The following is a 228,356-nucleotide window of genomic DNA, read 5'->3' on the forward strand; positions in this document are numbered from 1 at the left end:
CACCAGGGCGATGCCGACGTCGGCCGCGTGCCGTTCCTGCCAGCCGGGCCTGGTGGCGGAGAGCCGGTCCAGCATCAAGGCGCGGAAGCTCTCGTAGTCCTTGGCCAGGTAGTCGATGGACGGATCGGGCTGCGGCGGTGCAGGTGCGGGGCAGTCCTGCACGCAGTCGACGCCGGTGGGGCAGCCCGCCTTGAAGCTGAAGGTTGCCGAGGAGAAGTCCGGGTTGAAGCCGGGCAGCGGGCCCCAGCCCGCGGCGCCGGCACTGCCCAGGCTGAGCGTGTACGTGGAGAAGTCTCCGGGGCGGTCCACCCGGACGGCAAGGGCGGAGCCGGCGGAGGGGCCGTCGTCGTCCTCGTCTTCATCGTCGTCAAAGGGGTCCGCGCCGGCACGCTGCACGGAGAGTCCGGCCACGGCGATGTTGGTGACAGCCTCCCCTCCGGTGATGCGGATATTGGCGGGCACCAAGCCGCCCGGCTGCCCGCCGCCGGAAAGTTGCGGCATCTCCCCCATGAAATACACCAGGACGCTCAGCTGGTCATCGGAGACCTCCACGTAGTCGATCGCGTTGAGCGTGGCACGCTTGGCATAGGCCGCCGCGCGGGCCAGATCTCCCCCGCACGGTGCGCACCCGCCGCAGCCCGAACACCCCGTGAACCCCGCGCACCCCGCGCACCCGCCGCAGCCGGCCACGTTCTGGATCGCTGTCATGGCGCGCCCCCTCCGGTAAAGGTTTCGCTGCGGGTGTCGCTGCTGCCGGCCAGCCGGTAGCTGATGTCAACGCTGATGGTGGAGTCGCTGCTTTCCACCGTGAGTGCCTGGATTTCCACCACATCGCCGAGCCAGCGCTGCAGGCCCGCCTGGACTGTGAACTGCAATGCGGCGGCCAATTCCGGGCTGTTGGGGCCGAAAATGAGCTGTTGGATGCCGCTGCCGAAGTCGGGGCGGTTGACCCGCTCCCCGGGGTTGGTGAACAGGAATTGCTCCATCATGTCCCGCACGTGCCCTTCGCGGTCGGTGGTGGCGGTGCGGCCCAAGGGGTCAAAGTGCCAGGGGTGGTCAATGTTCATGTCCGTCTCACACCCCCACAACCCGAAGCTGGAAGACCGATGGCAACAGCGGGGCGACGGTGGGTGCGCACAGCGCCTGGCTGTCGGCCAGCAGCAGCGGCTGCCCGTTGGACAAGATGCGGGTGCTGCCCGTGGTCCACGATGCGCTGACGCACGGGCCGTTGCCGGCGTTGGGCGGCGGCATCGGACAGCCGGCAACGGTCCAGGGCGGGGGCATGGTCACCGTGGGCTGGCCGCCGACCGTGACGCGCGGGTTGGGCGTGGTGGGCTGGGCCTGTCCGCCGTGCGCACACAGCACCGTGGCACCCACATGAAGCAGTGGTCCCGGCATGGTGTTCCCCTTTCCTGGCGGCCGTCAGGTGACGGCTAGGGCCCCGTTGTTGACTGTGACAGTGGGCCCGGCCATCACAATGGTGGCCGCCCCGTTGGTGATGGTGATGCCCGTTTCGTTGACCAGGATGGAAGCCCCGCCTGCGCTGCGGATCTGGATGCCGCCGGCCGGCCCCGGCAGGTCGCTGAGGGTGATGGAATTTCCCAGCCCGGTCTGCAGCACAATGCTGGGGCTGAGCGGGTTGCCGGCCAGGGCAATCGCCGGAATCTCGGCCGCGCTGCCCCAGAAGCCGCCGGTCCAGACGGGGTAGTCAAGATCGCCCTGCTCGTACTCAATCCACACGGCCGAGCCGATGGCCGGAACCACGAAAACCCCTGACTGCTTGCCCGCAAATGGCACGCAGGGCAGGGCCCAGGTGGACGGGATGAGCCCGGTGGCGTCGGGGACTATGGCCTGGATGCGGCCCATTTGCTGCGGGTCGACGTTCAGTGCCACGGTGCCCCGGTACTTGCCAAAATGTTCGCCGCTCATGCCGCCACCACCGGAACTGTTGAGATGAGCCCGTTGCGGCTCAGCTTGAATTTTTGGGTGAATTCTCCGCGCTTGACCGAGTGCCGGACCTCGGAAACGTAGTACAGCCCGTCGAACGCCAGGCCCGCCCCGCGCACCCCCACCAACTGCCGGGCCGCCAGGATCCGGCCGTAGCGCAGCACATCCAGGGAGCCTTCGCCTTCTACGGTGTCGGCCGAGTTGGCCGCGGTCGCGATGCCCACCATGATGGCCTGGGCCGGCGTGTACTTGGCCGTCTCCTTCAGCGGTGTGGTGTTCGACGGCGGCAGGTTCACCAGCCCCAGCGGCGGGTTCAGCGGGGTGATGGGCGGGATGGGAATGGGGATGGGTATGTGTGTTTGCTCGTTCTGGATGAAGACAATGGGCAGGGTGGCCTTCTGCGGCTTGTAGGTAAAGGTGATCGAGGTGGCGTTGCTGTGGGCGTCCATGTCCAGGTTGAGGGCAGGCTGCGGGACACCGACCTTGATCCGCGGGCCCCAGTAGGCGGTGCACACGCCAGGCACCGGGCCCGGGGACAGGTAGAACACGTAGCCCACCTTTTTGGCCAGGGCCGTGATGTATTTCAGGTCGGTGCCCTGTTGGGCGGGGATCTTGGCGGTGGGGATGGGCACATCCAGCAGGATGCTGGGGATGATCAGCGGCACCACGCCCAGCATGGCGTACTTGGCAAGCACCAGCGCCACGGCGGCTTCGGCCGGCATGGCCGGGAACGGCAGGCCGGTCAAATCCAGCTTGTCCATGAGCTTGCCCAGGTCCTCCCCCGTGACCTGCAGGATCGAATGCCCGGCGTCGTTGCCGGGCAGCACCTGTGCCTGGGTCACCACGCCGTCGGCCAGGACGGCCACGGAGCCGTTGACGGTGGCGGTGAGCACCACACGCACAATCGGGAAGGGGGATCCGCCCGCAAGCAGGAAGAGGGTGGGCAGCACCGAGCTGTTGCTCATGGTGAATTTGAGCGTGAACACGCCGGGGCCGTTGTCTCCCTGGGTGGCTTCGACGCTGACCAGGGCGTCGATCACGGATTCCGGGACCGGGAGGGCTATGGCCGGGCCCACCATGAGGCCCAGCTGCAGGGAACTAGACATGGGGCGCCCCCGGGATTCCCTCTGCCAGTGCGATCCGCAGCACCGTGCCGGGAACGGCTGTCAGGTCCCTGGGGAGCATGGCCCGGTTGGCGTCGGCCACGCGCCAGGACAGTTCGGGATCGCCCAGGGCCGCCGCGGCAACCGAGTCGAGCCGGTCCCCGGCAGCCACCGTGCGCCAGGCAATGCCGGCAAGTGCCTCGGGGTGCGGCACCAAGCGGCGGTCAAGGTAGGCAATGGGCGTGCCGTCCGGCGTAGTCCATGTCCTGGTTCCGGTGAACACGTAGCGGCTGTTGGCGGCAAAATTGGCGGCCATGGCTAGATCCCCCTGATTCCGAGTGTGCCGAGCCCGGCCTGCGGACCGCCGGCGGCGAATTGTTCCTTCTGGGCCAGGTAGCCCATGAAGAGGCTGCCCGCACGGTGCGCAAAGCCGGTGTCATCCACCGTGAGGACCCGCAGGCCCAGGCTGACCTTGGCCTGGATGGGATTGAGGTTCACGTCGAATGCCTCCTCGGTGATGGAGAATTCGGTGATGCGCACGGGCAGGACACGGTTCTTGCTCCACACGAAAAGGGGCAGCGGCGCCTCCATGGGCAGGATCTCCAGGCGTCCGGCCTGTTGCAGGGCATTGTTGGCCAGCAGCTGCGCGCTGCTGGGGTAGACAAGCGTCTCCAGGGCGGCCAGCTGGGGGAAGATCCCGGAGCCGGTGGCACGCGCCGCGCCCAGTTCAAGCTGGTCGACGGCGTCGATCTCGGCCTCGAACTTGATGGTCTCGGTGGGCGGGCCCTTGATGCGCAGCACCTCCGAGCGGTCGGGGGTGTCGGTGCCGGCGCCGTGGACGGCGAGCGTTCGGCTGAGGGTGGCCGGGTTGTATTGCAGGGCGATGATCCGCAGCACGGCCGAGGTGTCGGGATCAATCAACACGATGCCGCCGCGGACCAGGCGCGGCGCATTTGGCGGGGCGCTCATGGCGTGCCTCCCGTCGCCGTGGCCTGCTCGTTGATGGTGATGCCGGCAAGGCCGGTGCGCGCGGTGACGTTGCGTGGCCGGCCGCCGTCGGACCACCAGAAGCTGACTCCTTGTGGCGGGTCGCCGCCGAGAAGTTCCGGCAGCCGGGCCCCCGGGACGTTCTCGAGGTCCGCTTCGGTCAGGACGGGATCGTTGTGCCGGGCCGGATCCAGCAGCTGTGCCGCCGCGGCGGCCACGGCGGCTGCCGCCGGCACCTGTCCGGTCTCCGCCCATCTGGCAAACAACTTGCCCAGGGCCTGTCCGGCATAGGTGTCCGGCGGCTCGTCGTCGCGCAGCAGGCCGGACAGTCCGCCCCTGCCGCGGCCCGCGCCCCAGCTGGCCGTGAACAGGCGGCAGCCCGGGGCGGCCTCTTCCGGGTTGAGCGTGACGGAGACGTCGGCGGGCGCAACCAGGCCGCGGCCGCCCAGCTCCAGGGAGCGCTGCGCCACTGCCTCCCGGATGCGTGCCGTCACGTCCTGTTCCATGGTGTTCCTTCCTGTTCCTGGTCTGTGCTGCTTGTCCTGGCCCGGCTGCGGCCGCTCATCTCGAGGGGGCCAGGGGTGCCACCGTGGAGGCAAAGTAGGCTGCCGTGCCAGGGTCCTTCCGGGTCAGCAACCTTCGCTTTTCCGGCCCGCCAAAGTAGTGCGCATAGACCTCGGCAAACCAATCCGGGGGGCCGTTGAACTGGTAGGGGGTGACCATCCTGGTGCGTGCCTCAAAGTTGTAGCGGTTCCAGGACGGCGGGTCGGAGAGTTCATAGACGTGTGCGTCGGGTGCGCCCAGCCGGTCGCCGCCGTCGGGCTTGAACCACGGGTGGTCCAGGGCCGTGCCAATGGCCGGCAGCGCGGGGTCGGCGGTTATGGCGGCCTTCACGGGGGCGCCCAGCCCGGCGTACCACGGCCGGGCCCTGATCCGCGTGAGCATGCCGGCAACGGAGCGGTTGGTCATGGCGGTTGACATTTCCGTTTCCACGTCGTCGCGCTGGACGGTGGGCAGGGCAAAGATCCCGGCGTGGGAATCGTCAACCATGTCATGGGCCACGATGCCGGGGTTGATGGCATATTGCACCCAGCCGCCCCTGGAGGCGTTCGCCGGTTCGCTGCCGGTTGTCCAGCCCATCTGCTTGTCCACCGCATGGCCGGTCTCGTGCAGGGCCGTTTCGGTCAGCTGCGTTTCAGCCACGTTCATGTCCAGTTCCAGCCGCCGGCCGGAATATACGCCCGTGGTGGTTTCGCCCCGCGCGTCGGCGCCTTCGGTGAACGCGCCAAGTCGCCGGAACGCGGCGTTGCGGGCCACATGCCCATCCGGCAGCCCATCCAGGGCCAGGTAAGTTTGCCGCAGGGCAGGGACCGTCCAATCGGCGGCGGTCAGGCTGGCAATGGCGCCCCGGCCCACGGGGACGTCAAAGCGGGTTCCGGCCGCCAGGATCAAGGTGGGCAGGGCGCCGTCGTCCGATTCGGTGACGATCACACGCAGGATGCGCTGCTGGCCCGCCGTGAGCCGGCCCGGAGTCAGGGAACTGATCCAGGGCCGGATGTAGCGGCCCTGGTGCCCCGCGTTGGAGTTGTTGATGAGCCGGCCCAACTTGCCTTTGGCGTCCAGCCCGGCCAGAAAAGCCTCCTGCTGGGCTGCCGGCAAATTCGCCATGGTGTTGAAGACGTTGCTGACATCGGTGTCGGTGACGGCCCAGTCGAACAGCCCGTAGCTCAGCGAGTCCTCTGCCGAGGGCAGGGCCCGGGCCACACCAATGGCCGCAAGCACGCGCTGGTAGGCGGGGCCGGACTTGGCCGAATCGGGCAGGTTGTCGATGAGCCGGTCAAGGTACTTTTGCTCCAGACGGCCAAGCCCCGCAGCCAGGGCAGGGGCGGGCAACGCGGCGAGGGCAGCCAGGGACGAGGTGGCGTCGGCGTCCGTCACGGCCCAGTCCCTCAGGCCGTAGGAGAGCTTGTCACGGACATCGTCAATGACATCCAGTGCGACGGCGGGTACGGCGGACTGCCGCTGCTGCACAGCATGGGCGGCCTCGTGGCTGAGCAGGCGCAGGCCGCCGGCCGTGGCGGGGTTGAGCCGGGCTGCGCTTCCGAGGATGTTCTGCCCCACAGTGGCGGCGTTGGCACCCACGGATGCGGCGAAGCGACCGGCGGCGTCGCTGGCGTGGACCCGGACGCCGGAGAGGTCCGCGCCGGTGGCATGCTCCAACGCCTTGCGTGTCTCGGCGGGCAGCGGCTGGCCTGTGGAGTCCATGCTGCGACGCGCCCCGCGGGCCAGGGCCGCCGTAGCCTCCGTAGACAGGGGCGCGGCGCGTTCATGCCGTTCCGGGCGCGGGGCCAGTCCGGTCATCTGCTTGGCGAGGGCATCGGCGGCATGTTCGCGTGCAAGCATGCTGCCCGGCCCACCCGTGGTCATGGCGTTTTCCCCCTCTGGTCCCATCGATTGCCCTGGTCCCACTTTTCCCCGCGGTCCCCGCTGCCGCCCTTGTCCTTGATGGCCGCTTCGACGGCCTGCTCAATGGCCTTGAGCCCCTCGGCGTCGTGCAGGCCCAGGCTCTCGGCTGCGGCGCGGGCAATGGCCGAGGACCCCTTTTCGACGCCGTCGCGGGCCTTTTCCTTCAGCCACGCCCGCTTGTCCTTGGGCAGCCAGCCGGCCACGGAGTCGATGACCGGGTCAATGATCTTTTCTGCCACGGCATCAAGCACCGACTTGGGCCCGCTGCCCTTGATCGGAGGGGGCAGCGGCTTGTAGTAGTCCGGGGGAAGGTTGCTGCCGCCGTCAGGAACGGGTTTGGGGTGGATGGTCAGGTCGATTGGCTTGCGCTCGCCCGGGCCGCCCGGACCGCCAAAGGTGACACCGCCCGGTTTCGACGGCGGAACGAGCTCCGGCACCATCCTGCCCAGCGGGGACTTGCGGGGGTGGAAGCGGATTTCCACGCGCCTGTTGCGGGCATTGGAAACCTTGTCGCCCGTCGGCACGGCCTGCGAGGGTCCCTCGCCCTGGCTTTCCGTGCTCATGATGGCCGGGACATCCAGCCGGGACAGTGCGGCGGCCACGGCGTCGGCGCGGTTCTGGCCCAGGGTGGCATTGCTGGCTTCGTCGCCCACCGTGTCCGCGTGGCCAATGATAGTGATGCTCGACAGCGGGTAGCTCCGCAGCAGGATGTTGATGGTTGTGGCCAGGACTTTCAGCTGGCCCAGGTGGTCCGGCGTTGGTTCCGCCTGGCCGGTGGGGAAATTGTCCAGGTTCTGGGATCCGATGGCCGATGCCAGCATGGGCGATGCGCCCTCGATCAAGGCCGTTCCCGGGTCGGCCGTTCCGGGGCCGCCGGGCAATGGCTGGCACCGGATGGCGCCGGGCAGGGCAGCCCCGCGGTGCGGCGCGGGCATGGCTTGGCCGCCCGCGTAGGCTGCTGCGCTGTGTTCCGCGGCCTGCTCCGCCGCATCCCCCTGGACGGAGATGCCTTCACCTGCCGGCTGCAGCGTGTGTGCCAGCTCGTGGGCCAGCAGTGTGCGGCCCTCGGCCGTGCCGGGCGCGTACCGTCCGGAGCCAAAGTAAATGTCGCTGCCAACGGTCAAGGCCGCGGCGTTCAGTGAAACGGCCAGCCCGGCCGCCGCGTCATCGGCATGGACCCGGACCTGGCTGAAGTCTGTGCCGAATCTGCCCTCAAAGTGCTTCCTCGATTCCTCGGGCAGCGGGCTGCCTCCGTTGTGCCACACAGCAGTTGCCGCCGGACGCGCCGGGCGGGCAACGGGAGCCTGCACAGCCAGCCTTGCCTTCTCCGGCCCCACACGTTCAAACATCTCAGCCATGGCGCAACCCTCCCAGCACGGCACCGGCAATGCCTTGGCCCAAGGCCTGCGGGCCGGCGCCGGCCGGCACCTGGACGGGGGCTGCTCGCAGCAAGGGCACTGCGACGGCGCCGATGGCGGTGTCGAAGGGACCGGCGGCCAGGCGGCTGGCCAGTTCAGCTTCGACGGCGGCGGCCACGAGTGCGGCGGTGCGGGCGTCAAGGCCCAGCCCGTCCAGGACCAGCCGGTCGATGTGCACGTCAATGTCCATGGCGCACCTCCCCCGGTGTCCAGGCAAAGTCGGCGTCGTTGATGGGGCGTTCAAGCTTGCGGTACTCGCTGCGCGCGGCGGCGAGCATGAGTTCCATGGTGACCAGTCCGCCGTCGTTCGCGGCCAGGAAGGCGGCATTGAGGGCCACGTTGTGGATGCTGCCGCCGGTGAGGTTCAGCCGGGCCAGCCGGTCCAGGTCCAGCCCGCCCACGGGTGTTTCGGCGGGGAACGCCTCCTGCCAGATGGAGCGCCGCTGGGCCTGGGCGGGGAAGGGGAAGTTCACCACAAACCGCAGGCGGCGCAGGAAGGCAGGGTCAACGCTGTCCTTGCGGTTGGAGGCGAGCACGGCCAGGCCGTTGAAGCTTTCCATGCGCTGGAGCAGGTAGCTGACCTCGATGTTGGCGTAGCGGTCGTGGCTGTCCCGGACCTCGCTGCGCTTGCCAAACAGTGCGTCGGCCTCGTCGAAGAACAGCACCGCCCCGCCGGATTCGGCCGCGTCAAAGAGGCTGCGCAGGTTTTTTTCCGTTTCGCCGATGTACTTGCTGACCACGGCGGAGAGGTCGATCTTGTACAGCAGCAGGCCCAGCTCGGCGGCGAGTGCCTCCGCGGCCATGGTCTTGCCCGTGCCGCTCTCCCCTGCAAACAGCACGCTGATGCCCGTCCCGCGGTTCAGCCTTGCCGCGAATCCGTAGTCGTTGTAGACGGTTCCGCGGCGGGCAACCTGCCCCACAATCTCGCGCAGCAGGCCCATCTCCGGATCCGGGAGCTTGAGCTGGGCCAGCCGGGCCTTGGCCGGCACCCTGTGGGCCAGTTGGTCCAGCGCGGGCCGGGCCGCGTCCAGGGCGGCCGCCCACACCGCGGAAAACTCCTGGGATGCGTCGCCGGGGACGGTGGGGCCGGGACCTCCAGGGCTGGCGGCTGCGCGGGCCAGGGTGTCCGCAATGGCCGGCAGGTCCAGGTCGAAGTGGCTGGCCAGTGCCGCGGCTCCCCCGGCATCGAGTCCGGCACCCCACGCCGTGGCCTGTTCTGCCGCCGTGGGCCGGGCCACGTCCACGCTGAGGGTCTCCGCCCGCGGCCAGGGTTCGTGGACGGCCACGAACACCAGCCCGCCTGATTCGGACAGCCACCGGCGCACCAGCTGCTGTCCGGCCGGCCCGGCGTCGGCGGCGTCAATGAAGAGTGCCACGGCGTTCAGCAGCACCTCCCGGTGCCACAGCCGGGCCAAGGGCACCGAGTCCGGCTGCCCGCCTGCAAGGGCTTCGGCGTCGAGCCTGAACAGCTCCAGCCCAAAGGCACGGGCCACGGTTGCGGCCACCAGCTCCTTGCTGCTGCGGCTGCTGCCGGCCAGCAGGAACTCCTGCACGGGCCTGGCCGACTGCACCAGGGCACATATCCGCACGGCGGTTTCCGCCTGCGACGGCGGCAGGGCCCCGGGTGCGGGCACCGGCGCAAGGAGGCTGCCGAGCCGCCAGTCCAGGTGGTTCAGCCCCTTGATGAAATTCACCACGCGCTCGTCGGCGGTGAGCCGGGCAACCGTGAGTGGCACTTGGGCCCCAACGTTGACCAGCGGCCAGTGGCGCAGCGGCCCGTCCGGGGACATGGCGTCCCAGGCAGGGTCGTCAAAGAGCTGCATGGCCAGGGCAAAGGTGGGGTGCCCGCGCCCGTCGTCGTGCTGCGCCGCCGCGCACAGGCCACCCATCCCGGTGTCCAGCTCCATGGCGGCGCACAGGAACACTATGTCCGTTTCGAAGCCGTTCAGGCCGAACGCGGCGGCCAACCGGGCCAGGGGGAGGTCCGGTCCCGGGGCCGGCGGGCCGGCATCGGGGGCAGGATCCCCGGCCGGATCCCGTCCTGGCGCATGGCGGGTGCCGTCGGCGAGCGCCTGCAGCCTGCCGCGGAGCCAGGCGAGGCGGGTGGACAGGAAGTCGTCGTTGGCGGCCAGCCATTGTTCCCGGGTGCTCATGTGACTGCCACCTGCTGGGCCGGGTCGAACGCCGGAACGGCCCCGGTGAAGGTGACGGGGATGCTGTCCACGCCGTCCACGCGCAGCCGGACGGGGTGGGTGCCGGCTCCCACGTTGGGCACCTTGAAGGTGACGGTGGTGGGGGTGCTTGCGAACCCGGGGTCCCCGGGGGCTGGGTTGACCACCGTTGCAGGCGCCACGGAGATCTCCCCGCAGAGGACCACAATGCTCTGGCCGTCCCCGATCCGCGGAGAGCACGTGAGGGTGACGGTGCCGCCAACTGCCACGGTTGACGGGGCATGGGGGCTGAGCGTGATGGTGGGCGCCAGGGCCAGCCCGACGGCCCCGCTGACCAGCGGGGGCAGCCCGGACTGGGCCGTCACGGCCACCACCTGGTAGAAGCCCGGCACCCATTGCCCCCACGCGAGCGGGTCGCCGGCCAGCTCGGGCAGCGCCACGGACAGCTGGCCGGGGTCCGGCCCTGCCGCGGGTGCCAGAACTGCTGGCGGCAGTGGCTGCAGGGGCGCGGGCGGGCGCCACAGGCTGGTGAACCGCAACACGGTGCCCGCGGCGGTGAGGCTGCTTCCCTCCACCAGCACGGTCTCCCCCTGGCGGGCGGCGGCCTGCGAGCGCGGCGGCAGCATCCTTTCCACAAGCGGTGCGGCGCCCAGGACGGAGTGCACGCCTTCGTCGTTGGCGCCGCGGGCCAGCACGGGCAGCGGTGCCCGGGTCGGGGCCTGGCTGTCGATCAACACCACCGAGACCTCATAGGCGGCGCAGACGCGCATGTTGCTTTGGAACGCCGTCCAGAGCTTGGAGAGTTCGTCCACGCCCAGTGGCAGTGGCGTGATGCGGATGCGTTCGGCCTGGTCCTCCAGGCCACTGTTGGGCAGGGCCGAGGCGAAGTCGCCGGCATCCAGGACGCAGTGGTCGTGGAGCACCGCCATGGCCGCCCCGAGCACGCGGTGGCTGACGGCGTCCTGGTCGGTGTCGTCGCGGCCGTAGGCTGTCACCAGGTAGTGCAGGTTCAGGGCCAGCGGCGGGCTGCCCGGTCCGCCGTGGCTTGGCGGCGGGTCCTGGTTGCGCCAGGCCGCGTTGACGGCCGTGCCGTACAGGAACAGGTTCAGGGACGTGCCTGTCAGTGTCTTGCGGGCCACGTCGGGCGTTCGCGTGGTGACTGAGAGGTCCTGCAGCACCGAGTCAAGCTGCGGCATTTTTGACAGGAGCAGGTTTCGCAGCATGGCGGTGACGGCGGCGATGGCCCAGGTGCTGCTCATGGCCTGTCCCTCAGGTATTCATCCAGGCTCATGAGCCCGGCACGCCCGGCTGTGGGGGGCTGCGGGGCAGCCGCCGCGACGGCCCTGACCTCGATGCGCCCGATGCTGACATGGATGTGCTGTTCGGGTGCCCTGGCCGGCTCCCGCCGGGCCAGTGGTTCCAGCCGCGGCTGCACCTGCCCTTCGACGGCATCCGGCCACGCCGGACGCCCATCAGCGTGGTGGTGCGTTGCGGGGCCATGGTCCCCTGTCCATTCCAACCCATTGACGACGCCGGCTGCCCGCCCCAAGTGGCCCGCCTCCCCTGCCGTGGGGAACAGCGGGGCCTGTGGCCGATTTTCCCCGGTGAGTTGAGCAAGGCGCCGGGCGGCCGGGAGGGCTGCACCCGCCACTGGCGCCGGTGGCACGACTGGCCGGGTCTCCCTGCGCCCGGCTTCTCCCGTTGTCGCCTTGATGCCCCGGCCACTGCTTGTTGCGCGCCCGGCGGCTCCGGGTTTCTCCCCTGGCGGCCGGACACCCACGGGGGCCGCTGCCCCGCCCGTCAGGCGGGGGCCGCCTGCTTCCATGTTTGCCCTGCCGGGATCGCGGGGGGCCGTCGCGTCCGGGGTGGAGTCCCCGTGCCTGTGCGGCGCTGCACCGGGAAAGTCGTTGCCGGGATGCGCTACGGTGCCCCCGCGCCCCTCAAAGGCAGCATCCTGTTCCCCGGAGCCCGGCCACCAGGGCAGGCCAGGGGCTTCAAAGCGGGAGGCGAGCCGGGGCACCACGGCGGCAGCCGGCGTCGTGCCTGCCAGGGCCCCCGTGGCCGAGGGGGCGGGCGGAAGTTCGCGGCGCAGCAGGCCCGCCAGGAAGCTCATGACCCCACCAGCTCCAGGTAGGCCTGGCGGCGCAGGGGCGGCAGGGCCAGGATGTCCTGCTCGGACCAGCCGTAGGCGCGCGCCAGGGTGTGGACGTCGATCAGCAGGCGGCGGGCCCAGTGGTGCAGCTCGTTCCACAGGTAGCTGGCAATGTGGAAGGGTGCGAGCCAGCCGTGGCCGCAGCCGGGACACTGCACGTTCAGCTCGGTGGCGGCGGCGGGGTCGGCCCGGCCCAGTTCCTCCCCCAGGGTGGCCAGCACGTCCGGTGGCAGCGTGCCGGGCTCCACGGGGGCGCCGGCTTCCGTGACGGTGGTGATGCAGCGTGCGGTGAGTGCGGCCTCGGTGTTGCCGGGGTCCATTGCCAGGAGGTCCCGGCTCGTGACCGGGCGCAGGGTGGCCTCGTAGCCGTCCAGGTGCACCGTGAGCGGAGCGGCGTGCCGGTCTTGCGGCGTGCCTGCCAGCTCCCCTACGGTGAAGGCGAGTTCCACTTCCATCCCGCACCCCGGGCACTGCGCAATGGCTTCAAGTCCCGGGCCAAACAATGAGGCGCGGAAGGCTAGCAGTTCAGAGTCGCGCCTGCCCAGCGGCCAGTCGGCCAGCACGTCCGGTTCGGTGTCCGGGACGGCGGCGGACAGCAGGACCAGGGCCCGGCGCACGGGATCCTGGCCGAGACCGTTCCCCCACACCTCCAGCAGTTGGGCTGCCCCCGGCCCGGGCACGATCCATCACCCGTTGGCCGGGGTCAGGGAGGGCTCGGTGGGTTCGGTCACGGAGGTGTCGCGTTCCCAGCCCTCGTTTTCCAGCTTGATGTGGGCGATGGCCACGGCGTTGGCGTTGGCGTCCAGGTCAGGCAGGGCCTGGTACTCGGACACCCAGCAGCGGTGGATGTTGTAGGCGAGCACCTTCTGGCCGGCCTCGTTGAAGACTTCCAGGATGATGTCCTTGCGGAAATCCTTCAGCGACACCTCGGCCCCGAGCCCGGTGCCAAAGTCCCACACCTTGGACGCCCACGCCTCAAAGTCGGTGTCGTGGGTGACTCCGCGCTCAATGGTGATGGCGTCAAATTCGGTGCGGCCCGGGGATTTCCGGCTCGAGGACGGGTCCCCGCCTTCGCGGTGCTTGACCACTTCCGTGGTCCGCTTCAACCCACCCACCTTGCTGACTCCGGCCACGTAGTGGCCGTCCCACTTGATGCGGAACTTGAAGTTCTTGTACGGGTCAAAGCGCTGGGCATTGACACTGAACTGGGCCATGGCGTCCTCCTCAGGCCTGGACCGCGCCGGCGATTTGCTGGAGCGAAATGATGACGAATTCGGCCGGCTTGAGCGGGGCAAAGCCCACCAGGATGTTCACCACGCCGGCGTTGATGTCGTTCTGCGTGGTGGTCTCGGCGTCGCACTTCACAAAGTAGGCGTCCTTGGGTGTGGAGCCCTGGAAGGCGCCTTGCCGGAACAGGTCGTGCATGAACGCGCCCACGTTGAGCCGGACCTGCGCCCACAGCGGTTCGTCATTGGGTTCGAACACCACCCACTGCGTTCCGCGGAACAGGCTCTCCTCGATGAACAGCGCCGTCCGGCGCACCGGCAGGTACTTCCATTCCGAGGCCAGCTGGTCGTTGCCTTCCAGGGTGCGGGCACCCCAGGCCACGGTCCCGGCTGCCGGGAAGGTGCGCAGGCAGTTCACTCCCAGCGGATTCAGGTTCCCGTTTTCAGGGTCGGTGAGCGGCACTGTCAGCGCCTGTGCCCCGTTGACTGTTGCCTCCAGGCCGGCGGGGGCCTTCCACACGCCCCTGCTGCTGTCGGTGCGGGCCATGATTCCGGCCATGGCACCGCTGGGCACCAGTTCCCCTGGCCTGTTGTCGCGCAGCGGATCAGGCACAACCATGCGCGGGAAGTACAGCGCCGCGTAGTTGCTGGTGGTGCCGACGGCGTGGGCGCCCATGCCTGCCACGGCCAGTGCTGCCGTGGTCCACAGGTGCGGGGCGTCAACCAGCAGCACTGCCCGGCGCGCCTGGCAATAGGCCACGGCATCCGGCACCAGCCCGCCGTAGTCAATGTCGCCGTCGTTGGGGCTGTCGAGGTCGAGGTAGGGCGGGATGCACAGCAGGTTGAACAGGTCCGCATTGTCCAGGGCGTACAGGCCCCGCTTTGCGAGCTGCTTTCCCGGGCCGTTGAAATCCTTGGTGGTCAGTGCGCCGCCGTCGCTTGCCTGGCCCTCGGGTGCCACCCCTGTGTTGGTGGCCGGCAAGGCGGGCTGCGTTGCCGTGGCGGCCACCGCGTTGTCGGCCCAGGGGTCGAACTGGCCCCTGGCGTTGTCGGGGTTGCTGCTCTCCGGCGGGAGCACTCCCGGCGCGCCCGCCGCGGTGACAAGGGCCGACTCTGCCGCCAGCACCCGGTCCACCCGGCGGCTACTGCCCGCCTCAATGGACACGTTCAGGAAGGTTTCCACGCTTCCCGTGCTGCCGTCGCGGACCATGAGGTTGAAGACGTTGGGCAGCGTGGTGTCGGCGTGGGTCACCGGGTCCTGCACGTGCAGCAGGCGCACCCGGGCCCGCAGGCCGTTGGCCCAGGCGCCGGGGGCCTTTGCCGAAAGGAGCAATCCTCCGAGGGCCAGGGTTGCGTAGTCCAGCTTGGTGGCGGCCAGGGCGGCGGCCACGGCAGCGGCCTGCACCGAGGCAACTGTGGCGCCGGCCGCGGCAACAGCACCCTTGGCGGCTGTGGCCACTGTCTGCGACAGTGCCTTCTGGTCCGGGTCCGCGTAGCTGTCCGTCTTGGCCTGTGCAGCATCGGCGGCCAGCGCCGGCGTTGCCCCGGCCACCGCGTTGGCGGTGTCCATGGCCACCTTGCGGGCCGCCGTGGCCCCGCTGCCCGGTGCCTGGCCGTCCGCATCAGGGACGCTGCCGTGGAACAGCCGGACAACAATGGCGCGGCTGCCCCCGTTGCGGTAGAAGTCCCGGACCGCATAGCCCAGGGAACTCTGCAGCCACAAACCTCCGAACATGCGTTCGAAGTCGGAGTAGCTGTTGATGGTCACTGGTGCGTCCGCCGGCCCGCGGGCCGCCCTGCCAATGAAGGCGGTGATGGACGTTGCCACTCCGGTGATGGTGTGGACGCCGCTGTCGACCTCGGTGACATAGACGCCCGGATAACTTGTTGACACTGGCATGAGAACCCCCACCAGGACTGGAGCTGTGAAATTTTTGGGCGCTAGACGACAGCCCATTCCCCGGGCCGCCGTAGCGGTGAAAATCGGTCACGCAAACTGTTCAATCCAAAGAATGCGCTCGGAATGGATGCCCTGTCAACAACCACTTTCGCCGGGCAAAAACCCCAAAAGATTGCCTTTGCGGCATGGAAATGGCGCCCCCGGAACCGCCATCCGGCAGCTATCCGTGGGAGGACGCCAGGGCCGCTGGGCGGGAATCGCCGAGCCTGCCCATGGTGGCAGTGGGCGGCAGGCCGCAGAACGTCTCGAACTCATGGACCAGGTGCATTTGGTCGTGGTAGCCGGCATTGACAGCAATGTCGAGCCATGATTTTTCCGGGCACCGGACCTTGGCGTCCAGGGCCGCCTGGAACCTGGCCACCCGGGCGAAGCGCTTGGGGGTGACGCCGAGCTCCCGGATGAAGGACCGCTCCAGCTCGCGCACGCAAACGTTCATGTGCCAGGCCAGGTCCGTGACGGTGATGCGCCCGCCGCATTGAGCCAGCAGCGTGGCGGCAACGGAGGCCGCGGTGGGCGCGCGCCAGCACAAATCCAGTTGGCGGAGCAGGAACACCTCCGCCAGCTGGGTTCGCCCGGCGAAGCTGGGGGTTTCGGCCAGGACGTTCCACAGGGCCGCCAGCGAGCTGCCCAGCACGTCCCGGGAATCGAAGTGGGTCTCCGCCACCTGGCTTGTTGGCACCCCAAAGAGCGGCCACAAGGCCGTGGGCTCCAGGAAGATCGCGAAGGAATCAATGTCCCCCTCGAACTGCAGGCCCGTGACCGAATACGTGTGCGGGCCCACCAGCGACATGGGCAGGGATGGCTGGCACAAGCCGTTGGGCAGCTGGACGTTGATGGGGTCGCCGAAGTCAAAGTGGACCACTGTTTCCAGGAAAGCCGGCATGGGCTGGGACTCAAGGATCCCTGAGAGGGTGCGCTGGGCAAACGCCCGCACGAACGGGCGAAGTGCGCGCGAGGCAGGGGCGGACTGGACACTGCGCATAGATCCCCGGCCCCTTCCCCCGGCCCACATCGGGACGTCGCATTTCTACTAGGCGACGTAGCCTCCCACAGCAAATGATGTGTGTAAGCGAATTTTGATTGATTCGCCCAGGTAATGCAATGCCCCGGGGGAAAAGCTTTTCGGGGACGGACATCCAAACCCATGCGTTGCGGCTTGGAGAAGTTAGGAGCCCATGATGTCTGAGGGAAGCGCGCACCAGCAGAAGGCGGCCATCCGCCCCGTCAAGGAGGCAGTGGAGGACAAGCTCCTTAGCACCCCCGGCGTGGTTGGCGTCGACATTGGTGAGAAGGTCAGCGGCGGCAAGCCCACCGGGGAGATGAGCATCGTTGTCTACGTGGAGGCCAAGAAGAAGAAGTCCGCCCTGGATGCCAAGGACGTGGTTCCGCCCGTGGTGGACGGGGTCAAGACCGACGTCCAGCAGATGGTCATCGAACTGCAGCCGGCCATGGTCCACCTCGAGGCCGGCCTCCAGGTGGACGCCACCAGCTACACCACCTTGCACGGCGGCATCAGCATGGGCCCCTCACGCAGCGTGTTCCTGTCGCCGCCGGACGTTCCGGCCCCTGGCAACTACGTGTTTGTCGGAACCCTCGGTGCCATGGTGCGGGACCGTGCAAGCGGCGCCACCATGGCGTTGACCAACTTCCACGTTGCCTGTGTGGACAGTGGCTGGGCCGTGGGCAACAGGATGGTCCAGCCGGGGCGTGTGGACGGGGGCAGCCCGGCCACCCAGGAATTCGGTGCGTTGACGCGTGCCCAGCTGACGGAGAACACCGACGGCGCCGTTGTCACGGTCGATTCCGCCAAGGCCTGGGACTACACCGTTGAGGGCATCGGCGACGTGGCCGGCACGGCCGTGGCCACCACGGGCATGGCCGTGCAGAAGCGCGGCCGGACCACGGAGCACACCTTCGGCAATGTCGCCTCGACTGACGCCACCATCACCATTGACTATGGAGACGGCATTGGCAGCAGGACGCTGCGGCACCAGATCCGCATCGCCACCGACACGGCGCAGTCCGCCCGCTTCTCCGACCACGGGGATTCCGGGTCCACGGTGCTGGACATGAACCGCAACGTTGTGGGCCTGCTGTTCGCAGGTTCCTCCGACGGCTCCACCACATTTGCCAACCCGATCGCAGCGGCCCTGAACGAGCTCGGCGTCGACCTGCTGGTGCGCCCGGCAGTGGTGGTGACACGGCCCATCGTCTCGTGCCTGAACACCCGCCTGACCATCTGTGAGCTGACCCGGCCGGCCACCTGCTACGTACAGACGCGCACGGCCATCTGCACCCTGACCCGGCCCGTTGTCTGCGACGTGGTGACCCGCCCCGCGGTGTGCAACATCGTCACGCGCGCCATCTCCTGCCCCGCCACCCGCATCCCGGTGTGCGTGACGGTCACCCGCCCGTTGTGCAACGTCCTGACGCGCGGTGGCTGCCCGGGAGACTGGGAGATCCCCGGGGAGGTCATCAACCCGGGGCCGCGCGGGGATTCCGGCTGGACGGGCTCGCAGTACGACACCGACTCCTTCGACACGGACCCGTCCTACATTGCCGGCTACCTTGCGGCCCTGGAGGAAATCGCAACCCTTGAACAAGAGGGTGAAAGCTGAGCACGGTTGCCGTCCCCGCCCTGGTGGCCCGCGCTGTTGAGGCGGGACTGCTGGACGCAGGCGAGATTCTGGACGGAATCATCGCCGTGTTCCCGCAGTCCCGCAGCAACGTGGTCCACCGGGTGGAGCGGAACGGCGTTCCGGTGGCCTACGTCAAGCAGCGCGGCGCGTCGTCCTTGCTGGACGGGGACGACGTGGTGCTCAATGAGCGTTCGGTGCTCACCGCCTTGGTGCGACTGGAGTGCATCCCGAGCGCGCTGCCGGTGGATGGCGGCAATGCCGTCTGGGTGCAGGCCATGCCGGGCAGGCCGCTGGCCGAGATTCCCTGCGGCAGTGCCGCGTTCGACGGCGCCTGCCGGGGACTGGCGCAATCGCTCGTGCAGCTTCACACCTGGTCCGTGGACGGGCCCGCGGCGGAGCTGCCCCGGGCGGCCGAACCCTGGGCGCTGCGGCCCGGGAACCTCCCGCCGTCCATGGCGGGCAGCCCGCCCGGGTCGGCGTTCTCCGCAGTCCTGGAGCTGGCCCGCGATCCGGAGGTGCGGGCCGCCCTGGGGCATGCCGCAGCCGGGTGGACCCGCACAGCCTGGATCCACGGCGACGTCTCGGCGAACAACGTCATCATCCACGGGGACAAGGCTTCCCTGGTGGACTTGGAGGGCGCCGGGCTGGGCTGCCCCGACTGGGACCTGGCCACGGCGGTGTCCACCCTGCGCGGGCTGGGCGGCACGGGGACGGAATTCCTGACCGAATACTGGCGCCTGGGCGGCCCGGCACGGCTGGATGACGCCATGCTCACGGTGCGGGCGCTCCAGACAGCCTGGCAGCTGGCGGCCCTCGGCTCCCAGCCGGGGGGCCGGGCCGCCGACGGCGCCCAACAGCTCGAGGCCGCCCGGAGGCATGCCGCCTCATTCCTGGCCACCCATGGCGGGCGGTGACGGTGAACATGTTCAGCCCGGCCCATGCGAGGTCCCTGTGCGAAGCCAGGGCCATGGGGGTGCCTGCGGTTGCTGCCGGGCAGGACCTTGCGGCATTCCTCTACACCCGGTGGTATGCCGCCCCCCGGGCCGATGTCCGGCTGGATCCTGCATGGCCTCCCCTGGAGGGAATGCTGCGCCTGGCCCAGCAGGAGGCCCTTGGCTGGCAAGCGGCCACCGCCGTCGGGCAGGGCGCCGGCGGGGTGGTGGTTGCCCGGGGCGCCGGCGGCCGGGCCAGGGCGCTGCTGCGCGGGGGCTACACGCACGTGGCAGGCAGTGGGCGCACGGGCCTGCCCGTCCAGCCGGGTGAGGATGTGGTGGCAGTGCCCCGCTCCGGCGGTGTCACCTCGGAGGGGTGGTGGCGAAGCTGGGGCTGCGGCTGGGACCCCCGCACGGCCCCGGAGGGAACCACGCGGGTGTACCTCAGCCCCGCAGTGTGGGAGCTGCCCAGCCTGGTCGGCGCATTGACAGTGGCCTTGGAGGAACATGCTGAACCGTGGATGGTCAAGGTTGCCGCCCACGCCGAAAGCCTGGGCCGGCCCGACGCCGTCGTGGTCTACCTGGCGTCCACGGCCGCCTTTGGCGCCATTGGGGAGTGCGCCACGGGCCGGGTGCAAGACCACGCCGGTCCACCGCTGACGGGGCCGCTCTCCCCCGGCGTTGCGTGGGCCCAGGACCCGGGAGATGGCAGAAGCTTTGGCGAGAGCCGGTGCTCCCTCGTGGCAGCGGCCATGCTGCGCAGCCTGGACGGGGACGACCAGTCATTCCTTCGCGCCGCCGCCGAGGAGTTCACGGCGGCCGGCCTGGATCCCGCGGCACCGCACATGGGAAGGCCCGCCAATGCCTGAAGATCCTGCCCTGCCCCTGCTCCGCAAAACCCTGGAGCGGTGCCTTGACGCCATCACCGCAACCGCATTGACGGCAGGAGACCGTGCCGGCTGGCCCAGCTGGGAGCTCGACGCCGGCGGAGAGCCCGTGTGCATGGTGGGTGGGCGCCCCAGCCTGTACGACGGCGACGCAGGCATGGCTTGGGCGCTCGCCGCCCTGGCCCGGGCCACGGACCGGGAGGACCTGGCCGGGCTTGCCACGCGGGCAGCGCACAGCATGCTCCACGCAGATGAACCGGGGCTGCTGTCCGGGCAGGCCGGAATCGCCTTGGCGCACCATGCAGCCGGCCAGGCCCCGGGGCAGCTCCCGGACCCGTCAGTCTTTCAGGGCGCCGACCTCACGGGTGGGCTTGCCGGCCTGCTCCTGGCCCAGGTCCGCATGGGCCGTTGTGGAACTTCGACGGTCCAGGCGGTGGACCAACTCGACGAGATGGCCACCGCCACCCCAACGGGTGTCTGCTGGCCCGAATCCAATGCACCGGAGGGAAGGCCGCTGTGCGGCATGGCCCACGGCAACAGCGGAATTGCGCTGGCCCTCGCCGAGGCGGCTGCGGCCCATCCGCCCTGTGCCGCGAAGGCTGCGGCGCTCGCGGTCCAGGCGCTGCGTTGGGAATCGGCCTGGTTCAGCCCCATCGAGGGCGGCTGGCCGGACCTGCGCACGGAACCGCCGGCGCATCCGGCGCTGTGGTGCCACGGCGCGGCCGGAATTGCCGCGGTCCGGCTGCGGCTCCTGCAGCTCCCGGCCGGACTGGGGCTGCCGGCGGACCTCCTTCGGGCCGAGGCCGAGGCGGCCGTGGCAGCCTGTGGCACCGAATTGCAGCGCGAACTTGGCAGTGGCGGTGTGCCTGGCGGGCTGACCCTGTGCCACGGCCTGGGCGGGCCGCTGGAGGCACTCGTGCTCGCCAGTGAAACATGGCAAGTCCGGGCCCACCTGGACGCGGCGCGCCAGCTGGCCGCTGCCGCCGTCGACATGCTCGACGACGACCCCCTGGCCTGGCCGGCCGGGGTCAGGGCTCCCGGCAGCACGGGCCTGTTCGTCGGCGTTGCAGGGGCGGCACTGGTGCTGGCCAGGCTGCTCGACCCCGGCAGGCTCGCCAGCCCGGCCCTGCTGCTGGGGCGGCCCTAGTTGGACCAGAACGGGTAGTCCGTGTATCCGGCGGCGCCCTCCGTGTAGAACGTTGCGAAGTCGGGCTCATTGAGCGGCAGCCCCTTTTCCCAGCGGTGCGCCAAGTCCGGGTTGGCCAATGCGGGACGGCCGACCACCACGGCGTCGGCCCAGCCCAGGATGTCCTGGGCGTCCTTGAGCGTGGTGATGCTTTCAAAGCCGGAGTTCAGGAGCACCGGCCCGCCAAAGCGCGCCCGCACGTCCTGGACCAGGCTGCCGGAGGGGTCCCGGTGCAGGATGCTCAGGCCGGCCAGACCCAGCGATGCAAGTCCGTCGGCCAGTGCGGCGTACGTGGCCAGGGCGTCGGCCGGGTCGGTCTCCAAGGCGCCCTGGAAGTTGTGCTCCGGCGAGATCCGCAGCCACGTGCGCCCGGCGCCGATGGCCCGTGCCACGGCCGTGGTGGTCTCAACGACAAGCCGGGCGCGGTTCTCCGGGCTGCCGCCATATGCGTCGCTGCGCGTGTTTGATGTCGGGGACAGGAACTGGTGCAGGAGGTATCCGTTCGCGCCGTGCAGCTCAACGCCGTCGAACCCGGCTTCGATGGCGTTGCGGGAGGCCTGGACGAATTCCTCGACGATGGCCGGCAGTTCTGCCGTTTCCAGGGCGCGCGGCACGGGGTAGGCCCGCTTCCCCGCATAGGTGCGGCTTTCGCCGTCGTGCGCCAGGGCGCTGGGGGCCACGGCAGTGTGCCCGCCGTTGGTCTCCGGGTGCGTGATGCGGCCCGAGTGCATGACCTGGGCGATGATCCGCCCGCCGGCGGCGTGGACGGCGGCGGTGACTCGCTGCCAGCCGGCGATCTGCTCCCCGGTCACCAGGCCGGGCTGGCGCACAAACGCCTGCCCGGCGGCACTGGGGTAGGTGCCTTCCGAGACCAGCATGCCCATGGTGGCGCGCTGCCGGTAATACTCCACCACCAAATCCCCCGGGACGCCGTCCACGCCGGAGCGGGAACGGGTCAGGGGCGCCATGACCAGGCGGTTGGGCAGTTGCAGCGCGCCAAGGGTGAGCGGGGAAAAGAGGTTCAAGGAGGTCTCCTGCGGCTGGGTTGGGTGTTCACACACCGGTTTGGGTTCGCTTGCGCCAACCGGCGGATGCGCACTGCCTATTCCCGGCCCGGCGTGTCAGCCCCAGAACCCGGCGATCTGTCCGGCCAGGGCAATGCCCTGCCCGTGCCCTGCCCGGGCGGCGGCGGGGCGCAGCGAAAGGTCCATGGCATTGGCGCCAAACAAGTGTTCGGAGCTGGCGTCCGGGACGATGGCCTGGACCGTGGCGCCCGCCGCACGGAGGTCCTCAAGCTGGGCCGCAAGGTGCATGCCCCAGGCCGGCGGATGCAGGGACCTGCCGCCAAAGGGTGACAGCACCAGCACGCGCCGGCAGCCGGCTGCGAGGTCGGCGTTCTCGCTGGAACGGCGGTAGCCGCCGTCAATGTAGTGGTTGTTCCCAATCCCGTAGGGCAGGCTGCTGGAGCAGCTTGCGGCTATGGCGTCGGCCAGCTCCACTCCGCTGTGGCGGTCGAACACCACGGGTTCGCCGGTGGCGGCGTCGACCGCCGTGATGGCCACGTGCTGCTCCGGCCACAGCTGGCTGGGCAGCCGTGCGGCCACGGTCGAGAGCCACGCAGCCTGCCACGAACCGTCCGATGCGGAGTCGCGCTCCAGCGCCGCCGCACCCATGCTGCGGCGCATTTCATCCGGATTCCCGGCGGCCGCAATGATTCTCAGCGTCCTGTCCAGGGGGCTGGCGGCGGGCCGTGCCGGGCCGCCTTTGCGCGGCGGTTCCGGCGGGGCCGTCCGCCGCCGGGGAACTGCGGCAAGGGTTTCTTCCAGCAGCCGGGCGGGGTCCGCCGCGGTGATTTGGGCCGCGGCCGTGGACCCGGCCGATGTTCCGATGATGAGCCCGGCGCGGCTCACATCCAGGCCGGCCTCGTGCAGGCCGGCAACGACGCCGATCAGCCAGGCATTGCCGGTGGATCCGCCGCCGCCGAGGACCAGGGCCCGCTCACCGGCGGGTGCCTGCCACCGTTCGAAGCGTGGCCCGGGCGTGGCGTGGAGGGTTGAAAAAGTTGGTGAATTCATGGGAGTCGCCTTTCGCGAATTGCCTGTGCGGGGCTCCCTGCGGCGACTGGATCAGTCGCACGACCGTGGACTGCGGGGAGCACCCATTGCGGATACTGCGTTCATGGGACTCACCTCCTTCAGCGTCGATCACGATCAGGGGAAACGTAGCACGCGGACCGACGGGCGCACAACGGCCCTCGCCGGTTGGGCCGGTTCCGCTGGCCGCGAAGCCTCTGGCGCACGGCTGCAAACCCGGCTTGACTGGCCCCATGAGACGGATCCTGATTCTCGGCGGCACCGCGTGGCTTGGCCGCGAAATGGCTGAAGCGTTCATTGCCCAGGGCGGCGAGGTGACCTGCCTGGCCCGTGGCGAATCCGGGGCGTGGGCCCCGGGCGCCACCTTTGTCCGTGCGGACAGGGACACGGCGGACGGGCTTGGCACAGTCGCAGCGCAGCGGTGGGATGTGGTGGTCGACGTGTCCCGCCAACCGGGCCAGGTGAGGCGTGCCGTGCGCGAGCTGCAGGGACAGGCGAAGTTCTTTGTGTTCATCTCCTCGGCCAACGTCTATGCGGACCAGGGCACCCAGGGACAGGATGAGGATGCAGCGCTTCTGCCCCCGCTCAATGGCGACGTCATGGAGTCCATGGAAAGCTACGGGGAAGCGAAGGTGGCGTGTGAACAGGCCGTCCTTGCCGGCTTCGGCGATGCCCGGTCCCTCGTGGTGCGGGCCGGGCTCATCGGCGGCCCCGGGGACATTTTTGGCCGCTCGGGCTACTGGCCCCTGCGCTTCGCCCACCCGTCCACACCGGACAACGCCGTCCTGGTTCCAGCGGCCCCGGGCCTGCCGGCCAGCATCATTGACGTGCGCGACCTCGCCGCATGGATTGTGCGGGCGTCATTGGCGCAGCTCCACGGCGTTTTCAACGCCACAGGCGACGTTGCCACCTTCGATGAACACCTTGCCGTTGCCCGCCAGGCAGCCGGCCACACTGGACCGCTTGTCAGCGCGGCACCGGATTGGCTGCACCGGCACGGAGTGGCGGAATGGGCCGGCGGGAAATCGCTGCCGCTGTGGCTCGATGATCCGCTGTGGCGCGGCATGAACGCCAGGAGCAACGGACGGGCCAAGTCGGCCGGACTCACCTTGCGTCCCCTGGCAGAGACGCTGCTGGACACCCTCGCATGGGAAGTTGCCACCGGCATCGACAAGCCCCGGCGTGCCGGGCTGTCGGCTGCGGAGGAGGCCGGGCTCCTGGCGGAACTCCGGAGCACCAATTCTTCCTGAACCGCCGGCCGCTTGGCCAGTGCCTAAATGGCCAGGCCCCTAAGCGGATCCCGCACCCAGGCCGGCCAGGAATATCCCCAGGCCGAATTCAAAGGCGGCATCGGCGCCGTCGTCCGTGTGCTCCACCAGGCCCACCCGGGCCAGGCCGGCCGAGGTCTGCTGTTGTGTGGCGGCGCCCAGAATGTAGTGGATCAGTGCATCGGCGGCCCACTGCCCGTCCTGCCGGGAGAGGCCTTGTGCGTCAAGCAATTGGCGAAACTGCAGCAACGGTGAAGGCCCCTGCGGTGCCAGCGCATGGGCCAGGGCCACCACCTCAGCGCCATCGCGCACCGACAGCAACGCCCGGCGGATGGCCAGGGCAAGTCCGCGCAGTGACGCCGCCTGGCCCACGGGTTCCAGGATCAATCCGGCCAGCACCGTGAGCAGGTCCTGCTTGTTCTTGATGTGCCAGTAGAGCGCCCCGGGCTGGACGTCCAGGTCCCGGGCCAGGCGGCGCATGGACAAATCTGCCAGCCCGTAATCGCGCAGGATGGCCATGGCGGCATCGACGATCTGCTCGCGGGTCAATGCCATTGGCTCCTGCCCCTTCCGTTGCGCTCCCGTGCCCCGGCGGCACCCCACCATCATCCCCCATGGAAGGCGGCCCCAATTGACAGCGGCACACCCAACTCCCACACTTGAACAGTGTTCAATTACTTCGATGACCTCGCCGCCCGGCAGTTGACCGGCGCCACCCTGACCCGCGAGGAAGCCCTTGCCATCCTCGATTCCACCGACGACCAGCTGCTGGAGGTGGTGGCCGCGGCCGCGCGCCTGCGCCGCGCCCACTTCGCCAACACCGTCAAGGTGAACTACCTGGTCAACCTGAAATCGGGGCTGTGCCCGGAGGACTGCACGTACTGCTCGCAGCGACTGGGCTCGGCCGCCCAAATCCTGAAGTACACCTGGCTCAAGCCCGAGGATGCCGTGGCGCAGGCCGCCACCGGCATCCGCGCCGGAGCCTCACGAGTCTGCATGGTGGCCAGCGGCAAGGGTCCCAGCGACCGGGACGTGGACCGCGTGGCCGGCATGGTCACCGAGCTCAAGGGCCAGCACCCGGACGTTGAGGTTTGCGCTTGCCTGGGCATCCTGAAGGAGGGGCAGGCCGGTCGACTGAAGGCCGCTGGCGTTGACGCCTACAACCACAACCTCAACACGAGCGAGGAGATGTATGCGGACATCTGCTCAACGCACGAATTCTCCGACCGCGTCCGCACCGTGGAGCAGGCCAAGGATGCCGGCCTCTCCCCCTGTTCCGGCGTGATCGTTGGCATGGGAGAAACGCACGATCAGCTCATTGACGCCGTCTTTGCGTTGCGCGGGCTGCAAAGCGATTCCATTCCCGTGAACTTCCTGATGCCGTTCGACGGGACCCCGCTGGAGGGCACCTGGCTGCTGACCCCGGCTGCCTGCCTGCGCGTGCTGGCACTGGTCCGCTTTGCCTGCCCCGCCACGGAGCTCCGCATGGCCGGCGGGCGCGAGATGCACCTGCGCTCGCTCCAGCCGCTGGCCCTGCACGTGGCCAACTCCCTGTTCCTGGGCGACTACCTCACCAGCGAGGGCCAGGAGGCCACGGCAGACCTGGACATGATTGCGGACAACGGTTTTGTGGTGCTGGGCAGCAAGGCAGCCCAGCAGCCGGACGACGGCGGCTCCCCCTCCGGCGGGCCGCTCACCATTCGCCGCCGCGGCGCCGGCACGGCGATGGCCCCCAATGCTTAGTGGCACTGCCACGGCGGCCGCGGAGGAAGCACCACTGACGCGCCGCACACTCATCCAGCGCGACCGCGGATTGTTGTGGCACCCCTACGCCCCCTTGGGCGGCGACGCACCGTATGCCGCGCACGGGGCGCAGGGCACGCGGCTGAGCCTCGCGGCGGAGGACGGCAGCTGCTTTGAGGCGGTGGATGCCATGAGTTCGTGGTGGTCGGCCATCCACGGCTACCGCAACCCCGCCCTGGATGCAGCCCTGCTGGACCAGGCTGGCCGCTTCAGCCATGTCATGTTTGGCGGGCTGACCCACGAGCCGGCCGTGCGGCTGGCCGAGCAATTGGCCGCCATGACCGGGCTGGACCATGTGTTCTTCGCCGACTCCGGCTCGGTCTCTGTTGAGGTGGCCCTGAAGCTGGCCGTGCAGTACCAGCTAGGGCGTGGCCGGCCCGGCCGCAACCGCTTCCTGGCGCTGCGCGGCGGCTACCACGGCGATACCTTTGCCGCCATGGCCGTGTGCGACCCCGTGGATGGCATGCACGCAGCCTTCCCCGCCCAGATTCGGGAGCAGCTGTTCCTGCCGCGACCCCCGGCGGCGCGGCTTGTGGGTGGCGTGCTGCGGGCCGACAGCAGCGAGGTGGCCGCGTGGATTGACACCCTTGAGGCAATGGTCCGCGGCCACAGCGACGAGCTGGCGGCCATCATTGTGGAGCCCGTGCTCCAGGGCGCCGGCGGCATGCACGTCTATGCACCCGAATGCCTGGCTGCCGCACGGCGGGTGGCCAGCGAGAACGGCTTGTTGCTCATTGTGGATGAGATCGCCACGGGCTTTGGCAGGACCGGGAAGCTGTTCGCCTCGCAATGGGCGGACGTGGTCCCGGACATCATGTGCGTGGGCAAGGCCCTGACCGGCGGCTACCTGACCCTGGCCGCCATGCTGTGCTCCAGCCGGGTTGCCGCGGTGGTCACCGAATCCCCGCTGCGGGCGTTGCTGCACGGGCCAACGTTCATGGGCAACCCCCTGGCGTGTGCCGTGGCTTCGGCCTCACTGGAGCTGCTGGAAACGTCAAACTGGCAGCAGCAGGTGGCCGGCATCGAACACGGGCTGGCCGCTGCCCTGGCCCCGGCCCGTGGGCTGGACGCCGTCAAGGAGGTGCGGGTTTTGGGTGCCGTGGGCGTGGTGGAACTGACCGTGCCCGTGGACGTGAAGGCCGCAAGCGCGGCGGCCCTGGACTGCGGGGTTTGGATCCGCCCCTTCCGCAACCTCATTTACACCATGCCGCCGTTCATCAGCTCAGCGGAAGACGTGGCCACGATTGGCGCGGGTGTCTGCGCCGCCGTCGACGGGGTGCATGGCTGATGGCCGGCGCAACGACTGCCATGCAGGCCTGGCTTGGTTCCAGGGCCCAGGTCCGCGAACGCCGCGGGATGCAGCGCGGCACCGAACCCCAGGGCATTCTGGTGGACCTGGCCTCCAACGACTACCTGGGCCTCTCCGCGGATCCCCGCGTCATCGAAGCAGCCACCGCGGCACTGCACCAGTTCGGCGCCGGCGCCCGGGGCTCCCGCGTGGTGTGCGGCACCACGGCGGCCCACCAGGACTTGGAGGAGCAGCTGTGCCTGCTCACCGGGCAAGAGGCGGCGCTGGCCTTTTCCAGCGGCTACACCGCCAACATCGGTGTGCTGACTGCCTTGGGTGGGCCGGGAACGTTGATCATCCACGACGCACACGTACACGCATCGCTCCTTGACGGCATCAGGCTCTCCCGCTCCCCCTCACTTGAGGTGGCCCACCATGACATCGCTGCCATTGGCGCAGCCCTGGCCGGGCGCACCCAGCCGCGGGCCGTCGTCGTGCTGGAATCCATCTACTCCGTGCTGGGCGACGCGGCAGACTTGTCCGCCGTGGCCAGGCTGTGTGCCACCTTTGACGCGCTGCTCCTGGTGGATGAGGCCCACGGGATTGGCGTGGCCGACCAGGGGCGGGGTGCCGCGCATGCCGCGGGCCTGGCCGCTTCGCCGCACGTTGCTGTCACGGCCACGCTGTCCAAGGCTTTGGGCTCGCAGGGTGGGGCCGTGTTGGGATCGCCCGCGCTCCGGGAGCATCTGGTCAACACGGCCAGGACGTTCATCTTCGACACGGCCCTGGCACCGTCGGCGGCAGCGGCAGCCGCGCGGGCCGCGGCCATCGTCCGGCTGGAACCGGAGCTTGCCGGCCGCGTGCTGGCGAATGCGGCAGCCCTGGCCGCCCGGTGCGGTGTCCCACAGGCCGCGGGTGCCGTGCAATCCATCCCGGTGGAATCGGCCGCCCGGGCAGCGGAGTTGGCGGCCGGGCTGCGGACCCGGGGCGTGTCGGTGGGCTGTTTCCGCCCGCCCAGCGTGCCCGACGGCGTGTCCCGCCTCCGGCTCACGGCCCGGGCCAACCTGACTGAACCAGAGCTGGAATGGGCTGCAAACACCGTGGCGCAGGCCGTGGAATCCGCTGCGAAGGATGGCTCGGCATGAACTATTCAGTGATTGGCGAGCCGGCCCAGGTGCGGGACATCATGCGCCGCACGGAAGACTTCGCGCCAACGAATGCCCTGACCTCGGTGGTACCGCTGGCCCCGGCCACGCTGCGCGCCCTGAGCAAGGTCCGTTTTGCCCTGCCGCCGGTGCTGGCCTCAGCCACCGGCGCCCAGCACAGGGCGGTGCGCACCCTGGTGGGCCGCTTCTTCACGCCCGGAAAAGTCGCAGCCATTGAACCCCGCGTCCGGGAGCTGGCCCGGCACCGGTTGGCCGGCGCCAGCATCGCGCTGGAGCATGGCCCTGTGGATCTGGCGGAGTCAGTGGGCAGGCACATCCCACCCATTGTCATGGCCGAACTCACGGGGCAGCCAACCCCGGATTTGGACGTCCTGAAACGCTGGAGCACGGATTCATTGGAGCTGTTCTGGGGCTGGCCGGATCCCGCACGGCAGCTGGAACTGGCAGCCAGTGCCGCGGAATTCTACGTCTGGCTCCGGCAGGAGGCGGCAGCCGCACGGGGCACGGAATCGCTTTTTGGCGTGCTGGACGCGGCCGGGCTCTCCAGCGCCGAGGTGTGCTCGCTGGGCTATTTCCTGGTCATTGCCGGCCAGGAAACCACCTCGCAACTCATCAACACCGTATTCTTCCGCGGGCTGGAATCCGGCGGATGGGCGGCCCTGGCCGAGCCGGATGCTGCCCGCAGCCATGTCAGACGGGTGCTGGCCACAGAATCCTCCGTCCACACCTGGCGGCGGGCAGCACTTCGCGACACCCAGGTGGCGGGCCAGGCCATTCCGGCGGGGGCGGAAATCCTGCTGGAATTGACCGGGCGGCACTCCGGTCAGGCGGGGGCAACTGCCTATTCGCTCGCTTTTGGCCACGGGCTGCACCGCTGCCTGGGCGCCAAGCTGGCCGAGCTGGAAACCGCGCTGGTGCTGGAGGAAACGGCCCGCGCCCTGCCGCACCTGCAACCGGCGGGCGCGCCCCCGCAGTGGCTGCGGCTGCTTTCCTTCCAAGCCCCACTCACTGTCAATGCCCAACTCACTGTCAATGCCCAACTCTCCGGCAAGGTACTCCCATGAGCGTCACCTTCATCACCGGCACGGACACCGACGTTGGAAAGACGCTGACGACGGCGGCCCTGGCCGTTGCGCTGTCAGCCACCGGGGCGAGCGTGGCCGTTTACAAGCCAACCCAAACCGGGGTTCCCGCAGGCGGGCATGGTGATGTTGACGAGGTTGCCCGGCTCAGCGGCATCCTGGCAGTTCATGAGGGCATCCGGCTGGATGACCCCATGGCACCACGTGCCGCCGCCGGCCGGGCAAACCGTGAACTGCCGCTGCTGGCCCACCACGTGGCCCGCATTGCGGACCTGGCTGCCAGCCACGACCGTGTGTTGGTGGAAGGTGCCGGTGGCGTGCTGGTGGAACTTGATGCCGACGGCCACACGCTTGCGGACCTCGCGGCAGCAAGCAGCGGGGTTGGCGCGACATCTTTCGTGGTGGTCTGCCGCAGCGGCCTGGGCACCTTGAATCACACCGCACTGACGCTGGAAGCACTGCACCGCCGGGGCTTCGCGGCCCCGGCGGTGGTGATCGGCTCCTGGCCAGTGGCGCCGTCGGACATTGAACTGGGCAACCGTGAGAGCCTGCAGCAAACCCCGGGGACGCAGTTCATCGGTTGCCTGCCGGCCGGAGCATCCCTGCTTGGGACGCGCGCCTTCCGTGACCTGGCACCCGGGTGGCTGCAACTTCCACCCGGGTAGCCACGTGCACTACGTCTGCGCGGGCAGCACCAGTTCACCTGTCTTGTCAGTGGAGAGGGCAAGCGAGGAGACATACCGGGGTTCGCCGTCGGGCCCGTCAATGGCTGAGCGGAGCATGTCCGGGCGTTCAAACTCAATCCCGGTCACGTGGCAGAGCAGCTTGTGGTCGCTGGGGTTGCCGTCGGCGTCAAACATGGGCAGGTCAATTCCGTCGTCCGTGCGGCGCAGGTAGTACTTGCCCTTGGTGGCCACGGCCAGCACGGGCGGCAGCAGCAAGGCCAGGCCTACGGCGAAGATGGGTGAGTACGGTTGGATGGTGGAGCCAAATGCGCCGAAGAAGACGGCGATGGAAACCCCCGCCGAACCCAGCATGGACACAAACCCCACGGGGTTGATGGCGTAGAGCATGCCTCGGCGGAACTCGGGCACCTTGGGCGAGATCTTGAGCAGGTACTTGTTGATCACAATGTCTGAGGCAACAGTGACAATCCAGGCCATGGCGCAGTTGGCGTAGAAACCCAGAATGGTGTTCAGGAACTCAAACATGTTGGCTTCCATCAGGGCCAGGGCAATCAGCAGATTGACCATGACAAACACCATTCGGCCGGGATAGCTCTTGGTGACCCGGGTGAAGCTGTTGGTCCATGCCAGCGAGCCCGAGTAGGCATTTGTCACGTTGATCTTGAGCTGTGAAATGACCACCAGGACCACTGCCAGGCTCATGGCGAGCCAGGCCGGCATCATCTCCTGGTACACACCCAGGAACTGGTGCACCGGTTCGTTGGCATGCACCGACGCCGCCGGATCCAGCTTGGCGATCAGGTAGATGGCAATGAACATGCCCACGATCTGCTTGATCGCGCCGAAGATGACCCAGCCGGGTCCGGCCAGGATCACTGCACGCCACCAGGCACCCTTGTTTGCAGCGGTCTTGGGCGGCATGAAGCGCAAGTAGTCGATCTGCTCGGCAATCTGGGCCATCAACGACAGGCACACGCCGGCGGCCAGCATGATCGAGGCAATGCTGGTGCCCCCGGCTCCCGACTTGCCGGTGAAGGCAAAGAAGTCATCAATGCTGCCGGGGTGGGACAGCAGCAAATAGCCCACCGGGACCACCATCAGCAGCAGCCACAGCGGAGTGGTCCAGACCTGAAGCTTGGCCAGGGTTTTCATGCCGTAGATGACAAACGGAATAATGACAATGGTGGAGACGGCATATCCAATCCATTGCGGGATGCCGAGCCCCAATTGCAGCCCCTGGGCCATGATGGAACCCTCAAGCGCAAAGAATATGAAAGTAAACGTTGCAAAGATGACGTTTGTGACGACGGAGCCGTAATATCCGAATCCGGACCCGCGTGTAATCAAGTCAAGGTCAATGTTGTAGCGGGCTGCATAATATGCCAGCGGAAACCCGGTGGCGAAAATAATCAGCGCGGCAACAATAATGCCAAGAATGGCATTCGTGGTGCCGTAGGCAATGCCAATATTTGCGCCGATGGAGAAGTCCGCCAGATAGGCGATCCCGCCCAACGCGCTAGTTGCCACCACACCGGCTGTCCATTTGCGGTAGGAGCGGGGCGCAAACCTGAGGGTGTAGTCTTCCAGGCTCTCCTTGGCGGCGCTGGCCGCGGCGCCGCTGCCGGCAATTGCGGGTCCCTGGCCAATTGTTTCCACAGCGGTATCGCCGGGCGCCAATGGCTCAAGAATTTGGGTGCTGTGTGAATCACTGTTCATCCGGCCATCACTTTCGTTGCGGGAAGGTCAGGTGAAACGTTATCCACACGATGCGACGGACTGGTCACCGTTTTGTTTCCGGTGCGTTAATTGGTTCTTGTTGCTCCCGCTGGCGCCACTCGGGCAATTCTTTGCATGGTCCTTATGGGGTGCGGAGTCACACTGCTACGCCTGAGATTCCCTGCGCATGGTGAGGTGGATGATGCCGCTCTCGGCAACTTCGGTGTTGACGTTGTAGCCGGACTCAAGCTCCCGGAGCTCGTCCCAGAGCCGGATGCCCCGGCCCAGCAGGATGGGGTTGATGGCGACGTGAAGCTGGTCAATCAGACCGGCCTTGAGGAAGTCTCGAACCACCGTGGCGCCACCGCCGATCCGCACATCCTTGCCACCGGCCGCATCCTGGGCCATTTTGAGCACCTCAACCGGACTGGCGGACAGAAACTCGAAGGTGGTGCCCCCGGCCATTGAAAGCGGCGGCCGTTCCGTGTGCGTGAGGACGAACACCGGCACACGGAAAGGTGGCTCCTCGCCCCACCAGCCGCGCCAATCCGGGTCGTCCGGGAAGTTGTGGAGACCAAACATCCCGGCGCCCATGATCTCCGCACCAACCTCGGCGAAGTAGGCCTGTGCGTAGCGGTCGTCCACGCCCTGGGTTCCCTCACCGCTGTCATCGTGGAGCACCCGCTGGCGAAACGTCCGGGTCGCGGTGTAGGGGCCAACCAGGCGCCCCCAGTCGAGTCCGAACGGATTCTCAGGGGTTTGGTCGGTGGTGGTGGCAAAACCGTCGAGGGAAATGTTCAGGTCGGCGCGGACAGTCATCGCTGCTCCTTCAAGTGTGGTTGCCGGTTTCTCCCACTGTAGTTGGGGACGGCAACCAGTCAAGGGGTGGTGGAGCCGGTGCCCAGGCGTGGCAGCTGGCACCCGGCAGGTGCGTCGAGCATCACGGCAAATCGTGCACGCAAGCGTGCCGGAGGCTGGGAGAATTGAGGATCAGTTTTAGTCGTTGGAGGATTCCCATGCACGCCCTGGTCCAAAAGTTCCTTGCCCTCTTTTCCGCCCCTGGCCAGGAAGCAACCGAGCCGCCCGTACACGGCCTCATGCCGGGTGGGATGCCGCTGGCCAGCGCCGCGTACATGCGTGCCTTTGCACAGCGGCTCGGGCTGGAAATTGACGACCTCTCCGGCGCCGAGCAAGACGAACTGAAAGCCCGCCTGGACCGGTCCATGGACTTCCGGGAAGAGAATTTCGGCCAGCTCTACCACGAGGTCTACCGCCTCGGCCATGGCTACTCCTTGGCCGATGCCAGCCGTGTCAGCGCCCAGATCAACGAAATCATTGATGTCCCCACGGCGCGGGCCTACTTCGAATACCGTGAGAATGCGGTGGCTGCCGAGGCCTTGATGGCTGCCGGCGCCCTGTTGGCTGAGGCCGGCGACGCCGAGGCGGCCGGCCGGCTGTTCAAGCTGGCCGATGACCGCCGTCATCGCAGCTCTGTTCTTGAATTCAATGCAGATGACGTGGCGGCCCCGGATGCTGCTGACGACGAGGCGCCGTTGGCAGAGAACGAAGGCCCGGCCACGCACGGGGACTCCGACACGGCGGGTGCCGGCGACATCGAGGACGACGGCTTGGCCGGGCTCATGGACACTTCGGTGGCGGCCGGGAAGCCCGCCAAGTAGGGCAGCGGCCCGGAAGCTCAGCTTTGGCGCTTCTTGCCACCAACACCTGGCACGGACGTGACTTGTTTCATCCAGTCCGCAATCTGGCGCTCGTCGATGTCCTGCTCTGATTCAAGCTCCACACCCCGCGTGAGCTTGCCCATGCCCACGGGTGCCACCGGCGGCACCGGGTCCAGTGCGGTGCCGTTCACAAACATGAGCTTGACGTGGCCGGCAAAGCCGCCGCAACAAAAGCACCACCCGTCGCCGACGCCGTAGTACCCCATGCCCCACTTCACGGAACGCTGGAGTCCGGGAAGCGTCTTGGCCGCCAAGGCATCGATTGCTTCGGCAATGCCGCGCTGGGGCTGCGGCAAGCTGGCGATATAGGCGAACACGGGCTTGTCGCCCACCGCGGCTTTCGCCGGGCTGGCCCGCCCGGTCATGGCTTCGGGCAGTGTGAAGCTGGCATCAGCAGGTGCCGCCTTGTCGGCTTGATCCTTGCCGGTCTCCTTGCTGGTCATGGCTAGCATTATTCCCTGCGCAGTGCCATAAGTTAACTGGGCCGCCCCACCACGCATCAGCATCGACGGGTCAAGCGCTGCCTGGCTAGGATTCCGTGGCGTTCTCGAAAGTCTGGACGGCCCGGCCCGCAAGCCTTGGAATGATCTGGGAAACACCGATGCGCTGGAAGTGTTCGTAGTCGCGGTGGGCGGCAAAGCCCGCCGCATCCCTGTAGCGTTCCAGGATCACGATCTGCGCCGGGTCCTCTGCGCCCTGGAAAAACTCGTAACCCAAATTTGCTTCCTCGGTGCGTGTTGCCGCGGCCATTTCACCCAGCAATGCCAGCACCGCGTCGATCTCCCCGGACTGGACTGTGTAGCGGACAACCACCTGAAAAAACGTCTCTGCCATGGCAGCATTCCTTGCTCTTGGGCTCGGCGCATCCACGCCATTTCGACCAAGCGTAACCGATGGCAACCGGTTGTGGAACTTGACTGCGGACGGCGTCGGCATAACCAGAATCCCCCGGGAGGACGGCGCGGGCGGATGGCACGGTGCCGGCCCAGCAAACGCCCAGGCTCCCGCAGGAGCAGCCCGCCACGTTTCTGGGCATTGCCAGCCATCGTTAACTGTTGGACCTGTTTCGGGACTCAAGCGTGGGCTTGAGATTGACGGAGACGCTGCCACGCAGCGAAAATTACCTGCCGCCGGCTTCTGCGGCAGAGTCCTGGCGAGCCTTGGAACCGCGGCGCCAGAACCCCTCCAGGGCCCGTCCTGGCATCGCTGCCACGACAATCGCCGCAAGTGTGAGCAGTGTGCCGTAGACGGTTTGCGGATAGATGACACTCCCGGCCACCGGCAGCAGCCAGTCCATCAGGAGGGCACCGATCAATTGTCCGGCGATCATGCTCAACCCGGTCAGCAGGACACCGATGCGCCGGATCAGCAGCGCGCTCAGGACCAGGTTGATGCAGCCCAGCACGCCGCCCACGTACAGCCACGGATCGTTGGGCAGCGTGGGGAGCCCACCGGTCAGGGCAAGCTTGAGAACCCAGATCAGGGCCAGTGCCGCACTTCCAACACCATAGTTAATCAGCGTGCCCGGAATGGGCGAGTGGACTTGCGCGGCAATCCTGCCGTTGACGGCGTGCTGAAAGGTCATCAACACGCCAGCCAGGCCTGTGAGAGCCAGCGGCACCAACATGGCCACGGCGTCCGGCGAACCGGAGATCCGGGGCGACACCGCCCAGGCCACGGCGCACACTGTGAGAAGCACCCCAAGCACCCGCAGGGCCGTGATGGCACGTTTTCCCCCGGGCCCCAAGCCGATCCGGTCCACGGCAAGTCCACTGACAGTCTGGCCGGTCACCACCGCCACGGTGTAGATGGCGATCCCGACACTTGCCACAAAGCTGGCCTGGGCAAAGATGAAGTAGGCGCCAATCAACCCGGCTGCATGGAAGTACCAGGGGATGGTCCGCCTGCGCGTATCGGAGAGGAGCTTCACGAAGGCCGTGCGCCCACCGGGGATGAGAACCGTGGCCACCGCCATGACCAGCGCCGCTCCCCCGAAGCTGAACAGTCCCGCCAATAACGGATCCTGCAATTGATGCCCCAACTCACCATTGATCCGCGCCTGCAGCGGCAAGGTCAGCCCGGCAGCAACAGCCAACGGGATGCCCATGGCCAGCACGCGGGCTGCCGAGCTGCGCCGTGGCCGGGCCTCGGTTTTGACGGTCGTGGCCATCCTAGAAGTCCACCCGGCCAATGACGCATGCGACGCACGGACAGACGGCTTGCTGCAGGGTCAATTGCCACTCCAATTGGCTAGTCCACGAAATTGCTTACCTGTGCCACCCTACGCGGATGACGTCGGGCCACCAACCGGTTGCCGCGAAAGGCTGAAACAATCGCAAGCGGCCGGGCACCTGGTCCCGGATGCGCCACGATGAACCGTCCGCTGGCCAGTGCCACGGTGAAACTGGGATTTGCCAAGGAAACCAATGAGTATGCACTGCGCCTGCACGAACATGGCACTGGTCTTGACGTCCACAGGGTTGCCAGAAGTGGCGTGCACCCGCAGGCCTTTTGCGCAGCTGGGCAGGGAGACTTCCGCGGCTTCATGGATGAATTCAAGAACTTGGGCCAGTTGGCCGGGTTGGGCGGGGGCGAGCTGGAATTCGCCTTCATCGTTTCCGCAGCCCAGGCCGCCGCCAACTGGCATGCCGGGCTTCAGTCGGGCCCGACGGCCGAACAACGCCATCAACTGTGCCGCGGGCATGACGATGGCCCCACCAGTTTATTGGGGGACAACTGGTGGGGCCATCTCGATCGAGACTAGAGGCACGGACTCCCTGCGGTCAAATCGCCTCACGCCCAGAGCCTTAGGCGGGAGGGGCGATGGCCTTCATCATGAACGCCCACATTTCATCAATCCGTTGCATGATGTCCGCCCGTGAGACCAACACATTCGACACCAATTGCACTCCGGTAAACGACGCAACCAGGAATCGCGCAAACGCGGCAGGATCAACGTCGGCCACCACAGATCCCTCGATCTGGGCCTGGCGCAGAAGCGCCTCCATGGTGGTAATCCAGTCCACGTAGGGCGCTGCCACGTCGCCGTCAAAGGCCGACGCTTCAAAAGTCAGCCGGATGCCCGCCCTCACAACGGAATCATCCAGCAGCTGGCGCCCAAAAAGCCTGCACATCCCGATGATCATTTCCAGCGCTGGTTCGCCGGCGCCAGCAAGTTCCTCCGCCAAGATGCGGACCCGCAAGTGCTGCTCCGCGATGACGGCCAGGGCGAGTTCCTCTTTGGACAGGAAGTGAAAGTAGAGCGCTCCCCTGGTCACTTTCGCCCGGGCTGTGATGTCGCTCAGGCTTGCATTCCCGTAGCCCTTTTCGTCGAAGACCAGCGCCGCACCTTCAATAATGGCTCGTCGCGTCTCTTTGGCTCGTTGCTGCATGATGGCGGGGACCTTCTCTGGGTGGCAATACGGGGTTCGTAGAAGCATGTTTCCAGCGCCGGCCTCACCGCAACCCTCTGGATTTCAACGCTACCACCGCGCCCGGCGGCGCCAAGGCGGTGCGATCAACAAACAATCAGGTCAATCAGTTTGTTTTAGCCACGACACGGCTCTAGAATCGCCTCAGGGACGATGCGCGATCGGATGAAGCGTCGTTTGCGATCCGTTTGGGGGAAGTGGGGGCGGCCCCGAGCCCCCCCCAACGCCGCCGATAACACCCCACAAACACCCACCGTGGTTTTTTAGTTTTTTTTGCTTTGTGTTGGGGGGAGGGGCGGTCCACCCCCCCCCCCCACTTCGGCGGACTTTCACCCCAAACATGACCCAAGCCCGGGGCAGAAGCGGCGATTTCTGGCCTGCCAGCCTGTTCACTGCTGGCTAACGCTCCGACAGCTGGCGCCGAGTGATTCCGCGAACGGCAAGTGCTTCATCCGCAAGTTGTCGCTTCAGCTCCAGCGAACCACCAATTTCGGTGGCCAGCATGGGGCTCCTTGAAATCAGGGCGTCAATGGTGGCCAGGGGAATGACCAGCAGCGTGAGGACATCCGCGGCGACGGTGACGGCTTGCGTGCGCTCCCGGGTCAATGCCGTTTGGCCGATCATTTCACCCGGTTCGGCGTGCGCAAACTCGATCCGCCCCCCGTCAATTTCCAGCGCGTGGCTTGCCCGCCCCGACACAACGAGCAGCACCTGGTCGGGGACGGTGCCTGAGGTGAGAACAACCTCCCCGATTCCGTACCTTTCCAGGCGGGCCGAGGACACGACAGGCTCGTGGTCGTGGTCGCCCAGGTGGAGACTCGGGGCGGCAATCTTGACCGCTGCGGCAAGGCGCGCGGGATCTGCCAGCGGATCCGTGCAGTCTCCATCAAGGGCCAAGCCGTTTCGCCGGGCTGCATACCAGAGCCACGACATGTACACCGAGAGCGCTTCCCCTGCGGCCGACGGGCCGTGGACAGGGATCGAAACGGTGTACTTGGCCGAGCCGAGATAGTTGGCCGTCACCTGGTGCCCCACGGCCAGCATGGGAAGGGAATTCCCAACGTCCACAAGGAGGGCAAGTACCTCATGGGGAGGATCGTCGGTTGAAAACGCCACCGTGGCCCCCGTGGAGTAGGGTCCGGCAGGTTCGCTCAGATTGGTGAACGAGGCCCCGGAGAGTGTGGAGTTGGGGACGATCTGAATGCCGGCACCCGTGTCGATGTGCACGGCACGCCAGTTCACCTCCACAACCCGTCCCGTCACAGATCCTGTGTCGAGCCAGTCGCCAATCTTGAACGGCTGCTCGAACAGCAGCAACAGCCCGGAGATAACTCCGCCAACAGCATTCTGCAGCGCAAGGCCAATGACGATCGAGGTCACGCCCAGCGCTGCGAAGAGTCCGCCGACGTCGGCCTTCCACACCCAGGAGAACAGGACGGCAAGGCCAACAACCACGAGCACCAGGCGGGCGAGTTCAATGAAAATAGTGGGAATTCGATCCCGCCAGGAACCCGGTGATGCGTTGGCGAACAGTGCCACATTGAACGATGAGAGCACTAGCAGGATGACCAGAAAGCCGAAAACCGTTGCGACGACGCGAACCCACACCTGCTCGGCGGGCGACTGCATGGCGAAGGCCAGCAATCCCAGCACCGCCCCTGCCGGCACCACCCAGTTGCGCAGCAGCCGAACAGGGCCCGCCAGCGGGCTGTTTTTCCGGCTCAGCGTGGACAGGGTCTCCGTGAGGACGACCAAAAGCACTGGAACGCCGATCGCGAGGGCCAGCACCCACCATGCCCATCCGTCCTGGAAGGCGTCCCCCATTTAGCTCACCTTCCAGACTGTTTCACTCTTGCCATGTGCCTCAACTGTTCCGGCCTGGACATAGTTGACAATCCCCTGCGTCTTGTCACGAACTGCCTGGCTGACATAGATGCCGGGTTCACCCGAAACGGACCGCACCCGGTAGGCCAGGTTCACCGCGTCGCCCCACAAGTCGTAAGCCAGGCTGGTCCGCGCCACAAGTCCGCTGGTGACAGTTCCCGTATCCACGCCCGCGCGCAGGCCAATAGATGTGCGGTGCTGGTCGTTGAAACGTTCGACAACGCCCACGAGGTTTCGTGCGAAATCAACGCTTCTGCGCACATTGTCAACCCGTGGCACAGACAGTCCGGATGAGGCGAGATATCCGCCGTGAAGGGTTCGCACCTTCTCAACTCCGGCCTTTTCTGCGCTCTCGTCAAAACCTCGCATGAGGGCGTTGAGGTGGCCGATCTCCTCTTCGGCAGAAAGGCCCCGGGCAAAGTCTTCGAACCCAACCAGTTCGGCAAAAACAACCGAAACGTTCTCGTGTGCTTCGGTGATTGCCTCATCGCCTTGCTTGTACCGTTCGGCCACCTTCTCGGGCATCAAGGTCAGCAGGAGCTTCTCATTTTCTTCCCGCTGCTCCTCAATCAGGTCCTGCTTGATCCGCAGGCTCGAGGACATGTCGTTGAAGGCACTGCCCAAGTCTCCGAATTCATCACGCGATCCCTGCGGCACCTGCACCTCGAGGTCACCGGCTGCAACTCGCCGCACCGCGTCCACCAGGCTGCGAACCGGACGGGTAAACACCTGGGCCAACAGGAGCGACAGCATTGCCACAGCCAGGAGAATGCCCAACAACGACAGCAGGACGGTCCTGGTGAAGGCGGTGACCGGGGCAAATGCCTCCGCCGAGTCAATGCGCGCGATCACAACCCAATCCAAGCCTTCGACGCCCAAGGGTGCGTAGGCGGTCAGGCTGTCCCCACCCACGTAGTCGGTGCCGATAATCGTTCCGCGCCGACCGGCTTGGGCCTCCTCGACGGCAAATGTGTGGACAGGCTGCAGTGCCACGGTTCCGCCCACCTCCACGACACGTTCAGCAATGCTCGGCGCGGTGCCGCTCTGAATCAGCATCTGGGCATAGGTTTCCGGATGGTCAACCAGCTTGCGCGAGGTCGATCGCATGAGATTGTCGCGTCCCACAAGATAGACCTCACCGGTGTCTCCAAGCCCCTGGTCCTTCCACCGTTCCGAGCCGGTCATCACCTTGTTGACTTGCTCGACCGGCACCTGCAGGGCCAACGCCCCGGTAATTCCGGCGTCATTTCCGATCGGCGACACCACCCAGATGGTCGGCACATTCATCGAGGGAATCCATGGTTCAAAATCGGTGAGTGTAACCGTTTCAACAGAATTGGTGGCTATGGCGTCCTGGTAGGCCTGGGCCAACGAAGAGTCCCGATACGGACCGCTCAGAACATTCGTGCCCAAGTCAATGCCCTTGTAGGCAGAGAATACAATGTCCCCTTCAAGATTCAGCAGGAGCGCATCCTCATTGCCCGCTTCCGTGACAATTCGTTCAAAATAGTCCCCATAGCGGCCGGCATTCAGGGCATATTCGGTTCCGTCGCCGGAGTCATTGAACGCAAGTTGTTTATCGTAGTCAGCGGCCAAATCCTGGTTCTTCATGGTGTACTGCAGCTGCAAGTATTGCCCCGCCGTCGATTCGGGGATGAATGCCGCATCCCCATACGCCTTGCCAGATCTCTTTTCCAGCTCGGGAACAAATGTTTCGGCGTAGTAGGCCTCGAGCTGCTTTCGCTGTTCAGGCGTGATTTGCCGGTTTTGCAACTGCTCGAAGGAGGCATTGAGTGCCTTGGACATCGCCTGTGCGCTGAGGTTGCGGGACTGCAACGAGGCGTCACGCCGAATGGCATCAATTTCCGTGGTCATCTCGGCCGCACGCATCTCGCGGATGGTAATCAGCTGGTCGATGGATGCATCCTGAAGGGATTGGCGGCCATTGACGAAGCCGATTGCCCCCACCACGATTGATGACGCAAGGCTGACACCCAGGAGCATGATCAATAACTTTGATTGAATACTCAGACTCCCCCGAGGAAGAGTAAACCTCTTTCTGACCTGCGCTGGCACTTCTGCTTTTGTCGACGAATCCGACACCCTGTTGTCCCCCTCAATAAGATGATATGCATCACCAATTTAGCGCGGATAACAACATTTACAGCAAACTTTTCCGTCTATTACGAAGCCATTTGCAGCATGCGCAGAATTGGCAGGCCGCCAACTCGCCTTAATCCCTCCGACAATGGGCTACTTGTCAATTGAAATTATTTTCGCGGACCAGGGGCAGAATTGATCACTTGTTACAGTTTGATCCTCCACGTAGGAAGGGAGTCCATCGCATACCTCGATTGTCATCCGCGCGAACTCAAGCGTGGCCGGATCGATGTGCCATGACCAGGGGGCGTTGACCCCAGCGTCGTCACGCACAACTGTCCCAAGCGGAATGGATGCGATTTGTTCTCCATCAAGGAGCCCCTGCGCATGGCGGACGAGATCTGAGGTGGCCAGTTCAATCTTGTAAGTCTCCCCGCCGGCGACTTGGAAGGTCGCGATCGGGTTCTTTGGCCCTGCCGAACAGCCGGCGACCAAGGCCGCAGTGGCTGCAGTTGCAACCGCGAGGGCAACGATGCGCGAAATGTTGGGAAGCTGCTTTGGCATGCCATGATCCTAACGAGATGTCCCTCATGGGAGAGGAATCGACCCGGCATCGTGACATCACTGGGGTCGAATCCTCTATGGATGCGCCCGCTATTCCACCAGCTCGAACTGGCGCTCCGCTGAAGCATCCGCAGGGGAACCCTCCACCAAATCCGTCCTGTGGGGCTCCTGTTTGGTTGAAGGTTGCCCGCTGGCGGATACGTGTCCGGCCCGCCCCTGCGGACGCTCAAGGTCCTTGCCCGGTTCAAAGAGCCACCTGAGCAGGAAGAAGGCAATGTAGGCAAAAACCGCACATACCAAGATGCCCGGCAGGGGTCCCTTGATCACTGCCAAGAAGGGTTCGTAGACATCGAATGGTTCGAGCTTGGCCGTTGAAATACTCACTAATCAGTCCACTTCCCTGGCTGAAGACAATAACTTCTACAAGGAGGGCAGAGGGGCCAGCCGAGCCGATTGGCCCCGCAACGTCCCCCATGCAAGGGCGTCAGGTGGCAGGCCCCCACCCGCGATGCATCAACCCGTAGGACAGTGTCTTCACTGCGGGGTTGGCAAAACAAGGCTGGGGAGCACTGCTGCACGCTGGCGCCCGATGCCGTCGATTCGTGGTGCATGTACTGGCTCGTTGCCTTGCCGGTGTGGATGAAGGAGCACATCCACTTCGGCACGATCACGAGCCACCTCCAATTACATGGCCACACAACAACTGCCAAGCACCAACCACCGCCACCAGCTGAGGTGGCGGACGGTCACTGCCGAACAAAAGTCAATCGATCTTACAAACCCAGCCTAAGGCCAGAAATAGCAAGATTCCACTGTCCAAAGGGCTAGTGTTCAACAGCCCGGCTAGGCCGGTGGCTAGGTGGCTGACTGGACTGCCACCTCCCGATTCCATGCCGGGCGGGGAACGGAGTCGAGCAGTAACCGTGTGTAGGGGTGCTGCGGATTGCCCAGGAGCTCCAGTGTCCTGCCGTGTTCAACTATTTCGCCGTGGCGCATCACCACCGTTTCCTCGCAGACGCGCCGCACCACGGCGAGGTCGTGGCTGATGAACAGCACCGTCAGCCCCCGTTCACGACGGATCTCGGCCACGACGTCCAGAACCTGGGCCTGCACCGAGACATCCAGGGCACTCGTTGCCTCATCCATGACCAGCAGGTCCGGCTCGATGGCCAGGGCGCGGGCAATGGCCACGCACTGGCGCTGCCCGCCGGAGAGTGTCCGGGGCCGGGCCTGTGCATGCTTTCCCGTCATCCCCACCTGGTCCAGGAGCTCGAGAACCCTGTTTCGTGAATCCAATGTGGACAGCTTGCTGTGAAGCTTCAGGGCGTCCTCGATGGCATGCCCGGCGGTGATGCGCGGATCCAAGGACAGGTAGGGGTCCTGGAACACCATTTGTGCAGAACGGGCATGGGCGAGCCGCTCCGCCCGCCTGCGCGGTGCCTTGGTTCGCTCTTTCCCGGCAATCAGGATCTCTCCGGCATCCGCCGATTCCAGGCCCACCACAATTCTGGCCAGGGTTGACTTTCCGGATCCGGATTCACCAACCACTCCAAGCGCCGCGCCCTTCGATACTTCCAGTGAAACGTCCTGCACTGCCCGCACGGGTGCTTGCCCCCGGATGGTGTAGGTCTTGGAGACCGCACGCGCACGCAGGGCGCCGGCTCGGTCCGCCGTTGCGGCAACTGCCACCGGCCGGGCAGCCGCAACCTCCGCTGCGGGATCGACGGCGACAGTTGGCGTTGCAGCGACAAGCTTCCTTGTGTATTCGGCCTGGGGGGCGCTAAAAACACCCTGGGCGCTGCCCTGTTCCACCACCCTGCCCTGGCTCATGACATAGACCCGGTCACACAGCGATGCCGCCAGGTTGAGGTCGTGGGTGATGAACAGCATGCCCATCCCCCGGCTCTTGGCCTGCTCGGTCAGGACCGCAATGATCTCTGCCTGGGTGGTGACATCCAGCGCCGTGGTGGGCTCATCACAGATGAGCAATTTCGGTGAACTGATGAGTGCCCCGGCGATCATGACCCGCTGCAGCATGCCGCCGGAGAATTCGTGCGGGTACTGCTTGAGGTGCTGTTCGGGGCGCGGCAGCCGCACTGCCTTGAGCATCTCGATGCCGCGCTGCCGCGCCTGTTCGGCAGGCAGGTGTTCGCACAGCCGCAGCGTCTCCGTCAGGTGCTCGCCAACTGTGCGCATCGGGTTGATTCCGGCGCGGGGATCCTGAAAGACCATGGAGGCACTGTGGCGCCGCAGCTCCGACAGCCGTTGTTGACTGACGCGAAGTGAATCCTCGCCCTCGAGCAGGACCTGGCCGCCCATGGTGGCCCGTTCCGGCAAAAGCCCCAGCACCGATCGCGCCGTGAGTGACTTCCCGGATCCCGATTCACCGACCAGGCCAACCGTCTCTCCCTTGGCGACGGTGATGGAGATGCCGTCAAGGAGGCGGGTGCCGTTGGGCAGCTCGAGCGTGAGTGAGTCTATGTCGAGAAGGTTCATGCGGGGATCTCGCCTCCAATGCGGTCAGAGAGTTCTTCACCAATGATGTTGACGGCCACCACGGCGATCACGACGGCGATGGCCGGCACGATGGCCGGAAGGAAGTGTCCTCCCACCAGGCCTGCCTGGGATTCGTTGATCATGGCTCCCCAGTCGGCGGCCGGCGCCTGGACGCCAAGCCCCAGGAACGACAACCCCGCCAGTTCGGCCAGCACGTAGCCAAAGTTCAGGGTTGACTGTGCACCAACAATGGGGGCCACGTTGGGCAGCACCCTGCGCAGCGCTATCCACCAGCCGCTGAATCCCTGCACCCGATAGGCGGCCACGTAGGGCCTGTGCCGTTCCGAGGCCACCAGGGATCGCGTCAGGCGGGCCACGTACGGCGCGTACGCAATGCTCATGGCAATCACGGGGGCAATGAGTCCCTTGCCGAACAAGGCAACGGCCATGATGGCTATCAGCAGTGACGGGAAGGAGAAGATGACGTCAAAGAGACGGGCCAGAACGGCGTCGACCCACCCGCCGCGCCACGCGGCCAGCACACCCAACAGAATGCCAAGGACGGTTGAGGAAACAACCACCAGCAGCGGGCCAAGCAGTGCTGTGCGGGCCCCGAAGATCATCCGGCTGAGCAGGTCCCGGCCCAGTGAATCTGTGCCAAGCCAGTGCGCCATGGACGGCCCCGAGTGCACCGCCATGAAGTCGACCTCGTTGGGGTCGTACGGGGCGATGATGGGTGCGAAGATGGCCGCAACAGTCATGAGCAGCAGCACCGCCACACTCACCGTGAACGTGATCCCGAATCCACCCAGGCGTGGCGCCTTGAGCTCCTTGGCGGTCAGTGTCTGTGCGGTCATCGGGCACCAGCTCCTGCTGCGGACCGGGGATCGATCCAGGGTTCGAGGATGTCTATGATCGCGTTCACCACAACGAATGTGGTCACGATGAGCAGCACAATTGACTGCACCACAGGGAAGTCCAGGCGGTCCACCGATTGGACCAGCAGTGAGCCAATTCCGGATATTCCGAAGGCGGCTTCAACGATTGTGCTGGCAACAAGCAACCCGGCCACGAGCGGTCCGCTCACGGTCAGGATGGGTCCCAGCGCGTTGCGGAATACATGCCGGCGCACCACGGCGCCCCGGCCCAGGCCCCGGCTCGTGGCGACCTCGACGTGTTCCCGGTCCAGCTGCTCCACCATGGAAGACCTGGTCACCTTGCCCACGAGCACCACAAACACAATGGCCAGCGCGAATGAGGGAAGCACCAGGTGGTAGACGGTATCCAGGAATCCGTCACCGGAACCAAAGGTGGGAAACCATCCCAGCTGCACTGCGAATACGGCGATCAGCACGATTGCACCGACAAAGGAGGGAACGGCGCCCAGGATGGTCAGCCCGATCAGGATTGACTTGTCGAGCAGCTTGTTTCGGTTCAGGGCCGCCGTGATGCCGGCAATGAGCCCCACGACGGCGATCATGGTTCCGGCCATGACGACCAGGCCGAAAGTGACGGGCAGGCGGTCGCCAATGACGGTGGAGACATCCTGCCGGTACTGCAGCGACCTGCCAAAATCACCCTGAAGCACACCGGCAATCCAGTTGATGTACTGCTGCCACGGAGGCAGGTCAAGGCCAAATTCCGTTGTGACCTGGGCAATGGCCTCGGGGCTCGGCTTGCGTCCACGGAGCAGGAAGCTGACAGGGTCGCCCGGAACGATGAAACGCGAGAAGAAGACCAGCAATGAGGAAAGGAACAAGGTAAGCAGCAGGCTGCCGAGCTTCCCGGCAACCCTGCGGGCCAGCACCGCCGTGCCACCGCTCTTGAAGGCGGTGGCACGGGTGCTAACGAGCGCCAATGGTGGCTGCCCAGGGGTAGTACAGGAATGCGATGGACGGCTCAACACCGGTGATGCGCTTGCCCTGGAACACCGTGATGGGGCCACTGCTCAGTGGCAGCCACGGCAGTTCCTTGTTGGCGATCTTCTGTGCCTCCGCAGTCTTCTCAGCCCGCTTGGCGGGATCGTCAATGGTGATTGCCTCGTTGACAATCTTGTCGAATTCAGCGTTGGACCAGTTGCCGTAGTTGCTGAACTCCCCGGTGCGCAGCACGGCGTACATTTCCAGCGGATCCGGGCTGGAGAGGTACCAGGAGGTGTAGAACATGTCCACACCTTCCCGGGCGGTCGGGTCTGAGAACAGGGTTGAGTAGGCATTGGGTGTGACCGTCTTGATGGTCGCCTTCAAGCCAATGGACTGCGCTGCCGCCGCCGTCGCCTGTGAAATGACCGACAAGTCGGTTCCGATGGGGGCTGTCACGTACGTTATTTCCTTGCCGGTGGCACCTGCTTCCTCCACGAGCTTCTTGGCCTCGTCAAGGTTGCGCGGGTACTGCTCCAGGCCGTCGAAGGCATTGGCCAGCGTCTCCTTGCTGGCACCTTGCCACACAGACGTGGTGGTCAGTGCATTGGAGATTTCGCCATAGCCTGCCGCAGCTGCCTTGATGATGCCCTGGCGGTCAAGGGCCATCATCATGGCTTTGCGGACCCTCAGGTCACCCAGCGGGCCTTCCAGGTTGCTGATGACCAAGTCCCCCACTGCGGTGTTCATGCCAAAATGGACGTCCCCGGCCTCTGATGACTGCAGTTGTGCAATGCTTTCGGCGGGGATCATCCACCCGCCATCAACCTCGCCGGACTTCAAGGCATTGACCCGGGCATTGGTGTCGTTCATAAAGATGAACTGCATCTCCCCGGCCTTGGCCTTCAAGCCGGCATCCCAGTAGTTGTCATTGCGCTTGAGGGTGATTGACTCCCCCGACTTCCACTCCTCCATGCTGAATGGTCCTGTGCAGTTGACGCCGCCGGTGGAGTTGCCGTAGTTCTTCCCCTCTTTGGCCAGCGTGGCCGCGGACTCGATGACTCCTGCCGAGCCTCCCATGGACAGGTTGAACTGCGAGTCCGGCGCATTCATGGTGACAGTGACCTCGCGGTCACCGGTTTGCTTGATGGAGTCAACGTTTTGGTACACGCTGAACCAGCTCGAACCCACGGCTGGATCCATGTGGCGATTCATTGAAACAACCACGTCATTGGCCGTCAACGGGGTTCCGTCGTGGAACTTCACGCCGTCACGGATGGTGTAGACCCATGAGGTCGGCGTGGGGTGCGCAAAGGATTCGGCCAGGCTGGGGGTCAGGGAGTAGTCCGGGTTCAACCGCAGCAACGACTCACAGACGTTGGCCAGAACCTGGTTGTCCGAGTAGTCAAATGCGTAGGCGTAGTCGAGGGAGAACGGCTCCGCATAGCTGACCCACGAGAACGAATCGATGTCCCCGGAGGGCTTGTCGGTCTGGCTCGTCAACGTCCATGTGGGCTTCTCGGCATTGGGCTGCCCTGATTTGCTCCCTGAGCATCCCGTCACCACCAGGGCGATGCTGAGAACTGCTGCGGCAGCGGCGGCAGGCCTGCCAAGGCGGCGCGAACGGGCATGCATGGTCCTGGTCATGGTTCCTCATTGGTGTTGGCGGGGCGGGAGTACACTTGCGTTCCGTCGATCCACGTGGAGACCACAGTGGATTGGTGAATCTTTTCCGGTGGCAGGGAGAAGGGATCCGGGTCCAGGACCACGAGGTTCGCCAGATAGCCCTCACGCACGTACCCGGTGTCATGGTCGCGATGGTTGGCGTAGGCGGTGCCTGAGGTGTAGGCGGCCATGGCCGTTGCCAAATCGAGGCACTGTTGGGGGCCACCCAAGGGTGGAGCGTCGTTTCCTGGGGATATCCGGTTCACGGCAATGTCGATGGCTTCAAGCGGGTTGGCGCTGGATACCGGCCAGTCGCTGCCGGCCGCCAGCCGGGCACCATTTTTTGCCAAGTCCCCGAAGGGGTATTGGCGGGCCACGGCCCCCTCTTGCAGGAACGGCAGTGTCAGGTCATCGAGCTGGTCCTCGTGGCAGGCCCACAGTGCCTGCAGGTTGGCGACGGCGCCCAGTGGGGCAAACCGTTCGGTGTCGCTTTCCTGCACAATCTGCAGGTGCGCCAGCTGGTGGCGTCCGTCAGTCTCACCGTTGACGGCACGTGCGGCGTCCAGGGCATCGAGGGCGTCCCGCACGGCCTTGTCCCCCAAGGCGTGGAAATGGACCTGGAGGCCGGCCGCGTCAATGGCTGTGACAAAGGCCGGGAGTTTGGCCGCATCAATGAAGGAGATGCCGTGGTTGCAGGTGTCATGGCCATTCTGGTCGCGGTACGGCGTCAGCATTGATGCCGTGGCATTCTCCGCAACACCGTCAACCATGATCTTCACGGTGCCCAGCGAGTAGCGCCCGGCGTGCCCTGCCGCAGCAGCGGCGTCGCGGCAGGCCACCATGGATTCAAGCTGCTCCAGTCCGCCGTCACGTTCCCACCACTGGGCACCGACCACGTGCGCTTGCAGTGTCCCCTCGGCCAGTGCCCTGCGGTACGCGACATTGGCATCGCCGCTTTCACCGCCGGCCACCATGGCGTCCTGCCAGCCCGTGACGCCCAGGGCAAGAAGGTCATCCTGGGCCCGCAGGAGTCCCCGGTAGGTGATTTCAGGGTCCGTGGCCGGGCGGACACCTGCAAACAACTCGCCGGCACCTTCGTGAAAGGTTCCGGCCGGCGCGCCGTCAGCCTCGCGCTCAATCCGCCCGTCAGCCGGGTCTGTGGTTCCGGCATCAATGCCTGCCAGTTGGATGGCCAGTGAGTTGGCCCAGGTGCTGTGGTGGTCGCGGCTGAGCAGCAGGACCGGGCGGTCGGGCACGACCTCATCAAGCAGTCCGCGAAGTGGGGAGCCGCCGGGGAAATGGTCCATGGACCAGCCACCGCCGAGGATCCATGGTTCCTCCGGGTGGGTGTCAGCATAGTTCTTCACCGTGGCAACGGCCGCTGCGGCACTGCCCGCCTCACTCAGATTGCACATCAACAGCTCAACACCCCCGCCGATGGGGTGGATGTGGCCGTCCTGGAATCCGGGACTCAACAGGCCGCCATTAAGTTGCACCACCCGGGTGTTCCCACCGATCCAGGAATCCAGGTCTGTCTCAGGCACCAGCGCCGCAATGTGCTGGCCAATCACGGCAACGGCCATGCCCCGCACCGGTTCCCCGGTGCCGGCAAACACGGACCCGCCGGTAAACAATACGTCTGCGCTTTGCAAGGCTTGTCCTCACTTCATCGTTGAAACGGGCGAACAGGACTACAGCTAAGCAGCGCGCAACACCCTTGTCAACGGTGTTGACTCAAATTGTGTGAAATTGGTTACGGGCCATTGAAACGTGCAGAATACAAACATGAAGCCAGCAACCACCCCCCGCACCACACCCCGTTCCGCAGCGTCGGGGCGCGTCCGCCTCGATCGTGAAACCATCATTGCGGCCGGGCTGAAGCTTGCCGCCAGCCCGGGTTGCTCAGCGATCTCGGTCCGCGAGCTGGGCAACTTGCTGGATGCGGATCCGACGGCGATCTACCGCCACTTCAGGAACAAGGAGCACCTGATGCGTGAACTCCTTGATGAACTTATTGAGCGGAGCGTGGCCTCCGTCAAGGCCGACCCGGAAGACTGGCGCGAGCGGTTGACCCAGTTGGCGGCCTCAACCCTTGACCAATTCACCCAGTACCCGGCCATCGGCGTTGAGGCAATTGTGTTGACAACCCACGGCCCCGGCGAGCTGGGCGCTGTCGAGTTCATGCTCGACGCCTTTTCCCGCGCCGGGCTCTCAGGGGACGACCTGGTGCGCCACTATGCACTCATGGCCTCCCAGATACTCTCCAGTGCCGCAGGAATTGCACGGGACCGCAACGGTCGCGGCATCCGGGCAGATGAATCCAGCCCGTGGTTCGAGGGTCCCATCCTGGTGGACCCGCGCACGTACCCGCACATTGCCGCCGTCAGCGAGCAGTTGACCACCCTGGAGGATGCCGAGCTGTTCATGCTCGGCGTCACCACCGTCATCCAGTCCGCCGAGCGGGCGGCAGCATTGACGCGACAAGGCTAGGAATCGCCACTTTTTTCACGGCTCCTCCTACTTTCGCAACGGTTTCTGAAGAATTTCGATAGATTTCCTCCGGAATCCCTTGCCAGCATCGACCCGGGGCGGCAGACTGGACAGCGCACGGCATCGACAGTGATGCCCGTCACAATTGCCGAGGAGAAGTCCGTGTCCCTGTTGCGCTCTGCTGCCCCAAGCCCGCCGCTGAACCGCCGGGCCGCACATGAGAACCTGTGGCTGCACTTTTCGCCGCAACCCCGGCATGCCGCCGAGCTGCCCATGATCGTCCGGGGCGAGGGCGCCTACGTCTTTGATGACAAGGGGAAGCGCTACCTGGACGGCCTGGCCGGGCTGTTCACTGTCCAGGTGGGCCATGGCCGCAGGGAACTCGCAGAGGCTGCGGCACTCCAGTCGGAGCAGCTCTCCTACTTCCCGCTGTGGTCCTACGCCAATGAGCCGGCAGCGGAACTGGCCGGACGCCTTGCGGCACTGGCCCCGGGAGAGCTGAACAGGGTCTTCTTCACCAACAGCGGCAGCGAAGCCGTGGAATCCGCATGGAAACTTGCCAAGCAGTACTTCAGGATCAAGGGAAAGCCGGGCAAGCACAAGGCCATCTCCCGCACCACCGCCTACCACGGCACCACGCACGGGGCCCTGTCCATCACGGGCATCCCCGAACTGAAACAGGACTTTGAACCCCTGGTGCCCTCCACCTTCCGCGTGCCCAACACCAACATTTACCGGGCCGAACACCACGGCGAGGATCCCATTGCCTTTGGCCTCTGGGCCGCCAACCAGATAGAGCGGGTCATCCTTCAGGAGGGCCCGGACACCGTGGCCGCCGTGTTCCTGGAACCCGTCCAAAATGCCGGCGGCTGCTTCCCGCCGCCGCCGGGTTACTTCCAGCGGGTGCGGGAGATCTGCGATCAATACGACGTCCTGCTGGTCAGCGACGAGGTGATCTGCGCCTTTGGCCGGCTGGGCACCTACTTTGGCGCCGAACGCTACGGCTACGTCCCGGACATGATCACCTGCGCCAAGGGGCTCACCAGTGGCTACTCCCCCATGGGCGCCCTCATTGCCTCGGAGAAGCTCTATGAGCCGTTCGCGGACGGACGCAACGTCTTTGGCCACGGCTACACGTTCGGCGGGCACCCGGTCTCAGCCGCCGTCGCCCTTGCCAACCTTGACATCTTTGAGCGCGAGAACCTCAACGGCCACGTCCGCGCCAACGAGGACGCCTTCCGGGCCACCCTGGAAAAGCTGACGGACCTGCCCATCGTGGGTGATGTGCGCGGCGCGGGCTATTTCTACGGCTTGGAGTTGGTCAAGGACAAGGCCACGAAGGAGACGTTCAGCGAGGAGGAATGCCAGCGGGTCCTGAAGGACTTCCTCTCCAAGGAACTGTTCAACAATGGCCTGTACTGCCGGGCCGATGACCGCGGCGACCCCGTCATCCAGCTGTCCCCGCCCCTGATCATTGGCCAGCCCGAGTTCACTGAGATTGAATCCATCCTCCGCACCACACTCACCCAGGCACAGGAGTTGCTCTAATCCATGGCGTCAACAGTTTTTGAACGAAACATTCCCTCCCCTGCCGTGATTGAGGCGGCCCTGGCGGGGGCCAAGCATGTCCCCTTCTGGCTTGACGACGTCGGCCCCGCACCCGTGGGTGCCCCCCTCACGGGCCGGCACGCCGCGGATTTGGTGGTGGTGGGAGCCGGGTACTGCGGCCTGTGGACGGCGCTGCTCGCCAAGCAGGAGGATCCCGCCCGTCGCGTGGTGGTCCTGGAGTCCCACACGGTGGGCTGGGCGGCGTCGGGCCGCAACGGCGGTTTCGTCGAGGCGAGCCTGACCCACGGGCACGACAACGGTGAGAGCCGCTTCCCGGAGGAGATCGACCAGCTCAACGCCCTGGGCCTGGCCAACCTCAACGAAATTGAACAGGCGGTCAAGGACCTGGGCCTGGACTGCGAGTTTGAGCGCACCGGCTCCATTGGCGTTGCGGTGGAGGCCTATCAAGTCGCCGAGCTCAAGGCAGCGGCCGACGGCGGGGACACGGTCTTCCTTGACCAGGACCAGGTGCGGGCGGAGTTGAACTCCCCCACGTACCTGGCCGGGCTGTGGTCCAAGCAGGAGACAGCCTTGGTTCACCCGGCCAAGCTGGCCCGGGAACTGGCCCGGGTGTGCCGCGAGCTGGGGGTGGAGATCTTTGAGCACTCCGGAGCCACCTCTCTCGTTCCCGGCAAGGGCGGCGGTGACGTGGTGGTCCACACCGACAGGGGGCGCGTCACCGCAGCCAAGGTTGCCCTGGCCACCAACGTGTTCCCGTCGCTGCTCAAGCGCAACCGCCTGTTCACTGTGCCGGTTTACGACTACGTGCTCATGACCGAGCCGTTGACGCCCGAACAGCTGGAGTCAATTGGCTGGAGCAACCGCCAGGGCTTTTCCGACTTGGCCAACCAGTTCCACTACTACCGCCTCAGCGCCGACAACCGCATCCTGTGGGGCGGCTACGACGCGCTGTACCATTTTGGCCGCGGGGTGAAGAACGAGTACGAGGACAGCCCGGAAACGTTCCGGAAACTGGCCAGCCACTTTCTCACCACCTTTCCGCAGCTGGAGGGCATCAAGTTCTCGCACCGCTGGGCCGGGGCCATCGACACCTCCACCCGTTTCTGCGCCTTCTTTGGCACAGCGCACGGCGGACGTGTTGGCTATGCAACGGGATTCACGGGCCTTGGGGTGGCGGCAACACACTTTGCCGCGAAGGTCATGCTCGACCAGTTGGCCGGCCGGGACACGGAACGGACCCGGTTGAAGATGGTCAGGTCCAAGCCGCTGCCGTTCCCGCCGGAGCCGTTCGCGTCCGTGGGCATCCAGGCCACCCGCTGGTCCCTGGATCGCGCCGACCACAACGGCGGCAAGCGGAACCTGCTCCTCAAAACCCTCGATGCCGTTGGCCTCGGCTTCGATTCCTAACCCCCGTCCCAGGAAGCACAGGAACACACAATGACTCAAAATTCAGTCATCAGTCCCACAGTTGCCGGCGGCGACCCCACGCACGGCACCGGATCGGTGCAGATCCGCGGCGTGGTTAAACGCTATGGTTCGTCCACCGCCGTGGCCGGAATAGACCTGGATGTGCGCTCCGGGGAGTTCCTGTCCCTGCTGGGTCCCTCCGGCTGCGGCAAGACCACGCTGCTGCGCATGATTGGCGGCTTCGAGGAACCAGACCAGGGCGACATCCTGCTGGCGGGAAGTTCCGTGGTGGGGGTCCCGCCCAACAAGCGCCCCATCAACACCGTGTTTCAGGCCTACGCCTTGTTTCCGCACATGACCGTGGCCGAGAATGTGGCCTACGGGCTGCGGCAAAAACGCACCCCCAAGGCCGAGGTTGCCGCCCGGGTGTCCGAGGCACTGGGCCTGGTGCAGATGTCGAAGTTTGCCAACCGGAACCCGAAACTGCTCTCCGGCGGCCAGCAGCAGCGCGTGGCCCTGGCCCGGGCCATCGTCAACCGGCCCAAGGTGTTGTTGCTTGATGAGCCCATGTCCGCCCTGGACAGGAAACTCCGCGAGGAGATGCAGCTCGAACTCAAGCAGCTCCAGCGCCAGCTGGGCATCACGTTCATCTTTGTCACGCACGACCAGGCCGAGGCCATGTCCATGAGTGACAGGATTGTGGTGATGCTGGACGGGCAGATCCAGCAGGTGGGCACGGCGGAGGAAATCTACACCAATCCGGCAACGTCCTTTGTGGCCGGGTTCATCGGCAAGCAGAACTTCATTGCCGGCACGCTGGGCGCCGACGGGAGCGTGGAAACGGCCGACGGCGTGCTGCTGGCCCAGGCGCCCGGAACCGGCACCGTGGGCTCGCAGGTCTTGGCCGCCGTGCGGGCCGAATCAATCATGGTTCACAGCGAAAAACCCGAAGGCGCGGTAAACGTGGTGGGCGGAACAGTTGGCGTGGTCTCATTCCTGGGCGACGTGATCCAGTACCAGATCACCACCGGCTCCGGCCATGAACTCCTGGCCCGCACGGCACCCAGCAACGGTGTCCTGCCCACGGCGGGCACGCCCGTGTGGTTCAGCTGGCAGCCCCAGCACGTGCAGGTCTTCCCCAACCCCCATCCCAGTGCGGGAGCGTGAGATGGAGAGGAACCCACCCATCAAGGTACTGGCCCCTGCAGCAGCCATCCCCAAGATCAGCCGGCGCGCGCTCCTGGGCGGCTTCGCCGTCGTGGGCGCCTCCCTTGCACTGGGCGGCTGCTCAAATGCGAAGGGCTTCGCCGCGTCCGCAATCCCCAACGGCGAACTGGGACGGCAGCTGAACGTGTATTCGTGGGGTGACTACGAGGACCCGGACAACATCAGCGACTTTCAGGATTCAACGGGCGTGCGGGTGCAGCTGGACAGCTTTGGCTCCAATGAGGAGCTCATTGCCAAGCTGGCGGCAACGCGGGGCACCAGCGGCTACGACGTGGTGGTGCCCACGGGCCTGTACATTCCCCAAATGGTGGCCAACGGCCTGCTGCAGCCCCTTGACCACAGCCTGCTGCCCAACATGGCCAACCTGGACTCCACCTACACGAACCAGGTGTGGGACCCGGGCAACAAGCACTCCATTCCCAAGGCATGGGGAACCACGGGGTATGTGTACGACACCACAGTGATCAAGGACGAACTGACGTCGTGGCAGGACTTCATGACGGCCGCCGAGGGTCCCGCGAGCGGCAAGACCGCCGTGCTGGAGGATTCGTGGGAGGTGGTTGCCATCTACCTGGGCGCCAAGGACATGGACATGAACTCGACCGACCCTGCCGCCTTGGATGCCGCCGAGAAGTACCTGGTGGAAACCCTTGCCCCGAGCATCAGGGCGTTCAATTCAAATGTTGTCACCTCCGGCATCCCGCAAGGCACGTTTGCGCTGATGCAGGCCTTCAACGGCGACGCCCGCCAGGGCATGCTGGCTGCAGAGGATCCGGAGCGGTGGAAGTTTGTGTTCCCCACGCCCACGGCAAACCTGTGGATGGACAACTGGGCGCTGGCCACCGGCGCCCAGCACCCGGACGCCGCCTACGCGTTCATCAACCACATGATGAACGCCGAGGTGGCCCTGCGCGAGGTTGAATACATTGGCTACCACACCGGCATCAAGGACCTGAAAGAGGCCGCCTTGGCCAACGAAATGGAACTGCCCGATCTGGTCTTTCCACCACAGGAAGTGTTGGACAGGTTGACGGCGGCAGTGCTCAACGACGGGCAGGAACGCCGGGTCCAGATCCTCAACCGCATGCAAGCGAAGGCAGGGGCATGAGTAAATTTTCACGGAAAGACGTTGGGGCGGCGGCACTGTCCTTTCCCAGCTGGGCCTACCTGGTCTTCTTCTTCATCATCCCCGTGGGCCTGGTCCTCTGGTACAGCTTTGGCTACAAACCGGACTTGTTCACGGCCCACTCCAACAGCATCCTGTCCTTTGACAGATACATTGAGGCGCTGGACCCCACCTTTCTGTCCACGTTCATCAACACCCTCCAGATTGCCGGCCTGGGCACGTTGATCTGCCTGCTGATAGGCATCCCTTTTGCCTACTGGATGGCGGTCAAAGTGCCGGTCAAGTGGCGCGGACTGCTGGTGGCCCTGGTGCTGGTGCCGTTCTGGACCAACTTCCTGGTGCGCACCCTGGGCTGGCAGATCATGCTGGCCCCCGAGGGCTTTGTCTCTGATGCCCTGCAAAACCTTGGGGTGATTGGCGGGCCCATTGAAATTCTGTACACCCGCGCCGCCGTCCAGTTGGGCGTGGTCTACAACTACCTGCCCTTGATGATTCTGCCGTTGTTTGTCTCATTGGACCGGGCCGGGGCCAGCTTGCGCGAGGCCAGCCGGGACCTGGGGGGCAACCGGTGGCGGACCATGTTCCACATAACGCTGCCCCTGGCCGCGCCCGGCATCATTTCCGGGTGCCTGCTGGTGTTCATCCCGTTGATGGGTGACTACATCACCGCCTCCGTCCTGGGCGGCGCGCAGGGCAACATGGTGGGCCAGCTGGTGGCCAACCAGTTCAACTCAGCCCAAAACTGGGCCCTGGGCTCGGCCATGGCGGTGATGTTGATGGTCTTCATCCTGCTCACCGTTGCCATTGTTGGCGCCATCTACCTGATCATCCGTGCCATCCTGCGCTTCAACCGCAGGGTGCTCATTGAGGAGCCCGCATCATGAGCACTGCAGTCCTGAACGATCCCGCCGAGAAGCGGTCGGCCACGACGGCCGGAGGTCCCGCCCCCATCCACAGAAAGCGGCGGGATCCGATGGCCGTGGGCATGGCAATCTTTGGCGTGCTGGTGTTTTGCTTCCTGTTCCTGCCCATCCTGGTCATCTTCATTTACTCCTTCAACACCGGCCGCCTGCTGGCGGCATGGGAAGGATTCGGCTTTGACGCCTACATCAATGCAGCAGGCAACCAGGTGATCCGGGGCTCCGTCATGACCTCCCTGCAGGCAGCGCTGGGCACTGCTGTGCTCTCCACCATCCTGGGCACCCTGGGCGGGCTCGCCCTGGCGCGGGCCAGGAAGAAGGCCAAGTGGGCCGCGATCCTGACCGGCTTGCTGGCCCTGACCCTTGTCACCCCGGAGATTGTTGACGCCATCTCCATCCTGCCCTGGTTTGTCAGCCTGGGCACCGACTTTGGCATCACCCCCATCAACAACGGCATGGTCAGGCTGGTGGTGGCCCACACCGTCATGTCGATAGCCGTGGTGACGTTCATTGTGCGGGCACGCATGCAGGGCACCGACATGGCGTTGGAGGAAGCAGCCGCGGATCTGTACGCCACCCCGTGGAACAGGTTTTGGCAGATCACCCTGCCCATCGCGGCCCCCGGAATCCTGGCCGGAGCACTGATGTCCTTCACCCTGAGCCTGGACAACACCATTGTGTCCAGCTTTGTGCAGGTCCCCGGCAACACGCCCTGGCCTGTGTACATCTTCAGTTCCCTGCGCGTGTCACTGCGTCCGGAAATTGCAGCCGTCTCCACCATCATGTTGCTGCTGACCCTGGTGGCGCTGGCCGTGGTGGCCCTGGTGCTGCGGCGCATGGGTGAGAGCTCCACGGACATCGCCAAGACGATCGCCGGGACCTAACCCGCCTCCCCGCGCCGAGTCTGACGCAGAAGTGGGGGGGGGGGGGGGGGGGGGGGGGGGCCCCCCCCCCCCCCCCCCCCACACGGTCTCTGACTCAGATTGCCCGGGGGAGAGTTGCCGAAAGGTCCCCCTCGGCACTCTCCGTCAGACTCGGCGAGACTTTCCACGTCGTTGGGAAAGATCGCGACCCAGATCGCCTGTCAATATCTTGACGAAAGGTGGCTGCGCCGTGTCCGCACCACAGCCCGTCCAATCCTCCGGAACCATCAGGATGATTGTTCCTGCCAGGGAGCCTTCAAACGGGCAAGCTACACATCGGAAAGGCGATCAGCATGCTCCGCCACGGCCCCATCCCACCGAAGGCATGAAATGCGTTGGCAACACCAAACTTCAAGGCTTCGTGAAAGTTCGACCTTTACGGCTACTCGCTGAGGAAGCCGAAAAGCTCGTCTTCGGTAGCTTTTAGCTCCCGCAGTTTTGTTTCTGCGTCGATATCGGCACTGAACTCCCAAGCCATATTGAAGCCGGTGTCGCCGCGCACAACGACACCAACCAGAGAGTCGTTACCGACGATGCAGACCTTCTCATAACAGCTGACCCAACGGGGAAGGCCAATGTTGTTGTGCCCGGAGACTGCCGCCGCACCGAACCAGATCGACAGGCCGGGATACTCGTCATGGCGCCAGACAGGCCAACCGTGGTCCCCGGCCATGGTCCCGTCAGAGGCACCGTGCCCTTCGCCAGCACCCACGGCTGCCGGTTGCTCCACGTAGGCGTCACCAAGCACCCCCAGGGTTCCAAACGCCCCGGGCAGTCCGTTGCAGCTGCCGCCAACAACCCGGGCCGACACGGTGAGGGTGTCCGTCGAAGCAATGTTGAGGTCAAGCGAACGGGTTTCTGCCCCAGTTAGAGTGAAACGGGATAGTTCGTTGGTGCCCGCGGCCAATGTGTATTCAACGCCAAGGCTGACGGGAACTCCAAAACGCTGTCCCACAACGGCATGAAATCCCGCATACTTTCCGCCCAGCGCATAGTTCTGCGTCGATGCCTCCGAACTGCAAGAGGCTGCCTGACTTGTGCTGTTGGTGAACTCGTCGCCTTGGGGGCCCAGGCGACGGGACACCTCCACGCCCGATTCGGCGGACCCGCTACTGGGTACCTCATAAAGCCAGGTGCGCTGGCCCTGGGTTGGCAGGTACCCGCCGTGGGGCAGAGTGGCGTCCATAGCCAGGATGAAGTTGGCCATCTGGAACTGGCTGGGCCCGTTCGTGGGCAAGTTGCTGTGGAAGCAGCGGCTTTGCATGCCCTCGAGCATAAGTGGAAATTGAGAAATACTGGCCTTCCCCGTGGCCAATCCGTCCAGGGCGAGGGAATCTACACCCAACGATGCAAGTGTTTTCAGTTCCTCTACAATGACGCCACCAAGCCCCGATTTGACCGCCTGGGCCACAGCCAGCGAATTCAGATAGCTCGAAGACTCGTTACACCGTCGGGTGTAGCTGCCCATAACTTTTCCGGAGACAGTCCCACTGGCGGAACCAACGTAGCCATTGGAAGAACTTGCCGGGACGACGGTGTCGCCAAATAAGGCGAAGTCCGCAGTTGTCTCATTATCGACAAATGGAATGTCGAAGAGCTTCTTCTGAATCACAATATGTGATCCAACAGTGGCGATCATGGTGTCCTTGGGCAGGTATCCGGGCTGGTTGCAATCCTGCTGACGTTCGGCAGCAAGACATTTCACGGCATCGGTCCCGGCTGGGATCAGGGAGAATCCGTTCAGGTAGGCCGTTCCGTATCGGGCGAGTTCGTCCACTAGGGTGGCGGCCATGGTCCCGCCCCACGGTGAGCCCTGGTGTGGGGTGCCCAGAGTGACAATACCGGCCAAAACCTCCGGGCGGCCTGCCCTATTCAGTGACTCCGCGGCTGACCGCAAGGCGATTCCGCCCATGGAGTGCGCCGCACCAATGACCCCGCCCTTGCCGCCGCCGGCGGAATAGGATTCGGCGGCACGCCTAATGTAGTCAGCCAGGCATGTGGAAGTGTGGCTCCCGACCGGCCACGTTGAATGCTGGGTTTCGTAGTCAAAGGCCAAAACCACAAAGCTGGTGCCAAGATACTTTTGCAGCATATCTACGGCAGTCGCTGACGACGAGGCGCTTCCGAGCCAGCCGTGCACCCAAACCACCGGCCGTCCGGCCATGGCTTCCGGAACTGCACTGGAATGCTTAGAGCAGTCTTCGGATGCGGAGGCAGGGGAAGCTGCGGCCACACTGAACACGGCATTGCCGGCAACGGCCAGCGCACAGGCAAGCATCAAGGCCACCCACCGTTGCCCCAGCCGCCCGTGCCGTTTGAAATTTAGGGGGTGTACGAAGACCCGTGCTCGGTGAGCAAACTGGTTGGTCCCGGCATTCACGGCAGTGTCCGTTCTGCGTACATGAGCTTTGGCGCCCCGTTCACCTGCACGATGCCCAGCGTCCAAAGAATGTCGCTTTTGTCCTTGGCCTGAACCTCCCACAGGTCCTGCGCCAAGGTGATCCGGGAGGACCTGTCCAGAACCAGTTCCAACGATGCGATCGTGACGGCGAAATCAGGATCGGGGCTCTCATTGCTGGAGAGGGGAAGTATGGCACTGATGCCGGCGGCGTCTCCTGAATTCAGTGCGCGTTGAATCGTCGTCTCATGCGCCTCAAATGGATCAATCGAGGCTGTTGCAGCGGCTGGAGAGTAGAAGCTTGGCGTGCTGGACGGATTTGTCGATGACTCAACGTCACCAACCCTCGTCAGGAACCAGGCAGCAACCGCGACAACAATGGTCAGCACTGCAGTCGTCCATGCCAGTATCCACTTGCGTCTGGATTCATTGACTATGCCGACCATGGGACTCCGTCCGTTGAAACGCTTATCGCGGTCAGTCTATGGCTCACGTTTACGGTGGAATCGGTCCGCCGTGCTGACTGTCACCTACTTGGGTGACGGCCAGCCAAACGCTAGGTGGGGACGTCGACGGCACCCGATGGGGTCCCGCGAGTGTTCGGGCCTCGAGCTTTCGTGGCGGTATGTCCATCCGGAGTCATTGATGTCTGAATGGTGCCCCTGACAGGTGAACAATATAGGCGGTTTCACACTTCCATTTCGAGTTGATGCTATCGGCGACTGGGTCGAGCCCCAGGTTGCACAGTTTCCGACATCGACCAACTCCGCAAGCAGCCCGAAGGCTATGGCCGAATCTTGTCGGATCCGACGACGAACCACTTGTTCAAGGTCTTGGCAACCGCGCAATCGGCGAAGCTGTTGGATGAGGTCAACAGAGCAGGGGCCGAATCCAGGGCCCATGTATGAGAGCGAACCGGGGAAGACACACCCCAGCACCGTGCCAGTTGGCCCCTCCGCGTCATTGATTTGGATGCCTCATTGCTGACTTCCTCATGGGGGAATAGGGGCGACGAAGGGATGGCGCCACGGGCACAAGATCCTGATCCGCACCGATTCTGCCGGTGGCACGCATGGGGTCGTAGTCTGGCTCTTTGATGAACGCTACGAATTCTCCTACCAATTCGTATACACGATCAGCGAGGCCGTGGCCGCTGTACTGGCGCACATCGCGCCGGCCGGATAGTCCCAGCCATACGAACCTGATGGCACGGGACGGGTAAGAGCGTGGGTGGCCGACATCATCGGCGGGGACACCAAACAAACTGCGGCCAGGCCCTCTGAAATTGACAGCAGCTCACCAGTCACGACCGCCAAAAGCCCCGCACCGGACACACGTTCAGCACGCTGCTTTCCCGGCCAGGGTGAAAAGATCACCTAAACCTGGGAATCCTATTTTCAACATCCGTAGGAAACAACAGAAAGAATCCAAGGACGGAAGAGACGACAAGAGCAATAGCCAACAGGTTCTGCGTGGCGATATGTGAATCCAGCAACCGCATCTGCTTTTCTTCCTCGCTCTCCAATCGGTCGGGTCCTCTGTACAATTTCATCCTCCCCGGGAGTGACATTACAGAATCCAGCTCACTGCAGTCATCGCCAGCATAAGCCGGAACATTCAGATTTCTTGCGGCCATCTGGCGACCAACATGGCTATTATTTACTCCAATTATCCATCGAAGGCCCGTAACATACAAAGTCAGGAATCCAATCAATACGACGCTAACCAATATCCATCGAAAGAAGTCGTATTTTTGCTCCGGGACATGCGCCACAACAGAATGTGGCAGCCATGCCAAAAATAGCCATTGAGCCAGAATCATCAATGAATCTTGCGCGGCGTTGGTTTGTGCGTCCGAGTATGTTCCCGACTCGACCGCACCCATGCGAAAAGCAGTAACAGTATTGCCCATGACCAGGGCAGCCACGACACCGTATGCAAATAGAAAAACGAAAAGCGAGTTCAAGAATGGAACAGCTGATTCACGCCCGCCTACGCCAACAGTGAGCGACCAGTTTACCAGCACAAACACGGCAACACCCATGAAGGAACTTGCGCCCAACCACCCCGGCGAGACACGATTGGAATGAAGCCGAATTCCGTTGTTGATAACACAAAAGAATGCGAAGCACCCGAGCAATGCAGACTGCATAATAGGTAGCACCGATAATTCTCCGGACAGCAGGGTATCACGGCCAAAGATTACAATCGATACCACCGACATGGCCACGAGCAGGACGCGATGCACTCCAAGCTGGGCCGTATTGGTGGAATGAGAAATCAATGTACGCATCTTAGAATGCAAGAGCAACATGACAACAACGACCACTATAATCGCAAGGCCGCAACCTATCAACGAGATGTCGGGAATCAAAACTTCTTGCTTAACTGTCCAATTGAATGACTTCAACGTCAGGATGGTTAAGCCAAGAATTGATGCGAATGCCGCGAGGAAAGACAAAGTCAACTGCAATCTGACTCGATTGACTGTAATGACAATGACTTTTGAATCCTTGAGTTCGGAATTTGCATCCGAAGATATTTGTGCCTCAATTTCTGTAATCGTGGCAAGCTCCGATTTCGCCATGCGCATTCCAGGACCGGCTAGGACCGCAGATAAGAGCCCGAACAACAGGGACATTACCGCACCACTAAGTTCCTGACTCTCAGACGCTGCCAGGGCGCCTGTCGTACTTGCCAGAAAGACAAAGGAGGTGACAAGCCATAGGTAATCATTTCCAATTTGCGCTGATCCACGAAGAAATACCCTAAGTGTCAGGACCAATCCGAAGATCAGGATGAACAACAGCGCCAATTGTGCCAAGTGCGCCCCCCGGCTTGGTGTCACATTCGACGCTGCAACTGGCAGAATTATAAAAAGGGCACCCGTGCCCATCGCTTCCAGCCAAACACCTGTGAGGCTTAGATCTTTCCTGAGCAGAGAGGCCCTGCTCCGGCGTATTTCATGTCTCTTGCTGGCCGTCAGCCCAAGAGCAGCGCCAATGGCCGCGGCGCTAAACACAAATATTCCGGCCACCGGATCGGGTTCCATGCAAACGATGACTATAGCTGCTGAAACGGCCATTGTGACACCGACTACGATTGGCCGAATGGTGTAGGTCCACTCCGACCCTGAAGCCCAGAATATGGAGCCTGTCATCACTAATGTACATGTGACCATGGATATAATCGAATAGGTGCTGGAAAGCGTTTGATTGGTTGGTTGGGAGTCATAAACCGCCAGTATACTGAAGGCCAATCCGGCAGCTATCGAAACGGCAACCGCCGGAGAAGCCAACAATCTTCTCACTTTCGCGATTGCATTGCGATCCCTAGTCGAGGCTCGCAATCGAATGATCACTTCAACCCACAACATCGCAATACCTGTTGATGCTACGACAAGAAAGGCCGCATGCCAGCTGCCGGCAAAATTGAGGACGTGCGGCCTCGGAATCGTCCAATTGAGGCCTGGTTCAGGATCCAACAGCCAACCGAGCACTACAGCACTGCTGCCAATAGATGCAATCAATAGCGACCAAATCCGATGACTCTTCTGATGTGGGCTTGGAAGTCGTTGTATTTGGTATACAAGCACTGCAACGAGACTAGGCAACAGCACAGCGTCACCCCAAGTAGCGCTCTTGTAGGCATAAAGACCTGGTGTGCTCGTGTCATACCTTCCGAATTGATAGAAGACAGCCATGGGGACAAATCCAATGAACAGCATCAGAAGTCCACATAAAATCGGCAGGAGCCTTGCAAAGGTCTGAAATCTATCGTTCATTCAAAGTTTCCTTAAACGCATGGAATTAGTGAAGATAGGTTTGCCTGAGTTCGCCGCATTGAGATATTCCCATCACGTCAATCTCCGCATCCGAGCACCAGTGTGCGTCCACAATATCTACTGGTTTGGAGATTAATCCTCTGGAACCACTTGTGACGACGATACTCAATTGAGTGATGATCTCAAGGGTCCGACTGTCGGTCTTGGTACACTTTGTCACTTCATTGGGTGACAAAACTGCCAAACAAATAGTGGTCTGACTGATCGATATGACCGTGAAACAGGTTATCTGGCTCCGGAATCAGGCGTTCTTGATCTCCAGTTGTCCGCGTAGGTAAAGAAATGCACTCCCGCGATCTGTTCGACCTTGTGTGGGGCCTGCCTTCGTCCCGGGACGTGAAATTTAGCGGGTGCCCCAGTCGTAGCGCTGCTTGTGCAGTTTCAGGTACATGAAGGTCTCGGTGGACAGCACCGTGGGCAGCTCCCGCATCCGGCCCAGCAGGCGCAGGAGGTGGTCGTCGTCCTCGCACACCACCTCAACGAGGAGATCATACTGGCCGGCCGTGAGCACAATGTAGCTGACCTCGGGGAATGATTCCAGCGCCTCGGCCACCGCCTCCATCCGCCCCTGGACCTTTACGCCAATCATGGCCTGCCGGGTGAATCCAAGCCGGAGCGGATCCGTGACGGCCACGATTTCCAGCAGCTTGCTGTCAATCAGCCGCTTGATGCGCTGGCGCACGGCAGCGTCGGAGAGACCCACCGATTCGGCGATAGCGGCATAGGAACGCCGGCCATCCTCCTGGAGCTGCTCGATGATCTGTTTGGAGATGTCATCGAGTTCGGTCTGGTTCAGTTCCGGGTGCATGGTCTTCACCTTATCTTCCCGAGCCGTCCGGCTCATGCCTTCCCGCTGATGAAGTCGGCGGCGTGTGCCACCGGGTGCGTGGTGGTCCGTCCGCGGTTCTCGGCCTTGTCGGCGGCGTTGTACGTGGCATAGAGCGACTTCACGGCCAGCCAGCGCAGCGGCTCCACTTCCCACTTGCGCACCCGCCGCCCCACCCAGGGCAGGGTGGTGAGCTCGGTGGTGCGGCCAAGAATGAGGTCGGCCAGGGTGCGCCCGGCCAGGTTGGTGGTGGCCACCCCGGTGCCCACATAACCGCCCGCCCAGCCAACGCCGTCGTCCGCCAAACCGACCGTGGCATGCCAGTCGCGCGGGACGCCCAGGACGCCCGACCAGGCGTGGTCAATCCCGATGCCTTCGACGGCGGGAAAGAGCCGGGTGAGCATGTCACCCAGTGCCCGGACGGTCTTCTCGGGGGTGTGGCCGTCGACGTCGGTGCGGGAACCAAATTTGTACGGGTCCCCGCGCCCGCCAATGGCGATCCGGCCGTCGGCTGTGCGCTGGGCGTAAATGTAGGCGTGGGCTAGGTCCGCCAGGGTCTCTGCCCCGTCCCAACCAATGGCCTCCCACTGCCCGGCGGCCAGCGGTTCGGTGACGATCATGGAGGAGTTCAGCGGGAGCCAGCTGCGCCGTTGGCCGGCCAGCCCCGCGGTGAATCCCTCAGTGGCCCGGATGACGTAGCGGGCCCTCACCGTGCCGCGGGTGGTCCGCACGGCACCCGGCCCAATTTCCACGGCGGGGGTGCCCTCGTGGATGGTGACGCCCAGCCGCCGGACGGCGTCGGCAAGCCCGCGGACCAGTTTGGCCGGTTGGATGCGGGCGCAGTGCGGGTGCCAGATGCCGCCTTTGACACCGGCGATCGCGATCCGCCCGGCCGTCTCTGCCGCGTCAAGGAACTGGGTGTCCGCATTGGGCCATTGCGCTTCCTGCTCCGCATAGGCAGTGAGGCGCTGCAACTGCGCCGCGTTGGTGGCAACGTTCAGCTCGCCGCCCTTGACGATGTCCGCGTCAATCCCCTCGGCGGCGGCAACATCCATCACTTCCTGCACTGTGCGGTTCATGGCGTCCTGAAAACGGACCACGGCCTCCCGGCCATGGGAGCGCACATAGCCCTCTCGGCCCCCCGTGATGCTGTTGGTGAGCCACCCGCCGTTGCGCCCGGAGGCGCCGTACCCGGCAAATTCCGCCTCACAGATGACAATCCGCAGGCTGGGGTCCGCCCTGGCCAAATAGTAGGCGGTCCACAACCCCGTGTATCCGGCGCCAACAATGCAGACGTCCGCGGCGGCGTCGCCATCAAGCTGGTTCGCCGGAAGCGGCACCCCGGAGCCGGCGTACCAAAAGGACACCTGGCCGTTGGCGGCCGTGCCGCGCTCAGCGCTCAAGGTTCACCATGACGTGCTTGACGCGGGTGTAATCCTCCAACGCATACATGGAAAGGTCCTTGCCGTGGCCGGAGTGCTTGAAGCCGCCATGGGGCAGCTCGGCGCTGATTGTCAGGTGGTCGTTGATCCAGACGGCGCCGAAGTCGAGTTGCCGGCTCAGGTCCATGGCCCGGGCCACGTCCCGGGTCCACACGCTGGAGGACAGGCCAAACGGGACGTCGTTGGCCCATTTCACTGCCTGTTCCTCAGAGTTAAAGGACTGGACAGTGATGACGGGACCGAAGATCTCCTCCTGGATGGCCGCATCCGCTTGGGCCAGCCCGGCCACCACTGTGGGCGCATAGAAGAAGCCGTCACGGTCAATGGCGTGGCCTCCGGTCAGTATTAGGGCATGGTCCGGCAGGCTCTCAACAAACGCCGCAACCCGGGCCAGCTGCCCGGCATTGTTCAGCGGGCCCATGTCTGCATTCTCCTCCGGGGCACCCACCGTGTAGCCGGCCGCCTCAACCGCCAGCGCGGCTGCAAACTCGTCATGAACGGAGGCCTCCACCAGGACGCGGGTGGCTGCCGTGCAGTCCTGGCCGGCGTTGTAGAGACCCGCCATGACGATGATCTTGGCCGCCTTGGCCAGGTCCGCGTCGGCAAAAACAAGCACGGGGGCCTTGCCGCCAAGTTCCAGGTGGGTGCGCTTGAGATCCAGGGCAGCGGACTTCGCCACCTCCATGCCCGCCCGCACACTGCCTGTGATGGATACGAGCTCGGGAGCGGCATGCTCCACCACGGCCCGGCCGGTGTCGCGGTCGCCGGTGACCACGTTGAACACGCCCGCGGGAAGCACCTGGGCGGCGAGTTCGGCCAGGCGCAGGGTGGTCAGCGGCGTGGTGTCGGAGGGCTTGAGGACAATCGTGTTGCCGCCCGCCAGCGCCGGGCCAATCTTCCAGATGGCCATCATGAGCGGGTAGTTCCAGGGCGTCACCTGGCCCACGACGCCGATCGGCTCGCGGCGGATGAACGAGGTCCGGTTCGGCACATACTCACCGGCGGCAGATGCATCCATGGTCCGGGCCGCCCCGGCAAAGAAGCGCAGCTGGTCCGCACACGGCGGAATCTGTTCGTTGGCGACCATGGCGAATGGCTGCCCTGTTTGCGCACTTTCCAGTTCAATGAATTCCGCCGCGTGCTCCTCCAAGAGATCGGCCAGCTTCAGCAACGCGGTGGCCCGTTCCGACGGGGTGGTCATCCCCCAATCCCTGGCTGCCGCCGCGGCGGCCGCGTAAGCGCGGTCAACATCGGCGGCATCTGCGATGGCCACCTGCGCGATCGTCCGGCCCGTGGCGGGATTGATGACGGACGAGGTGCGCCCGCTGGCACCGGCAGTAAAAGCGCCGCCAATGAACAGTCCGGGATTTTCATACATTGTTACAGTCATTACGCACCTCAGGGTGGTTGGTTCGCCATTGAAAAAATGTGGTCCATAGAGCGCCGCAAGAAAAAGGTGTAAGTCCTGAATCCGTGGAATTCAGGACTTACACCACGGAATACGAAGAATACTAAACAGCCTACAAGCAATATTGCTGTTGTAAAGGGGTCTAGCGCACGAACCCGTCGGCCACGGCCAGTGCCTCCCCGATCGCGTCCAGCCCGGCCCGCAACTCTTCCTCGGTGATGATCAGCGGCGGGCAGATGTGGATGCGGTTGTTGTTGGTCATGGGCCACACGCCGCGGGCCTTGCACGCGGCCACCACTTCGGCCATGGGACGTGCTGCCTCGCCTGCGGCGTTGAACGGCACCAGGGGCTCACGGCTTTCCTGGTTGGTGACAAGCTCCACCGCCCAGAACAGCCCCTGGCCGCGCACCTCACCCACGCTGGGGTGCTTTGCCAGCCACGATTCAAGGATCGGGCGGACCACGCGGTTGCCCAGGTCGCGGACGTGCGCCAGTACGCCGTCGCGCTCAAAGACCTTGAACGTGGCCACGCCCGGGGCACACGCCAGGGGATGGCCGGAGTAGGTCAGTCCGCCAGGGTAGGGCTTCTCATCAAAGATGGCCGCGATCTCATCGCTCATGACCACCCCGCCGAGCGGAACGTACCCGGAGTTCACGCCCTTGGCGAAGGAGATCAGGTCGGGGACGACATCGAACGCGTCCACGGCGAACCACTCGCCAATGCGGCCAAAGCCGGCCATGACCTCATCGGCGATGTAGACAATCCCGTACTTGTCGCACAGGGCGCGCACGCCGGGAAGGTAGCCGGGCGGCGGGACCAGGATGCCGTTGGTGCCCACCACAGTTTCGATGATGATGCCGCCAATCGTGGAGGCACCTTCAAGGACGATGACGCTTTCCAGGTGCTCCAGGGCGCGGGCACTTTCCTCCTCGGGCGTGCTGGAGTGGAACGGGGAACGGTAGGCGTACGGACCAAAGAAGTGCGCCACGGAGGCGGCGCCCGGTTCATTGGCCCAGCGGCGGGGGTCCCCCGTGAGCTGCATGGCAGTGGAGGTGGCACCGTGGTAGGACCGGTACTGGGCCAGGATCTTGGACTTGCCGGTGAATGCCCGGGCCATGCGCACGGCGTTCTCATTGGCTTCGGCGCCTCCGTTGGTGAAGAACACCTTGTTGAGGTTTCCGGGGGCCTTGGAGGCGATCAGGGCAGCGAGCTCGCCGCGCACGTCGTTGGCGAAGGCGGGCTGGATCGTGGCCATCTTGCCGGCCTGCTCCTGGATGGCCTTCACGAGGTCCGGGTGCTGGTGGCCCAGGTTCAGGTTGACCAGCTGGGCACCAAAGTCAAGGTAGCTGTTGCCCTGGTAGTCCCAGAAGGTGGAGCCCTGGCCGCCTTCCACGGGCAGCGGGTCAATCTTTGCCTGCGCGGACCAGGAGTGCAGCACATGGGTGCGGTCGTTGTGGCGGATGGTGCGTTCGGCGTCCGCACCCCCACTGTTCGGGGCCGCCGGAACGCTGGTCAGGATGTCAGTCATTGAAGTGTCCGTCTCTCTTTGGGGCCGCAGTTAGGAGTTGCTCGGGAAGCCGAGGTTGACCGAGGAGGTGGAGGGGTCGTTCCAGCGGGTGGTGACAACCTTGCTGCGCGTGTAGAAGTGCACGCTTTCCGGGCCGTAGATGTGGGCGTCACCAAACAGGGAGTCCTTCCAGCCGCCAAAGGAGAACGATCCCACGGGGACGGGAACGGGGACGTTGATGCCCACCATGCCGGCTTCGACGTCGAACTGGAAGGAACGGGCGGCGCCGCCGTCACGGGTGTAGATGGCGGTGCCGTTGCCGAACTGGTTGCTGTTGATCAGCTCCAGCGCCTCGTCGTAGGAATCGGTGCGGACCACGCAGAGCACGGGGCCGAAGATCTCATCGGTGTAGACGGACATGTGGGGCTTGACGTGATCCAGCAGGGTGACGCCAATGAAGAAGCCGTCGTTCTCGAAGAGGGTCTCGCGGCCGTCGGCGATCACCGTTGCGCCCTCGGCGGCGGCACCGGCCACGTAGGAGGCCACCTTGTCGCGGTGTTCGCCGGTGATGAGCGGTCCCATGTCCGTTCCTGCCGCCGTGCCGTCGCCAATCTTCAAGGCGCCCAGGCGGTCCTTGATGGCTGCGACCAGGTCATCGGCGATGTCGCCCACGGTGACCACCACGCTGACGGCCATGCAGCGCTCCCCCGCGGAACCGTAGGCCGCTGAAACGGCGGCGTCGGCTGCGTTTTCAATGTCGGCGTCGGGCAGCACCATCATGTGGTTCTTGGCCCCGCCCAGGGCCTGGACACGCTTGCCGGTGGCGGCAGCACGCTGGTAGATGGAGCGGGCAATGGGCGTGGAGCCCACAAAACTGACGGCTTTCACGGTGGGGCTGTCCAAGATGGCATCCACGGCTTCCTTGTCACCCTGGAGCACATTCAGCACGCCGTCTGGCAGCCCGGCCTCCTGGAACAGCTTGGCCAGGAAGATGGCAGCGGAGGGATCCTTTTCGCTGGGCTTGAGCACCACCGTGTTGCCGCAGGCGATGGAGCTGGCGATCATCCACAGCGGCACCATGACCGGGAAGTTGAAGGGGGTGATGCAGCCAACCACGCCCACCGGCTGCTTGATGCTGTGCACATCAATGCCGGAAGAGACCTGCTCGCTGTGTTCGCCCTTGAGCAGATTGATCAGCCCCGCCGCGAACTCCACGTTCTCGCTGCCGCGGGCAATTTCCCCGGCAGCATCGTCAAGCACCTTGCCGTGCTCGCTGGTGACGATGGCGGCCAGCTCGGAGCTGCGGTCCTGCAGCAGAGTGCGCAGTTTGAAGAAAATGTCGGTTCGCTTGGTCAGCGAGGTGGCTCGCCAGGCCGGAAGCGCTGCAGCTGCGGTGGCGATGGCATGGTTCGCGAACTCGGTGGTGGCGAAAGCCACTTCCTTTTGTTGCGCGCCCGTTGCCGGGTTGTAGACGGCGCCACGGCGCTCGGAGGAGCTGTCCTCTTGTCCGGCGATGAAGTGGGGAATCAGTTGCATGGTTTTTCTTCCTTCGGGGTCAATTGGCTTGAGTGGCAACGCGTCCGGACAGTCTGTTTGTCGCCCGATGTATGCTCTGTATGTCGATCATCACACGCAGAAATGGGACGATGAGCCTGAAAACCAACCGGAATTCCACTTCCAGCCGGACAGATCGTCCGGACAATCTCCCCACAGTGGCCGAGGTCCTCAGGCTGCCTGCCGTTGCCGGCGGGCTCCCCCGCGTACTGGCCGGACAGCCGCAGTTGGGCAACGCCGTCCGGTGGGTCCACGTGGTGGAGGCCCGGGACGTCACCGAACTCCTTGACGGGCACGAACTGCTCCTGGCAACGGGGGTGGGCTGGCCCGAGGGCGACGGATGGATGGCCGGCTACATTGCTGAATTGGCGGCCGCGGATGTGGCCGGGCTCGTACTGGAGCTGGGCTCCCGCTACCGGCAGGCGCCCGAACGGCTCGTGGAATGCTGCCTGAACCAATCGATGCCACTGGTGGTGCTGGAGCGGAAGGTCAAGTTTGTCTCGATCACCGAGGCAGTCCACGGGCGCATCATTGCCGAGCAGATGGGGGCGCTGCGGGCCCGAGATGAAGTCCATGCCCTCTTTTCCGGGCTGAGCCTTCGCGGGTCGCCGGCCGACTACATCGTGGCGCAACTCGGCGCCGTGCTGGGCTCCCCGGTGGTCCTGGAGGACATGGCGCACCAGGTCGTGGCCTTTGAGGCCTCGGGCAAGTCCGAAGAGGAAGTCCTGGGCTCATGGGAGAGCCGGTCCCGCTCGGCGCACAGGGCCCGGCGCGAACAAGCCACGGGGGACGTTCGAACCGCCACCATGGGGACCGAGGGATGGCTGGTTACCCCCGTCGAGGCGCGCGGCGCCCGCTGGGGCTACCTCGTGGCGTTCGACGGCACCCCCCACCCCGCGGGCCGGGCGCTCGTGTTGGAGCAGGCCGCCGTGGCCCTTTCGCTCAGCCGTCTCGCCGACGGCACAGCCGAGAACTGGACGCCCGCTGCCCAGCACTGGCTGCTGGCCTCCCTGCTGCAGGGCAGGTACCGCAGCGACGTGGCACTGGCAGCCCGGTTCGAGGCGATGGGGCTGCCCGTGGCGCAGCGCCGGCTGTGCGGCATCGCCCTGCGAACCCCGTCCGACATGCCTTCAAGTTCCGAGGTGGGACGGCTTGCCCGTTCAATGGGTTTTGGCGCGGTGGCCAGCTGGACCGAGCAGGGTGGCACAAAGGTGCTGCTGATCGCCTTGTCGCTGCCTTCGCCCCGGCAGGGGCGGGAGCACCCCGAAGCCGACATGGATGCCTGGGCCGCCAAACTGTCGGCCCTGACCCGGGAAACACCCGGTTCAACGGGCTCGCCCACCATGGCCGCCGGTGCAGTCGTTGACCACATTGGCGGCCTGGCCGCGTCGCTGCAGGAAGCCCTCGACGTGCTGGGTTCACTGCCCGGCACCGCCGCTTCCCCCCAACCGGCGACGCTGCACAGGACATCCGATCGGGCCTTGCGCCGGCTCATCGGGCAACTGCGCGGGGATCCGCGGCTGCAATCTTATGTGGAGCTCAGTCTGGGGACGCTGCTGCAACACGACGCGCACCACGGATCAGATTTGATGCAGGTCCTGCGGGCCTATCTGGCCCACCCAGGAAACCGGACAAGGGCCGCCGCCAACAGCCACCTGTCACGGTCCGTTTTCTATCAGAGGCTGGAAACCATCGGGGACCTGTTGGGTGTGGACCTGTCGGACGGCGAGGTCATTGCCGAGCTGCAGGCAGCTGCGATCACCTGGGAAGCCACGCAGGGCCGGGCGCCCGGGAATTAAGGGCAAGCGGGCAAGAAGTGTCAGCACAGTTGTCAACACTGTTGACAACCAATCCGCGTGAGCCTAGTCTCATCTTCACCCCAGCATTCAGTTGGCCGGGCCCCGGCCACTGTTGCGCATGTGGCGCAAGAGGACTACTCCCGATTGGACCCCCATGGAACTGCACTACCTGACCGCAACCAAGGCACAGGAACTTTTTGCCGCGCGGGAGCTCTCCCCCGTAGAACTGCTCGACGCCGTTGTGGCTCGCACGGCGTGGGTTGAACCAGCCGTCAATGCCTTGACTGAAGAGATGCTGGATGAGGCGTACGGTGCAGCCCGCGTCTCCGAAGCAAGGTTTGCCAAATCCGACCAGGTGCACGGCCCGCTTGAAGGAATTCCTCTGCTACTCAAGGAGGAGCAGCCCGTTGCCGGGCGCACGATTGAAGAGGGCTCCCTGCTGGAGAAGGGCACCATCGCCGAGCGCAGCCACCCGATCATTGACCGGATCCATGCCGCCGGCGCGGTGGTGCACGGGCGCACCACAACCCCCGAGTTCTGCTCAGCCCCCTATACGCACAGCAAACTGTGGGGCGTCACCAGGAACCCCTGGAACCTTGATCTCACCCCGGGCGGCTCATCCGGCGGCTCAGGGGCGGCACTGGCCGCCGGGGAAACCATCCTGGCCACGGGGTCTGACATTGGCGGTTCCATCCGAATCCCCTCCTCCTTCTGCGGACTGGTGGGTTTCAAGCCGCCGTTTGGGCGGGTACCGGGGATGGCACCCTTCAACCAGGACACGTACTGTGCCGACGGCCCCATGGGGCGAAGCGTTGCCGATGTGGCCCTGCTGCAAAACGTGATCGCGGGCCCGCACGCCACAGACCAGGCGTCACTGCGCCCCGCATATGTTCTTCCAGCGCCCAACGCCGCGTTGGCGGCAGGGATGCGCGTGGCCCTCTGCGTCAACCTGGGCGACTACTGCGTGGATCCGGTCATCGAGGCCAACACCCGGGCGGCGGCAGAAGCCCTGCGCAGTGCCGGCGTGATTGTCGACGAGGTGTCACTGCCGTGGAGCCGGAAGAAGCTGGTAGCCACGGCGTGGGCCCACTTCGGCGGCATCATGGGCCCCTTCATCAACGACGTGGCTGGGGCCAACAGCGAGCTGCTCATGCCCTACACGCTTGATTTTGCCCGGCGCGCAGCGCAGGCCGACACCTTCGCCGAAGGCCTCGTCGCCGAAGCTGAGATCTACGAGCCCTTGGGGCTGCTCCTGGAAGACTATGACGCCCTGCTCTGCCCCACCTTGGCAACACAGGGAATGGCGGCGGATTTCGCCGACCCGTCCGGACTCATCGACGTCGGCAACGAGCAAGTCACCTGGATCGAGGCCGCGATGACGCTGCCGTTCAACATTGTGGGCCGGGTTCCGGTGCTGTCCGTCCCCTCGGGCGTGGCCCCCAACGGGGTTCCCACGGGCGTGCAGATTGTGGGGCGCAGCTATGACGATGCCACTGTCTTCACGCTTGGGGCGGCCCTGGAGCAGAGCCTGGGACTGACCACCAACGATTCATGGTGGCCCCAGTTCGCGAAGGCAGCCACTTCCTAAACCGCCGCAGACCAACGGCGGGAGGCGGCAAACCCTGATGGGCTTGCCGCCTCCCTTGATTTTTGTGTGCGGTCAGGGCCGCGCCAGGTACACCTTGCGCAGGGGTTCGTGCACAACCCAGCTGGTGTGCATGCCCTCATCGAGTTGGCAAATGGTGCCGGGCTGCAACGCCAGCTCGCTTTCCGCATAGCCATTGGCTGCGTGGATGGTGACGGTGACCGAACCGCTGAGCACCACAAAGAGTTCCTCGGCCTCCACGTCGCGCATGGTGCCGACGCTCATTTCCCACAGGCCGTATTCAAGCCCAAAGGCCTCGCCCAGTGCAGTGGCCGCCGTGGTCGGCGCGCCGTCGAGGAGTTGCCCCGGGTCCAAGGCCTCATGGTTCAGGGGAATGGCGAACGCGTAGGCGGCACGTGCTGCCGGATCAGTTGGGCTCATGGGCCAGGTTCTATTTCAACGCCACCAATGGCTGCAACAGCGTCCGCCAGTGCCCCGCCACAGGGACGACGCAAGGCACCAATCCCGCTAACTTAATCTCAGCACTTGAATTTCGGCAGTGCCGGCGGAGGATAGAATCAAGCACATGAGCCAAGGAACAAAACGTGCCGACGGGATGAGCGTTTTTGATCCCGGGTGCACGTCCCGCTCGGTCCTGGAACACGCCACAGGCCGGTGGGGGGCGTTGGCGCTGGCCGCGTTGACCGACGGACCACTGCGATTCGCCGAGGTAAGGCGTGCAGTCACGGGAATCTCCGACCGCATGCTCTCCCAAACGCTGCAGCGGCTCGATGCCGACGGGCTGGTCTCCCGCAAAGAGCATTCCGCGATCCCCCCGCGCGTCGAATACGAACTGACCGAGATCGGACGCCCCATTGCCGGCAGCATCGTTGATCTCATTGAGACCATCTACAGCCAGCTTCCGGCCATCGTCACCCACCAGCAGGACAGGCGCGACTAGGCGAGCGGTTGCTCGATGGCCAATGGGAAGTCCCGGGCAAGGCGTCGTGCACGGAGGGTGGCCCTATTTTCCAGTCGTCAGGACCGCGGTGCGCCGTGCCCAATCACCACTGCCCGCTGCATCGAGGAGGAACCTTGCCACGTCGGCGCGGGCGACACGGGGAACGCCGGGCAGGCGGTCGATGGCCGCCAGGTCCAGGGCCTGGAAGGCAGGCGACTTGGCCTTGTTTGTCAGCAGCACAGGATACGCGAGGGTCCATTCCAGCGAAGAGGCCTTCAGAACCTTCTCCCCTGCTGCCTTGTCGGCAAAGATGGCCTTGCCGCCCCCGCTGTACATCAGCTGCGCCAAGCCAGACGCCTTCGGCAGCGAATCACCTACGCCGAACGCCGACATGACCAGCACCCTGGCGACGCCACTGCGCTCAGCGGCCGCCGTGATCACCCTGACTGCCTTCTCGCTGAACCCGTTGGGCTTGGCGCTGCTCAATCCCAGCATGCTGACCACCGCATCTGCATCCCGCATGGCGCGCGCCAACATGTCAACGTTCTCCACGTCGCCGACCACCACAGCAAGCCGCTCGCGTGGTGCCAGTTTTCCGGAGCTGCGTACATACGCCACCACTTCATGACCCTCATCCAGCGCATCGTCAACGAACAAGCCGCCCGTAGTGCCAGTGGCACCCAGAACAAAGACCTTCATCGCAATCGCCTCCTCAGTTCATTTTCACTAACAAAACGTTAGCACTATCTGTGTGGAAGTGGTTTTTGGTGTTGGAGGAACCCCCGCGCCAAACGACCAGGGACACGGAAGTTGTGGACGCATTCGACACTGGCCAACTGAGAGAGCACCACTCGACGGCTATTCGGCGCTCTCTGCCGAAGCGCACTGCCGAACCTGCCACTGCAAGTCCATGCCATAGTTCAGGCTGAGTTTGTCCAGGATTCAACGTGACGCTGGACATGTTCCCGAGACCGTTGTAGAGTCCTTCTCGAGCCCGTTTGGGCTCCGAGTATTGGGCATGTAACTCCTCTCGGGGAGGCAGGGACCTGAGCTCCGGCAGCGAACTTAGTTTCGTCCGGGTCTGGGTCCTTTTTTGCGCCCAGCCTGGCTGCCGAGGTTATCGAGTTCTTGGAGAGCAGTCGGCGACAAGCGGTCACGTAGCGTGTTTGAAGTTGTGCAACCACGTGGCATCGCAGTGTTTACGACTCCCGATGAAGGGTGTCATACCAGATCATGATTATTTACAGTCCGCTAGAAGGGGAACGTGTCGACCTAGGCGACGTTGACGATCCCGCATTCAGCAAGAAGATGCTCGGCGACGGTGTCGCCATCCGCCCAACCGGGAACCTGGTGTCGGCACCGTTCAGTGGTGGAGTCGTCAGCCTTTTCCCCACCAAGCATGCAATCGGGCTGGTCTCCGATGCAGGAGTTGAAGCCCTCATCCACATTGGTTTGGATACAGTGGCGATGAATGGAGACGGCTTCGAGGCACACATTCTGCAGGGACAGCGGGTAACCGCGGGGCAGCCATTGGTCACATTCAACACAGAGAAGATCATCGCGGCAGGATGCGACCCGATCACCCTGATCGTCATTACCAACATGCGCGACGTCTCGGAGATCGTGCAGCTTGGGGCAACTGAACTGGCGACGGGCGACCGGCTGCTGGAAGTCACCCTCTCCGATGACGCGTCGAGTCGGCAGGTGGAATCATGACCACCACGACTCTCGCTACCGCGATCGTGGACGCCGTTGGCGGCCCAGGCAACATTTCCAGTGTCACCCACTGCGCCACGCGGCTGCGGTTCAACCTGGTCAATTCATCGATCGTGAACCGTGCCGACGTGGACGCCATCGACGGAGTGATGGGTTCCGCAAACCGGGGCGGCCAGTATCAAGTCATCATCGGCCCTTCAGTCGCCGACCTCTACCCGCAGGTGAGCCAGCTCGCCGCCGCGCCCCTCGTGGAGGAGCCGACCGTGAAGCCAGCAGAAGAAACGAAAAGGGGCGGAGTGCTGACCCGCGGGGTGAACAAGGCGTTCGACACCTTGTCAGGGATCTTCGTGATGTTCATCCCCGTGCTGGTCGCCGCCGGCATGATCTCAGCCCTCCTTTCGGTGCTGACCACGTTTAATGTGGTCAGCACCGAGGACCCGACCTATGTGGTGCTCTCGGGCGTGCAAGCGGCGGTGTTCTTCTCCTTGCCCGTGTTCACCGGATACGCCGCCGGCGTTAAGCTCCGGATGAACCCGTTCGTAGGCATGGCACTGGGCGCGTTCCTGATCTTCTCCACCATCAACGCAGCCGAGGGTTTGAGCATCTTCACGATCCCGGTTCCGACGGTCACTTATGGTTCCACAGTGTTCCCCGTGATTCTTGGGGTGCTGCTGATGTCGTTCATCGAACGGGGCCTGAAACTCATCATCCCCGACATCCTCAAGGGCGTAGTCATCCCGGCCGTCACGCTGCTGGTGGGCGCGGTCGCGACCCTGCTGTTCCTCGGCCCGCTGGGATCGTTCGTAGGCCAGTACCTCGCAGGCGGCGTCACGTTCCTCAACGAGAACGCTGGCTGGGTCGCGCCAGCGATCGTGGCCACCTTGTTTCCACTCCTGATCCTGACCGGAATGCACTATGCGCTGCTTCCGATCGCTCTGTCATCATTCGCTATAGCCGGGTTCGACCCACTGCTGATGGTGGCCGGATTCCTGTCCAACATCGCCCAGGGTGGTGCCGCCGCCGGCAGTGCGATCCTCACGCGGGACAAGCAACTCCGTGGTGCCACGTTCGCGATGTCGTTTAGCTCCCTGTGCGGCATCTCTGAGCCGACCTTGTTCGGCCTCACACTGCGCAACAAGTTCCTTCTCCTCGCCGTGATGGCCGGTGGTTTGGCCGGCGGACTATTTGCGGGAATCACATCTGTGAAGGCATTCGGATTCGTAGGCGGGTTGCCATCCCTGCCACTGTTCATCGACCCCTCGGGTGGTTTCACCAACCTGATCTACATCGCCATCGCCGCCGCAATTAGTTTCACCGTCACCATCTCGCTGACGGTCCTGTTCACACGGAGGTCAGCCCGTGTCTGAGAGATTTCCTGATGGTTTCCTCTGGGGCGGAGCCATCGCCGCGAACCAGGCCGAAGGCGGGTACACCGAAGGCGGCAAGGGCCTAGGCATTCTGGATGTGATGGAGGTCGGCTCAAAAGACACCCCGCGACGCCGCACCGACGGCATTGAACCCGGTGTGCACTACCCCAGCCACCAGGGAATCGACTTTTTCCACACCTACCGGGACGACATCGCCCTGTTCGCAGAACTGGGGCTGAAAGCGTTCCGCACCTCAATCAACTGGACGCGCATCTACCCCACGGGAGTGGAGGACGAGCCCAACGAGGCCGGCTTGCAATTCTACGACGATGTTTTCGACGAACTGCTCAAACATGGAATTACGCCGGTGATCACGTTGCAGCATTCAGATACGCCGTTGTACCTGTCAGAGCAGTTCGGCGGCTGGACGAACCGCATTCTGGTGGACTTGTTCGCGAAGTACGCCCGGACGGTGTTTGAACGGTACCGGGACAAGGTGAAGTACTGGATCACGATCAATGAAATTAACGCGATCAACTACGTCACCTGGTTTGGGGCCGCCGCCGACGACCTCACTGACCAGCAGAAGGAACAGGCTTCATACCATTTGCTGCTGGCCAGTGCGGAAGCTGTGCGGATCGGCAAGCAGATCAACCCGAACTTCATGATCGGGGGTATGCTGACCGATGCGTACAGCTACCCGTACACGTGCAGTCCGGAGGATGTGCTTCTATCGGTGCAGGACAAGCACCGCAACATTTTCTTCAGTGACGTGATGGTGCGCGGCTACTACCCGGCCTACAAGATCCGGGAACTGGAACGTGGCGGAATCCTGCTGGCTACCCAACCGTCGGACGAACTTATTCTCTCCGAGGGTGTCATCGAGTTCCTCGCATGCAGCTACTACGCGTCGCATGTGTCCAGCACCGACGCCGACGAGATGATTCAGGGGAACCTGCTGCAGAACATCGCAGGAAAGGCGAACCCATATCTCCAACAGAGCGACTGGGGTTGGCAGATCGATCCGCTCGGTTTGCGGATCAGCCTGAACGACTTCTACGACCGCTACCAAATCCCCCTCTTCGTCGTGGAAAACGGGCTCGGTGCAGTCGATGACACAACCCACCCGGACGCGATCCAAGATGACTACCGCATCGACTATCTGCGCCGTCACATCGACGCAGTCGGCGATGCGATTGCCATCGATGGAGTAGAGATGATCGGCTACCTCGCCTGGGGCGTCATTGACATAGTCTCCGGAACCACGGGCGAAATGGCCAAGCGCTACGGCCTGATCCACGTCGACCGTGACAACGACGGCCATGGCAGCAACGCTCGGTTCAAGAAGAAGAGCTTCCACTGGTACCGGAAAGCAATCGACTCGAACGGTCGTGACCTCAGCACATGAGAAACCGACCCTCAGTACCTAGCCTGTCCGCCGTCGCACCCGACGGCGGACAGGCCCGGGGCCCTTTGCACGCACGCCGCAGCTTGAACAGCAACGCCGTTATGGTCACAGACCACACCGGCGCTGTCTTCATCGTCCTCGGCAAAGGAATCGGCTACGGAGTTCGGCCTGGTGACCAAATCGACACCAATCTCATCACCGAAACCTTTGTGCCCGACGCGAACAACCCCATCGACCAGCTGGCAGAGTTCCTTGCGGAAACGCCCATCGAATACGTTGATGTCTCACGCGCGATAGTCGACGCGGCTTCCGCCCAAGTTCAGCTCCGCGCCGCCCAGTCGCTGCTCCTGTCCCTCGCCGACCACATTTACTTCGCGATCCAACGCGCCAACGACGGTGTGGTGTTCCAGTATCCCCTGCGGTGGGAAGTTACCCAGCTTTACCCGCAAGAAGTGGCCCTCGGCCGCGTTGGCCTCGAGATTGTGCGTGCACGGCTCGGCACTACCCTCCCCGACGAGGAGGCAGTGCCGTTGGCCATGCACCTCGTCAACGCCCAATTCTCTGGGTCCGGCCTAAATCCCACCATTGAGATGACACGCCGCATCGGCGACGTACTTACCACCATCGAGGAGCAGTTGACCGTTACTCTCGACAGAAATGGGATGAACGTGGCCAGGTTCGTCACCCACTTGCGATACCTGTTCGTGCGCATCGAGAACAACCAGCTTCTCGACTCCACCGACCAAGCCATGATAGAGGCCGTTGCCACCGCACGCCCCGTCGCCTACCGCGGCGCGCAAGCCGTCAGATCAGTGCTCGAGAAGAATGGAAAATCGATCTCCGCTGAAGAGGTCCTCTACCTCGCTCTCCACATCGACCGCCTCACCCGAGGCCCCTCCACCAGGCGAAAAGGTGAATGAATGAAACTCACTGGCATCCCTCTCATCACCGCGCCCGCGGGACTGAACTTATCAGTCCAAGCTCTACATGCTCCGGACCTTCAGTGTTGATTGAAGGCCGCAGCTAGTTTTCCACGTCGGGCGGGGTGGCCATCTCGGTGTTGACGTCGACCGGAACCGGCGCGGCCACCCGCTGCTGGCTGGCACTCCAGCTGGCAAGGAAGTTGAGCTGTTCCTGCGCCTGGCTTTCCGGTTCGGCCGTGTAGGCGATGATGGTGAGGCCCTCACCGGGAATCTCGAGGGATTCCCCTGTCAATTCAATGTCTCCGACAAGAGGATTGTGCAGACTTTTTCGGGCCGAGCGGTGGAAGCGGACGTTGTGCCGCGCCCAGCGCTTGGAGAATTCGGTGCTTCCCGTGGCGAGGTCTCCGATGAGGCCGTTCAAAGCCTTGTCTTGCGGGTTGCGTCCGGCCTCGCTGCGCAGCGCTGCGGCCAAGTCGTCGGCGAGCGTGGCCCATTCAAGGAAGAAGTCCTGGGCGCGGGGGTCCAGAAACATGAACCGAGCGAGGTTCAGCGGCAGCGCCTCCGGGCTCAGAATGCCGGTGTAGAGGGCAAAACAAGTGCTGTTTGCAGCCACAATGTCCATGCGTGAATTCCGGACGTAGGCGGGCGCGCCTGTCATCCCGTCCAGGATCCGCTGGACCCCAGGCCGCACCTCGGCCCGAACCCGGCGTGTTCCGGGTGCCCTCGATGGTGCTGCCGCCCTGGCCAGGTCCAGCAGGTGGGCCCGTTCTGCTTCATCGAGGTTGAGCGCACGGGCAAGGGACTCAAGGACACTCTCTGAGACGCCCCGGAGGTTTCCGCGTTCCAGCCGGGCGTAGTATTCGGTGCTCACACCGGTAAGCATGGCCACTTCCTCGCGTTTGAGGCCCGGGACTCTTCTGGTGCCGCCGTATTCTGGCAAACCGGCTTGGGCGGGAGTGATGCGCGACCGGCGGCTCGTGAGGAACTCGCGGACGTCGTTGCTGTTGTCCATGAAATCAACTCTACGGGGGCCTTGGATGTCCTAACAGGAACTGGCAGTACACCGCACGGCAGGTCCTTCCACGCCTGGCCAGGGGCTGGTTTTCTTGTAACAACACCAGCCGCCATTCCAGCAAGGACACCATGCCAGTCTTGACCCTTGATCCAACGAAACACGCCGCCAGGCCCCGGGCCTCGCTCGCGGTCGCCATGCTGGGCTTCTTCGTCGTCGCCCTGGATGCCCAGATCGTCAATGTTGCCCTGCCCGAGATCCGCAACGATCTTGGCGGCGGGCTGTCGGGGCTGCAGTGGATTGTCACAGGCTACACACTCATGTTCTCGGCGCTGCAACTGTTCTCAGGGACATTCTCAGACCGGATCGGTGCCCGCCGCGCCTACGGCGCCGGAATGGTGCTGTTCACCGTGGCGTCTGCAGCGTGCGCATTCAGCCCTAGTTTGGGGGCCCTCATCGCCGGCCGAACCTTGCAGGGCATCGGCGCCGCACTGATCACGCCCAGCTCCCTGGCCCTCATCCGGGAGGCGTACCAGGACGCAGCCCAGCGAGGTCGGGCCATTGTGTACTGGGGTCTGGGCGGTTCGGTGGCCGCGGCGGCCGGCCCGGTGCTTGGCGGTCTGCTGACCCAGCTCGACTGGCGATTGATCTTCCTCGTGAACCTGCCCGTCGGGGCTGCTGCGCTCGTAGTTCTTGCCCGCGTCGCACCGTCGCCGCAGCGTCCGGCACCATTCGATTGGTTTGGACAAGTCACCGCCGTGGTGGCCTTGGCCAGCCTCACGTACGGCATCATTGAAGGCGCGCAGATCGGCTACGGAAGCCCCAGCATTCTTGCCCTCTTCACATTGGCCATGCTGTCCGCGATCGCATTCGTGCGGGCCCAAGCCAGGGGGAAACATCCCATGGTCCCGTTGGGCCTGTTCCGCTCACGCACTGTTTCCACCGTCCTGGCCATCGCCGTCGTCACCATGGCCGCGTTCTATGGTGTGGTCTTCCTCCAAAGCCTGTACTTTCAGCAGCAACGCGGTGCCACAGCGCTGGAAACCGGGCTGCTGTTCCTGCCCATGACAGCCCTTGTGGCACTGCTGAACCCCCTCGCGGCACGGCTGATGGTGCGCTTCGGCCATGTCGCCATGATCGTCGCCGGCCAACTGCTCATGGCCGTGGGCCTGGCTGGACTGTGGTTGCTTCCAGCCAACACCTCAATCCTGCTCGTGGCGCTCGTCATGGTCCCCGTGGGGGTGGGCGGCTCCTTCACAGTTCCACCAATCATCGCCCTTGTCATGGACCAGGTACCGGCGGAGAATGCAGGGACTGCCAGCGGGGTGATCAACACAGCGCGGCAGCTCGGCGGCTCCCTGGGTGTCGCGATCTACGGTGCCCTGCTCGCCGGCCAGGACTTCACAGACGGACTCCGAATCGGCTTCGGAACCACCGCCGTCGCCCTGCTCATCCTGGCCGCTGCGTCCCTGCCGCTTCGAAAAGCAGACCATCCACTGAGATAACGACAAGCCGCACCTGGCCCAGACCCCCAAGGAGACAAACTATGTACCTCGTTCCACCCACCCCCACAGCCAAGGCACCCCGGGAGCGATTCACCGGCGACGTCTACCTCAACACCTTGAACACCGCAGAGCCTCCATCCCGGCTCGCCGCGGCAATGGTCCGGTTCACCCCGGGTGCCCGCACCAACTGGCATTCCCACCCCCTGGGCCAAACCTTGCACTGCACCGACGGGGCGGGGCTGGTTGCCACCCGTGACGGCACCGTCATTCGAATGCGCGCAGGCGACACTGTCCACACCCCGCCCGGTGAGGAGCACTGGCACGGTGCCACCACAGACACCATGATGTACCATCTGGCCCTTGTGGAGCACGACGACGGGCGCAGCGCCACCTGGGGCGAGCCCGTCACCGAGCAGGACTACGCAACAGCCAACACCACCCACTAGCAGCACACAAGCAAAGGAAAATCCCATGGAAAACGTAACCCTCAACAACGGCGTCCAGATGCCCATCCTCGGTTTCGGCGTCTACCAAATCCCCGACGTGGACACCCAGGCCGCCGTCGAAGCAGCCCTCGCCGCCGGATACCGCCACTTGGACACGGCTGCCGCCTACGGCAACGAGGAAGCAGTCGGTGCCGCCATCAAGGCCAGCGGAATCGCGCGCCAGGACCTGTTCGTTACCACCAAGCTGTGGATCCAGCACGCCCCCGCCGGCAGCGTGGAAGAAGACACCAAGCGCTCCTTTGACAACTCCCTGCAACGGCTCGGCCTGGACTACCTGGACCTGTACCTGATCCACCAGCCCCTCGGGGACTACTACAGCGAATGGCGGGCCATGCAGAAGCTGAACATGCAGGGGCTGGCCCGGGCGATCGGGGTTTCGAACTTCCACCCCGACCGGCTCATTGACCTGATCGACCACAACGAGATTGTCCCGGCCGTGAACCAGATCGAAACCCACCCCTTCCACCAGCGCGCGACCGACCAGGCCCTGATGATCGAACGCGGCGTCCAGATTGAATCCTGGGGTCCGTTCGCCGAAGGCAAGAACGACTTGTTCACCAACCCACTGCTCGCGGCCATCGGTGAATCACACGGCAAATCCGTCGCCCAGGTGGTGCTGCGCTGGCTCACCCAGCGCGACGTGGTGGTCATCCCCAAGTCGGTGCGCCCCGAGCGCATGGCCCAAAACTTCGACGTCTTCGACTTCACCCTCACCGAGGATCAAATGAACCAGATCAGCACCCTGGACACAGGTGCCAGCCTGTTCTTCGACCACCGCGACCCCGCCATGGTCAGTTGGCTCGGCGGACGCAGGAACAACTAAGCCTTGATCTACCGATCTGGTTTCGGGGCGGCTCGCTTATTTCTCGCGCGCCGGGGAAAACTACGTCAAAGGACGGCGTACCAACCTCGAGGTCGGCGGCATCTGCAACTTCCGCCCACCACCTCGGCCATGAGCGGACTCGGCAGCACCTGGCGCTCCGTTCTGGACAGCGTCCTGCCCAGCGGCACCCTGGGCTCGATTGGCCAGTACCAGTTCACCGAAAAGGTCATTCTCCGGGTTGGCCCGCAGGCTTGCAATCAGGCTTCGCCGGTGGTGGTCCAAGTCCTTCTCGACCCCAGGGCGCTCGACCGCTGCCGCCAGCAGTGGATGGCTTGTCTTCGGAAGCCTAGAAATATCACATGAGAACGTGCCCGCCCCGATATTGGGGCGGGCACTTCGCTAACTCATCTAGTTGACCAAAGCCTTTGCGCCCTTCGACTCAACGGCCGGCACGCCGTCGCCTTCCTGCCCGTACAGCCAGTCGTTGTACTGGTAGTTGCCGTCGCCGCGGCTCTTGAACAGCAGGTTCCGGAGCGTGCGGGCCAGGCCGGAGACATGCCATGACTCGCCCCAGACGCGAGCTGTGCGCTGGACACGGGCCGTGCGGCCGGCGCGGGCTTCGTTGAAGTCCTTGAAGGCGCCTTCCCAGGCACTGGCGTCGATCCCGGAATCTGTAAAGACGGTTCCCTGCGTGACTTCCTGCAAAACGGCGGCATCTTCGAGAGCCTGGCAGGCGCCCTGGGCCAAGTACTGGAGCATGGGGTGGGCGGCGTCGCCAATCAACGTCATGCGGCCGCTGACCCAGTTCTCAATCGGGTTCTTGTCGTACATGGGCCAGCGGATGCCGGTTGCCAGGTTCTTCAGGGCTTCCCGAACAGCAGGAACACAGTCCTTGTAGGCCTCTTCCAGCTCGTCAACGCCACCGTACTGCTCCTCGCCACGCTCAAACGAGGGCGACTTGAATACGGCAACGGTGTTCAGCAGCTCGCCCTTGCGCAGCGGGTACTGGACCAGGTGGCAGTTCGGGCCGAGGTAGACAATGACGTCTTCCAGGTCGGCCTTCGGGGTGGAGTCCGTGATGGGCACCGTGCCGCGGTAGGCAACATAGGACGACGGAACCGGAACATCCTCTGAAACAGCCTTGCGCAGGGTTGATTTCAAACCATCCGCGGCCAGAACGGCGTCGGCCTCATAGACGTCGCCGGTGGCGGCATAGGCGCGTGCCTTGTCCCCCTGGGTCTCGACCTTTTCAACGAAGACGCCGTTGAGCAGCCTCACGCCGGACTCCTGGCAGGCTTCCAGCAGGATCCTGTGGAGGTCGCTGCGGTGGATCACCACGTAGGGGGCGCCGTAGCGCTCTTCGAATTCTGCGCCAAGGGTCTGGCGGGTGAGTTCTTCGCCGCTGACGGCGTCACGGAAAACCAAGTGCTTGGGCTGCACACCGATTTCCAAGGCCTTTTCCAGCAAGCCCCAGCGCTTCAAAACACGCGAGGCATTCGGGGCCATCTGCAATCCGGCACCCACTTCGCCGAACGCCGGAGCATTTTCAACGAGAGTGACACTGGCACCGTTTTCCCGCAAGGCGAGAGCCCCAGCCAAACCGGCCATGCCGCCACCGATCACCAGAACATCCTGTGCCGGAGTGGTATTGATCTTCTCTGTGGTGGAACTGGATGAGTTAGACATGGCTGCTTCCTACTTTTGTTGAAGAATTCGATGATGTGAATGGTGAGGGGCTGGCTTTGGCCCGGACCGAGATGACCCAGAGCAGAATCGCCGCAATCGCGGCGGCTCCGGCGAAAGCCAGGAAATTGGAGTTCACGCCAAGCCCGGCTGCGAGCAGGAATCCGCCCGCCTGGGGGGCCGCCACGGCACCAATGCGTCCCACGCCGAGTGCCCAGCCAAGTGCCGTGCCGCGCAGGTGGCTTGGGTAACGGGTGGCGACGGCGGCGATGATGAGGCACTGTGTGCCGTGGGTGCCCACGCCGGCCAGGACCAGCATGGCGTAGACAAGGAATACGGGCGGACCGGTCATGATGACCGCCAGAGCTGCTGCCGCGACAGCTGCTGCGACAATTCCGGTGCGGATGGGCCCAAACCGGCCACCGGCCCACGCCGTGATGACAGAACCAGCCACGGCACCCAGGTTCAGGGCGATGGCAAAGGTCAGCGCCGAGCCAAGGTTGTAGCCTGCCATTTGCATGAGGTTGGGCAACCAGGTGCCCAACCCGTACCAGGCAAACAAGGTGGCAACGGTGGCCAGCGCAAATAGGACGCTGGCACCCAGGTAGGGAGCCTTCAGCAAGGCACCGAAGCCGCCACGCTCCCCCGTCGAACGCGGAGCGGCCGTCTTGGGCAGGTACTTGATTCCCAGGGGAACAACAATGACCAGTGCCAAGCCGGCGATCAAGAACATGACCGGCCAGCCGAAGAGCGGGATCAACGGGATGCCAACCAGTGCCGCCAGGGTACCGCCAATGGGGACGCCGGACATCATCAAGGTGGCAATGGCAGAACGCCATTTCTCGGGCACCAATTCAGCCACGAGGGCGTTGGCCGACGGCACCAGACCGCCCAAACCAATGCCGGCGAGCAGTCGCAAAGCGCCAAAAACGTAGGCATTGGGCGCGAAGGCACATGCGGCGCTCAAAACCGAAAAGGCGATCGCGCAGGCCAAGATGGTGCGCCGGCGGCCCAGCGCATCAGCGAGCCGGCCGGCAACGATTGCACCAATCATCATGCCCACAAACGCCAGGGAGCCAACTGTGCCGGCAGTTGCCTTGGTCAGGCCCCAGCCGGTGTCGTTGATCAGCGAGGACTGGACGGTGCCAAAGACAATCAGGTCGTATCCATCAAAGACCACCAGCAGCCAGCAAACCAGAACGGCCATCAATGATGCACGCGGGAACTTGGCCGGCTGCGCTGCAGGCCTGGTTCGGGTCACACCGGCGGTTTTGCCTGTTGTGACGGGGTTGTTTGTGTAATCCATGCCATAAGGGTGGCCCACTTCACATTGGAGAGGCAATATAATTCTATTGTGCAGAATAACGAGTTTCGGAAAAAACCCATGTATCCCATCGAGGCCGTAGACAACGCCCTGCTCCTGTTGCAGCTGTTGCGCGACGGCGGCAAGCTGCGGCTCAAGGATGCGGCTGCCGAACTGGGCGTGGCCCCGTCCACGGCGCACCGGCTGCTGGCGATGCTTGTCTACCGCGGGTTCGCAGTCCAGGACGAGCACAAGAACTACGTTCCTGGAGTGGCCATTGGCGTGGGTCCTGCGGGACTTGGCTGGACAAGGCAGCTGAGGCAACTGGCCCAACCCCACATGGAGCTGCTCTCCAGCCAACTCAATGAGACGGTCAACCTCATGGTGCGCGTGGGCACCAAGGTCAGGTTCCTCAGTACAGCCGAAGGAAGCAACGCCCTGCGGGTGGGCGACAGGCAAGGCAGCGTCATGCCAGCCCACAAGGCTTCCGGCGGCAAGGCCATTCTGGCCGAACTGGATGCGGACATGGTGCACAAGCTCTTTTCCAGCAGCAGTGCCGAGATTGGCGGCGACCACATCACGGAAGTAGACTTTCCGGCTTTCATGCGGGAATTGGAGGCAATTCGCCGCAATGGTTTTGCCGCCAACTTCGAAGGCACAGAGGAAGGAATCAGTGCCTTGGGCATGGCACTGCACAACAATGCCGGGGACGTGGTTGGCGCCATCAGTGTTGCCACGCCCATCGCCCGCTTCCGCCCGCTCTTTGATGCCGGACTGGTGCAGTGCCTGTCCGAGGCCAGGCGCCAGCTGGAGCTGGACATTGCCGCCAACCCCGTCAACAGGGACTAAAGGCCGGATTCTGTCAGACAGAATATGTTTGATGCTTTGACCCGCCCCCACCTACTGTTGTGACGAGAGCAACATTCTTGTCCATCAAAAACAGATCACAGCAGGAGGCCCCCAAGTGTCTATCGACGCCGATAACATCACGCATGAGTCAGTTGCCGCCGGGCAGGGCGTGCCTGAGGCGACGCCTGAAGAGGCCGCCGCGTTGGAGGTGTTGTATCAGGATTTTGAGCAGGAGAACTTGATTCCCCTCTGGACGCAGATCGCTGATTTGATGCCGATGGTGCCCACGCCCAAGGCTGTCCCTCATGTGTGGCGCTGGAACACGCTGTTGCCTTTGGCTGAGCGTTCCGGTGATCTGGTGCCCGTGGGTCGCGGCGGAGAACGCCGGGCGATTGCCCTGGCGAACCCGGGCCTGGACGGCAAGCCCTATGTCACCCCGACGTTGTGGGCAGCCATCCAGTACTTGGGTGGACATGAAACAGCCCCCGAGCACCGGCACTCCCAAAATGCCTTCCGCTTCGTCGTCGAGGGCGAAGGAGTCTGGACTGTAGTTAACGGTGACCCCGTCCGCATGTCGCGTGGCGATTTCCTGTTGACCCCGGGTTGGAATTTCCATGGCCACCACAATGAGACTGATCAGCCCATGGCCTGGATCGATGGCCTGGACATCCCGTTCGTGCACTACACCGATACTGCGTTCTTTGAATTCGGCACCGAGCGGGTCACGGATGAATCAACTCCCGACATCTCCCGATCAGAGCGCCTCTGGGCAAACCCCGGCCTGCGTCCGCTCTCTGGTCTGCAAAACACCATCTCCTCCCCCATCGGCGCCTACCGTTGGGAACACACCGATCGGGCCCTGGCCGAACAACTCCGCCTCGAAGATGAGGGCCACCCGGCCACTGTTTCCCAGGGCCACGCGGCCGTGCGATTCGTGAACCCGACCACCGGCGGCGATGTCATGTCCACCATCCGGGCCCAGTTCCACCGCCTGCGTGCCGGCGCCTCGACGGACACTGTCCGTGAAGTCGGCTCCAGTGTCTACCAGGTCTTCGAAGGCCGCGGCTCGATCGTGATCAACGGCGAAACAAACAACCTGGAAAAGGGTGACCTGATCGTTGTCCCGTCGTGGGCCGCCTGGTCGATCCACGCCGACACCGAATTCGACTTGTTCCAGTTCGGCGACCACCCCATCATCGAACGCCTCAACCTCAACCGCAGCTTCATCGAAGGACGCACCAACTCATGAAACTTCTGACTCTCCGCACCCCCAACGGCACCACCGGCACCCAGGCGGTGCGCCAGGACGACGACACCCTCACCGAAATTGACGGCTACGCGTCCGTTGGTGAGCTGCTGAAGAACCCGGAATGGAAAGCTGTCGCCGCAGCAGCCACCGGCGCAACCCACGCCTACGACGGCGCTGACTTGGCCGCCGTCGTCCCCGCACCCGGCAAGATCATTTGCGTGGGCCACAACTACCGCAACCACATCAAGGAAATGGGTCGGGACGTCCCGCCTTACCCCACCCTGTTTGCCAAGTACGCCGAGTCCCTGATTGGCCCCAACGATGACTTGGCCCTGCCGCCGGAATCAGAGTCCGTGGACTGGGAAGCCGAACTCGCAGTGATCATCGGCAAGCCCGGGCGCCGCATCGCCGAAGCCGATGCCAAGGACCACATCGCCGGCTACGCCGTGCTCAACGATGTCTCCATGCGCGACTACCAGTTCCGTACCATCCAGTGGCTTCAGGGCAAGACCTGGGAAAACAGCACACCGTTCGGTCCGGCCCTGGTCACCACCGACGAGTTCACCGCCGGCCCGCTCATGACCAGCGCGGTCGACGGGGAAATCATGCAGTCAACCCCCACGGGCGATGTTGTCTTCACCCCGGAATTTCTGGTTCACTACATCTCCACCATCATCACCCTCAACCCCGGCGACGTCATTGCCACCGGAACTCCGGGCGGCGTGGGCCACGCCCGCGAGCCCAAGCGCTACCTCGCCGAGGGCCAGATCCTGGTCACCAGCATCGAGGGCCTGGGTCAGCTGAGCAACAAAGTGGTCAAGGAAGCCTGATGGTCGCCCGCCACGATTTGACCACCGATCCGCGCTTGCAGGACGCCCTCCTGCAAGCGCGGCGCGGTACCGCGTTCTTCGCCCGGAAACTCAACGAGCTCTCCGATGACGAGCTCGACGGCGATTCGCTGCTTCCCGGCTGGAGCCGCCGACACGTGGTCGCGCACGTTGGCTACAACGCCCGCGCGATTGCCCGGCTCATCGAGTGGGCAGCGACGGGGGTGGAGACGCCCATGTACCTCTCCCCCGCGGCACGCAACCAGGAAATCGACTTCGGCGCCACCCTGTCCCCCATTGCACTGCGCAACCTGACTGACCACGCCGCCGTGCACCTCAGCGTGGAATGGCGCGACCTGCCCGATGCCAACTGGGGCAACCAGGTCAAAACCGCCCAGGGCCGCACCGTGCCGGCTTCGGAGACCGTGTGGATGCGCACCCGCGAAGTCTGGATCCACGCCGTCGACCTCAACAACGGCGCCACTGTTGGCGACATTCCGGCACCCATCTTGGAACGGCTGTTGACCGATATCACGAGCGCCTGGAAAACACGCGGCACTGATGCCGGTCTCATCATCGCAGTTGAAGAAAGCAGCATCCGCTACGGGGATACTTCCAACCCCGACGCCGTCGTTGTTTCCGGACCGCTGGCAGCCATCACTGCCTGGGCAACAGGCCGCGGCACCATCCCCAACACACCCATAGCACCCGCCTGGATGTAAGGCTCAGGCGAACGTAGGCACAAGCAACAACAAGATGGTGGGACTCCTCCGAGTCCCACCATCTTTACTATCAGTCCCTGAAGCTTCAGCCGATCTGCAGTTCTCCCATGTCGCCCCACGCATCGCCGTCGACCTTGCGGGAGACGATCTTGGGCGTGGACGCCAGCGCGGGGCGCATGGATTCCAGGCCGGCCTTGAAATGGTCGCTGTTGACGTGGGCGCCGGCGGCGTCGTCGTCCAGGAATGCTTCAACCAGGACGAATTCGCTGGGGTCCTCGACGCTGCGGGACCAGTCAAACCACAGGTTGCCGGGTTCCTGGCGTGTGGCGGTGGTGAACGGACCCACGAGGTCCATGAAGTTTTCGGTGTAGTCGGGCTTGGTCTGGAATTTTACGACGATAAAGTACATGCTCCAATGCTAGGCAGGGCACCAGCACAGCCGAAAGTTCCTCTATCGGATAATGAGAATCGAGCAAAACCAAGCCCGGACTTCACCAGCCGCGGTTGCGCCATTCCGGCAGGGCCGGGCGTTCGGCGCCCAGCGTGGTGGCATCGCCGTGGCCGGGAAGGACGAAAGCGTCATCGGGATAGACGCCAAAGAGGCGTTCCTCAACGTCGTTGAGCAGCGAGGTGAATCGTTCAGGATCCTGCTCCGTGTTGCCCACCCCGCCCGGGAAAAGTGAATCCCCACTGAGAATCACTGTGGCCCCACTTCCTCCCCCGGCTTCCAGCACGTAGGCGATGGAACCCGGGGTGTGGCCACGCAGATGTACCGCCTTGAGCACCAAGCCGTCAACATCCACCACGTCGCCATGGTCCAGCAGTCGGCCTGTGACAACCCCGGATTCGGCCTCGATGGCGGCCGAGTCGGCCCTGCCTGCCACAGTTGCGGCGCCCGTCTCTGCAGTCAGCTCGGCCAGGGCGCGCACATGGTCCCAGTGGCTGTGAGTCGTGGCAATGAGCTTCAGTTCCGTAGGTTCCTGCGAGTCGTTGGCAGAGGCGTCCAGGAGTGCGCGAACGGCAGGGGCATCGTCCGCGGCGTCAACCAGGATCTGGGCTCCTGTGCGCTTCGCCGTGAGGAGGTAGACGTTGTTCGCCATGGCTGAGACGGCGATACGTCGGATAACCACCGATGGAAGGTCAAGAACAAGGGTCGATACATTCATGGCTCAAGGCTAGCGCGGGTCGCGGCCAAAGGCCTGCCCCTGTTCTCAAAATCCGAGAGCAAACGTTCCGGCACGGTCCATGGTCGGCGAGTCTGGGAACGTCGCATCGAGAATTCCTCTGATGCACGAGCTCGAGGAGGAGCCACGTGAAAGCCCTGAGACTGCATGAATATGGAAAACACCCCACGCTGGATGAAGTCGCCGAGCCGAAAATCACCGGCCCGTGGGATGTGATTGTCGACGTCGGAGCGGCAGGCCTGTGCCGCACCGACCTGCACATCATCGAAGGCCAATGGTCAGGCATCCAGGACCCCCATCTCCCCTACACTCTCGGCCACGAGAACGCGGGATGGGTCCGGGCGGTGGGAAGCGCGGTCCAAAACGTCGCCCCTGGCGACGCAGTGATCATGCACCCGCTGACCAGCTGCGGGCTGTGCCCGGCATGCCGCGTGGGCCAGGATGCACACTGTGAAAACGCCACCTTCCCCGGCGTCAGCGTTGACGGCGGCATGGCGCAGCAACTGCTGACCAATGCCCGAGCGGTTGTAAAGCTCGACGCCGGACTGGAACCGCGCCACGTCGCCGCCCTCGCCGACGCAGGCCTCACCGCCTACCACGCAGTGCGCAAGGCTTCGGAACTCCTGCACCCGGGAACCCACGCCGTCGTGGTCGGCGCCGGCGGACTCGGCCACATTGGGGTCCAAAGCCTGGCCGCCATCACCTCGGCCCAAATCACCGTGGTGGACCGTTCCGAGGAAGCCCTGGAACTGGCCTCGAAACTCGGCGCCCACAACACTGTTCTGGCCACGGATGATGTCAGTGTCCAAAAGCAGGTCCAGGACATGACCGGCGGCGGAGGCCATGTGCTTTTCGATTTCGTGGGCGAGGCCGGTGCTGAATTGCTGGCCCCCAGTCTGCTGCGGAACCGTGGATCACACTACGTCATCGGCTACGGAGGCGCCGTCAACGTCCCGACCATTGACATCATCTCCCGCGAAATCAACATCGTGGGAAACCTGGTCGGCACGTACAACGACCTGGTGGAACTGATGACCCTCACCGCGGCGGGAAGCATTTCCCTGCACACCGCCGAATACCCCCTGGACGCCGCCCTGGATGCCATCGCAGACCTTGAAAACGGACGCATCCGCGGCCGCGGCATTCTCATTCCCTAACCCTGCAACGCCAACACCCTCTAGGAGAAACCATGACAACCACACCCTACGACTTGATCGCCACCGTTCCCGGCTTCAGCGTCAGCAGTACCGACGTCAAGGACACCGAAGTCCTGCCCACACCCCAGGTCAGCGGCATCTTCGGCGCCGGCGGCTCTGACACCTCCCCCCAGCTCTCCTGGTCCGGTTATCCGGCCGGGACCAAGAGCTTCGCGGTCACGGTTTACGACCCCACGGCACCGACCGGCAGCGGATTCTGGCACTGGGCTGTTGCCAACATCCCCGCCTCTGTCACAGAGCTGCCCACTGGCGCGGGCGACGGCGACGCCTCCTCCCTGCCGGACGGCGCCCTGCAGTTGAACAACGACGCGAGCCTGAAGCGCTACCTGGGTGCCGCCCCGCCGGCCGGCAGCGGCAAGCACAACTACTTCATCGCCGTCCACGCCCTTGATGTGGAAAAGCTTGACCTTCCGGAGAATGCCACTCCGGCATTCCTGGGCTTCAACCTCTCAGGACACACACTGGCCCGCGCCGTCATGACCCCCTGGTGGGAAGCCAAGTAAGAGCGCAACGCAAAGGGTGGGTGGCCGGAATATCCGGCCACCCACCCTTTTCGCATTCACCGACCGGTTCGGAAGTACTTGCTGACCACGTTGGCCGTCTCCCTCAGGGCCAGTTCGACGTCGGCCTCCTTGCCCTGCATGAGGTGGCTCTCGGTGCTGACGGCAACGGACCCAACCACCATGCCTGCCCCGTTGTGCACTCCGACCGCTGCACACGTCTTTCCCGGCACAAACTCTTCATGTTCCCAGGCGATGCCATCGAGCATGACGGTCTCCAAATGGGTTGCCAGGGTCTGCGGGTCCGTCATGGTGTTCGCCTGGAGCCGTCGCGTTCCGTGCACGGACAGATACTGGTCCCGCTGCGGCGTATTCATTCCTGCGAGCATGATCTTGCCGAAGGCCGTGGCGTGCGCCGCTTCATGGAAACCGAAGCTCAGGGGTGTCAGTCGGGGATGCTGCGGTGAATCGACAACGTAGGCGACCACCACATCCGCGCCCCGGTACACGGCAAAGTAGGCTGCCATCCCCACACGTTTGTGGAGCTCAGCAATGACGGCCTTGACGGGGGAAGGGACACCAATCTGGCGGTGTAGCGACACAGCCAGCTGGTGCGGTTTGTAGCCCAGTTCAAATCGGCTCTGGTCCTTCAGGTGGACCAAGTATCCAGTCTGGACGAGGGCCTTGGCCAGCCGGTAAACACTGGGCATGGGGTAGCCCAGGGCATCGGAGACCTCTTTTGCGCTCGCTCCCCCGCGTTCGGCCACAAACTCCAGCACCGCAAATGTCTTTTCCAGGGGCGATGACTTCTCATCATGCTCCTCTTGACGCCCGGTCAATAATTGAAGTGTCACAAGGCACCACTTTCCAATCGTTGCTCTCAATTTCCATTATCCACCGGTGGCCAACGGCTGGCCCTGACTTCACAGTGCCATGACGGACATGGCAAGGATCATGCAGGCGGAACACAATGCGTGGGGGGCCATTCCGCGTCGGCGTTCCAGCACGGCCGGCAATGCCATGACTGCGGCACATACGGTCCAGCCCAGCAGCACCAGCATGTTCATCAGCCCACCATCAACAGCCGCCATGTGGCCCATGTGGCCTGACATACCGCCCATCGGTGCCCCGTCCCCGTGTGACTGCCCACCGTGGTGTGCGGTCATCATCAACAGCGCCAACGCCATAAACCCTATGTCCACGACCACCAGGCCGGCCACCGATTTCTGTGAGCCGGTCAGGGGCTCCCGGGCCTTGACCCGGTTCCGGACGATGACGGCCGCGGCAGGCACCAACAGGCTGATGGTTGCTGCGGCGCCCATGCTCGCTGAAAAGGCGGGAAAGGCCAGCACCGCCAGCATGATCGCACCCATGACCGCCGCCGTGGCGGCCAGGAGCCGGGAACATCCTGGACGTCCGACGGCCGCGGCCATACCCACGAGAGTGAGTATGGCCGCAACAATGGAAGTCGTCAGTGGCATGTTTGCCCGTGCCCGCCGGACTCGGGCTCGGTCTTGCAGTGGGATGACGACGCCGGCACATCCAGGGTTGGGTTGCGGTCAAAGAAGCCGTGCGGCTTCAGCGTGAACTTTGCGTAGTCCACCGGCATGACAGGCCAGTCCTCGGGCCGCGGGAAGTGGGTCGGCCCAAAGGTGTGCCACAGGACCACGTCCTCGTTTTCCAGCGAACGGTTGGCCTTCTGGAATTCGGGGATTCCGCCGCCGCCGCTGTGCTGGTTCGGGTAGTCACCTGCCGAATAGCGTTCGGCCGGGTCGTACTGGGTGACCCACAGCTGCTTGGTGGTGAACGCGGCGCGTGAGGTCACCGACGCCGTCGGATCGGCCAACAGCGTCGGGTTCTGCTCCGGGTACAGCACGTAGGAGACCGGCTCACCGAATCGGTTGAGGCTGCCCGGGTTAGTGATGTGCCACGTCCTGCCCACGCTGGCGTCGGCCATGCGGCCGCCCTCGGACTCGCTCTTGATGGTGGTGGCGGCATTGGTGAACGCGTTTCCGTGTTCATTGCCGGGGCCCACGGGGACGCGCCGGGCTTCAACTTCCTTGACGGTGTTCTTGGTGCCGTCAACCATCATGTCCAGGCGTGCCGAGAAGAGGTGCTGGTGGTAGGGGGCTCCCAGCCCGGGTGCAACCTCGTTCGCGTAGGGGTAGTCCTTGCCGCGGTAGGAGGATGTGAACAAGATGCCCGTCAGCTTTGATTCGCACTCGATGGTTCCGTCGAGGTAGAGGTACCAGAAGAACCCGTAGTCGTAGTTGCCAACTGTGGTGAAGAAGGAGATTACGAGGCGGCGCTGCCGCCGTGTCTCGTTGGATCCGGTGACAAAGTCGGAGTGCTTCCAGAGGATTCCGTAGTCTTCCTCGTGCATGCAGATGGCGTTCTTGATGGTCTTCGGCCGGCCCTGCTCGTCCATGATGACACCGTCAAAGTACTGGATTTCCCCCACACAGTCGCAGCCCAGTTCCAGGCTGTTGGTGTAGCGGGCAAACATGTACTCGCCCGTGTCGAAGTAGTTTTGCCAGAAGCGGACGGGGCTGGGGTCTGCGTAGGGGACGACCATTTCCGCGATGGAGGCACGGTAGATGATGGGCCGTTCCTTTTCCTTGTCCTTGAAGGAGAGCTGGCGCAGGATCAGTCCCTCGCGTGCGTCGAAGCCGATGCGGAACTTCCAGTTTTCCCAGGTGACCACCTCGCCGTCGACCTGGTAGGACGGGCCTTCGGGCTGGATGATTTCCAGCGGCTTGAGGCTGGTGCGCTCGGGGCCACGGAAGTCGGGGTCGTCGTAGTTGCCTGCCTCGGCCGGGACCGGCAGGTCCATGAAGTCCACAAGCTTGATCACCCGGCCTTCGGTCATGTCCACGTAGGCACACAGGCCGTCGACGGGGTGGGCCCAACATGCGTCCTTCGGGTGGTCCTGCATGAAGAACAGGGACCGGGCGACGCGGTGGTTGATTTCGTCCTCAAAGCCGTAGTGGCCGGCCGAGAGGGGGATGGAAATGACCTTGGCGGCGTCGATGCCGCGCTTCTTGATGGCGGCCTGGAAGCCGGCATCGGCCTGGATGATGGTGCTGATGAGCTCGAATTCCTCATCGAGAATGGCAACCTGACCGTCCTCCGGGGCGATGTCCTTGACGGAAACGACGGCGGACCCGTTGATGTCGACGATGACATCCCTGGAGGTTCCATCGGCCAGGTCAATCAGGACAACGCGTGCCCAGCGCCGGACAGCGTCACCGGGTTCGAAGGCCAGGACTTCGTTCTTGTGGGGTTCTTCGAGTCCGGCGTGGACGAACCGGGTCGAGTCCTGGAGCAGGCCGGCATCGGCGATGATGCCTCGCAGGGATTCCATTTCGTGGACGGTGAGATTTCCCAGTGGATGATCGACGGCATTCATGGTGTTTACCTTTTCACTTTCAGATATTTGCGTTGACATGGTTTAGTCCTTGTCCATGAGGAGGGAGTGTTCGGAGTACACGCGGGGCAGTTCCGCGTCGGTGTCTTCAAGGGTGACGCGGCCCACGAGGGCGTAAATTTCAGGTCGCTTGGCCCGCAGCCAGAAACCGAGGCCCAGCCCGGCCAGGACAAACGCCCCGACAATGTAGGGGATGGCAATGAATATGGGGTCGGAAACGGCGCTGCCGGCCGCAAACGCCGCGTTCTGCAAGAGCAGGTAGCACACGTACAGCATGCCCACCCCGCCCAGTCCCGGCGCCAGGAACGTCTTGAACCAGTGGGCGCTCTCGGGATGTTCCTTGCGTCCGTGGAAGTAGCCGATGACAGCAAACGCCGCCATCGCCTGGACGATGAGAATGGCACCTGTGCCAAGAATCGCCATCAGGGTGTACAGGCCGGTGTAGGGATCGCGGCCCGTGGCAAAGAAGAGCAGGACAATCACGGTGGCCAGGCCGCTCTGCAGGAAGCCGGCAATGTGCGGCGAACCGTGGCGCGGGTGGGTCCGGCCAATGGTTTCGGCCAGTCCGGGCAAATGCCCCTCACGGCCAAGTGCGTAGATGTAGCGAGCTGCGCAGTTGTGGAATGCCATGCCGCAGGCGAAGGATCCCGAGAGCAGCAGGATCTGGAACATGACCACGGCCCAGTGCCCGATGTTGCTCTCCACGGGTCCGAAGAAGATCCACGGCGCCGTCGCACTGTCCTGGGCGAGCGCGATTGCGTTCTGCGGCCCGGTGCCAACAATGGCCAGCCACGACACGAGCACGTAGAACACGCCGATTCCGAGAACCGAGGTCATGATCGCGATCGGAATGATCTTTTTCGGGTTCTTGGATTCTTCCCCGTACATGGCGGTCGATTCAAAACCGACCCATGACCAAAAAGCAAAGAACAGTCCCACGCCGGCAGTGCCTGCGGCCGCAACAGTTGTCCCTGTCATCGGGTTCTGGAATGCGCCCGTCACGCTGCGGAACGCACTGAGTGGATTCAGGGATTCCAGCGACCATCCTTGGGGGCCGCCGCCATGGGCCACGACAGTCACGGCCAGCAGTGCCAGCATGAAGACTTCCGCCACCAGGAAGACGCCCAGGACCTTGGCCGCCAGGCTCAGGTCAAAGTAGGTCAAGACCGCGTTGACAACCAGCATGCCGATGGAAAAGTACACCCAGCTGATGTCGGCGTGAAACAAGTCCATGGCCAGCTGGTTGCCGAAGTATCCGAAAATGCCAACCAATGCGGCTTCAAAAACGATGTACGCCAACGAGGTGAGCAGGCCGCCCACCAAACCCGGGATGCGCCCCAGCCCCTGGGAGACGAACCCATAGAAGGCGCCTGTGGAGGTGATGTGCTTCGCCATGGTGGCGTAGCCGATGGCGAAAAGGCCAAGAACAATGGTTGCAACCATGTACCCCGCCGGGGCGCCGGCACCGTTGCCGAATCCAATGGCGATCGGAACGTTGCCAACCATGGCGGTGATGGGGGCGGCCGTGGCCACCGAAAGGAACAGGACTCCGATGAGTCCTATCGAATTGGCCTTGAGCCGGTGCACTTGCTTGCCGGGCTCAGCGCCGGAATCTGCGACGCCCTTCCCGGCTCGCGTGCTGTTGTCGTTCGACATGGCAACTCCTGTGCAAAAGCGGGACCGCGTCCCGAACCAGAGCTTGATGATGTGATGCAAGCTACATTCAACGGTAGGGTTCGGGTCCTTCACGCGCACTCCGGTCTCTCAAATAATGAGAATGGATTCGCCAGTTGTTTTCGGCAACGAGTTTCGGGATTCGAGAACACAGCTAAGGGCCGGCAACCGGCGCCTTGGTTCGGCCAGACTACGCCCCTAATGACCCAATGTCGCTGGGTTTGTTGCCTCATCGAGCAGTTCCAGGATGTGCCGGTATTGCTGCCCGGTGGCCTCGCGCATGCCCAGCTCACAGGTCCGGTTGGTTGATGCGTAGGCCGAATGCTGGCGCTCATTGATTTCGGCGGCCTGGGTGGCGGTGGCGGATGCGGTCAGTTCAGGGTGCAGCAGGCCGCGGTCGCCCGCGTAGGCGCAGCAACCCCAGCTGGGCGGCACAACAACTTCGCCGGCCAGGGCCGTGGCGATCGCGGTGAAGTCGTCATTGATGCCCAACCGGGTGGAGGAGCATGTCGGGTGCAGGGCCAGCGATTCCAGCCCGGGGTGCACCTCAAGATGGGGCAAAAGCCGTTCCCGGGCAAACTGCACGGAGTCGACGAACGTCAGGTGCGAGTATTCCGCGGGAGCGTCGGGCGATGTCGCCGTGTCCCGCAGCGTTTCAAGCCCCTCCGTGCAGGAAGAGGCATCGCAGACTATCGGCAGCCGTCCCTGCCGGCTTGCCTCCCAGAGAGCGGGCAGGACCCTCTCCCCCATGGTGGTATATCCGGTGGTGAATCCCTTGGATTTCCAGGGCGTCCCGCAGCAGAGATCGCCGACGGCGTCAGGAATGGTGAGCGCAACGCCGGCGCGCTCGGCGAGGTTCCGGAAGGCCTGCGTGACCCCGTTCCCGGGTTGTCCGGCGTCGTCATTGGCGGCCCCGAACATGGCGCCAATGCAGGCCGGGAAGTACACGGCCTCCGCCACGGCCCCGGACTTCGAAGCAACGTCGCCGGCGCTGGGCCGTTTGTGCCCGCCCCGGGGCAGCGCGGCGGTGTAGAGGGGCACGTTTTCCGCGCCCAGGGCGTGGCGCCCAAGCTGGGTGGCTGCCTTCACCAGCGTCAACGGCATGGCCTTGGCGGCGCTGAGCCCCAGGGAACCTGCCTTCGTGGCCGCGCCCCAGTGCTTGGCCGCGGCGTTCCATCCCTTGTCCGCAACAGGGTTGCGACCTTCGGCACGGAGCCGGCGCACCAGGTCCCCGGTGTTGATGAGGACCGGGCACGCACTCTGGCACATGCCGTCCACGGCGCAGGTCTGGACGCCGTCGTATTGATAGTCCTTCTCCAGCCGGGCCGCCAGATCGTGGTCGCCGCGCTGTTGCGCGGCGGCAATTTCACGCCGGATGACGATCCTCTGGCGCGGCGTGATCGTGACGTCCTTGCTGGGGCAGGCCGGCTCGCAGTAGCCGCACTCGACGCAGCGGTCCACTTCCTCCTCAACCGTGGGAGCTGTTTTCAGGTGGTCCAGGTAGGACCGCGGCTCGTCGGAGAGCACGACGCCGGGGTTCAGCAGCCCGTTCGGGTCGAGGAGGCGCTTGACGCTGCCCATGACGTCGTAGAGTTCCTGCCCGTATTGGCGGGCCACGAAGGGTGCCATGATCCGCCCGGTGCCGTGTTCGGCCTTGAGCGTGCCGTCCATGCCCAGGACCAGGGAGACCATGTCCTCGGTGAACGCCTCATAGCGCCCAAGCTTGGCCGGGTCGTCGAAGCGCTCCGTGAGCATGAAGTGGATGTTGCCGTCCTTGGCGTGGCCAAAGATCACGCTGTCCTGGTAGTCGTGCCGGTCAAAGAGGCCCAGCAGCTGCTTGCACGTTTCGGCGAGCACGGGGACGGGAACGGCAATGTCCTCCAGCAGCGCATTTGTCCCGGCAGGGCGGTTTCCCGCCACGGTGGTGTACAGGCCCTTGCGGATGTGCCACAGGGCGGCCCGTTCCTTAGGGCCGGTTGACAGTTCGAACGGTGCGGCCAGATCCAGGGATGTGAACAGGGCCTGGCTGAGCTGTTGCTTGCTCAGGAGCTCTTCCGGGGATGAGGCCTGGTGTTCCACTAAAAGTGCGGCGTGGCCCACGATGTCCAGCCCGGCCAGCACAGCCGGCGTGTCGGCCTGGCGTTGGGCCACCCTCAATGAGGCGGCGTCCATCAACTCCACCGTGGACAGGCCGGAGGCAACCAGCTCGGGCAGGGCCGAGGCTGCCGCGTTCAGCGAGGCAAACGTCATCAGGCCGGTGGCTGCGTGCGCCCGCGCCTCGACTGTCCGGAAGGTGGCTCCGGCGATGAATCCGAGCGTCCCCTCGGATCCAATCATGAGGTGTTCCAGGATCTTGGCGGGCGCCTGGAAGTCGAGGAATGAATTGAGCCCGTACCCCATGGTGTTCTTCATGGCGAACTGGCGCTCGATTGTCCGCACGGATTCCGGGTTGGAAACAACCCGGCGGCGAAGCCGCAGCAGGCCCTCGTGCAGCTCGGGCTCCTTCTCCCGCAGCAGCCGGTCGGCGTGGGGGTCGGCGGTGTCCACCACTGTGCCCGAGAGCAGCACCATCACCATGGATTCCAAAGTCCGGTAGCTGTTGAATTCAGTGCCGCAGGCCATGCCGGAGGAGTTGTTGGCCACCACGCCCCCAATGGTGCACGCGACTTCGCTGGCCGGGTCGGGGCCCAACTTGCGGCCATGGACGGCAAGGCGGGCGTTGACGCTGCGCACCGTGGCCCCGGGGCCCACGGAAACCCGGGCGCCGGCGTCGAGCACTTGGATGGACCTGAAGTTCTTGCGGACGTCCACCAAGAGCCCGTCGCTGAGGGCCTGGCCGCTCAGCGATGTGCCGCCGGAGCGGAAGACCAGGGGGACGTTGGCCGAGGCCGCCGCCGCCATGACCCTCCCGACCTCGGCCGGATCCGCCGGAACAACGACGGCGCGCGGCGCAAGCAGGTAGTGCGATGCGTCGTGGGCCATGGCCAGCCGGTCCAATTCCCGTCTCGAGTACCCCGAAAATCCACTGAGGGAGCCGACGCCGTCGACAGTGTCCGCGGCCAGTTTGCTCTTGCCCATGAGATGTTTCCTTTTCACTGCTTGCCCACACAGTGGCCCACAGATGGTTGATGCGTGCGGGACCCTTCGATGGCGTCCCGTTGTTGCGGTTTGGTTGCTGTCCTTGGTGCCGGCCGACGTGCTACGCCAGCGCCTCGAGCGATTCAGGGATGATCTGCCCGCCGTCGACGATCAGCGTCTGGCCGGTGATGTACCGGGCTTCCCGGGTGGCCAGGAAGCAGGCGGCGTGGCCAATGTCGCTCGGCTCGCCCAGGCTGTTCATGGGCACGCTGGCTGCCATGGTGCGCAGGTATTCCTCGCCCTGCGCCCGGAGCCCGTCGGTGAGAACGTTTCCGGGCAGGACGGCGTTGATCGTCACGCCGTCGCGCGCACATTCCAGCGCGGCGCTTCGCATGAATCCCTGCTGGCCGGCTTTGCTTGCGCCGTAGTGGGCCCAGCCGGGGAAACCTGTGATGGACCCGGTGATTGAGGAGGTGATGACAATCCGCCCGTACTGCTGCTCCCGCATGGGGCGAAGTGCGGCCTGGACCATGAAGAAGGTGCCCTTGAGGTTGACATCCATCATCCTGTCCCATTGCGCTTCGGTCATGTCATCGATCGTTGCCTGCGGGAAAATTCCGGTGTTGGAACACAGCACGTCGATGCGGCCGAAGCGTTCCAGGACCCTGGCCACCATGTCCGCGCAGGCCTCCTTGGAGGTGACGTCGACCTCTTCGAACACGGCGCCCAGTTCCCCGGCCGTGGCCTTGCCCCGCGCGACGTCGATGTCAGCGATGACCACCTGGGCGCCGGCCCCCAGCAGGGCCTCGGCGATCCCCCGGCCGATCCCTGCCGCGGCCCCCGTGACAACTGCGACCTGGCCAAGAAGTGAAAACATGGTGGACTCCCGTCATTTGACTGCGCCGTTTGCCGGCAATATCAGCCACCAACGTATCGCCCAACTCAGTAATCGAGAACGGCCATTATTGGTTTGTGAGAATCACCGGCTGACCGGATTGTTGGCCAGTTGCAGCCAGGTGTCCACCACGGTGTCCGGGTTGAGTGAGATCGAATCGATCCCCTCGGCAACCAGCCACTGGGCAAAGTCGAGGTGGTCGCTGGGGCCCTGTCCGCAGATGCCCACGTACCTGCCCTTGTCCTTGCAGGCCCGGATGGCCATGCTCAGGAGCTTCTTGACGGCGGCGTTGCGCTCGTCAAAGCTGGCCGCAACAATGGCTGAGTCCCGGTCCAGGCCGAGGGTAAGTTGGGTCAGGTCGTTGGAGCCGATGGAGAAGCCGTCAAAGATTTCCAGGAACTCATCGGCCAGCAGTGCGTTGGAGGGAAGCTCGCACATCATCACCACTTCCAGGCCGTTTTCCCCGCGGCGAAGGCCGTTCTGGGCGAGCAGCTCAATGACGCCGCGTCCTTCCTCCAACGTGCGGACAAAGGGAATCATGAGCTTGATGTTGGTCAAGCCCATTTCGTTGCGCACGTGGGCCAGGGCCTGGCACTCCAGGTCAAAGCAGTCGCGGAAGGACGGTTCCAGGTAGCGCGACGCGCCGCGGAAGCCGATCATGGGGTTTTCCTCGTGCGGCTCGTAGGCCGGGCCGCCGATGAGGTTCGCGTATTCGTTGGACTTGAAGTCGGACATCCGCACAATGACCGGGTGCGGTGCGAAGGCTGCCGCGATCGTCGCCACTCCTTCGGCCAGGCGCTTGACGTAGTAGTCCAGTGGGCCGTCGTACGCCGCGATCCGCTCGTTGATGACCTCGGCGACGTCGGCGGGCTGGTCCGCCAGGTTCAACAGGGCCTTGGGGTGGATGCCGATTTGCCGGTTGATGATGAACTCCAGCCGGGCCAGCCCAACGCCATGGTTGGGCAACTGGGCGAAAGTGAACGCCTGTTCCGGGGTCCCCACGTTCATCATGATCTTGACAGGGGCTTCGGGCAGGCTGTCCAGTTCAGTGTCCTCGACCCGGAACTCCAGCAACCCCTCGTAAATGAACCCGGCCTCGCCTTCGGCGCAGGAAACTGTCACGTTGACCCCCTCGGCCAGTGCCCCAGTGGCGTCCCCGGTGCCCACCACGGCCGGGATGCCCAGTTCCCGTGCGATGATCGCCGCGTGGCACGTCCGCCCGCCACGGTTGGTGACGATGGCGGAGGCGCGCTTCATGATTGGTTCCCAGTCGGGATCCGTCATGTCCGCCACCAGGACATCGCCGGTCACAAAATCGGCCATTTGGTCAATGGAGGCCAGGACACGGACCGGTCCGGAACCGATCCGCTGGCCAATCGCCCGGCCTTCGGCGAGCACGGGGCCGGTTCCTTCCAGCCGGTACCGAGACAATGTGCCCACGGACCTGCGCGACTCCACCGTTTCGGGCCGGGCCTGCAGGATGTACAGCCCGCCGTCCAGGCCGTCCTTGCCCCACTCGATGTCCATGGGACGTCCGTAGTGTTTCTCAATGGCCACGGCATGGCGCGCCAGCTGTTCGACGTCGTCGTCCGTGAGGCTGAAGCGGCTGCGCAGCGCTGGATCGGTGGCAACCAGCTCGATGGTGTGGCCAACTTCTTCGTTGTCGGTGTACACCATGGTCAACGCCTTCTCGCCCAGGCCCCGCTTGAGGATGGCGGGGCGGCCCGCATTGAGGGCTTCCTTGTAGACGTAGAACTCATCCGGGTTCACGGCACCCTGGACCACGGCCTCGCCCAGCCCATAGGAAGAGGTGACAAAGACGGCGCCCTGGTATCCGGACTCCGTGTCCATCGTGAACATGACACCGGAGGCCCCCACATCGGAACGGACCATCCGCTGGATGCCCGCCGACAACGCCACGTCCAGGTGCTCAAACTTGTGGTGCACGCGGTAGGCGATGGCCCGGTCGTTGTAGAGCGACGCGAACACGTCCTTGACCGCTGCCAGGATGTTGTCGATGCCGCGTATGTTCAGGAAGGTTTCCTGCTGCCCGGCAAAGGACGCGTCGGGCAGGTCTTCGGCCGTGGCACTGGAGCGCACGGCCCAGGACAGTTCAGCCGAGCCGCCATGTTTTGCCACGAGTGCCTCGTAGGCGGAACGCAGCTGCGCCTCCAGGTCCACGGGGAAGGGGGTTGCCACAATGGCGTGCCGGATGGCGGATCCGGCCTCGGCAAGGGCACGGACGTCATCGGTGTCCAGGCCCTCCAGGATTCCGGCAATCTTCGCCTCAACTCCTGTCTCGCGCAGGAAGCGCCGGTAGGCATCCGCGGTGGTGGCAAATCCGTCCGGAACTTTCACCCCGGCGCTTGTCAGGTTACCCACCATCTCACCGAGTGAAGCGTTTTTGCCGCCCACCCGGTCCAGGTCCTTGAGGCCAAGCTCGGAAAACCAGAGGATGTCTGTCGTCATTGTCAGTGCTCCTTGCAGTCAAATCGCGGCTAGTAGACACCACGTCACTACATCGTCTCAGGGCGCCGGCGTGTAGACCATGGGTTCTCTCACATTCCGGGACCACCGCACCGTCTGGAATATCGGGGACCGGCAGTGCGCATGCCTAGTGCCGCAAACCCATCCGTTGCAGAATCACCGCTGAAATCTCCTCGACGGACATGCTGGCGGAATTCAGGTAAGGGATGTCGTGTGTGTCGTAAAGCCGTTCCGCGCTGCGCAGTTCGATGCCGCACTGCCGCAGCGAGGCATAGTCGGAGCCCGGGCGGCGCTCGGTCCGCACCTGGCTCAAACGCATGGGGTTGGACGTGAGGCCGAAGCATTTGGCCGCATACGGGCGTATGGGCGCCGGCAACGTGTCGCCCGGAAAGTCCTCGTCCACGAGCGGGAAATTGGCTGCGTAGACACCATGCTGAAGTGCCAGGTACATGGTGGTGGGTGTCTTTCCGCACCGCGATGGCGCAATGAGTATCACCTCCGCCTTTTCCATCGCGCGCAGGCTTTGGCCGTCGTCGTGCTCCATTGCGTACTCAACCGCAAGCATCCGCGACTGGTACCTCAACGTGTTCCCCAGGCCATGGGCCTGCCCGGGCTGGTGGCTGGCCTTGGTGTCAAGCGCTTCCTCCAACAGCTGCACGTGCGCGCCGATTAAGTCCACCAGCACGCCGTTGCACTTGGCCAACTCGTTGCGGATCTCCTCATTGACGGCAGTGGAAAACACCAGCGGCCGTTCCTGGCCCATCGCCACCTGGTCAATCTCACGGACGATCGACTGGGCCTTGGCGATGGTGGATATGAACGGCACAGTGGTCCGGTAAAACCGCTGCTGGGGAAATTGGGTCAGCAAGGTGCTGCCCAGGGTTTCCGCGGTGATGCCCGTCCCGTCGGACAGAAAGTACACGTGGCGAAGTGAATCTTGCATGGTTGCGCTCCTCGGCGAAAACTTGTGGTCACATCCTAGCGTCCAGGGGACGCGGACAGGCTGCCGATGCGCAACACCCGAGTCAACCGACACCCCTAGGCGGCATCAGCTCGGGCAGGTCCTGTGGCAGAATGCGGGCATGCGAGAATTGGCCGGCCCTGAGGAGGAACCAGTAATTGGGTTCCATCCGAACGATGAGTGATCGACGTCCCTTTCGTCCCAAGAATGCAGTGTTCTTGCTGTGCTTGATCGGGCCCCTTGCATTGGGTGTCGTCCTCAATGCACTCCTGCGTCCGGGGCTTGCACGCGTGCTCGGTGGCCAGCGACATTCCACCGGAAACAGTGCTAGTTCCCGGGATGTCGCCTGGACCTTAAGCCCAGCAACCGTTACCGAACATCCAGTTCTCACCGCAGTCCTGGGCCCCACCGACGGACAAGTAGCCATGTGTGCCCTCGCGCTCACCGCGATACTTCTCATGGCGCGGTGGCTGGTGGTTCGCAGACGGGCAAAGCGGACTCCCTAGGACAGTAGGAACTGCGTCCCCCGGTTGCTCCACTGCGATCCGCCAGGGGCCAAGCCGGAGTCGGAGTACCTGGGACGCGGCACAGCCCAACCCGCAGAGGAACAGCCGGGTTTCGACAAGCTCGACCAACGCGGCCGCAACAGCAGAATGACCCCCGGTTTCCCGGAGGTCATTCTGCTGGCAAATGTGCCCGCGGTGGGACTCCAACCAACTTTCATCTCGTGCAACTAAGGGCAGTCCCGACATCCTGCGGCGGTACGCATGCCGAGACGGCCAGCTGAGAGCCCGCCATGCGCGGGAATCTTGCTGAGATCGATCAGCGAGTCTCTGGTTATGCTCCGGTCGCGCTTACGGTGAATAGGTTGGGTCCGCTGCGAGTAACCGTCACTCTGTCTCTCGGCGTGTTGGACTTGATGGAAACATGGGCAATCGCCGTTTCCAATGTGTGGTCAATCGTGGAGCTGTCCCAGATCTTCAGGGTCAGGGAATTGGATTCAAAGTTCATGCGCCATTGCTTTCTTTGATTGTTTTCTGGCTACCTCCTCATTGAGGCAACCGTCCCAGCCTATGCGAGCACGCGCCACTATCAGGGTGCCGTGTGACTGAGAACACGGCCCGCGGAGGCGTTGATACTTAACGAAGTGATCTCAGATGAGGACGTGACAGAGGCGGGCCCCGCTGGCTTTTGCACTGCCGAGCACCCACCCACTTGCCCATGCCAGCCGGCTGAAAATTGCCCAACTCGCCGAAGACAGTTTCATCTCGGTCGTTCCGTTCGGGGAGGGGCTCCGCGTTCTGATCCGTCATCCTGAATGCCACAGGGTGGCGAGGAATCAATTCCGGAGGGTGGATGTTGTTCCACGGACAGCGCAGGCGATGTCTACGATGAGTCCATCGGCATTCACCGGCTAAAGAAGCATTCATTCCCTAGGAGCCACATGACGAATCTTTCCGACCCGATGGTGCTGCGTCATGGGCGTCCTCTGCCCAATCGCCTGATCCTCGCTCCCATGACCAACCAGCAGAGCCATGCAAACGGGACGCTGTCAGCTGACGAGCTCTCCTGGCTGGTCGCCCGCGCCGAAGGAGGATTCGGCCTCTTGCAGACCGCGGCCGCCTACGTGCATCCAGCCGGACAGGTCTGGCCCGGCCAGCTCGGCATCTCCTCCGACGAGCATCTGCCCGGTCTGGAACGCCTTGCCGCAGCCATCTCCGCAACTGGCGCACGGTCCTCGGTGCAGCTACACCACGGAGGTGTGCGTGCGGAAAAGGCGCTGTCCGGACACGCGGTGGTGGGTCCCTGGAATGATGCCCAGACCGGAGTGCGAGGCATGACGACCGGTGAGGTGCAGCAAGTAGTCGAGGACTTCGCGGCAGCCGCCGCGCGCGCCGAGAAAGCCGGCGTGGACGGCATCGAAGTGCACGGGGGCCACGGCTATCTGGTCGGCCAGTTCCTCGACGCCTCGAACAATCTCCGACAAGACGGGTACGGGACTGATCCCACCGGGCGAGCCCGGTTCGTGAAAGAGGTTGTCCATTCGATCCGGGAACGCACCGGCCCGGACTTTCACATCGGCCTCCGACTGTCCGTCGAACGCTACGGCCTGGTCTTGACGGACATGGTCCATCTGGTCAGCGAACTCCTCGCCAGCGGGGACATCGATATTCTCGACCTGTCGTTGTGGGACGTTGCGAAGCTCCCCGCCAACGCCCCCGAAGGCAGCCGAACACTCCTCGAACACTTCCTTGAGCTGCCACGGAACGGAACAGCCCTCGGTGTCGCAGGGCACTTGGCCAGCGCCTCGGACGTGCAGCGGGTACTGGACCAGGGGGCCGACCTCGCCTATATCGGCAAGGCCGCGATCGCCGACCATGCCTTCGCTCGTCGGGCAATTGCCGACCCCGGCTATCGCGCACCGTCCTTCCCCGTGACACGGGACCACCTCCGCTCGGAGAAACTGGGCGAGTCGTTCGTGACGTACTTCGCGACAAACTGGCCTCAGCTGCTGGAAAACTGACGCAACGCGACTCCTGACATGGAACCGTCCCGGGAACCTTGCTGGGGTTTTTTGGGCGACTGGGTCTCCCACTCGCTACGGCGCAGTCCGGACGGAAAGGTGATCCCGGCAGGAACAGCCCTTAGCGCTGCAATGCAGCCAGCTGCGGGTAGAACTTTTCGATGGGTGCGCTGAGTCCGGCCTTGAGCTGGACAGAGGTGTCGTCCGCGAGGATTTCGTACTGCCCCGACTCCACGCCGTCGAGCACTGCATGGACCAGCTCGGCGGGAGCCTTTTTCGGATCGTTCGAGTGGGCGGCCATGGCCGTGTCAACGTAGGCCACGTGCACCCCAACAACGTGAACGCCGGCCGGTGCCAGCTCCAGGCGCAACGAGTTGGTTGCCGACCACAGGGCCGCCTTCGTGGCACTGTAAATCCCGGCCACGGCATACCAGCTCAGGGCCGAGTGGATGTCGATGATGACTGCCCCGGGCTTGCCCGAAAGGATCGGCGCGAAGGCGCGGGCCAGGAAAATCGGGCCAAAGAAGTTCGTTTCCACATTGGCACGAATTTCCGCGTCCGAATGGCTCAGAATTCCGGGCGTCGGTGTGGACGCTCCGGCATTGTTGATCAAGACCGTCACATCCGGCGCCGCCTCGACCGCTGCCTGAATGGACGCCGAATCGGTGACGTCCAAAACCAGCGGCACAACGCGCTCGTCTGTCCATGCGCGCGGGGTGCGGGCCGAGGCATAGACCTTGGCCGCGCCCCGGGCCAGGGCCTGGTGGACAAAATGGGTTCCGATGCCACCGTTGGCGCCGGTGACCAGGACTACTGCTCCCTTGAGTGAGGGCATGGTTTTTCCTTCTTTCTTTCGGGTAAGGGGTTAGTTGGCGTTTGCCAGGACGGGGTAGTCAGTGTATCCGGATTCGCCGCCGCCATAGATGGTTGCGGGATCCAACTCATTCATGGGCGCCTCGGCGCGCAGCCGCTCGACGACGTCGGGGTTGGCAAGTGCCAAACGGCCCACAGGGGCAATGTCGGCAAAGCCGGCGTCAATGTCAGCGGCGAGCTGCTCCCGGGTTCGGCCGTAACGGACCACCAGCACCGCCGTAGGCCATGCCTCACGGAAAGACTGCAGCAACTCATCGTCGCCAACGTGGTGCAGATGCAGATAGGCAAGGTTCAGGCCGGCAAGCTCGCCCACCAGGTGGCGGTATTGTGCCCGCACATCGGCAACGTCACCTTCCTCGAGGCCACCCAGCGGCATGGACGGAGACAGGCGGATCCCCACACGGTCCGCACCGATCTCCTCCGCCACGGCACGGGCCACCTCGATGACGAACCGGGATCGGTTCTCGACCGATCCACCGTAAGCGTCACTGCGGCGGTTCGAGTTTGGGGAAAGGAACTGGTGCAGCAGGTACCCGTTGGCACCATGGATTTCGACGCCGTCGGCACCGGCCGCGATGGCCGATGCGGCGGCATGGCGGAATTCGGCAATCACGGCCGCAATGTCCTGGACGCTCAGTTCGCGTGGAACCGGCACCTGCTGCCGCCCGCTCGCGGTTGCAATGTCCACCCCGGCTGAGATGGCCGACGGCGCCACAGGCTGGCGGCCATGCGGGGTGTTGTCCGGGTGCGAAATCCTGCCGGCGTGCATGAGCTGGATGAACAGTGCCCCGCCTCCGGCATGGACGGCATCGGAGACTTTCCGCCAGCCTGCAATGTGCTCCGGGGTGTAGATGCCGGGGGTGTTCGCGTAGCCCTGACCGTCGGCCGAGGGCTGGGCACCTTCGGTGATCAACAGGCCTAGGGTGGCCCGCTGGCCGCAGTACCGTGCGACCAGCTCGCCCGGGGTGCCGTCGGCATTGGCCCGGTTGCGGGTCATTGGCGCCATGGCGAGTCGGTGTGAAAGTTCCACACGGCCCAGTGAGAAGGGCTGCCAAAGGGAAGTCAAAGTCATGGGGAAAATGTTCCTTTTTAGTAGGTGGGGCACGGCGCCGGTGCTGCGGGCCACGAAGCGAGGAGCTTGTGGACGTCATGGGAGAATGAGTTGACCCACTTACGAGCCCACACAGTGCCGACTACACTCATAACTGAGTGCAATCAGATTTTATTCCCGAAGGGATCGCCATGCCAGAAATTTCCCCGCCGCCGGGACGGCGTGAGCGGAACAAGCAAGCCAAGCTGGACCGGATCGTGGCAGCTGCCGGCGAGCTCTTTTCCGAATACGGCGTGGATGATGTCACCACGCAGCAGATTGCCGACAAGGCCGACATCGGAGCCGGCACGCTGTTCCTCTACGCCAAATCCAAGGGTGAGCTCTTGTTGATGGTGCAAAACTCCAGCTACGCCGATTCACTCACACGGGGCATGGCCGCTGCCCAGGAGATCCCTGAAACTCTCGGGGCCGTCATGGCGATCGTTAGTGAAGTGGTTTATTGCAACCGAAAACAAGTTGACAATGGCCGGACATACCTGCGCGAGATGGTTTTCGGAGACCCGGAGGAGCCTCACCGCCGCCAGGCGCTGGACCTGGCCCAACAGACCGAGGACGCCATCGCCGTCGTTCTTCAGCGCGATCAGCACATTGACCCGGGCCATGCCACCACAATCCCCCGCATTGTCTCCGCCATCATGCTGCTGAGCATGGCCAGCGCCGCCAACCTTGCCGCTGGCACCGAGGAAATCATCTACTCCATTCGCGGCCAGATCGCGGCAATCCTGCCCCGCTGACCTCAGATTGAGCTGTCCACCGCCATACGCAGAAACTCCACATCCTGCTGGCCCACAATGGCGCCATGGGCATCCACCAAGGCTGCATGCACACGCTCATGCCCGTCACGGGTCACCGGGAGCACGCTGGGACCCTTCCCCTGCGGGAGATGCACCTCCCCCCACTGCTGCATGGCCACCAGCACCACTTTTAGTTCATGGCCAGCCGCTGTCAGCTCGTAGGCATCGCGCGTGCGCTGCCCCGGCTCCTGGTAAGGCACCTTTTCCAGCACGCCGTGCTCCACAAGCGCGCCGAGCCGTGCGCTGAGAATGTCAGTGGCAATGCCCAAGGAGTCCCTGAACTGGGCGAAGGTGCGCCGCCCAAGCAGCGATTCGCGCAACAGGAGAAAACTCCAGGAGTCGCTGAGCACCCCCAGGGACCGGGTGATGGCGCACCGGTTGTCCAGGGCATCGACGAGCATTCGTGACTTGGGGGGCATGATCCAATCCTATCCAGACGCTGTGGAGGCAACCCGGCGCCGGCAAAGGCTCCTCCCCCGGCTGGCGGCACGTCACACACTACCTGAGTTTCTTTATCCAAGCTAGCATGGGTTCGGCAAGCCCGCCCGGCAATGTTCTGCCCTCTCGGCTGGGCGCCGTGGTCCTGTACCAAGCAAGCAAAGGAATGTCCGTGACTGAACCGTCTGAAGTGCCCGTGAACCGTTCGCGCACCATTCACTACCAAAGCCCCGACCCGGCCCAGGCAAAGCTCTTTGAACGGACGGGTCTCGAACAGTTGCGAGCCCTCATGGACGGCACAATTGCCCCTCCTCCGATCAGCAGCCACGTTGGGCTGGAGTTCGTTTCCGTGGCAGACGGCGAGGTAGTCATGACCGCACAGCCCGATGAATCGCACTACAACCCGATCGGGTCGATTCATGGAGGCTTCTTTGCCACAGTCCTCGATTCGGCCTGCGGGTGTGCCGTGCACAGCACGCTGCCGGCAGGAGTAGGCTACACGAGCCTGGAACTCAAGGTTTCCTTCCTGCGGCCCATCACGGCCGAAACGGGAATTGTCACTGCCCGCGGCTGGGTCACCCGCCGCGGCAGAAACGCCTCCTTCGCCGAGGCAGACATCCGTGACAATGAGGGCCGCGTGCTGGCCACGGCATCGAGCACCTGCCTGATCATCAATCCGGGCCGCACCCGATGAGCCGCCCTGGCACAGCCCTCCCGCAGAGGACGTCGGCGAGCCGCAGGCCAGGACGGCTGGGCAGGCGCGGGGCATTCTGGTCAGCAGCGTCCGTGCTTGCGCTGGTGCTGTGGTCCTCCGGGGCACCGAGCACGCTATATCCAAGCTACGCCGAGAAATGGGACCTCCCCGCAGTGGTGCTCACCAGCGTCTTCGCCGCGTACCCGCTGGCGCTTGTGGTGGTGTTGCCGCTCTTCGGCAACCTCTCCGACATCCATGGCCGGCGGTTGGTCATGATCGGCGGAGTCTTCCTCATAGCCCTCACCACCCTCTTGTTCGCCTTTGCGCCGAACGTCGGCTTCCTGTTTGCCGGCCGGGCACTGCAGGGCGCTGGCTCCGGGCTGGCCATGGGCGCGGCAACAGTGTCATTGATCGAAAACAGCCCGAGAATCAACCCCCGCTTTGCCAGCACGACGGCGACAGTTGCCACAGCGGCTGGACTCACATTGGCCCTGTTCGTCAGCGGGCTGCTGGCACAATATGCACCGTGGCCCTTGTCTCTGAGCTACCTGGTCTTGCTCCTGCTGGCCGTCGCAGTGATGGCAGCCCTGTTCATGACCCCGGGCGACCGGCCAGAATCGAGGCAGCGTTGGCGGCCCCAGTCCCCCAAAGTTCCACGCGGGATCCGGCTAAATTTCCTCATCGCGACAATGTCGGTTGCTCTGGCGTATTCCATGGGAGCCATCTTCCTGTCCCTCGGGGCGCACATGATCGCCCAGTTCGCACACACTGACAACAGGGCGGTGGTCGGCTCGCTGCTGGCGAGCTCTTCCGTGGCGATCTGCCTCACTGCGTTGTTTCTGGTGAGGGTCCCTGTTCGGTACCAAGTGTGGAGCGGGGCCCTTCTGACCATAGCCAGTCTCGCCTTGATGGTTGGTGCGAGCGTATTGGGGTCAAGCGCGCTGTTTCTCAGTTGGTGCCTGGTTGGCGGCTGCGCCTACTCGCTGGCATTCACCGGCGGGCTGGGCCTCATCAACAGCGTTGCCCCCGCACGCCATCGGGGTGCAACGCTCTCGTTGCTGTACCTCATCGCCTACGTTTTCCAGGCAGTTACCGCAGTCGGCGCCGGGGCTCTTGCCACCTCCGCAACGCTGGGAACCGCCGTGATCGCGGCAGCAGCGGCCCTGGCATTCCTGTGCATCCTGGTGCTGGTCCTGCTCAAGATTTCGCCGCTTGGTGAGCAAATGGGAAGCGGTGCAAAGCGGGCACCCACAGAGTAGACCCAGGCCAGGCAACGCCGCCAGGGTGTCAGGCGGCGTTGAATTTCGCGGCAATCGGTCCGAACTTCTCCCAGTATTGGAAGATGCCGCCGTGGCCGGAGTTGGGGAAGGTGATCACCGCGCTGCCCTTGATGCGCTGGTGCACGTCCCACGGGGCGGAGTGTCCAAAACGCTGGATCGCCTTGAGCTGGCGGCTGAATGCCTTGTTGCTGAAGGGCATGTCACGGTCGGAGGTGCGCTCCTTGAGGCGTTCCACAAATGCGCCTTCCCGGATGGCTTGCCCGCGCTGCCGCGGTTGAAGAAGCGGAATTCCTTCGGGTCGGAACGGGTAATGACGGAGCGGAAGGTGTCGTAGTAGGTCACTCCCACCGCCTTGTTCATATCCTTCCCTCCACGGAGTCCAGTCCCGGTGAGTACCAGCTTGCGGACCATCTCCGGGTGTTTAACCACGAGGTCATGGGCGATCCTGCCGGCCATGGAACAGGAGAAAATGTCGATCGTCGCGAATCCCAGCGCGGCGAACTACTTCATCGTCGTCGACGACGCCCTCGACGCAGCAACAACACTCGAACCCGAAGCAGGCCAATAGCAAAGTCGCCTCCGTTGACAACTAATCAGACGCCAACATGCCCACCTTCATCAAAAAAGGCGGCGGCATCAATTCCGGGACGGTTCAGTCATGTACCGGGCAATCGGCGTTTCCTGTGGCGAGGGAGCGGGAGGGGCGCATGCTTTCAAACTGGCAAATAGCAGTAAAGTGCGCGGCCAAGGCTCGGAGTGGAGCTGTCGGCTGCGATTGTCGAGGGCTACCGGATCCTACAGAGGATCGCGGGCGATTACGGCAATGAGTGAGTCCCTCACAGTACCCCTAAAAATGGGGACTCCCTCATCGCCACAGCGTGGCGTCTACTTGATTTGTAGACGAGACAATGCCACGGAGGAAACTCATCTTGACAGCACGCCGACAAACGCACGCCGCACGGGCAATCACTGGACTGGCATCAAAGGCTGGGGCGGGACCAGCTGCTCGCAGCGGCACACCGGCGGACGGCAATCCTCCGTTCGAGACCACAACGGAAGATTCGGGTTCGACCGACAAAACCAAATCGACCGCACCAAAGCAAAGCATTGCCGGAATGATTGTCAGCTTTACCGCTGGCAATGTTGTTGTCGAGGCGGTCATCGTGGAAGACAACCCCACGACACGCTCGTTCCTGTCAATGCTTCCGATGACCCTCACGTTCTCGGACTTCGGCGGAAAGGAAAAGGTCGCATCCCCGCCAGGCGATTTAGACTACACCGGCGCCGAAGGGCTTCGACCTGAAGTAGGCGACCTGTTCTCCTACATGCCTTGGGGAAACATCGGCTTCTTCTACAACGCCGAGGGCCACACCTTCTCGAGCTCGTTGACGAAGATCGGCGAAACCGCTGACATCGATCAGATCGGACTGCTAGACGGCAAAGCAGTCACCATCGCCGCCCGCGACTAACTCCAGGAACCACATCTGATGCCAACTGTGAAAGTCACCCGACGCACCTTCTTCTTGTCCGCCACCGTCCTCGGAACAGGACTCCTGGCTGCCTGCACCAGCAGCCCCGACCCGATCGGGAACACGTCCACACCGACGACTCCCTCAGCCACCGAGACGAACGGGAGCGGCCTGTTGCCTCAGGGCGATCTCTACGGTGTGGGAATCTACAACACACAGCAGGTCGCGGACGAATTGCGTTACATCGAACAGAACATCCAGCCACTCACAGGCAGCGACACGAAGCGGGTACTGATCACCGGGTCAACCGGCGGTATCGGGCAGCTCGCTGCCGCGTACTTCCTGCGCCGGGGACACCGCGTCGTCGTGCACGCCCGCAACGAACAGCGCGCCGCCGACGTACGCCGTGATCTGCCGGGACTGGAAGACGTCGTCATCGGCGACCTCCTCGACCTGAACCAAACCCGGGCGCTGGCCGAGCACATAAACGGGCTCGGCGGGTTCGACGTCATCATCTACAACGCTGGCGAGTACGGGCTCACCGGCCCAGAGATCCTGAACGCGAACTCGCTGTCACCGTATCTGTTGACCGCTCTGGTCTCCACCCCGCGCGAGCAGCTGATGTACCTCTCATCCGATCTGCATCTGGGCGGAAGCTTGATGCTTGACGAGGTTCGGTCGGGCGATGGCATCACCTACGGCGACAGCAAGCTGCACCTGGCCATGATCGCGGCCGCAGCAGCCCGCCGCTGGCCCGACATACAGGTCAATGCGATTGCGCCTGGCTGGATCCCAACACTCATGGGCTTCCACAACGGCAACGCAACCACGCCCGACAGCCTGCGCGACGGCTACATGACCCAGGTCTGGCTCGCCGAAAGCGCCGAACCAGGCAGCGACATCACCGGAGAGTTCCTCTTCCACCGGCAGGTCGAGACGCGCGTGAACGACTTCGTGCACGACACCGACGCGCAGGAGCAGCTGGTCGCCGCTTACGCCGAACGCACCGGCGTTGCATTCAGCTGACACACTTCCACCATCCCCACGCCTGGCGTGGAAAGGACTGAAACCCCATGAAACTACACCGGACCAGCTCCTCCCCTGGCCAGCTCCCACCGACAGCCACAGATGAACCCCGGACGATGAGCGCCACGCCGGACTCTCGGCGGAGCCCTGTACGCCGATTCCTGGCCGCCGCTCTCGTTTCTGCGTCTGCGGCGGCGCTGGCCATGGTTTCTGCTTCGCCAGCTGCCGCGCACCACGGCTGGGACGGCTTCGAGACCGACAACCTCGTCTACATCGCCGGCACGGTCAACTCGGACGGCAGCTGGGGTGAGCCACATTCGTACTTCGACGTGGATCTCGACAGCGAGCTGCCCACCCACACGCCCGAGTTGGAGATTCCCGAAGAACTGCAGGACCCCGAGGACAGCGTCCGAGTCAACGCCGCACTCGCATACCCCGGCCCCAACAACGAGCTGGAGGTCATCATCGCTCCTCCCGCATGGTCAGGCCGGTGGGGACTTGACCGGGCACTCAACATTGGCGAGAGCTTCCAGGCCGTCGGCTACATCAACCGAGAAGATGCCGGATTGTTCCGCCCCGTCGTGTTCTGGTACGGGGACGACAACGTGGCGGTGAACCAGGTACTCGGCAACACCCTGCCGGTACGCGCTCCACTTCCGGGTTCGGACCCCTCAGACGAGGATGAAAGCGCCTCGGTGTCCCCCGCCCCAGACCCCTTGGAGACCAAGACCCCGGCCACGGACGCAACCACCGCCCCCGCCACCGCGGCGGAGGACGGAGGGACCTGGCTCGTCTGGACGGTATTCGGAATAGTGATAGTTGCAGCCGTCGGCGGCGGAGTCTTCTATGTCCGCCATCGCGCCAGGCAGGGTGGAGTGGAGGATGCCTGACTGGCTCGATACGCAGCTGCGCTGGCTGCAGGCAACGCCTCTCGGCGACGCGGTGCGTAGCGCCCCATTCATGTATCCCACATTGGAGGCACTCCACATTCTCGGGATCGCTCTCCTCGTCGGCCCAGCGTTCGCGTTCGACCTCCGGCTGCTGGGTGGCGGTCGACGCCTCATGTCGGTGACCACGGCCGCCCGCCACCTGCTGCCTCTCTCCCACGTCGGCCTGGTTGTCGCCCTTGCCACCGGGGTCGCGCTGATGAGTGCGCAGCCGATCGTGGTCGCAGGTTCCTCAGCCGCTCCATGGAAGCTCGGGCTACTACTCCTGGCGGGATTAAACATCCTGGTGTTCCACCGTGGCGTGTACCGCCGCGTCGGTCAGTGGGCAAAGGCCTCCGCGACTCCGATTGCCGCCCGCGTGGCGGCGGGTGTGTCGCTGACGGCGTGGACGGGCGTTATCTTCGCCGGGCGGTTCCTCGCCTACATCTGAACCGTGCAGTCACGCGGAGCGGAGCTGACCGGTAACAGCAAACGCCGCACAACGAATTCGTAGGTTGAAACCTGCTGGCGACGCCATCCACAGTTTTGATGCGTCAAGAACCACGAGTCATCGTTGGCGCAGCAGGAGCAATGAACCGTCTCCTGAAACTTTCAGCCGATTTGTGGGCGACGTTGTCAGGAACGGGCGGCAATCAGACTCAAAGGATGTTTGAACCTAGTCCTCGGGACGTCGTGGCCGACAGCGAAATGGCCGGCACACGCAAGTTACACACCATGCCTTCATGCAACCGGCTGAACCTCGGATCGCACTCACTTGCGCCACCGCGTTCTACAGAAGCTCACGTCGCTAAGGCTCCGGCGCCCCATGAACTGTGTGAAGGAGAAAATAGCTCCGAGCAGTCAACAAGGAGGCGCCACCGAACCAACAGCCAAATCAGCGTCAACGAACTAGGACGCGGCATGGATAGACCTAACAGGCATTGGCCGGGTCTCGACCAGCTCGACCAACGTGGCCGCAAAAGAAGAATGACCCCCTGTTTCCAGGAGGTCAATCTTCGAAAAAAGTGCCCGAGGTTGAACTCGAACCAGAATTTCCCCCTTGCACACAAAGGCAAGCTGCGCACCACAGCGGAAGTAGGGCTCTGTACGAAGCATTGCGGACCGGTCCGGAAGGAAAAGTATTGTCACCGTCAACAGGCAAAATTGACGCCAATATCCGCGGCCGGAGCATTGATCCGCGCCCAGCGAATGGAACAAGGATGGACGCAACTGGCGTTGGCGGATGTGGCCGGCGTTTCACGGAAATTTCTCATTGACCTCGAATCGGGCTACGACAATGCCAAAATTTGCAAGACCATAGCAGTCCTAGCTGCCTTAGAACTCTTCCTCTCCACCACCACGCCTATCCCCCGCGGCAGCCAGCGCATCCCGGAAAGCAGGGCGGTAACCCTCCCGCGAAACCCTCGACTCACAGAGCCACAGTGGTCTGCCGCTTTGGCGGGAATCACCAACTACACCGCCAACCGCCTCGACCAACCCGCACCAGCCTTGACCACACACATCCAACCTCTCAAAGAGGCTTGGATGCCAGCCGAGTCCTACCGGACCGGCCGCGAACCAATGAAACAACTCACCCGGTCTGAAACACCTCACGAGCTCGCCGCCATGAATATCCTCATCCGCGAACGCAGCCTGACCACAGCCTGAGCGCCGGCGAACTCGCCGGCGCTCAAATACTGGCTTTTTTCCATGAACTCGCCAACGGGCTCGCGGCCCGTGACATTCATGGGGCATTGAAGATTTACCGTCCACACTCGAACGATGACCACGAGTCGGTGGCCAATGCATTCCCTTCAATGGACGACCCAATCTCAATGGTCATACTTCACCGGCCCCTTGGACAACAGCATCCACCAATGTCGATGCTGCTATGCCCCCAATAAACTGGGAACTAGGCTAGGGCAGCTTGCCCTGCGATTCCGAGTGCACCAGCTTCGACGCAAGCCAACCTGCCATGTCCCGTTTTTCACCAGTTCAGCGCACGAGTCTCGAGAAGGGCGACGCCAGACCACACCATTCGTTGCGAGAAAAACTGATCTCCAGCAGGGTGCTTGTCTGGTGCAGGACTCACTAGCTTGCCCAGGGAATCAGTGATCGAACGTCAACCTCAAGAATCCGTCTATGCGTACTGGGTGCTGGATACGTAACCGCCAGCGGGACCGTCGGGCTTGGCATCGCTGGTCACATAGCTGCCGGGGCGGTCGGGGCGGGGCGCGGCGGTGGTCACGTATTCGCCTGCCGTACGGGGGCGGGGCGCGGTGGTGGTGATGTACGAGCCCCCGAAGACCTTGTGCCCTTCCGCCGAGCCTTGGCCGTTCATTTCGTTGCCAATGAAGGTGGCGACGTGTTCCATTTGGTTCAAATAGCTGTTCATTATTGCTCCTGTTTTGGGTTTGGGCGCGTGACATCGCGCCACTTGGGTGTCTGGTGCAGCGGCGTGCGGGGCTGAGAAGTGGTTGTTGGTTTAGTGCGAAGCACGCCCGTGACGGCGTCTTATTTTTGCTTCTACCGGAAGGCCGGGATGCCTGTGAGCTTTCGACCGAGAATGAGGGTGTGCACCTCATCGGTGCCCTCATAAGTGCGCACTGATTCGAGGTTGTTCGCATGGCGCATGGGTGAGTAGTCCAATGTGATGCCGTTGCCGCCAAGCATGGCGCGGGCTTCCCTGCAAATTTCGATCGCCTCACGGCAATTGTTCAATTTGCCCACTGATATCTGGTCCGGCTGCAGTGTTCCGGCGTCCTTCTTGCGCCCCAGGTGCAGTGCGAGCAAGAATCCCTTGTTGATTTCCAGGGCCATGTTCACCAGCTTCTGCTGGCTGAGCTGGTAGCCAGCCAAAGGCTTTCCGAACTGCATTCGTCCGGCAGAATAGTCGAGGGCGGCCTCAAATGAGTCCCGTGCCGCTCCCATGGCCCCCCACATGATCCCGTACCTGGCTTCGTTCAGGCATGAAAAGGGCCCACCAAGTCCCAGTGTTTCGGGCAGCATTGCTGAATGGGGCAACCGGACGTTGGTGAGTTCCACATCGCACTGGATGGATGCGCGCATAGAGAGTTTCGGGGAAATGGGCGTTGCGGTAAATCCCGGCGTCGACGTGGGCACCACAAAACCACGCACTCCCTTGTCACTCTGGGCCCAAATGATGGCAACCTGAGCCACGGAGGCCAGCCCTATCCATCGTTTCGTGCCGTTGAGCACCCAGTCACTGCCGTCCCGATGGGCAAAAGTGGCCATGTTTCCCGGGTCCGAACCGGCGCTCGGTTCGGTCAATCCAAAACACCCGATGGCCTCCCCCTTGGCCATGGCCGGCAGCCACTCCTGCTTCTGCTCCTCCGAACCGTGCTTGTGGATGGCACTCATGGCAAGCGACCCTTGCACCGAGACGAACGTCCGCAGGCCGGAGTCCCCCGCTTCCAGCTCCGCACCCGCCAGGCCATACTCCACTGCGGTTCGGCCGGCACAACCATAACCGTCGATATGCATTCCCAGCAGGCCCAGCTTGGCCAGTTCGGGGACTATCTCCAGCGGGAAAACGGCCTTTTCAAACCAATCGGCGATGTTGGGCTTGATCTCAGTGTCAACGAACGACCGCACGGAATCACGCAGTGTGCGCTCTTCCAGGGTGAGAAGTGAATCGAAATCAATAAGGTCACTGGGATTGGTCAATTTGGGTCCTTTCGAGGTGATGGTTGGGTTGCCAGGGGAATTGGGACGGACGACGCCGGGACCTCCCGCCGTCGTGAGCTTGCGTTGGGCGAAACTCCCCTGCTGCGCGACGGCCGGCTTAGGAGAATTCCAGCCGCGCTACCACTTCCGTTTTACTTCTTCTGCCCAGCCAAAGATGGACTTCACGGGGATCTTCTCCCCTGATTCCGAGGTAATTTCGCCATCAAAGTACCCAAAGCATTGGTGCTCTTCGCTCAGGACAATGACTTTGTTGAAATTCGAATACCGGTCGTAAATGGGCGTGAATGTCAGATCCACCCGGGTGCCGGTGATGCGCCACGGCTTCATCCAGTCGCTGACGTCATATGTCCAGGAAAGCTCTTCACTGATCTTTTGAATTTCGCCATCAATGCGGAGCGAGTTTTCCGTGGACGGGGTCCCTTCCGTCCACTTCCCGCCAAACTGCAAGCCGATCTCGCGTCCGTTGGTCCGCCCGCTGCCCGAGGCCCAATTCCAGACGATCGAGTACGGCCACCGGCCCCTCCCATGATCCAAGGTGGCAAAGGATTCACCGGCTTCAACCGGATACTCAACACCATCGGCAATGGTCATGCCGGACACGGGCAGGCAGTTGTCCTTGCGTGTGTACTGGAAAACCTTGTCGCTCCAAGGGACCAAAACCCCCATGGACTGGTGATTCGGCGGAACCACCACATCCAGGTCCACCTTCAACCGCGCTGAATCCATGTGCAGCCTCACGCCCCCGTCGTAGGGGATCATGCTGATCTGGATTTCCTTGCCCTTGCCGATGATGGGTTCGTTTGCCAGGCCGGTAAGCGCCTTGGTGCCGTTCTTGAACCACTGAATTTCCGCCAAGGGAATTGCCTTGAGCGTCTTCTTGTCCAAGAAGAATCCGGCGTTGGTGACCTTGTAGTCGGTGTCGGAGACATTGAGGGCCACCACATGGCTGGGTGTTGAAATGCACCAGTATTCAAAACGCTTGTTGCGACCCCATCCGCGCAAATTTGCCCGATGTTGGGGCGTTCTGCTCCAACCAACTGCTTCCGGGTTCAAGCGCCCGTTGGGCAGGCACATCTGAACCTGGCTGGTAATTTCACGTTCCATGAATACGGGTCTTCCTGTTGCGGCCATGTGGCCGGAGAATCAAACGGTAAATCGTCCTCGGTGGGAGGTCATCCCTTGGTGGCGCCCTCGGCCAGGCCGTTGATGAGATGTTTTTGAACCATCAGGGCAAAAATAACCACGGGGATTACTGTGAGCGTGCCAACGGCCGTCAAGGCTCCCCACATGGCACCATTCTCCGTGTCGGCCGCCATGCCGGCGATTGCAACGGGAATGGTTGCTGCGTGCCTATTGGTCAGAATGAGGGCAAAGAGCAGTTCCTCCCAGGCGAGAATGATGCTGAAAATCAAGGTAGAGACAATGCCAGGCATTGAGATGGGCACAATGATCCTAAAGAATGTGCCCAGCCTGGAGGCGCCGTCCAACATGGCGGATTCCTCAAGTTCCTTGGGCAGGGCTGCAAAGAATGAACGCATCAGCCACATCACGTAGGGGATCAGGAAGGTGCAGTACGCCAGAATCAGCGTGATATGCATGTCGGTGATGCCCAAGGTGCGTGCCACGAGGAACATTGGCACAGCCAGTGCGATCGGCGGCACACCGCGGGAGGCAAGAATCAGGACGCCGATGGTTGCCCCGCCCTTGATGTTCAGGCGGGACAGGGCGTAGCCGGACATGGTTCCCAGCACCAGCGAGAGCACGCCTGCGCCGGCCGCAACTATGACCGTATTGACCATTCTCCGGCCGATGTCGGCCTGCTGCATGTAGCTGGTGTAGTTGTCCATGGTGAAGGTGGAGAAGATTCTCGGCGGCGTCGTGAAAATGTCGGTGGGCAACTTGAACGACGTCGAAATCATCCAGAGGACGGGCAGGAGGAAGCCAAGACAGATGGCTACACCGGCAACGATGCGAAACATGCGCCCTGGGTTTACTTTTCCTTTGCGAAGCTTCAGTGTCGTGGTGCTCAAAACCGGTCCTCAAGTTTCTTGGTTGTGCGGAGGAAGATCATCGTCATGATCATGGTGAGAACAAGAACGATGACCGCCATTGCTGATGATTCGGCGAATTTGAGCGAACGGAATGCTTCCTCGTAGATGTAGAGGTTGACGACGTTTGTCGATTGGCCCGGCCCGCCCCTGGTCGCGGCCAGGGCAATGTCAAACATTTTCACGGCGCCGAGCCAGCGAACCACGAACACCGCGCCGATGGCGCTGGCCAGCATGGGAAGGCTGACGTGGATCAGTGTGTGCCACCAGCGTGCACCGTCCACGGCCGCGGCTTCGAAAACGTCGCGGGGCAGCGCCAGCATGGCGGCCGATGCAATCAGGACGATGAACGGGGTCCAGCGCCAGGTGTCGATCAAGACAATGCTGATCATGGCAAGGTTCGGGTCACCCAGCCAGTTCAGGGGGCCGATGCCTGCAAATCCCAACACGTAGTTGACGATTCCCCAGAGCGGGTCGAGGAGCATTTTCCACACGCCGCCCGCGACAACGGGAGCCACCACCATGGGGATCAGGAACAGTGCGCGGACCAGTCCGCGCCACTTCCACTCCACGTTCAGCAGGTAGGCGATGCCAAAGCCAAGCACCATCTGCAGGGGAAGGGCAAGCACCAGGTAGATGCCGGTGACCTTCAGGGAGTTGAGGAATCCCGGATCCGTGATGGCCTCTATGTAGTTGTCCCACCCGACCCACCCCTTGGGCGCAAAAGTAGCCAGATTCAGATCGGAGAAGCTGATTTGAATCGTGTAGAAGATGGGGTAGGCCAGGAGGGCCAAAAGGAGAAGGGTGGTGGGCCCGAGAAAGGTCCACTTACTGAGCAGATCATTGACTTTCAATCTGGCACGCGAAGGCTGGGAATAACCGGCTTTCACAGCTCGCCGTGATGGTGGCGGGGTTTCGCTGGCTTCCTGCGTTTTGGGGAGGAGACTTGGGGAGCGCATTACTTGGACAGTGCTTTCTCAATTTCGGCCGCAGCGTCGTTGAGGGCCTTGGCCGTTTGGTTCGGATCCGCCATGGCAACCGCAGTCTGGTCGGCCAGGATTCGCTGCACCTCGTCGGAGTTGGTCAACCGTGGGCGCCACATCTTGCCGGTTTCAGCGTCGGCATAGGCAATCTTCAGTGCATCGAATACTGGGCTAAGCCAGGCCTGCTCCGGGGTCGAGTCAAGTGTTGAGGTTCGTGCCGGGAACACACCCAAGGTGTTTGACTGCCACACTTCGCCTTCCTTGGAACTCAGCCATTCAACGAGCTTCCACGCAGCCTCCGTATTCTGTCCGCGGCTGGCGATGGCACCACTCCAGATGCCTCGGTGTGTTCCAGAGCTCTTGGATCCGGCCGGCATGACCTGAATGCCAACCTGGTCAGCCTTCAATGTGGTGGTCTTGGGATCGATGGCGGTTCCCCTGTAAACGCTGCCCCAGTTGAACATGGTGGCCGTTTTCCCTTGCCGAAACGCTTCCAGCGGCTCGGTGAACTGCCAGGTTGAGGCACCGGGAGGTGCGTACTTGAGCAGATCCACGTGCGTCTGAACGGCTGACACACCGGTCTCGTTGTTGAATGCGGGCTTGTTGTCCCCGTCAAGGAGCTCCCCGCCGTTGGCATTGAAGATGGTCTGCCACACAGTCGGCGTCAACGGATCACGGGTGAAGTAGGTGCCCACCGCCCAGGTGTCATCCTTGCCGTCGCCGTTGGTGTCCCGCACCAGCTTGGGCGCCTGAGCCATGTAGTCGTCCCAAGTGAGCTTGGGTGTGGGTTCGGGAACGCCGGCCTCCTTGTAGAGGGACTTGTTGTAGAACATCATCAGCATGTTGGAGCGCAACGGGACGCCGTACTGGACGCCCTCCCACTCCCCTGCGGCCAGCGGAGCGGCGTTGAAGTCGTTCCAGTCGTAGCTGGCGTCAGTCCAATCGGCCGCGTCCTTCTTCAGGTCAAGCAGGGCGCCGGTTGAAGCCATCTGCGGGATCCACGGATCATCAGCCATGACAATGTCGTAGGTAGGGTCTGCAGCCGTCAGTTCAAGCATCGTCTTGGCCAGCTGGTCTCCGTACGGAACACCATCGATGGTCACCTTGATGTTGGGGAACTTCTTGTTGAATTCCGGAACCATTTGTTCCTGCCACTGCTTGGCGTATCCATCGTTGGCGAGAATCCTCAGCTCGACCGGCTTTTCGGCAGTACCAACGCCGCCCGATTCCTTGGCGGGACCGCCGCATGCCGCCGTGGCCAACATTGCGGCAGCTAGGACACCAGCGCCAAGAAAGGCGCGCCGGGACGGCTGGAAGAATGAACCTGACTTATTCATCGTCGAATCCTCGTTCTGTATATTTCGCGGACAACCCCCGTCACATCAACGTGATGGGGGCCACTGGACCTGCTGAAAGTCCACGATCCCAGATGAGGACTAGTCAAGTCCAATACTTAGTTCTTATTTCAGTTATGCGGATTCTGTCTTAGTTGATGATGTAGTCAGGCACCGCCAGTGGCTGCGGCATTGCATGGCGGACAATGTTCAAAACAGCCTGCAGGTCACGGGCATTGTCATCTCGCCGCCACACCAACGCAGCGGCCAGATGGGGCACCCTGCCCCTGATCTCCTTGTAGACGAGGCCCGGAAAATTCACGTGCTGCACCGATGATGCGGTGATTGTTACGCCCACGCCCGCGGCGACCAAGCCAAGGATCGTGTAGGAATCCGGCGCTTCCTGCAGGATCCGTGGAACGAACCCCGCTTGAAGAGCCAAATGAACTGTGGCATCCCTGATGGTGGACCCCAAAGTGCCCGGAAAAGACACGAAACGATCTTCGGCCAGGTCACGCAGGTCGATCGATGCTTCATTGGCCAGTCGATGGTCCGAGGGCAGCGCAACCACCAGGCGCTCGTACTCGTAAATGTGGGTTGACACGCCGTCATTGGTGATGGGATACCTGGCAAATCCAATGTCGAGCTCACCACTGAGCACCTTGCGCACGGCAGCTCCACCGTAAATTTGCCCCAATAGCACTAGCTCAATTCCGGGCTGCTCCACACGGACCGCGCGGGCCAGGGTCGGCAGCGCTTCCCTGCTGCTTGCGCCTGCATAGCCAACTTTGATGCGTCCAACAATGCCGGCCCGGCCTATGGTTGCGGCCCGCATGGCGAGCTCTGCGTCGATAAGAACTGTTCGTGCCGGATCCAGGAACGCCTCACCCGCTTCGGTGAGGGTCACGGATCGTGTATTGCGTTCAAACAACTTGACGTGAAGTTCTTTTTCCAGAGCCTTGATTTGCTGGCTGAGCTGGGGCTGGGCCATTTGAAGCCGCTCTGCGGCCCTGCCGAAATGCAGTTCCTCAGCGACCATCACAAACCCCTTGAGACTGCGAAGTTCCATGCGCCACCTTCTGTAATAATTCGCCACAGTTGCTCGTGCGTTCATTTGCGATAGCAACATGCTTGTCCCGATATGCTAGCCAAACTAGACGCCTTCGGGGCCGGCGCCGCACTCATTAGTACATAATCATCATAAATTCCGCCCCCAATTAGTATTGGACTGCATGACAGTTCTGCTGGCATCGTGAGTCCTGAGACCTAAGAATCTGCCCGCAGAAGGAACCTTGAACTATGAGTAAGTATGCATCCATCAACCCGGCGACCGGCGAGCTCGTGGCCGAATTTCCCACTCTCACCGATGCGGCGGTGGAGAGCATCACAGAACGCTCCTTCACGCAGTATCAGCAGTGGCGGGCTCGCCCGCTCCCTGAGCGCGCAGCGGTCCTCGGCCGTGTGGCAGCACTTCACCGTGAGCGCTCTGCGGAACTGGCCGCCCTCCTGACTCTTGAGATAGGAAAGCCGACGACGGAGGCCCAAGGCGAGGTTGCCCTCGTCGCTTCCATCTATGACTACTATGCCGACAATGCCGAACGGTTCCTCCAAGAGGAACCCCTGGACATCAAGGGGCCGGGCACAGCAGTGGTCCGCACTGAGGCAATCGGCCCTCTTGTTGGCATCATGCCCTGGAACTTTCCGTACTATCAGGTGGCCCGCTTTGCCGCACCGAACATCGCGCTGGGCAATACCGTCATTTTGAAGCACTCCAGCAATTGCCCACAGTCCGCATTGGCCATTGAAGCCATTTTCCGGGAGGCTGGGCTCCCGGCGGATGCCTACATCAATGCTTTCGCCACATCCGGCCAGATTGCCACCATGATCGCTGATCCACGCATTCAGGGCGTCTCGCTGACGGGCTCGGAGAGGGCCGGATCTGCCGTTGCCGAAGTGGCAGGACGCCACCTGAAAAAGGTCTTGCTCGAACTTGGTGGTTCCGATCCGTTCATTGTGCTGCCGGATGCTGATCTGGACATTGCCGTGGCGGGTGCCGTCTCTGGCCGAATGTACAACGGAGGCCAGGCTTGCACAGCTTCCAAACGCTTCATCATTGTTGGCGATATTTATGACGAGTTCCTGAGTCGCTACGCGCAGGCGATGTCCAGCATCACCCCCGGAGATCCCACAAACGCAGCGACGGCCTACGGACCGCTGTCTTCCAAGTCGGCTGCCGATGAAATTGCAGAAATCGTCGACGACGCAACGTCAAAGGGCGCCATCGCGGTCGTTGGCGGACAAGGACCCGCAGGATCTGGGGCCTACTATCCCGCGACAGTACTGACCGGTGTTACTCCTGGAATGCGAGCCTACTCGGAGGAGATCTTTGGCCCCGCGGCCGTGGTCTACCGTGTGGAGTCAACGGACGAGGCCATCGACCTGGCCAACGATTCCCCCTACGGCTTGTCCAGCTCCATTTTTACGAGGGATGTCGAGTCCGCCAAGCTGCTTGCCGAACGGCTCGAAACCGGAATGGTCTGGATCAACAGCACCAGCCGCAGTGCCGCCGACTTACCCTTTGGCGGCGTCAAACGTTCTGGCTTTGGGCGGGAATTGGCACATTTGGGCATCAATGAATTCGCCAACAAGAAGCTCATACGGATTCCGGCGGCCTAGCAAACCTCCGCCTCCAGCCATCTTCGCTTCTTGCCGCCCCGAGCACGCTCCGGGCGGCAAAGCGGGTTAATGTCCTATTTGATTATTGCAGAATGCACATCAATAGGCATCCCAATAAGTATTGGACTGGAAGTAATCCAACTGCGAAAGTTAAGGCGTCAACCAAGATTCCGAGGAGTACCGTGACGCTTGATCCGCACCCCACCGACAAGGCACTGCCGGACGCAGGCTTCATGCCGTCCGCAGACCATCTCACCTCTGATCTGTTCGGCCGCACCGGCACAGGGCCCTTGTCCGGGCTGCTCGTGGCCGATTTTGGGCGCGTGCTGGCGGGCCCCTATTGCACCATGCTGCTGGCCGACATGGGTGCCACAGTGGTGAAGATCGAAAGTCCGAGCGGTGACGAGACCCGGGATTGGCGCCCGCCCGTGCGCAATGGCGAATCAACTTACTACCTCTCGATCAACCGCAACAAGGGATCGATCGCCCTGGATCTGAAGGATCCTGCCGATCGAAGCGTTGCACAGGAAATCGCACGGCGGGCGGATGTCATGGTCGAAAACTTCAAGCCCGACGGGCTGAATCCCTTTGGGCTGGACTACGATTCCGTAGCCGCCACCAATCCCGCCGTAATTTACGCATCCATCACGGGTTTCGGGACGGCAGGTGGCGCTTCACTGCCCGGTTACGATCTCCTCGTCCAGGCCTTGTCCGGGCTAATGAGTGTCACGGGTTCACCTGAAACCCCCGCCTACCGTTCCGGTGTGGCCGTCTTTGACGTGATGACTGGGCTGCATACAGCCATCGGAATTTTGGCCGCACTCCAAGAACGCCAGCGCAGCGGGACAGGGCAGCGGATCGAGGTCAACTTGATGTCATCGGCACTGTCCGGAATGGTGAACCAGACGGCCGGCTACCTGTTGAGCGGCACGGTGCCCACCAGGCTCGGAAACGAACATCCCAGCATCTACCCCTACGAGCCCATGGCCACCGGTGACGGAGAGATTGTCATCGCCGTTGGAAACGACCCGCAGTTTCGCAGGTTGTGCCAAGCCATAGGAACTCCGGCCTTGGCCGAGGACGACCGATTTGCCGCGGCCCCCCAGCGCAGTTTGAACAGGCACCTGCTCAGGCCCCTGCTGCTCGAGGCCCTGAGGTGCCGCAGTTCGGCCGAATGGTTCGAAATGCTCACTGCCGCCCAAATCCCTTGCGCTCCCATTAACGATGTGCGCCAGGGCCTGGAATTTGCCGAGCACATTGGCTTGGATCCGGTGGTAACAGCCGGCCACGGCGCCAGCGCCTTGCCGGGGATTCGAAACCCCATAACGTTTTCGCAGACACCTGTCAGCTATGACATGGCTCCGCCTGACCACGACGGTCATCGCGAGCCAATTCTTGCCTGGCTCGGCAGGAACCCATCCCAAGCAGGAAACGCCACCCACCGCAAAAGCTCAATCACGCTCTAGAAGGGGCCGCAAAAACATGATCCCCAAGGCTGATCAACAAACTGCCACATCAGACTACTTCCACCTTGACGACGACCTCACCCCGGACGAAGTTTTGGTTCGGGACAAAGTCCGCAACTTCGCCGAACAGCAAGTCCTGCCCATCATCAACGACTATTGGGAGAAGGCCGAATTCCCCGCCGAACTTCTGGCGCCGCTGGCCGGGCTCGGGATCATCGGCACAACGATCCAAGGCCACGGTTGCCCGGGGATGAGCCGCAAAGCCGCGGGCATGGTTGCCCGCGAAATGGCCAGGGCAGATGGCAGCCTCAACACGTTTCTGGGCGTGCACTCCAATCTCTGCATGGGCGCCCTGAACATTCTGGGCAGTGAGCAGCAACGCCAACGCTGGCTCCCGGCATTGGCCCGGATTGAAAAAACAGGAGCGTTCGCCCTGACCGAACCGGATCATGGCTCGGACTCGGTGGCCTTGGAAACCGAGGCTCGCCTAGAGGGAGACCACTGGGTCCTGAGCGGCCACAAGCGGTGGATCGGCAATGGCCACGCCGCCGACATCATCGTGATGTTTGCCCGGAATGTGGAGGATGGCAATGTCAATGCCTTCGTCGTTGAGAAGGACATCCACGGCAGCTACCCTGCAGGCTACTCCCCCACCGTAATCACCGGCAAAGTGGGAAAGCGTGCCATCCTGCAGGCCGATATTGTCATTGACGAGCTGCGCATCCCGTTGGCGAACAGGCTGGATGGTTGCCACTCATTCCGCGACGTATCCAGGGTCCTGCAGGCAACCCGCGGAGGGGCTGCTTGGGAAGCCGTGGGGCATGGCATGGCTGCCTATGAAATTGCAGCCAACTACGCACTGACCAGGCACCAGTTCGGCAAACCCATTGGCTCGTTCCAGTTGGTGCAGTCGCGGCTGGCGAACATGCTCAGCGAGCTCACCTGCATGCAGTTGCTCTGCACCAGAATGGCCGAGTTGGCGGACCGCGGCCAACTGACGAATGCGCAGGCGTCCATGGTGAAGATGGCCACGGCGCAAAAGGGCAAATGGATCTGCAACGAAGCCCGTGACCTGTTGGGCGGCAACGGACTCCTTCTGGAGAATCATGTCATCCGCCACATGACTGACATGGAGGTCGTATCCACTTATGAAGGAACGGACTTCATGCAGGCTCTGTTGGTGGGCCGTGACATCACGGGGATCTCCGCCTTCGGCTGAGCGACATGCCCTTTGCACGGGCGACTATTTGAGCAGGACTATCAATGAAGACAAGGAGAAGTCATGACTGAGGCCTTCCTGGTTGGCGGAGCCCGAACCCCTGTGGGCCGCTATGGCGGTGCCCTCTCTGCGGTGCGCCCCGACGATCTTGCGGCAATAGCCGTTCGCGCCGCCGTCGAACGCGCCGGACTTGATCCTGCCGTGGTGGAGGAGGTGATCTTGGGCAATGCCAACGGTGCCGGCGAGGAGAACCGCAACGTGGCGCGCATGGCATGGCTGCTGAACGGCTACCCGGACAGCGTTCCCGGCATTACCGTCAACCGGCTGTGCGCCTCGGGCCTCTCGGCCATCATCATGGCAAGTCACATGATCAAGGCCGGCGCCGCTGACATTGTGGTGGCCGGCGGCGTGGAATCGATGAGCCGTGCGCCCTGGGTCATGGAGAAACCAGACAAGGCGTTTGCCAAGCCGGGCGCAGTCTTTGACACCTCAATTGGCTGGCGCTTCGCCAATCCTGCATTCGTCGACGGCGGGCACAGCCGCAGCGGCAAGGCCACGTTCTCCATGCCGGAAACTGCGGAGGAAGTGGCCCGAGTCTTCGACATTTCACGCGAGGACTGCGACGCATTCGCTGCACGGTCCCACCAGCACGCATTGGCAGCGATTGCTGCAGGCCATTTCGCCCAGGAGATCGTGCCCGTGAGCGTCCAGGGACGCAAGGGAATCACTCTTGTGGACACTGATGAGGGCCCCCGGCCCGGCACAACACCGGAGGTTCTTGCGGGGCTCCGGCCGGTGGTCAGGGGAGGATCCGTGGTAACGGCCGGAAACGCTTCAACACTCAATGACGGGGCATCGGCCATCGTCGTCGCCTCCGAATCTGCCGTGAAGAAATATGGGCTGACGCCGAGGGCAAGGATCCTAGAGGGTGGCTCCTCCGGTGTGGCGCCGGAGATCATGGGGATCGGTCCCGTGCCTGCCACTCGAAAGGTTCTGCATCGCGCCGGACTCTCCGTTGGTGACCTGGGCGCCGTCGAGCTCAATGAAGCGTTTGCCTCCCAGTCCCTGGCGGTCATGAGGGAGCTGCGCCTGGATCCGGAGATCGTAAATGCCGACGGCGGCGCCATCGCGCTCGGTCATCCGCTCGGCTCATCAGGGTCACGGTTGGTGGTGACCCTTTTGGGCCGCCTGGAGCGTGAGCTGGCCGGGGGCAGCAGCAAAATCGGGCTGGCATCCATGTGCGTGGGAGTCGGCCAGGGCACATCGCTGCTTGTGGAAGGTATGCAATGACCATTGACGATGCCGCGTCGGCAGCCGCAGGCAGCTTTCTCGACGTGCACGAATTCACCACGCTGCTGGTCTCCGAGGGCCAGGATCGCCTGCTTGTTCGACTGCACCGCCCGGAGGTGCGCAATGCCATCGATGCCGCCATGGTGCGCGATTTGCACACAGTATGCGCCCACTTGGAAGCAGAGCCGAAGATCCTGATCCTCACGGGCGCAGCAGCGGACCCTGAGGCGGGCACCCAGGCGTACTTTGCCTCCGGTGCCGACATCGCCCAATTGCGCGAACGCCGTCGAAAGGACGCGTTGGCAGGAATCAATTCCTCACTGTTCGAAAGAATTGCCAACCTCCCCATGCCCGTCATCGCAGCCCTGGACGGATTCGCGCTGGGCGGTGGTGCCGAGCTGGCCTATGCCGCCGATTTCCGCCTCGGCACCGCAAACCTACGCATGGGCAACCCCGAAACCGGGCTCGGCATTCTTGCCGCGGCAGGGGCCACATGGCGGCTGAAGGAACTTGTGGGAGAGCCGTTGGCCAAGGAAATTCTCCTGGCCGGACGGACCTTGACCGGCCCGGAATGCTTGGCAGCGCAGCTCATCACCGAGATGGTCGAGTCGGAGGAGCTCCTTGATGCGGCCCATGCACTGGCCGACAACATTGCCAGGCAAGACCCCCTCGCCGTACGCCTGACCAAGTCCGCCTTCAACGCACCGCGGGAGTCGCACCCGCTGGTCGACACACTCGCCCAGGGCATTCTCTTCGAATCCCCCGAAAAATTTGACCGCATGCAACGGTTCCTTGACAGAAAGAACAACAAGTGACGAACAGCTCCGAAGCAGCATCGCCAAGCCCTCCGGGGCACGTTCCAGCAATGGTCGGCGTACTGGGTGGTGGCCGCATGGGTGCCGGCATTGCCCATGCGTTTCTGGTCAAGGGATCAAGGGTAGTCGTCGTGGAGCGCAACGGCGACGCTGCCCGAAGCGCCCAGGAGCGCATCATCGCGTCGGTTGACTCGTCGTTTGGGCGCGGCCTTCTGGAAGGTGACCGGGAATTGATCCTTGCCCGGTTGCGTGTGAGCATCGACTACGCCGATTTTGCACAGTGCGATCTGGCCATTGAAGCTGTCCCCGAGGATCAGGCCCTCAAAGCAACAGCCCTCCAGGCCGTGGCCCAAGCCCTTCCTCCCCATGCCTATTTGGCGACCAACACGTCGTCGTTGTCTGTCAGCGGGCTTGCGGCTTCTGTCATCAATCCGAAACGGTTCGTTGGGCTGCACTTCTTCAACCCTGTCCCTGCCTCCACGCTCATCGAAGTGGTGGTTGGCGAGGAGACTGCCGAAGATGCGGTCGACGCCGCAAGGGCGTGGGTTTCGGGATTGGGCAAGACCGCCATCGTCGTGCGTGACGTACCCGGCTTTGCTTCCTCACGTCTTGGCGTGGCAATTGCCCTCGAGGCAATGAGAATGGTGGAAGAAGGCGTGGCCAGTCCAGAAGACATCGACAACGCCATGGTGCTGGGATACAAACATCCGGTTGGGCCGCTGCGAACAACAGACATCGTTGGGCTGGACGTGCGGTTGGGCATCGCCGAGTACCTCCACTCAACTTTGGGCAGCCGGTTTGAGCCGCCGCAGATACTCCGCGACAAGGTTGCAGCGAATCATTTGGGCCGCAAGACCGGGCGGGGCTTCTACGACTGGAATTGACCACGATTCCATTGCCACCCCGGATAGGGCATTATTACCGCATATCATGCTTGCCCAGCACTGGTGATACCGTTGGAGCAATAATTCCAGCGTGAGGAGACCCATGGACGTCGGCCAGTTGAAGGCCTTTCTGGCCGTGGCACAGGAGCTCCACTTCGGACGAGCCGCACAGCGGTTGCATATCGCCCAACCGCCACTCAGCCGTATCATCAAACAACTTGAGACCGAACTCGGGGCTCGACTGCTGGACCGCAATACCCGTTCCGTGAAACTCACACCCAGCGGACAGGCCCTGGTATCCCCGGCCGCCGAGGTCATCGATGCCCTTCGCCGGGCTGAAGAAGCCGTCCGCTCGGTGGAGAACGGCGAAGCCGGGCTGGTTCGCATTGCCTTCGCGGGCGTATCCACCCACCCGCTGGTTGCCGAGCTCGCCCGCCGGGTGAGATCCAAACGACCAGGGATCCAACTGGAACTCTCAAGCCAAAACTTCGCCTTGCCTGCCATGAAGAAATTGATTCAGGGGGAAACGGACATCGTGTTGGGACGCTGGGATGCCATTCCGGCCAATGTTTCTTCCCGTGTGGTCATGCAGGACTCCCTCGTGATGGCCATGCCCAACACCCACCAGCTGGCTGCGGAGCGGCGTGTGGCGATGGGGCGGTTCGCCGGGGACAGCTTCATCTCCCTGCCACCATTCGAGGGTGCCGTCCTTCCTGACCGGCTCCGGCGGATGGCACTCAATGCTGGCTTCGTCGCAGACATCGTTCAGGTTGCCCCTGATACGCAGACGGCACTGGCATTGGTGAGCGCCGAAGTTGGATGCCACCTGACCCTGGCCTCTGTTGCGCTCCACGCGACAGATCCTCATGTGGTGTTTGTCCCCATCGAGGACTCCACGGACAACGTGGATCTGCGGGCAGCCTGGCGCCGCGACGATACTAGCGCGGCTCTCAAGGCCGTTCTGAACGAGGCCATTGGCCTTGATGCAGCCGTGTCAGGCTGAGCCTCTGGAGATTCGTCACTGGACGTTGAGGAAGCCTGGTCCTTGGCTGCCATGATGCACTTCTGCATTCTTGTGGCAACCCTGGCCGAGCTTCACGTCAAGGCATATGGGCGCTGAGGCAATTCAATGGGTAATGACCAAGTGCGAAAGCGGGTCCCCGGCCACGACCAGGCACACCTCCGTAGCAGATCCGGGGTTGCCGCGGCTTGATTGACTAGCAACACGTACCCAAAAGTGGTTGCGCACTTCGGCGTGAAATTCATGCTGACTCCACTGGTTTCCTGTGGCCATCAAGACCTCGCCAGCACCGTACCGGAGTTGGGTGTATATGTTCAACACCTCACAAACGTCACTTAAGCCCCGGCGCACCAAGAACTTTGCGGAGGAGAAAATATCTCCGGGCAGTCGGCAAGGAGCCGCCAACAAATCAGCAGCTAATTATTCGCCGGAGTCCCCGGACGCTGCATGGGACGACCCAACAGTGGAACAGCCGGGTCTGGGAATGCTCGACCAACGGGGCCGGAAAAGAAGAATGACCCCCTGTTTCCAGGAGATCATTCTTAGAACAAAAGTGCCCGAGGTGGGACTCGAACCCACACACCTTTCGATACTGCATTTTGAGTGCAGCGCGTCTACCATTCCGCCACTCGGGCCTTCGCAAAGTGTCATATTCGGCACCGTTACAAAGATCACGCTCTTGTTCGTCAATCGCTTCGGAACAAGTGCGCGGAACTACTCTACATGCATATAGGCTATTTGTAGAACCGAAGGCCCCGGGCGCCGGAACACTTGCTCCCGGTGGTTCACCCCACCTCTTCAAAGGAGTTTCTGTGTCTGAACAGACGGAATCAAAGCCCACATCCCCCAAACGCCGCGTCATTGTTGCCGAGGATGAAACCCTGATCCGTCTGGACATCATGGAGATCCTCCGCGGCGAAGGCTACGACGTGGTTGGCGAGGCCGACAACGGCGAGAAGGCCGTTGAACTGGCCAAGGAACTCAAGCCCGACCTGGTCCTCATGGACGTCAAGATGCCCGTCATGGACGGCATCACGGCCGCCGAGCACATCGTCAAGGCCCGCATTGCCCCCGTGGTCCTACTGACCGCCTTCAGCCAGAAGGAACTCGTGGAGCGCGCCCGCGACGCCGGCGCCATGGCCTACGTGGTCAAGCCCTTCACCCCCGCCGACCTCATCCCGGCACTGGAAATCGCACTCTCCCGTCACGAGGAAATCAAGGCGCTCGAGGACGAGGTTTCCGACCTCCAGGAGCAGTTCGCCACCCGCAAGCTCGTTGAGCGCGCCAAGAGCCTGCTGACCACCAAGATGGGCCTCTCCGAGCCCGAGGCCTTCCGCTGGATCCAGAAGACCTCCATGGACCGTCGCCTGAGCATGCGCGAAGTCGCCGAGACCATCATCAACCAGGTCAACTAGGTCTCGACAAGCTCGACCACCGGTAGACAAGCTCGACCACCGAGTCTCGACAAGCTCGACCACCGAAAATGACACCGATCCCCCCGCGGGATCGGTGTCATTTTTCGTTCGCGCCCCCAACCTCACCGTTAAACAACCGATGGCGGCACCCGCCCAACGCTTGAAGCGCTGGGCGGGTGCCGCCATCGTACCCTAACGGGATGCGGAGACTAGCCTACGGGCCAGGGACCGATCTTTTCCTTGCCAGAGCGGTCGCCGGCCTTGCCGAGGTCGGCGAGGTCGCCCACCTTGTGGACCTTGACCAGGTTGGTGGAACCAGCCTGTCCGGGAGGGGAACCGGCTGCGATGACAACCAGGTCGCCCTCGGAGACAACTCCCTTTTCCAGGAGTGCGGTGTCGACCTGCTCGGTCATGGCGTCCGTGTGGGCAACCATGGGAACCAGCACGGGCTCAATGCCCCATGCCAGGGCCAGCTGGTTGCGCACGCGCTCGTCCGGGGTGAAGGCGAAGACCTGCTTGGCCGGGCGCAGGCGGGACAGGCGGTGTGCCGAGTCGCCGGACTGCGTAAACGTTGCAATGTACTTGGCATCCAGCTGGTTGGCGATCTGCACGGCAGCTGCCGTGATGACGCCGCCGCGGGTCTTCGGCTCGGAGCCGAGCTTCGGGATCAGCTTCATGCCGGCCTCGGCCTCGGCTGCCTCAATGATGCGGGCCATGACCTTGACAGTTTCGATGGGGAACTTGCCAACGCTGGTCTCGCCGGAGAGCATGACTGCATCCGCGCCGTCGAGCACGGCGTTGGCGCAGTCGGAAGCCTCTGCGCGGGTGGGGCGCGGGTTGTCGATCATGGATTCAAGCACCTGGGTGGCCACGATGACCGGCTTGGCCCAGCGGCGTGCCATCTCAACGCACTGCTTCTGCACCAGCGGGACATCTTCCAGGGGAAGCTCCACGCCCAGGTCGCCACGGGCAACCATGATGGCGTCGAATGCGTCAACAATGGCTTCCAGATTGGCAACGGCCTGCGGCTTCTCGATCTTGGCGATGACCGGCACGCGGCGGCCTTCCTCGTCCATGATCTCGTGGACGCGGGTGATGTCGGCCGCGTCGCGAACGAACGACAGCGCAACGAGGTCCACGCCGCACTCAAGTGCCCAGCGGAGGTCGTCCTCATCCTTTTCGCTCAGTGCGGGGACGTTCACGGCAACGCCGGGCAGGTTGATGCCCTTGTTGTTGGAAACCTTGCCCGGAACCGTGACCTCGGTGACAACCTTGACGGCGTCAACGGCGGTGGCGCGAACGGAAACCTTGCCGTCGTCGATCAGCATGATGTCGCCGACCTTGACGTCCTCGGTGAGGGACTTCAGTGTGGTGGAGCAGATGTCCTTGGTGCCCGGGACGTCTTCGGTGGTGATGGTGAAGACGTCGCCCACGGCCAGGTCGTAGCCTTCACCATTGGCGAAGCGGCCCAAACGGATCTTCGGGCCCTGCAGGTCAGCCATGATGGCGACGGGCTTGCCCAGTGCGCCGGCGGCCTTGCGCACGTTGTCATAGGTGTTCTGGTGCACGGTGTAGTCGCCGTGGCTCATGTTCATGCGGGCTACGTTTACGCCCGCCTCCAGTACCGCAAGTGTGTTTTCATAGCTGGCGATTGCCGGCCCGAAAGTCGCAACAATTTTTGCGCGTCTCAATGTACCTACCTTGTGTGTGGTTTCAGCAGAAATCTTTGGTGCCCAAAGACAGCCTATCGCTTTTGCTACTAGACCCGGATAGCCGAATCACTGGGTGAGACGGGTGCATCCAAATTGGTCTCCCCCATGAGGTGCTTGTCCACCGCAGCGGCGCAGGCACGCCCCTCCGCAATGGCCCACACAATGAGCGATTGCCCACGGCCGGCGTCGCCTGCTGCAAACACCCCGTCACGGTCCGTCATGTAATAGCCGTCGCGCTTGATGTTGTTGCGCGGATCCAGGCTGACGGGCAGCTGGTGCAGCAGTTCGGCCGACTCCGGGCCGGTGAAGCCCAGCGACAGGAACACGAGGTCGGCGTCGATGATGCGTTCGGTGCCCTCCTTGGGCACGCGGCGCCCGTCGAGGTACTCGGTCTCGGCAATCTTGAGCCCTGTCAGCACGCCGTTTTCGCCCAGGAACTCCACGGTGGACGCCAGGTACGTGCGCTCCCCGCCCTCCTCATGGGCGCTGGCCACCTCAAACAAGTTGGGGAAGGTGGGCCAGGGCTGGGCAGCGGTGCGCTCCGGCGAGGGCTGCTTGCCAATGGCCAGGGTGGTCACGGACGCCGCCTGCTGGCGGTGCGCCGTGCCGAGGCAGTCGGCGCCGGTGTCGCCGCCGCCCAGGATGACCACGTGCTTGCCGCGGGCATCGATCTGGCCGGGAACGGCATCCCCCGCCACCACCTTGTTGGCCTGGACCAGGTAGTCCATGGCGAAGTGCACGCCTGACAGCCCGCGGCCCGGGATGGGCAAATCGCGCGGAACGGTGGCCCCGGTGCACACCACGACGGCGTCGTAGCGGCGGCGCAGCTCCTCCCAGCCAATGTCCTTGCCCACCTCGATGCCGGTGCGGAACCGGGTGCCCTCGGCCTCCATCTGGGCCACGCGGCGGTCCACGCTTTCCTTCTCCAGCTTGAAGTCCGGGATGCCGTAGCGCAGCAGCCCGCCAATGCGGTCGTCGCGCTCGAACACGGCCACGGTGTGCCCCGTGCGGGTCAGCTGCTGGGCAGCTGCCAGCCCTGCCGGGCCGGAACCGACGACGGCGACTGTCTTGCCGGTGAGCCGGGCCGGGGGCAGCGGGTACACCCAGTCCTGGTTGAATGCCTCATCGATGATGGAGACCTCCACCTGCTTGATGGTCACGGCCGGCTGGTTGATGCCCAGCACGCACGCGCTCTCGCAGGGTGCCGGGCAGAGCCGGCCGGTGAACTCCGGGAAGTTGTTCGTGGAGTGCAGGCGTTCAATGGCCTCCTGGCCCTTGTCGCGCCAGGTGAGGTCGTTCCATTCCGGGATCAGGTTGCCCAGCGGGCAGCCCTGGTGGCAGAACGCCACGCCGCAGTCCATGCAGCGGCCGGCCTGCGACTTCAGCACGCCCTTCTCCTGCGCTTCGTAGACTTCCTTCCAGTCCATGATGCGCACCGGAACGGGCCGGCGGGTCTGGGTGATGCGTTCGCGGGTGTTCAAGAAACCGTGCGGATCAGCCACCGGTGACCTCCAAAATTTTCTGCCAGACGGTTGCGCCGTCCGGGTCTTCGCCCAACTCGGCTGCTGCCAGTCGGGTCTCCAATACTGCTGCGTAGTCGCGGGGAAGGACCTTGGTGAAGCGGGCCGATGCTGTGGGGAAGTCCGCCAGCAGTACGTCGGCCGTTTCCGATCCGGTCTCTTCGGCATGCCGGCGCAGGAGTGCGATGACAATGTCCTTGTCGACGGCGTCGAGCTCCAGCAGGGACAGCTCCCCGGAGTCCAGGGCGTCCTTGTTCACGCGGCTGCGTTCCAGGTCCAGCACGTAGGCCGTTCCGCCGGACATGCCGGCGCCAAAGTTGCGGCCGGTGGGGCCAAGGATGAGAGCCGTTCCGCCGGTCATGTATTCGCAGCCGTGGTCTCCGATTCCCTCGACAACCGCCGTGGCGCCGGAGTTGCGGACCAGGAACCGCTCCCCCACCAGGCCGCGCAGGAACATCTCGCCGCTCGTGGCGCCGTAGCCGATCACGTTGCCGGCAATGACGTTCTGCGCTGCGTTGAAGGTGCTGGCACGGTCCGGGCGGACAGTGATGCGCCCTCCGGACAGGCCCTTGCCCACGTAGTCGTTCGCGTCGCCGAGCAGGCGCAGCGTGATGCCGGCCGGCATGAACGCACCGAGCGACTGGCCGGCCTGGCCCGTGAGGGTCACGTCAATGGTGTCCGGGCCCAGCACGTCCACGCCGAAGGCGCGGGTCACGTTCCAGCCCAGCATGGTGCCCACGGAACGGTCGGTGTTGATGACCGGGACGCTGATCTTGACCGGTTCGCGGTTGCTGAGCGCCTCGGCGGCCATGGCCACGAGCTGCTGGTCGAAGTGCTTGTCCAGCTCGTGGTTCTGGGTGGTGAGCTGGCGGACAGGGGCGCTGGCGGGGACGCCGGCGTCGGAGAAGATCGGGGACAGGTCAAGGCCCTCGGTCTTCCAGTGGTTCAGGGCCGGTTTGAGGTCCAGGGCCGCGGATTGGCCGATGGCCTCCTCGAGGCTGCGGAAGCCAAGGCTTGCCAGGATTTCTCGCACCTCCTCGGCCAGGAACTCGAAGAAGTTGACCACGAACTCGGGCTTGCTGGTGAAGCGGCTGCGCAGTTCCGGGTTTTGGGTGGCGACACCCACGGGGCAGGTGTCCAGGTGGCAGACGCGCATCATGACGCAGCCGGAAACCACCAGCGGTGCCGTGGCGAAGCCATATTCCTCGGCGCCCAGCAGTGCGGCGATGACCACGTCGCGGCCGGTCTTGAGCTGGCCGTCGACCTGCACCACAACCCGCTCACGCAGCCCGTTCAGGCGCAGCGTCTGCTGGGTTTCGGCCAGGCCGAGTTCCCAGGGCATGCCCGCGTGCTTGAGCGAGTTCAGCGGGCTGGCACCCGTGCCGCCGTCGTGCCCGGAAACCAGCACGACGTCGGCCTTGGCCTTGGTCACGCCGGCCGCCACGGTGCCAATCCCCATCTCGGAGACGAGCTTGACGTGGACGCGGGCCTCGGGGTTGGCGCGCTTGCAGTCGTAGATGAGCTGCGCCAAGTCCTCGATGGAGTAGATGTCGTGGTGCGGCGGCGGGGAAATCAGCCCCACACCCGGGGTGGAATGCCGAGTCTCGGCAATCCACGGGTACACCTTCTTGGCCATGAGCTGGCCACCCTCGCCTGGCTTGGCGCCCTGGGCCATCTTGATCTGGATGTCTGTCGCGTTGCTCAGGTACAGGCTCGTGACGCCGAAGCGGCCCGAGGCCACCTGCTTGATGGCACTGCGGCGCTCCGGATCCAGCAGGCGCTCAACGTCCTCGCCGCCCTCGCCCGTGTTGGACTTGGCGCCCAGGCGGTTCATGGCGATGGCCAGGGTCTGGTGCGCCTCCTGCGAGATGGAGCCGTAGCTCATGGCGCCGGTGGAGAAGCGCTTGACGATGCTGCTGACCGGCTCAACTTCCTCCAGGGGCACCGGCTGGCGCTGGCCGTCCTTGAACGTGAGCAGGCCGCGGAACGTCATCAGCTTGCCGGCCTGCTCGTCAACGCCCTCGGTGTACTTCTTGAAGATGTCGTAGCGGCGTTCACGCGTGGCATGCTGCAGGCGGAAGACCGTGTCCGGGTTGAACAGGTGCGGTTCGCCGTCGCGGCGCCACTGGTACTCGCCGCCGCCCAGCAACGGGCGGTGGGCGAGCTCGACGCCGTCGACTGGGTAGGCGTTCTTGTGCCGGGCGCCAACCTCTGCGGCGATGACGTCCATGCCGACGCCGCCGAGCTGGGTGACGGTGCCGGTGAAGTGGCGGTTGATGATTTCCTGTGACAGGCCCAGTGCCTCGAAGGTCTGGGCGCCGCAGTAGGAGGCCACTGTGGAGATGCCCATCTTGGACATGATCTTCAAAACACCCTTGCCCAGGGCCTTGATGAGATTGTAGACGCCCTGCTCCGGGGTGACGCCTGTGACGTCGCCGTTGCGGATGAGCTCCTCGACCGATTCCATGGCCAGGTAGGGGTTGACGGCTGCCGCGCCGTAGCCCACCAGGACTGCCACGTGGTGGACCTCGCGGACGTCGCCGGCCTCCACCACCAGTGAGACCTTGGTGCGGTTGGCACTGCGCAGCAGGTGGTGGTGCACGGAGCTGAGCAGCAGCAGGGACGGAATGGGTGCCCACACGGCCGAGGAGTCACGGTCGGAGAGCACGATGTACTGCACGCCGCGGTTGATGGCACCGGAGACCTGCTCGGAGATCTCGGCGAGGCGGGCGCGCAGGGCGGGGGCGCCGCCGTCGACCTTGTACAGGCCGCGGACCTTCATGGCGATGTGTTCGCCGCCGGAACCGTCGGCCGCGACGGGGCTTTCCATGTTGGCGATCTTGGCCAGGTCGTCGTTGTTGATGACGGGGAAGGTGAGCGCAAGCTGCGGGGCCTTGACCTTGTTGCGTGAGAGCAGGTTGCCCTGCGGGCCGATCGTCGTGTTCAGGGACGTGACGAGTTCCTCGCGGATGGCATCCAGCGGCGGGTTGGTCACCTGGGCGAACTGCTGGACAAAGTAGTCGAACAGCAGGCGCGGGCGCTGGGACAGCACGGCCACGGGAGTGTCGGTGCCCATGGCACCCAGGGGTTCTGCGCCGGCCTTGGCCATGGGGCCCAGCAGGATCTTCAGCTCTTCGGTGGTGTAGCCGAAGGTGCGCTGGCGGTGGACCACGGAGGCGCTGGTGTGGACCACGTGCTCGCGCTCGGGCAGGTCGGCCAGGGAGATGGTGTTTTCGCGGGCCCACTCCTCGTAGGGGTTGGCGGCGGCGGCCTGGGCCTTGATGTCGGCATCGCTGATGATGATGCCCTTGTCCGTGTCCACGAGGAACATGGTGCCGGGTGCCACGCGGCCCTTGCTGGCGATGGTTTCCGGGGCCAGTTCCAGTACGCCAACCTCGGAGGCAAGGACAACCAGGCCGTCGGTGGTGGTCCACCAGCGGGCAGGGCGCAGGCCGTTGCGGTCAAGGGTTGCGCCGACAAGGGTTCCGTCGGTGAAGGACACGGCGGCCGGGCCGTCCCAGGGCTCCATCATGAGCGAGTGGTATTCGTAGAACGCCTTGCGCGCCGGATCCATCGTGGCGTGGTTTTCCCAGGCCTCGGGGATCATCATCATGACGGCCTCGGTCAGGGGGCGGCCGGAGAGCCACAGCAGCTCGGCAACCTCGTCAAAGGATGCGGAGTCGGAGGCGCCGGGGGTGCAGATGGGGAACAGTTCCTCGGGCGTTTCACCCAGGAGGCGGTGCGCCATGGTGGACTGGCGGGCGCGCATCCAGTTGCGGTTGCCCTTGACCGTGTTGATCTCGCCGTTGTGGGCGATGGTGCGGAAGGGCTGGGCCAGCGGCCAGGACGGGAACGTGTTGGTGGAGAAGCGCGAGTGCACCACGGCCAGCTTGGAGGCGAAGCGGGGGTCGGACAGGTCCGGGTAGAACGGCTCCAGCTGTGCGGTGGTCACCATGCCCTTGTAGACGATGGTCTTGGAGGACAGTGACGGGAAGTAGACGCCGTGCTTCTGCTGGGCGCGCTTGCGCAGGCGGAAGGCCTTGCCGTCCAGGGCGTTGGCAACGCGGATGTCCAGGGGCTGCGCCGGCTCCTTGGCCAGGGCAACGAAGAGCTGGCTGAAGTGCGGCATGCACTCACGGGCACTGGCACCAACCAGGCCCTCAACCACGGGAACCTCGCGCCAGCCAATGACGCGCAGGCCTTCACTTTCGGCCAGGGATTCCAGGCCTTCGCGTGCCGCCGCCATCTCGTGCGGGTCGGTTGGCAGGAATGCTGTGCCCACGGCGTAGTTGCCCTGTACGGGCAGCTCCAGGCCGGAGACCTCGCGGAAGAATGCGTCGGGGATCTGGATGAGGATGCCGGCGCCGTCGCCCGTGCCCTCGTCGGCGCCCACGGCGCCTCGGTGTTCCAGGTTGCGCAGGGCAATGAGTGCCTTTTCGACGATGTCGTGCCCGGGGGTGCCGCGGAGCGTGGCGACCACGGCCAGGCCGCAGGCGTCCTTTTCGCTGTCGGGGCGGTACAGCCCGGCCTGCTCCGGCATGGAAGCAAAGCGCGTAAATGGTGAGACGGCCTCGGGCCGGTGGGAGTCACGTGCTGATGTTGAAGTCACGACGTGTGGATCCTTCCCCTGATGTATGCGGTGGTTCGGGGACAACGCTGGCCCTTTGCGCGGGGAAAGCGGATCTTTCCCAGCGGTCCTGCTGTGGTGCGTGGTGCTGCTACTGATGTCTGCACTGTGAACTGATGGTTCTTGGTGCACTTGCACAGTGGAGGCTGGATCGATGGGCCAGGGCCTCCTGTGCAGCGGTTTTTACTATATAGCCGGGCTGCTCGGGCCAAAGTGCATATCTTGCAATCCGATACTTTATGCACGATCAGTAATATATATGGTGCCTCCCGGTGATGCGCAGCGGATTATCGACGGAATTCCGGCCGTTCGGGCACTCCTGGGCTCGCTGCTCCCCCAACCCAAATCCAGTGGATTCCGGGCACGAAAAAGGCGGCCCCTTGCGGGACCGCCTTCAGCGGGTGGTGCTGTGTGCCGGCCACGACGGCCGGCGATGCTTCCTAGGCGTCCTTGCCGGACCCCTTGGTTTCTGCAGTCTCGCTTGCCGGTGCGGAGTCCGCGTCCTTGGACGCCACGCCGGCACCGGAACCGCCACCGGCCACGTCACCTGTGCCGGCAACAGCGGAGGTCTCCGCCCCGGCAACTGCCGAAGTGCCGGCGTCGTCCGCGGAGGAAACCTCCGTGGACGGCTCGCGGCCCGGCAGGAACACCGATTCCTGGTCCTTGCCGCGCTTGGCGAAGGTGATGACCAGAAAGACCACCAGGGCCGCCAGGAACACAATGATGCTGGTCCAGACGTTCAGGCGCGTGGTGATGCCGAAGAACGTGATCTGCTCGGCGTCGTCGATCCGGAGCATTTCAATCCAGACGCGTCCAGCCGTGTAGACCATGGCGTAGAGCAGGAACATGCGGCCGCTGCGCAGGCGCAGCTTGCGGTCGATCAGCAGCAGGGCCGCAACGCCCAGCAGGTTCCAGATGCACTCGTACAGGAACGTGGGGTGGAACAGGGTGTCGGGGCTGTAGCCGGCCGGCACGAATTCCGGGGAGATGCTCAGGCCCCACGGGAGCGTGGTGGGCCCGCCGAACAGTTCCTGGTTGAAGTAGTTGCCCCAGCGGCCGATGGCCTGGGCCAGCAGGATGCCAGGGGCTGCGGCGTCGACGAACGCGGAGATCTTCACACCCGCGCGGCGGCAGCCGATCCAGGCGCCCACGACGCCCAGGACCACGGCGCCCCAGATGCCCAGGCCGCCCAGCCAGATCTGCGGAATGAGCGATAGGTCGCCCGTGCCGTCGTAGCCGGGGCCAAAGTAGGCGTCCGGGGAGGAGAACACGTGGTAGAGCCGGCCGCCGATGATGCCGAAGGGGATGGCCCAGATGGCGATGTCCCAGATGGAGCCTTCCGGCCCGCCGCGGCGCTTCCAGCGGCGGTCGGTCAGCCACAGGGCTGCCACGATGCCGAGCAGGATGCACAGGGCGTAGGCGTGGATGCGCAGCGGGCCAATGTCGAAGCCTGACCAGGTGGGTGCCGGGATGGCGGCGGCAACGGCCCCGCCGAGCGTCTGGGCGGAGAGTGTGCCGATCACTGGGCAGCCCCGTCCACGGCGTCGAATCCGGTGCTCAGTTCCTTGGCCAGGGCGCCAACGGCTTCCACTCCCCCGTCGCGCAGGGCTGCCACGAGGGCGGTGCCCACGATGACGCCGTCCGCGTAGGCGGCAATTTCACGCACGTGCTCGGGGCGGGAGACGCCCAGGCCCACGCAGGCGCGCTCGGCGCCGGCGTTGTGGGCGGCCGCAACAACTGCTTCAGCCGCGCTGGAGACCGAGGTGCGGGCGCCCGTGACGCCCATGATGGAGACGGCGTAGACAAACCCGCGGCTTGCCTCAACCGTCATGGCCACGCGCTCCGGGGTGGAGGACGGCGCCACAAGGAACACGCGGTCCAGTCCGTACTTGTCGGAGGCGGCAAACCATTCGGCTGCCTCGTCCGGGATCAAATCCGGGGTGATGAGCCCGGCGCCGCCGGTCTCGGCCAGGCGGCGGGAGAACTCGTCCACGCCCATGCGGTCCACGGGGTTCCAGTAAGTCATGACCAGCACGGCGGCGTCGGTCTCGGCCGTGACGGCGGCGACGATGTCGAAGACGTCTGCCACGCGGAATCCGTTGGCCAGCGCCTCGGTGGTGGCGGCCTGGATGACGGAGCCATCCATGACGGGGTCCGAGTACGGGATGCCGATTTCAATGATGTCGGCGCCGTTGCGGGCCACTGCGATCGCGGCGTCGATGGAGGCCTGCTTGTTAGGGTAGCCTGCGGGCAGGTAGGCGATCAGGGCCTTGCGGCCTGCGGCCTTGGCCCGGTCAATGGCGGCCGCGGACTTGCTGGCGGCCGGTGCGGTGCTTTCACTCATGGGTGGCATCCTCTGCGTTTTCATCGGCAGCCGGGGCTGCGCCCTTGGCCGTGCGGGTGGACAGGGTGGTGCCCTTGACGTGGCCGTCTTCATCGAGCATGCCGAACCAGGCGGCTGCCGTTTCCACGTCCTTGTCGCCGCGGCCTGAGAGGTTCACGATGATGACAACGTCCTCAGGGTTGGCGGCGTCGGCGGTGAGGCGCTTGCCCACCTTGATGGCACCGGCCAGGGCGTGCGAGGACTCGATGGCGGGAATGATGCCTTCGGTCTGGCTCAGGAGCTTGAAGGCGTCCATGGCTTCGACGTCGGTGATGGGCTCGTAGGCGACGCGGCCGTTGTCGGCCAGGAAGGAGTGTTCCGGACCCACGCTGGGGTAGTCCAGGCCTGCGGAGATGGAGTGCGACTCGACGGTTTGGCCGTCGTCGTCCTGCATGAGGTAGGAACGGGCACCGTGCATGACGCCGGGGCGGCCCAGGGTGATGGCAGCCGCGTGGCGGCCGGTTTCGACGCCGTCGCCGCCGGCCTCGAAGCCGTAGATCTTCACGGAGGGGTCATCCAGGAACGCATGGAACAGGCCAATGGCGTTGGAGCCGCCGCCGATGCAGGCGCACAGGGCGTCGGGCAGGCGGCCGATCTGGTCAAGGATCTGGCCGCGGGCCTCCTCGCCGATGACCTCGTGGAAGAAGCGCACCATCGCGGGGAAGGGGTGTGCCCCGGCAACCGTGCCGAGCACGTAGTGGGTGTTGTCCACGTTGGCCACCCAGTCGCGGAGGGCGTCGTTGATGGCGTCCTTGAGCGTCTGGGAACCGTTGGTCACAGGCACCACTGTGGCGCCGAGCAGCTGCATGCGGGCCACGTTCAGGGCCTGCCGGCGGCAGTCCTCGGCACCCATGTAGACAACGCACTCGAGCCCGAGCAGCGCCGCGGCGGTGGCGCTGGCAACGCCGTGCTGGCCGGCGCCGGTTTCGGCGATGATGCGGGTCTTGCCCATGCGCTTGGCCAGCAGTGCCTGGCCCAGGACGTTGTTGATCTTGTGCGATCCGGTGTGGTTGAGGTCCTCACGCTTGAGGAAGACCCGGGCGCCGCCGGCATGTTCGCTGAAGCGCTTGGCCTCGGTGAGCAGCGAAGGGCGGCCGGAGTAGTTCTTGTTCAGCTCGGCAATCTCGGCGAGGAACTCGGGGTCAACCTTGGCCTTCTCGAAAGTTTCCTCAAGCTCGTCCAGGGCGGCGATGAGCGACTCGGGCATCCAGCGCCCGCCGTAGCTGCCAAAGTAGGGTCCGGGGGCATGCCGCAGGGAATGCTCCGGGGTTGTTCCTGCAGGGGCGCCGCCCTGCAGGAAGGCTGTTGCCGGATCCACCATGTCGGCGGGATCCTGAGACGAAGCTGCTGGCACGTTGGCCATCACTTCCACCGTCCTCTTCCTGGATATGTACTGCATTAATGGTCTGTGGGCGGTGACACGCGGCGGGCTGCATGCCGCGCGTTCCGCACGTTGCCGCATGCGCTGCGGCAGTTACTGCTCCGGCGGGTGCCGGTGTGGAAAAGGCCCGCCCTTCTGGACGGGCCCTTCCCTAGCGTGTGCTGATGGCCAGTGCCCCGGCCGCCTTGAATTCCGCGATCCGCTCGCGCGGGCTGGCGTCCTTCACGAGCGCCTCCCCCACGAGAATCGCGTGGGCGCCGTTGGCGCTGTAATGCTCGACGTCGGCCACGTCGCGGACACCCGACTCGGCCACCACGATGGGCCCGGCCGGAATGTCCCCGGCGAGTGCGGCGAAGATGCCGCGGTCCACGTCGAGGGTTTTCAGGTTCCGGACGTTGATGCCGATGATCTTGGCACCGACAGCCACGGCCCGTTCAATTTCTTCCGCCGTGTGTGTTTCCACCACGGCGTTCATGCCCAGCTGGTGTGTCAGTTCCAGGTAGCTTCGAAGGTCTTCGTCGCTGAGTGCGGCCACAATGAGCAGCACCAGGTCCGCGCCGTGGGCGCGGGCCTCCCAGATCATGTACTCATCGCAGGTGAAGTCCTTGCGCAGCACGGGGATGTCCACCGCGGCGCGCACTGCGTCCAGGTCGGCGAGCGAACCGCTGAAGCGGCGCTCCTCGGTCAGGACGCTGATGACCGACGCTCCGCCGTCGCGGTAGAGCGAGGCCAGGGCTGCTGGGTCGGCGATGCCGGCCAGGTCACCCTTGGAGGGGCTGCGGCGCTTGACCTCGGCAATGACCTTCAGGTCGGGCCGGTCGGACTTGTCGCCGTCCAGTGCAGCCCAGGCGTCCAGCGCCGGGGCCACGTGCAAGACCTGCTCCTTCAGCTGGGCCAGGCTGACCTTCTCCATGCGGACCGCCAAGTCCTCCCGGACTCCTGCAATGATGTCCAGCAAAACAGTCACGGTTAGTGGCCGGTGTTCTTCAGCTTGCTGCCGCCAACACCGTAGCCTGCTGCGCGCAGAACCGGGCCGGCAATGAGGCCGACAACAATGATGCCCACGCCGATCCAGAACAAGGTCGTGGCGCTTTCGCCGATGACGAAGGCGATGCAGCCAACGATGGTGCCAACCAGCATGATGGTGACGCTGGTCCAGGCTGCCGGGCTGTTGCCGTGGCCCAGCTCGATGCTGTGGTCAATGGGCTCTTCCACGGATACTGTTGCAGCCGACTTGTTGCTCATGGTAAATCTCCCTATTTAACGCGGATACTAAAAATACATTCTGCCATTACTTGACCGCGGATTCCGAAAGCCGCACGGCGGGCGGACGGGCCGCTGCTGCGCGGGCCCTATTCCGTGGGGTCTTCGCCGCGGCTGAGGCTGTCCCAGCGGTCGATCTCGTCCATCGGCTGGTCCTTGCCGCCCACGGGGGCGGCCTTGGCGGCGTCGTACTTGCTGCGCACATTCCAGCCACGGCCAAGGAACAAAACCAGCAGCGCGGCGAGGGCCAGCACGGCGGCCGCAACGGCTGCCAGGACGGGGAAAAGCGTGGTGGTGGCATTGGAGGGCTGGCCCTCGATGCCGGTCGCGGCGCCCACCTCGGTCATGGCCGCGGTGGCGGGGTCGGCCAGGATGCCCAGCACGACGGCGATGATTCCCACCGCGCTGAGGAAGACAATCGCGGCGGTCACGTTGCGGGCAACCTTGCCGGCGATGGTGGTGGCCAGGGAGCCGGCCAGGGCCACGAGGGCCAGGGCGGAGACGGCAACGGCAGCCTTGGAGCCGGGGATGTCCAGGTCCGTCGTGGCCACCTCGCCGGGGCTGATGGCCACGTGGATCCAGGTCTGGGTGGTGGTGCCGAAGACGGCCAGGGCCGCCACCACGGCCAGCAGGATCAACGTGGACTTGCGCTGCCACGCGGGAACCCGCACCGCTGTGGTGTGCGGTGCGGGCAGTTCGCCGCCGTTCACGTCGCTTTCGCCGGTTGCGGCGTTTTCCCTATTCATCAGTTTCCGCCAAACTTTGCATCGAGGTCACGCAGGGACGCTGCGGCGTGCACGGCGCGCAGGGGCGCGGCCGCCTTGTTCACGGTTTCCTCGGCCTCAGTCTCATTGACGGAGTCGGCAACAATGCCGCCGCCGGCCTGGACGTAGGCCTTGCCGCCGCGCAGCAGGGCCGAGCGGATGGCGATGGCCATGTCCATGTCGCCGGCGAAGTCCACGTAGCCCACCACGCCGCCGTAGATGCCGCGGCGGTGGGGTTCAAGTTCGTCGAGCAGGCGCAGGGCGCGCGGCTTGGGCGCACCGGACAGCGTGCCGGCCGGGAACGTTGCCGCCAGCACGTCGTAGGCGCTCTTGTCCGGGCTGAGCGTGCCCACCACCGTGGAGACCAGGTGCATGATGTGGCTGAAGCGCTCCACCTCCATGAACTGGGTGACATCCACTGTGCCGGGCTCGCAGACCTTGGAGAGGTCGTTGCGGGAAAGGTCCACGAGCATGAGGTGCTCGGAGCGTTCCTTGGCGTCGGCCAGCAGGTCCTTGGCCAGCAGCTTGTCATCCTCCACGGTGGCTCCGCGGGGGCGCGAGCCGGCGATGGGGTGGGTGATGACCTCGTTGCCCAGGACGCTGACCAGCGCCTCGGGTGAGGAGCCGACGATTGAGTAGGGGCGCCCGGAGGCATCCTCAAAGCTGTACAGGTACATGTAGGGGCTGGGGTTGGTGTTGCGCAGCACCCGGTAGACGTCCAGTGCGGAGGCCTCGTACACCATTTCAAAGCGGCGCGAGATGACAACCTGGAACACTTCGCCGTCCACGATGGCTTCCTTGCCGCGGTCAATCGCGGCGAGGTAATCGTTGCGGTCCCAGCGTTCCTGGACGCTGTCGGCAAAGGTGGCGGCCGGGGAGTCCAGCACCGACATGGGCTGGGCCACGGGGACGCGCAGCTGGGCAACCATGGCCTCGACGCGGGCCACGGCGGCATGCCAGGCGTCGTCCACGTTGTCGTCCGTGCCGTTGGCGTTGATGGCGTTGGCGATCAGCAGCACGCTGCCCTCGTTGTTGTCGTGGACAGCCATGTCCGCGATCAGGTTCAGGGCAAGCTCGGGAAGTTCCAGGTCATCCAGCGGCGGGGACGGAAGCTTCTCCCAGTGCCGCACCGATTCCCACCCCACAAAGCCCACCAGGCCCGAGGTGAACGGCGGCAGGCCCTCGAAGCGATCGGTGGCCAGCAGCTTCAGGGTGGCCTCCATGGCCTCCACTGGGTTGCCTGCCAGGGGCACGCCCAGGGGCGGTTCCCCCTGCCAGAACGCCCCGCCGTCGTGCGTGGTCAAGGTGGCGCTGGAGCGCACGCCGATGAAGGAGTAGCGCGACCAGGCCCCGCCCACGGCGGCCGATTCCATCAGGAAGGTGCCCGGCGCGCCGGCGGCCAGGGAGCGGTACAGGCCGATGGGCGTCTGCGCGTCGGCCAGGACCTTGAGGTGGACGGGGATGACGCGGCGGGTGCGCGCGAGCTCCCTGAATTCGCTCAGGGAGGGGCTGATGACACCGAGATCTTGCATGGCTGTTTGGCTTTCTTCAGGGCGTACGGTCTGGCAAGGGTGCGGGCTGCGTGGGCGGCTATTCGCCGCGGCTGCCCACCACGGCGGCGAGTTCCCGGCCGTCAAAGCAGGTGGTGGTTCCGGTGTGGCAGGCGGCGCCCACCTGGTCGACGGTGATCAGCAGCGCGTCGCCGTCACAGTCCAGGGCCACAGACTTCACGTACTGGAAGTGGCCGGAGGTGTCGCCCTTGCGCCAGTATTCCTGGCGTGAGCGGGAGTAAAAGGTGACGCGGCCGGTGGTGAGCGTGCGGCGCAGGGCCTCGTTGTCCATCCAGCCCAGCATGAGGACGTCGCGGCTGTCGAACTGCTGGATCACGGCGGCGACCAGGCCGGCGGCGTCGTGCTTGAGCCTGGCGGCAACATCGGCGGGCAGTTCAAGGGGCGGCTGGCCCAGGGAATCGGCGGGCAGGGGCTGGGGTTCTGGGCTTTGCTGCATCACAGGCAATTCTAGTGCCACAAACGCCGCCCGGGCCCCATTGAGGTTGGCAGGTGGACTTGGCGGGCGGGTGTTTGCCAAAAACGGGATCGGGTTGCGGCGGTTCCTGCTGACGCCGGCGGCCAATACATGCTAATTTCACAAGTGATGCAATATGTAGAGCCGTCCCGTGAAGTCCTTGCCGAGACCCTGCTGGCCGCCGGTCCGGGAGCACCCACGCTGTGTGAAGGATGGCGGACCCAGGAGCTGGCCGCGCACCTCTACCTGCGCGAGCACAATCCCCGCGTGGGCCTGGGCATGGTGCTCAAGCCCTGGAAAAAAGCCACGGACAAGGCCATTGCCGAGCTGGCCGCACAGTCCAGCACACCTGAAGCCTTTGCCGCCCTCGTGGAGAAGTTCCGCGCCGGGCCGCCCAAGCTTTCCCCGTTTGCCCTGAAGGCCGTTGACCACAGCGCAAACCTCACCGAATTCTTTGTCCACACAGAGGACGTCCGCCGGGCCACCGACCGCTGGGCGCCGCGCACCCTGGACGCCGGGTACTCCCAGGCGCTGTGGGCCGAGCTGCTCAAGCGCGCGGCCATCCTGTACCGCGGCGTGGACCTGGGCATCATCCTGGTAAGCCCCGAGGGACCGCGCCACGTGGCCAAGCGGGCACCGGTTTCCGTCGCCATCATCGGCGATCCCGGCGAACTGCTCCTGCACGCCAACGGACGCACGGGCCAGGCCCTGGTCTCATTCGAGGGCCAGCCTGACGCCGTCGCCCTGCTGCAGACGGCGGACGTGGGATTCTAGCTTCACCGTGGCCTGTGGCCACCCCTACTGGACGGAGCGGTTCATGAGCACACCCGACTGGGGCAACGCCGGCACCAAGGACGACCCGTGGCTGCTGAAAACCCCTCCCGGCACCTCCGAATACACCATGCACCGCGACGAATCCGCGGATCCGCCGGAGCTCGTGTGCACAGTGGGCAAGACGGTCCTGAAGTACCAGCTGCGCCTCGTGGCAGACTTGGCGGCGATGCTTGCCGAGCACGGCGACTGGATGGAACTGGGCAGCGCCGATGAACAGAAACCAGCCAAGGACGGCACCGTGGAGGCCTGGGGGCGCGCGGGAAGCAACCCCGTGGGCGGCTGGTACGGCCTGAAGAAGGGCTACCGCGGCAGGGTGGGCATGTACCTGCCGCCGCTGCTGGAGGCGCTGGGCCTGGCCGAGCTGGAACACAATCCGCGCAACAACAGGATGCGGGCACTTTAAGCAAAAAAGCGTCGGGGTTGTTTTGGTGTTTTTTAAAACCCCCCACCCCCACTGCCCGTTCGCGTTGGGCCCGCCGGTCAGCGGACCTCGTAGCCTGCCTCGCGGATGGCCTTCTTGACGTCGGCAATGGCATGGTCCGGACCAAAGTGGAACACGGAGGCTGCCAGCACGGCGTTGGCGCCGGCGGCAACCGCCGGCGGGAAGTGCTCCGGCTTGCCGGCACCTCCCGAGGCGATGATCGGGATGTGCACGGCGGCGCGGACCAGGCGGATGAGCTCCAGGTCGAAGCCCTCCTTGGTTCCGTCGGCGTCGATCGAGTTCAGCAGGATTTCGCCCACACCTCGGTCGGCAGCCTCCCTGGCCCATTCAATGGCATCGATGCCGGTGCCCTCGCGGCCACCGTGGGTGGTGACCTCAAAGCCCGACGGCGTGATGCCGCCCCGGGTGCGCCGCGCGTCAACGCTGAGCACCAGGACCTGCGAGCCGAAGCGGCGGGTGATCTCGTCAATGACCGCCGGGCGCGCAATGGCGGCCGTGTTGATGGAGGCCTTGTCGGCGCCGTGGCGCAGCAGCTTGTCCACGTCGGAGACCTCACGGACTCCCCCGCCCACCGTCAGCGGGATGAAGACCTGCTCGGCCGCGCGGGACACCACGTCAAAGGTGGTTTCCCGGTTGCCCGAGGACGCCGTGACGTCCAGGAAGGTGAGCTCGTCGGCCCCGGCCAGGTCGTAGCGCTTGGCCAGCTCAACGGGATCGCCGGCGTCACGCAGGTTCTGGAACTTGACGCCCTTGACCACGCGGCCGGCGTCGACGTCCAGGCAGGGAATGACTCGAATGGCAACACTCATGGTGTGTCCCCTTAGATGCGGCAGGCGTGGATGTTGCTGACCAGGATGGCGCGGGCGCCAAGGTCGTACAGCTCATCCATGATGCGGTTGGTGTCCTTGGCCAGGACCATGGAGCGCACGGCCACCCAGTCGGTGTCGCGCAGCGGGGAAACGGTGGGTGATTCCAGGCCGGGGGTCAGCGCCGTGGCCTTTTCCATGAGCTTCTTCGGCACATCGTAGTCCAGCAGCACGTACTGGCGTGCCACAAGGACGCTGTGCAGGCGGCGGATGAGGACCTCAAGGCCGGCCGGCGCCTTGACGCCGCGGCGGCCGATCAGCAGGGCCTCGGAGTTCAGGATGGGCTCGCCGAAGATTTCCATGCCGGCGGCCTTGAGCGTGCTGCCGGTCTCCACGACGTCGGCAATGGCGTCCGCCACGCCCAGGCGCACGGAGGATTCCACGGCACCGTCGAGGCGGACCACGGAGGCCTTGATGCCCAGTTCGGCCAGGTATTCGCGCAGCAGGCCGTCGTAACTGGTGGCCAGGCGCTTGCCCTCCAGCTCTGCGGCGCTGGAGAAGTGCCCCACGGGCCCGGCAAAGCGGAACGTTGAGGCGGCGAAGCCCAGGGGCAGCAGTTCCTCGGCATCCACCTGGGCGTCCATCAGCAGGTCGCGGCCGGTGATGCCGACGTCGAGGGTGCCGGCGCCAACGTAGATGGCGATGTCGCGGGGGCGCAGGAAGAAGAATTCGACGTTGTTGTCAGCGTCAACCATGACCAGCTCGCGGGTATCGCGGCGCTGGCGGTAGCCGGCCTCGGCAAGCATGGCGGAGGCGGCTTCGGACAAGGAACCCTTGTTGGGTACGGCAACACGGAGCATGGGAAAAGTTCTTTCAGTCGAGTTCAGGCAAAAGGCGGCCGGCACAGTTTTCTGTGCCGCATTTCAGGGACGGGTTTCTTGCATCGATTGGCCACAAGTGGTGGCTACAGATGCTTGTAGACGTCCTGAAGGGTCAGGCCTTTTGCGATCATCATGACCTGCAGGTGGTAGAACAGCTGGGAAATCTCCTCGGCGCAGGCTTCTTCCGATTCATACTCGGCGGCCATCCACACCTCGGCGGCTTCCTCAACCACTTTCTTGCCAATACCGTGGATGCCGGATTCAAGTTCGGCGACGGTACGGGAGCCAGCGGGCCGGGCTGCGGCTTTGGCGCTGAGCTCATCAAAAAGGGATTCGAAGGTCTTCACGCAGTCCACCTTACCGGCCCGCCCGGCGCATCGCGGATTTTGGGACGCGGCTTGTCCAGCATGTGAACACTCCGCGCCGCCGCCCAAATGCGCATGGCCGCACCTTTCGCGCTTGTCGGCGGTCAGTTGACACCGGTTGAGCGGGAAAGGTGCGGCCATGCGTCGATGGTGCGGTTGTGGTGGAGCCTAGACGCCGAGGCCGGCCATGGCCAGGGCGGTGGCAAGTGCCGCGGTGACGGCCTCGTGGCCCTTGTCCTCGGAGGATCCGGGCAGGCCCGCACGGTCCAAGCCCTGCTGCTCGGTGTCGCACGTGAGCACGCCGAAGCCCACGGGCACGCCGGTGCGGATGCTGACCTCGGTCAGGCCCATGGTGGCGGCCTGGCACACGTACTCAAAGTGCGGGGTTCCCCCGCGGATCACCACGCCCAGGGCCACGACGGCGTCAAAGGCCGGTGCCAGCCGTGCGGCGGCCACGGGCAGTTCGAAGCTGCCCGGGACGCGGACCACCACGGGGTTCTCGATGCCGGCGTCGGCTGCACCACGCAGGGCACCTGCCAGCAGGCCGTCCATGATTTCCGTGTGCCAGCTGGCGGCGACGATGGCCAGCTTCAGCCCGGCTGCCTGTGATTGTGCGTCGCTGTCAAAGCCGATGGTGGGTGCTCCGTGGCCGCTCATAGGGAGGGTCCTTCCGTGGTTGTGGGTGTTTCAAGGTTCAGTGCATGGTGCATGCGGTCGCGCTTGGTCTGCAGGTAGCGCAGGTTTTCGCTGCGGGCCGGCACCTCGGCGGGGACCACGTCCACCACGTCGATGCCGTGGCGGGAGAGGTCTGCCGACTTCAGCGGGTTGTTGCTCAGGAGCCTGATGCGGGCCAGGCCCAGGGCGTGCAGGATGCCCGCGGCGGCCGTGTAGTCGCGGCTGTCCACGGGCAGGCCCAGCTGCTCGTTGGCCTCCACGGTGTCGGCGCCTGCCTCCTGCAGGCTGTAGGCGCGCATCTTGTTGGCCAGCCCGATTCCCCTGCCCTCATGCCCGCGCAGGTAGAGCAGCGTGCCGCCGTGCCGCTGGATCATTTCCAGCGCATAGTCCAGCTGCTCGCCGCAGTCGCAGCGGAAGGAGCCAAAGACGTCGCCCGTCAAGCACTCGGAATGCAGCCGCACCAGGGGCACGACGGCGGCTTCCGCACTTTCGGTGTTGGCCCCGCCGTCCGGTGCCTCCCCCGCTGCGGTCAGGCTCAGGTGTTCGGCGCCGGTCTCGGTGTCAATCCAGGCCTGGACGGCAAAGGTGCCAAAGCGGGTGGGCAGCTGGACCACGGGCCCGCCATCGACGCAGGATTCGGCCGGACTCATGCCGGCTCCCCCAGCCGCGACACGTGTTCCACGAGCTCGGCAATGGAAACGAGCACCAGCCCATGGGTGTCGGCAAACTCGCGCAGGCCGCCGAGCCGGAGCATTTCGCCGGAATCGTCCACCACCTCGGCTATGACGCCCACCGGCTCGCAGCCGGCCAGCCTGCACAGCTCAACGGCGGCCTCGGTGTGCCCGGGGCGCTGGCGCACTCCCCCGGCAACGGCGCGCAGCGGGAACATGTGCCCGGGGCGGGTGATGGTGTCCGGGCCGGAGCCGGGGGCTGCCAGCACGTTGGCCGTCAGGGAGCGGTCGGTGGCGCTGATGCCGGTGGAGACACCGAGTGCGGCGTCGCAGCTGACAGTGTAGGCCGTGCCCTTGGCGTCCTCGTTGCGCTCCACCATGGGCGGGAGGGCCAGCCGGTCCGCGGTGGCGTCCTCCATGGGGATGCAGATGACGCCCGAGCTGTGCCGGATAGTCCAGCCCATGAGTGCCGGGGTGCTGTGCTGGGCGGCGAAGATGATGTCGCCCTCGTTTTCGCGGTCCTCGTCGTCCACGACGAGCACCGCCTCCCCGCGCGCCATGGCGGCGATGGCCAGCGGGATGGCGTCCAGGACGCTTGGCGTGGTTGTGGTGTCCATGCTCAGGCCCCCTGTTCCGTGGCGGGAAGGCTGCTAAATTCAAGCAGCCGCTGCGCGTACTTGGCCAGCACGTCCACCTCAAGGTTGACGGCTGCGCCCACGGCCTTTGCCCCGAGCCCGGTGTGTTCCAGGGTGACGGGGATGAGCCCCACCTCAAACCACTGTTCCGGCAAGGCTGCCGGGCTGACGGCGGTCACGGTGAGGGACACGCCGTCGATGGCGATGGAGCCCTTCTCGGCAATGTACCGGGCCAGGGGGCGCGGCACGGAGAAGCGCAGCCTGTCCCACTTGCCCTGGTTTTCGCGCTCCAGCAGGGAGCCGGTGCCGTCCACGTGGCCCTGGACCACGTGCCCGTCGAGCCGGCCGCCGGCCTGGACGCAGCGTTCCAGGTTGACGGTGTCGCCTGCGGCCAGGGCACCGGTGGTGGTGCGGACAAGGGTTTCGCCCATGACGTCCACCTCAACAGTCCCGCCGTCGAGCCGGGTGGCGGTCAGGCAGACGCCGTCCACGGCGATGGAACCGCCCAGTTCCATGCCTTCAAGTACGGCGCCGGCGTCCAGGACCAGCACGGCGCTGTCGCTTTCGGGGCGGTGTTCCAGGGCCAGGACGGTGCCGCGGCCCTCAATGATTCCAGTGAACATCTCTACAGTCCTTCTTCGCGGGCGGCCGCACGGGCCGGCATCAGCGTCAATTTCAAGTCCGGGCCCAGCACTTCGACGGGTCCGGTGGTGGTGGAGTCCCATTCCCAGCGCTGGGCCTCGGTGAGAGTGCCGATGCCAAGGTCGGTCAGGGCGGGAATGCCGGCGCCGAGCAGCGTGGGGGCCAGGTACACGACGAGTTCGTCCACCATGCCGCGGGCCAGGAAGGCCGCGTTGATCTTGGCGCCTCCCTCGATCATGATGTGGCCCACGCCCCGTTCGTGGAGTTCACGCACCACGACGGCAGGGTCGTGGGTGTGCAGGGCCAGGAAGTCTTCGCTGCCCAGGCGCGCCGGGGTGGCCGGAGTGTCGGGGGTGCCTCGGACGGCGGCGTCGGCCGGGATGTCGCGCAGTCCCATGACCACCCGCAGCGGCTGCCCGGCGGCTTCCGAGCCGTCGGCAGCGCGGGCGGTCAGGCGGGGGTTGTCGGCCAGGACCGTTCCGGTTCCCACCACGATGGCGTCCACCCGGGCGCGCAGCTCGTGCGAGTCCTGCCGGGATTCCTCGGAGGTGATCCACTGGCTGGTCCCGTCCAGGGCGGCAATGCGCCCGTCGACTGTCTGCGCCAGCCGGGCGGTAATGAAAGGCCGGTTTTCCCGGACAGCCACGAACCACTGCCGGTTCAGATCCTGGGCCTCGACGGACATGAGCCCCATGCGGACGTTGATGCCCTCGTTGTGCAGGATCTGTGCACCCCCGGAGGCGGGCATGTGCGGGTCGGCGACGGCGAACACCACGTTGCCGATGCCGGCGTCGAGGATTGCCTGGGTGCACGGGCCGGTGCGTCCCGTGTGGCTGCACGGCTCCAGGGTCACGATGAGCGTTGCGGCGGAGAGGTCGCGTTTGACTCCCGTGCCCAGGAGGCGGTTGATGACGTCGGCCTCGGCGTGGGCGGTGCCGGCGCCGCGGTGGTGCCCAATGGCCAGGAACGTTCCGTCGGCGTCAATGATGACGGCCCCGACCAGCGGGTTGGAACCTCGCACGCCCTGGCGGGCCGCCGAGAGCGCGGTCTCCATGCCCAGGATCTCCGCATCGGTGAAGTGCTCGGATTCGCCGCCCTCGTTGAAGGGTTCCTGGTTCAGGTAATTGTTGCTCATGGCTGGGCCTCTCTGTTGACCACTGTGATGTCCGGGAAGGTGGCGTCGACCGACACCAGGCGGGCCTGGGCGTCACTGTTGCGCTGCACCCTCCACCATACGAAGAATCCGGCCAATGTAAATGCGCCGTAGAAGATGTACATGAAGGCGGAGGCGTAGTAGCCGGCGCTGAACAGCAGCGGCACGCCCACCAGGTCCACTGCCACCCAGATCAGCCAGAATTCAACCCAGCCCTTGGCCATGCCGTAGGTGGCCAGCAGGGAGCCCATGAAGATCCAGGCGTCGGCCCAGACGGGTTCGTAGGAACCCAGGGCGCGGAAGATGGGGGTCAGCACGGCAGTGCCGCCCACCATGGCGGCAACCAGGAGCCAGCGCACGCGCGTCCCGGCCCAGCGGGGGGCGACGGCCTCGCCCACGTGGGTTCCGGCGTCGGGCCGTGCATGGCGGGTCTGGTTCCAGCGGTGCCAGCCGTAGACGGACACGGCAATGAACATGATTTGCCGGCCGGCCTGGCCCAGCAGGTTCACGTGGTCGGCCGAGCCGAAGACGGAGCCCATGAATACCGTGAAGAGAAGAATGTTGCCGAGGATGCCCACCGGCCATGCCCAGATTTTGCGGCGCATTCCGCCGAGGGCGCTGGCGAGCCCAAAAAGATTGCCTATGACTTCGCGCCACAAAAGGAATCCGCCACCGGCGAATTCAAGTTTGGCGTCAAAGAGCCATCGCAGAAAGTCCACTGTTACCTACCCTTTCAAGACCGCGATGGCTCCGGGGGTAACGACAGGGCTGGCTCACCCATGCGGGGGCGTCGGCAGCGTATGCTGCTGCGACACCTTTGGCGGGTGGCCAAAACTGTTCGTGCTTCTCCCATCCAGACTTTAACTGTCGGTTCCGGAATTTCACCAGATCAACCGTGCGCTGCGTGGCTGTTTCCAGCCGGCTGCGCGCGGGTCGCGGACTATAACCGCCGGTTCGGAATTACACCGACCCCGGAGCACGTGATACTTCATTTAGTTCTGCCGCCGCAATTGCGGACAGCAGTTACAGTATGGCACCAATTGCGGTGCCTGCTGAATTGCTTACCTCATGTGAAAGGCACGGCGGGCCGGATTCATTCCCCGGCCCCGCCGCGCCTTTCCACGCAGCCTGCTCAGACGCGGGAGGCGAAGGCCAGCTGGCCCCTGGCGCGCAGGGCGTCGATGGCTGCCTCGGGCGATTCCTTGCCGTACACGGCGGAGCCGGCAACGAAGATGTTGGCCCCGGCCTCTGCGGCGCGCGTGATGGTTTCCTCGGTGATGCCGCCGTCCACCTGGATGGCCACGTTGACGCCGCTGCCCTCGATCGCGGCGCGGGCGCGGCGGATCTTGGGCAGCGTCACGTCCAGGAATGCCTGGCCGCCGAAGCCGGGCTCAACCGTCATGATGAGCAGCATGTCCAGCTCGGGCAGCATGTCCAGGTACGGCTCGACGGCGGTGGCCGGGCGCAGTGCCATGCCCGCCTTGGCGCCGCGGGCACGCAGTTCACGGGCCAGCTTGATGGGTGCGTCCGAGGCCTCCACGTGGAAGGTGACCGAGTCCAAGCCGGCGTCTGCGTACAGCGGCGCCCAGCGGTCCACGTCGGCAATCATCAGGTGGGCATCCAGCGGGACCGGGCTGACCTGCTGGATCCGCTCCACCACGGGCAGGCCGATGGTCAGGTTCGGCACAAACCGGTTGTCCATGACATCAACGTGCACGGCGTCGGCGTTGGCAATCCGGGCAAGCTCGGCCTGCAGGTTGACGAAGTCGGCGGAAAGGATGCTGGGGTTGATACAGCATTTTAGCGAAGTGCTGGACACGGAAGTGGCCTCATCTTTTCTGTTGGGGGGACTAGTTCTTTCGGATCAGGGCGATGAACATGGCGTCGCTCTGGTGGATGTGCGGCCACAGCTGGGCCGTCATCCTGTGCGCAGGCACGGCGGCGGAGGGGTTGCCGGCGGCCACGTCCCCGCTCAGGCTCGCGGCGTCCAGGGCGGCGCCGGCGTCGATCAGTTCCAGGTCGTCGCGCTTGCGCACGGCGTCCTCGACCACGGCGAGGGTCTCGGCCACGTGCGGGGAGCAGGTCACATATGCCACGACTCCCCCGGGCTTGACGGCGTCCAGGGCCGAGGCGAGCAGCTCACGCTGCAGCGGGCCAAGCTCGGAGACGTCGGAGAGCTGGCGGCGCCAACGTGATTCCGGGCGGCGGCGCAGCGCGCCCAGGCCCGTGCAGGGTGCGTCGACCAGGATGCGGTCGAAGGCTTCCGGGTGTTCGCGGCCAATGTCGCGGCCGTCGCCGGTGCGCACGGTCCAGGCGTCTTCCGGCACGGCACCCAGCGCCTGGGAGACCAGCTTGGCCCGGTGCACGGAGGGCTCGTTGGCCAGCAGCCACGCACCCTTTTCCGCCGCGAGGGCGGCCAGCAGTGCGGCCTTGCCGCCGGGGCCGGCGCACATGTCGAGCCAGCGCTCCTCACCGTCGGCCAGTTCCGAGGTGATCGGCACGGCGGCCAGTGCGCGGGCCACGAGCTGGGAGCCGGCGTCCTGGACGCGGACGGCGCCGTCGCGGACGCTTTCCAGGCGGCTGAGGTCGCCACCTGAGGAGAGGGCGGAGTCAACCACGAGCTCGCCGGGGGTGAAGCCGGCGTCGAAGGCCTCGGACAGGTCGCCGAACCCGGGCAGCGCCACGAGGTTCACCACGGGGGCGGCGTTGTCTGCCTCCAGGAGCGCGGTGATTTCGCTGACGTCGCGGCCGTGTGCCACGAGCGCCTGGCGCATGGCGCGGACAATCCACTCGGGGTGGGAATGCTGGATCGAGGCGATCTTGACGTCATCGCTCAGGCCCGCGGTGAGTTCGGCAGTCCAGGTGTCCAGGTCCTTTGCGGCAACCTTGCGCAGCACGGCGTTGACCATGCCGGAGGGGCCGGCGCCGATGACGGCGCGGGCCAGGCCCACGGTCTGGTCCAGGGCGGCGTGGCTGGGGACACGCATGGCGAGCAGCTGGTGCACACCGATGCGGAGTGCGTCCAGGATGGCGGGGTCCACCTCGGACAGGGGGCGGTCCACGCAGGTGGCCAGGATGGCGTCGTAGGTGCCCTGTGCGCGCAGTGCGCCGTAGGCCAGTTCCGTGGCGAAGCCGGCGTCGCGGCGGTCCAGGTGGTGCTTGCGGATGCGGGTGGGCAGCACCAGGTTGGCGTAGGCGTCGTCGGCCGAGACGGCACGGAGCACCTCAAATGCCACGAGGCGTGCGGGGTCCGCTGCGCGGGTGCGCTGGCCGGGGGCGGTTTCGGTGCGGTTGCGGGTGGTGCTGCGGTTGCGTTCACGCCCGGCCGAGTCGCGGCGCTTGGTGCCGCCCTGGCCGTTGCTGTGGTGGCCCGAACGTCCGCCGTTGTCGCTGGTCATTCAAACACCGTTTCTTCCTTGTTGGCCAGGCCGCGTGCCCAGTCCATTGCATTCATCATTTTCTTGCCCGCAGGCTGCACCTGCACGAGTTCCACGGCATGGGAGCCTGTGCCCGCCAGCACGGACTTGCCGTCGATCCGCACCTGGCCCGGGGCCAGGTCCGCCACATCCGGGCGCATCGTGACCGGCCCCAGCTTGAAGCGCTGTCCGGCCAGTGTGGTCCAGGCGCCCGGCTCGGTGGTGACGCCGCGGATGCGCCGGTTGATGGCCAGCGCCGGGTCCTCCCAGCGGACATGCCCGTCCTCAAGCGTCAGTTTGGGTGCCAGTGTTACCTCACCCTGCTGCGGGATGCCCGCAATCCGCCCGGCGCCAATGCCGTCAATGACCTGGGCCAGCAGCACGGCCCCGCTGTGGGACAGGCGCTCCAGCAGCGCGGCGCTGGTGTCGTCGGGGCGGACGGACTCTGTCATGGTGCCGAAGACGGGTCCCGTGTCCAGGCCCTTTTCCAGCTGGAACGCGGATGCGCCGGTGACTTCGTCGCCGTTGATGACCGAGTGTTGCACGGGCGCTGCACCGCGCCAGGCGGGCAGCAGGGAGAAGTGCAGGTTGATCCAGCCGTGTTCCGGGATGGCCAGGGCACTTTCCGGGACCAGGGCGCCGTAGGCCACGATCGCCGCAACGTCCGGGGCGGCGGCGGCAATGGCGGCGGCAGCATCGGCGTCGACCTTGTCCGCCTTGATCAGCGGCAGGCCCAGTTCCTCGGCGCGCGCGGCAACGGGCGACGGCGTGAGGACCCTTTTGCGGCCAAGCGGCGCGTCGGGGCGGGTCAGGACCGCGACGACTTCGTGCCCTGCGGCCAGCAACGCCTCAAGCGAGGGCAGCGCAACGGCAGGTGTTCCGGCAAAAAGGACCTTCACCTGGCGGCCCCTGCACCGAAGGCCGAGCCGACGCTCTGGGCGCGCTTGGCCACGGTTTCGGCCGTGACGTTGTGGTAGTTGGCGGTGCGGATGGCGCGCAGGGCGTCCTTGCGGTCCTCGCCTTCCAGCCGGTCCACGTACAGCTTGCCGTTGAGGTGGTCGGTCTCGTGCTGGAAGCACTTGGCCAGGGTGCCGGTGGCCTCCATGTCAAGGGGCTTGTTGTGCAGATCGACGCCGGTGATGCGCACCCAGCGGTGTCGCGGCAGGGTGTAGCCCAGGCCCGGCACGGAGAGGCAGCCCTCGGGCTCGCCGGGGGCCATGTCGTCGCTGGCCACCAGAACCGGGTTGATGATGTGCCCCTCGGCCCCGTCAACGGAGTAGGTGAAGATGCGCTTGTTCACGCCGATCTGGGGTGCCGCCAGGCCTGCGCCACGCACGTCGTGCATGGTCTGGTGCATGTCCTCGATGAGTTTGGCCAGCTCCGGGCCAAAGTCGGTCACGTCCTCGGCGACGGTCCTCAGGACGGGGTCGCCGATGATGCGAATGCTCAGGATGGCCATGGGTGGGCACCTCATTCTTGGTCGTGTTGCGGGCCGGGAGCCGCGGGAAAATCTTCCGGCCAGTCCAGTCTAGTTGTCCCCTACCGTCCGGGAGGCGAAATATCGAGCAGAGGGGTACCCGCGGCCGCCGCATCCAATGACGTTTGCCACACCCGGCGCAGGGAGGCGAACTTGAACCAGTGCGCCTTGAGCACTTCCGGGTTGGCTCGCAGCGTGCGGACCTCTGTCTCGCCGATGGCCACGCCGAGCAGCACGGGGTCCTGGCCGTAGTTCCAGGCCTCCCAGCTGCCGGCGGCCTCATCCACAATGGATTCCTCGGCCTTCATGCCGGCCACGAGCTGCATGACCACCTTGGCGTCAAGGCTCTTGACCTGGCCGTTGCGGTCGGTTCCCTTGGTCTTGTAGTCGATGATGCACAGCTTGCCGCCGATGGTGGCCACGAGGTCCAGGGTTCCGGCGTAGCCAACAGTCTGGTTCCACACGGTGATCTCCGGCGCGAGCGGCTTGACGTCGTAGTCCTCCCACCAGGTGTCGAAGCGCAGGGCAAAGTTTTCCTCGCCCTTTTCCGCCAGCGCCTCGCGGGCCTCGGCCATGCTGTGCGGCCGGTCCAGGGCGCGCAGGGCAACTTGTTCACAGTAGTTGTGCACGCGGTCGCCACGGGCGGCTGCGGCATCCCGGAACTGTTCGGCGGCGTTGGAGCTGTCACGGACCACCGTGCGCAGCTGGCCCGGGTTGCCCACTGCGGCGCCAAGATCCGGGTGCTTGGCCACGGCGGAAGCTGCCATGTATCCGATCCAGCCGTCAAGGGTGGTTGCCTGCTGGCCGATCACCGTGGTGATGGAGGGGACCGTGGGCGGGTCTTGCAGGGAGCGGGCGTACATGCGCCCCAGTTCGGTGCTGTGTGCCAATGCCGGTGCTGTCATGACCTCTACTATTCCACTTCGGGGGGACGCCGCGCAGCCTGCGGGCCGCGGCTGTGGACAACCGCGGCCCAGCAAAAGGGCAACAGCGCTGCCGGGGCGTGGCCGGCGTCGTGCCTTAAAACAAGACTGCCGGAACCCATGAAGGATTCCGGCAGTTTTGTTTTTGGAGCGGTTGACGAGATTCGAACTCGCGACATCCACCTTGGCAAGGTGGTGCTCTACCAGCTGAGCTACAACCGCAGTTTTCCGCTTTCGCGGGTGTTGCGTGGGCGATACTGGGATCGAACCAGTGACCTCTTCCGTGTCAGGGAAGCGCGCTACCGCTGCGCCAATCGCCCATCTTGTGGATGGGAATCAAAACTGCCGGAACCAAAAGAGGAATCCGGCAGTTTTGACCATTTCCGAGCGGTTGACGAGATTCGAACTCGCGACATCCACCTTGGCAAGGTGGTGCTCTACCAGCTGAGCTACAACCGCAATACTGCTGCCAACTTTCGTCGGCTTGATGGACAAGTCCATCAGTGGGCGATACTGGGATCGAACCAGTGACCTCTTCCGTGTCAGGGAAGCGCGCTACCGCTGCGCCAATCGCCCAAATGCATTCTGCTGAACTCTACAGCAAAATCTTTTGGTTCAGCCAAATGGAGGTGGGAACGGGATTCGAACCCGTGTGCACGGATTTGCAGTCCGTTGCCTCGCCTCTCGGCCACCCCACCATGTAAAACTGAAATGGTGTCATGCGAGCGGTTGACGAGATTCGAACTCGCGACATCCACCTTGGCAAGGTGGTGCTCTACCAGCTGAGCTACAACCGCATAAGCTACATTTTCCGCTCCTCGGCGTCTCCGCTTCGGTGGTCCGTGTTGCTGCGGTGAAAACATTACCCGAGCCTTTTCCGAAACACCAAATCGGCGCTCCCCCGGCGCGTCCGCCAGGGCGGCCGATGTTCGAGGATCGTTGAGTTGGCGCGGATTTTCCCGGGTCAATTCGAATTACAGGGTTGTCATTCAGGGTCGGTTTTGGCCCCATTTCGGCCCATTTCGGCAAAAAGCATTTCTATGGCACCCGTCACACCCGCCTTTCTCCCTCTCCTGCCACGCACGACGCCGGCGCTCCCCCGCCGCCGTTCCGCCCGCCCCCATACCGGGTTCACAGGGGGACGCGCGGCCGCCTCGGTGGCCCTGCCGCCGGCTCCCGACACGCGCAAACAAGCCGATTATGAACACGGGAAAGTTTGGGCTATTGTTTTGAACGCACCAAGGAACACCACGCAATCCGCTCGCGAATTGCGTGCGTGAATTGGGCGATTGGCGCAGTGGTAGCGCGTTCCGTTCACACCGGAGAGGTCGCTGGTTCGAACCCAGTATCGCCCACCAAGGGAAAAGCCCTTTCAAATATGCATAAATGCTTATTTGGAAGGGCTTTTTTGTGCCCAAATACCGGAATCTCACCCCTCGGCGTGCATTGACTCGAGAGCTTGACGGGCGCTGCTTCGACGGCCAGCGCAGCGGCGGCACTGAATTATTGCGGCCAGGACGGTTTGGCGACGCGGGGCAACGCCCTCAGCGCCGGGATCCTGAACTTGTCAGCCCACGGCGGAACTTCCAAAAATCCGTTGACATTGTGACGGGCGGCACTAGGCTGGGAAAAGTTGGGGCGTCAAGGACCCCAGGAGCGAAGGGAGGTGCCTATTGTCTATCTTTGACGATATTAAGGGCAAGGCCGAAGGACTGATCAGCGGCAACGAACAGGCCATCAAGGACGGCATCGAGAAGGTCGGCGACGTGATCGACGACAAGACCGGTGACAAGTTCAAGGACCAGGTTGACGCAGCTCAGCAGGCCGCCTCCGATTTTGTGGATGGCGCAGCCAAGTAGCCTGAACCCTTCGCCCTTTAAACGGCGTCAAAAGGGGCGTTGGTCCCGTCGCGAGACGGCACCAACGCCCTTTGCGTTTTAAGCAGGATCTAGGAGACGGGCTGGGGAACCCCGGCCTCCTGCGCCTCACGCGCCAGCGCGGTCAGGCGGGAGACGGCGCGGAAGTACTTCTTCTGGTAACCGCCGGTCATCATTTCCGGGGTGAACAACTGGTCAAGGGGTGCACCGCTGGCCAGGATCGGCACGTTCTTGTCGTACAGGCGGTCGGCCAGCACCACAAAGCGCAGCGCAACGGACTGCTCCGTGATGGTGTGGACGTTGCGCCACACCACGGCGTCGATACCCTCAAGCATCTGCCGGTAGCGGGACGGGTGCACGCCGGCAAGGTGGTCCACCAGCACGCTGAAGTCGTCCACTGCCACGGTGCGGCCCGCAAAGTCCTGGCGCATGCGGGCATCCAGCTCGCTGTTGGGCACAGGTTCCGGAGGTGTGGGCAGGCCGCGGTGGCGGAAGTCTTCGCCGTCAATGTGCAGGATGTCGAACTGGTCGGCCAGCACCTGGATCTCGCGCTGGAAGTCGACGGCAGCAAAGCGGCCGTCGCCCAGCGCACCGGGCAGGGTGTTGGAGGTTGCGGCAAGCTTGACGCCGGCGTCTGCGAGCTCGCGCATGAGCCGGGACATCAGCACGGTGTCGCCTGGATCGTCTAGCTCAAACTCGTCAATGCAGACCAGCTTGTAGCTGCTCAGCGCCTCAACGGTCTTGCGGAAGGACAAGGCACCCACCAGGTTCGTGTACTCCACGAACGTGCCAATGGCCTTGGGTCCCTCAACCTGGTGCCACAGGGAGGACAGCAGGTGGGTCTTGCCCACGCCGAAGCCGCCGTCGAGGTAGATGCCCGCCGGCTTGGCGCCCTTGCCGTTGGACTTGGCCTTTCCGCCGAAGAGCCGGCGCAGGCCGCCGCCCTGCTTGGCCACGGCACCGTTGCCGAATTCCTGGAGCATCGCCACGGCCTGGGCCTGTGAGGGCTGGGAGGGGTCCGGCCGGTAGGTGGCGAAGGAAACCTCGCCAAAGCGGGGCGAGGGGACAAAGCCCTTCAGCAGTTCCTCCACCGAGACCGCCGGGCGGCGGGTGGAAAGTTGCTCAACGTGTACCAAGGAAGCTTCCGATCATAAGGATGTGTTCTACGGGCCGGGACACAGCCGCAGCCCGCCGCTACAAGAATACCCGCGGCATATTGCGATTCGTTAACTCCGCGGGAAGCATGCACCGACCCAACTCGTTAAGCTTTTGAACGAGAAAGGGCTCCCCGGCGACGCCGGCGTGGGCCACCGACAAGAAGGGTCACCATGGCTGTTGCATTGGAAACTAACGAGAAGTTCGCCGCCTACGCCCACCCGGAGCGACTGGTCTCCACGGACTGGCTCGCCGCGGCACTGGCCGACGGCGCGGTAGCCGACGGGCGCATCGTCCTGGTCGAGTCCGACGAGGACGTGCTGCTCTACGAGACCGGGCACATCCCCGGAGCCGTCAAGATTGACTGGCACACGGACCTGAACGACGACGTCACGCGGGACTACATCGACGGCGCGGCTTTTGCCCTGCTCGCCCAGGCCAAGGGCATCTCCCGCGACAGCACAGTCATTGTCTACGGCGACAAGTCCAACTGGTGGGCCGCCTACGCCCTGTGGGTTTTCACCTTGTTTGGCCACGAGGATGTCCGCCTGCTCGACGGCGGCCGCGACAAGTGGATTGCCGAGGGCCGGGAACTGACCACCGAACGCACCGAGTCCACCCCGTCCGCCGGCTACCCGGTGGTGGAGCGCAACGACGCCCCCATCCGCGCCTACAAGGAAGATGTGCTGGCCCACCTGGGCAAGCCGCTCATCGACGTCCGCTCCCCCGAGGAGTACACGGGAGAGCGCACCCACATGCCCGCCTACCCCCAGGAGGGCACGCTGCGCGGCGGCCACATCCCCACCGCGGCATCCATCCCGTGGGCACGCGCCGCTGCTGAAGACGGCAGCTACCGCAGCCGCGAGGAACTTGAGGCGCTGTACCTGGGCGAGGCCGGACTGGTTCCGGGTGACGACGTGGTGGCATACTGCCGCATCGGCGAACGTTCCAGCCACACCTGGTTTGCGCTGAAGTACCTGCTGGGCTTTGAAACCGTTCGCAACTACGACGGTTCCTGGACCGAGTGGGGCAACGCGGTCCGCGTGCCGATCGCCGTCGGGCCCGAGCGCGGCGAACTGCCCGCCAGCAACTGACGCACCGGCTGGATGCCGGCCCGGGCGCCGGCATCCAGCAACAGCTGGCACAAACAAACGACCGGCGGTTTCGCACCCGCCACGGAAGAAAAGTACGCTTTAGTCGATGACTACTTCACAAGCACTCCCGCAGGCCCTGGCCGAGATCGTCACGGACTTCCAGGAACTGGAGGAACGCGACCGGCTGACACTGCTGCTCGAGTTCTCCCGCTCGCTGCCGCCCCTGCCGGAGCGCCTGAGCAACCACCCCGAACTATTGGAGCAGGTGGTGGAATGCCAGTCGCCTTTGTTCCTGACCGTTGAAACGGAAAAGACCGACGCCGGTGACGTCATCCGGCTCTTCTTCCAGGCTCCCCCCGAGGCCCCGACGACGCGCGGCTTCGCCTCCGTGCTGTTCGAGGGCCTGGACGGACTGACCGCCGAGGAGATCCTTGCCGTGCCGGACGACATGCCCGAGCAGCTGGGCCTGACGCGTGCCATCTCCCCCCTGCGCATGCGCGGCATGTCCGCCATGCTGGGCCGCGTGAAGCGCAAGATCGCCGCCGGCGTCCGCCCGGCCGCCTAGTCCGGGCGGGGCAAGCCGCCATGGCGAAGAAGACAAGCACCGGAACCCCGGCCACCGTGGCCCTGGCGGCCGCCGGCGTCCCCTTCACGGAGCACAGCTACACACACGATCCCGGCAACACGAACTATGGCCTGGAGGCCGCGACGGTGCTGGGCATCGAACCGGCCCGCGTGTTCAAGACGCTCATGGCGGACGTGGCCGGCACGCTGGCCGTGGCCATTGTTCCGGTCAATGGAACGCTTGACCTGAAGGCGCTGGCTCAGGCATTGGGCCACAAGAAGGCCGCAATGGCCGACCCCGCCGCCGCCCAGCGCCGCACAGGATACGTCCTGGGCGGCATCTCCCCGCTGGGCCAGCGCCAGCAGTCCCCCACGGTGCTCGATGAGTCCGCACTGGGACACGGCACCATTTTCGTTTCCGGCGGCCGGCGCGGCTTCGACATTGAATTGGCGCCGGAAGACCTGATCCGCCTGACCAAGGCCACGACTGCCGCAATTGGGCACCCCGCCTGAAGCCTCGCGGCGCCCAGCCTCTCCCGGCGCCCTACTCCCGGGGCAGGCCGTGCCGGCCCAGGCGCGGACGCAGCCACGCCTCGACGGCACTCTCCCAGCGCTCGGGCTCAACATTCCATTCCTTGGTGTGCCGGGCCTTGCTGAACGGCTCGAAGGTCACCATTTCCGGGTTCCGGCGGGCAAGTTCGGCAGTGGGCTCGTACGGGACGTAGTCGTCGTCAATGCTGTGCAGGATCAGCGACGGCGTGCGCAGTTCAATGGCGCGGACCACCCAGTCCATGGCCTTGAGGTTGACGGGCGCGGCAAGCCCGGTGATGCGCCGCCCCACCGGGTGGGCAAGCATGAGCTCGGCATACTGGCCAATGAAGTTGGGGATGCGGTTGAGCTGCGCCTGGTGGGCCAGGACATTGACCCAGCTGATGACGGGCGCATCCAGGACCATGGCCACCACGTGCTTGCGGTTCCGGGCCAGGTCGGCGGCCTGCAGGCTGATGGCCCCGCCCATGGAGTAGCCGAACAAGACCACTTCCTTGGCGCCGCGGCCCACGGCAAAGTCAATGGCCGCCTCAACATCGGCCCACTCGGTGACCCCCAGGCCGTACCGGCCGTCGGACGCGGCGGGGGCATCGCCGTCGTTCCTGTAGGAGACCAACAGCGCGTTCATGCCGAGCCGGTGGGCGGTGGGGACGGCGCGCAGGCCCTCGTTGCGGGCGGCGCCGCGGCCATGCACCATGATGGCCCAGGTGTGGCCGGGCTCGGGCGCCGGCAGCAGCCACGCGGGCGCGGGACCCACGGGCAGGTTGATGGTGACGTCCTCGAAGTCCAAGCCCAGCTCCTCCGGGTGGGCGTGCAAGTTCCCCGACCACCAGCCGGAGGTTGCCTGGCGCAGCTCGCCGCCGTGGACGGCAAGCACTTCCCGGGTCACGCTGCCCTCGCGCGGAACGTAGGAAAGGATCCGGCCAATGGTGGCGTGTGCCGTGCCGCCGTTGAAGAACAGCCCGTAGTGCCCGTCGATCACGGTGTCGGGGTTGGCTGCCAGGACAACCTGCACTGTGGGGCCGTCGGAAATGACGGCGAGGATGGCGACGTCGTCCACCCTGTGTTTCTCCGGCGTCACCACGCGCCGGGCAAAATAGGCGGCCAGGGCGGAGGTGGCGGTGACCACCAGGGCTGCGCCGGCGCCGGCCGTTGCGGCACCCAAGGCGCCCCACTTGAGCCATGAACTTGACTGCTGATCCGAGGAGGCCATGCCACCATTGTGCCCACGCCGGGCGGCCGCGTCGAGCGGCGCACCGGGTCGCCGGCAACTTTCTTCGCGCCAGTTGGCCAGCCGGCATTGCAAAGAATGCCCGGACGCCTAAGCTGGTGCCATGAGCGACGCCATCATCATCCTGACCGAAGAACCACTGACCGCCGTGGATGTCACCAACATCACCGCCCTGTACGGCCCCGAGGACGATGTGGAGCTGGTGCTGCTGGTCCCCGCCGACACCCGGCGCAACTTGTTCGTGGACGTCATCGACCAGCTGACCATGCTGGACCTGCCTGCCGCGCTGCGCGAATTCCGCGAGAAGCCCGACGCCCAGAAGGTGCTGGCCGAGGCCAAGGACATCCTGGCCGCCTCCATGGCCGCCCTTGAGGCCGCCGGCGCCAAGGCCACCGGCCAGGTTGCCGAGGGCGACGCCGTCGCCTCCCTCGTGGCCAAGGTCACCGAGCTGGACGCCCGCCAGGCAGTGGTGGTCACCACCCCGCACGCGGTTGCCGACACCTTCCGCCGGGACTGGGCACACCAGGCCCAGCGCAAGCTCGGACTGCCCGTGCTGCACCTGTACTCGGACTCGGGATTTATTGGTGACTCGTGAGCGTTGAACAAGGCATGAACACCCCCGAAACCCCCGCAACCCCGTCCGTCAACAAGACCGATGCCCAGTGGCGCGACGAGCTGAGCCCGGCCGAGTACCACGTGCTGCGCCAGGCCGGCACTGAACGCCCCTTCACAGGCGAGTACTGGGACGCCATGCAGGAGGGCGTGTACGAGTGCCGGGCCTGCGGCGCCGAACTGTTCACCTCGCGTGAAAAGTTCTCCTCGCACTGCGGGTGGCCGTCGTTCTTTGCCCCGCTGGCCGACGGCACGGTGCGCTACCTGCACGACAACACCCTGGGCATGGAGCGCGTCGAGGTGCGCTGCGCTTCCTGCGACTCGCACCTTGGCCACTTGTTCACCGGCGAAGGCTACGACACCCCCACGGATGAGCGTTTCTGCATCAACTCGATCTCACTGACGCTGCGCGAAGGCCCAGTGGAAGTGTCGCCCGAGGAGCCCAGCAACAACTGAGCACGAGAGTCTCTTATGCTTGAACCAATTTCACATTAGTTCTCCTGTCCCATTGCTACGCTCGAGAAAATCCGCCGCACACTGGCCGCGGTCATCGAGCAGCAAGGAGACGGGACCATGAGCATCACCATGGAAAGCACAGGCAGCGCCAGCACCTTCAACTACGGCACCCTGGCACATGACCCCGCGTGGCTTGCCCTCAAGCACGCCGCCGGGGCACTGCAGGCACTGCAGGCCAAGGACGGTTCCGTGCCCGAGCCCGGCGACCATGCGGCCGCCGCTGACCTGGTGGCAGCCATCACCGGCTCCATCGAGGTGCTGGCACCGCACTTCCCGCACGACGCCGCGTACCTGCAGCTGGCTGTGGCGGACTTCGCCAAGTGGCAGCACGCAGGCTTTGGCGTGCCCGACTTCCTGGACTCCCTGTTGGCCTTCAACCCGCAGGAACACCGCATCGACGGCCTGGGCCACCTGGTGGTGTTCCCCATGTACACCCAGAACGGCTCAACGAACCGCCACGTGGAGGCCGTGCTGGTGGAGGTCATCTGGCCCGAGTTCATCGGCGAGCTGGAAGCCGGCAGCTACTCCAACAAGCTGTTTGTGCCGCTGCGCTTCATCGACTTCACCTCCGGCTATGACAGCAACTCCGCCGTGCTGTTCCCGGAGAGCGTCTCGGTCCGCGAAACCCCCACCTTCACCTGGGGCGCCATCTTCCAGGACCGCGAGGCCGCCCGCTACCGCCGCGTGGTCCGGGAGGCCGCCGCGGTGACCCGGCTGGAACTGCCCGCCGACGCCCTGGAAATGCTGGAGAACCAGGAACTGACCCAGGAAACGTTCGTCATGTGGGACCTCATCCACGACCGCACCCACATGCGCGGGGACCTGCCCTTTGACCCGTTCATGATCAAGCAGCGCATGCCGTACTTCCTGTACTCCCTCGAGGAGCTCCGCTGCGACCTGACCGCCTACCGTGAATCGGTGGCGATCGAACGTGACGAGACCGCCTCCCCCGACGCCCGCCGGCACGCGAAGCTGGTCCAGTACGCCGTCATCTTTGACCGGATCTTCCGCTTCGCCATCACCGGCTCCCGCGTGCGCAACTACGACGGCCTTGGCGGCCAGCTGCTCTTCGCCTGGCTGCACCAGCACCACGTGCTGCACTGGACCGACACCAAGCTGACCATCGACTGGGAGCAGGTGCCCGAGGTGGTCATCGCGCTGGGCCATGAGATTGAGGAGCTGTACTGGCGCTCGATCGACCGGCCCAAGCTGGCCCACTGGCTTGCCGCTTACGAGCTGGTCTCCGCCACGGTCACGCCCAACCCGGCGTCGACCTGGGCCAAGGGCCCGGACGCCCTGCCGCTGACGGCCCCGCTGCGCGAAATCACCGACCAGGTCATGGATGATGAATTCCCGCTGTCCATGTTCTATGAGGCCCTGAACCGAAAAATGCAAGGCGTCATTGAATCCACCGCAGGCATCACCGGCACCAGCGCCGCCTGAGTGGGTACTGTTGGAGGCATGAACAACCCCCTTGTTGTGGTCGCCGGCGGCAGCAGTGCCGCCGGCATTGCCGTTGCCCAGGCCCTGCTGGCCGCGGGCATGCGCGTTCTCACTGTGGGGTCCGACGCCGGACGGATCCGGGCGGCGGCGGAGCTCGCCGGCGGTGCCGTCCCCTTGGCGTGCGACCTCGCCGACCCGGCCGCCGTTGCGGAGCTGGCCGCGGGGATCCGCCGCGACTTTGGCCCCGTTGACGGGCTCATCCACCTGGTGGGCGGCTGGCGCGGCGGCGGCGGACTCGCCGGCCAAAGCGACGCCGACTGGGACTTCCTGCACACCTCCGTGCTGGCCACGCTGCGCAACACGAGCCGCGAGTTTTACCCGGATCTTGCAGCCTCCCCCGTGGGCCGGCTGGCCATCGTGTCCTCCACCTCGGTCACGGCACCCACCCCGGGCAACGCCAACTACGCAGCCATCAAGGCCGCCGCCGAAACCTGGGTCCAGGCCGTGGCCGCCGGCTTCGCGGAGGACGGGAAAGCGGACGGCGACAAACCGGCGGAAGGCGGGGCGGCCGCCGTCGTGCTGGTGGTGAAGGCACTGCTGGATGACTCCATGCGTGCCCGCTCCCCCGAACGCACCTTCCCCGGCTTCACCGACGTTTCCGTGCTGGGCAAGGCGGTGGCGGGGCTGTTCGGCACGCCCGCCGCAGGCCTCAACGGCGCACGCATCATTCTCTAGACGCACTACCTGAACCGAAAGGCCCCACGTGGACCACGAAACCGCACCCCTGCACGACCGCTCAGTGACCAGCTTTGCCTCCGACAACTACTCGGGCATCCACCCCGAGGTGCTGGCCGCACTGGCCGCCGCCAACGGAGGGCACCAGACTGCCTACGGCGAGGACGTCTACACGGCGGCGCTGAAGGAAGAAATGGGCAAGCTGTTCGGCAAGGACGTGGAGGTGTTCCCCGTTTTCAACGGCACGGGCGCCAACGTGGTGGGGCTGCAGTCGCTGCTGCCGCGCTGGGGCGCCGTGGTGTGTGCGGCCACGGCCCACATCAACATGGACGAGAACGGTGCGCCCGAGCGTGTTGGCGGCATGAAGCTGCTGGCCGTGCCCACCCCCGACGGCAAGCTCACCCCCGAGCTGATCGACAAGGAGGCGTGGGGCTTTGGCGACGAGCACCGCGCGCAGCCGCTGGCCGTCTCCATCACCCAGACCACTGAACTGGGCACCTGCTACACGCCGGCGGAGGTGCGCGCCATCTGCGAGCACGCGCACTCGCTGGGCATGAAGGTGCACATGGACGGCGCCCGGCTGGCCAACGCCGCCGCGCACCTTGGCGTCCCCGTGCGGGAGTTCACCTCCGACGCCGGCGTTGACGTGCTGTCCTTCGGCGGCACCAAGAACGGCATCATGTTTGGCGAGGCCGTGGTGGCGCTGAACCCAGAGGCTGCCGACGGGCTGATCTACCTGCGCAAGATGAACATGCAGCTCTCCTCCAAGATGCGCTTCATCTCCGCCCAGCTGCTGGCACTGCTGGCGAACGACCTCTGGCTGGACTCCGCCGCCCACGCCAACGCCATGGCCGCCAGGCTGCGCGCCGCCGTCGAGGGCCTGCCCGGCGTGGAGATCACCCGGGACACGCAGTCCAACGGCGTGTTCGCCGTGCTCCCCGAGGGCGTGGCCGACCGCCTGCGCACCTCCTTCAAGTTCTACGACTGGGACGCCGCAGCCCGCGAGGTGCGCTGGATGTGCTCCTTCGACACCACCGAGGCCGACGTCGACGCCTTCGCCGCCGCCCTGCGCGCCGAGCTCGCAGCCTAGGCTTCCGCGGGTTCCGGCGCCGCCTGCGGGGCGCGCCGGAACCCGAATTGCGGCGCGCCTGCCGCGCTTTGCAGCGGCACCGTCATAATCTGCGTGTGTGAGCCATTTAACTCCGCTGCCTGCAGACTTCCAGGCCGCGCTGGCGTCGCTGCGGACAGCGGCGAACCGCAGCGAACTGAAGCTGGCAGAACTCCCGGCGCCGGCCCGGCTTGCCCCCTTTGGTGTTGCCCTGGGTGCTGAAATCATGTCCGGCGGCGAGGAACTGGCCACGGGCCGCTTCATTTTGCTGCATGACCCCCAGGGCTCCGAACTCTGGGGCGGCACCTTCCGCGTTGTCACCTACATCCGCGCCCAGCTCGAGGCCGACATTGGCAACGACTCCCTGCTGGGCAACGTGGCCTGGGCCTGGCTCGTGGAGTCCCTTGAGGAACAGGGCGCCCTGTACAGCAACGCCGGCGGCACTGCGACGCGCATCCTCTCCGAGTCCTATGGCGCGCTGGCAGCCCGGCCCGACGCCATCGACATTGAGCTGCGCGCCTCCTGGACGCCGGAGGGAGACGCCTTCGCACCCCATTTGGAGGCCTGGGGCAACATTGTCTGCACCTTTGCAGGGCTGCCGCCCGTGCCCGACGGCGTGACCCTCCTGCCGCGCCGCCAGCGCGAGCGGGACCGCTGACCCAGCAACTCCCGGGCCGTGGATCCTGGCGCGTTCCGGCGCCGGTTCGGGGCAGGCAAGCGTCCATTCGGTAGACTAAGGCCATCATGACCATTCCGCAGTCAAGCGCCCACCACCGCGCCAAGGCCCAAAAGACCACCCGCCTCCAAGGCCACGGCTCCCCCGGTTCCCCCGAACCCACCTCCAGCGTTGCCGGGACTGACCCGGAGCCGGCCCCCCTTACCTCCGTGGTCATTGACGGCGTGACTGTTGACTTGGGCGAACTCCCCGAGCTGGTGAACCTGGAGATGCCCCGGGACGGGATTCCCGCCGTCGTGGACACCGAGCCTGCCCTGCGCCGCTGCGCCGCCGCCTTGGCCGCCGGAACCGGGCCCGCCGCCGTCGACACCGAGCGCGCCTCCGGCTTCCGCTACGGCCAGCGCGCCATGCTCGTGCAAATCCGCCGCGAAGGCGCCGGCACCTGGCTCATTGACCCCGAGGCCTTCGACGACCTGAAGATCATCAACGATGCACTGGACGGCGTCGAGTGGATCCTGCACGCCGCCAGCCAGGACCTGCCCTGCCTGGACGGCGTGGGCATGTGGCCGCACACGCTCTTTGACACGGAACTGGCCGCCCGCATTGCCGGCCTGCCGCGCGTGGGGCTCGGCGCCGTGGTCGAATCCCTGCTTGGCTACCACCTGGCCAAGGAGCATTCCGCGGCCGACTGGTCCACCCGGCCCCTGCCCGAGCCGTGGCTGCGCTACGCCGCCCTGGACGTTGAGGTGCTCGTTGAACTCCAGGAGGAGCTCGTGGCACTGCTGGAGGACGAGGGCAAGATGGAGTACGCCGCCCAGGAATTCGCACACCTCGTGAACGCCGGCGTGCCCGCACCCCGCACGGATCCGTGGCGCCGCACCTCGGGCGCTCACACCCTCCGCAACCGCGTCCAGCTGGCTGCCGTGCGGGAGCTTTGGGAGACCCGTGAACGCCTCGCGGAGAGCCGCGACATTGCCCCCGGCCGCCTCATCCCGGACTCCGCAATCGTCGCCGCGGCCAAGGGCATGCCCACCACCGTGCCTGCCCTGCTGGCCCTGTCCGGTTTCCACGGCCGCTCCGCCAAGCGCGACGCACCCAAGTGGCTCCACGCCATCCAGACCGCCAAGAACAGCTCTGACCTGCCACCGCTGCAGGTGTCCAACAATGCGCCGCCGCCGCCGCGAGTGTGGGCCGAGCGCGACCCCGAGGCCGCCGCACGCCTGGCCACTGTCCGTCCCCGCATGGCCGAGCTGTCGGAGGAACTGAACATCCCCGCGGAAAACCTGTTGACCCCTGACTTCCTGCGCCGCATCAGCTGGCGCCCGCCGTCGCCCATCACGATGGAAACCGTCTCGGCGCAGCTGGCCGAACTGGGGGCACGCCCGTGGCAGGTCGAGAAGACGGCACCGCTGCTCGCCGAGGCACTGGCCCACCCGGATCCGCTGGAGCCCCGCAAGCCCCGGGAGGAGCAGGAAGCGTCCTAGAAGGCCCCCGGCACCCGCCCAGCCCTGCTTCACGTCTGCGATTTGGCCCACAAGTTACTCACGAGTAACATGAGGTTCGACACAGCCGTCCGCCTCCGAGCGCCAGACGGCACCCGTTGATTGCGATCAAGGAGCAAGACGTGAGCCAAAACCGGCAGATCAGGGACGTGGTCTTTGTGGACGGCGTCCGCACCCCCTTCGGACGGGCGGGTGAAAAGGGCATCTATGCCTCCACCCGCGCCGACGACCTGGTGGTCAAGTGCATCCGCGAGCTCATGCGCCGCAACCCGCAGCTTCCCGCCGATCGCGTGGACGAGGTGTCGATCGCGGCGACCACGCAGACCGGCGACCAGGGCCTGACCATTGGCCGCACGGCTGCCCTGCTCGCCGGGCTGCCACAGTCGGTGCCGGGTTTCGCCATCGACCGCATGTGTGCCGGGGCCATGACAGCCGTGACCACCACGGCGTCGGGCATTGGCGTTGGCGCCTACGACGTGGTCATTGCCGGCGGTGTTGAGCACATGGGGCACCACCCCATGGGCGTTGGGGCCGACCCGAACCCGCGCTTCATGTCGGAGCGGATCGTGGACCCCGCGGCCCTGAACATGGGCAACACGGCTGAAAACCTGCACGACCGCTTCCCGGCCATCACCAAGGAACGCACCGACGCCTACGCCGTGGCCAGCCAAGACAAGCTCGCCGCCGCCTACGCTGCGGAGCAGATCCAGCCCGACCTGGTGCCCGTGGCCACCCTGAAGCCCGGCACCGGCTGGACCGTCAACACGGTGGACGAGCCCCCGCGCCCCGGCACCACTGTTGAGGACCTTGCCAGCCTCCGCACCCCGTTCCGTGCCCACGGCCGGGTCAGCGCCGGCAACGCGGCGGGCCTGAACGACGGCGCCACGGCCGCACTGCTGGCCTCCGCCGAGGCCGCCGCCGAGCTGGGCCTGCCCGTCAAGATGCGCCTGGTCAGTTACGCCTTCGCCGGCGTGGCCCCCGAGGTCATGGGTATTGGCCCCGTCCCGGCCACCGAGAAGGCCCTGCGCCTGGCCGGGCTGGGCATCGAGGACATCGGCCTGTTTGAAATCAACGAGGCATTCGCCGTGCAGGTCCTGTCCTTCCTTGACCACTTCGGCATCGCGGACAATGACCCCCGCGTCAACCGCTACGGCGGTGCCATCGCCGTGGGCCACCCCCTGGCCTCCTCCGGAGTCCGGCTCATGACCCAGCTGGCCCGCCAGTTCGAGGAAGACCACTCCGTGCAGTACGGCATCACCACCATGTGCATCGGCCTGGGCATGGGCGGCACAGTCATCTGGGAAAACCCCCACTTCGTCCCTGCAACCACTACAACCACTGCAACAACCGAAGGGAGCGCAGCATGAGCGCCCAGGACTTCAACAAGCTCGCAGCCCTCTTCCCCGACGAAGTGGTGACCCACTCCTACGTGCAGGACATCCCCCTGCCCGGCGTGGACGGGGCTCCCAGCGCCGGCACCTTTGCCCTCATCACCCTGGACAACGGCCTGGACCACCGCCGCCCCAGCACACTGGGCCCCAACACGCTCGTGGAGCTGGGCACAGTGTTGGAGGCACAGCACGACCGGGCCGCCCGTGGCGAGATCCAGGGTGTGGGCGTCACCGGCAAGCCGTTCTTCCTGGTCGCCGGGGCGGACCTGTCCGCCGTCAAGGGGCTCAAGGACAGGGAGGCCGGGCTGTGGATGGCCCAGTTGGGACACGACGTCTACTCCACCCTGAACAACCTCGGCGTGCCCAGCTTCGTGTTCATCAATGGCCTGGCACTGGGTGGCGGCCTCGAGATTGCCCTGAACGCCAATTACCGCACCGTCTCCACCGGCGCGGGTGCCCTTGCATTGCCCGAGGCGTTCCTGGGCCTGGTCCCCGGCTGGGGCGGCGTGTACCTGCTCCCCCGCCTGATCGGCCCGGCCAACGCCGTGCAGGTCATGATTGAAAACGCACTGTCCAACAACCGGACCCTCAGCGGCCCGGCAGCCTACAAGCTGGGCATCGCCGACGCCCTGTTTGAGCCCGCCGATTTCCTGGAGCAGTCACTGGGCTGGGCCGCCCGCGTGCTGGCCGGCGTAGAGGTGCCCAGCCGCCCCAACGCCGTCTCCGAACCGCTCAGCGAGGAGAACAGCGCAGCCTGGGATGCCGCCGTCGTGCGTGCCAAGGCGTTTGTCGAGGCCAAGACCTCCAACGCGGCGCCCGCCCCGGCCAAGGTGATCGAGCTGCTGGAAAAGGGCAAGCACTTTAGCAAGGCAGAATCCTTCGCAGCCGAGGATGAGGCGCTGGCGGAGCTCATGCAGACGCCGCAGTTCAAGGACACCGTGTACGCGTTCCTTGACCTGGTGCAGAAGCGGGCCAAGAAGCCGGCCGGCGCACCCGACCCGAAGCTGGCCCGCCCCGTCACGAAGGTGGGAGTGGTGGGTGCCGGCCTCATGGCAGGGCAGTTTGCACTGCTGTTTGCCCGCCAGCTCAAGGTGCCCGTGGTCATGACCGACATCGACGCCGAGCGCGTGGACAGGGGCGTTGGCTACGTGCACGGCGAGGTGGACAAGCTGCTGGCCAAGGGCCGGATCAGCCAGGACGCGGCGAACCGCACCAAGGCGCTCGTGACCGGCTCCGTGTCCAAGGAGGCGTTTGCGGACGCCGACTTCGTGATCGAGGCCGTGTTTGAGGAACTCAACGTCAAGAAGGCCGTGTTTGCCGAGGTGGAGGCAATCGTCTCCCCCGAGTGCATTTTGGCCACCAACACCTCCTCCCTGTCGGTGACGGCCATGGCGGCGGACCTGCGGCACCCCGAGCGGCTTGTGGGGTTCCATTTCTTCAACCCCGTGGCAGTCATGCCGCTGCTGGAGATTGTGCGCGCGCCCAAGACCGACGACGCCGTGCTGGCCACCGCATTCGCCACGGCCAAGGCGCTGCGCAAGACGGCGGTGCTGGTCAAGGACGCTGCCGCGTTTGTGGTCAACCGTGTGCTGCTGCGCCTCATGGCGGAGGTCTCCAAGGCCTTTGACGAGGGCACCGACGCGCATGTTGCCGACACTGCACTGCGCCCCATGGGCCTGCCCATGACCCCGTTCAACCTGCTGGCCATGGTGGGAATCCCCGTGGCCCAGCACGTCACGGAGTCGCTGCATGCCGCGTTCGGGGAGCGTTTCCACGTCTCGGCCAACCAGCAGGCGCTGATCAACGCTGGCGTCAAGGGGCTGTGGGAGACCGCGGAGGACGGTTCAGTGTCCATCCCGGCCAGCACCCTGGCGCTGCTCACCTTCGGTAGCAGCCCGTCCACCGGGGAGGAGCTGCTGCGCCGCACGCAGGACGCCCTGGCCGAGGAAATCGGGCTCATGCTTGAGGAGGGCGTGGTGGCGGGCCCCGAGGACATCGACCTGTGCATGATCCTGGGCGCCGGCTGGCCCATGCACCTGGGCGGCATCACTCCGTACCTGGACCGGGTTGGTGCCTCGCAGCGGGTCAACGGGAAGCCGTTCCACCCCGCCGCCTAGCTCCCGCGTATGCCAACGGGCGGGCCCGCACCTTGATTCGCAGGTGCGGGCCCGCCCGTTTCGCTTTCAGGTGTCGTGGCCTGAAACAATGGGGCATGACTTCCGAGCCTTCCCTGACCCGCCGTTCAACCCTGAAAGCCACCACGGCAGCCACGGGCGCCGCGTGCGCGCTGGCCCTGATGGGCTGCGCCCCGTCCGCCGCCGACATCCGCAGCAAGGGCAAGACACCGGCAGAGATCCCCACAGGCGGCACGCCGCACCAGGTGGGCAAGTTGTCTGAACTTCCCGTGGGCACCACGGCCGCAGCCACGGCCGGCAACGTTGAGGTCATGCTGTTCCGGCCCGACGAGACAACCATCCTGGCCTACACCGACATCTGCACGCATGCCGGCTGCAAGGTGGCCCCCAACGGCGAAGACTTCAAGTGCCCCTGCCACAGCTCCATCTTCAAGGGCAGTGACGGGACCGTGGTCTCAGGCCCCGCCAAGGCTGCCCTGCCCCGCTATGCAGCGGCGATCGACGGCGAATGGATCACCGTCTCCGTCTAGAAACTCCGTCTAGAACAGGGCCGTGCGCGGGACCTTCGGGAAGATCGCATCCAGCTCAACGAGGTCTTCCCCCGTGGGCTTCCATGAGGCAGCGCGGGCGTTTTCCCGCACCTGCTCGGGCCGTGTGGCGCCTGCAATGACACTGGCCACGGACTTCTGGGCCGCGAGCCAGCTGAACGCCACCTGCACCTCGGTGAGGCCGCGTGCTGCGGCAAAGTCGCCATAGGCCTTCAGCTGCTCCAGGTCGGCACCCTCCACCATGTGCTGGCGCACGTAGCTCAGGCGGCTGCCTTCCGGCGCCTTGCCGGCGCTGTACTTGCCTGTCAGCATGCCGTTGGCCAGCGGAAAGTACGGCATGACGCCCAGGCCGAATGCCTCGGCGGCCGGGGTGACCTCCAGCTCCGCCCGGCGGTCCATCAGGTTGTAGTGGTTCTGGCTTGCCACGAAGCGGTTTCCGCCGGACATGCGGGCCGTGAACTCGGCCTCGGCGATCTGCCAGCCGGCCATGTTGGAGTTGCCCAGGTACAGCACCTTGCCCTGCTTGACCAGGTCGTCCAGGGCGTCAAGCGTCTCGGCAATCGGGGTCTGCGGGTCCGGGGTGTGCAGGTAGTACAGGTCGATGTAGTCCGTGCCGAGGCGGCGCAGCGAGGCCTCCACCGACTGCATGATGTACTTGCGCGAGCCGCGACGACCCCAGTCGGGCCCGTTGGCGCCCTGCGCGTCGAGGCCGAACTTCGTGGCCACAACAACTTTCTCCCGCTCTGAACCCAGGGACTTGGCCAGCATGGTCTCGCTCAAGCCCGGGTGGGATCCGTAGATGTCGGCAACGTCGAAGAGCGTGATGCCCTCCTCCAGCGCGGCATGCACGACGGCGTCCGCGCCCTCCTGCGTTTCCGTCACCGATCCCGGGCGGCCCAGGTTGTTGCACCCGAGCCCCACGGTGGAAACTGTCAGTCCGGAGTGGCCAACCTGGCGGTATTCAATGGTGTTCTGCGTCATGGTTCAACAATATCCAATCCCGGGCGTTCGCCCCGCCAACGCACAAGACCGCACCTTTCTGCCTTGAACGCGGTCAGGATGCCGCGGGCAAGGCAGAAAGGTGCGGTCAGGCGCACAAGGTGCGGGCTACAGCGCGAAGACGGTGGTGCCAGTCGGGCTGTGCTTGGCGCGCAGCGACTCCGGCTCGTCAATGGCGCCGGTGGCCACTGTCAGCTTGGTGAAGTCGAGCTTCTCCTCGCGGATGCAGACCTTGATGTTGGCCACGGCGCGGGCGGCGTCCGGTGCCACGATGTACACGTTGAGCTTGCCCAGGCCGTGGGGTGCGGCCTTGAACTCGAACTTTTCCAGCACGCCGCTGCCGCGCCAGGCCAGGTGCGGGGTCAGGGCGTCCTTGACGCGCTGGGCCAGGTGCTTGTCGCGGTCGCTCACGCGGCCGCTCTTGAGGGCGAACTGGGCCACGACGAGGAATTGGTCCTCCCGCTTCAGGGCTGCGTAGCCGTCCTCGGCGCACTGCTCGGCGAAGGCCGCCAGCATGGCCTCGGCCTCCTCGACGGTTTCCACCACGACGTCCTTGGACGTGCTCAGGTGGCCAACGGTGCCGTGGTTGACCACAAAGTAGACCTCGGAGGCCTCGGCGTCCGTGTTTTCCTCGTCGGTGTCCGGGTCCCCTGCTCCCCCGGCGTCGACCCAGGCTTCACGGAAGACAAGGACACCCTCGTCGTCCTTCTTGTACATGCGCACGATGTTGGGGTCCAGGCCGGCCAGGACGGTCTCGTTGATCGTTTCGGTGCTGCTCTGCTCGCTCATGCTGGTTGCAGGGTCCTTCCTAGGGTGAACCAGGCCGCTTCGCGGCCGTCGAATGGTGCGTGGCCAGCGGCCACGAGGTCTGTCAGCTGCGCGGTGGCGGCCTCGAGCCGCTCGCACAGCCCGTCAGGGTAGCCGAAGGCGGCACGGTGCTCGGCGAACTCGTCTTCGTCGTCCACAAACAGCCCGCGGGACTTGGTGCGGACAACGTCCAGGTCCATGTCGATCATGTGGAACTCGACCACCTTGGGCCGGATGCGCCGCCAGCCGTGCTTGATGGCCAGGTCAATGTAGAGCTCCACGCCGCCGGGGTGGGCGTCGTCGTAGAACGTGGCAACCCAGTCGCCCGTGTGCGGAACGAGCAAGATGGCGTCCGACTCCGTGTAGAGGGCGGCGCCGGGGCGGGAGATGAACTCGCCCGTGCCCTGGAAGATCCAGTGGCCGTGCTCGTCAGAGCCGAGGTGGCGGCCGGGCACCACCCAGTGCGCCCCGCCGTCGTACTTGCGGTTCCGGGCCACCACGAGGTCGCCGGGAACGGGCGCGTCAGGGGCGGTGGGCTGGCCGCTGGGGAAGTCCGTCACAGGATCGGCATCTGGCCCGTGCGGGGGGCGGGCTGGCCGGGCAGGGGGCGGGCAAAGGGGACCTTGGTGCCCAGGACCTGTTCGACGACGTCCTGCGCCACCCGCTGTGCCGTCAGGCCCACGCGTTCCAGGACCTCGGCGCGGCTGCCGTGGACCAGGAACTCGACCGGCAGGCCCACCTCGTTCAGGGCGGTGTCGATGCCTGCCGCGCGCAGCTCCTGGCGGATACGCGAGCCCACGCCTCCGGCGCGGACGCCGTCCTCCACCACAATGACGATGCGGTGGCGGGAGGCCAGTGACACGATGGAGCGCGGCACGGGCAGCACCCAGCGGGGGTCCACAACGGTGGAGGTGATGCCCTGGGCGCCGATGCGGCGGGCCACATCGAGCGAGAGCTCACTCATGGCGCCGACGCTGACGATCAATACGTCATTCTCGGCTTCCACGCCAGGCACGGCGGAATCGTGCTGCGTGCGGGCCAGGACGTCGACGCCGTCGGGCAGGCGCTCAATGGCCGCAACCTCCGGCCCCACCTTGCCCTTGGAATAGCGGACCACACTGGGGGCGTCGGAGATGGCGACGGCCTCGCGGAGTTCCTCGCGCAGCCGCTCGGCGTCGCGGGGTGCGGCCAGGTGCAGGCCGGGGATGATCTGCAGCATGGACATGTCCCACATGCCGTGGTGGCTGGCACCGTCGGGACCCGTAACACCGGCACGGTCCAGGACAATTGTCACGCCGGCCTTGTGCAGGGCCACGTCCATGAGCAGCTGGTCGAAGGCGCGGTTCAGGAACGTGGCGTAGATGGCCACCACGGGGTGCAGCCCGCCGAAGGCCAGGCCGGCGGCCATGGTGACGGCGTGCTGCTCGGCAATGCCCACGTCAATGACGCGGTCGGGGAACTGTTCGGCGAACTTGGACAGCCCCACGGGGATCAGCATGGCTCCGGTGATGGCCACGATGTCCTGGCGTTCGTGGCCGATCTTCGTGATCTCATCGCCAAAGACACCTGTCCAGGACTTGCCTGCGGGCCCCTCCACGGAGGCGCCGGTTTCGGGGTCGATGACACCGACGGCGTGGAACTGGTCGTCCTCGTCGGCGCGTGCCGGCGCGTAGCCGCGGCCCTTCTCGGTGAAGGCGTGCACAATGACGGGGCCGCCGTAGTTCTTGGCAAGCTGCAGGGCCGTTTCCATGGCCTTTTCGTCATGTCCGTCCACGGGGCCCACGTACTTCATGCCGAGGTCGTCGAACAGGCCCTGCGGGGCCCACCAGTCCTTGACGCCCTTCTTGGCGGCGTGCAGGCTCTTGTAGACGAAGCGGCCGGCGGCGTTGCCTTCCTGCAGGCGCTTCTTGCCCCAGGACATGGAGGCCTCGTACTTCTTGTGCGTGCGCACTTGGTCGATGGCCGGGCGCAGCGAGGCGAGGTAGTCGGCCACGCCGCCAACCGTGGGAGCGTAGGAACGGCCGTTGTCGTTGACAACAATGACCACCTTGCGTTCCTTGTCGGCAGCAATGTTGTTGATGGCCTCCCAGGTCATGCCGCCGGTCAGGGCGCCGTCGCCAATGACGGCCACCACGTAGCGGTCATTGCGGCCGTTGATCTGGTTGGCGCGGGCGATCCCGTCGGCCCAGGAAAGTGAGGAGGACGCGTGGGAGCTTTCCACGATGTCGTGCTCGGATTCGCCGCGGTCCGGGTAGCCGGACAGGCCCCCCTGCTGGCGAAGTGTGGAGAAGTCCTGGCGGCCGGTGACGAGCTTGTGGACGTAGGACTGGTGCCCGGTGTCAAAGACGATGCTGTCGCGCGGGGAGTCAAACACCCGGTGGATGGCCAGCGTGAGTTCAACGACTCCGAGGTTGGGGCCCAGGTGCCCGCCCGTCTGGGAAACATTGCTGATCAGGAAGTCGCGGATTTCCTGGGCCAGCTCCTCCATTTGGGTGTCGCTGAGCTTGCTCAGGTCACGCGGTTGCGTGATGGTTTCTAGAAATCCCATTGGTGCCTCCCTGGGTCCGCAGTCAACGTCTAACCATATCGTGTCGGGTGCACGCACGCGCGCGGTGCACCGCCGGTTTGGTGCTTAAATGACACCGATCCCGCTTTGTGAGCCCGGGATTCCGGGCTCACAAAGCGGGATCGGTGTCGCAAAGCACACTCAGGTGCCTGCGGCTGGGCCCACGCCCGCCAGGTTCCCGAAAATCGCGTCAGCGATTTCCGGGCCGGCGGGTGGGGATTAGCTCGCTGCGGAGATCTGGCGCAGCACGTACTGCAGGATGCCGCCATTGCGGTAGTAGTCGGCTTCACCGGGAGTGTCGATGCGCAGAACGGCATCGAAGCTCACGGTGGTGCCGTCTTCTGCAACTGCGGTGACCTTGAGCGTCTTCGGCGTGGTGCCGTTGTTCAGCTCGGTGACGCCCTCGACGGAGAACGTCTCGGTGCCGGTCAGGCCCAGCGATGCAGCGTTCGCACCGGCCGGGTACTGCAGGGGCAGGACGCCCATGCCGATGAGGTTGGAGCGGTGGATGCGCTCGTAGCTCTCGGCGACGACTGCCTTGACGCCCAGCAGCGCGGTGCCCTTGGCTGCCCAGTCACGCGAGGAGCCGGAACCGTACTCCTTGCCTGCCAAGACCACCAGCGGGGTGCCGGCTGCCTGGTAGTTGACGGAAGCGTCGTAGATGTAGGCCTGCGGGCCGCCTTCCTGGGTGAAGTCGCGGGTGAAGCCACCTTCGACGTTGTCCAGGATCTGGTTGCGGATGCGGATGTTCGCGAACGTGCCGCGAATCATGACCTCGTGGTTTCCACGGCGTGAACCGTAGGAGTTGAAGTCCTTGCGCTCCACACCGTTGGCCAGCAGGTACTGGCCGGCAGGGGTCTCCGACTTGAAGGAACCTGCGGGGCTGATGTGGTCGGTGGTGACCGAATCGCCCAGCTTCAGCAGAACGCGTGCACCGGCAATGTCGGAGACGGGATCGGCTTCGGCCTTCATGCCCTCGAAGTACGGGGGCTTGCGGACGTACGTGGACTTGGGATCCCATTCGAAGGTGTTGCCTTCGGGGGTTTCCAGCGACTTCCAGCGGTCGTCACCGTCAAAGATGGTGGCGTAGGAGTTCGTGAACATTTCGCGGTCAATCGAGGCGTCCATGACTTCCTGGACCTCGACCGGGTTCGGCCAGATGTCAGCGAGGAAGACGTCGTTGCCGTCGGCGTCCTGGCCGAGGGCATCGTTGTCGAAGTCGAAGTCCATGGAACCGGCCAGTGCGTAGGCGATGACCAGCGGCGGGGAGGCCAGGTAGTTCATCTTCACGTCCGGGTTGATGCGGCCTTCGAAGTTGCGGTTGCCGGAGAGAACGGCTGTCACTGACAGGTCGTTTTCTGCGATGGCCGCCGAAACCTCGGTGTCCAAGGGACCGGAGTTGCCGATGCAGGTGGCGCAGCCGTAACCAACCGTGTAGAAGCCGAGCTTCTCCAGGAAGGGAACCAGGCCGGACTTCTCGTAGTAGTCGGTGACTACCTTGGAGCCCGGAGCAACCGAGGTCTTGACCCAGGGCTTGGACAGCAGGCCCTTGTTGACGGCGTTGCGTGCCAGCACTGCTGCTGCAAGCATGACCGACGGGTTGGAGGTGTTGGTGCACGAGGTGATCGAGGCGATGGTGACAGCGCCGTGATCGAGCTCGAATTCAACGCCGGACTCGTTCTTCACGTGGATCGGTGCAGACTGGCGGCCATTGGCGCCGGCGGCAGCGGAAACCACTACGCGCTCGGTGTCGCTGGCGTGGTTGTCGGCGTGCGTGAAGGACGGGGCGTCCGAGGCCGGGAAGGACTCTTCCAGGGACTCATCAACCGTGTTGCCGTCAGCATTTGCATCGGCTGCAACGTAGTTGTTCAGGTCCGAGCGGAACTGTGCCTTCGAGTTCGTCAGCTCGATGCGGTCCTGGGGACGCTTCGGGCCGGAGATCGAGGGAACCACTGTGGACAGGTCCAGCTCAAGGTACTCGGAGAACTTGATCTCAACCGAGGGGTCGTGCCACAGGCCCTGCTCCTTGGCGTAGGCCTCAACGAGAGCCAGCTGCTCTTCGCTGCGGCCGGTCAGGCGCAGGTAGTCAACGGTGACGGAGTCGATCGGGAACATGGCAGCCGTGGAGCCGAACTCCGGGCTCATGTTGCCAATGGTGGCGCGGTTTGCCAGCGGCACGGCTGCAACGCCTTCGCCGTAGAATTCCACGAACTTGCCCACAACACCGTGCTTGCGCAGCTGTTCGGTGATGGTCAGGACCACGTCGGTTGCCGTGGCGCCGGCCGGGATGGACCCGGTCAGCTTGAAGCCCACGACGCGCGGAATCAGCATGGAGACGGGCTGGCCCAGCATTGCTGCCTCGGCCTCGATGCCGCCAACGCCCCAGCCCAGGACACCCAGGCCGTTGACCATGGTGGTGTGCGAGTCGGTGCCGACCAGCGTGTCCGGGTAGGCGCGCAGAACGCCGTCGACCTCGCGGGTCATGACGGTGCGGGCCAGGTACTCAATGTTGACCTGGTGCACGATGCCCATGCCCGGGGGAACAACCTTGAAGTCTTCAAAGGCCGTCTGGCCCCAGCGCAGGAACTGGTAGCGCTCACCGTTGCGCTGGTACTCGATCTCCATGTTGCGCTCAACGGCGCCGGAGTTGCCGAAGACGTCGATCTGCACGGAGTGGTCAATGACCATTTCGGCAGGTGCCAGCGGGTTGACCCTGCTCGGGTCACCGCCCAGGTCCTTGACGGCTTCACGCATGGTGGCCAGGTCAACGATGCAGGGGACTCCTGTGAAGTCCTGCATGATGACACGGGCCGGGGTGAACTGGATTTCGGTGTCGGGCTCCGCACTCGGGTCCCAACCTGCCAACGCACGCACGTGGTCGGCGGTGATGTTCGCACCGTCTTCGGTGCGAAGCAGGTTCTCCAGCAATACCTTGAGGCTGAACGGAAGGCTCTTTGCGCCTTCAACAGAGTTCAGTCGGAAAATCTCATAGTCGGTTCCGGCAACATTCAGTACGCCCTTGGAACCAAAACTGTCCACATTAGTCATCGATGGACTCCTCTCGCCACTGCTTTTATCTTTGTCACGACGGGGGCTCAATGCCAGTTAGGCACGCCTTACTCGCGCTCGGACACCGCCCCGCGTTTCTTCAGGAAACGGTAGAGCAGCTCGATCGCCAAACATCCTGCAGCTGTCACGGCAATCGTAGCCGCTAACAAGCCCCCGCTGGGAATGTCCAAGGCAAAGAATCTGCGGGCAAACGGCACCGCCATGACGAGCACCAGTCCAAGCACCATGGCCGCCACCAGCAAGGCCCGCCACTTGTCGAAGGGCCGGGCCAGTGCGCCGAGCACCCACAGCGCCACGAGCAGCACCGTCATGGTGGTGGCCGTCTGGGCCTGCGCCACCACTTCCTCGGCCGTGACCGAGGGGTTCGGGAAGGCCCTGGCGAAGCTGTACACGGCCATGATGCAGGCAGCCACGATGGTCCCGGAGGGGATGGCGAACATGAGCGTCCTGCGCAGGAAGCCCGGCTGGTAGCGCCGCGCGTTGGGCAGCAGGGCCAGGAAGAACGCGGGAATGCCGATCGTCATGGAGCTGACAATGGACAGCTGGCGCGGCAGGAACGGGTACCGCCACATTAGAATGCCGATGGCAATGGAGATCAGGATGGCGTAGGTGGTCTTGGTCAGGAACAAGTTGGCCACGCGCTCCACATTGGCAATCACACGCCGCCCCTCGGCCACCACGGACGGCAAATGCGAGAATTGCCCGTCGAGCAGCACCAGCCGGGAGACGGCCTTGGTGGCCGCCGCGCCGCTGCCCATGGCGATGCCAATGTCGGCATGCTTGAGCGCCAGGGCGTCATTGACGCCGTCGCCCGTCATGGCCACCACGTGCCCGCGGCTTTGCAGCGCCAGCACGATCGCCTTCTTCTGCTCCGGGCTCACGCGCCCCAGCACGCTTTCACGCGCCAGCACCGCGGCCATCGCCTCCAGCTCCTCCGGCAGCTCGCGGGCGTCATAGCCGTCGCCGTCAAACTCGAAGCCCACCTCGCGTGCCACGGCGGCAACGGTGCGCGGGTTGTCGCCGGAGATGATCTTCAGCGACACGCCCTGCTCCCGGAAGTAGGCCAGGGTCTCCCCCGCGTCGGGACGCACTTTTTCGTGGAACGTCAGCAGGGCCACGGGCTTGAGCCCATCGAGTGTTGCTTCAAGGTTCGACGGCGTTTCCCCGGCCGGGGCCTGTTCGCCGCGGTGCGCGAGCACGAGGGCCCGCAGGCCGTGCGCGGAGGCGGCGTCGGCTGCGGCAAGTGCCTCATCCGCCCCGGCGCCCGCCAGGACCATCTCGGGGGCGCCCAGCACCCAGTCGCCGGCCGCGGGGCCGTCCCCGTCCGCTGCCCCTGCGAACGTCACGGCGCTGTACTTGCGGGCGCTGCTGAAGGCCAGCTCCGCCACGGGTTCGCGGTCCGGCAGCTGCGCATGGGCCCCGGCCAGCGCGGCGGCGGTGGCATTGGCGTTGGGGTGGGCCCCCATCCAGGCCAGGACCTGCTCCCAGCCGGGCACCGAGGCCAGCACGGCGGTGCTGGCCAGTTCCATGCGACCCTCGGTCAGGGTTCCGGTCTTGTCCAGGCACACCATGTCGACGCGGGCCAGGCCCTCCACGGCGGGCAGTTCCTGGACCAGGACCTGCTTGCGTGCCAGGGTCACCGCGGCCATGCCGAAGGAAATGCTTGTCAGCAGCACCAGGCCCTCGGGGATCATGGCCACGATGCTGGCCACTGCGCTGACCACGGCGATCCGCCATTCGCCGGAGGAGATGGCAGCGGCCCAGCCGCCGTGGGCGCTCATCTGGCCGTTCACCACGAGCAGGATGATGGGGATCAGCGCCCAGGCAATGTAAAGGATGATGCGGTTGATGGAGTTGCGGATCTCGGAGTTGACCAGGGAGAAGCGCCGGGCCTCGGCCGTGATTGCCGAGGCATAGGACTCGGCTCCCACGCGGTGCACGCGGGCAGTGCCGTAGCCGGCCACGACGGCCGAGCCGGACAGTGCAGTTGCCCCTGCGGCCTTCGGCACGGGGTCCGACTCCCCCGTCAGCAGCGACTCGTCGATCTCCAGGGCCTGGGCGTCCACCACAATGGCGTCGGCCGGGACCTGGTCGCCGGTGCGCAGCAACAGGAGCTCGTCCTGGACCACCTCGCCCACGGCAATGTCCAGTTCCTGCCCGCCCCGGCGCACCCTGGCACGCGGCGCGTGCAGCACGGCGAGCCTGTCCAGGGTGCGCTTGGCCCGGTATTCCTGCACCACACCAATGGCCGCGTTGGCCAGCACAATGAAGCCGAACAGGGCGTCGCGGGGGTCGCCCACAAGGAGCACCACGGCCAGGCAGCTGCCCAGCACAGTGTTGAACAGCGTGAACACATTGGCCCGGACAATGGCCCAGATGCTGCGGCTGCTCTCGTGCGCCACGGCGTTGCTGAGCTCGGCGGCCCGCCGCTCATGGACCTGCGCGGCGGACAGCCCCTCGCGTTCCAGGACGGCCGCATCCACGGGGGCAAGCCCGGCACGGGCATGGGCCATGGCGGCGCGGCGGTGTTCGTCGCGCCGCTCGGCAATCACCGTGCCCTTGGGCTTGTTGCGGGTGAGGTCGCGCCGGGGCGGGCGCACCTTTGCAGCCGTCGGATCCACGTGCAGTTCCTAGCTCCTGGTGCGGGCCTTGGCGGGCACCAGCAGCGCCACGGTCTCCACGTGGTGCGTGTGCGGGTAGAGGTCGAACGCGCGCAGGCGTTCCACCTGCCAGCCGGCGTTGGCAAAGTACCGCACGTCGCGGGCAAACGCGGCCGGGTCGCAGGAAACGTAGGCCACGGCGGCGGGTGCGGCGGCAACAATGGCCTTCACCACGTCCTTGCCGGCGCCTGCCCGGGGCGGGTCAAGCACGACGGCGTCAAAACGGTGCCGCTCCTCGGGCGCCGGGCGCCGTCCACGCGGTCCACGGACCGTGCCCAGGACCTTTTCCACGCGCCCCTGCACAATCTGCACCTGGGTGCTGGCGTGCAGGTTCTTGCGGGCGTCGCGGCTCGTGCCGGCGGAGCCCTCCACGGAAAGAACGTTGCCGTCCGGGCCCACGGCGTCGGCCAGCGGCGCCGTGAACAGGCCGGCGCCGGCGTACAGGTCGGCAACCTGGGCACCGTCGTTGAGGTGCCCGCCTTCCAGCAGGAAGCCCAGGGCCGCGTCGGTCAGGACCTTGGGGGCGTTGCGGTGGATCTGCCAGAAGCCGTCGCCGGTGACACGGAACTCGTGGTCGTCGGTGGTTTCACGGACCCAGCCGCGCCCCGCAACAACCTCAATGGCACTGTTTTCGGGGTTCCAGCGGGCCACCGACGGGGCTGTTTCCAGTGCGGCCAGGGCGCGGGCCACGCGCTTGATGGCGCCGCCGGCTGCCTTCTCACTCAGTTCCGCGGCCGGTGCCAGCAGCACCAGGACGCCAGAGCCGTTGGCCGGTGCGGCCACCTCAACGCGCTCAATGCCGGTGAAGTCGATCTCCCACAGGCGCAGCTCGTTGATGGCGGGCAGGGCCAGCGGCATCTCCTGGATGGGGACAATGGTGTGCGAGCGGTGGGCGTGCATGCCCAGCCGGCCGGAGGGTGCCACGGCAAAGCTGACGCGGGTGCGCCAGCTTTGGCCGGCCTGCTGTTCGGGGGTGCCGTGCGTGTCCACATCCTCGACGCCGGCGGCGAACAGGGCGTCGATGCGCTCAATGTCCAGCCCGCCCAGGCGTTCGAGCTGCTCGCGCACCACGGAGGTCTTCAGGGCCAGCTGGCCGGTCCGGGACACGTGGCCGAACTCGGCCCCGCCCACGGGAACCGTGTTGCGTGCGGCGGCGCGCAGGGCGTCTGCCTCGGGCCAGAAGTGGGGCACGCGCTCGGGCGAGGCGACCACAACATTGGTCACATCCGCGCGCCAGAACTTGGCGTCGTCGTCGTGCTCGGTGAGGGAAATGTCCACCGTCTCCCCGGGCAGGGCGTGGCGGACAAAGATGACGCGGCCTTCGTGCCGGGCAACGCAGTGGCCACCGTGGGCCACCGGCCCCACGGTGACGGTGAGGCGGGGGGTGCTGGTGGGCTCGTTCATGGGCTCCATGCTGTTCTTTTCTTAGCTTCGGTTAATCCTGGTACTTCTTCGCGTCGGTGGAGGACTTCAGTTGCCAGGGCACGCTGGCCACCACCACACCGGGTTCAAAGTGCAGCCGCGTCTTGATGCGCAGGGCAGTCTGGTTGTGCACCAGCTGCTCCCACCACTTGCCCACCACGTATTCCGGGATGTAGACCACGATCAAGTCGCGCGGGGCGTCCTGGCGCATGGCCTTGATGTGGCTGATCAGCGGCGTCAGCGTCTCCCGGTACGGGCTCGCCAACACAGTCAACGGTACCGGGATTGCCAGCCGCTCCCAATCCGCAACCGTCGCCTCGGTTTCCGCGGCGTCCAGGTCAACAGTGATCGCCTCCAGCGTGGAGGGCCGGGATGCGCGGGCGAAGGCCACCGCGCGCAGCACGGGCTTGCGCACGTGCGAGACCAAGATCACCGCGTGGATGCGCGCCGGCAGGGCCCGGACGGCGGAGTCGGATTCGACCGCGAGCTCCTTGGCCACGTTCTCGTAGTGGGCGTGGATGCTCCACATGATCACGAACAGCACGGCCATGGCCAGCAGCGCAATCCAGGCACCCTGCTCAAACTTCGTGACCAGCACGATCAGCAGCACCGTCAGTGTCATGCAGAAACCGATGGTGTTGATGACCCGGGAGCGTTTCATGCGGAAGCGCAGCGACTTGTCCTTGACCTTGAGCAGTTCCCGGCCCCAGTGGCGGATCATGCCGAGCTGGCTGGCCGTGAAGGAGATGAAAACGCCCACAATGTAGAGCTGGATGAGGCGGGTGACGTCGGCGTTGAAGGCGATGATGAGCACCAGGGCGCCGGCGGCCAGCAGGATCACGCCATTGCTGAAGGCCAGCCTGTCGCCGCGGGTGCGCAGCTGGCGGGGCAGGTAGCCGTCCTTGGCCAGGATGGAGGCCAGGACCGGGAAGCCGTTGAAGGCGGTGTTGGAGGCAAAGACCAGGATGGCGCCGGTGGCGGCGACGATGATGAAGAACGGGATGGACCCGGCCCCGAAGATGGTGGAGGCAATCTGGCTGATGGAGGGGTTCTGCACATAACCCTCCGGCGGCGCCACGCCGTTCACCAGGAACTCGGTGTGGGGGTCGGCCACAATGTGAACATCGGTGGCATCGGCCAGGAACAGGATGCTGGCCATCATGCCGGCGGCAATGGCGCCGAGCAGCAGCAGCGTGGTGGCGGCGTTCTTGCTCTTGGGCTTGCGGAAGTTGGGCACGCCGTTGCTGATGGCCTCAACACCTGTCAGTGCGGCGGCGCCGGAGGAGAAGGCTCGCAGCAGCAGGAACGCCCCGGCAAGTCCCACCAGGCCCTGGTTGAAGGCCGCCTCGGGCACAATCTCGAAGTCGGCCGACGGCGCCCGGCCCAGGGTTCCGGTGGCGGCCTGGAAAAGCCCTGCGGCCGTCATGGCGAAGATGCAGAACATGAAGATGTAGGTGGGGACGGCGAAGACCGTCCCGGCCTCGCGGATGCCGCGCAGGTTGACCAGGGCCAGGATCACCACGCCGACGACGGCGATCAGGGCCTGGGTGCCGTGCCAGCCGGGAATCGCGGTGGCCAGGTAGTTGGCGGCCGAGGACATGGACACGGCAACCGTAAGCACATAGTCCACCAGCAGGGCCGAGGCCACCGTGAGCCCGGCGCCCTTGCCCAGGTTGACCGTGGCAATCTCGTAGTCGCCGCCGCCTGAGGGGTAGGCGTGCACGTTCTGCCGGTAGGACGCCACAACCGTCAGCAGCACCAGCATGACGGCCAGGCCAACCCAGGGCGAGAGCGACACTGCCGCAACACCGGCCAGGGCCAAAGTGAGCAGGATTTCATCGGGCGCATACGCCACTGACGACAGCGCGTCGGAGGCAAAAACCGGAAGCGCAATGCGTTTGGGCAGCAGCGTATGGGCGAGCTTGTCGTTGCGGAAGGGCCGCCCCACAAGGACTCGCTTGAACGCGTTGAAGAAGTTCAGCACGCGGGTAACGCTAGCACCACCGCCGCGCCTTGGCCCGCGCGTGGCACACTGAAGCTGTGCGCCGCAACAAATCAAGTGGCCACGACTTGACCCGGGGTGCCAATGCAACGTGAAATTGGTACCCGCACCGCATGCAATGGCATGTGGCACCAAGGGCGGGGACGGCAGCTTTGCCGCCCGCCATGACAAGGAGCATGAGTGGCACATTTTGTGATCATGGGCTGCGGCCGTGTGGGGGCCACCCTGGCCCACACCCTTGAGGACTCCGGGCACTCGGTGGCCATCATCGACCAGGATGAGCGGGCCTTCCGGCGCCTGCGCACCGGTTTTGGCGGGCGCAAGATCACCGGCGTGGGCTTTGACCAGGACACGCTGAAGCAGGCCGACATTGAGAACGCCTACGCCTTTGCCGCCGTCTCAAGCGGCGACAACTCAAACATCCTGGCCACCCGCGTGGCGCGCGAAACCTTCCATGTGGAGCACGTGGTGGCCCGCATCTACGACCCCGGCCGGGCCGAGATCTACCAGCGCCTGGGCATCCCCACGGTGGCCGCCGTGCGCTGGAGCGCCGACCAGGTGCTGCGCCGGATCCTGCCGGAAACCGCCATCAAGGGTGACTTCCGTGAACCGTCCGGGCGCCTGATCCTGACCGAGTTGTCACTGCACGCGGGCTGGATTGGCCGGCACATCCTGGACATTGAGAGTGCAGCGCGCCTGCGCGTGGCCTACCTGACCCGTTTTGGCGAGGGCATGCTGCCAGGTCCCGACACGAGCTACCAGCAGGGCGACATTGTGCATGCCATGATCGTCAGCGCCCAGTCCAGCGAAGTCGCCTCAATCCTCTCCGCAGCACCCCCGAAGGAGTTCTAGCATGCTGGTGGTCATAGTTGGTGCGGGCAGCGTGGGCTGCTCGATTGCCAAGGAACTGCTGTCCAACGGGCACGAAGTGCTGCTGATCGACCCCAAGCCGGAGGTCATTGGGCGCAGCGGGCTCCGCGGAGCCCGCTGGCTCGTCGGTGATGCCTGCGAGATCAGCACGCTGCGCGAGGCCAAGTTGGAGGAAGCCGACGTGGTGGTCTCCGCCACGGGCGACGACAAGGTCAACCTGGTGGTCTCACTCTTGGCCAAGTCCGAGTTCGGCGTGGGCCGCACGGTGGGCCGGGTCAACAACCCGAAGAACGACTGGATGTTCGACGACTCCTGGGGCGTGGACGTTGCCGTCAACACGCCGCGGCTCATGACGGCCCTCGTGGAGGAGGCCGTGGAGATCGGCGACCTGGTCCGGCTGCTGACCCTGCAGACGGGTGTGGCCTCCCTCGTGGAGTTCACCGTCCCGTCGGATTCGCATGTCATCGGGCAGACCGTGGGCACCATTGACTGGCCGCACGATTCCACCCTCGTGGCAATCCTGCGAGACGAGGCACCCATCACGCCCAGCGCCGACGACGTGGTGGAGGCAGGCGACGAGCTGTTCTTCATCACCACCATCGCGGCCGAGAACGAGCTGCGCGCCCTGCTCTCGGCGCGCTGAGCGCAGCCGCCAGGCGGCCGCTGTGCGTGCCGCTCAGTCCCCGGCGGTGTCCGCCCCGGGGACCGGGCGGCTGACGAGCCAGGCGATCCACAGGCCGAACGCGTACAGCGGCACACCCATGAGCAGGCGCATGGCGCCCAGCGCATCCACCATCCCGGCAAAGTACAGCGGCAGCTGCACGGCCAGGCGGGCGGCCATGACGCCCACCAGAATCCAGGTGGCCACGCGGTAGGCGCGCAGCCGCTCGGGCCGCTCGCGCCACTTCAGGCCCTCATTGCGGGCGTAGCCGAACAACAGGCCCAGCACGGGCCAGCGGACGGCGATGGAAACCACCATGGCGGCAATGTAGCCGGCGTTCGTGTAGAACCCCACTGTGTAGTAGTCCTCGGCCTTGCCGGTCTTCATGGCAATGAACGCCGAAAGCGCCACGCCGGCGATTCCGGCCAGTGCCTGGGTCAGGGGCGTGCGCTGGATGAGCCGGGCGGCAAGGAACACCACGGCCATGCCCACGGAGCCCACGAGCGCCACTGTGAGGTCCCGGGTCAGGGTAAATGCCACAAGGAACACCAGGCCCGGCAGGATGCTCTCGGCAATGCCGCGCACTCCCCCGGCCGCGGCCAGCAGGTCAATGTGGCCGTTGTCCTTGCGGACCAGGGCGTTCTTGGCGGCCATCTCCTGGGCCAGCTCGGCAAACCCGGGGGTGGACTTTTCCTGCGCCGGGTTGTCTTCGGGGATTTGCTGGCTCAACTAGCTCTCCTGGATTCCAATGATTTCGTAGCGGGGGTTGTAGATGGTGGGCAGGCCGTCGCGCAGGGCCACCATGCCCTCCACCCGCAGCCGCGTCCCGGCGACAATGCCGGGGACGCGGCGTCGCCCCAGCCACACCAGGCGCAGCCGGTGGCTGGAGCCTTCCGCAGCGGCCAGGTGGGATTCCCGGTCGGTGAGGATGGCCGTGTACGCCGGCGCCACGGTCTCGGGCAGGATGGTGACGGCGTCAACCACGCCGGAACAGACCGCGCGCCCGCGCACGGGCAGCGCGGCGATGTCCACCGCCTGGGACCAGCCGCCTTGTTGCATGGGAAGCAAGATCAGCCGATCGCCGTGATTTCCGGTCCGCGGCGGAACGGTTCCCCGCCCTGGGCCGGTGTTGCGTGATCGGCAGCCACGCCACCCTGGGGACCGGCCACGGCGTCCTTGGGCAGGCGCAGCAGCAGCAGGTCGCGCGGGGGCAGCGGGGTTTCCCCGCGGACCACCACAACGCCGCGGAACAGGTCCTCGAGCTCGCGTGCCGCCTCGGTGTCCACGGCCGCGTTGCCGCCCAGCACGCCGCGCAGGAACCAGCGCGGGCCGTCGACGCCAATGAAGCGGGCAACACGGAAGCCCTTGCTGCCGTCGGTGCCCTGTGCGGGGACCTTGGCCAGGACTTCCTTGCCGAAGGTGCCGTCGAGGATTTCAATCTCGCCGCCCTGGGAACCGACCGACAGGCCGATCTGCTCGCGGATGTCGCGCCACAGCGCCTCGGAACGGGAGGCTGCAAAGGCCTGCAGCTGCAGGCTTGAGCCGTTCAAGTCCAGTGTCACGGCAATGACGCGCTGGGTGCTTTCCTCAACCTCCAGGCGCAGGGAGAGCCCTTCGCGCGGGGTGACCAGGAGGGCGCCGAGGTCCACGTAGCCGCCGGTGCCGTCCACCTCGGACGCGTCCAGGGGGCCGTGCAGTGCACGGTCGTAGGCGGTGTCGGAGGGGTCCGGCGGCAGGTCCAGCGTGCCCTGGGCAGCCGCACCATCAACTTCGGTGCCCACGGCAGCCTCTGCCGCCTCGGGCTGGTCCTCGTCCTTGTTCTTTTTCTTGCCGAACCCAAAAGCCATGGGAATTAAGACTCCTTGAAGATGATGAATCGGTGGATGGTGGAGGGGCGCTTACGCCTGCGGCGCAAAGCCGCCGGTGGAGCCGAAGCCGCCGGTGCCGCGCACCGAGTCGGGCAGCTCGTCCACAGCAATGAACTGTGCCTTTTCAACGCGCTGGATGACCATTTGTGCAATTCTATCGCCCCGGGACAAGGTGATGGAATGGCGCGAATCCGTGTTCAGCAAGGTCACCGACAGCTCGCCGCGGTAGCCGGCGTCGACAGTTCCGGGGCTGTTGACAATGGTGAGCCCCTGCTTGGTGGCCAGGCCGGAGCGGGGGTGGATCAGGGCCGCGAAGCCGAACGGCAGGGCAATGCTCACGCCTGTGGGGACCAGGGCGCGCTCGCCCGGGGCCAGCACCACGTCGATGCGGGTGCGCAGGTCCGCCCCGGCGTCCCCGGGGTGGGCGTAGCTGGGGGGTTCGATCCCGGCGTCGAGCATGCGCAGCTGCACGCCCAGCGTGGGCCGGTGCTCTTCGGGGTTGTTGAAATCGTCTGTTGCGGGGAAAGTCTCATGGGTCACAACAGGACACTCTATCTTGAACCGGGCGCCACCGTATGGCTGGCGGGGCACAGGGCCAAGGTGAAATGCCGCCCGAAAGATGGAAAGCTTGGGGGCATGTCATCACAATCGCCGCAGAGCGCCACGAGCCCCGCAACCGCCATCTACACGGAGAAGCTCTGGCCCAACTTCTGGGCCTGGGTGATTGTGGTGGGCCTGTCCGGGGCCGGCATCCTGATTTTCATCCCCATCAGCCCGCTGGCCGGCGGCATTGCCTTTGCCGTGCTGCTGCTGGGGCTCAGTGCCGCCATGATTGCCTCCACCCCCACGATTGTCGTCACCGCGGACACACTCCAGGTGGGGCGGGCGCACATTGAGCGCAAGTTCGTGGGCGACGTCAGTGTGTACAACGGCGATGAGGCAACGGAGCAGCGCGGCATCAAGCTCAACGGCCTGGCCTACCTGTGCATCCGCGGCTGGATCAAGCCCGTGGTGAAGATCAAGATCACCGACCCGGACGACCGCACCCCGTACTGGCTCACCTCCTCCCGCCACCCCGAACACCTTGCGGCGGCACTGCGCGGCGCAGGGCGCACTGAACAGTAGCGGGGCGGATTCAGCCTTCGCAGTCGCGGCAGTACTTCATGCCGTTCTTCTCCCGGGCCAGCTGGGAGCGGTGCCGGACAAGGAAGCATGAGCCGCAGGTGAATTCATCCGCCTGCTCGGCGAGGATCTCCACGGCCGACTCGTCAGGGGGGAGTTCCCCGCCGGGCAGTTCGTAGAGTTCGGCCAGCTCTGTTTCGGCCAGGTCCACCACGGCATCCACCCTCCGGGACCGGACGGAATCGGCCCGTCCGGAATCTTTCCGGGCAGGCCCGGAGCTGCGCTGCGCAGGGCGGGGCTGCTGGTAGCCGGTAGTCATGTGCACTTCCTTAGATATTGCTGCCAAGTCCGGCAGCCAAGAAACTCTGCAAACACCCTAAAGTGCAAAGCACCAACTGCAAAACCGGTGCAGGCCTGTGTGCGGGCCGAGTTCGCGGCTGGCTTAAGATTGCACCGCACGTCCTTGCGGGGAAGCTGCGGGTGGCACGTTTTTGCAAGCCATCTCGCGCCACGCCTGCGGCGGTAGTAGGAAATAAGGGACATCAATGGCAAAGTTTCGAGGGAACGAGTTGACTTTTTGGGAGGACGGCATGGCTGATCTGCGGCTGGTGGGTGTCCACGACGACGGCGAACACCTGCTGCTGAGTGGTCCCGGAGGAGACATCTACCTTCTTCCCCTGGATGAGGCGCTGCGCACCGCAGTGGGCAGGGGCACGCACCGCAGCATGCGCACGCCCCAGCAGTCCGGCGCGCGCATGACCCCCCGGGAAATGCAGTCCCTGATCCGCTCCGGGGCCACGGCCTCCGAGGTGGCCGAGCAGTCCGGGCTGTCCATTGAGGCCGTGCGGCGCTACGAGGGACCCGTGCTGGCCGAGCGCGAGTACATTGCCAACCAGGCCCGGGCCGTTGAGGTCGCCGCGGCCACCCCGCACAACGACGGCTACCGCACGGTCTTTGGCGAGGCACCGGCGTCCCTGGACGACATGGTCAGGCACCGCCTGGCCGCCTTTGGCATTGACCCGAAGTCCCTGCGCTGGGACGCCTGGCGCGACCGCGCCGGCGCCTGGACCGTCAGTGCTGACTTTGAGCAGGGTTCGGATCGGGCCGCCAGCAGCATTGGCGAGCCGGCCCCCGCCCTGTGGCGCTTCCATGCAGGGCGCAAGTCGCTGCACAACGCCAACCGCTGGGCGCAGCAGCTCAGCGAGCTGGAACCGCTGGACAGCCCCGTGCCCGAGCGCCGGCTCAGTGCCGTGGCCGACAAGCCCTTTGACGTAGAGGCCGAAGGCACGGCTGTGGACACCGAATCCGCTGATGTGCCCGAAGAAGCAGCACCGGAGCAGGATGCGGCCGGCTACCCCGGCCACGGCCTGCTGGACATGCTCCGTTCGCGGCGCGGTGTCCGGCTTGGCCTGGATGAGGACGGCGACGACGAACTGGCGGCCATGCTCGGCACGCACGTTCCCGGCGCCCACCCCCGCGACGAGGCCCTGTACAGCGCCCCCGAGGACGAGGTGCCGGAGACGGTGCCCGCCGATGAGGCACCGGCCCGGGAACGGCTGCGCAGCATCCCGTTCCTGAAGCTGGCACCGAGCCTGGAGGAGGGCCACGCCCTCGACGGCTCCTCCAGTGCCTTCGAGGTCAGCACGGAAACCCGTGAGATTGTGCTCTCCGGCGCGCCCTCGGCACCTTCCGAGCCGGAATCGCCTGAGGCTGTGCCGGCCGTGGAGCAGTCCACGCCGCCCGTCGAGGACGGCCCCAGCGACAGCGAGGTGACTGCACGCCTGGAACGCAAGGCGGCAGGCAAGCCCAAGCGCTCAAGCGTCCCCAGCTGGGACGAGATTGTGTTCGGCACCAAGGGCGACTAAGCCCCCCTTGGGACAGCAAAAACGGCGGGTGCCCCTGGCACCCGCCGTTTTTTGTTGCCTGTCAGCGGCGCTTGCCCCGGGCCTGCTTCGGCGTGACGGGGATGCGCAGCAGCGGCACCTCGCGTTCGCCCTTGGTGATGGATCCGTGCTGGCCCACCACCTCCATGGCCGCGGTGCGCACGCGGCGCAGGTCGTAGAAGGCCACGGCCTCGCGGGCCAGGACAAGAATATCCCCGATCCGCTCCCCCACACCCTCGCGCATTTCACCGAAGTATCCGGCCGCAATGGCCTGTTCCCGGGTCAGCACCCAGGCCTTCTTGCCAAAGCGTTCCAGCCAGGCGGCCATGAGGCGGTCCCGGTGGCTTTCCGGCAGGCCGGCCTCCAGGTACAGGTGCACCATGCGCGGCTCCCCCGCCGTGTGGCGCACCCCGTCAACCAGGTCCTCGAAGGCCGAGTAGTCGATGCGGGCGTTCCTGGGGACATCCACCATGCCGTGGTCGGCGGTGAGCAGGATCAGCGTGTCAGCGGGTGCGGCCGCGGCGAGCCGCTTCATGCCGGCGTCGAGCTCCTCCAGCTGGCGCTCCCACTGGTGGGAGTCGGCGCCGTGGGCGTGCCCGGCCTTGTCCAGTTCACTCCAGTACAGGTAGACGAGCGCCCGCGGTGTGGCTGCGAGGGCCTCCACGGCCTGCTCCACCCGGGCGTGCGTGGACACGGCGCCGCGGAAGGTGCCGCCGCGCAGGGCCGCCCGGGTCATGGGTGAGGTGGCGAAGTGCGGCAGGCTGACGGTGGTGCAGGGCACGCTGCCTTCGAGGCTCTCAAAAATGGTGGGGAACGGCTGCCAGCGCAGCGGGTCCACGCCGGCGTCCCAGTTGCCCAGCAGGTTCACCACCTTGTCCTGGCGCGGGTCCAGGACGTCGTAGCCCACCATGCCGTGCTGCCCGGGGACCGTTCCGGTGCCCAGTGAGGACAGCGAGGTGGCAGTGGTGCTGGGGAAGGCGGCGTGGAGGGTGCGCGGGTGCCCGCCGCCGGAATCCGCGGCCATGACCCCGCGCAGGAACGGCGCATGGGAGGCGCGCTGCTTGAGCTGGGCCTTGCCCAGCCCGTCAACCAGCACCACGCAGATGCGCTTGGCGGCAGGCAGGTTCAGCACGTTGGAGAAAGACTTCTCCCCCAGCACGGCGGCCGCGCTGCGCAGGACATCGCCAATTCCTGCCGTGCCGTAGGCCGGGGCGGCCGGAAGGGCGGGCTGGGCTGCCAGCAGCTCCTCGGCGGTCAGCGTTGCATCGCTGGCGGCCACGGCGTCAGCGGCGGTAATGGGAGCGGCCCAGCCGTGCACCGAAGGCCGGGAACTTGCCGCCGGCCATCGGGGTGTGGACGGGGGTACCTGCACCGGTGTTCACGGCGCGCAGGGCCCTGGCAAATGCCTTGGCGTCCGCCACGGCCTGCAGCCCCTCGGCCTCGGCGCTGATGCGCAGGGCAATGTCCTCCTGGGCAATGGTGCCGGAGTAGCCGTGGTCGGCGTCGCAGCCGGGGTCCCCGCACGACGACGGCCCCATCTCCACGCGCTGCCCGCCCGACCAGGCAATCGAGAGGGTCAGCTCGCGGGCCGGGTCGGAGGGCTTGTAGTCCTGCGGCTGGGCGTAGATGTAGCTGAGCACCACCGACTGGATCTGGCTGATGGGCACCGATTCGGTGGACACCTGGGCCACCATCTGCTCGCCCGACTCGTCCAGCTGGTGGTCGTCGACGTGCGTGATGACCAGCAGGTCCGCCGTCAGCACCAGCACTGTGATGTGGCGGTGCACCTCATTGCGGTCAAAGTGGGTTTCCAGGTGCACCAGGTGCGACAGGCTTTCCTGTCCGTCCAGGGCGTCGTTGACCACGTCGGCCACAAGTGTGGGATAAAAACCCGAGCGCTGGAGGGCGGATTCCAGGCCGCGGCCGGTCGTGTTGGCCGGGGCGCCGGCTCCGAAGCTGTTCATGCTCCCATTTTCGCATTTTGGCGGCGGCGTTGCGAACCGGCCGCAATGCGGGCACACGGACGTCCGCTGCGGACCGCCGGGCGGGCTAGGACATCATGGCCCGCCGGGCGCTGTCGGTGCGCCGGGCAGGGTTGCCGATGCGCAGCTCCGCGGCCAGCACCGTGACGGTCGTGGGCCCCACCAGGATCGGCTTGAACTCCAGGATCGCCACCTCGGGGTGTTCGTCCTTGAGCATGGCCACCCGCGCCACAAGATCCTCCAGGGCCGGCACATTGCCGGCCGGCAACCCCTCGTAGCCGAACAGCTTCACGGCCGCGCGGGGCGAACGGACCAGTTCGGCGGTGTCCGCCACGGACAGCGGCGGCACCCGGTGCGCCCAGTCGTCGAGCAGGTTCACGGCATCCCCGGACAGTCCGAAGGACACCACCGGCCCCAGCAGGGGATCCTCAATGGCGCGCAGCGTGCACGACTGGCCCACCTCGGCCATGCTCTGGACCTCCAGGGCCTTGTCGCCGTACGGCAGGAGGTACTTGCGCATCTGGGAGATGTTGCGCCGCAGCGACTCGGCGTTTTCAATGTTGATCCGCACCCCGCCCAGGTCCAGGCGGTGACGCAGGCTCGGGTCGAGGGTCTTGATGGCCACGGGCCAGCCCAGCCGCTCCGCCCCGGCCACGGCCTCCTCCGCACTGCCGAATGGCACGGATTCCAGCACCGAGATGCCGTAGTGGCCCAGCAGCTCACGCGCCTGGGATGGGCGCAGTGTCACCAGGCCGTCGCCCTCCACGCCGTCAAGCCAGGACTCCAGCAACTCCGCGGCGGCCTGCGGGTTGGTGCCCTGCGGCTGTTCGAACACGGGCGCCTCGAGCGTGAGCCACTGGGCGTGGCGCACCACGGCGGCCAGCGCCGCGATGGCCGCCCCCGGGCTGGAATAGGAGGGCAGCGTGCCGTGCATCTGACGGTTGACGTGGACGGAGACGTCAACGATCCCCGAAAACACGGCCAGGACGGGCTTGCCGGCCTCGGCCGAGCACTCGGTGAGCACCTTGGCCACGGCCTCCATGGACAGCCCCACCACGGGCAGCAGCGTCACAATCGCCGAATCTGCGCCGTCCAGGGCCGCCAGGACCGTGCGGCGCAGCAGCGGCAGCGCCCGGGACTGGCCCGTGTCCAGGTCAAGCCGGGAGTGCACGGCCGCCACGGTGAGCCCGTGCTGTTCGGCCGCATCGGCCACCACCGTCCCCAGCGCCGCGGAGTTGCCGATGATGGCCAGGCCGGGTCCCTGGGGCAGCGGCTGGCCCACCACGATCTGGGCCACGTCGGAGAGTTCCTCAATCGTGTTGACCCGCACGACGCCGGACTGCCGGAGCATGGCGTCCAGCGCACCCGCCGGGGCCTGGGTGGTGCGCACGGCGTGGCCCGGGGGCAGCCGCAGCCCCATGGAATCCGACTTCGCCACAATGACGGGCTTGCTGCGGGCCAGGCGGCGGGAGATGCGGGAGAACTTGCGCGGGTTTCCCACGGACTCCAGGTACAGCCCGCAGGCGGCCGTGTTGGGGTCGTCCTCCCAGAACTGCATCATGTCGTTGCCGGACACATCGGCCCGGTTGCCGGCGGACAGCACCGTGGACATGCCCACGTCGCGCCGGCTCAGCGAGGCAAACAGCGAAACCCCCAGGGCGGCCGACTGGCTGAAGATGCCCAGCCCGCCGCGCACCGGCAGGGCCGGGGCCATGGAGGCGTTCAGCGATATGGCGGGGTCGGTGTTGGCCAGGCCCAGGGAGGCCGGACCCACCAGTCGCATGCCGTTCTCCCTGGCCAGGCGCACCAGGGAACGCTGCCGCGCAAGGCCCTCGGCGCCGTCGTCCGCGAAACCGGCCGTGGCAACCACCAGGCCCTTCACGCCGGCCCGCCCGCACTGCTCCACCACTGCCGGAACCTCGGCGTGCGGCACGGCAATGACGGCCAGGTCCACCGGCCCCGGCACCTCGGCAATGCTGGCGTAGGGCATCATGCCGGAGACCTCCAGGGCCTCCTGGTTCACGGCATGCACGGCGCCTGTGAACTTGCCCTCCACAATGTGCTCGAGCAGTTGCTGGCCAATGCTCCCCCAGGATCGGCTGGCACCAATGACGGCCACGGAGCGCGGGGCCACGAGCCCGGCAACGCTGCGCGCCTCGGCACGGTGCTCGCGGGATTCCATGACGGCGCGGGACTTTTCCGTGGGGTCGATGTCGAAGTACAGCGAGATGACGCCGTCGTCAAAATGCCTGTGCACCTCGTAGCCGGCCTCGGAGAACACCTGGATCATCTTGCGGTTCTCCGGCAGCACCTCGGCGGAGAACTTGTCGATCCCGTTCTCGCGGGCCGCCGCGGCCAGGTGTTCCAGCAGGATGGAGCCCAGACCCTGCCCCTGGTGCAGGTCCGAGACATTGAAGGCCACCTCGGCCTCGGCGGGGTCATCCAGCCGGTCGTAGCGGCCGATCCCCATGATTTTCCCGCCCCGGGTTATGACAAATGCCACACGGTCGCGGTAGTCCAGTTCTGTGAAGCGGCGCAGCTCCTTGGCCGTGAGCTTGGACTTGTAGGTAAAGAAGCGCATGTAGATGGAATTCTGCGACTGCGCCATGTGGAAGGCCTGCACGGCGTCGGCGTCGGCGGCCGTCATGGGCCGCAAATGGCCCGTGGCGCCGTCGCGCAGCACAACATCGGCCTCCCAGTGGGCCGGATAAACGGGTGCTAGCTCTGCGTTCACCATAGAATCACTGTACCGACACGTTGCGGCAATGCCCGTCCGTGTCCCCCGCAACACCCCCATGCAGAAAAGGAAGCACCTCCACCATGGCCAAGCGCCAAGCCCCCGCAGCAGACGACTTCATCGAAAACATCGTTGACATTGATGTTTCCAGTGAAATGGAAGGGTCCTTCCTGGAGTACGCCTACTCGGTGATCTACTCGCGCGCCCTGCCGGATGCCCGGGACGGGCTCAAGCCCGTGCAACGCCGCATCCTGTACATGATGAGCGAGATGGGGCTGCGCCCGGACAAGGGCCACGTCAAGAGTGCCCGCGTGGTGGGCGAGGTCATGGGAAAGCTGCACCCGCACGGCGACACCGCCATTTACGACACCCTTGTCCGCATGGCCCAGGACTGGACGCTGCGGCTGCCGCTGATCGACGGGCACGGCAACTTCGGCTCGCTCGACGACGGCCCCGCCGCCGCCCGCTACACCGAGGCCCGCATGGCCTCGGCCGCCCTGGAACTCACCGGGAACCTGGATGAGAATGTGGTGGACTTTGTCCCCAACTACGACAACCAGATGCTGCAGCCCTCCGTGCTGCCGGCCGCCTACCCCAACCTCCTGGTCAACGGTGCCAGCGGCATCGCCGTGGGCATGGCCACCAACATGGCCCCGCACAACCTGGGTGAGGTGGTTGCCGCAGCCCGGCACCTGATCGCCAACCCGGACGCGACGCTCGAGGACGTCATGGCGTACGTGCCCGGCCCCGACCTGCCCTCGGGCGGGCGCATCGTGGGCCTGCAGGGCATCCGCGACGCCTACGCCGGCGGCCGCGGCTCCTTCAAGACCCGGGCCAAGATCGCCGTCGAACAGCTCTCCCCGCGCCGCGTGGGCCTGGTGGTGACGGAACTGCCGTACCTGGTGGGCCCGGAAAAGGTGCGCGAGAAGGTCAAGGACGCGGTCAACAACAAGAAGCTCGTGGGCATTGCCGACTTCGTTGACCTCTCCGACCGCAAGAACGGGCTGCGCCTGGTCATGGAGATCAAGAACGGCTTCAACCCGGCGGCCGTCATGGAGCAGCTGTACCGCTACACGCCGCTGGAGGAATCCTTCGGCATCAACAATGTGTGCCTCGTGGACGGCCAGCCGCAGACGCTGGGCCTGCTGCCGCTGCTGCAGGTCTTTGTTTCCCACCGCATTGACGTGGTGCGCCGCCGCACGGCCTTCCGGCTGGGCAAGAAGCAGGACCGCCTGCACCTGGTCGAGGGCATGCTGATCGCCATTGTGGACATTGACGAGGTCATCCAGATCATCCGCACCTCGGATGAGGTTGCCTCGGCGCGCGAACGCCTCATGGCCATTTACGACCTGAGCGAGATCCAGGCCAACTACATCCTTGACCTGCAGCTGCGCCGCCTCACCCGCTTCTCCATGGTGGAGCTGGAAACCGAGCGGGACGAGCTGCGCCGCGAAATTGCCGCCCTCGAGGCCATCCTGGGTTCCGAGGAACTGCTGCGCAAGCTCGTCTCCGATGAGCTGGGCGAGGTGGCGGCCAAGCATGCCACCCCGCGCCGCACGGTGCTGCTGGAATCCGAGGCCATGGCTCCGTCCGTGGCCAAGGCCCTTGCCGCCGGCCCGGGCGGAAAGCCCGGCAAGGCGGCCCCGCTGGCGCTGGAAATTGCCGACGACCCCTGCTGGGTGCTGCTCAGCGCCACGGGCATGATTGCCCGCACGTCCACGGCCGACCCACTCGTGGAATCCGGCGGGCGCAGCAAGCACGACGTGTTCTCCTCGGTCCTGAAGACCACGGCCCGGGCGGAGATTGGCGCCCTGACCTCGCTGGGGCGCATGCTGCGCCTGCAGGTGGTGGACATGCCTGTGCTGCCGCCCACCGCGGCCCTGCCCAACCTGGCCGGCGGCGTTGCGGCCAAGGACTTCATCACGCTCACCAAGGGCGAGACGCTCGTGGGCTTCGTGCCGCTGAACGCCGTCTTTGCCGTGGGAACGGCCGCCGGCGTGGTCAAGCGGGTGACTCCGGACTACCCGCTGAACCGGGATGACTGGGAGTACATTGCGCTCAAGCCCAAGGACGTGGTGGTTGGCGCGGCCGTCGCCGCAGACAGCGACGAACTGGTCTTCATCACCCGTGGCGCCCAGCTGCTGCACTTCAGCGCCGCCAGCGTCCGCCCCCAGGGCCGCACGGCCGGCGGCATGGCCGGCATCAAGCTCGCTGCCGGGGATGAGGTCATCTCCTTCACGGCCGTATCCCCCGGGGATCCCGAGGCCGTGGTGGTCACCGTGGCCGGCGGCCAGGACGCCCTGCCGGGGACCCCTTCCGGCTCTGCCAAGGTCACGGCCTTCTCCGAGTACCCGGCCAAGGGCCGTGCCACGGGCGGCGTGCGTGCGCACCGCTTCCTGAAGGGCGAGGACAGGCTCTTCCTGGCCTGGGCCGGGCATGGACCGGCCAAGGCCTCCACGAGCGCCGGTGTGGTCCGGGCGCTGCCCGTTGAACATGGGCACCGCGACGGTTCCGGTGTTGCGCTGGGTGCCGGCATTGACCTGGTGGGCCCCAGCCTTTCCGCGCACGACGCCGGCACCCCGGGCAGCGCCGCACCGGCGGCTCCCGCGGTGGGCACGCAGGCGCCGGCCGCCCCGGTCTTTGACCCCACCCCCATCACGGACAGCACGCAAGAGGCCTTCGAGCTGCCGCTGGACTAATCGGAATAGACTGGCCGCATGGCTATCACCCCCGATGAAAAAGACTGGACCTGGGTCCTGGAGCGCACTTGCCCCGAGTGCGGCTTCAACGCCCGCGAGGCTACCCCGGCTTCCGTGGCAACCACGATCCCGGCCTTGTTGCCGCGCTGGCAGGCGGCACTCAAGCGCGCCAACGTTGAGGAGCGGCCCGCTGCGGACACGTGGTCGGTGCTGGAGTACGGCGCGCACGTCCGGGACGTGTTCGACGTCTTCACCACCCGCCTGGAGCTCATGCTCAGCCAGGACAACCCCAACTTTGCCAACTGGGACCAGGACCAGGCGGCGGAGGAGGGCGGCTACTCCCGGCTGGATCCCGCCGAGGTGTCGGCGGAGCTGGTGCAAAACGGCCTTGATGCCGCATCTGCCTTTGGCGCCGTTGCGCCGGAGGCTTGGCAGCGGCGCGGCCTGCGCAGCAACGGTTCAGCCTTCACGGTGGAGACCCTGTCCGGCTATTTCCTGCACGACGTGATCCACCACCTGCACGACATTGACGCCTAGGCGGGGCTAGAGGGACTTGTCCCACGCAATGGTCACACGCCCCGGGATGGCTGTGTAGCCCAGGTTTTGGTAGAGGCCAACGGCGCCGCTGGGGTTCTCGGTGTCCACATCAAGGGTTGCCGCGTCCATGCCGGCGGCCTTGTAGCGTGCCATGGCATCGAGCAGGAGCGCCGGCGCAATGCCCCGCCCGCGCCAATTCCGGCGAACCCCGAGAATGTCCGTGTAGCCGCAGCGGCGGCCCTCCCTGGCCGCGGCATCGGCGTCGAACATGGACATTTGGTAGCCGGCCACCTCGCCGCTTGCGTCGTCAATGGCCACGGAGGACAAGTCCGGCCGGAAGCTCTCATGGCCCAGGAAGTACTCCCACTTTTCCGGGCTGCGGGATTCCGATCCCCAGTGGTCGGCAAAGGCCTCGTTGTGGGCCAGGCGCACCGCCTCGCCCAGCTCTGACCTGAACGGAACCACTGTGACGCCGCTGGGCGCAACCGGTCCCGGCAGTTCCTCAAGCGGGCGCTCCATCTCGGTGAAATAGCGGATCCTGCCAAAGCCCGCGGCCCTCAGCAGCGCTTCGTGGGGTGCATTGCCCTCGCGTGAATAGCACCGCGCGGCGGCCCCTGCCTGGCCCTCCACAGCGAAGCGGGCCCGTGCCACCTCCTGCTGCCAGGCCAGCACGGCGGAGCCGATGCCGCGGCGCTGCCAGAGCGGATCAACGCCGCCGAAGACAAATGCCACGGGTCCGCCGGGGTTCTTTGACACGTAGCCGTAAGCACGCGGCACGCCGTCCACGTCCACTCCCACCAGGGTGTTCTCCACGGCCGGGTTGACTGCGGACCCCAGGACTTCCACAAGGTCCGAGAGCTGGTCGTGCCAGGGCGCGTCCTCCGCCTCGGCAATGCGGACCACCAATTCCAGCAACGCATCCGCATCGGCCATGGCCAACGGCCGGAATGCCAATGCGGGAACCACGGGCAGGGACACAGCTTGCATCGAAGTCATGGCCCCAGCCTAGGCCAGGCCGCCACGTGTTTTCGCCCTCCGTTTACGCAACCGTGTCCGCCCGTTCAAAATGGCCCCGTACGGTCGCTGCCATGTCAACCACACTTTCACGCCGCAACATGCTTGCCGGCGGCCTCGCCGGTGCCGGTGCCGCCGCGGCCGCACCCTTCCTCCTCCCCCAGGCTGCCCGCGCTGCGGTGCCCGCCGCCCCGGCTTCCGCCTCCGGCAAGGTGTTCACCCTGGCCGTCATCCCTGACACCCAGTACCTGTTCGACGGCGAGTCGCTCCACCCCGAGCCCCTCGCCGAGACCATGAAGCACCTTGCGGGCATGAAGGACCTGGCCTTCGTGGCCCACCTGGGCGATGTGGTGCAGAACGGGCAGGCCCAGGAGGTCGCGGCCGCAAAAAAGCCCTTCGAGATCCTCACGAAGAAGGGCATCCCGTTCTCCGTGGTGGCCGGCAACCACGATTTGCCCAACTCGAACACCGACGACCAGCGCGGGCCCACCCCGTTCCTGGACGCCTTTGGGCCACTGGCCTCCCGCCGGCGCATTGCCCGGGATGCCGGGGGCTACAACTCCGCGTACACCTTTGACGGGGCGGGGACCGAATTCCTGCTGCTGGCCCTGGACTGGCGACTGTCCACGGCGGGCATTGCCTGGGCACGTTCCGTGCTCGAAGCCCATGCCGGGACGCCCACCATCATCACAGTCCACGATTCAATCAGCGCCGACAGCGGCACGGGCGTCCAGAGCGCCCACGGCAAATTGGTCTGGGACAAGCTCATCAACGACAACCCGCAGGTCTTCCTCAGCATCAACGGCCACTTCTGGCCCTCGGGGCGGATGGCCCGGGAGAACGCCGCGGGCAGGCCGGTTGAGCTGCACCTGGCCAACTACCAGCAGCTCTACTACGGCGGCGCAGCTGCCGTGCGCCTGTACCGCTTTGACCTGGAACGGGGCGTGGTGGATGTTTCCACCGAGGTGCCGCACATCGAGGCGGGCGGCCTCAACGAACTGGAGCGGGAGGAACTGCAGCTGACCGCGGCCACGGACCGCTTCTCCTTCGCCCTGCCGCCGTCGCTGACACCGCCGAAGCGCCGCGAGCCCCGGCCCGCGTCGGCAATGCTCATCCGCGGGACCGAGGCATACTGGCGCTTCGAGGGAACGGGGCCCCTGGCCGCGGGCCGGCGCATTGAGGACGCCTCGGGCCGGGGCAACACGCTGGTGGTGACAGGGCCGTCAACCGTTCCGCTGGCCTTTGCCGCCGCCAGCCACCCCGCCCAGCCGTCCGGGTCATCGCTGACATTCACAGGTTCAAAAGACACCGGCGCCTACCTGCTCACGGCGGACACCGCGCCCATCAACAAGGCAGCCTTTGAGCGCGGCTACACGTTCGAGGCCTTCTTCAAGCTGCCGGAGCCGTTCACGGGCGACTCCGCCTGGAGCGCCATCATCTCCCGCTGGGTGTCCGCCAAGGCGGCAGGGCGGGTCAACGGCGACGTCGACGAGCCCGCCGCGACGCTGTCAGTCAGCGGCGGCCCCGAGCTGCAGTGGTGCGTCTACCCCACCAACCTGGACCGCGGGGTGACCAACTGGGGCCACGAGCTGCGGACCTCCCGCTGGTGGCACGTGGCCGTTGTCAACGACGGCCGGCACACCACCATGTACGTGGACGGTTGCGCCGTGGTCCGCAACCCCTCCACCGTCAACAAGGGACTGGCCGGCGGGGAGGCCGGCGCACCGTGGGCCGTGGGCGCCTACTCGTGGGCGGGCGAGCTCGACAAGACGTGGCTGGGCTCCATCGGCGACATCCGCATCGTCTCGCGTGCGCTGGCACCGCGCGAGTTCATGATCGCCTGACGGCCACCGCCTAACTGTGCGCGGCCCGGGCTGCCTCCCGCCCGGCCCCCAGCGCAAGGTGGGTGTCGGCGGTGGCGGCCAGGCCGGCGTCGTGCGTCACGAGGACCACGGCGGCACCGGACAGGGCCCCGCGCAGCTCCGCCAGGAGTTCGGCCGACTCGTCCACGCCCAGGTGCGCCGTGGGCTCGTCGAGCAGCACGACGTCGGCTCCCGCCACGAGCGTGCGTGCCACCGACACTCGGGTGCGCTGACCGCCGGAGAGGTGGTGCCCGCCGGGGCCCAAGCGTGTGTCCAGGCCCGCGGGCAGCGACTCGAACCACGGCCCCAGGCCCACGGTGCCCAGTGACAGGGCCAGCTCGCCGTCAGTGGGGGCGCTGCCCGCCGGCTTGGCCAGGGCCAGGTTGGCGCGCAGCGTGGAGTTGAACAGGTATGCGTCCTGCGGGCACCAGGCGATGCGGCCCAGTGATTCGGCCGTGGCCGGCCGTTCGTTGAGCAGGTAGCTGCCGGCCTCGGGCTTCAGGAACCCCAGCAGCACGGCCAGCAGGGTGGACTTGCCGGAGCCGGAGGGGCCGCTGACGCGCCACCACCGCCCCCGTTCGGTGCCGCCGCTAATGCCCGTGAAAACGGCATCCCGTGTGTTGGGGTAGCGGGCGGCGATGTCCCTGACGGCAAGGGTTTCCACGGCTTCCGTGGCACCGGCCTCCTCCACTGCTGCCTGGACAGTTGCGGGTGCGTCAAGCAGGGGCAGGGTGCGGTTCATGAGCGTGGCCAGGGCCGGCAGGGCACTGACGGCCTCGATGTACTGTCCCAGGGGCTCGGCCAGGGCCAGCATGAGCAGTGCGGCCACGGCGGCCGCACGGGGGTCGACCCCGGAGGTGATGGCAACCAGTGCCGCGGCCACGGCGGCCAGGGATGTCAGCAACGTGACCGTGCCCTGGCCCAGGCCGTCGGCCCAGGCCAGCCGGCGCAGCGGCCTGGCAACGGCGGCGTCGGCCCGGCTGAACCGGGCGGCTTCCGCCGGGCCCACACCGTTGGCGGCGAGCTGGCCCGCGGCGGAAAACAAGGTGGTGGTGCGCCCGGCAAGCCAGACCCGGTGCACGGCGGCGGCGGCGGATGCCCGGCGCTGTGCCGCCAGCACCAAAACGGGCAGCAGGAGCAGGGCCAGGGCCCCGAGCAGAAGGACCACGCCGGCGGCCTCGGGCACCAGGAGCCAAACTGTCAGCAGCACAGCGCCGTAGGAAATGACGGCGGAAGGGATGGGGACCACGACGCGCGGCACGGCGTCGCGCAGCTCGTCGACATCGGCCACGAGGGTGCCCAACGCACCGCCGGAGCGGGTCAGCTTGCCCCAATGGACCACTGAGGAACCCAGCGAGTCCCAGAGCCGCAGGCGGAGATCGGCGGCCCAGCGGAACACGGCGTCGTGGGTGAGCAGCCGTTCCGAGTACCGCAAGAGGGAGCGGCCAATGCCGAAGGCCCGCACTCCAACAATCAGGGTCAGCAGGTACAGGATGGGCGGCTGCGCGGCGGCCCAGACAATGAGCCAGCCGGAGATGCCTGACAATGCCGCGGCGCTGAGGGTGGCCAGGGCCGAGACCAGCACGCCCGCGGCGAAGCGGGGTGAGCGCAGCGGCAGCCGGCGCAGGTGGCGCCAGTGGAAGCGGGCCGGCGGCGCCTCAACGGCTGCGGCGGGGCCCGCCACTGCGACGGCGGGTGACAGCTCTTCCTGCCCTGTCACGGCCGGGGCAGGCCCGCCTCGCAGCAGGCATACAAGCTGGGGATCGTGGCTTGCCACGGCAACGGCAACGCTCCCCCGCAGGGATGCCACCGCCTTGCGGACGGCCTGGGCAGAGACGGGGTCCAGGTGGGCAGTGGGCTCATCCAGGAGCGCCAGCTCCACGCCGGGATCCACGGCAATCCGGGCCAGGGCACGGGCAACGGCCACGCGGCGCAGTTCGCCGGGGCTGCAGTCCACCACGTTCCGGTCCGCCAGGTGTGCTGCGTTGACCGCGGCAAGGGCATCCCGAACGGTGCCGGCCCCCAGCTCCAATTGTTGGGGCCCGGCGGCGTAGAGCGCCAACTCCGCCGTGACGGTTTCCTCGGTGAAGGCGGGGTGCTGGGACACGTAGACCACGGCGTCCGGGTTGCGCACGGCCAGCTGTCCCGAAACCGTGGCGGCGCCGGGGCCAGACGCGGGCAGGATGCCGGCCATGGCCGCGAGCAGTGTGGACTTGCCTGTGCCGCTGGGTGTTGCGAGCACCAGCACGCCGCCGGGGGCCAGCTTGGCCGTGAACCCCGAGACGGCCGCCCCGCCGCGCCCCGGGTAGCTGACGCCGAAGTCGCGGGCCTCCATGACGGTGCCCGGTGCGGGCGCCGCCATGGGCCGGGAGGGGGTTTCGGCGTCGAGAATTTCGGTGGCGCGGCGCAGGGCCTCCACGCCGTCCTCGCTGCCGTGGTGCGCGGCGCCGAGGTCGCGCAGGGGGCGGAAGCATTCGGGGGCCAGCATGAGTGCCAGCAGCCCGGCCTCCAGCGGCATCTCGCCGGCCACGAGGCGCACGCCAATGAACACGGCCACCACAGCCACCGAGATGGTGCTGATGAGCTCCAGGGCCATGGAAGACAGGAACGCGGTGCGCAGGGTGGCCATGGTGGACTTGCGGTAGGCCTCGCAGACATCTGCCAGGGCCTTGCGCTGTGCCGTGGCGCGGCGCAGGCCCACCAGGACCGGCAGGCCGCGGGCCAGTTCCAGCAGGTGGTTGGAGAGCCGGTCCAGGCCGGCGGCGGCCGCCTCGACCCGCTCCTGGGTATGGAAGCCAATGAGGATCATGAAGACGGGCACGAGTGGCAGCGTGAGCGCCACAATCAGGGCGCTGACCCAGTCGGACATCAGAATTTGGATCCCCAGCAGCAGCGGCAGCACGGCGCAGCTGACAAGGGCCGGAAGGTAGGCGCTGAAGTAGTTGTCCAGCCCGTCGAGCCCGCGGCTGGCGAGCATGCCCTCGGCACCCACGGCACCGCCCTGCCCGGCGTTGCGCCGGTCCAGGCGGTGCGCCACGAGCCTGGCCCGCAGTTCCTCCTTCGCGCCGAGGGCCGCGCGCCGGGCCAGGATCGACTGGCCCCACACGGCACCGGCAAGCAGGACAGCGCCCACACTCCCCTGCACCAGCAGCTTGGCGGTGTCCAACTCCTGGCCGCCGGCCCATTGGGCCACGGCGTGGGCCAGTGCGCCCAGCCAAAGGACCAGGCCCACGGCCTTGAGTGCGGCCAGCCCGCCCAGGCCGGCAAGTGCCAGCCGGGTGGAGCGTCCGGGAGGAAGTGTGGGTCGCATGCCCATGTTAGGAGGCACCTCCAACGGCCGGCGCGAAGTCGATCGGTGCCGGCAGGCTCTTCACGGAGATGCGCTTGCGGAACACCCAGTAGGTCCAGGCCTGGTAGGCCAGCACCAGGGGCACGCCCACGGCGGCCACCACCGACATCAGGCCCAGCGTGTAGCTGGAGGAGGAGGCGTTTTCAACTGTCAGGTTCCACAGCGGGTTCAGGGTTGACGGCAGCACCACGGGGTAGACGGCGCTGAAGATGGCGGCGGCACCGGCCAGCAGGAACGTGCCCATGGCCAGGAAGCTGAAGCCCTCCCGGTTGGCGCGGTTGGCAATCCAGGAAGCAACGGCGGCGGCAACAGCCACGGCGATCAGGATCCAGCTGAACCACTTGCCGTTTTCCAGGGCCACGGCAACGGCCCAGACGGCCATGGGGGCCAGGCCCAGGGGCATCCAGCGCCCCACCAGGCGGCGGGCGCGGTGGCGGATCTCGCCGTCGGTCTTCAGGGCAACGAACGCTGCGGCGTGGATGAGGGCGAAGCCCACCACGGCGAGCCCGCCAATCACGGCGTACCAGGTGAACCACGCGAAGGGCCCGCCCACGCGGTCGCCGTTCTCGTTCAGCGGCAGGCCGGTGGTGGTCAGGGCCAGCATGGCGCCGATGCCGAAGGCGGCAACCAGGGAGCCCAGGGAGATGGCCCAGTCCCAAGTCTTGCGCCATGTGTCGGAGTGGACCTTGCCGCGGTATTCAAAGGCCACGGCGCGGAAGATCAGGCCCAGCAGCACAAAGACCAGCGGGATGTAGAGGGCGGAGAACAGTGAGGCATACCAGAACGGGAACGCGGCAAAGGTGGCGCCGCCGGCGGTGAGCAGCCAGACCTCGTTGCCGTCCCAGACCGGGCCAACGGTGTTCAGCAGCACGCGGCGTTCCTTTTCGCCGCGGGCGAAGGTCTTCATGAGCATGCCGACGCCCAGGTCGAAGCCTTCCAGGAAGAGGTAGCCGATCCACAGCACGGCAATGAGAATGAACCACAGGGTGGGGAGGAAATCCATCAGTAATCCTTGGGGGTTGTCGGCGGCGTGGGGCCAATTTGTGCGGGGCTGGGGCTAGTAGGCAAACGCAAGCACATCGTCGCCGCCTTCCCCGCCCGGGCCGTGGCCGCCGTCGTCCTTCTTCTTGGTCGCATCCAACTCCGGCATGGCCGAGACCACCCCGCCGCGGATGTACTTGGTCAGCAGGACCACTTCCACCACCAGGAGCACGGCGTAAACCGTGGTCAGGGCCACGAGCGAGAAGATGACCTCGCCGGCGGAGACCCCGGGCGAGACCGCGGCCGCGGTGAACATGAACACCTGGTCGATGCCTGTCATGACGGGGTTGGGGGCCACAACAAAGGGCTGGCGTCCCATTTCGGTGAAGATCCAGCCGGCGGCGTTGGCGCCGAAGGGGGCCAGGATGCCAATCAGGGCCAGGCGCATGAGCCCCTTGGACTGCGGCACGGTGCCCTTGCGGGCCAGCCACAGGGCAACGGCCGCCGCGGCAGCTGCGAGCCCGCCGAAGCCGATCATCATGCGGAAGCCCCAGTAGGTCACGGCCATGATGGGCACGTAGTTGATTTCCTGCCCGGCACGGGAACCGTACATGGGGTCATCCGGGATGTGGGTGCCGTAGCGTTCCTGGTACTCGGGGACCAGGGTGTTGACGCCGCGCACTTCGGTGGTGAAGTCGCCATTGGCAAGGAAGGAGAGCAGGCCGGGGATTTCCATGACGGCCACGACGTCGGAGCAGTCGCGGCTGCCGACGTCGCCAATGGAGAGGACGGAGAAGCCGGTGCCGTCGTGGCAGGCGGCCTCAGCGGCGGCCATCTTCATGGGCTGCTGTTCGAACATCAGCTTGGCCTGGACGTCTCCGGAGATGGCAGTTCCGGCGAAGGCGATCATGGCCACCACGGCGCCCAGGCGCAGCGACTTGATCCAGACGGAGTGGTCTTTCTTGTCGCGGCCCGGAATGGTGGCGGATTCGCCCACGATGACGCGGCCGTCGGCGTCCACGGTGTCAATGCCGTCCTTGCGGCGGCGCCACAGCTGGTACCAGGAAATGCCGAGCAGGAAGCCGCCGGCCACGGCCAGGGCGCCGGTGATGGTGTGGAAGAACGCCACGATGGCCGTGTTGTTGGTGAAGACGGCCCAGGCGTCCACCATGACGGGGCGTCCGTCGATCATTTCAACACCCACGGGGTGCTGCATCCAGGAGTTGGCCACGAGGATGAAGTAGGCGGAGACAATGGAGCCGGCCACGGCAATCCACAGGCAGGCCAGGTGGATCCTTGGCGGCAGCTTCTTCCAGCCGAAGATCCACAGGCCAAGGAACGTCGATTCGACGAAGAAGGCCAGCAGGGCCTCCATGGCCAGCGGGGCGCCGAAGACGTCGCCCACAAAGCGGCTGTACTCGCTCCAGGCCATGCCGAACTGGAATTCCTGCACGATGCCCGTGGCCACACCCATGATGAAGTTGATCAGGAAGAGCTTGCCCCAAAACTTGGTCATGCGCAGGTACGCCTCGTTGCCGGTCTTGTGCCAGCGCGTCTGCAGGATGGCCACGAGTGTGCCCAATCCGATGGTGAGCGGCACCATCATGAAGTGGTACACCGTCACAATCCCGAATTGCCACCGCGCTATGTCAAGAGCGTCCACTATTCTTCCCCTCATCCGTAAGATGCAGAATCAAAACAAACTTCTACATTATGTAGAAATACCAGTTCTACCCCGCGTAGAACTTTGCTGTCAAAACCTGTAGAGTTGGGCCATGGGGTACATGTTGTATGTGCCACAGTATTTGGACGCTGTGACTTAAGGAAGTAAATGGCAACACTTGGAGACCTCGAAAGGGCCGTCATGGACCTCTTGTGGGAGCATCAGGAAGCCATCACGGCCAATGTGCTGCGGGACCTTCTTTCGCAGCGACCCTCCGGCGACGATGACGCCACCGAGTCCCGCCCCCTGGCGGTCACCACGGTGCTTACAGTGCTCTCGCGCCTGGAAAAGAAGGGGCTTGTGGAGCGGGAACGTTCATCACGCCCGCACCGCTACCGCGCAGTGACGTCCCGCGAGGACCACACGGCGGAGCTCATGCTTGAGGTGCTGGGCTCGGCCCCGGACCGCGAAGCCGTGCTGGCCCGCTTCATTGGCACTGTCAGTGCCGGCGAGGCGGAAACGCTGCGGAAGCTTCTGGGCCGCTGACGCCCGGTCCCGGATGGGCCCTCCCGGCAGTTTTTGGGCGGGCCCATCCGGCATCCCGCCCCGCCGTGTCGGGGTAGGTTTAAGTCATGTTCTGGACCTCCTGGTTCCTTGCTGTGCTGGCGGTTGTGCTGGCGTGGCCGGTTCCCGTTTTTCTCTCCCGTGCGGCCTGGCCTGCCCGGGCGCCTTTTGCTGCCATGGTGCTGTGGCAGTCCATAGCCCTGGCCGGTGGGCTCTCCATGATTGGCGCCATGCTCTGCTATGGGCTGGTGCCGCTGGGCGACAGCCTGGCCAGCGGCCTGCGCGGGCTTGTCCGGGTCTTCCTGGGGCTCGAATCGCTGGACACGCTTGGGTTCCTGCACGCCTTTGCCCTCAGCGCCGCGGCCCTGCTCACCGCCCACCTCGTGTTCACGCTGTGGCTGACGTACTTCCGCATCCACCGCCAGCGCAGCCGCCACCGCGACATGCTGCACCTGCTCAGCTCCCCCTCCAGCGACCGGCCCGACACCCTTGTCATCAGCCACCAGGCCCCAGTTGCCTACTGCCTGCCCGGGGGCTCGCGGTCAGTGACGGTGCTGTCCGAAGGTCTCCTGGAGCTGCTCTCCCCCGCGGAACTGCACGCGGTCCTGCTGCATGAGGAAACCCACCTGACGCAGCGCCACCACCTGCTGCTGTGGGCCTTTGCCGCCTGGCGTTCGGCGCTGCCGTGGCTGCCCACCTCGAAGCTGGCCCAGCAATCCGTATCGTCCCTGATTGAGATAATGGCCGACGACGTCGCCCTGCGTTCCGTGGGCAAGTCCACCCTGGTCACGGCCATCGCGCTCGTGGCCAGCGGGGCTGCGCAGCTGCCGGCCGACAAGCTGGTGGGCGGCGACTCCGCTGCGCAAATCGACACCCCGGCCACCACCTCGGCACGGCTTGCCCGGCTGCTGGCCCCCTCCCCCGCACTGTCCCGTGGCATGCAGGCGCTGATTGTGATCGCAGCCGTGCTGCTCCTGGCCATCCCCACAGCACTGCTGCTGGTGCCGGGCATCCTGCACTAGGGGCGCCTGCCCGTCGAGCCTCTCGAGGCCACTACCGACGCCGCATCACTTGATGCTGGTTTTTTGCCAACGCCGCATCACCTTTGACATGAAATCGGGTGTCTCTGCTGCATTCACTTCGAAGCCGGAAGCCTCGGTGGGCGATCCAGTGCGCGGTGGTCGAGCTTGTCGAGATCCCGGCGCACCCCGGTGGTCGAGCCTGTCGAGACCCTGGTGCAGCCTGGCGTTGGGATGGGAAAATATGTCCGATAACTTCTCCACACCCATGTCACTACTAGTGAATTTGATCTATAATTGATGCATGGGCGGTTCGGTGAATTTCCCGGCTGATCGGGAGGGTTCCTCCACCACAGGTGCTGTGGCGGACCTGCTGGATGCCTTCATCTTTCCCACCATCATTCCTCTGGCCACCGACATCGCGGCTCTGGAGGGTTTGTCCGATTATCCGGAGCCACTGCTCTCCGGTCACCCGGACAACGAGGCCCCGGATTCCCGTCTGGGCGGAATTCGGGCCCTGCGGGACAGCACCACGACGGCCTTGGCTGCGATGCACCGACACAAGAACCAGGGCGCTGCCCTCACCGCGGTGTTGGTGGAACGAATGCTCTCCGCGGCCTTGGCCGAAGCCACCGTGTTGGAGTTGGATCCGTGGCAGCGCGAAACGTCCCGGGCCGGGGTGCGGGCCGAGATCGCCGCGCTGTTTAACATCACCGAGGGCTACGCCGGGGCCCTGATGATGGATGCAGCCACCCTGGTCAGGCAGCTGCCCGCGACCATGGCGCAGCTCTCTGCCGGGGTGTTGGGGTGGGAGCATGCGGTCATCATCGCCGAAGAAACCAGCCTGCTCCGCCAAGACCGCCTACCCCAGGACACCATTGATGCTTTCGAGGGAGTGTTGTTGGGGAAGGCGGAGCATGCCACGCTGCACGGTTTCCGGGAGAAGGCCCGCCGCGCGCGGGAACGGGCCTACCCGGAGACCCTGGTCCCCAAGACCCGGCAGGCGTATGAGCGCCGACAGCTGGGGATCAGCAGGTCCCGGGACGGGATGGCCTGGCTCAACCTCTACGGCCCCTCCCCAACCATCGAGGCGATCTGGACCCAATGCACCGCCACCGCCCAGGCGGCCCAAGGCCCCCACGAAGACCGCACCCTCACACAACTAAGGGCCGACATCGCCGCCGCCCTCCTCCTCTGCCAAACCCTGGACGCCAACAACATCCACGCCCCTGCACCTATCAACGAGGACACCAGCCCGGAACACCCAGCGGAACCAGGCGGCGCCGGCGGGCAGGGCGCCTGGTTTACCACCCTGGCCGACACCGGACCGGATCCCTGCCAGGGCGGGGCGTTCCCGGACCCCGACCGCCTCGGCCCACACTTCCACTCCTGGCAACTGCCCGTCTTTGACGACCCCGACTACCAGGACCCGGCCTTGAGGGAGCCGGACCCGCGGAACCAGCCCGACTGGCCAGTGCCCGGACAGCCACCACACCTCACACCCACCAGCGACAACCCCGCCAATACCAGCGGTGCCGGCGGCAATGGCGCAGCCGGGCCCGAAAGCAGTCAGAACGGGAGCGGTGTGTCCGGACGTGGTGGTGGGGTGTGGCCTCCACTCCCACAGGTCACCCCCGTGTTGTTGGTGCCGGCGTTGTCGCTGCTCGGGCTCACGGACGAGCCGGCCTGGATGCCAGGGGCAGGACCGATCAGCATCGAGGTGGCGAAGTACCTCACCGCGAACGCACCGAGTTTCTACCGGGTCCTGGTGGATCCGATCAGCAACCAACCCCTGGATGCCGCCCCCGATGTCCACCGGGTCACGAAGGCCATGCAGATCAGGCTGCTGATGAGGGACGAGTACTGCGTGTTCCCGGGCTGCAACGCCAGGGCGGTGAACTGCGAAACCGACCACCTCCAAGCCTTTAGCACCGGCGGACCCACCACCTACGCCAACCTCGAGAGCCTGTGCAGGCTGCATCACCGGCTCAAGCACCACAAAGACGACAGAACCCGCAACGGCCACGTGCGCACCGAGCAGTCCTTTGAACGGCAATCCGTCCACCCCCGCGCCTGGAGTCCCCGCAAGACCCCGGAGGGCATCGAGTGGACCAGCCCCACCGGCCACCAACACCCACCCGAGCCGCAGGACACCCAGCCGCCGGTCTACAACGAAACCCTCAAAACCCTCATCGATGCCACCCTGAAGGCACTCCAACAACGCCAGGAGTCCGGGAACGACGAGGACGGCACGGGCGCCTACGACCTCACCGCACCGCCCTGGGAATACCGCCCCGACGAAAATGACGGTGGCCCCGAAGCCCACCCCGACTGGATCGACGAAGACGACATGGACCCCCAGGATCCCCGCTGGGAAAGCTACTTCTGGGATCCCGACAACCTCCCCGAGCCACCGGCCCAAAGCGAGGAAGAAGTGGAAATCCTGGACCGCATGTCCATCGAAGACTACCTACGCCGCCACCCCAACGCCGCCTGAGAGGAGCAGCCCGATGGAAGCAATTTCCCGGAACTCGGCGCACATGCCGTCAGGCGTCGATGCGGTCCTGGTCCAGGTGCTCGCTGCCCGCCACGATGAATTCCTTGCGCGGGGCCACCTCGGATCCCATAAGCAGCTCGAAGGTGTGCTCGGCACGGTCGGCGTCGGCACTCGTTACCCGTCGCAGCATGCGGTGGCGCGGGTCCATGGTGGTTTCGGCCAGCTGGTCGGCATCCATTTCACCCAGACCCTTGTAGCGCTGGATGGGCTGCTTGTAGCTCTTGCCAGCCTTCTCCAGCTTGGCCAGCAGCGTGTGCAGCTCCCGCTCCGAGTAGGTGTAAACCATCTCATTGGCTTTGGAGCCGTGGTTGACCACCTCCACCCGGTGCAGCGGCGGAACGGCCGCGAACACCCGGCCGGCGTCGATCATGGGACGCATGTATCGGAAGAACAACGTGAGCAGCAGTGTTCGGATGTGCGCGCCGTCGACGTCGGCGTCCGTCATCAAGATCACCTTGCCGTAGCGTGCAGCCTCCAGGTCGAAGCTGCGCCCGGATCCGGCACCCACCACCTGGATGAGAGCGGCGCATTCGGCGTTGGCCAGCATGTCCCCCACCGAGGCCTTCTGCACATTCAGGATCTTGCCGCGGATGGGCAGCAGGGCCTGGAAGTCGGAGGACCGGGCCAGCTTGGCCGTGCCGAGGGCGCTGTCACCCTCCACGATGAACAGTTCACTCTTGGCCACGTCGGTGCTGCGGCAGTCGGCCAGCTTGGTGGGCAACGAGGAAGATTCCAGGGCGTTCTTGCGCCGCTGGGTTTCCTTGTGCACCCGGGCAGAGATGCGGGACTTCATCTCGGATACGACTTTTTCAAGCAATTGCGCGGACTGCGCCTTGTCCGCACGCTGGGTGGACTCAAGGCGCGCCTTCAACTCGCGCTCCACCACCTTGGCCACGATGTTCTTCACGGCCGGGGTGCCCAGGATTTCCTTGGTCTGGCCCTCGAACTGCGGCTCGGCCAACCGGACGGTGAGCACGGCCGTCATGCCGGCCATGACGTCGTCTTTTTCAATCTTGTCGTTGCCGGCCTTGAGCTTGCGCGCGTTGGCCTCAATGACCTTGCGGAACGTCTTCAGCAGGGCAGCCTCAAAGCCTTCCTGGTGCCTTCCGCCCTTGGGGGTGGCGATGATGTTGACGAAGCTGCGCATGGTGGTGTCGTAGCCAACACCCCAGCGCAGGGCAATGTCCACCTCGCAGTCGCGGTCCACGGCCGTGCTTTCCAGGTGCCCTTCGGCGTTGAGCACGGGCACAGTTTCGGTGAAGGAGCCGTGTCCCTGCAGCCGCCAAATATCGGTCACGGCCCCGCCGACGGAAAGGAAGTCAACAAATTCGGAGATGCCGCCGTCGTGGTGGAATGTCTCCTCGTGGGTGGCGAATTCGCCGGGCGTGCCGGGCACCCGGCGCTCATCGATGACGCGGATCTTCAGGCCGGGCACCAGAAAGGACGTCTGGCGGGCGCGCGCCACGAGCTCGTCATAGGAGAACTTGGCGTCAGCCGTGAAGATCTGACGGTCGGCCCAATACCGGATCCGGGTGCCGGTCACGCCGCGCTTTGTGGTGCCGACAATGTCCAGGCTGGACTTGTCGGTGAACGGGTCAAAGGCCACATCGGGGCTGAGCGTGCGGCCCACGTCCTTGAAGTGGCCGGGCTCGCCGCGGCGGAAGCTCATTTGGTAGGTCTTGCCGCCCCTGTCCACCTGGGCGTCCATGCGGGCCGAGAGCGCGTTGACCACGCTGGCGCCCACACCGTGCAGGCCACCGGAGGCGGCATAGGAGCTGCCGCCAAACTTGCCTCCGGCATGCAGCTTGGTCAACACCACCTCGAGGCCGGTCAGGCCTGTCTTGGGTTCAACGTCCACGGGGATGCCGCGGCCGTCGTCGTGCACTTCAACGGAGGTGTCCTTGTGCAGGATGACCGTGATGTTTTGGCCGTAACCGGCCAGCGCCTCGTCAACGGAGTTGTCAATGATCTCCCACAGGCAGTGCATCAGGCCACGCGAGTCGGTGGATCCGATGTACATGCCCGGGCGCTTCCGGACCGCCTCCAGTCCTTCAAGGACGGAGAGGTGGCGTGCACTGTAATCGGAACTCTGGCGTGCCACGGTGGACATGCTCCTTCGGGGTTGGTGGGCCATTCACTATCAAGGTTAAGGGGTAGCCCTGACATTTTCTGCCAGATCCGGCGCGCCCCGCCCCGGCAGCCTCCGGATACGCGGTTAGCGAAAGTCGGCCCCTGCATGGAAGGAACGGGGCCCCGGGATGGTTGTATGAAGTACAGGAACTTTTGAAGGAGGCCATCATGACCACCAGCGTCATCAGCACACAGCTGACAACCATTGACCGCTGCGACCGTTGCGGCGCACAGGCTTACGTGCGGGTAGTTTTGGAGTCCTCCGGCGGCGAACTGCTTTTCTGCGGCCACCACGCCCGGGCAGTGGAAGCCACCCTGAAGCCGATGGCTTCGGAATGGCTCGACGAGACCGGCCGGCTGCACGAGAAGGCTCCCGTTTCAGTCGACTGACACCAGAAATGGCCCGGCGCGCAACTCGCGCACCGGCATGCACCACGCAAGAGGGTCCCGGGCAACCGGGGCCCTCTTGTGCGTCCGGGCCATGTTCGACGGCGCGGGGCCTCCTTTCGCCGGCCTAAGGCCTCCGGTGTGCCTTAGTGGACCCCGACAGGGCAAAGATAGGGCATCCTCCCCATGTTCGCAGTGCCCTGTTTCGGAAGAATTGAGTCATCACGAAGGGTCCGCCACCGCAAGGAACCTTCTCTAACAAAGGGTGACCATGTCCGACTTCGTGGCTTTGTTGATGAACCAGCAGAACGAACACCAGCTGCAGATTTCCCTGGAACGCCGCAGGCTGCAGCGCGAAGCAGCAGCGTCAACGGCACCTACTGGACGCCCGTCGGGGCGCCTGCGCGGTTACTGGGTCCGCATGACCCAGCCGGCCCAGCCGATTGGCCGCAGCGCCCGTGCCCACTAGCAGCCCAAGTGTCTCCTCCCAGCTGACCCGGACGGCTGGACCGTGGCAGGATTGGGTTATGCAGATGACTCCCGCCAGCGCGCAAATGATCGGCCGGGAAGCAGAGATGCAGGCCCTTCTGGCCTCCTTCGCGGACGCCGCCGACAGCAAGCCCCAGGCGGTCATCGTCGGCGGCGAGGCTGGGCTGGGCAAGACCCGGTTGCTGGATGAATTCCTGGCCGGCATTTCCGGCCAGGCCCGGATCGTCACGGGCCAGTGCGTGGACCTTGGCACGCTCGCGCCGCCCTATGCACCGCTGACTGGTGTGTTGCGCTCGCTCGCTGCGCAGATTGGGCTCGACACCGTGCTGGAGTATGCCGGACCAGGCCGTGACGCGCTTGCGCTGCTGCTGCCCGAGGCCGCCGTGGAACTCGAGGGCCTCCCCACCGCAAACAGGGTTCTGGAGGCTGTCAGCACGGTCTTTGAGCGGGCCAGCGCCACTCAGCCGGCCGTCGTCGTGATTGAGGACCTGCACTGGGCCGACGACGCCACCCTGACGGTCCTTCGCTTCATCCTGCGGGCCTTCAACGGCGGGCAGTTCCTGCTGGTCATGAGCTACCGCAGCGACGACATTCACAGGGGGCACCCGCTGCGGGACTTCCTGGCCGAGTCCGAACGCGGCCGCTATGCCAAGTCCATCCGGCTTGAGCGGCTGACCAAGGACCAAGTGCGCGCCCAGGTCGAGGCCATCACAGGCCAGGGCGCAGAGTACGAAGTCGTGGAGAGCGTTTTTGCGCGCAGCGAAGGAATACCGTTCTTCGTCGAGGAGTTGCTGGGGCTCGGTGACTGCAATGTGGCCGGCGACCTTCCAGCCACGCTGACGGAGCTGCTCCTGGCCCGGTATGAGCGCATGGCGGAACCGGTCCAGTACTTCCTGCGGGTTCTCGCCGCCGGCGGGGTATGTGTGCCGCACACCCAGGCACTGGCGGCCTATGACCGCTCCGTTGAGGAATTCGAATCCTCCGCCCGGGCGGCCCTTGGCGCCAACTTGCTCTTGCTGGACGGGCGTTCCTACGCCTTCCGCCATGCCCTGGTGCGCGAGGCCATCCACGCCGACCTGCTGCCCGGGGAACGCACGCGCTTCCACACGCGGTACGCGCAGGCACTTGAATCGGCGGGCCCAGGACAGCTCAATGCGGTTGAAATTGCCTACCATTGGCACGCCGCCAGCGCCCAGCAGAAAACGTTCAAGGCATCCATTGCCGCCGTGGCCGAGGCTGAGCGCAGCTACGCGTATTCGACGGCGGCCCGCATGGGCGAGCGTGCCTTGGAACTCTGGGACCGGGTCGAGGATGCGCAGGAGTTGGCCGGCATGACGCGTCATGCGCTGATGGCCCGGACGGCCTGGGCGCACAACCAGGCCGGGGACGGTGAACGGTCCATTGCAGTCATCCGGCTGGCGGCCGCAGAGCCAGGCGTCGAAGGTCCAGAGCTGGCCCGGCTGCTGGCCGACCAGGCCCGCTACCTGGGCTTCAACGCCCAGCGGGGCTCGGCCGAGTTGCTGCTGCGGGCACTGGAACTGACTCCCCGCGGCAGCGACGACATGTTGCGGGCAGCGCTGCTGAACCACCTCGCAGCCCGGTACATGCTCCAGGCGCGACTCGCCGAAGCCATGGCTGTGGCCACCGAGGCCCTGGAACTGTCCACTGCCACAGGGCACCGCAGCGAACAGTCCGTTGCCTTGAACCTGCGCGGAAGCTCGCGCGCCATGGCCGGGGACATTGCCGGTTGGCGCGCGGACCTCACGGCATCCAAGGAACTGGCACAGGGCAACACCGATGCCATGCTGCGGTTCCGGGTCAACTACTCAGACACCCTGTACCTGCTGGGCCTCTACGACGAGTCGATCAGCATTGCCCAGGAGGGGATAGAGCAGGCGCGCAAACTGGGTGTGGAACGGACCACGGGCGCCATCCTGTCCTCGAACGCGGTGGAGCCCCTCTTTGCCAAGGGCGACTGGGAGAAAGCCAGCGCGCTCCTGGCCCGCAACTTGACCTTGTCCCCGCCAAGCTCCTTTCACGGCTACCTGCTGCGCTCCAAGATCTGGTCCACGCTTTGGGGCGGCAACAGCGCCGCGGCCGAGCAGCTGTTTCGCCAGTGGCAGCCGCTGCTGCGCGAACTTGCACAGGTGGAGGTCCAGTCAAGCCTGCCCCTGGCCATGCTTGCCGCGGAGCTGGCGTGGATGCGTGGGGACCTTGACACCGCGTGGCGGGAGGCGACGGTTTTGACCAGCCAGGACTTCCGCTCGCTGCCCGGCCATGACCTGCCGCTGCTGGCTGTCGCGGCCAGGGTGTTGGCTGCCCGGCGGGCCGCCGGGGCGGATCCCGAAACCGCGACTGAGCTGCAAATGCGGGCCATTCTGGCGCGGGATGATTTTTGGCCGACCCACCCGGCGTGGGCAGCCTTGTTCGAGGCGGAACTTGGCGGCGAAGGTGGCACGGGGACCGATCCGGATGCCTGGCACGTTGCCGTGCAACGAAGCGGGGCCCTGCCCGCC

At 65.2% G+C, this 228,356-nt stretch carries 200 protein-coding genes, 8 tRNA genes and 1 riboswitch (2 of these 209 running past the window's edge); of the genes, 83 read left to right on the forward strand and 125 right to left on the reverse strand.

Annotated features, from left to right (window positions below):
* The 18 genes from PCK14_RS01090 to PCK14_RS01175 all read right to left on the reverse strand — a co-directional run.
* On the reverse strand, window positions 1-708 hold the 5' end (the start) of the coding sequence (locus PCK14_RS01090) for a putative baseplate assembly protein (protein ID WP_269936612.1). It extends 1,953 nt beyond the left edge of the window; the window shows 708 of its 2,661 coding nt (coding positions 1-708); it begins with the start codon at window positions 706-708; the stop codon falls past the left edge of the window.
* On the reverse strand, window positions 705-1,067 hold the full coding sequence (locus PCK14_RS01095; RefSeq protein WP_269936613.1) for a GPW/gp25 family protein: 363 nt from the start codon (window positions 1,065-1,067) through the stop codon (window positions 705-707). The genes PCK14_RS01090 and PCK14_RS01095 overlap by 4 nt, the downstream gene beginning before the upstream one ends.
* Window positions 1,068-1,074: 7 nt before the next feature.
* Window positions 1,075-1,398 (reverse strand): hypothetical protein, encoded by a 324-nt coding sequence (locus PCK14_RS01100; protein ID WP_269936614.1) that lies wholly within the window; start codon window positions 1,396-1,398, stop codon window positions 1,075-1,077.
* A gap of 24 nt (window positions 1,399-1,422) precedes the next feature.
* Entirely contained in the window at window positions 1,423-1,929 is a 507-nt protein-coding gene (locus tag PCK14_RS01105) for a phage baseplate assembly protein V (RefSeq protein WP_269936615.1), read from the reverse strand.
* Window positions 1,926-3,053 carry a hypothetical protein gene (locus tag PCK14_RS01110; RefSeq protein ID WP_269936616.1) on the reverse strand — a complete coding sequence of 376 codons (1,128 nt, stop codon included), beginning with the start codon at window positions 3,051-3,053 and terminating at the stop codon, window positions 1,926-1,928. The genes PCK14_RS01105 and PCK14_RS01110 overlap by 4 nt, the downstream gene beginning before the upstream one ends.
* The gene (locus PCK14_RS01115; RefSeq protein WP_269936617.1) at window positions 3,046-3,366 is read right to left on the reverse strand and encodes a hypothetical protein; all 321 of its coding nucleotides are present in this window, start codon (window positions 3,364-3,366) and stop codon (window positions 3,046-3,048) included. Before PCK14_RS01115 ends, PCK14_RS01110 begins: the two co-directional genes overlap by 8 nt.
* A gap of 2 nt (window positions 3,367-3,368) precedes the next feature.
* Entirely contained in the window at window positions 3,369-4,019 is a 651-nt protein-coding gene (locus PCK14_RS01120) for a hypothetical protein (protein ID WP_269936618.1), read from the reverse strand.
* On the reverse strand, window positions 4,016-4,543 hold the full coding sequence (locus PCK14_RS01125; protein ID WP_269936619.1) for a hypothetical protein: 528 nt from the start codon (window positions 4,541-4,543) through the stop codon (window positions 4,016-4,018). The genes PCK14_RS01120 and PCK14_RS01125 overlap by 4 nt, the downstream gene beginning before the upstream one ends.
* 55 nt (window positions 4,544-4,598) lie before the next feature.
* A complete protein-coding gene (locus PCK14_RS01130) occupies window positions 4,599-6,464 on the reverse strand; it encodes an eCIS core domain-containing protein (RefSeq protein WP_269936620.1) in 1,866 nt (621 codons plus the stop codon).
* Window positions 6,461-7,861, reverse strand: a complete 1,401-nt coding sequence (locus PCK14_RS01135) for an eCIS core domain-containing protein (RefSeq protein WP_269936621.1) — start codon at window positions 7,859-7,861, stop codon at window positions 6,461-6,463. Before PCK14_RS01135 ends, PCK14_RS01130 begins: the two co-directional genes overlap by 4 nt.
* On the reverse strand, window positions 7,854-8,111 hold the full coding sequence (locus PCK14_RS01140; RefSeq protein ID WP_269936622.1) for a hypothetical protein: 258 nt from the start codon (window positions 8,109-8,111) through the stop codon (window positions 7,854-7,856). Before PCK14_RS01140 ends, PCK14_RS01135 begins: the two co-directional genes overlap by 8 nt.
* Complete coding sequence (locus tag PCK14_RS01145) at window positions 8,101-10,074, reverse strand: ATP-binding protein (RefSeq protein WP_269936623.1); 1,974 nt, start codon at window positions 10,072-10,074, stop codon at window positions 8,101-8,103. Before PCK14_RS01145 ends, PCK14_RS01140 begins: the two co-directional genes overlap by 11 nt.
* Window positions 10,071-11,351, reverse strand: a complete 1,281-nt coding sequence (locus tag PCK14_RS01150; RefSeq protein ID WP_269936624.1) for a DUF4255 domain-containing protein — start codon at window positions 11,349-11,351, stop codon at window positions 10,071-10,073. The genes PCK14_RS01145 and PCK14_RS01150 overlap by 4 nt, the downstream gene beginning before the upstream one ends.
* On the reverse strand, window positions 11,348-12,205 hold the full coding sequence (locus PCK14_RS01155) for a hypothetical protein (protein WP_269936625.1): 858 nt from the start codon (window positions 12,203-12,205) through the stop codon (window positions 11,348-11,350). The genes PCK14_RS01150 and PCK14_RS01155 overlap by 4 nt, the downstream gene beginning before the upstream one ends.
* The gene (locus PCK14_RS01160) at window positions 12,202-12,924 is read right to left on the reverse strand and encodes a hypothetical protein (RefSeq protein ID WP_269936626.1); all 723 of its coding nucleotides are present in this window, start codon (window positions 12,922-12,924) and stop codon (window positions 12,202-12,204) included. The genes PCK14_RS01155 and PCK14_RS01160 overlap by 4 nt, the downstream gene beginning before the upstream one ends.
* Before the next feature lie 6 nt (window positions 12,925-12,930).
* On the reverse strand, window positions 12,931-13,458 hold the full coding sequence (locus PCK14_RS01165) for a phage tail protein (protein WP_269936627.1): 528 nt from the start codon (window positions 13,456-13,458) through the stop codon (window positions 12,931-12,933).
* Between the two features lie 10 nt (window positions 13,459-13,468).
* Window positions 13,469-15,370, reverse strand: coding sequence for a phage tail sheath C-terminal domain-containing protein (locus tag PCK14_RS01170; protein WP_269936628.1), 1,902 nt, complete (start codon window positions 15,368-15,370; stop codon window positions 13,469-13,471).
* A 220-nt stretch (window positions 15,371-15,590) separates the two neighbouring features.
* Window positions 15,591-16,412 carry a helix-turn-helix domain-containing protein gene (locus PCK14_RS01175; protein ID WP_269936629.1) on the reverse strand — a complete coding sequence of 274 codons (822 nt, stop codon included), beginning with the start codon at window positions 16,410-16,412 and terminating at the stop codon, window positions 15,591-15,593.
* Between the two features lie 196 nt (window positions 16,413-16,608).
* On the opposite strand from PCK14_RS01175, the gene PCK14_RS01180 reads away from it, so the two are divergent.
* From PCK14_RS01180 to PCK14_RS01195, 4 genes are read left to right on the forward strand one after another with little or no spacing between them, the layout of a single operon-like run.
* On the forward strand, window positions 16,609-18,048 hold the full coding sequence (locus PCK14_RS01180) for a hypothetical protein (protein ID WP_269936630.1): 1,440 nt from the start codon (window positions 16,609-16,611) through the stop codon (window positions 18,046-18,048).
* Window positions 18,049-18,071: 23 nt separating this feature from the next.
* Complete coding sequence (locus PCK14_RS01185; RefSeq protein WP_269936631.1) at window positions 18,072-18,983, forward strand: phosphotransferase family protein; 912 nt, start codon at window positions 18,072-18,074, stop codon at window positions 18,981-18,983.
* Entirely contained in the window at window positions 18,980-19,870 is an 891-nt protein-coding gene (locus PCK14_RS01190; RefSeq protein ID WP_269936632.1) for a T3SS effector HopA1 family protein, read from the forward strand. The genes PCK14_RS01185 and PCK14_RS01190 overlap by 4 nt, the downstream gene beginning before the upstream one ends.
* On the forward strand, window positions 19,863-21,035 hold the full coding sequence (locus PCK14_RS01195) for a lanthionine synthetase LanC family protein (RefSeq protein WP_269936633.1): 1,173 nt from the start codon (window positions 19,863-19,865) through the stop codon (window positions 21,033-21,035). Before PCK14_RS01190 ends, PCK14_RS01195 begins: the two co-directional genes overlap by 8 nt.
* Here PCK14_RS01195 and PCK14_RS01200 read toward each other — a convergent pair.
* Both PCK14_RS01200 and PCK14_RS01205 read right to left on the reverse strand, forming a co-directional pair.
* Window positions 21,032-22,099, reverse strand: a complete 1,068-nt coding sequence (locus tag PCK14_RS01200) for an alkene reductase (RefSeq protein WP_269936634.1) — start codon at window positions 22,097-22,099, stop codon at window positions 21,032-21,034. The genes PCK14_RS01195 and PCK14_RS01200 overlap by 4 nt on opposite strands.
* 96 nt (window positions 22,100-22,195) lie before the next feature.
* Window positions 22,196-23,149 carry a patatin-like phospholipase family protein gene (locus PCK14_RS01205; protein WP_269936635.1) on the reverse strand — a complete coding sequence of 318 codons (954 nt, stop codon included), beginning with the start codon at window positions 23,147-23,149 and terminating at the stop codon, window positions 22,196-22,198.
* A 251-nt stretch (window positions 23,150-23,400) separates the two neighbouring features.
* On the opposite strand from PCK14_RS01205, the gene PCK14_RS01210 reads away from it, so the two are divergent.
* On the forward strand, window positions 23,401-24,417 hold the full coding sequence (locus tag PCK14_RS01210; RefSeq protein ID WP_269936636.1) for an NAD-dependent epimerase/dehydratase family protein: 1,017 nt from the start codon (window positions 23,401-23,403) through the stop codon (window positions 24,415-24,417).
* Between the two features lie 39 nt (window positions 24,418-24,456).
* Here the strand turns inward: PCK14_RS01210 and PCK14_RS01215 are convergent, their stop codons facing one another.
* Entirely contained in the window at window positions 24,457-24,990 is a 534-nt protein-coding gene (locus PCK14_RS01215) for a TetR family transcriptional regulator (protein ID WP_269936637.1), read from the reverse strand.
* 111 nt (window positions 24,991-25,101) lie between these two features.
* Between PCK14_RS01215 and bioB the strand changes: the two genes are divergently transcribed.
* From bioB to bioD, 5 genes are read left to right on the forward strand one after another with little or no spacing between them, the layout of a single operon-like run.
* On the forward strand, window positions 25,102-26,178 hold the full coding sequence (gene bioB, locus PCK14_RS01220; protein ID WP_269936638.1) for a biotin synthase BioB: 1,077 nt from the start codon (window positions 25,102-25,104) through the stop codon (window positions 26,176-26,178).
* A complete protein-coding gene (locus tag PCK14_RS01225; protein ID WP_269936639.1) occupies window positions 26,171-27,526 on the forward strand; it encodes an adenosylmethionine--8-amino-7-oxononanoate transaminase in 1,356 nt (451 codons plus the stop codon). The genes bioB and PCK14_RS01225 overlap by 8 nt, the downstream gene beginning before the upstream one ends.
* On the forward strand, window positions 27,526-28,671 hold the full coding sequence (locus tag PCK14_RS01230; RefSeq protein ID WP_269936640.1) for an aminotransferase class I/II-fold pyridoxal phosphate-dependent enzyme: 1,146 nt from the start codon (window positions 27,526-27,528) through the stop codon (window positions 28,669-28,671). Before PCK14_RS01225 ends, PCK14_RS01230 begins: the two co-directional genes overlap by 1 nt.
* Window positions 28,668-29,756 carry a cytochrome P450 gene (locus PCK14_RS01235; protein WP_269936641.1) on the forward strand — a complete coding sequence of 363 codons (1,089 nt, stop codon included), beginning with the start codon at window positions 28,668-28,670 and terminating at the stop codon, window positions 29,754-29,756. Before PCK14_RS01230 ends, PCK14_RS01235 begins: the two co-directional genes overlap by 4 nt.
* The gene (gene bioD / locus PCK14_RS01240; protein WP_269936642.1) at window positions 29,753-30,439 is read left to right on the forward strand and encodes a dethiobiotin synthase; all 687 of its coding nucleotides are present in this window, start codon (window positions 29,753-29,755) and stop codon (window positions 30,437-30,439) included. Before PCK14_RS01235 ends, bioD begins: the two co-directional genes overlap by 4 nt.
* 9 nt (window positions 30,440-30,448) lie before the next feature.
* On the opposite strand, the gene PCK14_RS01245 is transcribed toward bioD, so the two are convergent.
* Together PCK14_RS01245 and PCK14_RS01250 are read right to left on the reverse strand one after the other, a co-directional pair.
* Window positions 30,449-32,176 (reverse strand): purine-cytosine permease family protein, encoded by a 1,728-nt coding sequence (locus PCK14_RS01245; RefSeq protein WP_269936643.1) that lies wholly within the window; start codon window positions 32,174-32,176, stop codon window positions 30,449-30,451.
* A 165-nt stretch (window positions 32,177-32,341) separates the two neighbouring features.
* Complete coding sequence (locus PCK14_RS01250) at window positions 32,342-32,995, reverse strand: dihydrofolate reductase family protein (protein ID WP_269936644.1); 654 nt, start codon at window positions 32,993-32,995, stop codon at window positions 32,342-32,344.
* A gap of 197 nt (window positions 32,996-33,192) precedes the next feature.
* Here PCK14_RS01250 and PCK14_RS01255 point away from each other — a divergent pair, with 197 nt between their 5' ends.
* Window positions 33,193-33,855 (forward strand): hypothetical protein, encoded by a 663-nt coding sequence (locus PCK14_RS01255; protein WP_269936645.1) that lies wholly within the window; start codon window positions 33,193-33,195, stop codon window positions 33,853-33,855.
* A 17-nt stretch (window positions 33,856-33,872) separates the two neighbouring features.
* Here the strand turns inward: PCK14_RS01255 and PCK14_RS01260 are convergent, their stop codons facing one another.
* From PCK14_RS01260 to PCK14_RS01270, 3 genes are all read right to left on the reverse strand, one after another.
* The gene (locus tag PCK14_RS01260; protein ID WP_269936646.1) at window positions 33,873-34,358 is read right to left on the reverse strand and encodes a DUF1801 domain-containing protein; all 486 of its coding nucleotides are present in this window, start codon (window positions 34,356-34,358) and stop codon (window positions 33,873-33,875) included.
* Between the two features lie 85 nt (window positions 34,359-34,443).
* Window positions 34,444-34,749, reverse strand: a complete 306-nt coding sequence (locus tag PCK14_RS01265; RefSeq protein ID WP_269936647.1) for a putative quinol monooxygenase — start codon at window positions 34,747-34,749, stop codon at window positions 34,444-34,446.
* A gap of 286 nt (window positions 34,750-35,035) precedes the next feature.
* Window positions 35,036-36,085, reverse strand: a complete 1,050-nt coding sequence (locus tag PCK14_RS01270) for a DMT family transporter (protein WP_269936648.1) — start codon at window positions 36,083-36,085, stop codon at window positions 35,036-35,038.
* A 375-nt stretch (window positions 36,086-36,460) separates the two neighbouring features.
* Between PCK14_RS01270 and PCK14_RS01275 the strand changes: the two genes are divergently transcribed.
* Window positions 36,461-36,679 (forward strand): hypothetical protein, encoded by a 219-nt coding sequence (locus PCK14_RS01275; RefSeq protein WP_269936649.1) that lies wholly within the window; start codon window positions 36,461-36,463, stop codon window positions 36,677-36,679.
* Between the two features lie 43 nt (window positions 36,680-36,722).
* Here PCK14_RS01275 and PCK14_RS01280 read toward each other — a convergent pair whose 3' ends face one another.
* The 10 genes from PCK14_RS01280 to PCK14_RS01325 form a co-directional block, all read right to left on the reverse strand.
* A complete protein-coding gene (locus PCK14_RS01280; RefSeq protein WP_269936650.1) occupies window positions 36,723-37,307 on the reverse strand; it encodes a ScbR family autoregulator-binding transcription factor in 585 nt (194 codons plus the stop codon).
* A 438-nt stretch (window positions 37,308-37,745) separates the two neighbouring features.
* The gene (locus PCK14_RS01285; protein WP_269936651.1) at window positions 37,746-39,170 is read right to left on the reverse strand and encodes a mechanosensitive ion channel domain-containing protein; all 1,425 of its coding nucleotides are present in this window, start codon (window positions 39,168-39,170) and stop codon (window positions 37,746-37,748) included.
* On the reverse strand, window positions 39,171-41,234 hold the full coding sequence (locus PCK14_RS01290) for an adenylate/guanylate cyclase domain-containing protein (RefSeq protein WP_269936652.1): 2,064 nt from the start codon (window positions 41,232-41,234) through the stop codon (window positions 39,171-39,173).
* A 249-nt stretch (window positions 41,235-41,483) separates the two neighbouring features.
* Complete coding sequence (locus PCK14_RS01295) at window positions 41,484-41,894, reverse strand: BP74-related protein (protein WP_269936653.1); 411 nt, start codon at window positions 41,892-41,894, stop codon at window positions 41,484-41,486.
* A gap of 90 nt (window positions 41,895-41,984) precedes the next feature.
* Entirely contained in the window at window positions 41,985-42,278 is a 294-nt protein-coding gene (locus PCK14_RS01300) for a hypothetical protein (protein ID WP_269936654.1), read from the reverse strand.
* A gap of 471 nt (window positions 42,279-42,749) precedes the next feature.
* Window positions 42,750-44,390 carry a dipeptide ABC transporter ATP-binding protein gene (locus tag PCK14_RS01305; protein WP_269936655.1) on the reverse strand — a complete coding sequence of 547 codons (1,641 nt, stop codon included), beginning with the start codon at window positions 44,388-44,390 and terminating at the stop codon, window positions 42,750-42,752.
* Entirely contained in the window at window positions 44,387-45,247 is an 861-nt protein-coding gene (locus tag PCK14_RS01310; RefSeq protein WP_269936656.1) for an ABC transporter permease, read from the reverse strand. Before PCK14_RS01310 ends, PCK14_RS01305 begins: the two co-directional genes overlap by 4 nt.
* Window positions 45,244-46,248: an ABC transporter permease gene (locus PCK14_RS01315; RefSeq protein ID WP_269936657.1), complete on the reverse strand. Its 1,005-nt coding sequence runs from the start codon at window positions 46,246-46,248 to the stop codon at window positions 45,244-45,246. Before PCK14_RS01315 ends, PCK14_RS01310 begins: the two co-directional genes overlap by 4 nt.
* Window positions 46,235-47,896 (reverse strand): ABC transporter substrate-binding protein, encoded by a 1,662-nt coding sequence (locus PCK14_RS01320; protein ID WP_269936658.1) that lies wholly within the window; start codon window positions 47,894-47,896, stop codon window positions 46,235-46,237. The genes PCK14_RS01315 and PCK14_RS01320 overlap by 14 nt, the downstream gene beginning before the upstream one ends.
* The gene (locus tag PCK14_RS01325) at window positions 47,893-49,566 is read right to left on the reverse strand and encodes an amidohydrolase (RefSeq protein WP_269936659.1); all 1,674 of its coding nucleotides are present in this window, start codon (window positions 49,564-49,566) and stop codon (window positions 47,893-47,895) included. The genes PCK14_RS01320 and PCK14_RS01325 overlap by 4 nt, the downstream gene beginning before the upstream one ends.
* 133 nt (window positions 49,567-49,699) lie before the next feature.
* On the opposite strand from PCK14_RS01325, the gene PCK14_RS01330 reads away from it, so the two are divergent.
* From PCK14_RS01330 to PCK14_RS01360, 7 genes are all read left to right on the forward strand, one after another.
* Window positions 49,700-50,404 carry a TetR/AcrR family transcriptional regulator gene (locus tag PCK14_RS01330; protein ID WP_269936660.1) on the forward strand — a complete coding sequence of 235 codons (705 nt, stop codon included), beginning with the start codon at window positions 49,700-49,702 and terminating at the stop codon, window positions 50,402-50,404.
* A gap of 132 nt (window positions 50,405-50,536) precedes the next feature.
* Window positions 50,537-51,952: an aspartate aminotransferase family protein gene (locus tag PCK14_RS01335; RefSeq protein WP_269936661.1), complete on the forward strand. Its 1,416-nt coding sequence runs from the start codon at window positions 50,537-50,539 to the stop codon at window positions 51,950-51,952.
* 3 nt (window positions 51,953-51,955) lie between these two features.
* The gene (locus PCK14_RS01340; protein ID WP_269936662.1) at window positions 51,956-53,380 is read left to right on the forward strand and encodes an NAD(P)/FAD-dependent oxidoreductase; all 1,425 of its coding nucleotides are present in this window, start codon (window positions 51,956-51,958) and stop codon (window positions 53,378-53,380) included.
* Between the two features lie 30 nt (window positions 53,381-53,410).
* A complete protein-coding gene (locus tag PCK14_RS01345; protein ID WP_269936663.1) occupies window positions 53,411-54,547 on the forward strand; it encodes an ABC transporter ATP-binding protein in 1,137 nt (378 codons plus the stop codon).
* Between the two features lies 1 nt (window position 54,548).
* Window positions 54,549-55,715, forward strand: coding sequence for a polyamine ABC transporter substrate-binding protein (locus PCK14_RS01350; RefSeq protein ID WP_269936664.1), 1,167 nt, complete (start codon window positions 54,549-54,551; stop codon window positions 55,713-55,715).
* The gene (locus PCK14_RS01355) at window positions 55,712-56,617 is read left to right on the forward strand and encodes an ABC transporter permease (protein ID WP_269936665.1); all 906 of its coding nucleotides are present in this window, start codon (window positions 55,712-55,714) and stop codon (window positions 56,615-56,617) included. The genes PCK14_RS01350 and PCK14_RS01355 overlap by 4 nt, the downstream gene beginning before the upstream one ends.
* Window positions 56,614-57,537, forward strand: coding sequence for an ABC transporter permease (locus tag PCK14_RS01360; protein ID WP_269936666.1), 924 nt, complete (start codon window positions 56,614-56,616; stop codon window positions 57,535-57,537). Before PCK14_RS01355 ends, PCK14_RS01360 begins: the two co-directional genes overlap by 4 nt.
* Window positions 57,538-57,958: 421 nt before the next feature.
* Here the strand turns inward: PCK14_RS01360 and PCK14_RS01365 are convergent, their stop codons facing one another.
* The 8 genes from PCK14_RS01365 to PCK14_RS01400 all read right to left on the reverse strand — a co-directional run bounded on the left by PCK14_RS01365 (window position 57,959) and on the right by PCK14_RS01400 (window position 70,537).
* On the reverse strand, window positions 57,959-59,854 hold the full coding sequence (locus PCK14_RS01365) for an esterase/lipase family protein (protein ID WP_269936968.1): 1,896 nt from the start codon (window positions 59,852-59,854) through the stop codon (window positions 57,959-57,961).
* Window positions 59,855-59,952: 98 nt separating this feature from the next.
* The gene (locus PCK14_RS01370) at window positions 59,953-60,420 is read right to left on the reverse strand and encodes a hypothetical protein (protein ID WP_269936667.1); all 468 of its coding nucleotides are present in this window, start codon (window positions 60,418-60,420) and stop codon (window positions 59,953-59,955) included.
* Window positions 60,421-61,346: 926 nt separating this feature from the next.
* Window positions 61,347-63,758 carry a hypothetical protein gene (locus tag PCK14_RS01375; RefSeq protein ID WP_269936668.1) on the reverse strand — a complete coding sequence of 804 codons (2,412 nt, stop codon included), beginning with the start codon at window positions 63,756-63,758 and terminating at the stop codon, window positions 61,347-61,349.
* Window positions 63,759-64,161: 403 nt separating this feature from the next.
* Complete coding sequence (locus tag PCK14_RS01380; RefSeq protein WP_269936669.1) at window positions 64,162-64,626, reverse strand: Lrp/AsnC family transcriptional regulator; 465 nt, start codon at window positions 64,624-64,626, stop codon at window positions 64,162-64,164.
* 32 nt (window positions 64,627-64,658) lie between these two features.
* Window positions 64,659-66,047, reverse strand: a complete 1,389-nt coding sequence (locus PCK14_RS01385) for an NAD(P)/FAD-dependent oxidoreductase (protein WP_269936670.1) — start codon at window positions 66,045-66,047, stop codon at window positions 64,659-64,661.
* A complete protein-coding gene (locus PCK14_RS01390) occupies window positions 66,037-67,476 on the reverse strand; it encodes an aminobutyraldehyde dehydrogenase (RefSeq protein ID WP_269936671.1) in 1,440 nt (479 codons plus the stop codon). The genes PCK14_RS01385 and PCK14_RS01390 overlap by 11 nt, the downstream gene beginning before the upstream one ends.
* Window positions 67,477-67,636: 160 nt before the next feature.
* The gene (locus PCK14_RS01395; protein ID WP_269936672.1) at window positions 67,637-69,022 is read right to left on the reverse strand and encodes an aspartate aminotransferase family protein; all 1,386 of its coding nucleotides are present in this window, start codon (window positions 69,020-69,022) and stop codon (window positions 67,637-67,639) included.
* Between the two features lie 30 nt (window positions 69,023-69,052).
* On the reverse strand, window positions 69,053-70,537 hold the full coding sequence (locus PCK14_RS01400; RefSeq protein ID WP_269936673.1) for a CoA-acylating methylmalonate-semialdehyde dehydrogenase: 1,485 nt from the start codon (window positions 70,535-70,537) through the stop codon (window positions 69,053-69,055).
* A gap of 110 nt (window positions 70,538-70,647) precedes the next feature.
* Here PCK14_RS01400 and PCK14_RS01405 point away from each other — a divergent pair, with 110 nt between their 5' ends.
* Together PCK14_RS01405 and PCK14_RS01410 are read left to right on the forward strand one after the other, a co-directional pair.
* Window positions 70,648-72,354, forward strand: a complete 1,707-nt coding sequence (locus PCK14_RS01405; RefSeq protein ID WP_269936674.1) for a PucR family transcriptional regulator — start codon at window positions 70,648-70,650, stop codon at window positions 72,352-72,354.
* A 154-nt stretch (window positions 72,355-72,508) separates the two neighbouring features.
* Window positions 72,509-73,942, forward strand: coding sequence for an amidase (locus PCK14_RS01410; protein WP_269936675.1), 1,434 nt, complete (start codon window positions 72,509-72,511; stop codon window positions 73,940-73,942).
* 72 nt (window positions 73,943-74,014) lie between these two features.
* Here PCK14_RS01410 and PCK14_RS01415 read toward each other — a convergent pair whose 3' ends face one another.
* On the reverse strand, window positions 74,015-74,380 hold the full coding sequence (locus PCK14_RS01415; RefSeq protein ID WP_269936676.1) for a cupin domain-containing protein: 366 nt from the start codon (window positions 74,378-74,380) through the stop codon (window positions 74,015-74,017).
* Window positions 74,381-74,525: 145 nt separating this feature from the next.
* Here PCK14_RS01415 and PCK14_RS01420 point away from each other — a divergent pair, with 145 nt between their 5' ends.
* A complete protein-coding gene (locus tag PCK14_RS01420) occupies window positions 74,526-74,900 on the forward strand; it encodes a winged helix-turn-helix transcriptional regulator (RefSeq protein WP_269936677.1) in 375 nt (124 codons plus the stop codon).
* Between the two features lie 63 nt (window positions 74,901-74,963).
* Here the strand turns inward: PCK14_RS01420 and PCK14_RS01425 are convergent, their stop codons facing one another.
* The gene (locus PCK14_RS01425) at window positions 74,964-75,599 is read right to left on the reverse strand and encodes an NAD(P)-dependent oxidoreductase (protein ID WP_269936678.1); all 636 of its coding nucleotides are present in this window, start codon (window positions 75,597-75,599) and stop codon (window positions 74,964-74,966) included.
* A 534-nt stretch (window positions 75,600-76,133) separates the two neighbouring features.
* On the opposite strand from PCK14_RS01425, the gene PCK14_RS01430 reads away from it, so the two are divergent.
* The 4 genes from PCK14_RS01430 (at window position 76,134) to PCK14_RS01445 (ending at window position 80,311) form a co-directional block, all read left to right on the forward strand.
* The gene (locus PCK14_RS01430; protein ID WP_269936679.1) at window positions 76,134-76,616 is read left to right on the forward strand and encodes a PTS sugar transporter subunit IIA; all 483 of its coding nucleotides are present in this window, start codon (window positions 76,134-76,136) and stop codon (window positions 76,614-76,616) included.
* On the forward strand, window positions 76,613-77,983 hold the full coding sequence (locus tag PCK14_RS01435; RefSeq protein WP_269936680.1) for a PTS transporter subunit EIIC: 1,371 nt from the start codon (window positions 76,613-76,615) through the stop codon (window positions 77,981-77,983). Before PCK14_RS01430 ends, PCK14_RS01435 begins: the two co-directional genes overlap by 4 nt.
* Entirely contained in the window at window positions 77,976-79,391 is a 1,416-nt protein-coding gene (locus PCK14_RS01440) for a glycoside hydrolase family 1 protein (RefSeq protein ID WP_269936681.1), read from the forward strand. Before PCK14_RS01435 ends, PCK14_RS01440 begins: the two co-directional genes overlap by 8 nt.
* 83 nt (window positions 79,392-79,474) lie before the next feature.
* On the forward strand, window positions 79,475-80,311 hold the full coding sequence (locus tag PCK14_RS01445) for a PRD domain-containing protein (protein WP_269936682.1): 837 nt from the start codon (window positions 79,475-79,477) through the stop codon (window positions 80,309-80,311).
* A 103-nt stretch (window positions 80,312-80,414) separates the two neighbouring features.
* Here the strand turns inward: PCK14_RS01445 and PCK14_RS01450 are convergent, their stop codons facing one another.
* Complete coding sequence (locus PCK14_RS01450) at window positions 80,415-81,326, reverse strand: helix-turn-helix transcriptional regulator (protein ID WP_269936683.1); 912 nt, start codon at window positions 81,324-81,326, stop codon at window positions 80,415-80,417.
* A 140-nt stretch (window positions 81,327-81,466) separates the two neighbouring features.
* Here PCK14_RS01450 and PCK14_RS01455 point away from each other — a divergent pair, with 140 nt between their 5' ends.
* From PCK14_RS01455 to PCK14_RS01465, 3 genes are read left to right on the forward strand one after another with little or no spacing between them, the layout of a single operon-like run.
* Window positions 81,467-82,831, forward strand: coding sequence for an MFS transporter (locus PCK14_RS01455; protein WP_269936684.1), 1,365 nt, complete (start codon window positions 81,467-81,469; stop codon window positions 82,829-82,831).
* Between the two features lie 41 nt (window positions 82,832-82,872).
* Window positions 82,873-83,277: a (R)-mandelonitrile lyase gene (locus PCK14_RS01460; protein ID WP_269936685.1), complete on the forward strand. Its 405-nt coding sequence runs from the start codon at window positions 82,873-82,875 to the stop codon at window positions 83,275-83,277.
* 25 nt (window positions 83,278-83,302) lie between these two features.
* On the forward strand, window positions 83,303-84,160 hold the full coding sequence (locus PCK14_RS01465) for an aldo/keto reductase (RefSeq protein WP_269936686.1): 858 nt from the start codon (window positions 83,303-83,305) through the stop codon (window positions 84,158-84,160).
* 408 nt (window positions 84,161-84,568) lie between these two features.
* Here the strand turns inward: PCK14_RS01465 and PCK14_RS01470 are convergent, their stop codons facing one another.
* Together PCK14_RS01470 and PCK14_RS01475 are read right to left on the reverse strand one after the other, a co-directional pair.
* Window positions 84,569-85,846: an FAD-dependent oxidoreductase gene (locus PCK14_RS01470; protein ID WP_269936687.1), complete on the reverse strand. Its 1,278-nt coding sequence runs from the start codon at window positions 85,844-85,846 to the stop codon at window positions 84,569-84,571.
* A complete protein-coding gene (locus PCK14_RS01475; RefSeq protein WP_442864646.1) occupies window positions 85,839-87,149 on the reverse strand; it encodes an MFS transporter in 1,311 nt (436 codons plus the stop codon). The genes PCK14_RS01470 and PCK14_RS01475 overlap by 8 nt, the downstream gene beginning before the upstream one ends.
* 78 nt (window positions 87,150-87,227) lie before the next feature.
* Here PCK14_RS01475 and PCK14_RS01480 point away from each other — a divergent pair, with 78 nt between their 5' ends.
* From PCK14_RS01480 to PCK14_RS01495, 4 genes are all read left to right on the forward strand, one after another.
* Window positions 87,228-87,995 (forward strand): IclR family transcriptional regulator, encoded by a 768-nt coding sequence (locus PCK14_RS01480; protein WP_269936688.1) that lies wholly within the window; start codon window positions 87,228-87,230, stop codon window positions 87,993-87,995.
* 115 nt (window positions 87,996-88,110) lie between these two features.
* Complete coding sequence (locus PCK14_RS01485; protein ID WP_269936689.1) at window positions 88,111-89,244, forward strand: cupin domain-containing protein; 1,134 nt, start codon at window positions 88,111-88,113, stop codon at window positions 89,242-89,244.
* Window positions 89,241-90,074 (forward strand): fumarylacetoacetate hydrolase family protein, encoded by an 834-nt coding sequence (locus PCK14_RS01490; protein WP_269936690.1) that lies wholly within the window; start codon window positions 89,241-89,243, stop codon window positions 90,072-90,074. Before PCK14_RS01485 ends, PCK14_RS01490 begins: the two co-directional genes overlap by 4 nt.
* The gene (locus tag PCK14_RS01495; RefSeq protein WP_269936691.1) at window positions 90,074-90,793 is read left to right on the forward strand and encodes a maleylpyruvate isomerase family mycothiol-dependent enzyme; all 720 of its coding nucleotides are present in this window, start codon (window positions 90,074-90,076) and stop codon (window positions 90,791-90,793) included. The genes PCK14_RS01490 and PCK14_RS01495 overlap by 1 nt, the downstream gene beginning before the upstream one ends.
* A gap of 85 nt (window positions 90,794-90,878) precedes the next feature.
* Here the strand turns inward: PCK14_RS01495 and PCK14_RS01500 are convergent, their stop codons facing one another.
* Entirely contained in the window at window positions 90,879-91,202 is a 324-nt protein-coding gene (locus tag PCK14_RS01500) for a putative quinol monooxygenase (protein ID WP_269936692.1), read from the reverse strand.
* Between the two features lie 82 nt (window positions 91,203-91,284).
* Window positions 91,285-91,959, reverse strand: a complete 675-nt coding sequence (locus PCK14_RS01505) for an MBL fold metallo-hydrolase (protein ID WP_269936693.1) — start codon at window positions 91,957-91,959, stop codon at window positions 91,285-91,287.
* Window positions 91,960-92,105: 146 nt separating this feature from the next.
* Here PCK14_RS01505 and PCK14_RS01510 point away from each other — a divergent pair, with 146 nt between their 5' ends.
* Together PCK14_RS01510 and PCK14_RS01515 are read left to right on the forward strand one after the other, a co-directional pair.
* Window positions 92,106-93,134, forward strand: a complete 1,029-nt coding sequence (locus tag PCK14_RS01510) for an NAD(P)-dependent alcohol dehydrogenase (RefSeq protein WP_269936694.1) — start codon at window positions 92,106-92,108, stop codon at window positions 93,132-93,134.
* Between the two features lie 32 nt (window positions 93,135-93,166).
* Window positions 93,167-93,697, forward strand: coding sequence for a YbhB/YbcL family Raf kinase inhibitor-like protein (locus PCK14_RS01515; RefSeq protein WP_269936695.1), 531 nt, complete (start codon window positions 93,167-93,169; stop codon window positions 93,695-93,697).
* 56 nt (window positions 93,698-93,753) lie between these two features.
* Here PCK14_RS01515 and PCK14_RS01520 read toward each other — a convergent pair whose 3' ends face one another.
* The 8 genes from PCK14_RS01520 to PCK14_RS01555 form a co-directional block, all read right to left on the reverse strand.
* Window positions 93,754-94,533, reverse strand: coding sequence for an IclR family transcriptional regulator (locus PCK14_RS01520; RefSeq protein ID WP_269936696.1), 780 nt, complete (start codon window positions 94,531-94,533; stop codon window positions 93,754-93,756).
* Window positions 94,534-94,617: 84 nt separating this feature from the next.
* Entirely contained in the window at window positions 94,618-95,175 is a 558-nt protein-coding gene (locus PCK14_RS01525) for a hypothetical protein (RefSeq protein ID WP_269936697.1), read from the reverse strand.
* A complete protein-coding gene (locus tag PCK14_RS01530) occupies window positions 95,166-97,103 on the reverse strand; it encodes a primary-amine oxidase (protein WP_269936698.1) in 1,938 nt (645 codons plus the stop codon). Before PCK14_RS01530 ends, PCK14_RS01525 begins: the two co-directional genes overlap by 10 nt.
* Before the next feature lie 42 nt (window positions 97,104-97,145).
* A complete protein-coding gene (locus tag PCK14_RS01535) occupies window positions 97,146-98,777 on the reverse strand; it encodes an APC family permease (RefSeq protein WP_269936699.1) in 1,632 nt (543 codons plus the stop codon).
* A gap of 216 nt (window positions 98,778-98,993) precedes the next feature.
* On the reverse strand, window positions 98,994-101,873 hold the full coding sequence (locus tag PCK14_RS01540; RefSeq protein ID WP_333474335.1) for an FAD-binding and (Fe-S)-binding domain-containing protein: 2,880 nt from the start codon (window positions 101,871-101,873) through the stop codon (window positions 98,994-98,996).
* Between the two features lie 121 nt (window positions 101,874-101,994).
* A complete protein-coding gene (fabG, locus tag PCK14_RS01545; RefSeq protein ID WP_269936700.1) occupies window positions 101,995-102,750 on the reverse strand; it encodes a 3-oxoacyl-ACP reductase FabG in 756 nt (251 codons plus the stop codon).
* A 102-nt stretch (window positions 102,751-102,852) separates the two neighbouring features.
* On the reverse strand, window positions 102,853-105,237 hold the full coding sequence (ppsA, locus tag PCK14_RS01550) for a phosphoenolpyruvate synthase (protein WP_269936701.1): 2,385 nt from the start codon (window positions 105,235-105,237) through the stop codon (window positions 102,853-102,855).
* A 145-nt stretch (window positions 105,238-105,382) separates the two neighbouring features.
* The gene (locus PCK14_RS01555; protein ID WP_269936702.1) at window positions 105,383-106,198 is read right to left on the reverse strand and encodes a pyruvate, water dikinase regulatory protein; all 816 of its coding nucleotides are present in this window, start codon (window positions 106,196-106,198) and stop codon (window positions 105,383-105,385) included.
* A 1,462-nt stretch (window positions 106,199-107,660) separates the two neighbouring features.
* Here PCK14_RS01555 and PCK14_RS01560 point away from each other — a divergent pair.
* Window positions 107,661-108,740, forward strand: coding sequence for an NADH:flavin oxidoreductase (locus PCK14_RS01560; protein ID WP_269936703.1), 1,080 nt, complete (start codon window positions 107,661-107,663; stop codon window positions 108,738-108,740).
* A gap of 121 nt (window positions 108,741-108,861) precedes the next feature.
* Here the strand turns inward: PCK14_RS01560 and PCK14_RS01565 are convergent, their stop codons facing one another.
* Window positions 108,862-109,575 carry an SDR family oxidoreductase gene (locus PCK14_RS01565; protein ID WP_269936704.1) on the reverse strand — a complete coding sequence of 238 codons (714 nt, stop codon included), beginning with the start codon at window positions 109,573-109,575 and terminating at the stop codon, window positions 108,862-108,864.
* A 30-nt stretch (window positions 109,576-109,605) separates the two neighbouring features.
* The gene (locus PCK14_RS01570) at window positions 109,606-110,685 is read right to left on the reverse strand and encodes an alkene reductase (protein WP_269936705.1); all 1,080 of its coding nucleotides are present in this window, start codon (window positions 110,683-110,685) and stop codon (window positions 109,606-109,608) included.
* A gap of 170 nt (window positions 110,686-110,855) precedes the next feature.
* Between PCK14_RS01570 and PCK14_RS01575 the strand changes: the two genes are divergently transcribed.
* Window positions 110,856-111,458: a TetR/AcrR family transcriptional regulator gene (locus PCK14_RS01575; protein ID WP_269936706.1), complete on the forward strand. Its 603-nt coding sequence runs from the start codon at window positions 110,856-110,858 to the stop codon at window positions 111,456-111,458.
* A 2-nt stretch (window positions 111,459-111,460) separates the two neighbouring features.
* Here the strand turns inward: PCK14_RS01575 and PCK14_RS01580 are convergent, their stop codons facing one another.
* A complete protein-coding gene (locus tag PCK14_RS01580; protein ID WP_269936707.1) occupies window positions 111,461-111,937 on the reverse strand; it encodes a winged helix-turn-helix transcriptional regulator in 477 nt (158 codons plus the stop codon).
* A 191-nt stretch (window positions 111,938-112,128) separates the two neighbouring features.
* Here PCK14_RS01580 and PCK14_RS01585 point away from each other — a divergent pair, with 191 nt between their 5' ends.
* Both PCK14_RS01585 and PCK14_RS01590 read left to right on the forward strand, forming a co-directional pair.
* Window positions 112,129-112,650, forward strand: a complete 522-nt coding sequence (locus PCK14_RS01585; protein WP_269936708.1) for a PaaI family thioesterase — start codon at window positions 112,129-112,131, stop codon at window positions 112,648-112,650.
* Window positions 112,651-112,742: 92 nt separating this feature from the next.
* The gene (locus PCK14_RS01590) at window positions 112,743-113,909 is read left to right on the forward strand and encodes an MFS transporter (protein WP_269936709.1); all 1,167 of its coding nucleotides are present in this window, start codon (window positions 112,743-112,745) and stop codon (window positions 113,907-113,909) included.
* A 28-nt stretch (window positions 113,910-113,937) separates the two neighbouring features.
* On the opposite strand, the gene PCK14_RS01595 is transcribed toward PCK14_RS01590, so the two are convergent.
* The gene (locus tag PCK14_RS01595; RefSeq protein WP_269936710.1) at window positions 113,938-114,165 is read right to left on the reverse strand and encodes a hypothetical protein; all 228 of its coding nucleotides are present in this window, start codon (window positions 114,163-114,165) and stop codon (window positions 113,938-113,940) included.
* Window positions 114,166-114,318: 153 nt separating this feature from the next.
* Between PCK14_RS01595 and PCK14_RS01600 the strand changes: the two genes are divergently transcribed.
* From PCK14_RS01600 to PCK14_RS01625, 6 genes are all read left to right on the forward strand, one after another.
* Window positions 114,319-114,498, forward strand: a complete 180-nt coding sequence (locus PCK14_RS01600; protein ID WP_269936711.1) for a hypothetical protein — start codon at window positions 114,319-114,321, stop codon at window positions 114,496-114,498.
* A 361-nt stretch (window positions 114,499-114,859) separates the two neighbouring features.
* Window positions 114,860-115,399 (forward strand): cyclophilin-like fold protein, encoded by a 540-nt coding sequence (locus PCK14_RS01605; RefSeq protein ID WP_269936712.1) that lies wholly within the window; start codon window positions 114,860-114,862, stop codon window positions 115,397-115,399.
* Between the two features lie 18 nt (window positions 115,400-115,417).
* On the forward strand, window positions 115,418-116,425 hold the full coding sequence (locus tag PCK14_RS01610) for an SDR family NAD(P)-dependent oxidoreductase (protein WP_269936713.1): 1,008 nt from the start codon (window positions 115,418-115,420) through the stop codon (window positions 116,423-116,425).
* Window positions 116,426-116,628: 203 nt separating this feature from the next.
* A complete protein-coding gene (locus tag PCK14_RS01615) occupies window positions 116,629-117,315 on the forward strand; it encodes a hypothetical protein (protein ID WP_269936714.1) in 687 nt (228 codons plus the stop codon).
* On the forward strand, window positions 117,308-117,802 hold the full coding sequence (locus PCK14_RS01620; RefSeq protein WP_269936715.1) for a hypothetical protein: 495 nt from the start codon (window positions 117,308-117,310) through the stop codon (window positions 117,800-117,802). Before PCK14_RS01615 ends, PCK14_RS01620 begins: the two co-directional genes overlap by 8 nt.
* 140 nt (window positions 117,803-117,942) lie before the next feature.
* Window positions 117,943-119,019 carry a helix-turn-helix domain-containing protein gene (locus tag PCK14_RS01625; protein WP_269936716.1) on the forward strand — a complete coding sequence of 359 codons (1,077 nt, stop codon included), beginning with the start codon at window positions 117,943-117,945 and terminating at the stop codon, window positions 119,017-119,019.
* 472 nt (window positions 119,020-119,491) lie between these two features.
* Here the strand turns inward: PCK14_RS01625 and PCK14_RS01630 are convergent, their stop codons facing one another.
* The 7 genes from PCK14_RS01630 to PCK14_RS01660 form a co-directional block, all read right to left on the reverse strand.
* The gene (locus tag PCK14_RS01630; protein WP_269936717.1) at window positions 119,492-119,746 is read right to left on the reverse strand and encodes a hypothetical protein; all 255 of its coding nucleotides are present in this window, start codon (window positions 119,744-119,746) and stop codon (window positions 119,492-119,494) included.
* Window positions 119,747-119,877: 131 nt separating this feature from the next.
* A complete protein-coding gene (locus tag PCK14_RS01635) occupies window positions 119,878-121,038 on the reverse strand; it encodes an acyl-CoA dehydrogenase family protein (RefSeq protein WP_269936718.1) in 1,161 nt (386 codons plus the stop codon).
* Window positions 121,039-121,176: 138 nt separating this feature from the next.
* Window positions 121,177-122,190, reverse strand: a complete 1,014-nt coding sequence (locus PCK14_RS01640) for a DUF2804 domain-containing protein (RefSeq protein ID WP_269936719.1) — start codon at window positions 122,188-122,190, stop codon at window positions 121,177-121,179.
* 41 nt (window positions 122,191-122,231) lie between these two features.
* Complete coding sequence (locus PCK14_RS01645; protein WP_269936720.1) at window positions 122,232-123,038, reverse strand: carbohydrate ABC transporter permease; 807 nt, start codon at window positions 123,036-123,038, stop codon at window positions 122,232-122,234.
* A gap of 47 nt (window positions 123,039-123,085) precedes the next feature.
* Entirely contained in the window at window positions 123,086-123,961 is an 876-nt protein-coding gene (locus tag PCK14_RS01650) for a carbohydrate ABC transporter permease (RefSeq protein WP_269936721.1), read from the reverse strand.
* A 104-nt stretch (window positions 123,962-124,065) separates the two neighbouring features.
* On the reverse strand, window positions 124,066-125,427 hold the full coding sequence (locus PCK14_RS01655) for an ABC transporter substrate-binding protein (RefSeq protein WP_269936722.1): 1,362 nt from the start codon (window positions 125,425-125,427) through the stop codon (window positions 124,066-124,068).
* A gap of 148 nt (window positions 125,428-125,575) precedes the next feature.
* Window positions 125,576-126,493 (reverse strand): LysR family transcriptional regulator, encoded by a 918-nt coding sequence (locus tag PCK14_RS01660; RefSeq protein WP_269936723.1) that lies wholly within the window; start codon window positions 126,491-126,493, stop codon window positions 125,576-125,578.
* Between the two features lie 230 nt (window positions 126,494-126,723).
* Here PCK14_RS01660 and PCK14_RS01665 point away from each other — a divergent pair, with 230 nt between their 5' ends.
* The 7 genes from PCK14_RS01665 to PCK14_RS01695 all read left to right on the forward strand — a co-directional run bounded on the left by PCK14_RS01665 (window position 126,724) and on the right by PCK14_RS01695 (window position 134,777).
* A complete protein-coding gene (locus PCK14_RS01665) occupies window positions 126,724-128,100 on the forward strand; it encodes an NAD-dependent succinate-semialdehyde dehydrogenase (RefSeq protein WP_269936724.1) in 1,377 nt (458 codons plus the stop codon).
* Between the two features lie 92 nt (window positions 128,101-128,192).
* Window positions 128,193-129,566, forward strand: a complete 1,374-nt coding sequence (locus PCK14_RS01670) for a CaiB/BaiF CoA transferase family protein (protein WP_333474336.1) — start codon at window positions 128,193-128,195, stop codon at window positions 129,564-129,566.
* 16 nt (window positions 129,567-129,582) lie between these two features.
* On the forward strand, window positions 129,583-130,785 hold the full coding sequence (locus tag PCK14_RS01675; protein WP_269936725.1) for an acyl-CoA dehydrogenase family protein: 1,203 nt from the start codon (window positions 129,583-129,585) through the stop codon (window positions 130,783-130,785).
* A gap of 63 nt (window positions 130,786-130,848) precedes the next feature.
* A complete protein-coding gene (locus PCK14_RS01680) occupies window positions 130,849-132,075 on the forward strand; it encodes a thiolase family protein (RefSeq protein WP_269936726.1) in 1,227 nt (408 codons plus the stop codon).
* Entirely contained in the window at window positions 132,072-132,890 is an 819-nt protein-coding gene (locus PCK14_RS01685; protein WP_269936727.1) for an enoyl-CoA hydratase/isomerase family protein, read from the forward strand. Before PCK14_RS01680 ends, PCK14_RS01685 begins: the two co-directional genes overlap by 4 nt.
* A 50-nt stretch (window positions 132,891-132,940) precedes the next feature.
* On the forward strand, window positions 132,941-133,774 hold the full coding sequence (locus PCK14_RS01690; RefSeq protein WP_269936728.1) for a 3-hydroxyacyl-CoA dehydrogenase family protein: 834 nt from the start codon (window positions 132,941-132,943) through the stop codon (window positions 133,772-133,774).
* Between the two features lie 103 nt (window positions 133,775-133,877).
* Window positions 133,878-134,777 (forward strand): LysR substrate-binding domain-containing protein, encoded by a 900-nt coding sequence (locus PCK14_RS01695; protein WP_269936729.1) that lies wholly within the window; start codon window positions 133,878-133,880, stop codon window positions 134,775-134,777.
* Window positions 134,778-135,349: 572 nt separating this feature from the next.
* Here the strand turns inward: PCK14_RS01695 and PCK14_RS01700 are convergent.
* Window positions 135,350-135,430, reverse strand: a tRNA-Leu gene (locus PCK14_RS01700).
* Window positions 135,431-135,607: 177 nt separating this feature from the next.
* Between PCK14_RS01700 and PCK14_RS01705 the strand changes: the two genes are divergently transcribed.
* Window positions 135,608-136,210 carry an ANTAR domain-containing response regulator gene (locus PCK14_RS01705; protein ID WP_269936730.1) on the forward strand — a complete coding sequence of 201 codons (603 nt, stop codon included), beginning with the start codon at window positions 135,608-135,610 and terminating at the stop codon, window positions 136,208-136,210.
* A 209-nt stretch (window positions 136,211-136,419) separates the two neighbouring features.
* On the opposite strand, the gene pyk is transcribed toward PCK14_RS01705, so the two are convergent.
* From pyk to hisI, 11 genes are all read right to left on the reverse strand, one after another.
* A complete protein-coding gene (gene pyk, locus PCK14_RS01710; RefSeq protein ID WP_269936731.1) occupies window positions 136,420-137,901 on the reverse strand; it encodes a pyruvate kinase in 1,482 nt (493 codons plus the stop codon).
* A gap of 68 nt (window positions 137,902-137,969) precedes the next feature.
* Window positions 137,970-139,424 carry a glutamate synthase subunit beta gene (locus tag PCK14_RS01715; RefSeq protein WP_269936732.1) on the reverse strand — a complete coding sequence of 485 codons (1,455 nt, stop codon included), beginning with the start codon at window positions 139,422-139,424 and terminating at the stop codon, window positions 137,970-137,972.
* Window positions 139,417-143,982, reverse strand: coding sequence for a glutamate synthase large subunit (gene gltB / locus PCK14_RS01720; RefSeq protein WP_269936972.1), 4,566 nt, complete (start codon window positions 143,980-143,982; stop codon window positions 139,417-139,419). Before gltB ends, PCK14_RS01715 begins: the two co-directional genes overlap by 8 nt.
* 527 nt (window positions 143,983-144,509) lie before the next feature.
* Window positions 144,510-145,592: a prolipoprotein diacylglyceryl transferase gene (lgt, locus tag PCK14_RS01725; RefSeq protein ID WP_269936733.1), complete on the reverse strand. Its 1,083-nt coding sequence runs from the start codon at window positions 145,590-145,592 to the stop codon at window positions 144,510-144,512.
* Window positions 145,589-146,413, reverse strand: coding sequence for a tryptophan synthase subunit alpha (gene trpA, locus PCK14_RS01730; protein ID WP_269936734.1), 825 nt, complete (start codon window positions 146,411-146,413; stop codon window positions 145,589-145,591). The genes lgt and trpA overlap by 4 nt, the downstream gene beginning before the upstream one ends.
* The gene (trpB, locus tag PCK14_RS01735) at window positions 146,406-147,815 is read right to left on the reverse strand and encodes a tryptophan synthase subunit beta (protein WP_269936735.1); all 1,410 of its coding nucleotides are present in this window, start codon (window positions 147,813-147,815) and stop codon (window positions 146,406-146,408) included. The genes trpA and trpB overlap by 8 nt, the downstream gene beginning before the upstream one ends.
* Before the next feature lie 169 nt (window positions 147,816-147,984).
* Window positions 147,985-148,800 (reverse strand): indole-3-glycerol phosphate synthase TrpC, encoded by an 816-nt coding sequence (trpC, locus tag PCK14_RS01740; protein WP_269936736.1) that lies wholly within the window; start codon window positions 148,798-148,800, stop codon window positions 147,985-147,987.
* Window positions 148,801-148,802: 2 nt separating this feature from the next.
* Window positions 148,803-149,078, reverse strand: a complete 276-nt coding sequence (locus PCK14_RS01745) for an HGxxPAAW family protein (protein WP_269936737.1) — start codon at window positions 149,076-149,078, stop codon at window positions 148,803-148,805.
* A 107-nt stretch (window positions 149,079-149,185) separates the two neighbouring features.
* A complete protein-coding gene (locus PCK14_RS01750) occupies window positions 149,186-149,842 on the reverse strand; it encodes a Trp biosynthesis-associated membrane protein (RefSeq protein ID WP_269936738.1) in 657 nt (218 codons plus the stop codon).
* Window positions 149,842-151,392 (reverse strand): anthranilate synthase component I, encoded by a 1,551-nt coding sequence (locus PCK14_RS01755; protein WP_269936739.1) that lies wholly within the window; start codon window positions 151,390-151,392, stop codon window positions 149,842-149,844. Before PCK14_RS01755 ends, PCK14_RS01750 begins: the two co-directional genes overlap by 1 nt.
* Window positions 151,393-151,450: 58 nt before the next feature.
* Window positions 151,451-151,867, reverse strand: coding sequence for a phosphoribosyl-AMP cyclohydrolase (gene hisI, locus PCK14_RS01760; protein WP_269936740.1), 417 nt, complete (start codon window positions 151,865-151,867; stop codon window positions 151,451-151,453).
* Between the two features lie 147 nt (window positions 151,868-152,014).
* On the opposite strand from hisI, the gene PCK14_RS01765 reads away from it, so the two are divergent.
* Both PCK14_RS01765 and PCK14_RS01770 read left to right on the forward strand, forming a co-directional pair.
* Window positions 152,015-152,659 (forward strand): TIGR03085 family metal-binding protein, encoded by a 645-nt coding sequence (locus tag PCK14_RS01765; RefSeq protein ID WP_269936973.1) that lies wholly within the window; start codon window positions 152,015-152,017, stop codon window positions 152,657-152,659.
* A gap of 43 nt (window positions 152,660-152,702) precedes the next feature.
* Window positions 152,703-153,122 (forward strand): DUF6855 family protein, encoded by a 420-nt coding sequence (locus tag PCK14_RS01770; RefSeq protein ID WP_269936741.1) that lies wholly within the window; start codon window positions 152,703-152,705, stop codon window positions 153,120-153,122.
* A gap of 77 nt (window positions 153,123-153,199) precedes the next feature.
* Here PCK14_RS01770 and hisF read toward each other — a convergent pair whose 3' ends face one another.
* The 20 genes from hisF to PCK14_RS01870 form a co-directional block, all read right to left on the reverse strand.
* Window positions 153,200-153,970, reverse strand: a complete 771-nt coding sequence (hisF, locus tag PCK14_RS01775; RefSeq protein ID WP_269936742.1) for an imidazole glycerol phosphate synthase subunit HisF — start codon at window positions 153,968-153,970, stop codon at window positions 153,200-153,202.
* An 11-nt stretch (window positions 153,971-153,981) separates the two neighbouring features.
* A complete protein-coding gene (hisG, locus tag PCK14_RS01780) occupies window positions 153,982-154,827 on the reverse strand; it encodes an ATP phosphoribosyltransferase (protein WP_269936743.1) in 846 nt (281 codons plus the stop codon).
* Between the two features lie 104 nt (window positions 154,828-154,931).
* Window positions 154,932-155,195, reverse strand: a complete 264-nt coding sequence (locus PCK14_RS01785; RefSeq protein ID WP_103465949.1) for a phosphoribosyl-ATP diphosphatase — start codon at window positions 155,193-155,195, stop codon at window positions 154,932-154,934.
* Between the two features lie 186 nt (window positions 155,196-155,381).
* The gene (gene ribH, locus PCK14_RS01790; RefSeq protein WP_269936744.1) at window positions 155,382-155,870 is read right to left on the reverse strand and encodes a 6,7-dimethyl-8-ribityllumazine synthase; all 489 of its coding nucleotides are present in this window, start codon (window positions 155,868-155,870) and stop codon (window positions 155,382-155,384) included.
* Window positions 155,867-156,538: a GTP cyclohydrolase II gene (locus PCK14_RS01795; RefSeq protein ID WP_269936745.1), complete on the reverse strand. Its 672-nt coding sequence runs from the start codon at window positions 156,536-156,538 to the stop codon at window positions 155,867-155,869. The genes ribH and PCK14_RS01795 overlap by 4 nt, the downstream gene beginning before the upstream one ends.
* Window positions 156,535-157,176, reverse strand: coding sequence for a 3,4-dihydroxy-2-butanone-4-phosphate synthase (gene ribB, locus PCK14_RS01800; protein ID WP_269936746.1), 642 nt, complete (start codon window positions 157,174-157,176; stop codon window positions 156,535-156,537). The genes PCK14_RS01795 and ribB overlap by 4 nt, the downstream gene beginning before the upstream one ends.
* Window positions 157,177-157,178: 2 nt before the next feature.
* Entirely contained in the window at window positions 157,179-157,817 is a 639-nt protein-coding gene (locus PCK14_RS01805; RefSeq protein WP_269936747.1) for a riboflavin synthase, read from the reverse strand.
* Between the two features lie 2 nt (window positions 157,818-157,819).
* A complete protein-coding gene (ribD, locus tag PCK14_RS01810; RefSeq protein WP_269936748.1) occupies window positions 157,820-158,971 on the reverse strand; it encodes a bifunctional diaminohydroxyphosphoribosylaminopyrimidine deaminase/5-amino-6-(5-phosphoribosylamino)uracil reductase RibD in 1,152 nt (383 codons plus the stop codon).
* A complete protein-coding gene (pnuC, locus tag PCK14_RS01815; protein WP_269936749.1) occupies window positions 158,968-159,708 on the reverse strand; it encodes a nicotinamide riboside transporter PnuC in 741 nt (246 codons plus the stop codon). The genes ribD and pnuC overlap by 4 nt, the downstream gene beginning before the upstream one ends.
* A 118-nt stretch (window positions 159,709-159,826) precedes the next feature.
* A riboswitch (FMN riboswitch) is annotated at window positions 159,827-159,972 on the reverse strand.
* Window positions 159,973-160,121: 149 nt separating this feature from the next.
* Window positions 160,122-160,808 (reverse strand): ribulose-phosphate 3-epimerase, encoded by a 687-nt coding sequence (gene rpe / locus PCK14_RS01820; RefSeq protein WP_269936750.1) that lies wholly within the window; start codon window positions 160,806-160,808, stop codon window positions 160,122-160,124.
* A 31-nt stretch (window positions 160,809-160,839) separates the two neighbouring features.
* A complete protein-coding gene (locus tag PCK14_RS01825; protein ID WP_269936751.1) occupies window positions 160,840-162,387 on the reverse strand; it encodes an RsmB/NOP family class I SAM-dependent RNA methyltransferase in 1,548 nt (515 codons plus the stop codon).
* Window positions 162,384-163,304 carry a methionyl-tRNA formyltransferase gene (fmt, locus tag PCK14_RS01830; protein ID WP_269936752.1) on the reverse strand — a complete coding sequence of 307 codons (921 nt, stop codon included), beginning with the start codon at window positions 163,302-163,304 and terminating at the stop codon, window positions 162,384-162,386. Before fmt ends, PCK14_RS01825 begins: the two co-directional genes overlap by 4 nt.
* On the reverse strand, window positions 163,301-163,864 hold the full coding sequence (def, locus tag PCK14_RS01835; protein WP_269936753.1) for a peptide deformylase: 564 nt from the start codon (window positions 163,862-163,864) through the stop codon (window positions 163,301-163,303). The genes fmt and def overlap by 4 nt, the downstream gene beginning before the upstream one ends.
* An 80-nt stretch (window positions 163,865-163,944) precedes the next feature.
* Window positions 163,945-164,787 (reverse strand): cytochrome, encoded by an 843-nt coding sequence (locus PCK14_RS01840; RefSeq protein ID WP_269936754.1) that lies wholly within the window; start codon window positions 164,785-164,787, stop codon window positions 163,945-163,947.
* Window positions 164,788-164,951: 164 nt separating this feature from the next.
* Window positions 164,952-165,027 (reverse strand) — tRNA-Gly (locus PCK14_RS01845).
* Between the two features lie 26 nt (window positions 165,028-165,053).
* Window positions 165,054-165,125: transfer RNA gene (locus tag PCK14_RS01850), tRNA-Val, on the reverse strand.
* A 66-nt stretch (window positions 165,126-165,191) separates the two neighbouring features.
* Window positions 165,192-165,264: transfer RNA gene (locus PCK14_RS01855), tRNA-Gly, on the reverse strand.
* Window positions 165,265-165,309: 45 nt separating this feature from the next.
* Window positions 165,310-165,381, reverse strand: a tRNA-Val gene (locus PCK14_RS01860).
* Between the two features lie 48 nt (window positions 165,382-165,429).
* A tRNA-Cys gene (locus PCK14_RS01865) sits at window positions 165,430-165,503 on the reverse strand.
* Between the two features lie 26 nt (window positions 165,504-165,529).
* A tRNA-Gly gene (locus PCK14_RS01870) sits at window positions 165,530-165,602 on the reverse strand.
* Between the two features lie 486 nt (window positions 165,603-166,088).
* Between PCK14_RS01870 and PCK14_RS01875 the strand changes: the two genes are divergently transcribed.
* Together PCK14_RS01875 and PCK14_RS01880 are read left to right on the forward strand one after the other, a co-directional pair.
* A tRNA-Val gene (locus PCK14_RS01875) sits at window positions 166,089-166,163 on the forward strand.
* A gap of 315 nt (window positions 166,164-166,478) precedes the next feature.
* Window positions 166,479-166,664: an antitoxin gene (locus PCK14_RS01880; RefSeq protein WP_269936755.1), complete on the forward strand. Its 186-nt coding sequence runs from the start codon at window positions 166,479-166,481 to the stop codon at window positions 166,662-166,664.
* An 89-nt stretch (window positions 166,665-166,753) separates the two neighbouring features.
* Here the strand turns inward: PCK14_RS01880 and zapE are convergent, their stop codons facing one another.
* Window positions 166,754-167,818: a cell division protein ZapE gene (gene zapE / locus PCK14_RS01885; RefSeq protein ID WP_269936756.1), complete on the reverse strand. Its 1,065-nt coding sequence runs from the start codon at window positions 167,816-167,818 to the stop codon at window positions 166,754-166,756.
* A 192-nt stretch (window positions 167,819-168,010) separates the two neighbouring features.
* Here zapE and PCK14_RS01890 point away from each other — a divergent pair, with 192 nt between their 5' ends.
* From PCK14_RS01890 to ybaK, 3 genes are all read left to right on the forward strand, one after another.
* Window positions 168,011-168,931: a sulfurtransferase gene (locus PCK14_RS01890; protein WP_269936757.1), complete on the forward strand. Its 921-nt coding sequence runs from the start codon at window positions 168,011-168,013 to the stop codon at window positions 168,929-168,931.
* Between the two features lie 106 nt (window positions 168,932-169,037).
* A complete protein-coding gene (locus PCK14_RS01895) occupies window positions 169,038-169,496 on the forward strand; it encodes a SufE family protein (protein WP_269936758.1) in 459 nt (152 codons plus the stop codon).
* A 20-nt stretch (window positions 169,497-169,516) separates the two neighbouring features.
* Window positions 169,517-170,008 carry a Cys-tRNA(Pro) deacylase gene (gene ybaK, locus PCK14_RS01900; RefSeq protein ID WP_269936759.1) on the forward strand — a complete coding sequence of 164 codons (492 nt, stop codon included), beginning with the start codon at window positions 169,517-169,519 and terminating at the stop codon, window positions 170,006-170,008.
* 31 nt (window positions 170,009-170,039) lie between these two features.
* Here the strand turns inward: ybaK and PCK14_RS01905 are convergent, their stop codons facing one another.
* The gene (locus PCK14_RS01905; RefSeq protein ID WP_269936760.1) at window positions 170,040-171,257 is read right to left on the reverse strand and encodes an alpha/beta hydrolase family protein; all 1,218 of its coding nucleotides are present in this window, start codon (window positions 171,255-171,257) and stop codon (window positions 170,040-170,042) included.
* 121 nt (window positions 171,258-171,378) lie between these two features.
* Between PCK14_RS01905 and PCK14_RS01910 the strand changes: the two genes are divergently transcribed.
* The 10 genes from PCK14_RS01910 (at window position 171,379) to PCK14_RS01955 (ending at window position 181,923) form a co-directional block, all read left to right on the forward strand.
* Window positions 171,379-171,870, forward strand: coding sequence for a hypothetical protein (locus PCK14_RS01910; RefSeq protein ID WP_269936761.1), 492 nt, complete (start codon window positions 171,379-171,381; stop codon window positions 171,868-171,870).
* A 14-nt stretch (window positions 171,871-171,884) separates the two neighbouring features.
* Complete coding sequence (gene msrB, locus PCK14_RS01915; RefSeq protein ID WP_269936974.1) at window positions 171,885-172,343, forward strand: peptide-methionine (R)-S-oxide reductase MsrB; 459 nt, start codon at window positions 171,885-171,887, stop codon at window positions 172,341-172,343.
* Window positions 172,344-172,472: 129 nt separating this feature from the next.
* On the forward strand, window positions 172,473-173,846 hold the full coding sequence (locus PCK14_RS01920; RefSeq protein ID WP_269936975.1) for a DUF6421 family protein: 1,374 nt from the start codon (window positions 172,473-172,475) through the stop codon (window positions 173,844-173,846).
* An 18-nt stretch (window positions 173,847-173,864) separates the two neighbouring features.
* Window positions 173,865-174,581, forward strand: a complete 717-nt coding sequence (locus PCK14_RS01925; protein WP_269936762.1) for an SDR family oxidoreductase — start codon at window positions 173,865-173,867, stop codon at window positions 174,579-174,581.
* Between the two features lie 28 nt (window positions 174,582-174,609).
* Window positions 174,610-175,671: a threonine aldolase family protein gene (locus PCK14_RS01930; protein ID WP_269936763.1), complete on the forward strand. Its 1,062-nt coding sequence runs from the start codon at window positions 174,610-174,612 to the stop codon at window positions 175,669-175,671.
* Between the two features lie 97 nt (window positions 175,672-175,768).
* Window positions 175,769-176,347: a DUF3000 domain-containing protein gene (locus PCK14_RS01935; RefSeq protein ID WP_269936764.1), complete on the forward strand. Its 579-nt coding sequence runs from the start codon at window positions 175,769-175,771 to the stop codon at window positions 176,345-176,347.
* 86 nt (window positions 176,348-176,433) lie between these two features.
* The gene (locus tag PCK14_RS01940) at window positions 176,434-177,849 is read left to right on the forward strand and encodes a ribonuclease D (RefSeq protein ID WP_269936765.1); all 1,416 of its coding nucleotides are present in this window, start codon (window positions 176,434-176,436) and stop codon (window positions 177,847-177,849) included.
* Window positions 177,850-177,989: 140 nt separating this feature from the next.
* Complete coding sequence (locus PCK14_RS01945) at window positions 177,990-179,234, forward strand: thiolase family protein (RefSeq protein WP_269936766.1); 1,245 nt, start codon at window positions 177,990-177,992, stop codon at window positions 179,232-179,234.
* Window positions 179,231-181,375 carry a 3-hydroxyacyl-CoA dehydrogenase NAD-binding domain-containing protein gene (locus PCK14_RS01950; protein WP_269936767.1) on the forward strand — a complete coding sequence of 715 codons (2,145 nt, stop codon included), beginning with the start codon at window positions 179,231-179,233 and terminating at the stop codon, window positions 181,373-181,375. Before PCK14_RS01945 ends, PCK14_RS01950 begins: the two co-directional genes overlap by 4 nt.
* Window positions 181,376-181,470: 95 nt before the next feature.
* Window positions 181,471-181,923, forward strand: coding sequence for a Rieske (2Fe-2S) protein (locus PCK14_RS01955; protein ID WP_269936768.1), 453 nt, complete (start codon window positions 181,471-181,473; stop codon window positions 181,921-181,923).
* Window positions 181,924-181,932: 9 nt separating this feature from the next.
* Here the strand turns inward: PCK14_RS01955 and PCK14_RS01960 are convergent, their stop codons facing one another.
* From PCK14_RS01960 to PCK14_RS01995, 8 genes are all read right to left on the reverse strand, one after another.
* The gene (locus tag PCK14_RS01960) at window positions 181,933-182,922 is read right to left on the reverse strand and encodes an aldo/keto reductase (protein WP_269936769.1); all 990 of its coding nucleotides are present in this window, start codon (window positions 182,920-182,922) and stop codon (window positions 181,933-181,935) included.
* A gap of 126 nt (window positions 182,923-183,048) precedes the next feature.
* Window positions 183,049-183,729, reverse strand: coding sequence for a hypothetical protein (locus PCK14_RS01965; RefSeq protein WP_269936770.1), 681 nt, complete (start codon window positions 183,727-183,729; stop codon window positions 183,049-183,051).
* Window positions 183,726-184,307 carry a DUF402 domain-containing protein gene (locus tag PCK14_RS01970; protein WP_269936771.1) on the reverse strand — a complete coding sequence of 194 codons (582 nt, stop codon included), beginning with the start codon at window positions 184,305-184,307 and terminating at the stop codon, window positions 183,726-183,728. The genes PCK14_RS01965 and PCK14_RS01970 overlap by 4 nt, the downstream gene beginning before the upstream one ends.
* The gene (dxs, locus tag PCK14_RS01975; RefSeq protein WP_269936772.1) at window positions 184,304-186,295 is read right to left on the reverse strand and encodes a 1-deoxy-D-xylulose-5-phosphate synthase; all 1,992 of its coding nucleotides are present in this window, start codon (window positions 186,293-186,295) and stop codon (window positions 184,304-184,306) included. Before dxs ends, PCK14_RS01970 begins: the two co-directional genes overlap by 4 nt.
* A gap of 237 nt (window positions 186,296-186,532) precedes the next feature.
* Entirely contained in the window at window positions 186,533-189,361 is a 2,829-nt protein-coding gene (locus PCK14_RS01980; protein ID WP_269936773.1) for an aconitate hydratase, read from the reverse strand.
* Between the two features lie 68 nt (window positions 189,362-189,429).
* Window positions 189,430-191,895 (reverse strand): HAD-IC family P-type ATPase, encoded by a 2,466-nt coding sequence (locus PCK14_RS01985; RefSeq protein ID WP_269936976.1) that lies wholly within the window; start codon window positions 191,893-191,895, stop codon window positions 189,430-189,432.
* Window positions 191,896-192,012: 117 nt separating this feature from the next.
* On the reverse strand, window positions 192,013-193,455 hold the full coding sequence (locus PCK14_RS01990; RefSeq protein ID WP_269936774.1) for a class I SAM-dependent RNA methyltransferase: 1,443 nt from the start codon (window positions 193,453-193,455) through the stop codon (window positions 192,013-192,015).
* Between the two features lie 22 nt (window positions 193,456-193,477).
* Window positions 193,478-195,448, reverse strand: coding sequence for an APC family permease (locus PCK14_RS01995; RefSeq protein WP_269936775.1), 1,971 nt, complete (start codon window positions 195,446-195,448; stop codon window positions 193,478-193,480).
* Window positions 195,449-195,646: 198 nt separating this feature from the next.
* Between PCK14_RS01995 and PCK14_RS02000 the strand changes: the two genes are divergently transcribed.
* Together PCK14_RS02000 and PCK14_RS02005 are read left to right on the forward strand one after the other, a co-directional pair.
* A complete protein-coding gene (locus tag PCK14_RS02000; protein WP_269936776.1) occupies window positions 195,647-196,318 on the forward strand; it encodes a potassium channel family protein in 672 nt (223 codons plus the stop codon).
* A gap of 1 nt (window position 196,319) precedes the next feature.
* Window positions 196,320-196,979 (forward strand): potassium channel family protein, encoded by a 660-nt coding sequence (locus PCK14_RS02005; RefSeq protein ID WP_269936777.1) that lies wholly within the window; start codon window positions 196,320-196,322, stop codon window positions 196,977-196,979.
* 33 nt (window positions 196,980-197,012) lie between these two features.
* On the opposite strand, the gene PCK14_RS02010 is transcribed toward PCK14_RS02005, so the two are convergent.
* From PCK14_RS02010 to dut, 4 genes are all read right to left on the reverse strand, one after another.
* Complete coding sequence (locus PCK14_RS02010) at window positions 197,013-197,651, reverse strand: DUF3159 domain-containing protein (protein ID WP_269936977.1); 639 nt, start codon at window positions 197,649-197,651, stop codon at window positions 197,013-197,015.
* A 75-nt stretch (window positions 197,652-197,726) separates the two neighbouring features.
* Entirely contained in the window at window positions 197,727-198,056 is a 330-nt protein-coding gene (locus tag PCK14_RS02015; RefSeq protein ID WP_269936778.1) for a hypothetical protein, read from the reverse strand.
* Between the two features lie 11 nt (window positions 198,057-198,067).
* Window positions 198,068-198,844 carry a DUF3710 domain-containing protein gene (locus tag PCK14_RS02020; protein ID WP_269936779.1) on the reverse strand — a complete coding sequence of 259 codons (777 nt, stop codon included), beginning with the start codon at window positions 198,842-198,844 and terminating at the stop codon, window positions 198,068-198,070.
* A gap of 51 nt (window positions 198,845-198,895) precedes the next feature.
* Window positions 198,896-199,405, reverse strand: coding sequence for a dUTP diphosphatase (dut, locus tag PCK14_RS02025; protein WP_269936780.1), 510 nt, complete (start codon window positions 199,403-199,405; stop codon window positions 198,896-198,898).
* A 96-nt stretch (window positions 199,406-199,501) separates the two neighbouring features.
* Here dut and PCK14_RS02030 point away from each other — a divergent pair, with 96 nt between their 5' ends.
* Complete coding sequence (locus PCK14_RS02030; RefSeq protein ID WP_269936781.1) at window positions 199,502-199,990, forward strand: DUF3093 domain-containing protein; 489 nt, start codon at window positions 199,502-199,504, stop codon at window positions 199,988-199,990.
* A gap of 10 nt (window positions 199,991-200,000) precedes the next feature.
* Here the strand turns inward: PCK14_RS02030 and PCK14_RS02035 are convergent, their stop codons facing one another.
* The gene (locus tag PCK14_RS02035; RefSeq protein WP_269936782.1) at window positions 200,001-200,306 is read right to left on the reverse strand and encodes a DUF4193 family protein; all 306 of its coding nucleotides are present in this window, start codon (window positions 200,304-200,306) and stop codon (window positions 200,001-200,003) included.
* A gap of 271 nt (window positions 200,307-200,577) precedes the next feature.
* On the opposite strand from PCK14_RS02035, the gene sepH reads away from it, so the two are divergent.
* On the forward strand, window positions 200,578-201,852 hold the full coding sequence (sepH, locus tag PCK14_RS02040) for a septation protein SepH (protein ID WP_269936783.1): 1,275 nt from the start codon (window positions 200,578-200,580) through the stop codon (window positions 201,850-201,852).
* Window positions 201,853-201,913: 61 nt separating this feature from the next.
* On the opposite strand, the gene PCK14_RS02045 is transcribed toward sepH, so the two are convergent.
* The 3 genes from PCK14_RS02045 to PCK14_RS02055 all read right to left on the reverse strand — a co-directional run bounded on the left by PCK14_RS02045 (window position 201,914) and on the right by PCK14_RS02055 (window position 206,589).
* Window positions 201,914-203,149, reverse strand: a complete 1,236-nt coding sequence (locus PCK14_RS02045; protein ID WP_269936784.1) for an alkaline phosphatase family protein — start codon at window positions 203,147-203,149, stop codon at window positions 201,914-201,916.
* A 4-nt stretch (window positions 203,150-203,153) separates the two neighbouring features.
* A complete protein-coding gene (locus tag PCK14_RS02050) occupies window positions 203,154-203,834 on the reverse strand; it encodes a DUF5998 family protein (RefSeq protein WP_269936785.1) in 681 nt (226 codons plus the stop codon).
* 85 nt (window positions 203,835-203,919) lie between these two features.
* On the reverse strand, window positions 203,920-206,589 hold the full coding sequence (locus PCK14_RS02055; protein WP_269936786.1) for a bifunctional acetate--CoA ligase family protein/GNAT family N-acetyltransferase: 2,670 nt from the start codon (window positions 206,587-206,589) through the stop codon (window positions 203,920-203,922).
* 83 nt (window positions 206,590-206,672) lie between these two features.
* Here PCK14_RS02055 and PCK14_RS02060 point away from each other — a divergent pair, with 83 nt between their 5' ends.
* Window positions 206,673-209,288, forward strand: a complete 2,616-nt coding sequence (locus PCK14_RS02060) for a DNA gyrase/topoisomerase IV subunit A (protein WP_269936787.1) — start codon at window positions 206,673-206,675, stop codon at window positions 209,286-209,288.
* An 18-nt stretch (window positions 209,289-209,306) separates the two neighbouring features.
* A complete protein-coding gene (locus PCK14_RS02065) occupies window positions 209,307-209,825 on the forward strand; it encodes a DinB family protein (RefSeq protein ID WP_269936788.1) in 519 nt (172 codons plus the stop codon).
* Window positions 209,826-209,831: 6 nt separating this feature from the next.
* On the opposite strand, the gene PCK14_RS02070 is transcribed toward PCK14_RS02065, so the two are convergent.
* Window positions 209,832-210,821, reverse strand: a complete 990-nt coding sequence (locus tag PCK14_RS02070; protein WP_269936789.1) for a GNAT family N-acetyltransferase — start codon at window positions 210,819-210,821, stop codon at window positions 209,832-209,834.
* Window positions 210,822-210,913: 92 nt separating this feature from the next.
* Here PCK14_RS02070 and PCK14_RS02075 point away from each other — a divergent pair, with 92 nt between their 5' ends.
* Window positions 210,914-212,683, forward strand: coding sequence for a LamG-like jellyroll fold domain-containing protein (locus PCK14_RS02075; RefSeq protein ID WP_269936790.1), 1,770 nt, complete (start codon window positions 210,914-210,916; stop codon window positions 212,681-212,683).
* Window positions 212,684-212,693: 10 nt separating this feature from the next.
* Here the strand turns inward: PCK14_RS02075 and cydC are convergent, their stop codons facing one another.
* The 3 genes from cydC to PCK14_RS02090 are packed head-to-tail and all read right to left on the reverse strand — an operon-like array spanning window position 212,694 to window position 218,694.
* Window positions 212,694-216,011: a thiol reductant ABC exporter subunit CydC gene (gene cydC, locus PCK14_RS02080; protein WP_269936791.1), complete on the reverse strand. Its 3,318-nt coding sequence runs from the start codon at window positions 216,009-216,011 to the stop codon at window positions 212,694-212,696.
* A 7-nt stretch (window positions 216,012-216,018) separates the two neighbouring features.
* The gene (gene cydB / locus PCK14_RS02085) at window positions 216,019-217,053 is read right to left on the reverse strand and encodes a cytochrome d ubiquinol oxidase subunit II (RefSeq protein ID WP_269936792.1); all 1,035 of its coding nucleotides are present in this window, start codon (window positions 217,051-217,053) and stop codon (window positions 216,019-216,021) included.
* Window positions 217,054-217,107: 54 nt separating this feature from the next.
* Window positions 217,108-218,694, reverse strand: a complete 1,587-nt coding sequence (locus tag PCK14_RS02090; RefSeq protein ID WP_269936793.1) for a cytochrome ubiquinol oxidase subunit I — start codon at window positions 218,692-218,694, stop codon at window positions 217,108-217,110.
* Between the two features lie 168 nt (window positions 218,695-218,862).
* Here PCK14_RS02090 and PCK14_RS02095 point away from each other — a divergent pair, with 168 nt between their 5' ends.
* From PCK14_RS02095 to PCK14_RS02105, 3 genes are all read left to right on the forward strand, one after another.
* Complete coding sequence (locus PCK14_RS02095; protein ID WP_269936794.1) at window positions 218,863-219,240, forward strand: BlaI/MecI/CopY family transcriptional regulator; 378 nt, start codon at window positions 218,863-218,865, stop codon at window positions 219,238-219,240.
* An 86-nt stretch (window positions 219,241-219,326) separates the two neighbouring features.
* Complete coding sequence (locus PCK14_RS02100; protein ID WP_269936795.1) at window positions 219,327-220,280, forward strand: M56 family metallopeptidase; 954 nt, start codon at window positions 219,327-219,329, stop codon at window positions 220,278-220,280.
* 301 nt (window positions 220,281-220,581) lie between these two features.
* Window positions 220,582-222,774, forward strand: a complete 2,193-nt coding sequence (locus PCK14_RS02105; protein WP_269936796.1) for an HNH endonuclease signature motif containing protein — start codon at window positions 220,582-220,584, stop codon at window positions 222,772-222,774.
* Between the two features lie 49 nt (window positions 222,775-222,823).
* Here PCK14_RS02105 and PCK14_RS02110 read toward each other — a convergent pair whose 3' ends face one another.
* Window positions 222,824-224,944, reverse strand: a complete 2,121-nt coding sequence (locus PCK14_RS02110; protein WP_269936797.1) for a DNA gyrase/topoisomerase IV subunit B — start codon at window positions 224,942-224,944, stop codon at window positions 222,824-222,826.
* Between the two features lie 188 nt (window positions 224,945-225,132).
* On the opposite strand from PCK14_RS02110, the gene PCK14_RS02115 reads away from it, so the two are divergent.
* The 3 genes from PCK14_RS02115 to PCK14_RS02125 form a co-directional block, all read left to right on the forward strand.
* Entirely contained in the window at window positions 225,133-225,354 is a 222-nt protein-coding gene (locus tag PCK14_RS02115; RefSeq protein ID WP_269936798.1) for a DUF7455 domain-containing protein, read from the forward strand.
* Between the two features lie 268 nt (window positions 225,355-225,622).
* Window positions 225,623-225,820 carry a hypothetical protein gene (locus tag PCK14_RS02120; RefSeq protein ID WP_269936799.1) on the forward strand — a complete coding sequence of 66 codons (198 nt, stop codon included), beginning with the start codon at window positions 225,623-225,625 and terminating at the stop codon, window positions 225,818-225,820.
* A gap of 58 nt (window positions 225,821-225,878) precedes the next feature.
* Window positions 225,879-228,356 carry the 5' portion of a helix-turn-helix transcriptional regulator gene (locus PCK14_RS02125; protein WP_269936800.1) on the forward strand. Its footprint extends 390 nt past the window's final position, so the window shows 2,478 of its 2,868 coding nt (coding positions 1-2,478); it begins with the start codon at window positions 225,879-225,881; its stop codon lies off the right edge, out of view.

Source organism: Arthrobacter sp. HY1533 (assembly GCF_027568515.1).
Classification (GTDB): domain Bacteria; phylum Actinomycetota; class Actinomycetes; order Actinomycetales; family Micrococcaceae; genus Specibacter.

What these genes read in the sequence shown, in the direction of transcription:
- PCK14_RS01095 (WP_269936613.1), bottom strand. Translation starts at nt 1,067, where the DNA reads ATGAACATTGACCACCCCTGGCACTTTGACCCCTTGGGCCGCACCGCC.
- PCK14_RS01100 (WP_269936614.1), bottom strand. Translation starts at nt 1,398, where the DNA reads ATGCCGGGACCACTGCTTCATGTGGGTGCCACGGTGCTGTGTGCGCAC.
- PCK14_RS01105 (WP_269936615.1), bottom strand. Translation starts at nt 1,929, where the DNA reads ATGAGCGGCGAACATTTTGGCAAGTACCGGGGCACCGTGGCACTGAAC.
- PCK14_RS01110 (WP_269936616.1), bottom strand. Translation starts at nt 3,053, where the DNA reads ATGTCTAGTTCCCTGCAGCTGGGCCTCATGGTGGGCCCGGCCATAGCC.
- PCK14_RS01115 (WP_269936617.1), bottom strand. Translation starts at nt 3,366, where the DNA reads ATGGCCGCCAATTTTGCCGCCAACAGCCGCTACGTGTTCACCGGAACC.
- PCK14_RS01120 (WP_269936618.1), bottom strand. Translation starts at nt 4,019, where the DNA reads ATGAGCGCCCCGCCAAATGCGCCGCGCCTGGTCCGCGGCGGCATCGTG.
- PCK14_RS01125 (WP_269936619.1), bottom strand. Translation starts at nt 4,543, where the DNA reads ATGGAACAGGACGTGACGGCACGCATCCGGGAGGCAGTGGCGCAGCGC.
- PCK14_RS01130 (WP_269936620.1), bottom strand. Translation starts at nt 6,464, where the DNA reads ATGACCACGGGTGGGCCGGGCAGCATGCTTGCACGCGAACATGCCGCC.
- PCK14_RS01135 (WP_269936621.1), bottom strand. Translation starts at nt 7,861, where the DNA reads ATGGCTGAGATGTTTGAACGTGTGGGGCCGGAGAAGGCAAGGCTGGCT.
- PCK14_RS01140 (WP_269936622.1), bottom strand. Translation starts at nt 8,111, where the DNA reads ATGGACATTGACGTGCACATCGACCGGCTGGTCCTGGACGGGCTGGGC.
- PCK14_RS01145 (WP_269936623.1), bottom strand. Translation starts at nt 10,074, where the DNA reads ATGAGCACCCGGGAACAATGGCTGGCCGCCAACGACGACTTCCTGTCC.
- PCK14_RS01150 (WP_269936624.1), bottom strand. Translation starts at nt 11,351, where the DNA reads ATGAGCAGCACCTGGGCCATCGCCGCCGTCACCGCCATGCTGCGAAAC.
- PCK14_RS01155 (WP_269936625.1), bottom strand. Translation starts at nt 12,205, where the DNA reads ATGAGCTTCCTGGCGGGCCTGCTGCGCCGCGAACTTCCGCCCGCCCCC.
- PCK14_RS01165 (WP_269936627.1), bottom strand. Translation starts at nt 13,458, where the DNA reads ATGGCCCAGTTCAGTGTCAATGCCCAGCGCTTTGACCCGTACAAGAAC.
- PCK14_RS01170 (WP_269936628.1), bottom strand. Translation starts at nt 15,370, where the DNA reads ATGCCAGTGTCAACAAGTTATCCGGGCGTCTATGTCACCGAGGTCGAC.
- PCK14_RS01175 (WP_269936629.1), bottom strand. Translation starts at nt 16,412, where the DNA reads ATGCGCAGTGTCCAGTCCGCCCCTGCCTCGCGCGCACTTCGCCCGTTC.
- PCK14_RS01180 (WP_269936630.1), top strand. Translation starts at nt 16,609, where the DNA reads ATGTCTGAGGGAAGCGCGCACCAGCAGAAGGCGGCCATCCGCCCCGTC.
- PCK14_RS01195 (WP_269936633.1), top strand. Translation starts at nt 19,863, where the DNA reads ATGCCTGAAGATCCTGCCCTGCCCCTGCTCCGCAAAACCCTGGAGCGG.
- PCK14_RS01205 (WP_269936635.1), bottom strand. Translation starts at nt 23,149, where the DNA reads ATGAATTCACCAACTTTTTCAACCCTCCACGCCACGCCCGGGCCACGC.
- PCK14_RS01210 (WP_269936636.1), top strand. Translation starts at nt 23,401, where the DNA reads ATGAGACGGATCCTGATTCTCGGCGGCACCGCGTGGCTTGGCCGCGAA.
- PCK14_RS01215 (WP_269936637.1), bottom strand. Translation starts at nt 24,990, where the DNA reads ATGGCATTGACCCGCGAGCAGATCGTCGATGCCGCCATGGCCATCCTG.
- PCK14_RS01225 (WP_269936639.1), top strand. Translation starts at nt 26,171, where the DNA reads ATGCTTAGTGGCACTGCCACGGCGGCCGCGGAGGAAGCACCACTGACG.
- PCK14_RS01230 (WP_269936640.1), top strand. Translation starts at nt 27,526, where the DNA reads ATGGCCGGCGCAACGACTGCCATGCAGGCCTGGCTTGGTTCCAGGGCC.
- PCK14_RS01235 (WP_269936641.1), top strand. Translation starts at nt 28,668, where the DNA reads ATGAACTATTCAGTGATTGGCGAGCCGGCCCAGGTGCGGGACATCATG.
- bioD (WP_269936642.1), top strand. Translation starts at nt 29,753, where the DNA reads ATGAGCGTCACCTTCATCACCGGCACGGACACCGACGTTGGAAAGACG.
- PCK14_RS01245 (WP_269936643.1), bottom strand. Translation starts at nt 32,176, where the DNA reads ATGAACAGTGATTCACACAGCACCCAAATTCTTGAGCCATTGGCGCCC.
- PCK14_RS01250 (WP_269936644.1), bottom strand. Translation starts at nt 32,995, where the DNA reads ATGACTGTCCGCGCCGACCTGAACATTTCCCTCGACGGTTTTGCCACC.
- PCK14_RS01255 (WP_269936645.1), top strand. Translation starts at nt 33,193, where the DNA reads ATGCACGCCCTGGTCCAAAAGTTCCTTGCCCTCTTTTCCGCCCCTGGC.
- PCK14_RS01260 (WP_269936646.1), bottom strand. Translation starts at nt 34,358, where the DNA reads ATGACCAGCAAGGAGACCGGCAAGGATCAAGCCGACAAGGCGGCACCT.
- PCK14_RS01265 (WP_269936647.1), bottom strand. Translation starts at nt 34,749, where the DNA reads ATGGCAGAGACGTTTTTTCAGGTGGTTGTCCGCTACACAGTCCAGTCC.
- PCK14_RS01270 (WP_269936648.1), bottom strand. Translation starts at nt 36,085, where the DNA reads ATGGCCACGACCGTCAAAACCGAGGCCCGGCCACGGCGCAGCTCGGCA.
- PCK14_RS01275 (WP_269936649.1), top strand. Translation starts at nt 36,461, where the DNA reads ATGGATGAATTCAAGAACTTGGGCCAGTTGGCCGGGTTGGGCGGGGGC.
- PCK14_RS01280 (WP_269936650.1), bottom strand. Translation starts at nt 37,307, where the DNA reads ATGCAGCAACGAGCCAAAGAGACGCGACGAGCCATTATTGAAGGTGCG.
- PCK14_RS01285 (WP_269936651.1), bottom strand. Translation starts at nt 39,170, where the DNA reads ATGGGGGACGCCTTCCAGGACGGATGGGCATGGTGGGTGCTGGCCCTC.
- PCK14_RS01290 (WP_269936652.1), bottom strand. Translation starts at nt 41,234, where the DNA reads ATGCTCCTGGGTGTCAGCCTTGCGTCATCAATCGTGGTGGGGGCAATC.
- PCK14_RS01295 (WP_269936653.1), bottom strand. Translation starts at nt 41,894, where the DNA reads ATGCCAAAGCAGCTTCCCAACATTTCGCGCATCGTTGCCCTCGCGGTT.
- PCK14_RS01305 (WP_269936655.1), bottom strand. Translation starts at nt 44,390, where the DNA reads ATGAACCTTCTCGACATAGACTCACTCACGCTCGAGCTGCCCAACGGC.
- PCK14_RS01310 (WP_269936656.1), bottom strand. Translation starts at nt 45,247, where the DNA reads ATGACCGCACAGACACTGACCGCCAAGGAGCTCAAGGCGCCACGCCTG.
- PCK14_RS01320 (WP_269936658.1), bottom strand. Translation starts at nt 47,896, where the DNA reads ATGACCAGGACCATGCATGCCCGTTCGCGCCGCCTTGGCAGGCCTGCC.
- PCK14_RS01330 (WP_269936660.1), top strand. Translation starts at nt 49,700, where the DNA reads ATGAAGCCAGCAACCACCCCCCGCACCACACCCCGTTCCGCAGCGTCG.
- PCK14_RS01335 (WP_269936661.1), top strand. Translation starts at nt 50,537, where the DNA reads ATGCCCGTCACAATTGCCGAGGAGAAGTCCGTGTCCCTGTTGCGCTCT.
- PCK14_RS01340 (WP_269936662.1), top strand. Translation starts at nt 51,956, where the DNA reads ATGGCGTCAACAGTTTTTGAACGAAACATTCCCTCCCCTGCCGTGATT.
- PCK14_RS01345 (WP_269936663.1), top strand. Translation starts at nt 53,411, where the DNA reads ATGACTCAAAATTCAGTCATCAGTCCCACAGTTGCCGGCGGCGACCCC.
- PCK14_RS01350 (WP_269936664.1), top strand. Translation starts at nt 54,549, where the DNA reads ATGGAGAGGAACCCACCCATCAAGGTACTGGCCCCTGCAGCAGCCATC.
- PCK14_RS01355 (WP_269936665.1), top strand. Translation starts at nt 55,712, where the DNA reads ATGAGTAAATTTTCACGGAAAGACGTTGGGGCGGCGGCACTGTCCTTT.
- PCK14_RS01360 (WP_269936666.1), top strand. Translation starts at nt 56,614, where the DNA reads ATGAGCACTGCAGTCCTGAACGATCCCGCCGAGAAGCGGTCGGCCACG.
- PCK14_RS01365 (WP_269936968.1), bottom strand. Translation starts at nt 59,854, where the DNA reads ATGCTTGCCTGTGCGCTGGCCGTTGCCGGCAATGCCGTGTTCAGTGTG.
- PCK14_RS01370 (WP_269936667.1), bottom strand. Translation starts at nt 60,420, where the DNA reads ATGGTCGGCATAGTCAATGAATCCAGACGCAAGTGGATACTGGCATGG.
- PCK14_RS01375 (WP_269936668.1), bottom strand. Translation starts at nt 63,758, where the DNA reads ATGAACGATAGATTTCAGACCTTTGCAAGGCTCCTGCCGATTTTATGT.
- PCK14_RS01380 (WP_269936669.1), bottom strand. Translation starts at nt 64,626, where the DNA reads ATGCACCCGGAACTGAACCAGACCGAACTCGATGACATCTCCAAACAG.
- PCK14_RS01390 (WP_269936671.1), bottom strand. Translation starts at nt 67,476, where the DNA reads ATGACTGTAACAATGTATGAAAATCCCGGACTGTTCATTGGCGGCGCT.
- PCK14_RS01395 (WP_269936672.1), bottom strand. Translation starts at nt 69,022, where the DNA reads ATGACTGACATCCTGACCAGCGTTCCGGCGGCCCCGAACAGTGGGGGT.
- PCK14_RS01400 (WP_269936673.1), bottom strand. Translation starts at nt 70,537, where the DNA reads ATGCAACTGATTCCCCACTTCATCGCCGGACAAGAGGACAGCTCCTCC.
- PCK14_RS01405 (WP_269936674.1), top strand. Translation starts at nt 70,648, where the DNA reads ATGAGCCTGAAAACCAACCGGAATTCCACTTCCAGCCGGACAGATCGT.
- PCK14_RS01410 (WP_269936675.1), top strand. Translation starts at nt 72,509, where the DNA reads ATGGAACTGCACTACCTGACCGCAACCAAGGCACAGGAACTTTTTGCC.
- PCK14_RS01415 (WP_269936676.1), bottom strand. Translation starts at nt 74,380, where the DNA reads ATGAGCCCAACTGATCCGGCAGCACGTGCCGCCTACGCGTTCGCCATT.
- PCK14_RS01420 (WP_269936677.1), top strand. Translation starts at nt 74,526, where the DNA reads ATGAGCCAAGGAACAAAACGTGCCGACGGGATGAGCGTTTTTGATCCC.
- PCK14_RS01425 (WP_269936678.1), bottom strand. Translation starts at nt 75,599, where the DNA reads ATGAAGGTCTTTGTTCTGGGTGCCACTGGCACTACGGGCGGCTTGTTC.
- PCK14_RS01430 (WP_269936679.1), top strand. Translation starts at nt 76,134, where the DNA reads ATGATTATTTACAGTCCGCTAGAAGGGGAACGTGTCGACCTAGGCGAC.
- PCK14_RS01435 (WP_269936680.1), top strand. Translation starts at nt 76,613, where the DNA reads ATGACCACCACGACTCTCGCTACCGCGATCGTGGACGCCGTTGGCGGC.
- PCK14_RS01450 (WP_269936683.1), bottom strand. Translation starts at nt 81,326, where the DNA reads ATGGACAACAGCAACGACGTCCGCGAGTTCCTCACGAGCCGCCGGTCG.
- PCK14_RS01460 (WP_269936685.1), top strand. Translation starts at nt 82,873, where the DNA reads ATGTACCTCGTTCCACCCACCCCCACAGCCAAGGCACCCCGGGAGCGA.
- PCK14_RS01465 (WP_269936686.1), top strand. Translation starts at nt 83,303, where the DNA reads ATGGAAAACGTAACCCTCAACAACGGCGTCCAGATGCCCATCCTCGGT.
- PCK14_RS01470 (WP_269936687.1), bottom strand. Translation starts at nt 85,846, where the DNA reads ATGTCTAACTCATCCAGTTCCACCACAGAGAAGATCAATACCACTCCG.
- PCK14_RS01475 (WP_442864646.1), bottom strand. Translation starts at nt 87,149, where the DNA reads ATGGATTACACAAACAACCCCGTCACAACAGGCAAAACCGCCGGTGTG.
- PCK14_RS01480 (WP_269936688.1), top strand. Translation starts at nt 87,228, where the DNA reads ATGTATCCCATCGAGGCCGTAGACAACGCCCTGCTCCTGTTGCAGCTG.
- PCK14_RS01490 (WP_269936690.1), top strand. Translation starts at nt 89,241, where the DNA reads ATGAAACTTCTGACTCTCCGCACCCCCAACGGCACCACCGGCACCCAG.
- PCK14_RS01495 (WP_269936691.1), top strand. Translation starts at nt 90,074, where the DNA reads ATGGTCGCCCGCCACGATTTGACCACCGATCCGCGCTTGCAGGACGCC.
- PCK14_RS01500 (WP_269936692.1), bottom strand. Translation starts at nt 91,202, where the DNA reads ATGTACTTTATCGTCGTAAAATTCCAGACCAAGCCCGACTACACCGAA.
- PCK14_RS01505 (WP_269936693.1), bottom strand. Translation starts at nt 91,959, where the DNA reads ATGAATGTATCGACCCTTGTTCTTGACCTTCCATCGGTGGTTATCCGA.
- PCK14_RS01515 (WP_269936695.1), top strand. Translation starts at nt 93,167, where the DNA reads ATGACAACCACACCCTACGACTTGATCGCCACCGTTCCCGGCTTCAGC.
- PCK14_RS01525 (WP_269936697.1), bottom strand. Translation starts at nt 95,175, where the DNA reads ATGCCACTGACGACTTCCATTGTTGCGGCCATACTCACTCTCGTGGGT.
- PCK14_RS01530 (WP_269936698.1), bottom strand. Translation starts at nt 97,103, where the DNA reads ATGAATGCCGTCGATCATCCACTGGGAAATCTCACCGTCCACGAAATG.
- PCK14_RS01535 (WP_269936699.1), bottom strand. Translation starts at nt 98,777, where the DNA reads ATGTCGAACGACAACAGCACGCGAGCCGGGAAGGGCGTCGCAGATTCC.
- PCK14_RS01540 (WP_333474335.1), bottom strand. Translation starts at nt 101,873, where the DNA reads ATGGGCAAGAGCAAACTGGCCGCGGACACTGTCGACGGCGTCGGCTCC.
- fabG (WP_269936700.1), bottom strand. Translation starts at nt 102,750, where the DNA reads ATGTTTTCACTTCTTGGCCAGGTCGCAGTTGTCACGGGGGCCGCGGCA.
- ppsA (WP_269936701.1), bottom strand. Translation starts at nt 105,237, where the DNA reads ATGACGACAGACATCCTCTGGTTTTCCGAGCTTGGCCTCAAGGACCTG.
- PCK14_RS01555 (WP_269936702.1), bottom strand. Translation starts at nt 106,198, where the DNA reads ATGCAAGATTCACTTCGCCACGTGTACTTTCTGTCCGACGGGACGGGC.
- PCK14_RS01560 (WP_269936703.1), top strand. Translation starts at nt 107,661, where the DNA reads ATGACGAATCTTTCCGACCCGATGGTGCTGCGTCATGGGCGTCCTCTG.
- PCK14_RS01565 (WP_269936704.1), bottom strand. Translation starts at nt 109,575, where the DNA reads ATGCCCTCACTCAAGGGAGCAGTAGTCCTGGTCACCGGCGCCAACGGT.
- PCK14_RS01570 (WP_269936705.1), bottom strand. Translation starts at nt 110,685, where the DNA reads ATGACTTTGACTTCCCTTTGGCAGCCCTTCTCACTGGGCCGTGTGGAA.
- PCK14_RS01575 (WP_269936706.1), top strand. Translation starts at nt 110,856, where the DNA reads ATGCCAGAAATTTCCCCGCCGCCGGGACGGCGTGAGCGGAACAAGCAA.
- PCK14_RS01580 (WP_269936707.1), bottom strand. Translation starts at nt 111,937, where the DNA reads ATGCCCCCCAAGTCACGAATGCTCGTCGATGCCCTGGACAACCGGTGC.
- PCK14_RS01610 (WP_269936713.1), top strand. Translation starts at nt 115,418, where the DNA reads ATGCCAACTGTGAAAGTCACCCGACGCACCTTCTTCTTGTCCGCCACC.
- PCK14_RS01615 (WP_269936714.1), top strand. Translation starts at nt 116,629, where the DNA reads ATGGTTTCTGCTTCGCCAGCTGCCGCGCACCACGGCTGGGACGGCTTC.
- PCK14_RS01620 (WP_269936715.1), top strand. Translation starts at nt 117,308, where the DNA reads ATGCCTGACTGGCTCGATACGCAGCTGCGCTGGCTGCAGGCAACGCCT.
- PCK14_RS01625 (WP_269936716.1), top strand. Translation starts at nt 117,943, where the DNA reads ATGAACCGTCTCCTGAAACTTTCAGCCGATTTGTGGGCGACGTTGTCA.
- PCK14_RS01630 (WP_269936717.1), bottom strand. Translation starts at nt 119,746, where the DNA reads ATGAACAGCTATTTGAACCAAATGGAACACGTCGCCACCTTCATTGGC.
- PCK14_RS01640 (WP_269936719.1), bottom strand. Translation starts at nt 122,190, where the DNA reads ATGGCCGCAACAGGAAGACCCGTATTCATGGAACGTGAAATTACCAGC.
- PCK14_RS01645 (WP_269936720.1), bottom strand. Translation starts at nt 123,038, where the DNA reads ATGTTTCGCATCGTTGCCGGTGTAGCCATCTGTCTTGGCTTCCTCCTG.
- PCK14_RS01655 (WP_269936722.1), bottom strand. Translation starts at nt 125,427, where the DNA reads ATGAATAAGTCAGGTTCATTCTTCCAGCCGTCCCGGCGCGCCTTTCTT.
- PCK14_RS01660 (WP_269936723.1), bottom strand. Translation starts at nt 126,493, where the DNA reads ATGGAACTTCGCAGTCTCAAGGGGTTTGTGATGGTCGCTGAGGAACTG.
- PCK14_RS01665 (WP_269936724.1), top strand. Translation starts at nt 126,724, where the DNA reads ATGAGTAAGTATGCATCCATCAACCCGGCGACCGGCGAGCTCGTGGCC.
- PCK14_RS01670 (WP_333474336.1), top strand. Translation starts at nt 128,193, where the DNA reads ATGCACATCAATAGGCATCCCAATAAGTATTGGACTGGAAGTAATCCA.
- PCK14_RS01675 (WP_269936725.1), top strand. Translation starts at nt 129,583, where the DNA reads ATGATCCCCAAGGCTGATCAACAAACTGCCACATCAGACTACTTCCAC.
- PCK14_RS01680 (WP_269936726.1), top strand. Translation starts at nt 130,849, where the DNA reads ATGACTGAGGCCTTCCTGGTTGGCGGAGCCCGAACCCCTGTGGGCCGC.
- PCK14_RS01685 (WP_269936727.1), top strand. Translation starts at nt 132,072, where the DNA reads ATGACCATTGACGATGCCGCGTCGGCAGCCGCAGGCAGCTTTCTCGAC.
- PCK14_RS01690 (WP_269936728.1), top strand. Translation starts at nt 132,941, where the DNA reads ATGGTCGGCGTACTGGGTGGTGGCCGCATGGGTGCCGGCATTGCCCAT.
- PCK14_RS01695 (WP_269936729.1), top strand. Translation starts at nt 133,878, where the DNA reads ATGGACGTCGGCCAGTTGAAGGCCTTTCTGGCCGTGGCACAGGAGCTC.
- gltB (WP_269936972.1), bottom strand. Translation starts at nt 143,982, where the DNA reads ATGCCGGAGCAGGCCGGGCTGTACCGCCCCGACAGCGAAAAGGACGCC.
- trpA (WP_269936734.1), bottom strand. Translation starts at nt 146,413, where the DNA reads ATGAGTGAAAGCACCGCACCGGCCGCCAGCAAGTCCGCGGCCGCCATT.
- trpB (WP_269936735.1), bottom strand. Translation starts at nt 147,815, where the DNA reads ATGGCCAACGTGCCAGCAGCTTCGTCTCAGGATCCCGCCGACATGGTG.
- PCK14_RS01745 (WP_269936737.1), bottom strand. Translation starts at nt 149,078, where the DNA reads ATGAGCAACAAGTCGGCTGCAACAGTATCCGTGGAAGAGCCCATTGAC.
- PCK14_RS01750 (WP_269936738.1), bottom strand. Translation starts at nt 149,842, where the DNA reads ATGAATAGGGAAAACGCCGCAACCGGCGAAAGCGACGTGAACGGCGGC.
- PCK14_RS01755 (WP_269936739.1), bottom strand. Translation starts at nt 151,392, where the DNA reads ATGCAAGATCTCGGTGTCATCAGCCCCTCCCTGAGCGAATTCAGGGAG.
- hisI (WP_269936740.1), bottom strand. Translation starts at nt 151,867, where the DNA reads ATGCAGCAAAGCCCAGAACCCCAGCCCCTGCCCGCCGATTCCCTGGGC.
- PCK14_RS01765 (WP_269936973.1), top strand. Translation starts at nt 152,015, where the DNA reads ATGCAATATGTAGAGCCGTCCCGTGAAGTCCTTGCCGAGACCCTGCTG.
- PCK14_RS01770 (WP_269936741.1), top strand. Translation starts at nt 152,703, where the DNA reads ATGAGCACACCCGACTGGGGCAACGCCGGCACCAAGGACGACCCGTGG.
- hisF (WP_269936742.1), bottom strand. Translation starts at nt 153,970, where the DNA reads ATGAGTGTTGCCATTCGAGTCATTCCCTGCCTGGACGTCGACGCCGGC.
- hisG (WP_269936743.1), bottom strand. Translation starts at nt 154,827, where the DNA reads ATGCTCCGTGTTGCCGTACCCAACAAGGGTTCCTTGTCCGAAGCCGCC.
- ribH (WP_269936744.1), bottom strand. Translation starts at nt 155,870, where the DNA reads ATGAGCGGCCACGGAGCACCCACCATCGGCTTTGACAGCGACGCACAA.
- PCK14_RS01795 (WP_269936745.1), bottom strand. Translation starts at nt 156,538, where the DNA reads ATGAGTCCGGCCGAATCCTGCGTCGATGGCGGGCCCGTGGTCCAGCTG.
- ribB (WP_269936746.1), bottom strand. Translation starts at nt 157,176, where the DNA reads ATGGACACCACAACCACGCCAAGCGTCCTGGACGCCATCCCGCTGGCC.
- PCK14_RS01805 (WP_269936747.1), bottom strand. Translation starts at nt 157,817, where the DNA reads ATGTTCACTGGAATCATTGAGGGCCGCGGCACCGTCCTGGCCCTGGAA.
- ribD (WP_269936748.1), bottom strand. Translation starts at nt 158,971, where the DNA reads ATGAGCAACAATTACCTGAACCAGGAACCCTTCAACGAGGGCGGCGAA.
- PCK14_RS01825 (WP_269936751.1), bottom strand. Translation starts at nt 162,387, where the DNA reads ATGACCAGCGACAACGGCGGACGTTCGGGCCACCACAGCAACGGCCAG.
- def (WP_269936753.1), bottom strand. Translation starts at nt 163,864, where the DNA reads ATGGCCATCCTGAGCATTCGCATCATCGGCGACCCCGTCCTGAGGACC.
- PCK14_RS01840 (WP_269936754.1), bottom strand. Translation starts at nt 164,787, where the DNA reads ATGACAGCACCGGCATTGGCACACAGCACCGAACTGGGGCGCATGTAC.
- PCK14_RS01890 (WP_269936757.1), top strand. Translation starts at nt 168,011, where the DNA reads ATGGCTGTTGCATTGGAAACTAACGAGAAGTTCGCCGCCTACGCCCAC.
- PCK14_RS01895 (WP_269936758.1), top strand. Translation starts at nt 169,038, where the DNA reads ATGACTACTTCACAAGCACTCCCGCAGGCCCTGGCCGAGATCGTCACG.
- ybaK (WP_269936759.1), top strand. Translation starts at nt 169,517, where the DNA reads ATGGCGAAGAAGACAAGCACCGGAACCCCGGCCACCGTGGCCCTGGCG.
- PCK14_RS01905 (WP_269936760.1), bottom strand. Translation starts at nt 171,257, where the DNA reads ATGGCCTCCTCGGATCAGCAGTCAAGTTCATGGCTCAAGTGGGGCGCC.
- PCK14_RS01910 (WP_269936761.1), top strand. Translation starts at nt 171,379, where the DNA reads ATGAGCGACGCCATCATCATCCTGACCGAAGAACCACTGACCGCCGTG.
- msrB (WP_269936974.1), top strand. Translation starts at nt 171,885, where the DNA reads ATGAACACCCCCGAAACCCCCGCAACCCCGTCCGTCAACAAGACCGAT.
- PCK14_RS01920 (WP_269936975.1), top strand. Translation starts at nt 172,473, where the DNA reads ATGGAAAGCACAGGCAGCGCCAGCACCTTCAACTACGGCACCCTGGCA.
- PCK14_RS01925 (WP_269936762.1), top strand. Translation starts at nt 173,865, where the DNA reads ATGAACAACCCCCTTGTTGTGGTCGCCGGCGGCAGCAGTGCCGCCGGC.
- PCK14_RS01940 (WP_269936765.1), top strand. Translation starts at nt 176,434, where the DNA reads ATGACCATTCCGCAGTCAAGCGCCCACCACCGCGCCAAGGCCCAAAAG.
- PCK14_RS01950 (WP_269936767.1), top strand. Translation starts at nt 179,231, where the DNA reads ATGAGCGCCCAGGACTTCAACAAGCTCGCAGCCCTCTTCCCCGACGAA.
- PCK14_RS01955 (WP_269936768.1), top strand. Translation starts at nt 181,471, where the DNA reads ATGACTTCCGAGCCTTCCCTGACCCGCCGTTCAACCCTGAAAGCCACC.
- PCK14_RS01960 (WP_269936769.1), bottom strand. Translation starts at nt 182,922, where the DNA reads ATGACGCAGAACACCATTGAATACCGCCAGGTTGGCCACTCCGGACTG.
- PCK14_RS01965 (WP_269936770.1), bottom strand. Translation starts at nt 183,729, where the DNA reads ATGAGCGAGCAGAGCAGCACCGAAACGATCAACGAGACCGTCCTGGCC.
- dxs (WP_269936772.1), bottom strand. Translation starts at nt 186,295, where the DNA reads ATGGGATTTCTAGAAACCATCACGCAACCGCGTGACCTGAGCAAGCTC.
- PCK14_RS01980 (WP_269936773.1), bottom strand. Translation starts at nt 189,361, where the DNA reads ATGACTAATGTGGACAGTTTTGGTTCCAAGGGCGTACTGAATGTTGCC.
- PCK14_RS01985 (WP_269936976.1), bottom strand. Translation starts at nt 191,895, where the DNA reads ATGGCCCATGCCCGTGCCGGGCTTGCCCCCGTGGATGCGGCCGTCCTG.
- PCK14_RS01990 (WP_269936774.1), bottom strand. Translation starts at nt 193,455, where the DNA reads ATGGAGCCCATGAACGAGCCCACCAGCACCCCCCGCCTCACCGTCACC.
- PCK14_RS02005 (WP_269936777.1), top strand. Translation starts at nt 196,320, where the DNA reads ATGCTGGTGGTCATAGTTGGTGCGGGCAGCGTGGGCTGCTCGATTGCC.
- PCK14_RS02010 (WP_269936977.1), bottom strand. Translation starts at nt 197,651, where the DNA reads ATGGCCGCCAAGAACGCCCTGGTCCGCAAGGACAACGGCCACATTGAC.
- PCK14_RS02015 (WP_269936778.1), bottom strand. Translation starts at nt 198,056, where the DNA reads ATGCAACAAGGCGGCTGGTCCCAGGCGGTGGACATCGCCGCGCTGCCC.
- PCK14_RS02020 (WP_269936779.1), bottom strand. Translation starts at nt 198,844, where the DNA reads ATGGCTTTTGGGTTCGGCAAGAAAAAGAACAAGGACGAGGACCAGCCC.
- PCK14_RS02030 (WP_269936781.1), top strand. Translation starts at nt 199,502, where the DNA reads ATGTCATCACAATCGCCGCAGAGCGCCACGAGCCCCGCAACCGCCATC.
- PCK14_RS02035 (WP_269936782.1), bottom strand. Translation starts at nt 200,306, where the DNA reads ATGACTACCGGCTACCAGCAGCCCCGCCCTGCGCAGCGCAGCTCCGGG.
- sepH (WP_269936783.1), top strand. Translation starts at nt 200,578, where the DNA reads ATGGCTGATCTGCGGCTGGTGGGTGTCCACGACGACGGCGAACACCTG.
- PCK14_RS02050 (WP_269936785.1), bottom strand. Translation starts at nt 203,834, where the DNA reads ATGAACAGCTTCGGAGCCGGCGCCCCGGCCAACACGACCGGCCGCGGC.
- PCK14_RS02055 (WP_269936786.1), bottom strand. Translation starts at nt 206,589, where the DNA reads ATGGTGAACGCAGAGCTAGCACCCGTTTATCCGGCCCACTGGGAGGCC.
- PCK14_RS02060 (WP_269936787.1), top strand. Translation starts at nt 206,673, where the DNA reads ATGGCCAAGCGCCAAGCCCCCGCAGCAGACGACTTCATCGAAAACATC.
- PCK14_RS02065 (WP_269936788.1), top strand. Translation starts at nt 209,307, where the DNA reads ATGGCTATCACCCCCGATGAAAAAGACTGGACCTGGGTCCTGGAGCGC.
- PCK14_RS02070 (WP_269936789.1), bottom strand. Translation starts at nt 210,821, where the DNA reads ATGACTTCGATGCAAGCTGTGTCCCTGCCCGTGGTTCCCGCATTGGCA.
- PCK14_RS02075 (WP_269936790.1), top strand. Translation starts at nt 210,914, where the DNA reads ATGTCAACCACACTTTCACGCCGCAACATGCTTGCCGGCGGCCTCGCC.
- cydC (WP_269936791.1), bottom strand. Translation starts at nt 216,011, where the DNA reads ATGCGACCCACACTTCCTCCCGGACGCTCCACCCGGCTGGCACTTGCC.
- cydB (WP_269936792.1), bottom strand. Translation starts at nt 217,053, where the DNA reads ATGGATTTCCTCCCCACCCTGTGGTTCATTCTCATTGCCGTGCTGTGG.
- PCK14_RS02095 (WP_269936794.1), top strand. Translation starts at nt 218,863, where the DNA reads ATGGCAACACTTGGAGACCTCGAAAGGGCCGTCATGGACCTCTTGTGG.
- PCK14_RS02100 (WP_269936795.1), top strand. Translation starts at nt 219,327, where the DNA reads ATGTTCTGGACCTCCTGGTTCCTTGCTGTGCTGGCGGTTGTGCTGGCG.
- PCK14_RS02105 (WP_269936796.1), top strand. Translation starts at nt 220,582, where the DNA reads ATGGGCGGTTCGGTGAATTTCCCGGCTGATCGGGAGGGTTCCTCCACC.
- PCK14_RS02110 (WP_269936797.1), bottom strand. Translation starts at nt 224,944, where the DNA reads ATGTCCACCGTGGCACGCCAGAGTTCCGATTACAGTGCACGCCACCTC.
- PCK14_RS02115 (WP_269936798.1), top strand. Translation starts at nt 225,133, where the DNA reads ATGACCACCAGCGTCATCAGCACACAGCTGACAACCATTGACCGCTGC.
- PCK14_RS02120 (WP_269936799.1), top strand. Translation starts at nt 225,623, where the DNA reads ATGTCCGACTTCGTGGCTTTGTTGATGAACCAGCAGAACGAACACCAG.